Annotated in this window: 225 protein-coding genes, 2 pseudogenes, 1 riboswitch and 1 other annotated feature (2 of these 229 cut by a window edge); of the genes and pseudogenes, 112 read left to right on the plus strand and 115 right to left on the minus strand. The window is 61.6% G+C overall.

All coding sequences use genetic code 11. The features are described from left to right. The 12 genes from J2X43_RS11855 to J2X43_RS11910 all read left to right on the plus strand — a co-directional run. Positions 1-1,065, plus strand: the 3' portion of a protein-coding gene (locus J2X43_RS11855) for an FAD-binding oxidoreductase (RefSeq protein ID WP_310294171.1). Its footprint begins 111 nt before the window's first position; the window shows 1,065 of its 1,176 coding nt (coding positions 112-1,176); its start codon lies beyond the left edge, outside the window; the stop codon is at positions 1,063-1,065. A 115-nt stretch (positions 1,066-1,180) separates the two neighbouring features. After that, complete coding sequence (locus tag J2X43_RS11860) at positions 1,181-1,888, plus strand: DUF1045 domain-containing protein (protein WP_112390259.1); 708 nt, start codon at positions 1,181-1,183, stop codon at positions 1,886-1,888. A 47-nt stretch (positions 1,889-1,935) separates the two neighbouring features. Continuing rightward, positions 1,936-2,793, plus strand: a complete 858-nt coding sequence (locus J2X43_RS11865) for an AraC family transcriptional regulator (protein WP_310294895.1) — start codon at positions 1,936-1,938, stop codon at positions 2,791-2,793. Positions 2,794-2,829: 36 nt separating this feature from the next. After that, entirely contained in the window at positions 2,830-3,564 is a 735-nt protein-coding gene (locus tag J2X43_RS11870; RefSeq protein WP_310294173.1) for an AzlC family ABC transporter permease, read from the plus strand. Beyond that, positions 3,561-3,866, plus strand: a complete 306-nt coding sequence (locus J2X43_RS11875; RefSeq protein ID WP_112537966.1) for an AzlD domain-containing protein — start codon at positions 3,561-3,563, stop codon at positions 3,864-3,866. Before J2X43_RS11870 ends, J2X43_RS11875 begins: the two co-directional genes overlap by 4 nt. 111 nt (positions 3,867-3,977) lie before the next feature. Next, positions 3,978-4,901: an allantoinase PuuE gene (gene puuE / locus J2X43_RS11880; RefSeq protein ID WP_310294177.1), complete on the plus strand. Its 924-nt coding sequence runs from the start codon at positions 3,978-3,980 to the stop codon at positions 4,899-4,901. Then, entirely contained in the window at positions 4,901-5,398 is a 498-nt protein-coding gene (gene uraD / locus J2X43_RS11885; RefSeq protein ID WP_310294179.1) for a 2-oxo-4-hydroxy-4-carboxy-5-ureidoimidazoline decarboxylase, read from the plus strand. The genes puuE and uraD overlap by 1 nt, the downstream gene beginning before the upstream one ends. A 65-nt stretch (positions 5,399-5,463) precedes the next feature. Further along, complete coding sequence (locus J2X43_RS11890; RefSeq protein WP_310294180.1) at positions 5,464-5,757, plus strand: nucleotidyltransferase family protein; 294 nt, start codon at positions 5,464-5,466, stop codon at positions 5,755-5,757. Continuing rightward, positions 5,754-6,116 (plus strand): HepT-like ribonuclease domain-containing protein, encoded by a 363-nt coding sequence (locus tag J2X43_RS11895; protein ID WP_310294182.1) that lies wholly within the window; start codon positions 5,754-5,756, stop codon positions 6,114-6,116. The genes J2X43_RS11890 and J2X43_RS11895 overlap by 4 nt, the downstream gene beginning before the upstream one ends. A gap of 2 nt (positions 6,117-6,118) precedes the next feature. After that, positions 6,119-6,619: an ureidoglycolate lyase gene (locus J2X43_RS11900; RefSeq protein WP_310294185.1), complete on the plus strand. Its 501-nt coding sequence runs from the start codon at positions 6,119-6,121 to the stop codon at positions 6,617-6,619. Continuing rightward, positions 6,616-6,972, plus strand: a complete 357-nt coding sequence (gene uraH / locus J2X43_RS11905) for a hydroxyisourate hydrolase (protein ID WP_310294187.1) — start codon at positions 6,616-6,618, stop codon at positions 6,970-6,972. Before J2X43_RS11900 ends, uraH begins: the two co-directional genes overlap by 4 nt. A 3-nt stretch (positions 6,973-6,975) precedes the next feature. Next, the gene (locus J2X43_RS11910) at positions 6,976-7,713 is read left to right on the plus strand and encodes a metallophosphoesterase family protein (RefSeq protein ID WP_310294189.1); all 738 of its coding nucleotides are present in this window, start codon (positions 6,976-6,978) and stop codon (positions 7,711-7,713) included. Position 7,714: 1 nt separating this feature from the next. Here J2X43_RS11910 and J2X43_RS11915 read toward each other — a convergent pair whose 3' ends face one another. Together J2X43_RS11915 and J2X43_RS11920 are read right to left on the minus strand one after the other, a co-directional pair. Further along, a complete protein-coding gene (locus tag J2X43_RS11915; protein WP_310294897.1) occupies positions 7,715-8,851 on the minus strand; it encodes an alpha-hydroxy acid oxidase in 1,137 nt (378 codons plus the stop codon). Positions 8,852-8,941: 90 nt separating this feature from the next. Then, entirely contained in the window at positions 8,942-9,316 is a 375-nt protein-coding gene (locus J2X43_RS11920) for a helix-turn-helix domain-containing protein (RefSeq protein WP_310294190.1), read from the minus strand. 86 nt (positions 9,317-9,402) lie between these two features. Here J2X43_RS11920 and J2X43_RS11925 point away from each other — a divergent pair, with 86 nt between their 5' ends. Further along, a complete protein-coding gene (locus J2X43_RS11925) occupies positions 9,403-10,206 on the plus strand; it encodes an SDR family oxidoreductase (protein WP_310294191.1) in 804 nt (267 codons plus the stop codon). Between the two features lie 32 nt (positions 10,207-10,238). Here the strand turns inward: J2X43_RS11925 and J2X43_RS11930 are convergent, their stop codons facing one another. From J2X43_RS11930 to puuD, 3 genes are read right to left on the minus strand one after another with little or no spacing between them, the layout of a single operon-like run. After that, positions 10,239-11,153, minus strand: a complete 915-nt coding sequence (locus tag J2X43_RS11930; RefSeq protein ID WP_310294192.1) for an adenylate/guanylate cyclase domain-containing protein — start codon at positions 11,151-11,153, stop codon at positions 10,239-10,241. Between the two features lie 26 nt (positions 11,154-11,179). Continuing rightward, on the minus strand, positions 11,180-12,487 hold the full coding sequence (gene guaD / locus J2X43_RS11935) for a guanine deaminase (RefSeq protein ID WP_310294194.1): 1,308 nt from the start codon (positions 12,485-12,487) through the stop codon (positions 11,180-11,182). Then, positions 12,484-13,728: a urate hydroxylase PuuD gene (gene puuD, locus J2X43_RS11940; protein WP_310294195.1), complete on the minus strand. Its 1,245-nt coding sequence runs from the start codon at positions 13,726-13,728 to the stop codon at positions 12,484-12,486. The genes guaD and puuD overlap by 4 nt, the downstream gene beginning before the upstream one ends. A 128-nt stretch (positions 13,729-13,856) precedes the next feature. Between puuD and J2X43_RS11945 the strand changes: the two genes are divergently transcribed. Beyond that, the gene (locus J2X43_RS11945) at positions 13,857-14,567 is read left to right on the plus strand and encodes a Type 1 glutamine amidotransferase-like domain-containing protein (RefSeq protein ID WP_310294197.1); all 711 of its coding nucleotides are present in this window, start codon (positions 13,857-13,859) and stop codon (positions 14,565-14,567) included. Here J2X43_RS11945 and J2X43_RS11950 read toward each other — a convergent pair. Beyond that, positions 14,537-15,016 (minus strand): hypothetical protein, encoded by a 480-nt coding sequence (locus tag J2X43_RS11950; RefSeq protein WP_310294199.1) that lies wholly within the window; start codon positions 15,014-15,016, stop codon positions 14,537-14,539. The genes J2X43_RS11945 and J2X43_RS11950 overlap by 31 nt on opposite strands. Before the next feature lie 174 nt (positions 15,017-15,190). Between J2X43_RS11950 and J2X43_RS11955 the strand changes: the two genes are divergently transcribed. Beyond that, positions 15,191-15,523: a hypothetical protein gene (locus tag J2X43_RS11955; protein WP_112537949.1), complete on the plus strand. Its 333-nt coding sequence runs from the start codon at positions 15,191-15,193 to the stop codon at positions 15,521-15,523. On the opposite strand, the gene J2X43_RS11960 is transcribed toward J2X43_RS11955, so the two are convergent. Next, a complete protein-coding gene (locus J2X43_RS11960; protein ID WP_310294201.1) occupies positions 15,517-16,422 on the minus strand; it encodes a LysR substrate-binding domain-containing protein in 906 nt (301 codons plus the stop codon). The genes J2X43_RS11955 and J2X43_RS11960 overlap by 7 nt on opposite strands. A 103-nt stretch (positions 16,423-16,525) precedes the next feature. Here J2X43_RS11960 and J2X43_RS11965 point away from each other — a divergent pair, with 103 nt between their 5' ends. Continuing rightward, a complete protein-coding gene (locus J2X43_RS11965; RefSeq protein WP_162702688.1) occupies positions 16,526-16,729 on the plus strand; it encodes a hypothetical protein in 204 nt (67 codons plus the stop codon). On the opposite strand, the gene xdhC is transcribed toward J2X43_RS11965, so the two are convergent. The 8 genes from xdhC to J2X43_RS12005 all read right to left on the minus strand — a co-directional run bounded on the left by xdhC (position 16,708) and on the right by J2X43_RS12005 (position 25,755). Then, positions 16,708-17,514, minus strand: a complete 807-nt coding sequence (gene xdhC / locus J2X43_RS11970; RefSeq protein WP_310294203.1) for a xanthine dehydrogenase accessory protein XdhC — start codon at positions 17,512-17,514, stop codon at positions 16,708-16,710. The two genes, J2X43_RS11965 and xdhC, sit on opposite strands and share 22 nt — an antisense overlap. Positions 17,515-17,737: 223 nt before the next feature. After that, positions 17,738-20,077, minus strand: coding sequence for a xanthine dehydrogenase molybdopterin binding subunit (gene xdhB, locus J2X43_RS11975; RefSeq protein WP_310294205.1), 2,340 nt, complete (start codon positions 20,075-20,077; stop codon positions 17,738-17,740). A gap of 129 nt (positions 20,078-20,206) precedes the next feature. Continuing rightward, positions 20,207-21,673 (minus strand): xanthine dehydrogenase small subunit, encoded by a 1,467-nt coding sequence (gene xdhA / locus J2X43_RS11980; protein ID WP_310294207.1) that lies wholly within the window; start codon positions 21,671-21,673, stop codon positions 20,207-20,209. Between the two features lie 29 nt (positions 21,674-21,702). Further along, positions 21,703-22,479 carry a 3-hydroxybutyrate dehydrogenase gene (locus J2X43_RS11985; RefSeq protein ID WP_310294208.1) on the minus strand — a complete coding sequence of 259 codons (777 nt, stop codon included), beginning with the start codon at positions 22,477-22,479 and terminating at the stop codon, positions 21,703-21,705. Between the two features lie 77 nt (positions 22,480-22,556). Then, on the minus strand, positions 22,557-23,573 hold the full coding sequence (locus J2X43_RS11990) for an ABC transporter substrate-binding protein (RefSeq protein WP_310294210.1): 1,017 nt from the start codon (positions 23,571-23,573) through the stop codon (positions 22,557-22,559). Then, on the minus strand, positions 23,570-24,334 hold the full coding sequence (locus J2X43_RS11995) for an ABC transporter ATP-binding protein (RefSeq protein WP_310294212.1): 765 nt from the start codon (positions 24,332-24,334) through the stop codon (positions 23,570-23,572). Before J2X43_RS11995 ends, J2X43_RS11990 begins: the two co-directional genes overlap by 4 nt. Continuing rightward, on the minus strand, positions 24,331-25,119 hold the full coding sequence (locus J2X43_RS12000) for an ABC transporter permease (RefSeq protein WP_310294213.1): 789 nt from the start codon (positions 25,117-25,119) through the stop codon (positions 24,331-24,333). The genes J2X43_RS11995 and J2X43_RS12000 overlap by 4 nt, the downstream gene beginning before the upstream one ends. 27 nt (positions 25,120-25,146) lie before the next feature. Further along, complete coding sequence (locus J2X43_RS12005; RefSeq protein WP_310294215.1) at positions 25,147-25,755, minus strand: YkoF family thiamine/hydroxymethylpyrimidine-binding protein; 609 nt, start codon at positions 25,753-25,755, stop codon at positions 25,147-25,149. Then, a riboswitch (TPP riboswitch) is annotated at positions 25,747-25,857 on the minus strand. (Overlaps the previous gene by 9 nt.) A 140-nt stretch (positions 25,858-25,997) precedes the next feature. On the opposite strand from J2X43_RS12005, the gene glpK reads away from it, so the two are divergent. From glpK to J2X43_RS12020, 3 genes are all read left to right on the plus strand, one after another. Then, positions 25,998-27,491 carry a glycerol kinase GlpK gene (gene glpK / locus J2X43_RS12010; RefSeq protein WP_310294217.1) on the plus strand — a complete coding sequence of 498 codons (1,494 nt, stop codon included), beginning with the start codon at positions 25,998-26,000 and terminating at the stop codon, positions 27,489-27,491. Between the two features lie 314 nt (positions 27,492-27,805). Further along, positions 27,806-28,267: a nuclear transport factor 2 family protein gene (locus J2X43_RS12015; RefSeq protein WP_310294220.1), complete on the plus strand. Its 462-nt coding sequence runs from the start codon at positions 27,806-27,808 to the stop codon at positions 28,265-28,267. Between the two features lie 12 nt (positions 28,268-28,279). Then, positions 28,280-28,837: a TetR/AcrR family transcriptional regulator gene (locus J2X43_RS12020; protein ID WP_310294899.1), complete on the plus strand. Its 558-nt coding sequence runs from the start codon at positions 28,280-28,282 to the stop codon at positions 28,835-28,837. Here the strand turns inward: J2X43_RS12020 and J2X43_RS12025 are convergent. Then, entirely contained in the window at positions 28,827-29,780 is a 954-nt protein-coding gene (locus J2X43_RS12025) for a hypothetical protein (RefSeq protein ID WP_310294222.1), read from the minus strand. The two genes, J2X43_RS12020 and J2X43_RS12025, sit on opposite strands and share 11 nt — an antisense overlap. Before the next feature lie 187 nt (positions 29,781-29,967). On the opposite strand from J2X43_RS12025, the gene J2X43_RS12030 reads away from it, so the two are divergent. The 7 genes from J2X43_RS12030 to J2X43_RS12060 all read left to right on the plus strand — a co-directional run bounded on the left by J2X43_RS12030 (position 29,968) and on the right by J2X43_RS12060 (position 35,965). Further along, positions 29,968-30,342 (plus strand): YciI family protein, encoded by a 375-nt coding sequence (locus tag J2X43_RS12030; protein ID WP_310294224.1) that lies wholly within the window; start codon positions 29,968-29,970, stop codon positions 30,340-30,342. Beyond that, entirely contained in the window at positions 30,339-31,598 is a 1,260-nt protein-coding gene (locus tag J2X43_RS12035) for an RNA polymerase sigma factor (RefSeq protein ID WP_310294226.1), read from the plus strand. The genes J2X43_RS12030 and J2X43_RS12035 overlap by 4 nt, the downstream gene beginning before the upstream one ends. A gap of 101 nt (positions 31,599-31,699) precedes the next feature. Beyond that, a complete protein-coding gene (locus tag J2X43_RS12040) occupies positions 31,700-32,167 on the plus strand; it encodes an SRPBCC family protein (protein WP_310294228.1) in 468 nt (155 codons plus the stop codon). A 121-nt stretch (positions 32,168-32,288) separates the two neighbouring features. After that, positions 32,289-32,537: a type II toxin-antitoxin system Phd/YefM family antitoxin gene (locus J2X43_RS12045; protein ID WP_310294229.1), complete on the plus strand. Its 249-nt coding sequence runs from the start codon at positions 32,289-32,291 to the stop codon at positions 32,535-32,537. Positions 32,538-32,690: 153 nt separating this feature from the next. Beyond that, the gene (locus J2X43_RS12050) at positions 32,691-33,752 is read left to right on the plus strand and encodes an LLM class flavin-dependent oxidoreductase (protein ID WP_310294231.1); all 1,062 of its coding nucleotides are present in this window, start codon (positions 32,691-32,693) and stop codon (positions 33,750-33,752) included. Between the two features lie 43 nt (positions 33,753-33,795). Continuing rightward, complete coding sequence (gene map / locus J2X43_RS12055; RefSeq protein ID WP_112390296.1) at positions 33,796-34,554, plus strand: type I methionyl aminopeptidase; 759 nt, start codon at positions 33,796-33,798, stop codon at positions 34,552-34,554. 178 nt (positions 34,555-34,732) lie between these two features. Continuing rightward, a complete protein-coding gene (locus J2X43_RS12060) occupies positions 34,733-35,965 on the plus strand; it encodes an acyltransferase (RefSeq protein ID WP_112390297.1) in 1,233 nt (410 codons plus the stop codon). 17 nt (positions 35,966-35,982) lie between these two features. On the opposite strand, the gene J2X43_RS12065 is transcribed toward J2X43_RS12060, so the two are convergent. Then, positions 35,983-36,573: a PadR family transcriptional regulator gene (locus tag J2X43_RS12065; protein ID WP_112515656.1), complete on the minus strand. Its 591-nt coding sequence runs from the start codon at positions 36,571-36,573 to the stop codon at positions 35,983-35,985. 158 nt (positions 36,574-36,731) lie between these two features. Here J2X43_RS12065 and J2X43_RS12070 point away from each other — a divergent pair, with 158 nt between their 5' ends. Beyond that, complete coding sequence (locus J2X43_RS12070) at positions 36,732-37,913, plus strand: YbfB/YjiJ family MFS transporter (RefSeq protein ID WP_310294237.1); 1,182 nt, start codon at positions 36,732-36,734, stop codon at positions 37,911-37,913. Positions 37,914-38,035: 122 nt separating this feature from the next. Further along, positions 38,036-39,304, plus strand: a complete 1,269-nt coding sequence (gene sbmA / locus J2X43_RS12075) for a peptide antibiotic transporter SbmA (RefSeq protein WP_310294239.1) — start codon at positions 38,036-38,038, stop codon at positions 39,302-39,304. A 209-nt stretch (positions 39,305-39,513) separates the two neighbouring features. Here sbmA and J2X43_RS12080 read toward each other — a convergent pair whose 3' ends face one another. Beyond that, positions 39,514-40,509, minus strand: coding sequence for a polysaccharide deacetylase (locus J2X43_RS12080; RefSeq protein WP_310294241.1), 996 nt, complete (start codon positions 40,507-40,509; stop codon positions 39,514-39,516). 125 nt (positions 40,510-40,634) lie between these two features. Between J2X43_RS12080 and J2X43_RS12085 the strand changes: the two genes are divergently transcribed. The 3 genes from J2X43_RS12085 (at position 40,635) to der (ending at position 43,446) form a co-directional block, all read left to right on the plus strand. Beyond that, positions 40,635-41,231, plus strand: coding sequence for an NnrU family protein (locus J2X43_RS12085; protein ID WP_310294243.1), 597 nt, complete (start codon positions 40,635-40,637; stop codon positions 41,229-41,231). 100 nt (positions 41,232-41,331) lie between these two features. Beyond that, entirely contained in the window at positions 41,332-42,015 is a 684-nt protein-coding gene (locus tag J2X43_RS12090) for a tetratricopeptide repeat protein (RefSeq protein WP_310294245.1), read from the plus strand. A gap of 15 nt (positions 42,016-42,030) precedes the next feature. Then, complete coding sequence (gene der / locus J2X43_RS12095) at positions 42,031-43,446, plus strand: ribosome biogenesis GTPase Der (RefSeq protein ID WP_310294247.1); 1,416 nt, start codon at positions 42,031-42,033, stop codon at positions 43,444-43,446. A gap of 227 nt (positions 43,447-43,673) precedes the next feature. On the opposite strand, the gene J2X43_RS12100 is transcribed toward der, so the two are convergent. From J2X43_RS12100 to J2X43_RS12135, 8 genes are all read right to left on the minus strand, one after another. Further along, positions 43,674-44,831, minus strand: coding sequence for a glycosyltransferase family 1 protein (locus J2X43_RS12100; RefSeq protein WP_310294249.1), 1,158 nt, complete (start codon positions 44,829-44,831; stop codon positions 43,674-43,676). A gap of 139 nt (positions 44,832-44,970) precedes the next feature. Further along, positions 44,971-45,882: a sugar kinase gene (locus tag J2X43_RS12105; RefSeq protein WP_310294251.1), complete on the minus strand. Its 912-nt coding sequence runs from the start codon at positions 45,880-45,882 to the stop codon at positions 44,971-44,973. A 126-nt stretch (positions 45,883-46,008) separates the two neighbouring features. Continuing rightward, a complete protein-coding gene (locus tag J2X43_RS12110; RefSeq protein ID WP_112386173.1) occupies positions 46,009-46,356 on the minus strand; it encodes a hypothetical protein in 348 nt (115 codons plus the stop codon). Positions 46,357-46,506: 150 nt separating this feature from the next. After that, entirely contained in the window at positions 46,507-47,490 is a 984-nt protein-coding gene (locus J2X43_RS12115; RefSeq protein ID WP_112515664.1) for an ABC transporter ATP-binding protein, read from the minus strand. Next, positions 47,483-48,475 carry an ABC transporter ATP-binding protein gene (locus J2X43_RS12120; protein ID WP_310294255.1) on the minus strand — a complete coding sequence of 331 codons (993 nt, stop codon included), beginning with the start codon at positions 48,473-48,475 and terminating at the stop codon, positions 47,483-47,485. The genes J2X43_RS12115 and J2X43_RS12120 overlap by 8 nt, the downstream gene beginning before the upstream one ends. 1 nt (position 48,476) lies before the next feature. Beyond that, on the minus strand, positions 48,477-49,394 hold the full coding sequence (locus J2X43_RS12125; protein ID WP_112537918.1) for an ABC transporter permease subunit: 918 nt from the start codon (positions 49,392-49,394) through the stop codon (positions 48,477-48,479). Further along, on the minus strand, positions 49,391-50,314 hold the full coding sequence (locus tag J2X43_RS12130) for an ABC transporter permease subunit (protein WP_112515669.1): 924 nt from the start codon (positions 50,312-50,314) through the stop codon (positions 49,391-49,393). Before J2X43_RS12130 ends, J2X43_RS12125 begins: the two co-directional genes overlap by 4 nt. A 48-nt stretch (positions 50,315-50,362) precedes the next feature. Next, positions 50,363-51,943 carry a peptide ABC transporter substrate-binding protein gene (locus J2X43_RS12135; protein WP_112515670.1) on the minus strand — a complete coding sequence of 527 codons (1,581 nt, stop codon included), beginning with the start codon at positions 51,941-51,943 and terminating at the stop codon, positions 50,363-50,365. Between the two features lie 267 nt (positions 51,944-52,210). Here J2X43_RS12135 and J2X43_RS12140 point away from each other — a divergent pair, with 267 nt between their 5' ends. Next, positions 52,211-53,851: an alpha-glucosidase family protein gene (locus J2X43_RS12140; protein WP_310294260.1), complete on the plus strand. Its 1,641-nt coding sequence runs from the start codon at positions 52,211-52,213 to the stop codon at positions 53,849-53,851. Here the strand turns inward: J2X43_RS12140 and J2X43_RS12145 are convergent, their stop codons facing one another. The 4 genes from J2X43_RS12145 to J2X43_RS12160 all read right to left on the minus strand — a co-directional run bounded on the left by J2X43_RS12145 (position 53,852) and on the right by J2X43_RS12160 (position 57,264). Continuing rightward, on the minus strand, positions 53,852-54,100 hold the full coding sequence (locus tag J2X43_RS12145) for a DUF2442 domain-containing protein (RefSeq protein WP_310294262.1): 249 nt from the start codon (positions 54,098-54,100) through the stop codon (positions 53,852-53,854). It lies immediately after the preceding gene. Next, positions 54,081-54,326 carry a DUF4160 domain-containing protein gene (locus J2X43_RS12150; protein ID WP_310294264.1) on the minus strand — a complete coding sequence of 82 codons (246 nt, stop codon included), beginning with the start codon at positions 54,324-54,326 and terminating at the stop codon, positions 54,081-54,083. Before J2X43_RS12150 ends, J2X43_RS12145 begins: the two co-directional genes overlap by 20 nt. Before the next feature lie 3 nt (positions 54,327-54,329). After that, positions 54,330-56,027 (minus strand): adenine deaminase, encoded by a 1,698-nt coding sequence (gene ade / locus J2X43_RS12155; protein ID WP_310294265.1) that lies wholly within the window; start codon positions 56,025-56,027, stop codon positions 54,330-54,332. A 130-nt stretch (positions 56,028-56,157) separates the two neighbouring features. Next, entirely contained in the window at positions 56,158-57,264 is a 1,107-nt protein-coding gene (locus J2X43_RS12160; RefSeq protein WP_310294267.1) for a branched-chain amino acid ABC transporter substrate-binding protein, read from the minus strand. A 519-nt stretch (positions 57,265-57,783) separates the two neighbouring features. On the opposite strand from J2X43_RS12160, the gene J2X43_RS12165 reads away from it, so the two are divergent. Further along, a complete protein-coding gene (locus J2X43_RS12165; RefSeq protein ID WP_310294268.1) occupies positions 57,784-58,734 on the plus strand; it encodes an HD-GYP domain-containing protein in 951 nt (316 codons plus the stop codon). A gap of 65 nt (positions 58,735-58,799) precedes the next feature. Here the strand turns inward: J2X43_RS12165 and J2X43_RS12170 are convergent, their stop codons facing one another. From J2X43_RS12170 to J2X43_RS12195, 6 genes are all read right to left on the minus strand, one after another. Next, entirely contained in the window at positions 58,800-60,125 is a 1,326-nt protein-coding gene (locus tag J2X43_RS12170) for an aspartate aminotransferase family protein (protein WP_112386187.1), read from the minus strand. Positions 60,126-60,442: 317 nt separating this feature from the next. Next, the gene (locus J2X43_RS12175) at positions 60,443-60,760 is read right to left on the minus strand and encodes a helix-turn-helix transcriptional regulator (protein ID WP_112386188.1); all 318 of its coding nucleotides are present in this window, start codon (positions 60,758-60,760) and stop codon (positions 60,443-60,445) included. Between the two features lie 106 nt (positions 60,761-60,866). Then, positions 60,867-61,622, minus strand: coding sequence for a pyridoxamine 5'-phosphate oxidase family protein (locus tag J2X43_RS12180; RefSeq protein ID WP_310294901.1), 756 nt, complete (start codon positions 61,620-61,622; stop codon positions 60,867-60,869). A gap of 32 nt (positions 61,623-61,654) precedes the next feature. Further along, complete coding sequence (choV, locus tag J2X43_RS12185; protein ID WP_112386190.1) at positions 61,655-62,707, minus strand: choline ABC transporter ATP-binding protein; 1,053 nt, start codon at positions 62,705-62,707, stop codon at positions 61,655-61,657. Then, the gene (choW, locus tag J2X43_RS12190; protein ID WP_112386191.1) at positions 62,704-63,549 is read right to left on the minus strand and encodes a choline ABC transporter permease subunit; all 846 of its coding nucleotides are present in this window, start codon (positions 63,547-63,549) and stop codon (positions 62,704-62,706) included. The genes choV and choW overlap by 4 nt, the downstream gene beginning before the upstream one ends. A gap of 81 nt (positions 63,550-63,630) precedes the next feature. Further along, the gene (locus J2X43_RS12195) at positions 63,631-64,587 is read right to left on the minus strand and encodes a choline ABC transporter substrate-binding protein (RefSeq protein WP_112515686.1); all 957 of its coding nucleotides are present in this window, start codon (positions 64,585-64,587) and stop codon (positions 63,631-63,633) included. A 236-nt stretch (positions 64,588-64,823) separates the two neighbouring features. On the opposite strand from J2X43_RS12195, the gene J2X43_RS12200 reads away from it, so the two are divergent. The 3 genes from J2X43_RS12200 to J2X43_RS12210 all read left to right on the plus strand — a co-directional run bounded on the left by J2X43_RS12200 (position 64,824) and on the right by J2X43_RS12210 (position 67,291). After that, positions 64,824-65,426: a thymidine kinase gene (locus J2X43_RS12200; protein ID WP_112515688.1), complete on the plus strand. Its 603-nt coding sequence runs from the start codon at positions 64,824-64,826 to the stop codon at positions 65,424-65,426. Between the two features lie 65 nt (positions 65,427-65,491). After that, on the plus strand, positions 65,492-66,565 hold the full coding sequence (locus J2X43_RS12205) for a hypothetical protein (RefSeq protein WP_112515690.1): 1,074 nt from the start codon (positions 65,492-65,494) through the stop codon (positions 66,563-66,565). 96 nt (positions 66,566-66,661) lie between these two features. Then, positions 66,662-67,291 carry a GNAT family N-acetyltransferase gene (locus J2X43_RS12210; protein WP_310294273.1) on the plus strand — a complete coding sequence of 210 codons (630 nt, stop codon included), beginning with the start codon at positions 66,662-66,664 and terminating at the stop codon, positions 67,289-67,291. Positions 67,292-67,294: 3 nt separating this feature from the next. Here J2X43_RS12210 and J2X43_RS12215 read toward each other — a convergent pair whose 3' ends face one another. Beyond that, complete coding sequence (locus J2X43_RS12215; protein WP_112515694.1) at positions 67,295-68,701, minus strand: adenylate/guanylate cyclase domain-containing protein; 1,407 nt, start codon at positions 68,699-68,701, stop codon at positions 67,295-67,297. Between the two features lie 209 nt (positions 68,702-68,910). Between J2X43_RS12215 and J2X43_RS12220 the strand changes: the two genes are divergently transcribed. Beyond that, entirely contained in the window at positions 68,911-70,056 is a 1,146-nt protein-coding gene (locus J2X43_RS12220; RefSeq protein WP_112515696.1) for a DUF2333 family protein, read from the plus strand. Positions 70,057-70,066: 10 nt separating this feature from the next. Here J2X43_RS12220 and J2X43_RS12225 read toward each other — a convergent pair whose 3' ends face one another. Beyond that, complete coding sequence (locus tag J2X43_RS12225; protein WP_112516092.1) at positions 70,067-70,510, minus strand: PAS domain-containing protein; 444 nt, start codon at positions 70,508-70,510, stop codon at positions 70,067-70,069. 43 nt (positions 70,511-70,553) lie between these two features. Then, positions 70,554-71,279: a LuxR C-terminal-related transcriptional regulator gene (locus J2X43_RS12230; RefSeq protein ID WP_112386198.1), complete on the minus strand. Its 726-nt coding sequence runs from the start codon at positions 71,277-71,279 to the stop codon at positions 70,554-70,556. 382 nt (positions 71,280-71,661) lie between these two features. Between J2X43_RS12230 and J2X43_RS12235 the strand changes: the two are divergent. Then, positions 71,662-72,618 (plus strand): annotated as a pseudogene (locus J2X43_RS12235) (hypothetical protein); the annotation flags it as partial. Between the two features lie 11 nt (positions 72,619-72,629). Here the strand turns inward: J2X43_RS12235 and J2X43_RS12240 are convergent. Continuing rightward, a complete protein-coding gene (locus J2X43_RS12240) occupies positions 72,630-73,163 on the minus strand; it encodes a TIGR00645 family protein (RefSeq protein ID WP_112444202.1) in 534 nt (177 codons plus the stop codon). Positions 73,164-73,363: 200 nt separating this feature from the next. Between J2X43_RS12240 and J2X43_RS12245 the strand changes: the two genes are divergently transcribed. After that, positions 73,364-75,040, plus strand: a complete 1,677-nt coding sequence (locus tag J2X43_RS12245; RefSeq protein WP_310294278.1) for a formate--tetrahydrofolate ligase — start codon at positions 73,364-73,366, stop codon at positions 75,038-75,040. 79 nt (positions 75,041-75,119) lie between these two features. Here J2X43_RS12245 and J2X43_RS12250 read toward each other — a convergent pair whose 3' ends face one another. Continuing rightward, complete coding sequence (locus tag J2X43_RS12250; RefSeq protein WP_405049587.1) at positions 75,120-76,052, minus strand: extensin family protein; 933 nt, start codon at positions 76,050-76,052, stop codon at positions 75,120-75,122. A gap of 277 nt (positions 76,053-76,329) precedes the next feature. Between J2X43_RS12250 and J2X43_RS12255 the strand changes: the two genes are divergently transcribed. The 8 genes from J2X43_RS12255 (at position 76,330) to J2X43_RS12290 (ending at position 86,092) form a co-directional block, all read left to right on the plus strand. Next, positions 76,330-78,444 carry a TonB-dependent receptor domain-containing protein gene (locus tag J2X43_RS12255; RefSeq protein WP_310294279.1) on the plus strand — a complete coding sequence of 705 codons (2,115 nt, stop codon included), beginning with the start codon at positions 76,330-76,332 and terminating at the stop codon, positions 78,442-78,444. Between the two features lie 256 nt (positions 78,445-78,700). Further along, a complete protein-coding gene (locus J2X43_RS12260; RefSeq protein WP_310294281.1) occupies positions 78,701-80,890 on the plus strand; it encodes an anthranilate synthase in 2,190 nt (729 codons plus the stop codon). Between the two features lie 69 nt (positions 80,891-80,959). Further along, a complete protein-coding gene (locus tag J2X43_RS12265; RefSeq protein ID WP_310294283.1) occupies positions 80,960-81,667 on the plus strand; it encodes a TIGR02117 family protein in 708 nt (235 codons plus the stop codon). A gap of 51 nt (positions 81,668-81,718) precedes the next feature. Beyond that, positions 81,719-81,958, plus strand: a complete 240-nt coding sequence (locus tag J2X43_RS12270) for a hypothetical protein (protein WP_310294285.1) — start codon at positions 81,719-81,721, stop codon at positions 81,956-81,958. Positions 81,959-81,967: 9 nt separating this feature from the next. Beyond that, a complete protein-coding gene (locus tag J2X43_RS12275) occupies positions 81,968-82,663 on the plus strand; it encodes a DUF2161 family putative PD-(D/E)XK-type phosphodiesterase (RefSeq protein WP_310294287.1) in 696 nt (231 codons plus the stop codon). Between the two features lie 142 nt (positions 82,664-82,805). Then, positions 82,806-83,264: a (2Fe-2S)-binding protein gene (locus J2X43_RS12280; protein ID WP_112515704.1), complete on the plus strand. Its 459-nt coding sequence runs from the start codon at positions 82,806-82,808 to the stop codon at positions 83,262-83,264. Between the two features lie 3 nt (positions 83,265-83,267). Next, a complete protein-coding gene (locus J2X43_RS12285; protein ID WP_310294290.1) occupies positions 83,268-85,427 on the plus strand; it encodes a xanthine dehydrogenase family protein molybdopterin-binding subunit in 2,160 nt (719 codons plus the stop codon). An 11-nt stretch (positions 85,428-85,438) separates the two neighbouring features. Further along, positions 85,439-86,092 carry an Isoquinoline 1-oxidoreductase subunit gene (locus J2X43_RS12290; protein ID WP_310294292.1) on the plus strand — a complete coding sequence of 218 codons (654 nt, stop codon included), beginning with the start codon at positions 85,439-85,441 and terminating at the stop codon, positions 86,090-86,092. 20 nt (positions 86,093-86,112) lie between these two features. Here J2X43_RS12290 and J2X43_RS12295 read toward each other — a convergent pair whose 3' ends face one another. Together J2X43_RS12295 and J2X43_RS12300 are read right to left on the minus strand one after the other, a co-directional pair. Next, entirely contained in the window at positions 86,113-86,793 is a 681-nt protein-coding gene (locus tag J2X43_RS12295) for a GNAT family N-acetyltransferase (protein WP_310294294.1), read from the minus strand. Further along, a complete protein-coding gene (locus J2X43_RS12300; protein WP_310294296.1) occupies positions 86,790-87,281 on the minus strand; it encodes a MarR family transcriptional regulator in 492 nt (163 codons plus the stop codon). Before J2X43_RS12300 ends, J2X43_RS12295 begins: the two co-directional genes overlap by 4 nt. Before the next feature lie 202 nt (positions 87,282-87,483). On the opposite strand from J2X43_RS12300, the gene emfA reads away from it, so the two are divergent. Further along, entirely contained in the window at positions 87,484-88,398 is a 915-nt protein-coding gene (emfA, locus tag J2X43_RS12305; protein ID WP_112516093.1) for a CDF family cation efflux transporter EmfA, read from the plus strand. Positions 88,399-88,765: 367 nt separating this feature from the next. On the opposite strand, the gene J2X43_RS12310 is transcribed toward emfA, so the two are convergent. After that, a complete protein-coding gene (locus J2X43_RS12310; RefSeq protein WP_310294298.1) occupies positions 88,766-88,894 on the minus strand; it encodes a hypothetical protein in 129 nt (42 codons plus the stop codon). Between the two features lie 49 nt (positions 88,895-88,943). On the opposite strand from J2X43_RS12310, the gene J2X43_RS12315 reads away from it, so the two are divergent. The 3 genes from J2X43_RS12315 (at position 88,944) to J2X43_RS12325 (ending at position 92,994) form a co-directional block, all read left to right on the plus strand. Next, positions 88,944-91,604, plus strand: coding sequence for an autotransporter outer membrane beta-barrel domain-containing protein (locus tag J2X43_RS12315; protein WP_310294300.1), 2,661 nt, complete (start codon positions 88,944-88,946; stop codon positions 91,602-91,604). A gap of 146 nt (positions 91,605-91,750) precedes the next feature. Beyond that, positions 91,751-92,215 (plus strand): preQ(1) synthase, encoded by a 465-nt coding sequence (gene queF / locus J2X43_RS12320; RefSeq protein WP_310294301.1) that lies wholly within the window; start codon positions 91,751-91,753, stop codon positions 92,213-92,215. Positions 92,216-92,421: 206 nt separating this feature from the next. Then, complete coding sequence (locus tag J2X43_RS12325; RefSeq protein WP_310294303.1) at positions 92,422-92,994, plus strand: cytochrome b; 573 nt, start codon at positions 92,422-92,424, stop codon at positions 92,992-92,994. 44 nt (positions 92,995-93,038) lie between these two features. Here the strand turns inward: J2X43_RS12325 and J2X43_RS12330 are convergent, their stop codons facing one another. After that, the gene (locus J2X43_RS12330) at positions 93,039-93,821 is read right to left on the minus strand and encodes a DUF2076 domain-containing protein (protein ID WP_310294304.1); all 783 of its coding nucleotides are present in this window, start codon (positions 93,819-93,821) and stop codon (positions 93,039-93,041) included. Positions 93,822-93,920: 99 nt separating this feature from the next. Beyond that, positions 93,921-94,640: a hypothetical protein gene (locus J2X43_RS12335; RefSeq protein WP_310294306.1), complete on the minus strand. Its 720-nt coding sequence runs from the start codon at positions 94,638-94,640 to the stop codon at positions 93,921-93,923. Positions 94,641-94,800: 160 nt separating this feature from the next. On the opposite strand from J2X43_RS12335, the gene J2X43_RS12340 reads away from it, so the two are divergent. After that, positions 94,801-95,385 carry an ATP-dependent Clp protease proteolytic subunit gene (locus J2X43_RS12340; RefSeq protein ID WP_112386219.1) on the plus strand — a complete coding sequence of 195 codons (585 nt, stop codon included), beginning with the start codon at positions 94,801-94,803 and terminating at the stop codon, positions 95,383-95,385. Positions 95,386-95,430: 45 nt separating this feature from the next. Here J2X43_RS12340 and J2X43_RS12345 read toward each other — a convergent pair whose 3' ends face one another. Beyond that, a complete protein-coding gene (locus J2X43_RS12345) occupies positions 95,431-95,667 on the minus strand; it encodes a hypothetical protein (protein WP_310294309.1) in 237 nt (78 codons plus the stop codon). Between the two features lie 290 nt (positions 95,668-95,957). Here J2X43_RS12345 and J2X43_RS12350 point away from each other — a divergent pair, with 290 nt between their 5' ends. The 3 genes from J2X43_RS12350 (at position 95,958) to leuA (ending at position 100,162) form a co-directional block, all read left to right on the plus strand. Beyond that, a complete protein-coding gene (locus J2X43_RS12350; protein WP_310294311.1) occupies positions 95,958-96,827 on the plus strand; it encodes a calcium-binding protein in 870 nt (289 codons plus the stop codon). Positions 96,828-96,919: 92 nt separating this feature from the next. Next, entirely contained in the window at positions 96,920-98,104 is a 1,185-nt protein-coding gene (locus tag J2X43_RS12355; RefSeq protein WP_310294312.1) for a benzoate/H(+) symporter BenE family transporter, read from the plus strand. Positions 98,105-98,428: 324 nt separating this feature from the next. Next, on the plus strand, positions 98,429-100,162 hold the full coding sequence (leuA, locus tag J2X43_RS12360; RefSeq protein WP_310294314.1) for a 2-isopropylmalate synthase: 1,734 nt from the start codon (positions 98,429-98,431) through the stop codon (positions 100,160-100,162). Between the two features lie 69 nt (positions 100,163-100,231). Here the strand turns inward: leuA and J2X43_RS12365 are convergent, their stop codons facing one another. The 4 genes from J2X43_RS12365 to J2X43_RS12380 all read right to left on the minus strand — a co-directional run bounded on the left by J2X43_RS12365 (position 100,232) and on the right by J2X43_RS12380 (position 103,358). Further along, entirely contained in the window at positions 100,232-101,077 is an 846-nt protein-coding gene (locus J2X43_RS12365) for an anti-sigma factor (RefSeq protein WP_112386224.1), read from the minus strand. 3 nt (positions 101,078-101,080) lie between these two features. Next, on the minus strand, positions 101,081-101,590 hold the full coding sequence (locus tag J2X43_RS12370; protein ID WP_310294316.1) for an RNA polymerase sigma factor: 510 nt from the start codon (positions 101,588-101,590) through the stop codon (positions 101,081-101,083). A gap of 165 nt (positions 101,591-101,755) precedes the next feature. Further along, positions 101,756-102,316 (minus strand): tetratricopeptide repeat protein, encoded by a 561-nt coding sequence (locus J2X43_RS12375; protein WP_310294318.1) that lies wholly within the window; start codon positions 102,314-102,316, stop codon positions 101,756-101,758. 133 nt (positions 102,317-102,449) lie between these two features. Beyond that, positions 102,450-103,358, minus strand: coding sequence for a metallophosphoesterase (locus J2X43_RS12380; RefSeq protein ID WP_112515717.1), 909 nt, complete (start codon positions 103,356-103,358; stop codon positions 102,450-102,452). Between the two features lie 71 nt (positions 103,359-103,429). Between J2X43_RS12380 and J2X43_RS12385 the strand changes: the two genes are divergently transcribed. Further along, positions 103,430-103,909, plus strand: a complete 480-nt coding sequence (locus J2X43_RS12385) for an NUDIX domain-containing protein (RefSeq protein WP_310294322.1) — start codon at positions 103,430-103,432, stop codon at positions 103,907-103,909. A gap of 3 nt (positions 103,910-103,912) precedes the next feature. On the opposite strand, the gene J2X43_RS12390 is transcribed toward J2X43_RS12385, so the two are convergent. After that, positions 103,913-104,899 (minus strand): glutathione S-transferase family protein, encoded by a 987-nt coding sequence (locus J2X43_RS12390; protein ID WP_310294324.1) that lies wholly within the window; start codon positions 104,897-104,899, stop codon positions 103,913-103,915. 281 nt (positions 104,900-105,180) lie between these two features. Between J2X43_RS12390 and J2X43_RS12395 the strand changes: the two genes are divergently transcribed. Together J2X43_RS12395 and J2X43_RS12400 are read left to right on the plus strand one after the other, a co-directional pair. Beyond that, the gene (locus tag J2X43_RS12395; protein WP_310294326.1) at positions 105,181-105,681 is read left to right on the plus strand and encodes an N-acetyltransferase; all 501 of its coding nucleotides are present in this window, start codon (positions 105,181-105,183) and stop codon (positions 105,679-105,681) included. Between the two features lie 68 nt (positions 105,682-105,749). Beyond that, positions 105,750-107,063: an MFS transporter gene (locus tag J2X43_RS12400; protein ID WP_310294328.1), complete on the plus strand. Its 1,314-nt coding sequence runs from the start codon at positions 105,750-105,752 to the stop codon at positions 107,061-107,063. Here the strand turns inward: J2X43_RS12400 and J2X43_RS12405 are convergent. From J2X43_RS12405 to J2X43_RS12425, 5 genes are all read right to left on the minus strand, one after another. Further along, entirely contained in the window at positions 107,060-107,488 is a 429-nt protein-coding gene (locus J2X43_RS12405) for a GNAT family N-acetyltransferase (RefSeq protein ID WP_310294330.1), read from the minus strand. The two genes, J2X43_RS12400 and J2X43_RS12405, sit on opposite strands and share 4 nt — an antisense overlap. Positions 107,489-107,556: 68 nt before the next feature. Next, the gene (locus tag J2X43_RS12410) at positions 107,557-109,626 is read right to left on the minus strand and encodes a hypothetical protein (RefSeq protein ID WP_310294332.1); all 2,070 of its coding nucleotides are present in this window, start codon (positions 109,624-109,626) and stop codon (positions 107,557-107,559) included. Between the two features lies 1 nt (position 109,627). Further along, on the minus strand, positions 109,628-112,441 hold the full coding sequence (locus J2X43_RS12415) for a DUF4159 domain-containing protein (protein WP_310294334.1): 2,814 nt from the start codon (positions 112,439-112,441) through the stop codon (positions 109,628-109,630). Further along, positions 112,438-113,358 carry a DUF58 domain-containing protein gene (locus J2X43_RS12420; RefSeq protein WP_310294335.1) on the minus strand — a complete coding sequence of 307 codons (921 nt, stop codon included), beginning with the start codon at positions 113,356-113,358 and terminating at the stop codon, positions 112,438-112,440. Before J2X43_RS12420 ends, J2X43_RS12415 begins: the two co-directional genes overlap by 4 nt. A gap of 19 nt (positions 113,359-113,377) precedes the next feature. Then, positions 113,378-114,388 carry a MoxR family ATPase gene (locus J2X43_RS12425; RefSeq protein WP_310294338.1) on the minus strand — a complete coding sequence of 337 codons (1,011 nt, stop codon included), beginning with the start codon at positions 114,386-114,388 and terminating at the stop codon, positions 113,378-113,380. Positions 114,389-114,545: 157 nt separating this feature from the next. Here J2X43_RS12425 and J2X43_RS12430 point away from each other — a divergent pair, with 157 nt between their 5' ends. From J2X43_RS12430 to J2X43_RS12440, 3 genes are read left to right on the plus strand one after another with little or no spacing between them, the layout of a single operon-like run. Then, complete coding sequence (locus J2X43_RS12430; protein WP_310294339.1) at positions 114,546-115,169, plus strand: DUF1285 domain-containing protein; 624 nt, start codon at positions 114,546-114,548, stop codon at positions 115,167-115,169. Then, entirely contained in the window at positions 115,166-115,816 is a 651-nt protein-coding gene (locus tag J2X43_RS12435; protein ID WP_310294341.1) for a CoA pyrophosphatase, read from the plus strand. Before J2X43_RS12430 ends, J2X43_RS12435 begins: the two co-directional genes overlap by 4 nt. Further along, entirely contained in the window at positions 115,813-117,066 is a 1,254-nt protein-coding gene (locus tag J2X43_RS12440) for a CCA tRNA nucleotidyltransferase (protein ID WP_310294343.1), read from the plus strand. Before J2X43_RS12435 ends, J2X43_RS12440 begins: the two co-directional genes overlap by 4 nt. Here the strand turns inward: J2X43_RS12440 and J2X43_RS12445 are convergent, their stop codons facing one another. The 3 genes from J2X43_RS12445 to hemF all read right to left on the minus strand — a co-directional run bounded on the left by J2X43_RS12445 (position 117,067) and on the right by hemF (position 118,664). Beyond that, complete coding sequence (locus J2X43_RS12445) at positions 117,067-117,252, minus strand: DUF1059 domain-containing protein (RefSeq protein WP_112386239.1); 186 nt, start codon at positions 117,250-117,252, stop codon at positions 117,067-117,069. It abuts the gene before it with no gap. Positions 117,253-117,366: 114 nt separating this feature from the next. Further along, on the minus strand, positions 117,367-117,633 hold the full coding sequence (locus J2X43_RS12450; protein ID WP_112386240.1) for a hypothetical protein: 267 nt from the start codon (positions 117,631-117,633) through the stop codon (positions 117,367-117,369). A gap of 119 nt (positions 117,634-117,752) precedes the next feature. Beyond that, entirely contained in the window at positions 117,753-118,664 is a 912-nt protein-coding gene (gene hemF, locus J2X43_RS12455) for an oxygen-dependent coproporphyrinogen oxidase (protein WP_310294348.1), read from the minus strand. A 165-nt stretch (positions 118,665-118,829) separates the two neighbouring features. Between hemF and J2X43_RS12460 the strand changes: the two genes are divergently transcribed. Further along, positions 118,830-119,093, plus strand: coding sequence for a hypothetical protein (locus J2X43_RS12460; protein WP_112386242.1), 264 nt, complete (start codon positions 118,830-118,832; stop codon positions 119,091-119,093). A gap of 6 nt (positions 119,094-119,099) precedes the next feature. Here the strand turns inward: J2X43_RS12460 and J2X43_RS12465 are convergent, their stop codons facing one another. Both J2X43_RS12465 and J2X43_RS12470 read right to left on the minus strand, forming a co-directional pair. After that, a complete protein-coding gene (locus J2X43_RS12465; RefSeq protein ID WP_112386243.1) occupies positions 119,100-120,746 on the minus strand; it encodes a Na/Pi cotransporter family protein in 1,647 nt (548 codons plus the stop codon). A gap of 265 nt (positions 120,747-121,011) precedes the next feature. Then, positions 121,012-121,662, minus strand: coding sequence for a glutathione S-transferase family protein (locus J2X43_RS12470; protein WP_310294351.1), 651 nt, complete (start codon positions 121,660-121,662; stop codon positions 121,012-121,014). A 183-nt stretch (positions 121,663-121,845) separates the two neighbouring features. On the opposite strand from J2X43_RS12470, the gene J2X43_RS12475 reads away from it, so the two are divergent. Next, positions 121,846-122,826: an SDR family oxidoreductase gene (locus tag J2X43_RS12475; protein ID WP_310294352.1), complete on the plus strand. Its 981-nt coding sequence runs from the start codon at positions 121,846-121,848 to the stop codon at positions 122,824-122,826. A gap of 66 nt (positions 122,827-122,892) precedes the next feature. Here the strand turns inward: J2X43_RS12475 and J2X43_RS12480 are convergent, their stop codons facing one another. From J2X43_RS12480 to J2X43_RS12500, 5 genes are all read right to left on the minus strand, one after another. Further along, positions 122,893-124,359 (minus strand): SulP family inorganic anion transporter, encoded by a 1,467-nt coding sequence (locus J2X43_RS12480; protein WP_310294353.1) that lies wholly within the window; start codon positions 124,357-124,359, stop codon positions 122,893-122,895. A 70-nt stretch (positions 124,360-124,429) separates the two neighbouring features. Next, positions 124,430-124,485: a sequence feature (sul1 is cis-regulatory element that is thought to sense ions involved in sulfur or methionine metabolism; They are found in Alphaproteobacteria), on the minus strand. A 74-nt stretch (positions 124,486-124,559) separates the two neighbouring features. Beyond that, positions 124,560-126,503, minus strand: coding sequence for an adenylate/guanylate cyclase domain-containing protein (locus J2X43_RS12485; RefSeq protein ID WP_310294354.1), 1,944 nt, complete (start codon positions 126,501-126,503; stop codon positions 124,560-124,562). A 61-nt stretch (positions 126,504-126,564) separates the two neighbouring features. Beyond that, the gene (locus J2X43_RS12490; protein WP_310294355.1) at positions 126,565-127,101 is read right to left on the minus strand and encodes an OmpA family protein; all 537 of its coding nucleotides are present in this window, start codon (positions 127,099-127,101) and stop codon (positions 126,565-126,567) included. A gap of 12 nt (positions 127,102-127,113) precedes the next feature. Then, positions 127,114-127,788 carry a L,D-transpeptidase gene (locus tag J2X43_RS12495; protein ID WP_310294356.1) on the minus strand — a complete coding sequence of 225 codons (675 nt, stop codon included), beginning with the start codon at positions 127,786-127,788 and terminating at the stop codon, positions 127,114-127,116. 180 nt (positions 127,789-127,968) lie between these two features. Then, the gene (locus J2X43_RS12500; RefSeq protein WP_310294358.1) at positions 127,969-128,430 is read right to left on the minus strand and encodes a tRNA (cytidine(34)-2'-O)-methyltransferase; all 462 of its coding nucleotides are present in this window, start codon (positions 128,428-128,430) and stop codon (positions 127,969-127,971) included. A 19-nt stretch (positions 128,431-128,449) separates the two neighbouring features. Here J2X43_RS12500 and J2X43_RS12505 point away from each other — a divergent pair, with 19 nt between their 5' ends. The 4 genes from J2X43_RS12505 (at position 128,450) to J2X43_RS12520 (ending at position 131,337) form a co-directional block, all read left to right on the plus strand. After that, positions 128,450-128,692, plus strand: coding sequence for a hypothetical protein (locus J2X43_RS12505; RefSeq protein WP_310294359.1), 243 nt, complete (start codon positions 128,450-128,452; stop codon positions 128,690-128,692). Positions 128,693-128,804: 112 nt separating this feature from the next. Continuing rightward, positions 128,805-130,661, plus strand: coding sequence for an ABC transporter ATP-binding protein (locus J2X43_RS12510; RefSeq protein ID WP_112386250.1), 1,857 nt, complete (start codon positions 128,805-128,807; stop codon positions 130,659-130,661). Between the two features lie 95 nt (positions 130,662-130,756). Next, complete coding sequence (locus J2X43_RS12515) at positions 130,757-131,026, plus strand: type II toxin-antitoxin system ParD family antitoxin (protein WP_310294361.1); 270 nt, start codon at positions 130,757-130,759, stop codon at positions 131,024-131,026. Further along, a complete protein-coding gene (locus tag J2X43_RS12520) occupies positions 131,023-131,337 on the plus strand; it encodes a type II toxin-antitoxin system RelE/ParE family toxin (protein WP_310294363.1) in 315 nt (104 codons plus the stop codon). The genes J2X43_RS12515 and J2X43_RS12520 overlap by 4 nt, the downstream gene beginning before the upstream one ends. Here the strand turns inward: J2X43_RS12520 and J2X43_RS12525 are convergent. After that, the gene (locus J2X43_RS12525) at positions 131,334-131,564 is read right to left on the minus strand and encodes a CopG family transcriptional regulator (RefSeq protein ID WP_310294365.1); all 231 of its coding nucleotides are present in this window, start codon (positions 131,562-131,564) and stop codon (positions 131,334-131,336) included. The two genes, J2X43_RS12520 and J2X43_RS12525, sit on opposite strands and share 4 nt — an antisense overlap. Before the next feature lie 164 nt (positions 131,565-131,728). Here J2X43_RS12525 and J2X43_RS12530 point away from each other — a divergent pair, with 164 nt between their 5' ends. From J2X43_RS12530 to J2X43_RS12550, 5 genes are all read left to right on the plus strand, one after another. Further along, entirely contained in the window at positions 131,729-133,630 is a 1,902-nt protein-coding gene (locus J2X43_RS12530; protein WP_310294366.1) for an ABC transporter ATP-binding protein, read from the plus strand. Between the two features lie 240 nt (positions 133,631-133,870). After that, complete coding sequence (gene petA, locus J2X43_RS12535; protein ID WP_112515740.1) at positions 133,871-134,449, plus strand: ubiquinol-cytochrome c reductase iron-sulfur subunit; 579 nt, start codon at positions 133,871-133,873, stop codon at positions 134,447-134,449. A gap of 14 nt (positions 134,450-134,463) precedes the next feature. After that, entirely contained in the window at positions 134,464-135,729 is a 1,266-nt protein-coding gene (locus J2X43_RS12540) for a cytochrome b N-terminal domain-containing protein (protein ID WP_112386256.1), read from the plus strand. Positions 135,730-135,754: 25 nt separating this feature from the next. Further along, on the plus strand, positions 135,755-136,636 hold the full coding sequence (locus tag J2X43_RS12545) for a cytochrome c1 (RefSeq protein WP_112386257.1): 882 nt from the start codon (positions 135,755-135,757) through the stop codon (positions 136,634-136,636). A 117-nt stretch (positions 136,637-136,753) separates the two neighbouring features. Further along, positions 136,754-137,296, plus strand: coding sequence for an adenine phosphoribosyltransferase (locus tag J2X43_RS12550; RefSeq protein ID WP_310294370.1), 543 nt, complete (start codon positions 136,754-136,756; stop codon positions 137,294-137,296). Between the two features lie 13 nt (positions 137,297-137,309). Here the strand turns inward: J2X43_RS12550 and J2X43_RS12555 are convergent, their stop codons facing one another. Further along, complete coding sequence (locus tag J2X43_RS12555; RefSeq protein WP_310294372.1) at positions 137,310-137,777, minus strand: MaoC family dehydratase; 468 nt, start codon at positions 137,775-137,777, stop codon at positions 137,310-137,312. Further along, positions 137,774-138,244, minus strand: coding sequence for a MaoC family dehydratase (locus J2X43_RS12560; protein WP_310294374.1), 471 nt, complete (start codon positions 138,242-138,244; stop codon positions 137,774-137,776). The genes J2X43_RS12555 and J2X43_RS12560 overlap by 4 nt, the downstream gene beginning before the upstream one ends. A 143-nt stretch (positions 138,245-138,387) precedes the next feature. On the opposite strand from J2X43_RS12560, the gene J2X43_RS12565 reads away from it, so the two are divergent. Next, positions 138,388-139,539 (plus strand): hypothetical protein, encoded by a 1,152-nt coding sequence (locus J2X43_RS12565; protein ID WP_310294905.1) that lies wholly within the window; start codon positions 138,388-138,390, stop codon positions 139,537-139,539. 43 nt (positions 139,540-139,582) lie between these two features. Here the strand turns inward: J2X43_RS12565 and ychF are convergent, their stop codons facing one another. Next, a complete protein-coding gene (gene ychF / locus J2X43_RS12570) occupies positions 139,583-140,686 on the minus strand; it encodes a redox-regulated ATPase YchF (RefSeq protein ID WP_310294376.1) in 1,104 nt (367 codons plus the stop codon). A gap of 73 nt (positions 140,687-140,759) precedes the next feature. Between ychF and J2X43_RS12575 the strand changes: the two genes are divergently transcribed. The 4 genes from J2X43_RS12575 (at position 140,760) to J2X43_RS12590 (ending at position 142,319) form a co-directional block, all read left to right on the plus strand. Continuing rightward, positions 140,760-141,080, plus strand: a complete 321-nt coding sequence (locus J2X43_RS12575) for an AbrB/MazE/SpoVT family DNA-binding domain-containing protein (RefSeq protein WP_310294378.1) — start codon at positions 140,760-140,762, stop codon at positions 141,078-141,080. Beyond that, positions 141,077-141,484: a type II toxin-antitoxin system VapC family toxin gene (locus J2X43_RS12580; protein WP_310294380.1), complete on the plus strand. Its 408-nt coding sequence runs from the start codon at positions 141,077-141,079 to the stop codon at positions 141,482-141,484. The genes J2X43_RS12575 and J2X43_RS12580 overlap by 4 nt, the downstream gene beginning before the upstream one ends. A gap of 59 nt (positions 141,485-141,543) precedes the next feature. Further along, the gene (gene clpS / locus J2X43_RS12585) at positions 141,544-141,855 is read left to right on the plus strand and encodes an ATP-dependent Clp protease adapter ClpS (protein WP_112386265.1); all 312 of its coding nucleotides are present in this window, start codon (positions 141,544-141,546) and stop codon (positions 141,853-141,855) included. 80 nt (positions 141,856-141,935) lie between these two features. Beyond that, on the plus strand, positions 141,936-142,319 hold the full coding sequence (locus J2X43_RS12590) for a hypothetical protein (protein WP_310294383.1): 384 nt from the start codon (positions 141,936-141,938) through the stop codon (positions 142,317-142,319). A gap of 2 nt (positions 142,320-142,321) precedes the next feature. On the opposite strand, the gene J2X43_RS12595 is transcribed toward J2X43_RS12590, so the two are convergent. From J2X43_RS12595 to J2X43_RS12615, 5 genes are all read right to left on the minus strand, one after another. Beyond that, positions 142,322-142,780, minus strand: a complete 459-nt coding sequence (locus J2X43_RS12595) for a GNAT family N-acetyltransferase (protein ID WP_310294385.1) — start codon at positions 142,778-142,780, stop codon at positions 142,322-142,324. A 4-nt stretch (positions 142,781-142,784) separates the two neighbouring features. Next, the gene (gene pth, locus J2X43_RS12600) at positions 142,785-143,504 is read right to left on the minus strand and encodes an aminoacyl-tRNA hydrolase (RefSeq protein ID WP_310294387.1); all 720 of its coding nucleotides are present in this window, start codon (positions 143,502-143,504) and stop codon (positions 142,785-142,787) included. Positions 143,505-143,590: 86 nt separating this feature from the next. Then, positions 143,591-144,304, minus strand: a complete 714-nt coding sequence (locus tag J2X43_RS12605) for an ABC transporter substrate-binding protein (RefSeq protein ID WP_112386268.1) — start codon at positions 144,302-144,304, stop codon at positions 143,591-143,593. 25 nt (positions 144,305-144,329) lie between these two features. After that, positions 144,330-146,687, minus strand: a complete 2,358-nt coding sequence (locus J2X43_RS12610; protein WP_310294389.1) for an EAL domain-containing protein — start codon at positions 146,685-146,687, stop codon at positions 144,330-144,332. 190 nt (positions 146,688-146,877) lie between these two features. Next, positions 146,878-147,492 carry a 50S ribosomal protein L25/general stress protein Ctc gene (locus tag J2X43_RS12615; protein WP_112386270.1) on the minus strand — a complete coding sequence of 205 codons (615 nt, stop codon included), beginning with the start codon at positions 147,490-147,492 and terminating at the stop codon, positions 146,878-146,880. Positions 147,493-147,812: 320 nt separating this feature from the next. On the opposite strand from J2X43_RS12615, the gene J2X43_RS12620 reads away from it, so the two are divergent. Both J2X43_RS12620 and J2X43_RS12625 read left to right on the plus strand, forming a co-directional pair. Beyond that, positions 147,813-149,900, plus strand: a complete 2,088-nt coding sequence (locus tag J2X43_RS12620) for a bifunctional diguanylate cyclase/phosphodiesterase (RefSeq protein ID WP_310294392.1) — start codon at positions 147,813-147,815, stop codon at positions 149,898-149,900. A gap of 95 nt (positions 149,901-149,995) precedes the next feature. After that, a complete protein-coding gene (locus J2X43_RS12625; RefSeq protein ID WP_310294394.1) occupies positions 149,996-151,603 on the plus strand; it encodes a hypothetical protein in 1,608 nt (535 codons plus the stop codon). A 62-nt stretch (positions 151,604-151,665) separates the two neighbouring features. Here the strand turns inward: J2X43_RS12625 and J2X43_RS12630 are convergent, their stop codons facing one another. From J2X43_RS12630 to lgt, 7 genes are all read right to left on the minus strand, one after another. Beyond that, the gene (locus J2X43_RS12630) at positions 151,666-152,172 is read right to left on the minus strand and encodes a Kazal-type serine protease inhibitor domain-containing protein (RefSeq protein WP_310294907.1); all 507 of its coding nucleotides are present in this window, start codon (positions 152,170-152,172) and stop codon (positions 151,666-151,668) included. A 118-nt stretch (positions 152,173-152,290) separates the two neighbouring features. Beyond that, positions 152,291-153,223 carry a ribose-phosphate pyrophosphokinase gene (locus tag J2X43_RS12635; protein WP_112386272.1) on the minus strand — a complete coding sequence of 311 codons (933 nt, stop codon included), beginning with the start codon at positions 153,221-153,223 and terminating at the stop codon, positions 152,291-152,293. A gap of 105 nt (positions 153,224-153,328) precedes the next feature. After that, on the minus strand, positions 153,329-154,156 hold the full coding sequence (locus tag J2X43_RS12640) for a hypothetical protein (RefSeq protein ID WP_310294396.1): 828 nt from the start codon (positions 154,154-154,156) through the stop codon (positions 153,329-153,331). Positions 154,157-154,254: 98 nt separating this feature from the next. After that, entirely contained in the window at positions 154,255-155,406 is a 1,152-nt protein-coding gene (locus tag J2X43_RS12645) for a Xaa-Pro peptidase family protein (RefSeq protein ID WP_310294398.1), read from the minus strand. Between the two features lie 4 nt (positions 155,407-155,410). Then, positions 155,411-156,205, minus strand: coding sequence for a peptidoglycan editing factor PgeF (pgeF, locus tag J2X43_RS12650; protein WP_112386275.1), 795 nt, complete (start codon positions 156,203-156,205; stop codon positions 155,411-155,413). A 100-nt stretch (positions 156,206-156,305) separates the two neighbouring features. Continuing rightward, entirely contained in the window at positions 156,306-157,406 is a 1,101-nt protein-coding gene (locus J2X43_RS12655; protein WP_310294910.1) for a class I SAM-dependent methyltransferase, read from the minus strand. A 22-nt stretch (positions 157,407-157,428) separates the two neighbouring features. After that, a complete protein-coding gene (gene lgt, locus J2X43_RS12660; protein ID WP_310294399.1) occupies positions 157,429-158,277 on the minus strand; it encodes a prolipoprotein diacylglyceryl transferase in 849 nt (282 codons plus the stop codon). 193 nt (positions 158,278-158,470) lie between these two features. Here lgt and J2X43_RS12665 point away from each other — a divergent pair, with 193 nt between their 5' ends. The 4 genes from J2X43_RS12665 (at position 158,471) to J2X43_RS12680 (ending at position 160,799) form a co-directional block, all read left to right on the plus strand. Further along, complete coding sequence (locus J2X43_RS12665) at positions 158,471-158,731, plus strand: accessory factor UbiK family protein (protein ID WP_310294401.1); 261 nt, start codon at positions 158,471-158,473, stop codon at positions 158,729-158,731. A gap of 394 nt (positions 158,732-159,125) precedes the next feature. Then, positions 159,126-159,626 (plus strand): YbjN domain-containing protein, encoded by a 501-nt coding sequence (locus J2X43_RS12670; protein WP_310294402.1) that lies wholly within the window; start codon positions 159,126-159,128, stop codon positions 159,624-159,626. A 6-nt stretch (positions 159,627-159,632) separates the two neighbouring features. Continuing rightward, the gene (gene proC / locus J2X43_RS12675; protein ID WP_310294403.1) at positions 159,633-160,451 is read left to right on the plus strand and encodes a pyrroline-5-carboxylate reductase; all 819 of its coding nucleotides are present in this window, start codon (positions 159,633-159,635) and stop codon (positions 160,449-160,451) included. Positions 160,452-160,457: 6 nt separating this feature from the next. After that, positions 160,458-160,799 (plus strand): tRNA-binding protein, encoded by a 342-nt coding sequence (locus J2X43_RS12680; protein WP_112537855.1) that lies wholly within the window; start codon positions 160,458-160,460, stop codon positions 160,797-160,799. Here J2X43_RS12680 and J2X43_RS12685 read toward each other — a convergent pair whose 3' ends face one another. The 5 genes from J2X43_RS12685 to J2X43_RS12705 form a co-directional block, all read right to left on the minus strand. Beyond that, positions 160,800-161,378 carry a DUF1349 domain-containing protein gene (locus J2X43_RS12685; protein WP_310294406.1) on the minus strand — a complete coding sequence of 193 codons (579 nt, stop codon included), beginning with the start codon at positions 161,376-161,378 and terminating at the stop codon, positions 160,800-160,802. Between the two features lie 10 nt (positions 161,379-161,388). Next, complete coding sequence (locus tag J2X43_RS12690; protein WP_310294408.1) at positions 161,389-162,765, minus strand: ATP-binding protein; 1,377 nt, start codon at positions 162,763-162,765, stop codon at positions 161,389-161,391. Positions 162,766-162,793: 28 nt separating this feature from the next. Next, on the minus strand, positions 162,794-163,492 hold the full coding sequence (locus tag J2X43_RS12695; protein ID WP_112386284.1) for a response regulator: 699 nt from the start codon (positions 163,490-163,492) through the stop codon (positions 162,794-162,796). Then, the gene (locus tag J2X43_RS12700; RefSeq protein ID WP_112386341.1) at positions 163,493-163,936 is read right to left on the minus strand and encodes a MarR family winged helix-turn-helix transcriptional regulator; all 444 of its coding nucleotides are present in this window, start codon (positions 163,934-163,936) and stop codon (positions 163,493-163,495) included. Positions 163,937-164,364: 428 nt separating this feature from the next. Then, entirely contained in the window at positions 164,365-164,991 is a 627-nt protein-coding gene (locus J2X43_RS12705) for a DUF1236 domain-containing protein (RefSeq protein WP_112516100.1), read from the minus strand. Positions 164,992-165,248: 257 nt separating this feature from the next. Here J2X43_RS12705 and J2X43_RS12710 point away from each other — a divergent pair, with 257 nt between their 5' ends. Then, positions 165,249-165,893, plus strand: a complete 645-nt coding sequence (locus tag J2X43_RS12710) for an MBL fold metallo-hydrolase (RefSeq protein WP_310294410.1) — start codon at positions 165,249-165,251, stop codon at positions 165,891-165,893. 57 nt (positions 165,894-165,950) lie between these two features. On the opposite strand, the gene J2X43_RS12715 is transcribed toward J2X43_RS12710, so the two are convergent. The 3 genes from J2X43_RS12715 to J2X43_RS12725 all read right to left on the minus strand — a co-directional run bounded on the left by J2X43_RS12715 (position 165,951) and on the right by J2X43_RS12725 (position 168,131). Further along, on the minus strand, positions 165,951-166,367 hold the full coding sequence (locus tag J2X43_RS12715) for a BA14K family protein (RefSeq protein WP_112386286.1): 417 nt from the start codon (positions 166,365-166,367) through the stop codon (positions 165,951-165,953). 178 nt (positions 166,368-166,545) lie between these two features. Further along, positions 166,546-166,761: a cold-shock protein gene (locus J2X43_RS12720; RefSeq protein WP_003581120.1), complete on the minus strand. Its 216-nt coding sequence runs from the start codon at positions 166,759-166,761 to the stop codon at positions 166,546-166,548. A gap of 482 nt (positions 166,762-167,243) precedes the next feature. Further along, a complete protein-coding gene (locus J2X43_RS12725; RefSeq protein ID WP_310294414.1) occupies positions 167,244-168,131 on the minus strand; it encodes a DMT family transporter in 888 nt (295 codons plus the stop codon). Positions 168,132-168,286: 155 nt separating this feature from the next. On the opposite strand from J2X43_RS12725, the gene J2X43_RS12730 reads away from it, so the two are divergent. After that, positions 168,287-168,706, plus strand: a complete 420-nt coding sequence (locus J2X43_RS12730; protein WP_112386287.1) for a DUF3052 domain-containing protein — start codon at positions 168,287-168,289, stop codon at positions 168,704-168,706. Here the strand turns inward: J2X43_RS12730 and J2X43_RS12735 are convergent. From J2X43_RS12735 to J2X43_RS12745, 3 genes are all read right to left on the minus strand, one after another. After that, complete coding sequence (locus J2X43_RS12735) at positions 168,703-169,845, minus strand: PQQ-dependent sugar dehydrogenase (RefSeq protein WP_310294416.1); 1,143 nt, start codon at positions 169,843-169,845, stop codon at positions 168,703-168,705. The genes J2X43_RS12730 and J2X43_RS12735 overlap by 4 nt on opposite strands. A 68-nt stretch (positions 169,846-169,913) precedes the next feature. Continuing rightward, positions 169,914-170,681, minus strand: a complete 768-nt coding sequence (locus J2X43_RS12740) for a class GN sortase (protein ID WP_310294418.1) — start codon at positions 170,679-170,681, stop codon at positions 169,914-169,916. Then, positions 170,681-173,020 carry a marine proteobacterial sortase target protein gene (locus J2X43_RS12745; RefSeq protein WP_310294420.1) on the minus strand — a complete coding sequence of 780 codons (2,340 nt, stop codon included), beginning with the start codon at positions 173,018-173,020 and terminating at the stop codon, positions 170,681-170,683. The genes J2X43_RS12740 and J2X43_RS12745 overlap by 1 nt, the downstream gene beginning before the upstream one ends. Before the next feature lie 364 nt (positions 173,021-173,384). On the opposite strand from J2X43_RS12745, the gene J2X43_RS12750 reads away from it, so the two are divergent. The 3 genes from J2X43_RS12750 (at position 173,385) to J2X43_RS12760 (ending at position 175,311) form a co-directional block, all read left to right on the plus strand. Further along, a complete protein-coding gene (locus J2X43_RS12750; RefSeq protein ID WP_310294422.1) occupies positions 173,385-174,587 on the plus strand; it encodes a pyridoxal phosphate-dependent aminotransferase in 1,203 nt (400 codons plus the stop codon). A 105-nt stretch (positions 174,588-174,692) separates the two neighbouring features. Continuing rightward, the gene (locus J2X43_RS12755; RefSeq protein WP_310294424.1) at positions 174,693-174,989 is read left to right on the plus strand and encodes a nucleotidyltransferase domain-containing protein; all 297 of its coding nucleotides are present in this window, start codon (positions 174,693-174,695) and stop codon (positions 174,987-174,989) included. Positions 174,990-175,098: 109 nt separating this feature from the next. Next, a complete protein-coding gene (locus J2X43_RS12760) occupies positions 175,099-175,311 on the plus strand; it encodes a DUF86 domain-containing protein (protein ID WP_405049593.1) in 213 nt (70 codons plus the stop codon). Between the two features lie 95 nt (positions 175,312-175,406). Here J2X43_RS12760 and J2X43_RS12765 read toward each other — a convergent pair whose 3' ends face one another. Beyond that, positions 175,407-176,504 carry a calcium:proton antiporter gene (locus J2X43_RS12765; protein WP_310294427.1) on the minus strand — a complete coding sequence of 366 codons (1,098 nt, stop codon included), beginning with the start codon at positions 176,502-176,504 and terminating at the stop codon, positions 175,407-175,409. A gap of 224 nt (positions 176,505-176,728) precedes the next feature. Here J2X43_RS12765 and J2X43_RS12770 point away from each other — a divergent pair, with 224 nt between their 5' ends. Further along, positions 176,729-177,013: a DUF2188 domain-containing protein gene (locus J2X43_RS12770; protein WP_112537843.1), complete on the plus strand. Its 285-nt coding sequence runs from the start codon at positions 176,729-176,731 to the stop codon at positions 177,011-177,013. Between the two features lie 33 nt (positions 177,014-177,046). On the opposite strand, the gene J2X43_RS12775 is transcribed toward J2X43_RS12770, so the two are convergent. Further along, on the minus strand, positions 177,047-177,955 hold the full coding sequence (locus J2X43_RS12775) for a LysR family transcriptional regulator (protein ID WP_112537842.1): 909 nt from the start codon (positions 177,953-177,955) through the stop codon (positions 177,047-177,049). A gap of 87 nt (positions 177,956-178,042) precedes the next feature. Here J2X43_RS12775 and J2X43_RS12780 point away from each other — a divergent pair, with 87 nt between their 5' ends. Continuing rightward, positions 178,043-179,047 (plus strand): NAD(P)H-binding protein, encoded by a 1,005-nt coding sequence (locus tag J2X43_RS12780; protein WP_310294430.1) that lies wholly within the window; start codon positions 178,043-178,045, stop codon positions 179,045-179,047. Here J2X43_RS12780 and J2X43_RS12785 read toward each other — a convergent pair. The 6 genes from J2X43_RS12785 to trxB all read right to left on the minus strand — a co-directional run bounded on the left by J2X43_RS12785 (position 179,044) and on the right by trxB (position 185,154). Then, positions 179,044-179,841: an aminoglycoside phosphotransferase family protein gene (locus tag J2X43_RS12785; RefSeq protein ID WP_310294912.1), complete on the minus strand. Its 798-nt coding sequence runs from the start codon at positions 179,839-179,841 to the stop codon at positions 179,044-179,046. The genes J2X43_RS12780 and J2X43_RS12785 overlap by 4 nt on opposite strands. A 253-nt stretch (positions 179,842-180,094) precedes the next feature. After that, positions 180,095-181,219, minus strand: a complete 1,125-nt coding sequence (locus tag J2X43_RS12790) for an alkene reductase (RefSeq protein WP_310294432.1) — start codon at positions 181,217-181,219, stop codon at positions 180,095-180,097. A gap of 27 nt (positions 181,220-181,246) precedes the next feature. Beyond that, positions 181,247-182,413: an MFS transporter gene (locus J2X43_RS12795; protein WP_310294434.1), complete on the minus strand. Its 1,167-nt coding sequence runs from the start codon at positions 182,411-182,413 to the stop codon at positions 181,247-181,249. 2 nt (positions 182,414-182,415) lie between these two features. Next, positions 182,416-182,709, minus strand: a complete 294-nt coding sequence (locus J2X43_RS12800) for a metalloregulator ArsR/SmtB family transcription factor (protein ID WP_310294436.1) — start codon at positions 182,707-182,709, stop codon at positions 182,416-182,418. 550 nt (positions 182,710-183,259) lie between these two features. Continuing rightward, a complete protein-coding gene (locus tag J2X43_RS12805) occupies positions 183,260-184,156 on the minus strand; it encodes a LysR family transcriptional regulator VtlR (RefSeq protein WP_112386304.1) in 897 nt (298 codons plus the stop codon). A 23-nt stretch (positions 184,157-184,179) separates the two neighbouring features. Then, positions 184,180-185,154, minus strand: coding sequence for a thioredoxin-disulfide reductase (trxB, locus tag J2X43_RS12810; RefSeq protein WP_310294438.1), 975 nt, complete (start codon positions 185,152-185,154; stop codon positions 184,180-184,182). Here trxB and J2X43_RS12815 point away from each other — a divergent pair. The 4 genes from J2X43_RS12815 to J2X43_RS12830 are packed head-to-tail and all read left to right on the plus strand — an operon-like array spanning position 185,153 to position 187,398. Further along, positions 185,153-185,383 (plus strand): hypothetical protein, encoded by a 231-nt coding sequence (locus tag J2X43_RS12815; protein ID WP_310294439.1) that lies wholly within the window; start codon positions 185,153-185,155, stop codon positions 185,381-185,383. The two genes, trxB and J2X43_RS12815, sit on opposite strands and share 2 nt — an antisense overlap. A gap of 6 nt (positions 185,384-185,389) precedes the next feature. Next, positions 185,390-185,854 (plus strand): Lrp/AsnC family transcriptional regulator, encoded by a 465-nt coding sequence (locus J2X43_RS12820; protein WP_112386306.1) that lies wholly within the window; start codon positions 185,390-185,392, stop codon positions 185,852-185,854. Between the two features lie 10 nt (positions 185,855-185,864). Then, on the plus strand, positions 185,865-186,710 hold the full coding sequence (locus J2X43_RS12825; protein ID WP_310294440.1) for a hypothetical protein: 846 nt from the start codon (positions 185,865-185,867) through the stop codon (positions 186,708-186,710). A gap of 28 nt (positions 186,711-186,738) precedes the next feature. After that, on the plus strand, positions 186,739-187,398 hold the full coding sequence (locus J2X43_RS12830; protein WP_310294441.1) for a glycosyltransferase family 29 protein: 660 nt from the start codon (positions 186,739-186,741) through the stop codon (positions 187,396-187,398). A gap of 34 nt (positions 187,399-187,432) precedes the next feature. Here J2X43_RS12830 and J2X43_RS12835 read toward each other — a convergent pair whose 3' ends face one another. Then, positions 187,433-188,476 (minus strand): polysaccharide pyruvyl transferase family protein, encoded by a 1,044-nt coding sequence (locus tag J2X43_RS12835; protein WP_310294442.1) that lies wholly within the window; start codon positions 188,474-188,476, stop codon positions 187,433-187,435. A gap of 115 nt (positions 188,477-188,591) precedes the next feature. On the opposite strand from J2X43_RS12835, the gene J2X43_RS12840 reads away from it, so the two are divergent. After that, positions 188,592-189,566 (plus strand): glycosyl transferase, encoded by a 975-nt coding sequence (locus J2X43_RS12840; RefSeq protein ID WP_310294443.1) that lies wholly within the window; start codon positions 188,592-188,594, stop codon positions 189,564-189,566. A 93-nt stretch (positions 189,567-189,659) separates the two neighbouring features. Here the strand turns inward: J2X43_RS12840 and J2X43_RS12845 are convergent, their stop codons facing one another. Both J2X43_RS12845 and greA read right to left on the minus strand, forming a co-directional pair. Beyond that, positions 189,660-190,709, minus strand: a complete 1,050-nt coding sequence (locus tag J2X43_RS12845; protein ID WP_310294914.1) for a glycosyltransferase family 4 protein — start codon at positions 190,707-190,709, stop codon at positions 189,660-189,662. A gap of 30 nt (positions 190,710-190,739) precedes the next feature. After that, positions 190,740-191,216 (minus strand): transcription elongation factor GreA, encoded by a 477-nt coding sequence (greA, locus tag J2X43_RS12850; RefSeq protein WP_112515781.1) that lies wholly within the window; start codon positions 191,214-191,216, stop codon positions 190,740-190,742. Positions 191,217-191,457: 241 nt separating this feature from the next. Here greA and J2X43_RS12855 point away from each other — a divergent pair, with 241 nt between their 5' ends. The 3 genes from J2X43_RS12855 to J2X43_RS12865 all read left to right on the plus strand — a co-directional run bounded on the left by J2X43_RS12855 (position 191,458) and on the right by J2X43_RS12865 (position 194,695). Next, positions 191,458-192,690 (plus strand): putative DNA modification/repair radical SAM protein, encoded by a 1,233-nt coding sequence (locus tag J2X43_RS12855; RefSeq protein ID WP_310294916.1) that lies wholly within the window; start codon positions 191,458-191,460, stop codon positions 192,688-192,690. Beyond that, the gene (locus tag J2X43_RS12860) at positions 192,690-194,165 is read left to right on the plus strand and encodes a UdgX family uracil-DNA binding protein (protein ID WP_310294445.1); all 1,476 of its coding nucleotides are present in this window, start codon (positions 192,690-192,692) and stop codon (positions 194,163-194,165) included. Before J2X43_RS12855 ends, J2X43_RS12860 begins: the two co-directional genes overlap by 1 nt. A gap of 92 nt (positions 194,166-194,257) precedes the next feature. Beyond that, complete coding sequence (locus tag J2X43_RS12865) at positions 194,258-194,695, plus strand: VOC family protein (protein WP_310294447.1); 438 nt, start codon at positions 194,258-194,260, stop codon at positions 194,693-194,695. Between the two features lie 33 nt (positions 194,696-194,728). Here the strand turns inward: J2X43_RS12865 and J2X43_RS31040 are convergent, their stop codons facing one another. The 4 genes and pseudogenes from J2X43_RS31040 to J2X43_RS12880 all read right to left on the minus strand — a co-directional run bounded on the left by J2X43_RS31040 (position 194,729) and on the right by J2X43_RS12880 (position 200,509). Continuing rightward, a complete protein-coding gene (locus J2X43_RS31040) occupies positions 194,729-195,079 on the minus strand; it encodes an alpha/beta fold hydrolase (RefSeq protein ID WP_405049594.1) in 351 nt (116 codons plus the stop codon). Continuing rightward, positions 195,067-195,756: pseudogene (locus J2X43_RS12870) on the minus strand (alpha/beta fold hydrolase); the annotation flags it as partial. The pseudogene J2X43_RS12870 and the gene J2X43_RS31040, both read right to left, overlap by 13 nt. 66 nt (positions 195,757-195,822) lie before the next feature. Next, entirely contained in the window at positions 195,823-199,311 is a 3,489-nt protein-coding gene (gene carB, locus J2X43_RS12875) for a carbamoyl-phosphate synthase large subunit (RefSeq protein WP_310294451.1), read from the minus strand. A gap of 172 nt (positions 199,312-199,483) precedes the next feature. After that, positions 199,484-200,509: a zinc-dependent alcohol dehydrogenase family protein gene (locus J2X43_RS12880; protein ID WP_310294453.1), complete on the minus strand. Its 1,026-nt coding sequence runs from the start codon at positions 200,507-200,509 to the stop codon at positions 199,484-199,486. A gap of 157 nt (positions 200,510-200,666) precedes the next feature. On the opposite strand from J2X43_RS12880, the gene J2X43_RS12885 reads away from it, so the two are divergent. Further along, a complete protein-coding gene (locus J2X43_RS12885; protein ID WP_310294455.1) occupies positions 200,667-201,152 on the plus strand; it encodes a DUF2306 domain-containing protein in 486 nt (161 codons plus the stop codon). An 80-nt stretch (positions 201,153-201,232) separates the two neighbouring features. Then, positions 201,233-202,147 carry a neutral zinc metallopeptidase gene (locus J2X43_RS12890; RefSeq protein WP_310294457.1) on the plus strand — a complete coding sequence of 305 codons (915 nt, stop codon included), beginning with the start codon at positions 201,233-201,235 and terminating at the stop codon, positions 202,145-202,147. Positions 202,148-202,183: 36 nt separating this feature from the next. On the opposite strand, the gene J2X43_RS12895 is transcribed toward J2X43_RS12890, so the two are convergent. Further along, positions 202,184-203,179, minus strand: coding sequence for an aldo/keto reductase (locus J2X43_RS12895; protein WP_310294459.1), 996 nt, complete (start codon positions 203,177-203,179; stop codon positions 202,184-202,186). Between the two features lie 98 nt (positions 203,180-203,277). Here J2X43_RS12895 and J2X43_RS12900 point away from each other — a divergent pair, with 98 nt between their 5' ends. The 3 genes from J2X43_RS12900 to J2X43_RS12910 all read left to right on the plus strand — a co-directional run bounded on the left by J2X43_RS12900 (position 203,278) and on the right by J2X43_RS12910 (position 207,132). Beyond that, on the plus strand, positions 203,278-204,183 hold the full coding sequence (locus J2X43_RS12900; RefSeq protein ID WP_310294460.1) for a LysR family transcriptional regulator: 906 nt from the start codon (positions 203,278-203,280) through the stop codon (positions 204,181-204,183). Positions 204,184-204,339: 156 nt separating this feature from the next. Continuing rightward, complete coding sequence (locus tag J2X43_RS12905; RefSeq protein WP_112515792.1) at positions 204,340-205,584, plus strand: TCR/Tet family MFS transporter; 1,245 nt, start codon at positions 204,340-204,342, stop codon at positions 205,582-205,584. 144 nt (positions 205,585-205,728) lie between these two features. Next, positions 205,729-207,132 (plus strand): MATE family efflux transporter, encoded by a 1,404-nt coding sequence (locus J2X43_RS12910; protein WP_310294464.1) that lies wholly within the window; start codon positions 205,729-205,731, stop codon positions 207,130-207,132. Between the two features lie 86 nt (positions 207,133-207,218). Here the strand turns inward: J2X43_RS12910 and J2X43_RS12915 are convergent, their stop codons facing one another. Both J2X43_RS12915 and carA read right to left on the minus strand, forming a co-directional pair. After that, positions 207,219-208,250, minus strand: a complete 1,032-nt coding sequence (locus J2X43_RS12915) for an acyltransferase (protein WP_310294466.1) — start codon at positions 208,248-208,250, stop codon at positions 207,219-207,221. An 80-nt stretch (positions 208,251-208,330) separates the two neighbouring features. Further along, the gene (gene carA / locus J2X43_RS12920; protein ID WP_310294467.1) at positions 208,331-209,536 is read right to left on the minus strand and encodes a glutamine-hydrolyzing carbamoyl-phosphate synthase small subunit; all 1,206 of its coding nucleotides are present in this window, start codon (positions 209,534-209,536) and stop codon (positions 208,331-208,333) included. Positions 209,537-209,809: 273 nt separating this feature from the next. Here carA and J2X43_RS12925 point away from each other — a divergent pair, with 273 nt between their 5' ends. Further along, the gene (locus J2X43_RS12925; RefSeq protein WP_112537821.1) at positions 209,810-210,262 is read left to right on the plus strand and encodes a GatB/YqeY domain-containing protein; all 453 of its coding nucleotides are present in this window, start codon (positions 209,810-209,812) and stop codon (positions 210,260-210,262) included. Position 210,263: 1 nt separating this feature from the next. On the opposite strand, the gene J2X43_RS12930 is transcribed toward J2X43_RS12925, so the two are convergent. The 3 genes from J2X43_RS12930 to J2X43_RS12940 form a co-directional block, all read right to left on the minus strand. After that, a complete protein-coding gene (locus J2X43_RS12930; protein WP_310294469.1) occupies positions 210,264-211,121 on the minus strand; it encodes a hypothetical protein in 858 nt (285 codons plus the stop codon). Positions 211,122-211,694: 573 nt separating this feature from the next. Beyond that, entirely contained in the window at positions 211,695-211,988 is a 294-nt protein-coding gene (locus tag J2X43_RS12935) for a BrnA antitoxin family protein (RefSeq protein WP_310294470.1), read from the minus strand. A 13-nt stretch (positions 211,989-212,001) separates the two neighbouring features. Continuing rightward, positions 212,002-212,328: a BrnT family toxin gene (locus J2X43_RS12940; protein WP_112386328.1), complete on the minus strand. Its 327-nt coding sequence runs from the start codon at positions 212,326-212,328 to the stop codon at positions 212,002-212,004. 130 nt (positions 212,329-212,458) lie between these two features. On the opposite strand from J2X43_RS12940, the gene dnaG reads away from it, so the two are divergent. From dnaG to J2X43_RS12980, 8 genes are all read left to right on the plus strand, one after another. After that, positions 212,459-214,456, plus strand: coding sequence for a DNA primase (gene dnaG, locus J2X43_RS12945; protein ID WP_112386329.1), 1,998 nt, complete (start codon positions 212,459-212,461; stop codon positions 214,454-214,456). Next, complete coding sequence (gene recQ / locus J2X43_RS12950) at positions 214,456-216,312, plus strand: DNA helicase RecQ (RefSeq protein ID WP_310294473.1); 1,857 nt, start codon at positions 214,456-214,458, stop codon at positions 216,310-216,312. The genes dnaG and recQ overlap by 1 nt, the downstream gene beginning before the upstream one ends. A gap of 136 nt (positions 216,313-216,448) precedes the next feature. After that, positions 216,449-217,636 carry a glycine C-acetyltransferase gene (locus J2X43_RS12955; RefSeq protein ID WP_310294475.1) on the plus strand — a complete coding sequence of 396 codons (1,188 nt, stop codon included), beginning with the start codon at positions 216,449-216,451 and terminating at the stop codon, positions 217,634-217,636. A gap of 201 nt (positions 217,637-217,837) precedes the next feature. Continuing rightward, complete coding sequence (gene tdh, locus J2X43_RS12960) at positions 217,838-218,875, plus strand: L-threonine 3-dehydrogenase (RefSeq protein WP_310294477.1); 1,038 nt, start codon at positions 217,838-217,840, stop codon at positions 218,873-218,875. A 17-nt stretch (positions 218,876-218,892) separates the two neighbouring features. Further along, on the plus strand, positions 218,893-219,240 hold the full coding sequence (locus tag J2X43_RS12965) for a GFA family protein (RefSeq protein ID WP_310294479.1): 348 nt from the start codon (positions 218,893-218,895) through the stop codon (positions 219,238-219,240). Positions 219,241-219,699: 459 nt separating this feature from the next. Then, complete coding sequence (gene rpoD / locus J2X43_RS12970) at positions 219,700-221,757, plus strand: RNA polymerase sigma factor RpoD (protein WP_112386334.1); 2,058 nt, start codon at positions 219,700-219,702, stop codon at positions 221,755-221,757. Between the two features lie 188 nt (positions 221,758-221,945). Next, a complete protein-coding gene (locus tag J2X43_RS12975) occupies positions 221,946-222,656 on the plus strand; it encodes a DUF930 domain-containing protein (RefSeq protein WP_310294482.1) in 711 nt (236 codons plus the stop codon). Positions 222,657-222,777: 121 nt separating this feature from the next. After that, positions 222,778-223,241, plus strand: partial view of a DUF930 domain-containing protein gene (locus tag J2X43_RS12980; protein ID WP_310294484.1) — the 5' end (the start) only. 799 nt of this gene lie beyond the right edge of the window; 464 of the gene's 1,263 nt are visible here — the first part of the coding sequence; the start codon lies at positions 222,778-222,780; its stop codon lies off the right edge, out of view.

Below are 223,241 nucleotides of genomic sequence, written 5' to 3' on the forward strand. Positions count from 1 at the left end.
ATCGATACGTTGCTGATCGACGCAGGAACGATCGGGCAGGGTGCCAGCGGCGGTCTGCTCGGCGCGCTGATGCCGCATATGCCGGACAAGTGGAATGCCAAGAAGCAGTTCCAGTTCGATGCCCTGGTCAGCCTTGAGGGCGAGATCGCGGCGCTTGAGGCAGCAACCGGGCTTTCGGCCGGCTACCGGCGCTCCGGCCGTCTTATACCGCTGCCGAAGCCGCATCTGAAGACCATTGCGCTCCGTCACTCCGCCGATGCCGAGACCAACTGGCGTCAGAAGGGACGGGCGTTTCATTGGCATGTCAGCGATGCACCACCTGTTCAGGGCTGGATCGATCCGGCGGCAGGCGAGAGCGGCTTCGTTCACGATACGCTGGCCGGCCGGGTGGCGCCGCGCGCGCTGATCGCCGTCCTCCGGGCGTTCCTGATGCGGGCGAAGCATGTTCGGCTTCTGGAGGCGGCGGCGCTCGACAGCCTCGACACAGGAGTGCGGATTGCCGTTATCGGCGGCCGGAGCATCGGCTTCGGCGATTGCATCATTGCCGCCGGGCACGGATCGTTCCCAATCCTTCAGCGCTTCACGCCTGATCTTCCGCAGCCGCTCGGGCAACCGGTGAAGGGGCAGGCGGCGCTGCTGAAGGCCGATATCGACCCCGCAATGCCGACGATCTTTCGCGACGGGCTCTATATCGTCGCGCATGAGGGCGGGCATGTCGCGGTCGGCAGCACCAGCGAGAACAGCTTTGCGGAACCGTTGTCCACAGATGCGCTACTCGATCCGCTGATTACCGCTGCGCGCGAGATGGCGCCGGTCCTTCGTGATGCGCCCGTCATCGAGCGTTGGGCGGGGCTGCGGCCGAAAGCGATCGATCGCGATCCGATGGTGGGGCCGCACCGGCTTCATCCGCATCTGCATGCGCTGACGGGCGGTTTCAAGGTCAGCTTCGGCCTGGCACACCGGCTTGCCGAGGCTGTTGTTGGTCCAATTGCAGGCGAAAGGCGCGCCATCGACCTGCCGGAAAGTTTCTCGCTTTCGAGCCATATCACGGCCGCTTCACGCTAAACGTGAATTCGTCCAGAGTATATTTCGTTATTCTGTCATGCAAATCACCTATCTGCTTGCGCATCGACGGCGCCGGATTCGGCCGTGCGCCGCATTCTCAGATGGAGGAAATCGCATGCGCTATGCCATTTGCTTCACGCCTTCGCCGAGCGATCCGCTCAGCCATGTGGCGGCCAATTGGCTTGGCCGCAACGTTTTTTCGGGCGAGATGCTGGAGCCGCCGGCCGTTCGCGGTCTCGGCATTCACGAAATTGCCTTCCACACGGCCGTGCCGCGCCGCTATGGCTTTCATGGCGTGCTGAAGGCGCCGTTCCACCTCTCCGCGGAGGTATCTGAAGCGCAACTATTGCGGGAATTGATGCGCTTTTCTGGCACGTTCCAGCCGTTCAGCGTGCCGCGCATCGAAGTGGCGCGGCTCGGAAACTATTACAGCCTGGTTCCGACGTTGCCATGCGAGAATGTCCGCTATCTCGCATCGTCGATCGTTCAGCATTTCGATGGCTTCCGGGCGCCGCTTTCGGAAGCCGATATCGAGCGGAGTGATCCCGACGGCTTGTCGGCGGCGCAGTTCACGAATCTACACCGCTGGGGCAACCCCTATGTGATGGACGAATACCGGTTCCACATGCCGGTGACCGGCCCGGTCAATGTTGTCGACATGCCGCGCATCGAACAGGCGCTGCGCGGCATCTTCGAGCCGGTGCTGGCGGAGCCGATCGCCATCTCCAATATCGCGCTGATGATGGAAGAAGGCATGGGCGGGCCGTTCCGCGTTCATTCGCTGCATCCGATGGGCAAGGTCAGCGCCCGCAAGATCGCCTGATCACTTTTGTTCAAGAAGCGGCTGTGGAAAACTGCTATATCGGCGCGATGCAGAATATTTCCCAGGAACAGGCGACTGTTGCCATGCCGCTCGCCGGGGCGGAGACGACCCGCTTCTGGCGCGACCGGCGCTTCGACGGCATGGAATGCCTGAGCGCCACCTTCCTGACCCATGAGTTCGCGCCGCATGCGCATGACACGTTCAGCATCGGCGCCATCGAGAGCGGCAGCCAGATCGCCACGATCCGCGGTGCGCGCGAGGCCTCCGGTCCCGGCGATCTCTACCTGATCAATCCCGGCGAGACGCATGACGGTGCGCCGACGGATGGCGGTTACCGCTACCGGATGATCTATCCTGACATGGCACTGTTCCGGGAAATTCTTGAGGACGTGACCGGCCGGGCCTTCCACGGCACACCGGCCTTCGGCAAGCAGATCCTCCATGATCCAAAGCTCGCCAATGCCTTTCTGGAGGCGCATCGGACACTGGAGACGGGTGCCGGGGCGCTGGAGACCGGGCAGGGCATGTTCCTGGTGCTGGACGCGATGTTCCGCCAGCATGGCAGCTCGATCATCATTCCTGTCGATAGCGTCGAACGGTCGGCGGTGCGCCGGGCGCGCGACTATCTGGTAGAGCAATATGAAAGCGATATCGGTCTCGAAGAGCTCGCCGCTATCGCTGGTCTCAGCCGTGCGCATCTGATCCGCGCCTTCCGCAAAGAGTTCCACATCACGCCGCATGCCTTCCTCACAGATGTCCGCGTCAGGATTGCCCGGCGCAAGCTGCAGGCAGGCGAACAGCCGGCGGAGATCGCGCTCGAATGCGGCTTTGCGGACCAGGCGCATTTCACCCGGCATTTCAAGGCCCGCACCGGACTGACACCCGGCCAGTACCGCGCTCGGTAATCACTTTCGTTCAAGACGCTGTCCGCGCGCGGTCCTATGACCGTCGCAGCAAACGGAGTTTTGAATGTGAAAAAGAATGAATTCTGGGCGGAATTTTCCGGCGGTATGCGGGCGATCGCACCGCTGATCGCCGCCGTCATCCCGATCGGCCTGGTCTTCGGCGCAGTCGCTGCCACCAAGGGGCTGTCGCCGCTTGAGACCGGCCTGATGAGCGCGCTGGTTTTTGCCGGCGGGTCGCAATTCGTGGCGATGGATATCTGGACGCATCCGGCTTCCTGGGCGGGGCTGGGCTTCGCGGCGCTGCTCGTCAACATCCGCCACGTGCTGATGGGCGCTTCGATCGGCTCGAAGATGCAGGCCTTTCCGCCGCGTGCCCGTTATTTTTCGGTGCTGTTCCTCGCCGACGAGATCTGGGCGATGGCCGAATTCCGGGCCGGTATCGCGCGGCTGACGCCGGCCTGGTTTGCTGGGCTTGCCACGCCATTTTATCTGACCTGGCTGCTGTCCAGTCTCGCGGGGGCAACACTCGGCGCCTTCCTCGGTAATCCCGTCACTCTCGGCCTCGATTTCGCCTTTCCAGCAGTCTTCATCGTGCTGGTAATGGGTTTCTGGAAGGGACCGGAGACCGGCGCGGTCCTGCTCGCCAGCGGTGCGGCGGCCGTCATGACACAGCATTTCATCCCCGGTGTCTGGTACATCGCTGCCGGCGCATTGGCCGGGCTTGCCGCCGCGATGGTCAGCGGCAAGCGCCGCGTGGAGGTGACGCCATGACGCTTGATTTCTCAACGCTGCTTGCCATCCTGGCAATGGCGGCGGCAACCATACTGACGCGTGTCAGCGGTCTCTTCCTCATTCGCCATGTGTCGCTCGACGGCAGCAGGCGCAAGGCAATCGAATCCATTCCACCGGCGGTGCTGATGGCCGTCGTCGCGCCGACAGCCTTCGCGACCGGGATTGCCGAGACCATCGCCTGCGCCGTCACCGCGCTCGCAGCGCTTCGTTTGCCAATGCTGGCGGCCGTCGCATCGGGCGTCGTCTGCGTCGCGGTCCTCAGGGCGATCGGGCTTAGCTGAGTGATTTCGTGAGAGACTTCCGCGATTTCCGTGAAAGCCTCTTTCGCATTTCCGGCTCGACTTTCGCTCCCCGGGTGCTACCGTTTCGCCTGTCTTCCAGAAGGTGATTTCATGGCATCCGATACCTATCCGCGCAATCTGATCGGCTACGGCCGCAACACGCCTGATCCGAAATGGCCGGGCGGCGCGCATGTCGCCGTTCAATTCGTCATCAATTACGAGGAGGGCGGCGAGAGCTGTATTCTCGATGGCGATCCGGCCTCGGAGAACCTGTTATCGGAAATCGTCGGCGGTGCTGCCTGGCCGGCGCAGCGCAACCTCAACATGGAATCGATTTATGAGTATGGCTCGCGCGCCGGTTTCTGGCGGCTGTGGCGGCTGTTCACCGAACTCAAGGTGCAGGCAACCGTCTATGGCGTGACGCTGGCCATGGCCCGCAATCCGGAGGCCGTCGATGCGATGAAGGAAGCGGGATGGGAGATTGCCAGCCACGGCTACCGCTGGCTGGAATACAAGGATTTTCAGGAGGATCTGGAGCGCAAGCACATCCTGGAAGCCGTGCGCCTGCATACCGAACTGACCGGCGAGCGGCCCTACGGCATGTACCAGGGCAAGCCTTCGGACAACACGCTGCGGCTCGTCCAGGAAGAGGGCGGTTTCCTTTATTCGTCGGACTCTTATGCCGATGATCTGCCGTTCTGGGTGAATGGCGCGGATGGCAAGCCGTTTCTGATCATTCCCTACACACTCGAGACCAACGACATGCGCTTTGCCACCCCGCAGGGTTTCAATTCCGGCGATCAGTTCTTCACCTATCTGAAGGACGCCTTCGACACGCTCTATGCGGAAGGCAAGGAGGGCAGCCCGAAGATGATGTCGGTTGGCCTGCATTGCCGCCTCGTCGGCCGTCCAGGCCGCGCCGCGGCGCTGAAGCGCTTCATGGAATATGTGCTTGGTCACGAGAAGGTCTGGGTGCCGCAGCGCATCGAGATCGCCAGGCACTGGCACGAGCATCACAAGCCGGAGACAATCTGATGATCGCGCGAGAGGAATTCGTCAGCCGCTTCGGCGGCGTCTTCGAGCATTCGCCGTTCATCGCCGAGCGCGCCTATGACGACGGCTTCATCCACGGCGAGCTGACGGCCGATCGTGTTCATACGCCGATGGTGGCGATCTTCCGGGCGGCGAGCGAAGAGGAGCGTCTCGGCGTGCTGCGCGCCCATCCCGATCTCGCCGGACGTCTGGCAATCGCGGGTGAATTGACCGAGGACAGCAAGAAGGAACAGGCGGGCGCCGGGCTCGACCGTCTGAGCGCGGTGGAACACAAGCGTTTCACTGAGCTCAACACGCGTTACACTGAAAAATTCGGCTTCCCCTTCATCATTGCCGTCAAGGGCCTGAACAAGGACGATATCCTCTCAGCGTTCGGGAAGCGGATCGGTAACAGCCGCGAGGAGGAATTTGCGACGGCCGCCGGTCAGGTCGAGAAGATCGCGCTTCTGCGTCTGAACTCCATGCTTCCGGAGCGTTGAATGATGCGGAATTCTTTCCTCATTGTTCCGCCTCGCCTATAGTCTCAGTTGCAGGAGAGGGTGCGATGAAGCCATCGGAGGTGCTGGAGAAGAACAGGCAGGCGATCCGCGACGCAACGAAGCGTTTCAACGCGGCGAACCCGCGCGTCTTCGGCTCGGTGGCGCGCGGCGAGGACCGGCCTGATAGCGATCTCGATATTTTGGTCGATGCGCCGCCGGGGACGACGCTGTTGGATCTCGGCGGGCTTCAGGACGCCTTGGAGCAAATGATGGTTGGCACGCCGATCCACTTGCTGACACCTGGTGACTTTCCCGAGTCCATTCGGGTACGGGTCATCTCCGAGGCCAAGCCCATATGAGTGAGGGTCGCATCGTCTATCTTCTGAATCGGATGCGCTCGGCAGCAGCGGATGCAAATTCGATCATAGCAGAGGTCAGCAAGGAAGATTTCCTGGCGGATATCGTTCTTCAGCGCGCCGTCGGCATGAGCCTGCTGATGGCATCTGAAGTCGCCACGCAATTGCTGAAACTTGATCCCGAATTTGCTGTTGAACATCCAGAATTTCCGTGGGAAGCGATGCGTGGTATGCGCAACCGGATAGCGCACGGCTATTTCGACATCGACCTTGAGAAGGTCTGGGCCACTGCGAAAGACGATGTGCCCGATCTCGTCGAAAAGTTGGATCTCATCCGCCATTGGCGGGCACAAGGCGAATGACAATGCCAGACTACCTCGACATCCAGCCCCTCACCAAAGCCGCCTTCGCGCCCTTCGGCGATGTGATCGAGGCCGATCCTTCTACGATGCGCTACATCAATGGCGGCACGACCGAACGTTTTCATGCGCTTGCGTCTGTCGAAGCGGCGGGTGAGGGCGCACGCGTCATCATCAATCTCTTCCGCGGCCAGCCGCGTGCCTTTCCCTACGCGGTCGGGATGATGGAGCGCCATCCTTTCGGCAGCCAGAGTTTTTCGCCGGTTTCGAACTTGCCGTTTCTCGTCGTCGTCTCGGAGGGTGAGGATGGCCGGCCGGGGCGGCCGCAGGTGTTTCTGGCACGGGGTGATCAGGGCGTGAACTACCGCCGCAATGTCTGGCATCATCCGCTGATGTCGCTCGGCGAGCCGAGCAGCTTCATCGTCGTCGATCGCGACGGGACCGAAAACAATCTGGAAGAATTCTTCTTCGACACCCCCTTCATCATCAGAGAGCCAGCCCTATGACCGGACTGACCACCCACGTCCTCGATACCGCCCTCGGCAAGCCGGCCGAGGGCCTGCGCATCGATCTGTTTTCGGTCGAAGGCGATCTGCGCAAGCTTCTCAAGACGGTCGAGACCAACGCTGACGGACGCGTCGATGGCGGGCCTATCCTTGTTGGCGACAGCTTCACTGCAGGCACCTACGAGCTCCTTTTCCACGTCGGCGATTATCTTCGTGCCTCAGGCACGGCGCTGCCGCATCCGGCCTTTCTCGATCTCGTGCCGATCCGTTTCGGCATTGCCGATACGACAGCGCATTACCACGTGCCGCTGCTGATCTCGCCCTACGGCTATTCCACCTATCGCGGCAGCTGAGAGATGCGGTTTGCGGCGATCGCGGATATCCACGGAAATGCCCTGGCGCTGGAGGCGGTGCTCGCCGATATTGCGGCACTTGGCATCAGCGACATCGTCAATCTCGGCGACTGCTTCAGCGGCCCGCTCGAAGCGGGGAAGACCGGCGACCGGCTCTTGCCGCTCAACCTGCCGACCGTACGCGGCAATCACGACCGCTATCTCATCGAGTTCGCGCCGGAGCAGATGTTCACATCGGATGAGGCCGCCTATCACGATCTCAGCGCACGCCATCTCGATTGGCTGCGGACGCTGCCTTCGGAACTCGTCTATCGCGACGAGGTCTACCTCTGCCATGCAACCCCTGATGACGATAATCTCTACTGGACAGAAACGGTTTCTCCCGACGGACATGTTCTCCTGAAGGCGCAGGCGGAGATCGAGGCGCTTGCCGAGCGCATCGACCAACCGCTGATCCTCTGCGGCCACACCCATCTGCCGCGGATGATTGCTCTCTCCGGCGGTCGGCTGCTCGTCAATCCCGGCAGCGTCGGCGCCCCGGGCTATGACGATGACGCGCCCTATTTCCACAAGGTCGAGGCCGGCCATCCGCTGGCAAGCTACGCCATTCTGGAGAAGACCGCGCTTGGCTGGACCGCCAATTTCCGCGCCGTCCGCTATGATCATATGGTGATGTCGGAGCTCGCAAAAGCAAACGGCCGCCTCGAATGGGCGGCCGCACTGGCGACGGGGCGGTTGTAGATCAGGCGGCAATCACCGACGCATCCACATCCTTGATGTCTCGCTTGCCGCAGAGCGCCATAGTGAAATCCATTTCCTTGCGGAGGATCTCGAGCGCCAGCGTCACGCCGTCCTTGCCCATGGCGCCGAGGCCGTAGAGGAAGGGGCGGCCGATATAGGTGCCTTTGGCGCCGAGGGCGATGGCTTTCAGCACGTCCTGGCCGGAGCGGATGCCGCCGTCGAGGTGGATCTCTATCCTGTCGCCGACGGCATCGACGATCGAAGGCAGCATGCTGATCGAGGAGGGGGCGCCGTCGAGCTGGCGGCCGCCGTGGTTGGAGACGATGATGGCGTCGGCACCGGTTTCGGCGGCAAGCCTGGCGTCTTCCACGTCGTTGATGCCCTTGATGATCAGCGGGCCGCCCCATTTTTCCTTGATCCAGGCGACATCGGCCCAGGAGAGGCGCGGATCGAACTGCTCATGCGTCCAGATGGAGATCGAGGAGAGGTCGGTGACGTTTTTGGCGTGGCCGATGATGTTGCCGAAGGTGCGGCGCTTGGTCTGCAGCATGTCGAGGCACCAGAGCGGGCGCGTTGCCATCTGCCAGATGTGCTTTGGCGTGAATTTCGGCGGGGCGGAGAGGCCGTTGCGCAGATCCTTGTGGCGCTGGCCGAGGATCTGCAGGTCGGCGGTCAGCACCAGAGCCGAGCATTTCGCCGCCTTGGCGCGGTTGATCAGGTCGAGGACGAAATCCTTGTCCTTCATCACATAGAGCTGGAACCAGAAGGGCTTCGTGGTGACCGCGGCGACATCCTCGATCGAGCAGATGCTCATGGTGGAGAGCGTGAAGGGCACGCCGAATTCTTCCGCTGCGCGCGCTGCCAGCATCTCGCCGTCGGCATGCTGCATGCCGGTCATGCCCGTTGGCGCCAGCGCGACGGGCATCGAGACCTTCTGGCCGATCATCTCGGTTTCGAGCGACCTATTGGTCATGTCGACCAGCACGCGCTGGCGAAGCTTGATCCTGGCGAAGTCGCTCTCGTTGGCGCGGTAGGTGCTCTCCGTCCAGGCGCCGGAGTCGGCATAGTCGAAGAACATCTTCGGGACACGGCGGCGGGCCAGGGTCTTCAGATCGGCAATCGTCAGCGGCTTTGACATGATATCGGCATCCTCCGGAAAGCTTCCGAGAGGTAGCATATTCACGTCCCGCTGCCAGCAGAAACATATGCTTAGGGCAGGGTTTCCGGACTATCCGGCAGGCTTGGCGCCGGCCCATGTCAACAGCGCGTCGAGCGCGGGGCAGAGCGACTGGCCCCAATCGGTGAGGCAGTATTCCACCTTCGGCGGCACCTGATGGTGGACGGTGCGACTGACGATGCCGTCGGCTTCCATCTGACGCAGCTGCTGGATCAGCATCTTCTGCGAGATCGCCGGGATCGCACGTTCCAGATCGGAGAAGCGCAGCACATTGCCGCCGAAGAGATGGAAGAGGATGACGAGCTTCCAGCGCCCTTCGAGCATGCGCAGAACATTTTCGACGCCCTCGGCGGCGGTCGATGGCGTCAGGTCATCATCGGGCTTACTTTCAGGTAAGTACCCTACTTTTTCGTGCGTACTTGTCATGTCGAAAGCCTAACGCCATCTTGCCGGCCATGCAACGCGATTGTTTTGGACGGCGGCGCCCCGTCCTCCAACACAAGAGGACAGACATGACTATAGCTCAGACATTTCCGATCATTCCCGCGGAGTTCTCCGGCAAGCGTGTGCTTGTGACAGGCGGAACGAAAGGCGCGGGTGCGGCGATCCTTCGCCGGTTTGCCGCGGCTGGCGCCGAGACCATCACCAGTGCCCGTTCGGCGCCGGAGGCGAGTACGCCTGCGACGCTCTTCGTGCCCTCCGATCTCTCGACACCGGAAGGCGTGGAGGTGCTGGCGCGGGCTGCGCTCGAAAGATTCGGCGGGATCGACATTGTCGTTCATACGCTCGGCGGATCGGCAGCACCCGGCGGCGGTTTTGCGGCGCTGACCGAGGAGCATTGGCAAAGCGAACTGGCTCTCAACCTGATGCCCGCCGTCCGTCTCGACAGGCTGCTCGTGCCGCAGATGATCGAGCGGCGAACGGGTGTGGTGATCCACATATCGTCCATCCAGCGGCGACTTCCGCTGCACGAGGCGACGATTGCCTATGCGGCGGCAAAGGCGGCGCTCAGCAATTACAGCAAGGCGCTCTCCAAGGAGCTGGGTCCCAAGGGCGTGCGGGTGACGTCGGTGGCGCCGGGCTGGATCCTGACGGAAGCGTCAGATGCGCTGGTCTCGCGCATTTCGGAAGCGAATGGCATCGATACGGACGCGGCGAAACAGAGCATCATGGATGCGCTCGGCGGTATTCCGGCCGGCCGCCCGGCCTATCCCGAGGAAGTTGCGGAGCTCGTCGCTTTCCTGGCGTCCGATCGGGCGGCGTCGATTCACGGCGCCGAGTTCACCATCGATGGCGGAACGGTGCCGACCGTGTGAAGCTCTTGGCGGGGCGGCCTTGGCCGCCCCTTTCAGCCGCGCATCACCCAGCGGATCGCGCCGACGGCGGCGAAAGCCATCAGCGGCCAAATGGCCCAGAATGTGCCGCTCCAGGAGAGCAGGTTGATGGCGATCAGGCCGAGGCCGATGATGGCGAGACCGGCGAGCTGCTGGTCGACGCGGTTTTGCAGGCGGGCGATGGTCATGGCGGCGGCGAAAGCGAGCACGAGGATCGGCCAGACGGCCCAGAGGTTTCCCTCCCAGGTGAGCGCGTTGATGAGGGCGAAAAAAGCCGCGGCGATGGCGAAGATGCCGAGGAGCTTGCGGGCGCGTGATGGCGAAGCCGTTGGCCGCTGATCCGGGCGGGCGGCGGCGGCCGGTGCTCCAGAGGGTGCGGCTTGCGCGACAGCTTGCGCTTGATGACTCTCGCCGATGCGGATGGCGTAGCTCGGGATGGCTTCCGAGACATTCTTGACGCTGAGCGGGCCGAGGAAATCGAAACCAACAGGCACCTTGTTGCGAACCTGGTCATAGACGGTGTTGGAGATGACGATGCCGCCTGCCGGTGCCGAGGCCTGCAGGCGTGCGGCGATATTAACGCCGTCGCCGTAGATATCGGCGCCCTCGACGATGATGTCGCCGAGATTGATGCCGATGCGGAAGAGCATCTGTTCGCTCGCCGGTTTGGCGCTGTTGAAGCCTGCCAGCTCGGTCTGCACATCGACGGCAGCCCGGACGGCCTCGACGACGCTCGGGAACTCGGCGATCAGGCCGTCGCCCCAGGTGTTGACGACGCGGCCGCCATGGGTGGCGATCAGTCCGGACATCGCCTCGCGGTAGCGCTTCAGCGTCGCCAGCGTACCTTCTTCGTCAAGGCCCATCAGGCGCGTATAATCCTGCACATCGGCGGAGAAGATGGTCGTCAACCTGCGTTGCGTCTCGCTCATGCTTCCCCCCGATTGCAGGTTCTATCTCAAAGCGCTGCCTTCATTGCGTTGCCAGCGACATATGTCTCGACGATCGAGCGGTCGTCGCCCATCGTCTGCAGCAGGAAGAGTTCTTCCACCAGCGTTTTGACCACGTCCATCTTCAGCGCCATGGCCGGCGTTGCCGCGGCATTGAGGACGACGATGTCGGCATCGGTGCCCGTTTCCAGGGTGCCGATGCTATCGGAGAGCGACAGGGCTTCGGCATTGCCCAATGTCATATGGTAATAGCTGTCCAGCGGGTTCAAGCGCTCGCCGAGCAGCTGCTGGATCTTGTAGGCCTCGTCCATCGTCCTGAGCATCGAATAGCTGGAGCCGCCGCCGATATCGGTGGCGACACCGATGCGGACAGGCTTTTCGCGGCGCGACAGGGCCTTCAGCGGGAAGAGGCCGGATCCGAGGAACAGGTTGGATGTCGGGCAGTGGACGGCGATGGAGCCTGCTTCGCTCATCGCATCCGCTTCGCGATCCGAGAGGTGGATGCAATGGCCGAACAGCGTCTTTTTTCCGAGCAGGCCGTAACGGGCGTAGATATCCGTGTAGTCGATCGCTTCGGGATAGAGTTCGCAGGTGTATTTGATCTCGTCGTGGTTCTCGGAAAGATGCGTCTGGATATGCAGGTCCGGGAATTCGCGGGCGAGCGCGGCTGCGGCTTCCATTTGAGCGGGCGTCGAGGTGATGGCGAAGCGCGGGGTGATGGCGACATGATTGCGCCCCTTGCCATGCCATTCGGCGATGACGGCGCGGGTCTCGTCGTAGCCCATTTCGGGCGTATCGAGCAGGCCCTGCGGGGCGTTGCGGTCCATCATCACCTTGCCGCCGACCATGCACATGCCGCGCTTCATGGCTTCGGCGAAGAAGGCGTCGGCGGAGGTCTTGTGGACGGAACAATACGCAACGGCTGTCGTCGTGCCGTGGCGGATCAGTTCGTCATAGAAATGCGTGGCGATCTTTTGCGCATGGGCGGTTTCGACGAAGCGGCATTCCTCCGGGAAGGTATAGGTATTCAGCCATTCCAACAGGTTGGCGGCGTAGGAGGCGATCACCTGCATCTGCGGGAAATGCAGATGGGTGTCGATGAAGCCGGGCATGATGAGATGCGGGCTGTGATCGATTTCCTCGGCATCGTCAGGCGCCTTTGCCTTCACATCGGCATAGCTGCCCGCAGCGATGATCTTGCCGCCCTCGATCAGAAGGCCGCCATCGGTCTCATAGCTGTAGCTCTCCTGATCGCTCAGGCTTTGCGGGGCGCGCTTGAACGAGAGCAGGCGCCCGCGCAGAAGTTTCATTGTCATTCCTGTTTGCCTTCGACTGCGCTTTCGAACCAGGCGACGAGCAGCTTGCGCTCGTCGGCGGTGATCTCTGTGACATTGCCGGGCGGCATCGCATGGCTGCGGCCCGCCTGTATATAGATTTCCCGGGCGTGGGCGGCAATTTCCGCGTCGTTTTCCAGCATGACATTCTTCGGCGCCCGGACGATGCCGTCATAGACGGGCTCGGCCGCATGGCACATGGAACAACGCGTGCCGATCAGCTGCTTGACGGCGGGGAAATGCGGATCGCCGGCGAACTGCTGGAAGGCAGGGGCGACGGCCGCCGCATCGGCATCCTTCTCGCCGGTGAGCACCTTCGGCACCGTCGACAGCCACATGATCAGGATGAACAGGATCACGGTGGCGATCCACGTCCATGTCGGGCGGCCCTTGCGGGCATGGGTGGTGTTGAACCAGTGGCGGATGGTGACGCCCATCAGGAAGACGAGGGCGGCGATCACCCAGTTGAAGGCGGTGCCGAAGGCCAGAGGATAGTGGTTCGACAGCATGAAGAAGATGACGGGCAGCGTCAGGTAGTTGTTGTGCAGCGAGCGCTGTTTGGCGATCTGTCCGTATTTCGGATCGGGTGTGCGCCCGGCGATCAGGTCGGCGACGACAATCTTCTGGTTGGGGATGATGATCATGAAGACATTGGCCGACATGATCGTCGCGGTGAAGGCACCGAGATGCAGGAAGGCGGCGCGGCCGGTGAAGAGCTGGGTATAGCCCCAGGCCATGAAGACCAGCACGGTATAGAGCACGATCATCAGGCCCCAGGTATTGCGGCCGAGCGGCGATTTGCAGAGCAGATCATAGACCAGCCAGCCGCCGGCAAGTGAGGCCAGCGAAATCAGGATCGCCGTCATCGGACTGATATCCAGCACATGGCGGTCGATGAGGAAGAGATCGGCACCGCCGTAATAGACGATACAGAGCATCAGGAAGCCGGAGAGCCAGGTGAAATAGCTCTCGTATTTGAACCAGGTCAGATGCTCCGGCATCTGCGCCGGCGCCACCAGATATTTCTGGATGTGATAGAAGCCGCCGCCATGGACCTGCCATTCCTCGCCATAGGCGCCGACCGGTAGATGCGGCCGCTTCACGAGGCCGAGGTCGAGGGCGATGAAATAGAAGGACGAGCCGATCCAGGCAATCGCGGTGATGACGTGGAACCAGCGCGCCGCAAAGGCGAACCATTCCCACGCTATGGCGTATTCATACATGCTGTTCCCCTATCTTCCTCCGACTCGTCACATTGCAGAATGTTGATGCGCGAGGGAAGGGGGAAGTTGGCTTCCCATCGCGTGCCGGATCGCCGATAGTTGCGGGGCAGTTCTGAAGGAGAGGGCCGATGATCCTTGCGCTCTACAGCGACCAGGTGATTGCCGAGAATGCGCCGATGGACAGGCGGCTGGCGGAACTCGTGCGCCAGCGCGGCGAGCACATCGGTTATGTCTCCTCCGGCCCGGATCCCGACCGCCATTTCTTCAACGAAAAGGTGGCCTACTATGCGGAATATGGGCTGAAGCTTGATCCGTTCATCGATCTCGACGACATCGTGCCTGACGATCTCGAGCGGCTGTTTTCCTGCAATGCGATCCACCTCTCCGGCGGCCATACCGGGCATTTCCTGCACCGCTTGCGCAAAGCCAATGTGCTCGAGCGGCTGCGGACCTGGACGCACGACGATGGCATCCTGATCGGCACCAGCGCCGGAGCCATCCTGATGACGCCGACAATCGCCGTCGATGCCTTTTTCCTGGGCCAGCAGCCAAAGGACATCACCGATGGCGAGGCACTCGACCTCGTGCCCTTCGAGTATTTTCCGCATCTGAACGAGGACGAACGCTTCCTTCCGGCGCTGCTACGCTACAGCGAGACGATCACCAACCGCATCGTCGCCTGCCGGGATGGCGAAGGGCTGATCGTCCACAAGGACGGGGTGGAAATATTCGGCAAGCCGCTGATGATCTTTCGCGGCGCGGCTGATGTCATTAGCCTAGACAGGCTTGATGCACTGATGCTGCCACCTCAATCACGGGCCGCGCCAAAAACGATATAGCCGCGCCCGCCATGCTCGATCCTGGTGAAGGTGGCGGCTTCGCTGTCTGCACACTCTACGGGGATGAAGTGCTGCGGTAGGGCGCTGGCGAAGCGAGGCTCTGCGGCTTGGGCGCCGAGAATATCCTGCGCCGCCGACCGCTTGAATGTCAGCAGCTTGATTGAATCGCCGTGATCAAGGATCAGCGCCCAATCAACTTCATCGCTTCTATAGCCGCTCTGCCGAAGATGGTCGTTGAGCTTCTCAATGTCCGCCGATTTTCCGCCGAGTTGCGTTTGATACGGCGTTAGCAGGCACATCTGCTTGAATGGCAAGCCCGCAAGTTCCGCAGCCGGTTTTATCTGGTTAACGCGCATGTTTGCGAGCGATGCCGCAACTTGCACGGCGTCATCGGCGCTAGAATATGGCCAGACAACAAATGGCACGGCAAGAAGTGCGGTATATCGCATCGAGATCTCCTCCTGACGAGGACTATAGCTTACGCCATTGTGGCAATTTTTGGTTGTGTTTCGTTATGGCGGGCGCGTCTTGAAATGTGACGGCTTCGTTACACCTTCATTTGAGGGCCGCCGCATTGCTGCGAGAGCGCATATCCGGTGGGGCATTCATCTGGAGATGTGCCCATGCGAAGCTTACTGGCATGCGTATTGATTGCCTTTGCGCCAGGCGCTCTGGCGCATGATGCGGCGTCCGGATGGGCTTATGATCCCTTCTGCTGCAACGGCGACAGCGAGACCGGGGATTGCCAGATGATCCCGTCGAAAAGCGTGAAGGTGACACCCAACGGCTACCGGGTGACGCTGGTGCCGGGCGACCACCGGCTGGTGACGCGCTATCATGTTTTCCTGCTGCCCTTGACCAAGGCGATGCATTCCGGCGATGGCGATTATCACCTCTGCCTGTTTCCCAACGAGGATACGCCGCGCTGCTTCTACGCGCCCGAGATGGGCTATTGAGACGGCGCCCCGGTGCCGTGCATCTCCGTCAGTATCCAGTTGCGGAAGGCCTTGATTTTCGGGACGTTGCGGCGGTTTTCGGGATAGGCCAGCCAATAGCCGCGGCCATCGGTGCATTGCAGGTCGAAGGGGCGGATCAGTTTGCCGCTGGCGAGCTCGTCCGGGTAGAAATCGGGGGTTAGGATGGCGACGCCCTGGCCGGCCACGGCGGCTGACGCCTCGAAGGCCTGCGCGCCGTAATAGCTGTTCGCCCGCGGCTTGAGGTTCGATGCCGGGACGCCTGCCGCTTCCAGCCACTGGTGCCACCAGGGGTCGGTTGTATCGAAGATTCGTAGCTTCAGGAGATCGGCGGGTTCGTGGATGCCGCCGATGGTTTCGGCGAGCGCCGGGCTCAGCATCGGGGTGAAATAGACATCCATCAACTTTTCGGCGCGCAGGCCCGGCCACTCGCCGGTGCCGGAGCGGATGCCGATATCGAAAGCCTCGCGGCCGAGATCGACCAGCGTGTCCGACGTGTTCATGCGCACGGCTATATTGGGATGGGCGAGCTGGAAGAGGCCGAGCTTCCGGGCCAGCCATTGTGAGGCGAAGGTTGCCAGGCAGGTGATCTGTAGCGTCACTTCGGTCTCGCCGCGCGCCTCGGCCATGGCGAGCTGCAGCGTCTCGAAGGCTTCCGTCACCTGCGGCGCCAGCCTTTCCCCGGTTTCGGTCAGGCTGATCTGCCGCGGGCGGCGCAGGAACAGCGGCTCGCCGATATTCTCTTCCAGCAATTTCACCTGATAGCTCACCGCCGTCTGGGTCATGCCGAGCTCTTCGCCCGCCTTGGTGAAACTGCCATGCCGCGCCACGGCCTCGAAGACGCGCAGCGCATTCAGCGGGAATTGCTTGGAGAGCTTCATGGATAAGTTCTCTTTATGCGTTCGCATGTTTGTTCGATTGGAATTTCAGCATTTTCGGGCGCAGACTGCAAGTCATACCGTCAAGTGAATGAAGGTGACTGTCATGAAAGACTCAACGATCGAACGCAATGAACTGCACCACGAGCTGCCGGTAAAAGCGCTTGTCTCGCGTCTTCGGGCATGGGTCTATCGCACGTTCGTATACTCCTCGCGGCTCGACCCCGACACCATGCCCGACCGGGTCAGGCGCGATCTGGGGTTCCTGGATGGCCGGGAACCGCGCGATCATTTCGAGCGCTGGCCATAAACAGCCAACGCCGTCAGAATCTCGGCGGCGGTCATGGCGGCGATCACTTCCGGGCGCTTGTCGCGGACGGCAGAGCCGCCGATCGGCAATGTCAGACGCTCGAGCCAGCGCCTTTCGCCGCCCTCGCGCGACAGCCAGCTCGAAAACGTAGCGCGCTTGGTGACCGAGCCAATCATGCCTGTGTAGGCGAGGTCGGTTCGCGCCAGCGCCTCGCGGGCGATCAGGAAATCGAGGGCATGGTCATGCGTCAGGATGACGACCGCCGAGCCTGCCGGGACCTCGGCGATCAGCGCCTCGGGCATCGGCGTCAGCAGGGTTTTGGTTTCGGCGGGCAGGCTTGTCAGTTCTTCCTTGCGGGTTTCGATGACCGTCACTGCCAGCGGCAGCGGCGCGAGGGCTGCGGCCAGCGCCCGGCCGACATGGCCGGCGCCAAACAGATAGACGGCCGGCCGGTGTTCGGCTTCGTGGACGCGCTTGGTTTCCAGCTCCTCCAGGATATCGGTGGTCACCCTGCGGAAGCGCAGCTGCGTGCGCCCGCCACAGCATTGGCCGATCTCCGGGCCGAGCGGGATGTCCATGGTTTCCTTGCCGCTGTTTTGGAGCAGGCTGCGGGCGTTTTCGATCGCCAGATATTCGAACTGACCGCCGCCGATCGTGCCCCAGATGGCGGTGGGGGAGACGAGCATGAATGTGCCGGTTTCACGCGGGGTGGAGCCCTGGGTGCCGGTGATCTCGATCAGGATGGTGGCGGGGTGGGTGAGGAGGAAGTCCTTGAAGGTGGTCATTGTTTTGTGACCGGGAGGTTTGTGGGTGGGGTACCCCCCTCTGTCCTGCCGGACATCTCCCCCTCAAGGGGGGAGATTGGCTGGGGGCGCCCGCTCGCATCGTAATAATCGTTCGACGCTAGTTGTTTAGGGAAGCCATAGCGCCTAGCTGATCTCCCCCCTTGAGGGGGAGATGCCCGGCAGGGCAGAGGGGGGTAAGCCACGAACGCCACCCCGCCGCCCCTCACACCATCTTCATCCGCTCGACCGCCATTAGCACACGCTCAGGCGTGGCAGGCGCATCGAGCCGCGGGCAGACCCTGTAATCCGCGACGCTGGCCACCGCCATCGACAGTGCCTCCAGCACCGAGATCGCCAGCATGAACGGCGGCTCGCCGACGGCCTTGGACCGGCCGATTGTCGCTTCCTTGTTTTCCGACCATTCCGCCAGCTTGACGTTGAACACCTTCGGGCGGTCGGAGGCGAGCGGGATCTTGTAGGTGGAGGGGGCGTGAGTGCGCAGGCGGCCCTTGTCGTCCCACCAGAGCTCTTCGGTCGTCAGCCAGCCCATGCCCTGCACGAAGGCGCCCTCGACCTGGCCGATATCGATCGCCGGGTTCAGGGAGCGGCCGACATCGTGGAGAATATCGGTGCGGTCGATGAGGTATTCGCCGGTCAGCGTGTCGATCGTAACCTCGGTGCAGGCGGCGCCATAGGCGAAATAGTAGAAGGGCGTGCCGCGGCCGGCGGCGCGGTCCCAGTGGATTTTCGGGGTCTTGTAAAAGCCAGCCGCCGAAAGCTGGACGCGGGCGAAATAGGCCTGCTTGATGAAATCCGGGAAGGGGATTTCCGTTTCGCCGACGCGCACGCGGTTCGGCAGGAACAGGACGTCCGCCGGATCGACGCTCCATTTTTCGGCCGCGAAGGCGACGAGGCGTTCCTTCAGCTGGCGGGCGGCGTCATAGGCGGCCATGCCGTTGAGGTCCGAGCCTGAGGAGGCTGCCGTTGCCGAGGTGTTCGGCACCTTGCCCGTCGTCGTCGCGGTGATCTTCACGCGGTCGATATCGACCTGGAAGCTGTCGGCCAGAACCTGCGCTACCTTGGTATAGAGGCCCTGGCCCATCTCTGTGCCGCCATGGTTCAGGTGGATCGAGCCGTCCTGATAGATATGGACGAGGGCGCCGGCCTGGTTGAAGGCGGTCATGGTGAAGGATATGCCGAATTTCACCGGCGTCAGCGCAATGCCCTTGCGGATGTAGCGGCTGTCGCGGTTGAAGGCGATGATGGCGTTGCGGCGGGCCTGATAATCGGCGCTTTCCTCGAGTTCTTCGACGATGCGCAGGACGATGCTGTCCTCGACCTCCTGATGATAGGGTGTCGTCGTCCGGCCAGAGCCCGGCTGGCCATAGAAGTTCAGCTTGCGAACTTCCAGCGGATCCTTGCCGGTGGCATAGGCAATTTCTTCGATGAAGCGCTCGGCGCCGAGCATGCCCTGCGGGCCGCCGAAGCCGCGGAAGGCGGTGTTGGAGACGGTGTGGGTCTTCAGCGGTTTCGATTGCAGATGCACATGCGGATAGAAATAGCTGGAATCGGCGTGGAACAGCGCGCGGTCGGTGACCGGGCCGGAGAGATCGGACGAGAAGCCACAGCGCGCCGCATAGGTGGCGTCGACCGCATGGATGCGGCCTTCGTCGTCGAAGCCGAGCTCGTAATTGACGAGGAAATCGTGGCGCTTGCCTGTTGCGGTCATGTCCTCGTCGCGGTCCGGGCGGAATTTGACGGCGCGCTTCAGCTTCTTGGCGGCGATGGCGGCGAGGGCTGCAAACTGGTTGCCCTGGGTTTCCTTGCCGCCGAAGCCGCCACCCATGCGGCGCACGTTGACCGTCACGGCATTGGATGGAATGTCGAGCACATAGCCGACGATATGCTGGATCTCGCTCGGATGCTGCGTTGAGGACCAGACGGTGACCTCGTCATCCTCGCCGGGGATCGCCATGGCGATATGGCCCTCGAGATAGAAATGCTCCTGGCCGCCGATGCGCATCTGACCGCGCAGCCGGTGCTTGGCATTGTCCATCTCGCTCTTGGCTTCACCGCGCTTCAGCGTCATCGGGGTGATGACGAGAGGGCTGCCGTTTTCCAGCGCGCCGTCGATGTCGCTCCAATGCGGCAGGTCGCGATATTCGATCTTCGCCTTGCGGGCGGCATCGCGGGCGGCTTCCCGGGTTTCGGCGATGACGGCGAAGATCGGCTGGCCGTGGAATTCCACTCTGGTTTCAGCAAGCAGAGGCTCGTCATGGCTGCCGTTCGAGGAAACGTCGTTGATACCAGGCACGTCCTTGCCGGTGAAGACGAGGATGACGCCGGGGTGGCGGCGGACGTCCGAGAGATCCATGCTGAGGATATCGGCATGGGCACGGTCCGAGGTGCCGAGGGCGCCATGCAGCAGGCCCGCGGGTTCCGGAATATCGTCGATATAATCGGCACTTCCGGTGACGTGCTTATGCGCTGAATCATGGCGCAGCGAGCCGTGCATCGGGCCGGAGATCATCGCTTTGGGGTTTTCGAAGGTGGATTTATCCATGGGGATGCTCCGCCGTGAGGGAGGGCGCGTGTGGCCCCCTCATCCGGCTGCCGCCACCTTCTCCCCGAGGGGAGAAGGTGCCCGAAGGGCGGATGAGGGGGCTGCTCTCGCAAAGGTCAAAGGCTTCCATCACGCCACCCCCTCGAACCGCTTGAGTTCCACCGGCGTTCCCACCGTCTCCAGGTAAAACCGCATCAGCAAGTTCTTCGCCGCCAGCTGCCGGTATTCCGCCGTGGCGCGCCAATCGGTCAGCGGCTGGAAGTCGGCGTCGAAGGTGGGGCGGGCGGCGTCGATGGTGGCTTCGGTCCAGGGCTTGCCCATCAGGTCGGATTCGACGGTGCGGGCGCGTTTCGGGGTTGCCGCCATGCCGCCGAAGGCGATGCGGATGTCGTTGACGTCGCCGGCGTCGTCGAGTGTGAGGTAGAAGGCGCCGAGGGTGGCGGTGATGTCCTCGTCGCGGCGCTTGGTGACCTTGTAGACGGCGAAGTGGCTACCCTCGGCGGGGTAGGGCACAAAGACGCTTTCAACGAATTCGCCCGGTTTGCGGTCCTGCTTGCCATAGGCGATGAAATAATCCTCGAGCCGGAGCATGCGAGTGCCGGCGGCGGAGCGCAGTTTCAGCGTGGCGCCGAGCGCAATCAAAGGCGGCGGGCTGTCGCCGATCGGCGAGCCGTTGGCGATGTTGCCGCCGATGGTCCCCATGTTGCGAACCTGCTCGCCGCCGATGCGGTTGATCAGGGCGGCAAGCGCCGGCACCTTCTTCGCTAGCACTTCGAAGGCCTTGGTATAGGTGACGCCTGCCCCGAAGGTGACGCCGCCGTCGGTGACCTTGATCGTCTGCAATTCGCTCAGGTGATTGATGAAGACGACGGGATTCAGCGCTCGCATCTGCTTCGTCACCCAGAGCCCGACATCGGTCGAGCCGGAGACGATGGTGGCGGATTTTTCTTCCGCCAGAATACGGGAGAGCGCCTCGACGGAACCGGGAATCAACAGCCTGCCGTCATCGGAGGTGACGGTGATGGTCTCGCGCGGCTGCATCGCCCAGAGGCGGGCGACGATATCGGAACGGGTCTTTTCGAGCGGGTCGAACAGCGTGCTCGGGCGCGCCCTGGCGATGGCTTCGGCCGCCTTGACGATCGGTTCATAGCCCGTGCATCGACAGAGATTGCCCTGCAGCGCCTTTTCGATCTGCGGGCGGCCGGGCTTGTCGTTGGAGAGCCAGAGGCCATAGAGCGACATGATGAAGCCCGGCGTGCAGAAGCCGCATTGCGAGCCGTGGTAATCGACCATCGCCTGCTGCACCGGATGCAGTGTGCCATCCTTGGCCGCCAGATGCTCGACGGTGACGACATGGGTGCCGTTCAGCGAACCCATGAAGCGGATGCAGGCATTGACTGATTCATAGGCGAGTTTGCCATCGACGAGACGGCCAACCAGCACCGTGCAGGCGCCGCAATCGCCTTCCGCGCATCCTTCCTTCGTGCCGGTCAACCGGCGCTTCAACCGCAGAAAATCGAGCAGAGTCTCGGTCGGGCGGACATCTTTGAGTGCGATGTCCTCGCCATTGAGGATGAAGCGGATGCTGTCGCTCATGATGTTCCTTATTCTTGTTTTTCTAATGGTTATGCCGCAGTCCAGCCCCCGTCAATCGAGATGTGGGTGCCGGTGACCTGCCGGGCGTCGTCGCTGGCGAGGTAGAGCGCCAGCGCGCCGATTTCCTCTGCCTTGACGAATTCATGCGTCGGCTGGGCCTTGAGGATCACTTCGGTCTTCACCTGCTCCTCGGTCATGCCGCGGGCCTTTGCCGTATCCGGGATCTGCTTTTCGACCAGCGGCGTCAGCACGTAGCCGGGGCAGATGGCATTCACCGTGACGCCCGACTCAGCAAGCTCCAGGGCGGCCGTCTTCGTTAATCCTAATATACCATGTTTCGCCGCCACGTACGCGGATTTGAACGGCGAGGCGACGAGGCCGTGGGCCGAGGCGATGTTGATGATGCGGCCGTGCTTCTTCGCCTTCATGTGCGGAATGGCTGCGCGCATCGTGTGGAAGGAACTCGACAGGTTGATGGCGATGATCTGATCCCACTTGTCGATGGGGAAATCCTCGATCTTCTCGACATGCTGGATACCGGCATTGTTGACCAGCACATCGACGGTGCCGAAGGTCTTTGCCGCCGTTTCGATCAGGTCGGCGATCTCGGCGGGCTTGGTCATGTCGGCCGGATGGTAGAGGGTGCGTCCCTCCGAAAGTGATTCAAGCCGCTCGGTGATCGCCTTGATTTCTTCGGGTCTTCCGAAGCCGTTGATGACGACGTTGTCGCCCTTGCCGGCAAAGGCGGTGGCGATCGCCAGGCCGATGCCGCTGGTGGAGCCGGTGACGACGACGGTTCTCTTCATGAACGCTTCTCCTTGGTCCGCAATGGACCAAGGTTATGCGCAAAGAGCGGTGGCTGACAATCGCCGCGTTGCCGCTATCAGCTTCCGGCGAGCAGACCGTTGGTGAAAGCCGCCGAGAAATCCGGGCGCTTGGCAAGCGGTGCGCCATTGGCATCCTTCAGGATACCGGCATCGAAGAGATAGTTGCTGATCGCGTTCATTTTGGCCGGTTCCATATCCCCAGCCTTGCCGGGTGCCGTGCGCAGATAGGCGCCGTCAACGAGAGCCTTCAGCGAGGCGCGCACCAGTTCGCCGTTCATCAGCGCGCCGTCGGAACCGGCAATCAGGATGGCGGCGGCTTCGTCCGGATGATCGGCCGCGAATTCATATCCCTTCCGCGTTGCCTGCATGAAGGCGCGGGCAAGGTCCGGCTTTTCGGCAAGGTAGGCGTTGCTGCTGCCCAGAATGGCCGTGTGTTCGTCGGGCACGCCGTAATCGGCATAGACAAAGGCGCGCTGGGCCTTGTTCTCCAGCTCGGCCTGAACGCCCTCCCAGGTGTAGACTTCGAGGGTGAAATCGACGGCGCCGTTATCGAGCGCCTGGTAGGCCGAGGTTCCGAGTGTCACGGTCTCGAACTCGCCCTTACCGCCGGCGTTCTTGATCATCGAGCCGAGCAGGGCGTTTTCCCAGGCGCTGCCGAAGCCGCCATAGGTCTTCCCGTCCAGGTCCTTCGGCGTCTGGATGTCGCTGCGATCGGCCTTGAAGACGACGCGGCCGGTTTCCTTCTGAACGATCGCGAAGGTGCCGATGAGATCGGCGCCGGCGGCGCGCTGCGTCATCAAGCCGATCGAGCCGAGCACGCCGAAATCGGCGACACGGCTGGCAACGAGGGTCGCGGCCGAGGTGTCCGTGTAGGGGAGAATTTCGACATCGAGACCGGCGTCGCGGTAGAAATTCCTGTCACGGGCCACGTAGAGGCCGACGTGATTGGTGTTCGGCGTCCAGTCGAGGGCGACCGAAACCTTGGGATTGGCGGCGCGAACGGTGAGCGGTGCGGCGGCCAGCGACAGGATGCCGGCAAGGGCGGTGCGGCGGGTGATGGACGGAAGGGTCATGGCTGATCTTCTCCTTCGAAGAGCGTTGCGAGGATACGGTTTTCGATTGCGATGACGTCCGTCTGCTGGCTGCCGGGTTCGGTGCGCGGACGGGGCAGCCTGACCGCCGTTTCCAGGACGATGCGGGCGGGGCGGGGCGAGAAGAGGTAGATTCGGTCGGAGAGCAGCACGGCCTCGCGCACATCATGGGTGATCAGGATCACCGACAGCCCCCGGCGCAGGCAGAGCGCTTCGAGAAAGCGCTGCATCTTCAATCGGGTCAGTGCATCCAGCGCGCCGAAGGGTTCGTCGAGCAGCAGGATCGGCCGCTGCTGGACGACGGTGCGCAGCAGGGCGACACGCTGGCGCATGCCGCCGGAGAGTTCATGCGGCCAGCTGCGTTCGAAGCCCTCCAGGCCGAATTCGGCCAGCAGCGGCGTGATTTCGGCGCTCGCGTCTCGTCTCGACATCCCCGCCATCTCCAGGCCGAGCGCCGCGTTGGCGAGCAGCCGCCGCCACGGCATCAGCGCATCGCGCTGCGGCATGAAGGCGAAGGGGCGGGTTTCTGAGTCCAGCGCATTGCCGTTCATGCGGATACTGCCGCCTGTTTTGGCGACGCTTCCGGTCAGAATCCGGAAGAGCGTGGATTTTCCGGCGCCCGACGGGCCGAGGATCGAGACGAATTCGCCCGCGTGAAGCTGCAGTGAAATGCCATCGAGCACGGCGACGGTGCCGAGACGGCAGCTGAGATCCCGGATATCGAGAAGAGGCTGATCGCTCATCGACGGTCGTCCCGGCTGGTGCGGTGCCAGGGCATGGAGAGCCATTCGACCAGCACGGCCAGCGAAAACAGGATGAGTGTCAGCAGCGAACTGACGAGCACGGCGGCAAGCACCAGATCGGCGCGGAAATTGTTCTTGGCGTTGAGGATATAGACGCCGAGCCCGCGGGCGGCGCCTGCATATTCGGCAAAGATCGCGCCGACGACCGCGTAGGTGATCGAGATGCGCAGTCCGGCGAAGAAGTAGGGCAGGGACGCCGGCAGCCGCGCTACGATGAAGCGCTTCCAGCGTGAGGCGCCCATCGAGGCCAGCAGCTCCTCGATCTCCGGTTCGGCTGCCGCATAGCCGAGGGCAAGGGCCACCAGCATCGGAAAGAAGGTGACGAGGGCGACGAGCAGGATTTTCGGCAGCAGCCCGAAGCCGAACCAGAGCACGATCAGCGGCGCGATGGCGACCAGCGGCAATGTCTGGCTGATGACGAAGACCGGCATCAGGGCGGCGCACAGGCGCGGCGCAAAGTCGATGGCGACCGAGAACAGGAACGCGATCGCCAGCGAGAGGCCGAAACCGGAGATCGTCGCCTGCAGCGTCGGCCAGCTGTTGTTCAGCAGCGCTACGCGTTCGACGAATGCCTGGGTGATGACGCGCGATGGCGCAGGCAGCGTCGTCGGCGGCACACCGGCAAGGTCAACATAGGCTTCCCAGATGGCCAGCAGCGCGCTGACCGACAGCACGGCGGGCGCAGAACGCATGGCAAGTTCCGGCAATCGGATGAATCGCGGCATCGGCAGTCTCCTGACGTGAGGCAGCGATCAGACGGCGGATGGGCTGTTGGCGGAGACGGTAAGGTCGATGGTCACATGGCCATTCGGCGGACCGAAGCGGACGAAGGCTTCGTGAATGGTCGCAAAGACCGCACCGGCATCGCCTTTGACGCGGGTGCAGAAATTCTTCGAGCGGTCGAAAACGCCCGAATTCTTCAGGAAGTCGATGCAGCCGTAGATCTCTTCCATGTGATCGCCGGTGCCCATGACATAGAGCGAGAACTGCGCGGCGGCGGTACGGCCGGTGACCGGCGAGGAGGCTACTGCTTCCAGAGCTGACGCCTTGCGCTCGGCAAGCGGCAGGACCGGACCCGAAAGGGCCTCGGTATGGCACATCGGATCGTCAGGCTCGCCGGGGCAGCCGCGGGAGATAGTGGCGCGCAGCACCGCATGGATGCCATCCGCCGAGCCGCTGACATAGAGATCGCGCATCGCCGCGAAGACGACATCGGGCGTGCCGACGATCAGCGTCGAGATGTCGTCGGTCTCGATTCTGAGCTTGTCGCGATAAGGGGCGAGGGCCGGAAGGGCCGAGAGGATGACATCGACGAAACGGTCGGTCATCGGGTAAAGGGAAATTTGTGCGCCAGAAAACATCGCTCGCCTCGCTCCGCTGGTATTATCCAGATCAGCTCAAGAGTTTGAGGCCATGCGGCCGCATCTCAGCCCCGGCTATACGGAGCACCCCTGTCGTTGGTGCCCTTTAAGCATGCGTCGGCTGGCTTGTAAAGCGGCCGATTTACGACGAGGCAAAATTGCGATCGGCTTTCTTTTCTCTTTCGTTTCTACGTCTTAAATGATCTATCTGAAAGCCGCTGAGCTTAGAGGGAGGGGCAGGCATGAGCGGGTATGTTCTGGCGATCGATCAGGGCACGACATCGACGCGGGCGATCGTTTTCGATGGCGAGATGAAGATTGCAGGCGTCGGCCAGAAGGAGTTCACGCAGATCTATCCGCGCTCGGGATGGGTGGAACACGATCCGGAGGAGATCTGGGATTCGGTGGTTTCGACCATCCACATGGCGCTGCGCGAAGCCAGGGTGAAGGCCACTGACATTGCCGCACTCGGGATCACCAACCAGCGCGAAACCGTCGTCGTCTGGGAGCGTGCAACAGGCAAGCCGATCCAGAACGCCATCGTCTGGCAGGACCGCCGCACCGCCAGCTATTGCGAGAACCTGAAACGCCAGGATCTCGAAAAGCTCTTCACCAAGAAGACCGGGCTGATCCTCGATCCGTATTTCTCCGGCACCAAGCTGTCCTGGATGCTGGCCAATGTGAAGGGCGCGCGTGCCCGGGCCGCCAAGGGCGAACTCTGCTCCGGGACAATCGATACCTTCCTGATCTGGCGGCTGACCGGCGGCAAGAGCTTCGTCACCGATGCGACCAACGCCTCGCGGACGCTGATGTACAACATCGCCGACAATAGCTGGGACAAGGACCTGCTGGAGATCCTGCGGGTACCGGCCGCCATGCTGCCGGAGGTCAAGGACTGCTCCGCCGATTTCGGCATCACCGAGAAGTCGCTGTTCGGCGCCGAAATCCCGATCCTAGGCGTTGCCGGCGACCAGCAGGCGGCGACGATCGGCCAGGCCTGCTTCGAGCCCGGCATGATGAAATCCACCTATGGCACCGGCTGCTTCGCGCTGCTGAATACCGGCTCCGACATGGTGCGCTCGAAGAACCGGCTTCTGACCACCATCGCCTACCGGCTGGATGGCGAGACGACCTATGCGCTCGAGGGGTCGATCTTCATTGCCGGAGCTGCGGTGCAGTGGTTGCGCGACGGGCTGGGCATCATCGATTCTGCCGGGGAGACTGGCAAGCTGGCCGAGGGTGCCGATCCCTCGCAGGAGGTCTATCTGGTGCCTGCCTTCACCGGCCTCGGGGCGCCGCACTGGGATCCGAAGGCGCGTGGCGCGATCTTCGGCCTGACGCGCAACAGCGGCCCGTCGGAGCTTGCCCGCGCCGCACTCGAAGCCGTTTGCTACCAGACGCGGGATCTTCTCGATGCGATGCAGAAGGACTGGAAGAACGGCACCGACGATACCGTGCTGCGCGTCGATGGCGGCATGGTCGCCTCCGATTGGACGATGCAGCGGCTGTCCGATCTGCTCGATGCGCCCGTCGACCGGCCGGTGATCCTGGAGACCACCGCGCTGGGGGCTGCGTGGCTGGCCGGCAGCCGGGCGGGTGTCTGGCCGGATCGCAAGACCTTCTCCGCCAAGTGGAAACGCAACAAGCGCTTCGAGCCTGACATGGATGAGAAGACGCGAGCCGCCAAGCTCAAGGGCTGGCGGAATGCGGTGAAGCGGACGCTGAGCGACGCTTAGGGCGGTGCGCCGGGTGGGGTGGCGGTGGGACGAGCGCTTCATCCCATTCGCAGTCTTCACGTGCGAGCCTCAGTCCTACCCACCGCCGTCATGCTCGGGCTTGTCCCGAGCATCTGCAACGGCTGACGTAGGAGTTCGTTAGATCCTCGGCACAAGGCCGAGGATGACGGAGGGGGCGTGCCGCTCTCTGCGAACTTCAAACAGGACCCTCCAAATCATTACCATCCGCACTGTGCGCGAATGCCGCAATCTCGCTGCTTGCGTCTTTTGTACCGATCGGTACAATATATCCTCATCAGTACAGGAGAAAGACGATGACTGCGCTTATTCCTCCCTTCACGCTTGAAACCGCCACGCAGAAGGTTCGCCTTGCCGAAGACGGCTGGAACAGCCGGAACCCGGAGAAGGTTTCGCTCGCCTATACGCCTGATAGCGCCTGGCGCAATCGCGCCGAGTTCGTCAACGGACGCCCGGAGATCGTTGCCTTCCTGGCGCGCAAATGGGCCAAGGAGCTGGACTACCGGCTGATCAAGGAGCTGTGGGCGTTCCGCGAAAACCGCATTGCCGTGCGCTATGCCTATGAATGGCACGACGACAGCGGTAACTGGTTCCGCTCCTATGGCAACGAGAACTGGGAGTTCGATGCTAGCGGCTTGATGCAGCGGCGTTTCGCCTGCATCAACGACATGCCGATCAAGGAATCGGACCGCAAATACCATTGGCCGCTGGGCCGCCGTCCGGATGATCATCCGGGGCTGTCGGAGCTTGGCCTCTGAAGGATTGATGCCCTGAAGACCGTTTACGAACGCCGCGATGTCGTGCCCCTGCTTGCCGAGATCTTTCGGGAGCTCGGCTATGAGGGCACGACGCTGAGCCGGATCACCGAACGCACCGGGATCGGCAAGGGCAGCCTCTACCACTTCTTCCCCGGCGGGAAGGAGGAGATGGCGGCTGCCGTGCTTGCCGAGGTCGACCGCTGGTTCGAGGACTTCATCTATGAGCCGCTGCGCCGCGACGAGCCCGCCGTGGCGATCGCGGCGATGTGGCGTGGCGTTGACGATTACTTCCGCTCGGGCGGGCGCATCTGCCTCGTCGGCGCCTTTGCGCTGGATAGGACGCGGGAGCGCTTCAGCGAGGCGATCAACAGCTATTTCCGGCGCTGGGTCGAGGCGCTGGCCGGGGCGCTGACGCGGGCTGGCCGGAACTCCGGCGAGGCGCGGGCCGAGGCGGAGGCCGCGGTTCTCGGCATCCAGGGCGCGCTCGTTCTGTCGCGCGCCCTTAGTGATCACGATGTCTTCCGCCGGGCAATCACCGGCATGCAGAAGAGGCTGAAGGCTACTTCTTGAGCCAGGGGCTCTTCGTGCTCCAGAAGATGACGCTGGCGCCGAGATAGTCGTCGGCGAAGGCAGTGAATTCTTCCTTGGTGAAGGGCTTCTTGGTCTGCGGGTTCCTGTAGGTCAGCGTCGGCTCCTGAACCGCCATTCCGACATAGGCGAGCTTGCCCTTGTACTGGTTGAAGAACGGATAGGAGTTCTTCATCTGCGCCTTGCGGTTCGGCACGATGTCGGGGCCGCCGAGGCCAATATTGTTCTTCGCCGCGAAGTCGAAGAGGCGGCTCATATATTTATGGTCGTTTTCCCATTCGCAGGGCCAGAAGTTCACATACTGGACGACCATCGACTTGGCGAAGGCCTTGCGGGCAAAGCCGAGATTTTCCATCTCGCCGGCGAAGTAGGCATCGCAGCTGAAATCCTTCGGCTCGTTCTTCGGGTCGAGATCGATCGAAGTCTCAGGCAGGTTGATGCCGTAGACGCGGCCGTCGAATTTCTGCGCCAGAGCCGAAATGAGCGCCTGGTAGCGCTCGCGCACCGCCGGGTTCCATTGCTGCGCCACCCAGCCGGAGCCGATGCCCTTGTTCTCACCGGGATTGTCGAATTGAGGCGCCAGCCCGCCGCCATAGTCGGCGCCTTCAAGCATGTAATCCGGAATGTTACGGGCCTTCGGGTTGAAGAAGCGGTCCTGGACCTGGATGAACAGCTTCTTGTTCAGGCTCTCGGCGATCGCCAGATCCTTCTCGATAGCCGAGAAGTCGTATTCGCCCTTGGCCTTTTCCAGCATCTTCCAGTTATAGACCACCTGCGCGCCGCCGACATCCGGCCGCTCCAGCAGGGACTTTGCTGCCTCGAGGTCGCCGGAGCCGGTATAGATGAAATTCTGCGGCGCGGCATAGGCGGCGGAGGCCGCCACGGTGATCGCAGCAGATAGCGGCAGGCTTTTGAAAAGATGCATGTTTCGTCCTGAAATGTGATGTTGGAAATCCAGCCGCTGGAGACATCGAAGCCGAAGGTGGCAACTCGATGGCGAAACGCGGGACGGCCGATACAATCCCCAATGCTAATTTTGCCTGGCGTAATTTTTTGCTGCGCCGTGTCGGATGGCGGGTTACTCCTTCGTCATTGAGGAAGAGGAGTGACCGATGCTGTATGCGATCCTTTGCTATGCCAATGAAGAAACCGTCTTTTCCTGGTCGAAGGAAGAGGAGGATGCCGTCATGGCCAGGCTTTATGCGGTGCAGGAGCCCCTTGCCAAGTCCGGCAAGCTCGGCCCGACCGGCCGCCTGATGCCGACGACCTCGGCGACCACGCTGCGCAAGTGCAAGGACGAGCCGCTGGTGCTCGATGGACCCTTCGCCGAAACCAAGGAAGCGCTCCTCGGTTTCTACTGCGTCGATTTCGAGACGCTGGACGAAGCGATCGCCTTTGCCAAGGAGCTGTCGGCCGCCAATCCGGGCTCGACCTCCTACGAGATCCGCCCCTTCTACGTGTTCCATCCGGGAGATAAAGCCACATGACAGACATTGCCTGGATCGACGTGACGCTGGCTTCGGCCCGGCCGAAGGCGCTGGGCGCGCTGCTTCGCTATTTCCGCGATCTCGATATCGCGGAAGAGGCCTTTCAGGAGGCCTGCCTGCGCGCCATCCGCACCTGGCCGGACAAGGGTCCGCCACGCGATCCGACGGCATGGTTGATCTTCGTCGGCCGCAACAGCGGCATCGACGCGGTGCGCAAGCAGAAGAAGACGCAGGCGCTGCCGGACGAGGAACTGATTTCCGATACCGAGGATGCAGAAAGCGATATCGCCGACCGGCTGGACGAATCCAATTATCGCGACGACATCCTGCGGCTCTTGTTCATCTGCTGCCATCCGGATCTGCCGGCGACGCAGCAGATCGCGCTAGCGCTCCGCATCGTCTCCGGGCTGTCGGTGCAGCAGATCTCCAAGGCGTTCCTGGTTGGCGAAAGCGCCATGGAGCAGCGCATCACCCGCGCCAAGGCGCGTGTCGCCAAGGCCGGCGTACCCTTCGAGACGCCGGGACAGGAGGAGCGGGCAGAGCGGCTCACCATCGTCTCAACGATGATCTATCTGGTCTTCAACGAAGGCTATTCGCAGGGCGACCCGAAGCGCGAAGCGGCCGCCTTCGCCGACGAGGCGATCCGCCTCGGGCGGCTGATGCTGCGGATCTTTCCGGGTGAGCCCGAGATCATGGGGCTGCTGGCGCTGATGCTGCTGCAGATCTCGCGCCGCGATGCCCGCTTCGATGCCAGGGGCGAGCTGGTCCTGCTCGAGGATCAGGACAGGACGCGCTGGAACCAGGCGCTGATCAACGAGGCGCTCAACCTGCTCGACAAGGCGATCCGCCACCGCCGGCCCGGTCCCTATCAGATCCAGGCCGCGATCGCCGCGATCCATTCGCGCGCCAAGCGGGCGGAGGATACCGATTGGGAAGAGATCGAAATCCTCTACCGCGTGCTGGAGCGTCTGCAGCCTTCGCCGGTGATCACGCTGAACCGCGCGGTTGCCGTCTCCAAGCTCAAGGGGCCGGAAGAGGCGCTGGCGCTGGTCGATACGCTTGCCGAGAAGCTCGACGGCTATTTCTACTTCCATGGTCTGAGAGGCGGGTTGCTGAAGCAGATGGGGCGGACGCGGGAGGCGCGCGAGGCGTTCGACCGGGCGATCGCGCTCGCCAATTCCGCCGCCGAGGCCGCCCATATCCGCCTGCAGCTCGATGGCCTGCAGAAACCGCCGGTGCTGTCAGGCGTCAAATAACCTTTGAAAAAATCGACCACGATGTCGGAATGGCGGGAGCCGCCACGTCCTTGGAACAACCTGATCGTACACAGGTTTCGCTCAACAGGAGGAATGCCGAAATGACCGCCACGACACAGCATGAACTGGTTCTCGTTCGCGAAATGGATGTGCCGCGCGAGAAGATCTACAAGGCCTGGACCGACGAGAATTCGATCAAGGAATGGTTCGTTCCGAAGCCCTGGACGATCGCCGAAGCCAAGCTCGATGTGCGCCCGGGTGGCTCCAGCTACGTCGTCATGCAGGATCCTGACGGGAACAAGTATCCGAATTCCGGGGTCTATCTGGAGCTCGTCGAAAACGAGAAGATCGTCTTCACCGATGCCTATACGAGCGGCTGGGTGCCGTCCGAAAAGCCGTTCTTCACCGCCGTCATCCTGCTCGAAGATCTCGGCAACGGCCGGACGAAATATACCGCCAAGGCGCTGCACTGGCGTGCCGAAGACAAGGAGGCCCACGAGAAGATGGGTTTTCACGAGGGCTGGGGTACCGTCGCCGGCCAGCTTGAGGAATACCTGAAGCGCAGTTGATCGACTTAAAGCGGGCGCTGAGGCGGTTTCGATTTCGATTCCGCCAGCGCCCGCAAGCCGTTGAATTTGGATTCGGATTGGCGGTTGTGTATTGTGTCGGAGCAACATCGAGGTGACCGTCATGGCCGTGATGAGCAGCAAGGATTTCGAGCAAGACGGCAGCGCTGCAATGAAGGCGGCCGCGAGCGGCCCCGTGTTCATCGTCGATGGCGGAGTGAACTCGTATGTGCTGCTGACGGTTGAGGAATATGTCAGGCTTGGCGGCAAAGGGCCGAAGATTGCCGACCTCTTCTATACGCCAGGGGCCGCCGATATAGAATTCGATCCGCCGAAGATCGAAGATTTGCCCAAGCCAGTCGATTTTTCGTGATATTTCCCGGACGCCAGACATCAGACTGTCTGATGTCGGATCCCACCGCCTAATCCACCCATCAACTTTATCGAACGATCCGTTCCAGAATTTCCGTTTGCCCGGGGGCTTGCCGATCCTTATCTGAGGAGCAAGTTCAACAGGATGCCGACAATGGAACTGGGTCTCTACACTTTCGCCGACGTCAACCCCAATCCGAGTCGCAGCAAGGGTGCGGAGGGTGCCGAGCGGTTGAAGCATCTGATCGAGGAAATCGAGCTTGCCGACCAGGTGGGGCTCGATGTCTTCGGGCTTGGCGAGCATCACCGTCCTGACTATGCGGCCTCCGTTCCCGCCATGGCGCTGGCGGCGGCTGCGGTGAAGACTAAGAATATCCGGCTGACGAGCGCAGTGACCGTTCTGTCCTCCGAAGATCCTGTCCGCGTCTTCCAGCAGTTTGCAACGCTCGATCTGCTCTCCAATGGGCGCGCCGAGATCATGGCGGGGCGCGGTTCCTTCATCGAGTCCTTCCCGCTGTTCGGCTACAATCTCGAAGACTACGACCAGCTGTTCGAAGAGAAGCTCGATCTCTTGATGGCGCTGCGCGACGAGGAAGTCGTCAACTGGAAGGGCGAGCTGCGGGCGCCGATCAACGGGCGCGGCGTTTATCCGCGTCCGCTGCAGGATCCGCTGCCGCTGTGGATTGCCGTCGGCGGGACGCCGCAGTCGGTGGCGCGGGCAGGCGCGATGGGCCTGCCGGTGGCGCTGGCGATCATCGGGGGAGAGTATCCGCGTTTTGCGCCGCTCTTCGAGCTCTATCGCGAGGCGGCACGCCGGGCAGGGCAGGATGCCTCGAAGCTGAAGACCAGCATCAACGTTCACGGCTTCATCGCCGACACGACCGAAGCGGCAGCCGACCAGTTCTACGGGCCGCAGGCCGATGTGATGAACCGCATTGGCCGCGAGCGCGGCTGGGGGCCGACGAACCGGGCGCATTTCGATGCGGCGCGGGGACCGATCGGCAACCTCTTCCTCGGCAGTCCGGAACAGGTGGCCGAGAAGATCGTTGCTGCGCACAAGCTGTTCGGGAATGACCGCTTCCTGCTGCAGATGGCGATCGGCCTGATGCCGCATGACCAGATCATGCGCGGCATCGAGCTCTACGGCACGAAAGTCGCGCCGCTGGTCAGAAAGGCATTGACTGAAACGGGCGAAGGCGCGAAAGCGACCGCCTAGACCCGCAATTGGCCTGCCGCCGATGCGGCAGCCGGGAAGAACGATGGTAATCGAAAACGACGACGAACTGGAAAAGCTGAAGGATGTCGGGCGCATCTGCGCCAACGCCATCCAGATCATGGCGGCAGCGCTTGAGCCGGGGATCACCACCCTGGAGCTTGACCAGATCGGCCGCAAGGTTCTCGAAGATGCAGGCGCCCGTTCGGCGCCTGAATTCTGCTACCAGTTTCCCGGTGCGACCTGCATCAGCGTCAACGAGGAGATCGCCCACGGCATTCCCGGCCCACGGGTGATCCGCCCGGGCGATCTCGTCAATATCGACGTCTCGGCCGAGAAGAACGGCTTCTTCGCCGACACCGGCGCCTCCTTCACCGTGCCGCCGGTCAAGCCGAAGATCGAGCGGCTCTGCCGCGACGGCAAGCGGGCGCTGTTCGTCGGCCTCAACCAGATCAAGTCGGGCGAGCCGCTGGCAAAGATCGGCAACGCCGTCGGCGCCTTTGCGGCGAAGAACCGCTACACCCTGGTCGCCAACCTGGCGAGCCACGGCGTCGGCCGCTCGCTGCACGAGGAGCCGGGCGAACTCTCGACATGGCCGGATCCTTCCGAAAAGCGGATCATGACCGATGGTCTTGTCTTCACCGTCGAGCCGTTCCTGTCGCTCGGCGCCACATGGGCCGAAGGCGGTGACGATGCCTGGACGCTCTATGCCGATCCGCAGGCGCCCACTGTGCAATACGAGCACACCGTCGTTGCGACCCGCAACGGTCCGCTGATCCTGACGCTGCCGGATCTTGCTGCTTAACCGGGTAGGGCGTTCATCCTTTACGGCGCCCGGCGGCCAGGCTTAGGACCACACTCATCCGAATATTCAGGCGTCTACCGCCTATGGCCGATTAGCGGCTGCGGCATTTCCGCGGTACCGCTTGAGACATGCCGGCTGAACCGTTGCCTTGCCCGCCGGCTGTTGCGGAGGGTCGGGAATGCTGCAGAGACAACAGGGCAGTGGATCGGCCGTTCAGCACGGCTATCGCTCGGATATCGACGGGCTGCGCGCTGTCGCGGTTCTGTCCGTCGTCATCTTCCATGCCTTTCCCACCTGGCTGCCGGGCGGCCTTGTCGGCGTCGATATCTTCTTCGTGATTTCGGGCTATCTGATCAGCGGGCATATCCTGCAGCAGCTGCATGACGACCGCTTCTCGATCTTCGATTTCTATAGCCGCCGCATCCGCCGGATTTTTCCGGCGCTGATCGCCGTGCTGCTGTTCTGCCTGTGCGTTGGCTGGATCGCCTTGTCGGCGGCCGATAACCGGGAGCTTGGAGAGCATGTGGCGGGCGGCGCCGGTTTCGTTGCCAACCTGCTGTTCTGGTTCGAGATCGGCAGCCAGAAGGATGGCGGCATTTCCAATCCGCTGCTGCATCTCTGGTCGCTCGGGGTCGAGGAGCAATTCTACATCGTCTGGCCACTGGCGGCCTGGATTGCCTGGCGGCGCGGCATGAACGTGATCAAGACGATCGCCGTCGTGGCGCTTGTCTCGATGATCGCCAATCTGGTGATCGTCTACCTTGACCGGACAACGGCATTCTACCTGCCGATTACCCGCTTCTGGGAGCTGCTTGCCGGTGCTGCGTTGGCCGAGCTTGAGCGGTCCCGTGGCAATCTTTCGAAACCGGCGGCCAATGCCGCCGCCATCTCCGGCATCGTGTTGCTGGTTCTTAGTTTCGCGCTGATCCGCGAGAAGCAGGCCTTTCCGGGCATCATCGCCGCGGCACCGGTTCTCGGCGCCGTGCTGGTGATCGCTGCGGGAAAGACCGCATTCCTGAAACAGGCGATCTTCAGCAATCCGATTGCTATCGCCGTCGGCCTGATTAGCTATCCGCTTTATCTGTGGCACTGGCCGCTCTTGTCGTTCGGCTACATCGTCGAGAAGGACACGCCTGCACTTTCCGTTCGCATCGGCCTGCTTGCCGCCGGCTTTGCCCTCGCAGCCCTGACCTATCTGCTGATCGAAAAGCCGATCCGCTTCGGGCGGTTCAGGAAATCGGCCGTGGCCGTTCCACTGTTTGCGGTGATGATGGCGATTGGCGTAGCTGGATATTGGGTCGCGGAGCGCGACGGGCTGCCGGGCAGTTCGGTGCGGCGCGACATGGCGCAGATCGGCCCCGTCCTGCAAAAAGACGGCCGCCACGCAACGCGCGACGGCAGTCCGCTTTAAGGTCTGGTGTGGACCGCTCAGCCTTGCGGCTTGGCATCACCGCCCTGGAGAATTTCCATTGCGGCGCGCTCCAGGATGCCTGAAATGCGGGCCGCTTCAGCCGGTGACCAGGGATGACGCATGCGCAGCGCCGAGCGGAGCAGTTCGCGGGCGGCACGAACCTCACGGTCGTCGCGCATGAACTCCTCGTTCTCCTCGTGGCGGCGGCCATGCTGTTCCGGATCGAACATGCGGTTGACGAAGGCCATCTTCTCGCCGACGCGCTCGAGCTTGCTGAAAATTCCGTCGATCATTGCACGGTTCTCCTCGACCTTGCGCTTGCCGCTTTCGGTGATCTTGTAGAGCTTCTTGGTGCCCTCGGCCTCGACTTCAGTCAGGCCGGTTTCTTCCAGATAGGTCAGTGCCGGGTAGATGACCCCCGGGCTCGGCACATAGAAGCCGCCGGAGCGCTCTTCCAGTACCTTGATCAGTTCATAACCGTGGCGCGGCTGCTCGTTGAGCAGCGCCAGAAGCACGATCTGCAGATCGCCTGCCGAAAACTTCCGGCCCATGCCCATGCGGATCGCATCGCCAAACATGCCGCCGCCACCGCCTCTAAAGCCTCTCATAGCTCTTCCTTTCATCGTTAGTCATATCGAATGCTATGTCGTAAAACATATATCGTACGATATTGCGTTTCAAGATGCACATCTTGAATTTCTGAAATTGATCGATCGATCAGAATTACTTGTTTGCGGTGCAACAGGGACGGCGCGATAAGCGGAGCATGTTGGCACGCAATGACAATGAGCCCGTCAGTCTGTTCCGCACGGCGCTTGCCGGGATGATCGCCATGGCCGCGGCCATGGGCTTCGGGCGCTTCTCCTACACGCCGATCCTGCCGGGCATGATGAGCGGCATTCCGCTCTCGGCATCGGATGCCGGCTTCATCGCCTCGGCGAATTTCGTCGGCTATCTCGCGGGTGCCATTCTTGCCGCCTATGGCTGGGCGGCGGGGCGGGAGCGCTTCGTGGCGCTGTCGGCTTTGGCGCTCAGCACGCTGCTACTGGCTGCGATGGGCGTGACGACCTCGGTGCCCGTCTTCGCTGCAATCCGGTTCCTCGCCGGTCTCGCCAGCGCCTTTGCAATGATCTTCACCTCGTCGATCGTGCTCAGCCATGGGGCTGCTGCCGGTAACGACCATGTGCAGTCGGCGCATTTCGGCGGGCCGGGGGCAGGGATCGCGCTGTCGTCGGTCATGGTGCTGCTGATCGGTCTCCTCTATCCCGGTGCCGGTGCATGGCGGGCCGACTGGTTCGGCGGGGCGATCTTCTCTGCGGTCAGTCTTGCCGCCGTCTGGTATCTGCTGCCGGCCGGCCCGGCACGTTCGCAGCAGTCAGGGCCGGAGCCTGCCATCCGCTGGAACCGGCCGATGACGCTGGTGACGCTTTCCTACGGGATCTTCGGCTTCGGCTATGTGATCACCGCCACCTTCCTCGTTGCCATCGCGCGCATGGATGCAGCCGGGCAGATGGTGGAGTTTCTCTGCTGGTTCATCGCCGGGCTGACATCGGCGGTCGCGCTGTTTGCCTGGAAGCCCTTCGTCAAGCCGCTTGGCCTCGGTGGCGTCTATGTGGCCGCGCTGGTGGTCGAGGCGGCGGGCGTTCTGGCGACCGTGATGCTGCCGCATTCGCTGGCGCCGCTGATCGGCGGCGGGTTGTTCGGCGCGACATTTCTGGCCATCACCGCATTCGGCCTGCAGATCGGCCGCAAGCTGTCGCCCGAAAGCCCGCGGCGGATCTTCGCGATGATGACGGCGGCCTTCGGAGTCGGCCAGATCATCGGGCCGCTGGTCGCCGGCTGGGTGGCTGAGGGCACCGGCAGCTTCACGCTGCCGACCTATATGGCGGCGGCCGCACTCGTCGTCTGCGCGCTGCTGGTGCTGCCGGTCATCAAGAAACTGGGATAAGCCGTTACAAATACGTAAGAATGGCCCGCGGCCATTGCTGCCTTCTTCGAACTGCCTTAATTTCCCGCACAATCAGTGCTGTCAAAGCAAATGCCGACTCTGTTCAAGAAAGCCGCGCAAACGTGTTCGTCTCCTATTTCCCGAAGCCGAAACTGTTCTTCATATCCGCTATCGTCTGGGCGCTGATTGGCGTTCTTCTCTGGTATTTCGGAGGCTCCGGCCTCGGTGCCGCGATCGGCCTGCCGCCACTGCCGGCCGGGGAGGAGGCAGTGATCGGCGTTTCCGTTTTCTGGTCGAAACCGTTCCTGTGGTTCTACATCTATTACGCGGTCTTCGTCGCCCTGTTCGCGGGCTTCTGGTTTACCTACAGCCCGCACCGCTGGCAGAATTGGTCGGTGCTCGGTTCGGCGCTGATCATCTTCAACACCTATTTCTCGGTGCAGGTGAGCGTGGCGATCAATGCGTGGTACGGACCGTTCTACGACATGATCCAGCGGGCGCTGGCGCGTCAGGACCCGATACCGAGCGCTGCCGACCTCTACTGGGGCATGACCGGCTTTGCGGGCATCGCCTTCGTCGCCATCACCGTTGGCGTGCTGAACCTGTTCTTCGTCAGCCACTATATCTTCCGCTGGCGCACGGCGATGAACGAATTCTACATGTCCTACTGGCCGAAGCTGCGCCATATCGAAGGCGCTTCGCAGCGCGTTCAGGAAGATACGATGCGCTTCTCGACCACAGTCGAAAGCCTTGGGGTCAACCTCGTCAGCTCGATCATGACGCTGATCGCCTTCCTGCCGGTGCTGTTCAAGTTCTCCAGCACGGTCACGGAGCTGCCGATCGTCGGCACGGTGCCGCATGCGCTCGTCTGGGCGGCAATCTTCTGGTCGCTGTTCGGTACGGTCTTTCTGGCGGCGGTCGGTATCAAGCTGCCGGGCCTCGAATTCCGCAACCAGCGCGTTGAAGCGGCCTACCGCAAGGAACTGGTTTATGGCGAGGACCATGACGACCGCGCGGATCCGATCACAGTGGCGCAGCTGTTCGCCAACGTGCGGCGCAACTACTTCCGCCTCTATTTCCACTACATGTATTTCAACGTTGCCCGTATCTTTTATCTGCAGGCGGACAATCTGTTCGGCACCTTCGTCCTCGTGCCGTCGATCGTTGCCGGCAAGCTGACGCTTGGCGTCATGAGCCAGATCCAGAATGTGTTCGGACAGGTGCGTGAATCGTTCCAGTATCTCGTCAATTCCTGGACGACGATCGTCGAGCTGCTGTCCATCTACAAGCGTCTTCGGACGTTCGAATCGGCGATTGATGGGGAGCCGTTGCCGGCGATCGATCAGCGGTATCTGGACCGTGAAGGTGGGGTTGTCCATCAGGACGGTTGAGCCGGATTGCCGAAAGCTCTGAGCGAGCAGCCCCCTCATCCGGCTGCCGCCACCTTCTCCCCGATGGGGAGAAGGGAACGAGCCTTAAGCGCTCGCTTCCTCTTTACGCAAGTTTTGTGGATGCCGCCGCCAGACTTCCCTTCTCCCCAGCGGGGAGAAGGTGCCCGAAGGGCGGATGAGGGGGCCGCTTGCGCTGACGCCAGTAGACGTTACAGCCCCGAAGCGTCCTGCGCCTTCAACTTCCCGCGTGCCAGAATCATCGGAATCGCCTCGGAATAGCTGACGCAAGCGACATCGCTCCTATGGCAGACGTCGCTGACCAGCCGGTCGAGCGCCCGCCAATAGGCGCCGCCGTTCATCTCCACGAAATGGAAGCCGAGCTGCAGCGGGATGCGGTTGCCGGAATATTGCTTGTCGAAGGCTTCCTTGAAGGCGGCGTAGGAGCGGTCCTCGAAGGTCTTGCTGTCGGCGGCGTCTTCTTCGCCCTTTGAGTGGCGGACGAAGAGATTGTAGTCCATGCCGATGATCGGACGGTCCTTCGGACCCTCGGGGATCAGCGGCAGGCCGAAGCGGATGATGCCGTCTTCGACGACGGGCATGGCCGGTCCCTTGGTGACGAGACTGGCGTCATAGGTGAAGCCCGCCTTCTTTTCCGCCGTGATCATGTCGCTGCCCGCCGTTGCCGAGAGGTAGGGGGCTCGAAAACCCTTGATGCCGTGATCGGCGAGATCCTGCCAGCCATCCGGCTCCTCCAGGCCGACACTCTTCCAGGCATTCTTCAGCGTCGTCTTGAAGGTCGTGTATTCATCCGACCAGTCGGCAGCGCTCCACTGGCGGCCGTCGAAGTGGCCGCAGGCATGGCTGGAGATGTCGTGTCCCTCCAGATGGGCGTGCCAGATGTTGCCGAGACGCTCGCGGATTTCATCATCGCTCTGGGCGAAGCCGACATTCGACTTTCCGCGTTTCTGATGAGGGGCTTGGTAGGCCTTCTTCGCATCCTGATTCATCAGGAAGGTGCAGGAGAGGAAATAGGTGAAGTGGGCGCCGTTCTTGGCCGCTATCTCGCGGCTCTTCTGCCATAGCGCGTTGTCGTGGGCGCCGTCGAAGGAGATGATGACGAGCTGCTTCGGCTGATCGGCAGCGATGGCTGCGGAGGGCAGGGCAACGGAAAGGGCGAGACAGGCAGAGGAAATGGAACGAAACATGGGCACCGCGACAATTTGTTTGCGGCTTTCCTGTTACAGAATTGCGGCGAAGCTGCGGTCGCGCTGGCATTTTCGCCGGTCAACCGGTATCCAGCATCAGCATCTATCAATCAGGAATATCAGCCATGGCCTTGCTTGCCTTAAGCCTCGTTCTTTTCCTTGGTCTTCATCTGATCCGCGTTGTCGCACCCGGCTTCCGGCTGGCGATGATCGAGAAGCTCGGCAAGCCCGTGTGGATCGCCTTCCATTCGATCGCCAGCATCCTGACGCTGGTGTTCGTCGCCTATGCCTTCGTGACGGCGCGCAGCGAGCCGATCGGCATGCTCTACAATCCGCCGGCGGGCATGGCGCATCTGACCGTGACGCTGATGCTTGTCGCCGTTATCTGTTTTGTCGCCGGCTTTCTGCCGGCCGGCCATATCCGGGCCAAGACCAAGCATCCGGTGGTGCTGTCGGTGAAGATCTGGGCGCTCGCCCATCTGCTGTCGAATGGCGAGGCCTATTCCGTGCTGCTGTTTGCGGCGTTTCTCGCCTGGGGCGTCATCCTGCGCATCTCGCTGAAGCGCCGCTGGCGCCGCGGCGAGATCACGCTGCCGGTGTTCGTTTCGGGCAAATACGATCTCTATGCCGTCGTCCTCGGCGTCATCGTCTGGGCATTGATGATCTGGCGGGTGCATGAATGGCTGATCGGCGTGGCGCCGCTGCCGATGCTGGCTTCCTGAGGAATCTCAGATATCCCCCTTACATCGGCCGCAAAATGGGGTAGAAGGCCCAACAATATGCGCAAACGCATAAACTGGGCTTTTCCTGCCGGAGACGAGAATGGCATTCAACGACGATAGCTTCATTCGTGAAGTCAATGAGGAACTGCGTTCCGACCAGATGAAGGGCGCATGGCGCCGTTTCGGCCGCTACCTGATCGCGCTCGCCGTCCTGATCGTTCTCGGCACCGTCGGCTTCAAGGTTTACCAGTATTGGGACGACAATGCCTCGTCCAGCACCGGCGACCAATTCCTGGCGGCGATGAAGCTGGCCGACGAGAACAAGAACGACGAGGCGCTGGCCGCGCTCGACAAGCTGGAGAAGGAAGGCCATGGCGCCTATCCGGTTCTGGCCCGCATGCGCGCCGCGACCGTCCTGTCGGCCAAGGGCGACAATGCCGGTGCCGTTGCTGCCTTCCAGGTGATCGGCAAGGATCAGTCGGTTCCGGAAGCCGTGCGCAGTGCCGCCAAGCTTCGCGCCGGCTGGTTGCTGATCGATACCGGCACTTACGATCAGGTCGTTGCCGAGCTTGAGGATATGGCGATCCCGGCCAATGCCTTCCGCCACTCGGCCCGCGAAGCGCTCGGCATTGCCGCCTACAAGGCCGGCAACATGGCGCAGGCGCGTACCTGGTTCACGCAGATCACTGAAGATGCCGCGAGCCCGCGCAATATTGCCAACCGGGCGCAGATGATGCTTGATAACATTACCGCATCCGGCAAAGCGCCCGCCGCACAGGGCTGAGCTTAAGGAAACCTGATGAGTTTTACGGTCGCCATCGTCGGTCGCCCGAATGTCGGTAAATCGACGCTTTTCAACCGCCTGGTTGGGAAGAAGCTGGCGCTTGTCGATGACACGCCGGGCGTTACCCGCGACCGCCGTCCTGGCGACGCGCGGCTGATGGGCCTGACCTTCACCATCATCGACACCGCCGGTCTCGAAGAGGCCGACGAAGAGAGCCTGCAGGGCCGCATGCGTTTGCAGACGGAAGCGGCGATCGACGAGGCGGATCTTTCGCTCTTCGTCGTCGATGCCAAGTTCGGCCTGACGCCCGTCGACAAGGATCTCGCCGAGATGCTGCGCCGCCGCGGCAAGCCGGTGGTGCTGGTTGCCAACAAGTCGGAAGCCAAGGGCTCCGACGGCGGGTTCTACGATGCCTATACGCTCGGCCTCGGCGAACCGACGCCGATTTCTGCCGAACACGGCCAGGGGATGCTGGATCTGCGCGACGCCATCGTCGAGGCGATCGGCAAGGACCGCGCCTATGCCAAGCAGGAAGACGACGCCGTCACCGACGTCGATGTTCGAGACGAATTCGAAGACGACGACTACGAACCCGAATACGACGACACCAAGCCGTTGCGCGTGGCGATCATCGGCCGCCCGAATGCCGGCAAGTCGACGCTGATCAACCGCTTTCTCGGCGAAGACCGTCTGCTAACGGGTCCGGAAGCCGGCATTACCCGCGATAGCATTTCCGTCGAGTGGGACTGGCACGGCCGGACCATCAAGATGTTCGATACGGCCGGCATGCGCAAAAAGGCGCGTGTCACCGAGAAGCTTGAAAAGCTGTCGGTTGCGGATTCGCTGCGCTCGATCCGCTTTGCCGAAACGGTGGTGATCGTCTTCGATTCGACTATTCCGTTCGAAAAGCAGGACCTGCAGCTGGTGGATCTGGTGATCCGCGAAGGCCGCGCCGCGGTTCTCGCCTTCAACAAGTGGGATATGATCGAGGATCCGCAGGCGGTGCTTGCCGATCTGCGGGAAAAGACGGAGCGGCTGCTGCCGCAGGCGCGCGGTATTCGCGCCGTGCCGATCTCGGGTCAGACCGGCCGCGGGCTCGACAAGCTGATGCAGTCGATCATCGAGACCGACCGCGTCTGGAACAAACGCATCTCGACCTCGAAGCTCAATCGCTGGCTGGAGCAGCAGCAGGTGCAGCATCCGCCGCCCGCCGTCTCCGGCCGCCGCCTGAAGCTGAAATACATGACGCAGGTCAAGGCCCGCCCGCCGGCGTTCATGATCTCCTGCACGCGCGCCGATTCCCTGCCGGAATCCTACACGCGCTTCCTGATCAACAGCCTGCGCGTCGATTTCGACATGCCGAGCGTGCCGATCCGGATCCACTACCGCGAAAAGGAAAACCCCTACGAGGGGAAGAGGCGGCGGACTTAACGCCCGTCATTTAGGCTGGAGCGTGCAGCCCCCTCATCCGGCTGCCGCCACCTTCTCCCCGCTGGGGAGAAGGGATTCGCCGCACTCACTCGCGTGCTCGCGATGTTGGATTTCGGGGGCTGCAGTTGCCTCAAGTGCCTTCTCCCCAGCGGGGAGAAGGTGGCCCGAAGGGTCGGATGAGGGGGCTACGCCCGCAAATCTCAAACGAATTCAAACACTAGGCTTCATCACTCCGCAGCGATCGCCGCCTTCCGTCTTGGCAGGGTCTTGGCATATTGCCAGGCGCGCTTCCATTTCGGAGCGATGACGCCGTTGGCGGCGCGGATGTTGTTGATGAACTGCTGCGTCGCCGCTTCCCAGGAATAGTTCAGCGCCAGCTCGCGGGCTTTTTCGCGGGATGCCGAAAGTGCGGCCAGGCAGGCGGCACGCAGGTCGTCGTCCAGCGCGCCGACTTCGCCATCGTCGCCGATGATATCGAGCGGGCCAGTGACCGGATAGGCGGCGACCGGGACGCCGGAGGCGAGCGCCTCGAGGATGGTGTTGCCGAAGGTGTCGGTCAGCGACGGGAAGACGAAGACGTCGGCCTGGGCGTAGATCGCGGCCAATTCCTCGCCGAACTTGATGCCGGTGAAGAGGACGTCGGGGTAGCGCCTGGCAAGCTCGGCACGCGCCGGGCCATCGCCGACGACGACCTTCGAGCCGGGCAGGTCGAGATCGAGGAAAGCGGGCAGGTTCTTTTCGAGCGCGACGCGGCCAACGGTCATGAAGACGGGGCGCTGCAGGCCGAAAGGCTTTTCCTCGAGTTCCGTCGGGTGGAACTGCGAGGCGTCGATGCCGCGGGTCCAGGGCATCAGGTTGCGGATGCCTTTTTCCGCCAGTTCGCGGGCGAGGCTGGGGGTCGCCACCATGCAGCCGGCGCCGGAATTGTGGAACCAGCGCACGAAAGCGTAGAGCCAGCTCTTCGGCACCGGCAGGCGTGCCGAGACATATTCCGGAAAGCGGGTGTGATAGCTGGTGGAGAAGGGCATGCGGTTCTTCAGGCACCAGCGCCGCGCCGTCAGCCCGAGCGGGCCTTCGGTGGCGATGTGAACGTAGGACGGCCGGTGCTTTTCGATCTCGCGGGCAACGCGGCCATAGCGGGCGACCGACAGGCGGATCTCGGGATAGGTCGGGCAGGGGAAGCTCGCGAAGCGCTCGGGCGTGACCATCGACACCTCGACGCCCATCTTCGCCAGCTCGCGATTGGTATTCTCGATCGAGCGCACGACGCCATTGACCTGCGGGTGCCAGGCGTCGGTGACGATGACGAGGCGTTCGAGCACCGTCCCGGGCGCGGCATTGGCCCAGCTCTCACCACTCTGGCTCTTCGAAGGATGTTGAAGCATATCCCGTATCCATCCAGGCCGCCGGCTTCGGCGGACACGACCCCAGGCAGGCTTGCTCCACATATAGAGCGATTCCCGCATGCCTTATTTTGAAGGCTTTCCGTGATGGATTTATTACAGAGCGCTTGGAGAGCCGGGCTCAGAGCCCGAGCTTTTCCCTGGCAACCAGCGCGCCATGTTCGCTGACGACGCGGGCGGCGACCTTGGCGGCGAAGCGGGCGCTTGTCTCGGCGTCTTTGGTTTCCAGGTATTTCGCCAGGAAAGAGCCGTTGAAGCTGTCGCCGGCGCTGGTCGTGTCGATGACGGTCTCGACCTTTTCGGCGGGAACTGCGGCGCGCTTGCCTTCGAAATCCAGCGTGGCGCCATCGGCGCCGTTCTTGACGACGATGTTCTGGGCGCCGAGCGCGCGGTAGCGGTGGATGGTCGCCTCGATCGAATCGTCGCCGAAATGCGAGGCCTCGTCGTCGAAGCTCGGCATGACCAGCGTCGAGGCGCGGGCGCCCTCGCTGATGACCGTGTGCATCACGTCATAGCTCGACCAGAGTCGCGGGCGGATGTTCGGATCGAAGACCACCAGCTTGCCGGATGCCTTGGCGCGGCGGGTTTCGGCCAGCAGCGTATCGGTATCCTCGCGCGGCAGGATGGCGAGCGTGATGCCGGAGAAATAGATGACGTCGGAGGCTTCCACCGCCTCGCGCAGGCGGTCGGGGTCGGCGGCCAACTGCCTGGCGGCGGAGCTGTCGCGCCAATAGCTGAAGGAGCGCTCGCCGTTCCTGAGGTTGATCATGTAGAGACCGGGCGCCTTGCCCTTGATGCGGCGGATATGGCCGGTGCCGATGCCGTGGCTCTCGAAGAAGGCCGCCATCTCGTCGGACATGGCGTCGTCGCCGAGTGCGGTGAAGTAATCGACGGTCCAGGAGGAGGGCATGCAGGCGCGGGCATACCAGGCCGTGTTCAGCGTATCTCCGGCAAAACCTTTCCGCAGCAGACCTTCACCCGCCTGCGACAGCTCCACCATACATTCACCGATCGAAAGAAAGCGTCCGCTCAAATCAGCCTCCCGGAATTCCTAAGCGTCTGCTGCTTACGCGCAGAGGCTTCGGGTGGCAAGCGCACAGGACATGCAAACGGCCCGCTTTGGGCGGGCCGTCTGTTTTCGAAACGCGGTTTTTGAAGCTTAGCCGATTTCCGGGCAGCCACGGCGATTGGCGAAAATGATCCGGTCCGGACCACCGCGCGTCCAGCCGCGAACGGTGACGCTGCGGTCGGTAACGCGGACGACTTCGGCGCGGCGCAGGCCCGCATCGCGGGCGGCCATCACGGCTTCGCGCGGGCTGCAGCCGCGGCGGAAATCGCGATCGCGGTCACCGTAGCGATCCCTGTCGCGGTCACGATCGTAAATGCGCACGCCATCGGGACCAATGCGGAACTGCACGTCCTGCGCCTGCGCAAAGCTTACGGGCAGCGCGACGCTGCCCAAGGTGAGTGCCAGAGCAAGACCGGCATTCGAGATCAATTTCAGCATTATTCTTTCCTCCATTCGGAGCCCTACCAAGACCCGGAACATATGTTTCACGAGGAGGAAACTGCCCCGGAGCGTCATTTGTTCCGCTCCGGGGCAAGCGCTGGAGCTGTCCGCGTGTTGCGCGCGTCAGTCGCCAGGGCGGATCTGAGATCAGCGATCCATGTGATAGCAGGCCGCCGATTGCCCGGGGCGGACCTGCTCCGTCGGCGGCATTTCGGTGCGACAGATGTCGGTCGCCTTCCAGCAGCGGGGCGAGAAGACGCAGCCCTTCGGCGGGTTGAGCGGCGAGGGCGGATCGCCCTGCAGACGGATGCGGGTGCGCTGCCGGGCAAGCTTCGGATCCGGGATCGGGGCAGCCGAGAAGAGGGCCTGTGTATAGGGGTGAGCGGGGTTTTCGAACACCGTCGCGCAGTCGCCTGCTTCGACCACCTTGCCGAGATAGAGTACCAGCACGTCATCGGAAATCAGGCGCACGACCGAAAGGTCATGGCTGATGAAGATCAGCGTCAGGCCGAATTCCTTGCGCAGCTTTCTGAGCAGGGTGATCACCTGCCCTTGGATCGACACGTCGAGCGCCGAAACCGGCTCGTCGCAGATGATCAGCTTCGGCTTGGTCACGACGGCGCGGGCAATGCCGATACGCTGCGCCTGGCCGCCCGAGAATTCGTGCGGGTAGCGGTTGATCATTTCGGGTACGAGGCCGACGGCATTCATGATGTCGCGGACGCGCTCCAGCCGCTCTGCTCTCGACAGCTTCGGCTCGAAGACCGTCAACGGTTCGGCGATGATGTCGCCGACCGTCATGCGCGGATCGAGCGATGCGATCGGATCCTGGAAGATGATCTGCATGTCGCGGCGTGCGGCCCGCATCTCCTCGTCGGAGAGATCGAGCAGGTTGCGGCCCTGCCAGAGGATGCGGCCCTTCTGCGAAGTCAGCAGCCGCAGGATCGAGCGGCCGAGCGTGGACTTGCCGCAGCCGGACTCGCCAACGATGCCGAGCGTGCGGCCTTCCTTGAGATCGAAGCTCACATTGTTGACCGCTGTCAGCATGACCGGCGGCTTGAAGAAGCCCTTGGCGGGCAGTTCGAACTGGGTCGTCAGATTCTCGACCCGGAGCAGGGAACGGTCAGCCATGGATCAGAAGCTCCTTGCGGCGCGGGAAAGGGTGATAGCAGGCCGCACAGTGGCGCGGCGCCAGCGTTTCAAGCGTTGGCGGGCGATCGATGCAATCGTCCTGGACCTGCGAACAGCGGGGCGAGAAATTACAGCCCTTCGGCAGGTGCTGCAGGTTCGGCGGCCGTCCGGGGATGACGACGAGTTCATCGACATCCTGATCCGGGCGGGGAATCGAGGCGTGCAGCGCCGCCGTATAGGGATGCGCCGGGTTGTCGAAGAGTTCGTCGACCGGCGCTTCCTCGACGATGCGCCCGGCATACATGACGGCGACGCGGTCGGCGAGGCCGGCGACGACGCCGAGATCGTGAGTGATCATCACCAGCGCGGTGTTCATCTCCGAGGTCAGGTCGTTGAACAGATCGAGGATCTGCGCCTGGATGGTGACGTCGAGCGCCGTCGTCGGTTCGTCGGCGATCAGGAGCTTCGGCTTGGTCAGGAGCGCCATGGCGATGACGATGCGCTGGCGCATGCCGCCGGAGAGCTCGTGCGGATAGAGATTGAAGCGCCTCGTGGGATCAGGGATACCGACCCGCTTCAGCATGTCGAGGGCTTCGGCGGAGGCGGCGCGCGCCGTTAAGCCGCGGTGAACCTCAAGCTGTTCCGTCAGTTGCCGGGAAATCCTGAGAGACGGATTCAGGGCGGTCATCGGGTCCTGGAAGACCATGGCCATGTCCTTGCCGCGGACTTGGTCGAGCTCTTTCGGCTTCAGCGACAGCACGTCGCGTCCTTCGAGCAGCGCCTGGCCCGATGTCCGGCCGTTCTTGGCAAGCAGGCCCATGACGCCGAGGAAGGTCTGGCTCTTGCCGGAGCCGGATTCGCCGACGATGGCGACACGCTCGCCGCGCTTGATCGACAGGTTCATGTTGGAGACGGCCTTTACCTGGCCGTCCGGGGTCTCGAAGGTGATCGAGTAGTCTTTGAGTTCCAGAAGGTTTTCGGTCATGTCAGCGATCCTTCGGGTCGAACGCGTCGCGCAGGCCGTCGCCGATGAACAGCAGGCTGAGCAGCAGGGCGACAAGGAAACCGGCCGGGAAGATCAGCAGCCAGGGCATGCTTTCCATGGCATCCGTGCCTTCGGCGATCAGCGTGCCGAGCGAGGTCAGCGGTTCCTGCACGCCGAAGCCGAGATAGGAGAGGAAGCTCTCCGTGGCGATGATCTCGGGCACGGTCAGTGCCGCGAAGATCACGACAGGGCCGATCAGGTTCGGGATGATGTGCTTGATGATGATCTTGAGCGGCCGCTGGCCGGAGGCGCGTGCGGCCTCGATGAACTCGCGGTGCTTGATCGACAGCGTCTGGCCGCGAACGATACGGGCCATGGTCAGCCATTCGAGCGCGCCGATCGCTGCAAAGAGCAGGTAGACGTTGCGGCCGAAGATCACCATCAAGAGGATGACGAAGAGGATGTAGGGGAAGGCGTACATGATGTCGACGAAGCGCATCATGATCGAATCCAGCCGTCCGCCGATATAGCCGGAGATGGCGCCGTAGAGCACGCCGATGACGACCGAGACCAGCGTTGCGGTGAAGGCGACGGCGAGCGAGATGCGGGTGCCGTAGAGCACGCGGGCCAGCAGATCGCGGCCGTTCGGGTCGGTGCCGAAATAATGGCCGGTTTCGAAGGAGGGCGGGATGCGGAAGGCGGCCCAGTCCGGATCCTCGTAATTATAGGGGATGAACCACGGGCCGATGAAGGCAACGAGGATCAAGAGCACGAGGACGACGATCGAGACGACGGCGGCCTTGTTGCGCGACAGGCGCCGGAGCGCATCCTTGGTGAGCGAGCGGCCTTCCGGCGCCAGGCCCTCGGCCTCCAGCAGCTCGGCTGCCAGCAACTCGCGTTTGGCAGGATTGAGGATCATCGGTTTCTCACTTTCGGATCGAGCCACGCATAGGCGATATCGACGAGAAGGTTCAAAAAGACGATCAGCACCATGTAGAAGATGACCGTGCCGAGAACCATGCCGTAGTCGCGGTTCAGCGCTGCATTGATGAAATAGCGGCCGATGCCAGGCAGTCCGAAGACGCTTTCGACAACCAGCGAGCCGGTGAGAAGATAACTGGCCGCCGGGCCGAGGTAGGAGACGACGGGCATCATGGCGGGCTTCAGCGCATGGCGCATGACGGTCAGGCGCGGGCCGATACCCTTGGCCTTGGCGGTGCGGATATAGTTCTGACCCATCACCTCGATCATCGAGCCGCGGGTGATGCGCGAGATGCGGCCTGCATGCGGCAGCGCCAGCACGACGACGGGGAGCACCAGATATTTCAGCGAGCCGTCACCCCAGCCGCCGACCGGAAGCCAGGCGAGATGGATGCCGAAGACCAGCTGCAGGATCGGCGCGATCAGGAAGTTCGGCAGCACGACGCCCACCAGGATAAGCGCGCCCAGAATGTAATCCGGCGTCTTGTTCTGATAGAGCGCCCCAAGACAGCCGACGAAGACGCCGATGATGATGGCGAGCAGGAAAGCGGCCGTGCCGATCGTGAAGGTGTAGGGCAGGCCGATCATGATCTGCTGCGCGACGGTGAAGTCTTCGCTGGCAAATGACGGGCCGAGATCGCCTCTGAGCAGATCACCCACATAGATGAGGTACTGCTGGATGAGCGGCTTATCCAGATTGTAGTGGACAGCCAGGTTCTTCAGGATCACCGGCGGCAATGGCCTTTCGCCATCGAAGGGGCCGCCGGGGGCAAGGCGCAAAACGAAAAAGCAGGCTGTAACGGCGATCCACAGAACCGGGATCGTCGACAGCAATCGACGGAGTGCATATTTGATCATGATCGTGGACCGGCCCTTTCCGCGCGCGGCGGAAAGGGCCGTTTTCCTTTACTCTTTCATCGACAGCCAGCGGGTGCGGTGGATGTCCTGGACGTTGTCGACGAAGCCCTCGATCTTGGGCGAAACGACGTTCTTGGAGACGTAGTAATAGATCGGCAGCGCGGCGGAATCATCCAGCGCGATCTGCTCGGCCTTCTTGAACATTTCGGCACGCTTGGTCAGATCGGTCTGGGCGTTGCCGTCCTTGATCAGCTTGTCGTATTCCGGGTTCGACCAGCGGCCGTAGTTCATCTGGACGCCGGTGACGAGCAGGTTCAGGAAGTTGTCGGGGTCGTTGTAGTCGGCGAGCCAGCCGGCACGGCCGATCTGCACTTCGCCGCGCTGCAGCTGGTCGTAATGCACCTTGGTTTCGGCATTGACGAGCTCGACATTGACGCCCAGCGGCTTCCACATCGAGGCGATCGCAACGGCGATGCGCTTGTGGTTGTCGTTGGTGTTGTACTTGAGCTCGGCCGTCAGCGGGTGATCAGGACCGAAGCCTGCTTCCTTGAGCAGCTTCTTGGCTTCCTCGACCTTGTCCTTGTAGGGCAGGTCCTTCCAGGAGACGTAAGCCGGATCGCCGTAATTCGCCGTGCCCGGCGGGACCCAGGAATAGGCCGGCAGTTCCCCGGTGCCGAGGATCTGCGGGCCGATGACTTCGCGGTTGATCGCCATGGACAGGGCCTGGCGGACGCGCTTGTCGCTGAAGGGCGGCTTCTGCGAATTGATGACGTAATAGTAGAGACCGGAGAACGGCGCGACATGCGCCTGGCCCGGCAGGTTCTTCTTCATCCACTCGTACTGGTCGGTCGGGAAGTCGGTGAGGATGTCGAATTCGCCGGCGCGGTAGCGCTTCAGCGCGGCTTCCTGGTCTTCGAGGACGAAGAACTTGGCGCCGTCGATCTTTACGTCCTTGGCGCCGTAATACTGGTCGTTCTTGACGGTGGTGACATGCGAACCCGGAACCCATTCAGTCGGCTTATAGGGACCGTTGGTGACGATGTTGCCGATCTTTACCCAGTCGGCGCCCTTGGCTTCCACCACATGCTTCGGCAGCGGATAGGCGGTGTAGTGCATCAAGGCGTTGATGAAATAAGGGGTCGGATTTTCAAGCGTGATCTCGAGCGTCTTGTCATCGACAGCCTTGACGCCGAGCTGGTTGAGATCGGCGATCTCGCCCTTGTTGATCTTTTCCGCGTTCTTGATGGTGAACTGCAGGTAGGCATAATCGGCGGCGTTCTTCGGGTCGACGAGGCGCTGGAAGGCGAAGACGAAGTCTCCGGCCGTTACCGGCTGGCCATCGGACCACTTGATGCCGTCGCGAAGCTTGAAGGTATAGACCTTGCCGTCATCGGACACTTTCCAGCTCTCGGCCTGGCCGGGAATCGGATTGTCCTTGGCGTCTTCCGTGACGAGACCTTCGAAAATGTCGCCGGCGATACGGTTTTCCCAGTCGCCTGACAGTTTTTGCGGGTCGAGCGACGTCGGGTCGCCGCCATTGTGGATGTTGATCGTGGCCGCGTGGGCCGAGAAAGCCAGCAATGTGCCAAACATTGCGGAAGCTAGAATTTTTTTCGTTATATGGTTCATGGTTGGGCCACCTTTCCAGGCTTTGTCGCCTGTTTTTAGTCATTTGTTCCCGGTTTTGACCTGTTACGTGCAGGTCAACGCGCACCTTATCGCAAAGGTTTGGCGTTGCAACCCCCCTTGCGAAGGGGTCGTCATGGGTGTGGACAAGCCTATATGCGGCGCGAATTTGCCTTTCCGCGTCCACCCCAAAAGAGGCTGTTAACGCAGTTGTTTTTTGTTTTCCGGGCTTTAGTCTGTGCGCGAACGAACCATTCGGAGAGTGCATTCATGGCGGTGAAGTCGGCGGACTGGTGGCGGGGCGCGGTGATCTATCAGGTCTATCCACGCTCTTTTCAGGATACGAACAGCGACGGTCTGGGCGACCTGAAGGGAATCACGCGCCGGTTGCCGTATATTGCCAGCCTCGGCGTCGATGCGATCTGGCTGTCGCCCTTCTTCAAGTCGCCGATGGCCGATATGGGCTACGACGTTTCCGATTATTGCGACGTCGATCCGATCTTCGGGACGCTCGATGATTTCGACGAGATGATGAAGGCCGCGCATGCGCATGGCATCAAGGTGATCATCGACCAGGTGATTTCCCACACCTCGGACCAGCATCCCTGGTTCGTCGAGAGCCGCGCGAGCCGCGATAATCCGAAGGCCGAATGGTATGTCTGGGCCGATCCGAAGCGCGACGGCACGGCGCCGAACAACTGGCTGTCGATCTTCGGCGGGCCGGGCTGGGAATGGGATGGCGTGCGCCGCCAGTATTATCAGCACAACTTCCTGACCTCGCAGCCGGATCTGAATTTCCACAACAAGGAGGTTCAGGACGCGGTGCTGAAGACCGTGAAATTCTGGCTCGACCGCGGTGTCGATGGCTTCCGGCTCGATACGGTCAACTATTACTTCTGCGACAAGCTTCTGCGCGACAACCCTCCGCACGAGCCCGACGAGAGCGATGCAGGGCTCGATGCGCCCGACAGCAATCCCTACGGCATGCAGAACCATCTCTACGACAAGACGCAGCCGGAGAATGTCGATTTCCTCAAGCGCTTTCGGGCGCTGCTCGACCAGTATGAAGACCGGACGACGGTCGGCGAGGTCGGTGATGGCGCGCGCTCGCTAAAGACGGTGGCGGCCTATGTCGACGGCGGCGACAAGCTGCATATGTGCTACACGTTCGACCTGCTCGGCCCCGATTTCACCGCTGCCCATATCCGCAAATGCGTCGATACGTTCCAGCGCATGGTGGCGAACGGATGGGTTTGCTGGGCCTTTTCCAATCACGACGTCAACCGCCATGTCAGCCGCTTCGCGAAGACCGAGGCAGAGCGGCCGGTGATCGCCAAGCTGGCGATCTCGGTGCTGGCGGCACTGCGCGGCTCGATCTGCCTCTATCAGGGCGAGGAGCTCGGCCTTCCCGAAGCCGAGCTCGCCTTCGAGGATCTCCGCGATCCCTACGGCATCCGCTTCTGGCCGGCCTTCAAGGGCCGCGACGGATGCCGCACACCGATGCCCTGGGAGGCCGCCAAGGCGCATGCTGGTTTCACCGGCGCGGAAAAGAGCTGGCTGCCGGTGCCCTACGAGCAGGCAGCGCTATCGGTCGATACGCAGGAAACGGATGCGGCTTCAGTGCTCTCGCATTACCGGGAGACGCTGGCATTCCGTAAAGAGCATCCGGCACTCATCGACGGCGACATGGAATTTATCGGTACCAACCAGGACCTGCTGGCGTTCACACGGAAGAAGGGTGGAGAGAAGCTGCTGTTTGTTTTCAACCTGACGCGCGAGGCGGCGGAGTTTAAATTGCCTGCGGGGATGAAGGTCGGTGGGGGGCTTGCTGTGCCGGGGCTGAAGGGCGAAGTGTCAGGCTGGGCGATCAGGCTTGCGCCACTGAGCGGTTATTGTGGAGAGTTGGGCTGATCACGCCGCGGAGGGGCGCTTGATTGTCTGGTCACCACGCCCGGCAAGCAGTCCCTCGATCGATATGTCTTCGTCGAGTTCGTCCCAATGGAGACCCATCGGACTGATCTCGACGGCTGCGCGCTGTTCGGTTGTTGCGGAAAGCAGGCGCGGAAACCAAGCGAGCGGTACACCGAGTGTGCGGCCATCATCGAGCACGACCCACATGGTGTTTTCATCGAAGCTGACTTCAGTTGCTGAAATGCTCATGCCACGCTCTTTCGATCGCCGATCGGTTCTTTGCGACTTCCCGAATGATATCAGCAAGCTCGCTGCGATTGAAGCCTCTGCTCGCGGCGATGCCGATGGCCGGTTCCAGCCAGATCTTCGCTTCGCCGCTGGGGCCGCGGATGTGGATGTGGATGGGCTCGCGCGGATTGCCTTCGTTTGAATAGAAGAAGAACTTCAGGTTTCCGAATCTGAAAACGACAGGCATCGCTCACCCGAGCAGCATGAACCGGTCGACATCCACCATCCCCATATCCGAAATCTTCAGGTGCGGGATCACCGGGAGCGGCAGGAAGGCGACCTGGAGGAAGGGCTCTTCGAGAGTCGTTCCAAGGGCATAGGCCGCCTTTCTCAAGTGATGCAGCGTGTCGCGCACGCTCTCATAGGGTTCGAGGCTAATCAGGCCGGCGACGGGAAGCGGGATTTCGCCGGTGACCTTGCCGTCCTCGACGACGACGAAGCCGCCCTTGATTTCTCCGAGCCGGTTGGCGGCGAGCGCCATGTCGTCCTCGTTGACGCCGACGACGCAGATATTGTGGCTGTCATGGCCGACGGTGGAGGCGATCGCGCCTTTCTTCAGCCCAAAACCCTGGACGAAGCCGTTGGCATGGTTGCCGTTCTTGCCGTGGCGCTCGATGACGGCGACCTTGATGATGTCGTTTGCGAGATCGAGATCGGTCTGGTTGCCCTTGACTGGCAGGCGGTAGCGGCGATGTTCGGTGATGATCTTGCCGGGCATGACGCCGATGACAGGCGTTTCACCTTCGGCGACAGGCACGCCAAAATGCATCGCCTGTACCGGCCGCGCCTTGACACTGTCGAGGCCGACGGGGGCGACGGGTTTGCGGGTGGCGAAGAGTTCTGCGGTGACGCGGCGGCCGGCCGAGAAGACCATCTCGGCCTTGCAGCTTTCGAGGCTGTCGATGACCACGAGATCGGCGCGCCAGCCGGGGGCGACGAGGCCCCGGTCCCTCAGGCCGAATGCGCGGGCGGCCGAGATCGAGGCGGCGCGATAGATAGCCAGCGGCTCGACGCCTGACGCGATCGCCGTGCGGATCATGTAATCGAGATGGCCCTGCTCGGCGATATCGAGCGGATTGCGGTCATCGGTGCAGAGCGCCAGAAAGGGCGACAGGCGCTCGGTGATGATGGGCATCAGCGCGTGAAGGTCCTTCGACACCGATCCCTCGCGCACCAGAATGTGCATGCCTTTGCGGATCTTTTCCAGCGCTTCCTCTGCGGTGGTGCATTCGTGTTCGGTGCGGATGCCAGCCGAGAGGTAGCCGTTCAGATTGGTGCCGCGCAGCAGCGGCGCGTGGCCATCGATATGGCCGCCCTGGAAGGCTTCGAGCTTGGCGAGACAAACCGGATCCTTGTGGATCACGCCCGGGAAATTCATGAATTCGGCAAGGCCGATGACCTTCGGATGATCGCGGAAGGGCAAAAGTTTCTCGATCGGCAGGTCGGCGCCGGCCGTCTCCAGATGCGTTGCCGGGACGCAGGAGGAGAGCTGGACGCGGATGTCCATGATGGTTTCGTTCGCCGATTCCAGGAAGAAGCGGATGCCTTCCTCACCGATGACATTGGCGATCTCATGCGGGTCGCAGATGACCGTCGTCACGCCATAGGGCAGCACGCAGCGGTCGAATTCATGCGGGGTGACCAGCGAGGATTCGATATGCAGATGCGTGTCGATGAATCCAGGGACGACGATCTTGCCTGATATGTCGATCTCGGTAGCGCCTACGTAATCGGCGCAGGTGCCGACGATCCGGTCGCCTGATATCGCGATATCGGAGGCGACGAGTTCACCGGTCACCAGATCGAAGAAGCGTCCGCCCTTGAGGACGATGTCGGCGGGTACGCGGCCAGTGCTCTGGTCGATGTGGCTTTCGAGCTTGCTGGTCATGCGCGTCCCCAATTTCCTTGTGCCACCGTTATAGCCGAACTGTGTTGCACAAGGCGATATATGGCAGCCTGCTCCCCAAACGAAAACCGGGCGCACAAGGCGCCCGGGAAAGATGCGATGGCAGAGCGGCTTATTCGACCGGAACGGCCTTGCCGGCTTCCCACTTGTAGAGCTCGAAGCTCTTCGAGGAGAGGTCGCCGGTTTCGCCGTAGGTGAGCTTGCCGATGGCGGTCGGGATGGCCTCACCGCCCTTGAGGGCGGTTGCGACGGCTTCCGCGTCTTCGGCGCTCTTGGCCTTTTCGATGCCGGCCTTGATGACTTCGACGGCAGCATAGGCATTCAGCGTGAAGGCTTCGGCCGGGATCTTCTTGGCGGCGAGCGCTTCGGCTGCGGCCTTGGAATCCGGGCTCTTGGTGGCGTCGGAAGCGTTGGTGAAGATCGTGCCTGCAGCGGCTTCCGTACCAATGTTCCAGAATTCGTTGTTCGACAGGCCGTCACCGCCGATGATCGTCGCCTTGACCGAGAGGTCGGCGAGCTGGCGGGCGAGCAGGCCGCCTTCGGGGTGGTAGCCGCCGAAATAGACGACGTCGACCTTTTCAGCCTTCAGGCGGGTGGTGAGTGCCGAGAAGTCCTTGTCGCCAGGCGTGACGGCGTCGTCGATGACTTCCTTGACGCCACCGGCGTTCAGGGTTGCCTTGAAGTTGTCGGTGAGACCCTTACCGTAAGCGCCCTTGTCGTTGATGATGGCGATACGCTTGTCCTTGAAATGCTTCAGGGCATATTCGGCAGCAACGCCAGCCTGCTGGTCGTCACGGCCGCAGGTGCGCAGGACGTTGGTCAGGCCGCGGTTCGTCAGATCAGGAGAGGTTGCAGTCGGGGTGACCATCAGCACGCCGTTTTCAGCCAGCACGTCGGATGCCGGAATGGCAACGCCCGAGGTGACCGGGCCAACGACGAACTTGATGCCTTCGCCGACCAGCTGGTTGGCGGCGGAAACGCCCTGCTTCGGCTCGCCGGCGTCGTCAGCGGTCTTCAGGATGACCTTCTCGCCGAGAATGCCGCCGTTCTTGTTGATCTCGTCGACAGCGGTCTGCGCGCCGTTCTTCACCTGATCGCCGTAAGCGGCAACCGGGCCGGTGAGGGGCGCGATGAGGCCGATGGTGATATCGGCATGGGCAAGCGGTGCAAAAGCCAGCGATGCGAGCATCGTCGCGCCAGTCAAAGTCTTCAGACTCATTTTCGTTCTCCTTGGGTGGGGCTTTCGCCCGCGTGACTGCCGCGACATCGGAGCCGGCGCGTACAACAACTCTTCTGAGTTGCGCCAAGACGGCGGTTCCGGTGCGGTCAATGCCCCCCGGCCGGTCATCTTTGACTTCAGCGGGCGCATGGCGATTTTCTAGGAATTCTCATTTGATTTCGCAAGGAAATAACAAAATCACTGCCAAAATTGTTCTGGATTGCGCGAAACGACCAGGCTCCGGCGTCATTTTCGTAAAATTCCGGAGTTTTTCAGAGGTCATTAGCCCGCATCTACCTTGGGCTAAGTGCTCAAAACGATTTAATCCACGAGTTGCAAATAACGCCGGAAAGATACCAAGAATAGTCAGTGAATCTTTGTGCGTGAGAATATTCGTAAAATAGAACCGATTAACATTTGCATGCTATGAAGGTTGTAGAGGGGTGGCCGGTCTGGAGTGTGTCTCAAGAATAAACTCGGCCCGGCAAGTCTAATCGTGCGTTGGGACTAAGCGACTGAATGCTAAAGCGCATTGAAGCCAGCCAGATCAGGGCTGGGATGTTTATCGAGGCCGTCGAAGGGGCCTGGAACGACCCATTGCTCGGGCGTCACCGGTTTCTCGTAAGGCGGGAATCCGATGCCCAACGGTTGCGCGGCAGCGGTGTCGCCGGGGTGGTCATCAACACAGCCAAGGGCGTCGATACGAACGGCCTGCGCTCCAATGTGCCTGCCTATGCGTCCGAGGATCCCCGTGCCGTCGAGCTACAGACCAAGGCTGCGCGCGAAACCATCCAGAAATCCGCCGAGCAGCTCGAAGATGTCTTCAGCAAGATTCAGGGCGGGGCGGGTGTCGCGATCGATGATATCGCGCCCGTCATTTCGGGACTGTCCACGTCGCTCGATGAAAACCCGGCGATTTTCCTCAGCGTCACGCGATTGAAGTCGAAGGACGAGACGACCTTCGTGCATTCGCTGTCGGTCAGCGCGCTGATGATCCATTTTTCCCGCTATCTGGATTTCGACGAGGAGACAGTTCGCGTCCTTGGCATTGCCGGTCTGCTGCACGACGTCGGCAAGGTGGAAATCCCGCACGAGATTCTCGCCAAGGAAGGCAAGCTCGACGACGAGGAAATGCAGCTGATCCGCAGCCATCCGGAACTTGGCCATGCGATCCTGAAGCGGCAGGCGGGCATGCCTGACATCGTTCTCGACGTCTGCCTCAACCACCATGAGCGGATCGACGGGCGGGGATATCCGAATATGGTGCCGGGCTCGAAGCTCAGCATCTATGCGAAGCTCGCAGCGATCTGCGACGTCTATGACGCGATCACCTCGATCCGGCCCTACAAGCAGCCCTGGTCGCCTGCCGACGCCCTGAAATGGATGCTGAGCCGAGAAGGGCATTTCGACATCAAGCTGCTGAAGCGCTTCGCGCTCTGCCTGTCAGTCGCTTCGGCGCACAAGGCCTGAGATCAAGACATGAAAGGCCCGCCGGAGATCAGTTCCGGCGGGCATTTCGTTTGGTCTCGTGACGATCAGATGTTGTTCTGAAGGATCTCGCGCAGCTTGCCGAACAGCTCGTCGATATGGTGCTTCTCGATGATCAGCGGCGGCGACAGGGCGATGATATCGCCGGTCGTGCGGATCAGCAGGCCCTTCTCATAGGCCTTCAGGAAGGCGGTGAAGGCGCGCTTGGTCGGTTCGCCGGCGATCGGGTCGAGCTCGATGGCGCCGATCAGGCCGGTGTTCCTGATGTCGATGACATTCGGGCAATCCTTCAGCGAGTGCAGCGCGTCGGCCCAGTAGTCGGAAAGCTCCGCGGCGCGGGTCAGCAGGCCCTCTTCCTTATAGGTGTCGAGCGTGGCGAGTGCAGCGGCCGAAGCGATCGGGTTGCCCGAATAGGTGTAGCCGTGGAAAAACTCGATCATGTGCTCGGGGCCGCTCATGAAGGCGTCGTGGATCTCCGAGGTGACAAAGACCGCGCCCATCGGGATGACGCCATTGGTCAAGCCCTTGGCGGTGGTGATCATGTCGGGCATGACGTCGTAATACTGGGCGGCGAACGGAGCGCCGAGGCGGCCGAAACCAGTGATGACTTCGTCGAAGATCAGCAGGATGCCGTGCTTGGTGCAGATCTCGCGCAGCTTCTGCAGATAGCCCTTCGGCGGGATCAAAACGCCGGTGGAACCTGCGACCGGCTCGACGATGACGGCGGCGATGGTCGAGGCGTCGTGCAGGGTGACGATGCGCTCGAGTTCGGTTGCGATATCGCCGCCATGCTCAGGTTCGCCGCGTGTAAAGTTGTTCTTGCCGGGCTGGTGGGTGTGCGGCATGTGATCGACGCCGGTCAGAAGCGTGCCGAACATCTTGCGGTTGGAGACGATGCCGCCGACCGAGATGCCGCCGAAATTGACTCCGTGATAACCGCGCTCGCGGCCGATCAGGCGGAAGCGCGAGCCGTTGCCCTTTACCCGGTGATAGGCCAGCGCCACCTTGAGCGCGGTCTCGACCGATTCAGAGCCGGAGTTGGTGTAGAGAACGTGGTTCATGCCTTCAGGGGCGATATCGACCAGGCGGTTCGCCAGTTCGAAGGCCTTGGGGTGGCCGAGCTGGAAGGCTGGGGCGTAATCGAGTTCGCCCGCCTGTTCGCGGATCGCCTCGGTGATCTTCGGGCGGCAGTGGCCGGCATTGACGCACCAGAGACCGGCGGTGCCATCGAGCACCTGACGGCCATCATGGGTGGTGTAATACATGTCCTTGGCGCCGACGAACATGCGCGGCTCCTTCTTGAACTGCCGGTTCGCCGTAAACGGCATCCAGAAGGCGCGAAGGTCGTTGGGGGTGTTGAGGCGATTGGACATGCTGTTCTCCTGGCCGCGAGGCCCGTTCCCCGGGCTTAAGCCCGTATTTTTACCGTCCGGTCAAACTATCAGCGCGGAATCGGGCGTCAAGAGACCGAAAGCGCACGAAACCAGAGTTTACCGCTCATTGCTATGCGCTTTGCCGCCGTATTGAAATACCGCCAGAACGGTATCCGGCCGAAACGAAAAAGACCGGCAAATCGAGCGATCTGCCGGTCAAGAAGTAGGGTTGACGTGCTGAAATACTGCGTCCGGTCCATTCCGGAATTATTCCATTGGCGGACCGGTTCTTGGCTGACGTGATGTCAGCGTTGACTTTAGGCCGCGGAACGGCTCCGGTTCTGAACAGCGTAAATGTCTTCGAGCGTTGCCAGGATTTTCATCACAGGCTCGGAATTGCTCGAGTAATAAATGGTCTGCGCATCGCGGCGGGTCCGGACCAGCTTCTGGGCGCGAAGCTTGGAGAGATGCTGCGACAGGGCAGACTGGCTAAGGCCAACCTGCGTCGCGAGGACGCCGACGGGAACTTCACCCTTCACGAGGCTCACGAGGATGAGCAGGCGCTTGGGGTTTGCCATTGCTGACAGAAGCGCGGCCGCCACATTAGCGTGATCTGACAAGTCAGTATTTTCCATTATTCCAATCTTCCTAATGCGAATTTTTTCCGTATAGGCACAGGGCGTTAGACGGGGTTTGGCGGACGCCCGAAAAGTAGCAATTGGGCATGAAGATTGTATATACCTAAATTTCGGGTATCGAGTATGCTATTTTAGATATGTGTGGAATAATTTCCCCGGGTTTTGTGACAGGCTCTTCGAATTCACAACGTGACAAGTTATCGCCCGAAATCACGTCAAAACCAGCACAATCGAGGCCGCATACCCTCAAAGTCCCGTCAATTGTCCCCTTGAAACGGGTTTCAAGCGCCCTAAGCACCTCTGGATGGTTGTCTACTAAATCTCGCACTATGGCATCGGCTTCGGCCGCCACCGCATCATTGGCGGGAGAGAGAATCGCAAGGTCCGAACCCTCCAGGAGATAGGCCCGGCCGAAGCCTCCGTTGAGGCTGGCGGACTGCGGCAGCAAGCGGAAAAACCGGAAATCCGGGAAGTCGATATAGAGCTTGGCCTTGGTATGCCGGTTCAGGAAACGGCCGCGGATGCGTTCGTGAAGCGGGCTGCCGCGCTCCAACGGTTCGGCGATGCATTGCGTCGTCAGGCGCGGGTAGGCGAGCGGATCGCCCTTGCCGGGCTCGCCTGTTAGCAGCGAGGCGCGTGGATCGTTTTCCAGCGCCTTGGTATGGGTGGAGAGGGCCGAGACGAGGACGACCGGCGTGCCGTCGATATCGGTGCCGAGAAGCACGCGGCTGGCAAAGGGAAAGCCGGTCGCCGGATCGAGTACGGCGAGGCCGGCATAGCGGGCCGAACGGAGTAGGGTGCGGGCGAGCGTCCGGGCCTGCCCGTCCGTCTCCCGCAATACGGAAGCTTGATCTTTCATGTCCACTTTTCTGTCGGAAGTGGACGGAAGGATCAAGCCTGTTCTTTGCGCCGGTGGCGGGTGAGACCGCTGACGATGTCCTGCGCCGAAATCGTGCCGACGATCGTGCCGTTGTCGACGACGCCGATGCTGCCCGGCTGGCGGGACAGGGCATCGAGGATATCGACGAGCGGCGTTGCGGGCTTGGCTGTCGCGGTGACGGTGGCGCCCACGGCAGACTGGCCGAGACCCGGCTGCATGACGTCCTGCGCGGTCAGCATGTTGATCGGGTTCATGTTCTGCACGAAATCCGCAACATATTGGTCGGCCGGGTTCTTGACGATTTCCTGCGGGGTCCCGCACTGGATGATGCGCCCGCCTTCCATGATGGCAATACGATTGCCGATGCGGAAGGCTTCGTCGAGATCGTGGCTGACGAAGAGGATGGTCTTCTTCAGGCGGCGCTGGAACTCCAGCAGTTCGTCCTGCAGGCGGGTGCGGATCAGCGGATCGAGGGCGGAGAACGGCTCGTCCATCAGGAGGATCGGCGCGCCCGTTGCGAAGGCGCGAGCGAGGCCGACGCGCTGCTGCATGCCGCCCGAGAGTTCGTTGACCTTGCGGTTTGCCCACTTTGTCAGGTTGACAAGTTCGAGCTGCTCATCAACACGCTTCTTGCGCTCGGCGTCGGCCATGCCGGCGAGTTCCAGACCGAAGCCGACATTGTCGGCGACCGTCCGCCAGGGCAGCAGCGCGAACTGCTGGAACACCATCGAGACGGTGTGCATGCGCAGATCACGCAGCGCCTTGGCGCTGCATTTATAGGGATCGACGGGGCCGGTGGCTGTGGAAACCGTGACCGAGCCGCGCACGACGGGCGCCAGCCCATTGACGGCGCGCAGCAGCGTGGACTTGCCGGAGCCGGAGAGGCCCATTAGGACGAGGATTTCTCCTTCCTCGACGGTGATCGAGGCATCGGCGACGCCGAGCACGAGACCGGTCGATGCGCCAATCTCGTCGCGCGTCTTGCCCTGATCGACCATCGAGAGGGCCGCTTCCGGCTTGTCGCCGAAGATGATGCTGACATTGTCGAAACGAACGGAGGTCATACGCCGTCTCCTTCACCTGCAGTGCGGAACATGCGGTCGAGGATGATCGCCAGGATGACGATGCAGAGACCGGCTTCAAAGCCCTTGGCGACGTTGACTGTGTTCAGCGCGCGAACGACGGGGACGCCGAGACCGTCGGCGCCGACGAGGGCGGCGATGACCACCATCGACAGCGACAGCATGATAGTCTGGGTCAGACCGGCCATGATCTGCGGCGTGGCGAAGGGGAGTTCGACCTTTCGCAGCACCTGCATCGGTGTCGCGCCGAAGGACTCGGCGGCTTCGACGAGGGACGGCGGGGTCGAGATGATGCCGAGGCGCGTCAGGCGGATCGGGGCAGGAATGGCGAAGATCACCGTAGCGATCAGGCCAGGGACCATGCCGAGGCCGAAAAGGATGAGGGCAGGGATCAGATAGACGAAGGTCGGGATCGTCTGCATCAGATCGAGGATCGGGCGCAGCACCGAATAGACCCAGGCGCGCCGCGCTGCGGCGATGCCGAGCGGGATGCCGACCAGCATGGAGACGAAAGTGGAGGCGAGCACGAGCGCCAGCGTTTCCGTCGTCTCTTTCCAGTAACCCTGGTTGGTGATCAGCAGCAGCCCAAGACAGGTAAAGACCGCGACGACGACCGACCGGCGTATCCAGTAGGCAATGCCGGTGATGGCGGCGATGACGATCAATGGATGCGGCGCCTGCAGCACGAAAAGCATGCCGTCGATGACATGCGACAGGATGAAGGCCAGCTGGTTGAAGAACCAGTCGGCATTGGTCGTCAGCCAGTCAACGAACAACTTGGCCCAAGAGCCGATCGGAATTTTAGCGTCAGTGATCCAGTCCAAGGGGCGTGCCTATCCAAAAAAGATCAAGAATTCGGGATGAAATGGAGGCGGGACGGCAAAGCCGCCCCGCGCACGTCATCGTCAGAGGCCAAGGCTCTTCTTGACGGCGGGCAGGCCATCGGCACTGCCATCGCGCGTCTTGACGCCTGCGAGCCACGGATCGAGCGCCGACGGGTTGGCCTTCAGCCATTCCGCAGCAGCCTTTTCCGGCTCTTCGCCGTCATTCATGATCTTGCCCATGATCTGGTTTTCCATCTCGAGCGAGAAGGTCATGTTCTTGATCAGGGTACCGGTGTTCGGGCATTCACCGAAATAGCCGGCACGAACGTTGGTGAACACCTTGGCGCCGCCGAAATCAGGACCGAAGACGTCGTCGCCGCCGGTCAGGTAAGTCAGCTTGAAGTTGGTGTTCATCGGGTGCGGTTCCCAGCCGAGGAAGACGACCGGCTTGCCGGCCTTCTCGGCGCGAGCGACCTGCGCCAGCATGCCCTGTTCGGAGGATTCGACGACCTCAAGGCCCTTCATGCCGAAGGTGTTCTTGTCGATCATGTCGATGACCAGGCGATTGCCGTCGTTACCGGGCTCGATGCCATAGATCTTGCCGTCCAGGTCATCCTTGTGGGCAGCGATGTCCTTGAAGTCCTTGATGCCGAGTTCGGCGCCCTTGGCGTTGGTCGCGAGCGTGTATTTCGCGCCGACGAGGTTCGGACCGTAGGATTCAACCGACTTGTCGTCGAGGAACGGACGGACGTCCTTCTCCTGCGTCGGCATCCAGTTGCCGAGGAACACGTCGATGTCCTTGTTCTTCAGCGACTGATAGGTGACCGGCACCGACAGAACCGTGGTCTTCGGCTCATAGCCGAGGCCCTTCAGCACGACAGTTGCGGTTGCGGTGGTTGCGGTGATGTCAGTCCAGCCGACGTCGGAAAAACGCACGGCGGTGCAGCTTTCAGGATCTGCAGCGAATGCGGCCGTGGCAATGGAAAGAGCTGCAACGGCAGTTGCGGTAAGCAGTTTGGATGCGCTTGTCGTTCTCATTTATAGACTCCCAGTCTTATCGTCCCCAAGCCAACCATCAATAGCTGACATTTACAAGCGACCACAGTGCGTTTGCGGCGGTTTGGCATACTCGATTGCGACGTCGCGCAATTTTCCGTGATGGCCTGAAAAGCAAGGATTCCGGCGGGATTCGCGCGTGGATTTCCTGTGGTTATCAGCTCTGCGCTCTTCTCATCGGCGATTCGAGCCGTCAAAAGCGAGGAACGGAGAAAAACATGGCGAAACTCTACTTCAATTACTCGACGATGAACGCCGGCAAGACGACGATGCTGCTGCAGGCCTCCTACAATTACCAGGAGCGCGGCATGCGCACGGTGATGCTGATCGCCGCCTTCGACGAGCGCACCGGCAAGGGCATCATCGGCTCGCGGATCGGCCTGGAAGCCAAGGCCATCCCCTTCGAGGCGGAGACCGATCTTCTGGCGCTTGTGACGCGCCTTGCCGGCGAGGGAGAGCCGATCGCCTGCGTCTTCGTCGACGAGGCGCATTTCATGACGCGCGAGCATGTCTGGCAGCTCGCCCGCATCGTCGACCGGCTCGGTATCCCGATCATGGTCTATGGCTTGCGCACCGACTTCCAGGGCAAGCTGTTTCCGGCCTCCGAGGAGCTGCTCGCCATTTCTGACGAGATGCGCGAAGTGCGCACCATCTGCCACTGCGGCCGCAAGGCGACAATGGTGGTGCGGCTCGACGGCGAGGGGAAGGTGCTGCACGAGGGCGCGCAGATCGATGTCGGCGGCAACGAGAAATATGTTTCGCTCTGCCGCAGGCACTGGGACGACGAAATGAACGGCCCCTTCGTGGCCGAGGCCGTCTGAAAAGGCGGATTTTCATCCCGTCTCCGACCGGTTAGCTTGAGGCCAACGATTCCCAGGAGAAGCGGGTGCGCAAGGCTCCATCATTCGAAATTCTCATGGAAACGGCAAGCGCGCTGGCGGAAGAGCTGCGCGCCGAAGCTGGCGATTGCGCCGCCTTCATCGGCAGCTTCGCGCGCAACGAGGCGCAGTCCAGCGACGAGACGTTTCTGGACGAGAACCAGCGGTTCCAGGCCGCAGGCCAGAAGCGCGAGGCGCTGGATGCTGCGCTTGGCGAGCTCGCCGGTGAACTCGACCGGTTGTCTGAAGACGTCTCCGCCGATCTCGACAGCTTCCGCGGACTGACGCGCCGCGAGCGGATCACCGGGTGGTTCTCGCGCCAGCGGATGTGGAGATTGCACAGCCAGCGCGTCAGCGAGGCACCTGTTGTCGAGCGGCTGCTTGATCTTTTCGCCAAGAGTGATGCGCTTGCAGGCCTTGTAACCCAGCACCGTGGCTTTGCCGGCGAATGCCACAAGGCGGCCGAAGGCGGTGTCGTCGATATCATCGAGCACCGCCGTCGCCTCGTCGATGCGATCGATATCGCGCGGATGCGGATGAAGGAGCTGAACGCCAAGGCGCTGACAACGCAGGGGCGCATCGGCGTCTATGGCGGCAGAACGGAGTGGGAGCGGCTCGAGGAAGAGCGCCGCGCGCTGAAAGGCGAGGCTGACCGGATTTCCAGCGAGGAGCAGGTGATGCGCGACGAGAGCCAGCGGCGCGAGCGCTTCATCACCATGTTTCAGACGTTCGTCGATGCGCTGAACAGCCAGATCGCGCTCTGCAACGTGCTGACCCGGAAGCTGATGGTCGATACGGAAGAGCGGCTGGTGCTCTACCGTGCCCAGGTCGATACCGACCGGCCGGGTGCCAAGGCGAAGATCAGCCAGACGATCTTTCCGAACATCGCCGCACCGATCTCGCTTTTCGAGCGGGGCATGCTGGTGCCGCAGGATATCGAGCAGCGCAAGAGCGCCGCAAGTATCGCCTTCGAGAAGAAGTTTTCCGCGTTTGTGCCTGTTATCAGCATGGAGCACGACAGGCCGCTGATCGACCTGACCAAGCGGCTGCCGCGTCTGAGATTGCGGTTCGGGCGCTCCTAGCCGGCATCAGCGCCGGACCTCCGGTCTTTGCAAGAACCGGCCAAGCCGCTATGCCTCGACCGGGGAATTCCGCGACACGCATGGTAGGGCCAAACGATGGAAACGATTGAAACGATAGGCAACTCCAATCCGGTCCTGCCGGAAGGCTATTCTCTTGTCCCAAAGGGCAAGCTTGCCAACGCCGTCACCTGCCTGGAAATGCGGGAGAAGCCGGAAGCTATCGCCGCCGCCGAACGCTCAGACCTTTCTCTCGCGCGCATGACCGTCCCCGATCTCGATACCTACCGGCAGCTTTTCCGGGCGATCGGCGAGGAATGGATGTGGGTTTCACGGCTGGTGATCAGCGACGGCGAACTGGCCGATATCCTCCGCGATCCCAGGGTGGAGATCTACGTGCTGTCATCGGGCGGCACGCCTGCCGGGATGATCGAACTCGATTTCCGGGAGCCGGGCGCCTGCGAACTGGTGTTTTTCGGCGTCACCAAGGAGACGATCGGCACCGGCGCCGGGCGCTATCTGATGAACCATGCGCTTTCCATCGCCTGGGCGCATCCGATCGAAAGGCTGTGGCTCCATACCTGCCATTTCGACCATCCGAATGCGCTCTCGTTTTACCGGCGCTCGGGCTTTTCGCCCTATGCCCTATTGATCGAAGTCGCCGACGATCCGCGGGTGACCGGCATCTTGCCGCGGACCGCCGCGCCGCATGTTCCGATCCTGGAATAGCGGTTACGGCAGCGCGAAAATCTTCACCTCTCTGGAAATGCCGTGCAGCTCCTCCATGCGGGAGACCGAGGTGATGCCGCTGTCGCGCAGGATTTCACAGACCCGTTCGTTTCCGACAATTGCTTCAGTCGTTAGGATCACGTGAGGATCGGCAAGGTTCTGCACGCGAGAGGCGATGTTGACGGTCTGGCCGAAGTAATCCTGCCGGTCGTTGAGGCTGACGGCGAGGCAGGGGCCTTCGTGGATGCCGATCTTGAGCAGCAGATCTTCGCTACCGCGTTCGGTATTCAGGCGGAGCATCGCTTCGCGCATTCGCAGGGCTGCTGTGACGGCGCGGTCGGGGCTCGGGAAGGTCGCCATTACTGCGTCGCCGATGGTCTTGACGACCGCGCCCGCTTCGGTGGCAACGATTTCGTGCAGCACCCGGAAATGAGCGCGCACCAGATCGAAGGCGGCGAGATCGCCGACACGCTCGTAAAGCGCCGTAGAACCCCTGAGGTCGGTGAACAGGAATGTCAGGCTGGTGATCCTCAGGCGCTGGTCGACGTCGAGCGTATCGGTCCGGTAGATATCCCTGAAACTCTGGTTGGTCAGCAGACGCTTGGCGGTCAGGAATGGCCGCCTGCGGCCGAGGATATCGTGCAGGTCGTCGCCGGCGATGCAGACATTCGGCAGCACGCGGCGGTCGGTGTGGTTTTCGAGCGTCAGCCGCAGCAGACCGGGGCGCAGGGTCTCGGTCTCGTTCGGCGTATGGCTGCGGCTGATGACCATCGACAGGTTCTGGCGCTCGCCAGTTGGCTCGCCCTGGACGTCGATGAACTGCGCCGAATGCGTCACGGCATCGAAGATGATGATGAATTGCGGTGGCAGCTGCACCGAGACGAAGGCCTTTTCACCGGGATCCAGCTCAATCATCTCCAGGAGGATGCGACCGAACCGGTCTTCGAGATCATCGGGAAGGTCGACGCCGGTGCTGAAGAACACTTGGCGATAATATTCGAGCGCCGGCAGCCGGTCGGGCTCGTGGGCGGCGATTCTGCGCACGCGTGGACTGACGGTGAAGGTGACCTCGACCATCTCGTCGAGGGTCGGCTCGTAACCGGCGGCGCAGAGCGCGCAATGATAGCTGTCGCGATCGACGGCCTTTAGCGTGGTGCCGGTGTCGAGGACACCGCCGCAGCCGGGGCAGAGCACATTCCAGGTCATTTCGAAGGCGCCGATCCGGGCCGCATGCAGAAAGCCCGCGATCGTCTTCTCCTCGTCGAGATCATGCGCCTTGGCGAAGGCGAGCGCGTTGATGCGGTTGAGATCTCGATCCGAGCCGTTCCTGACCGCATTCTCGATGCAGTCGGCTGTCTGCTGGCCGGCCGCATGCCTCAGGGTGGCGAACAGCACGTCGACTTCGCTCATCACACAACCTCCCGGCAGGCGAGCCCACGGCGGACGGCGCCAAGCGCAGCATTGTACCATGAGGATTTGCTCATAGAAATCCGAGCCGCCGGAGCCGCCGCCCACAGGGTGGCGCTTCGGTGCGCGCGGCAAAAATCTCGTGCTCTTGTTGTGCTCGCTTCGGCAAGCACTTATGTGGATGAGGAAATTCTGCGCAAGGGGAGATAGCAATGCTCGACCGGATTACCGGTTTCTTCAGGTCTATCGGAAGCGCCATCGGCCGCTGGTTCGGCGTTCTGGCTGCCGGCATCCTCTGGCCGTTCATGGCCGCACATGGCTGGTATCAGCGGCGCAGCTGGATGATCCGTTTACCTGTCATCGCCGTCGTCGCGCTGTTTGCAGTGCTCTACGGCTATTTCTTCTGGCAAACGCAGGTCTGGTCGGGCTTCAATCCGAATTTCGTCGATCAGTACCGCTTCTCGGAGCGTAAGGTCGCCGCCGGCCAGGAAATTCCGGCTGCCGATACAGGTGCCGCTGCTGCGGCGTCGCCGGCGCCAGCCAAGACCTGCCAGCGTTCTGCGATCGTCGATGTCACCGCCGATCTGATCGATTCCAACGTCAACCAGAATGCCTGGATCTCCTCCATGCTGCTCTATCGCATGGGCTTCTTCGGCGTCGACTGGGATCACACGCCGTTCCTCGACAACAAAGCCTCCTTCCAGCGCGGCATCAATCAGGCGGTTCGCCGCACGTCGGCCGAACTCGTCGATACGCTGGGGCGCGTTCGCGGTACTTCAGGGATCAACGGCGACCTGCAGAGCGCCCGCGGCAATCTTCAATATGACGAGTACAGCTGGTATTTCGGCATGAACCCGTTTGGCCCGAAGACGCCGACGCCGAGCTACTACCGCTCGGCGATCGAGAGCCTGCGGAAGTTCAACACCGATCTTGCGAACTGCAATGCCGTGTTCGACGGCCGCGCCGACAACCTGCTGCAGTTCATCGATCGCATCGCCAACGATCTCGGCGGCACATCCGACATTCTGGCGGAGCGTTCGGAGAACCACAATTTCGGCTGGTTCGACACCCGGGCGGACGACCGCTTCTGGTTCGCCTATGGCCAGCTGTATGGCTATTACGCGATCCTGACGGCTGCCCGATCCGACTTTTCGCAGGTGGTAGCCGAGCGCAATCTCGGGGCGCTGTTCAGCGGCACCACCAAGCAGTTCCAGGCGGCGCTGCGCATCCAGCCGGCGATCATTTCCAATGGACGCGAAGACGGCTGGATCATGCCGAGCCACCTGGCGACGATGGGCTTCTATATGCTGAGGGTGCGCTCGAATATCGTCGAGATGCGCGCGGTGCTCGGCCGCTGATGCGGCCGGCTCAGGCGCCGTTATCCTCGAAGCCGACGACGCGGAGCTGCTCGACGAATTCGTAGGTAATGCCGACGATCTCGTTGTTGCGGAATTTTCCGACGGAGCGGACCGTCTTGTAGCCGCCAAGCCCGTTATCGACGCGATAGGAAAAGTGGAAACCCGTCTTGTGCAGGCTCGCCTGCTCGAAGGTTTCGGTGATCAGAACCCGGTCCTCGGGATGAATGCGCGAGAGGAGCTCGACCAGATTGGCGGGGCCAGAGGTGAAGGTCATGCAGAAAATCGCGAAGACATCTTCGCTGGCGAAGAAATGTCCCGATTCCACCTCGATGCGCCAGAATCCGAAATTTCGGTAGGCTGCAACCATCTGGACGATCTCAAGATCAGAGATGCCGATATGGTCGCGCGTCTGCTTTTCTTTGCCGTTGGCGGGCTGTTCAAATCGAAGAGGCACGTTCCCTCCCATGAGGTTTGCGCACTGATTCTCTTCTGATTTCTCAGCTGATCAGCTTCAAGCGTATGGCCTTAGCTACCAACTGCGTTCTGTTCACGCAATCGAGTTTTTTGATCGCATTGGTCATGTAGGCGTTCACGGTATGGTCGGAGAGCGCCAGGATCTGGCCGATCTCGACCGAGGTCTTGCCCTGCGCCGTCCAGCGCACGACCTCAAGCTCGCGGGCCGACAGGGCATTGTAGGCGCTGTCCTCGTTGCGGCGCACGGTATTATAGGCGTCGAGCGCATGCAGCATGATCATCGCCAGCTCGTTGACTTCGTTCTGGGCGAAGGGCGCACGCTCGCCGCCAAACCAGAAGACCAGCCGGTTTCCATCGAGTGCGTTGATCGGGAAGGTGATGCCCGTCGGCATGGCGTAATGCATCATCAGGTTACGCAGCTCTGCCGGGAAGTTGAGTCCTTGCAGCGTTTCCGCCAGATTCCAGTGCTGCGGAACGGCTGATTCACGAAGCTTTGCCGTGAAGGGACAGCTGCGCAGCATATGCGCCCGGTCGAATTCGCGGATATAGGAGGCGGGCAGCGAGCTTTCGATGATCAGCGACTTCAACAGCAGATCTTCGGCCGACGGTGTGTGCAGGAGCGTCGTCTGCGACAGGCCGAATGCGCCGGCCACCCTGTGCAGTGCGTGAACGAACAATACACGCGTGCGGGCAGCAGCCAGCTCTCCTGTCAGCAGCGATTGCCGTTCAGAGGTAGTCATGTATGACATTATGCGCCCCGATCACTCGAATGTTACCGCTAACACATACGTAAAACTCCACGGGATGCTAGCCACAATTCGCATCGGCCATGCTGATTAATTTATAGTGTTAAAAATTAATCACACATACGCACTCATTGGTTGCATAATGTATTATGCAGGTAGTGATCGCGGCTATTTTACTTCTTCCATTACTACGAAGCTGTGGATTTCTCCCGCGCCGGGAGGAGAAGAATCACCTCAGAAGTTGGTCGACGGTAGACTTAAATTCCTAAAAGGCTGCCTCTGAAGCGATGAATACGGTTTCACTTTAGCATAACGTGCGGCTGTGGCGCTTGCTGCTTCGGGTCGCTATTGCTAGCGTCAGGCGATCCAAACGGGACGACCGCTCGTGCGCTGTGCCACCATTCTCGCCGCCAAATATTTCGTCATTCTTTCGCTGATTTTCTGCTTCCAATTGCCTCCTGTCTCCGGTTCCGATGCGTGGGCTGCCAAACCCAAGCGGAACCAGCCTCCTTCCATGAGTTTCATCCTCGTCCGCAGCGCCGATTGCCTGGCGGATTGCGCCGAGTGGGTATCGGCAGAAGGCCGGATCACGCGCGACACACCGCTGCGGCTGAAGAAAATTCTGAAGCAGCTGAACGGGCGCAAGCTGCCAGTCGTCTTCCGGTCGGAAGGCGGGGAGGTGGATGCCGCCTATGCGATGGGCCGGATGATCCGCAAGAATGGTCTGGAAACGGCAGTCGGCGGCACCCGGCTCAAGGATTGTCCGATCGCCGACATGCGATGCAAGGCGGCGATCGCCAAGGACGGCACGGCTGCCGGCCTCACGTATTCAGGCGGCGCCTATTGTCTTTCGGCCTGTCCGATCGCACTTGCCGGCGGGATGTCGCGGGTTGCGTCGCAATGGGCCTATATCGGCGTCCATCAGATCACCACTATCTATGACAGGATCCGGGTGTCCTACCGCATCGAATACCGGATGGTGAACGGCCGGAAAGAGGAGATTTCGCGCACCGAGATCGGCCGCAGGAGCGAGGGCGAGACGAAATCGACCAAGCTCGGGAAGAAGGCCGAGGCTGCGCTCTCCGCCTATCTGAAGGAAATGGGCGTCAGCCAGGATATCATCGCACTGATGATGAGTGCGACGCCGCAGACGCTGCGGCTTCTGCCGACTTCGGAGGCTTTGAAGCTGGGGCTGATCACCGACATGCTTGCCTCGAACGAGAGCCCAGGCATCCGGCTCTGCCAGGCGGACGATCCGGCGGGCGCCCGCTGCCACCGGCACGGCGAGCCGCCGGCGACGACTGGAGCGCCCGCGGATGTCCAGCCGGCATCGGCGCCGGCTGCTTCCGGCGGTTAGTCCTTGTCCTTCAGATCGTTCTTCTTGGTCGAGCTCATCAGCTTTTCCAGGAAGCCGAGCATGAGCGCGGAGACGACGAAGGCGATGTGGATCAGCGTCAGCCACATAATCTTGCCGTCTTCATACTGATCGACATTGAGAAACACCTGCAACAGGTGGATCGACGAGATCGCCACGATCGACGAAGCGACCTTGATCTTCAGGCTGCCGGAATCGAGCTTGCCGAGGAAGGACACTTCGTGCTCCTTTTCGCCGTCCGCCTCGTCGAAGCGGCTGACGAAATTCTCGTAGCCCGAGATCATCACCATGACGATCAGGCTGGCGACCAGCGCGGCATCGATGAGACCAAGCATGGCGAGGATCATCTCGTCTTCGCCAAGTGTGAAGACGGCGCTTGCGACCTTCAGGAATTTGTAGCCGAAGGAGATCGCATAGACGGCAAGGGCCGCCACGAGACCGAGATAGAACACGACGAGCAGCCAGCGGCTCGACAGGATGATGCGCTCGACGAGCAGCTCAAGTGATTTCATCTTTAGGTGCCCCCGCACGCTGAAACGATAGAGGGGCATAGCCCATCCATGCAAGTTGCAGCAAGCCTTGGCGGCGGATTTCACCCCGGCCGATGGCGCGGTTTGTCGTGGAACGGCGTGAAAAGCGGCATGCGGGGTCTTGTTTCCGACGCGGCGATGGCGGCATGGTCGGACAATAACACAAACTCCGAGGACGACCCGTGGCTATCAAATCCGACATCGAAATCGCCCGCGCGGCCAAGAAGAAGCCGATCTTCGAGATCGGCGCCAAGCTTGGCATTCCGGAGCAGGATCTGGTGCCCTATGGCCACGACAAGGCGAAGATCAGCGCCAGTTTCATCGCTGCGCAGGCGGAGAAGAAGGACGGCAAGCTGATCCTGGTCACAGCGATCAACCCCACGCCAGCGGGCGAGGGGAAGACGACGACGACGGTCGGCCTCGGTGACGGGCTGAACCGCATCGGCAAGAAGGCAATCGTCTGCATCCGCGAGGCCTCGCTCGGTCCGTGCTTCGGCGTCAAGGGCGGAGCGGCCGGCGGCGGTTATGCGCAGGTGGTGCCGATGGAAGACATCAACCTGCATTTCACCGGCGATTTCCACGCGATCACCTCGGCGCATAATCTGCTGGCGGCGATGATCGACAACCATATCTACTGGGGCAACGAGCTCGATATCGACATTCGCCGCATCACCTGGCGCCGCGTGATGGACATGAACGACCGGGCGCTGCGGGGCATGGTGAGCTCACTCGGCGGCGTTGCCAACGGCTTTCCGCGCGAGGGCGGATTCGACATCACCGTCGCCTCGGAGGTGATGGCGATCCTCTGCCTGGCCTCCGACCTCAAGGACCTGGAAAAGCGCCTTGGCAACATTATTGTTGCCTACCGCCGCGACAAGACGCCCGTCTATGCCCGCGACCTGAAGGCGGATGGTGCGATGGCGGTGCTGCTCAAGGATGCAATGCAGCCAAACCTGGTGCAGACGCTGGAAAACAATCCGGCCTTCGTCCACGGCGGCCCCTTCGCCAATATCGCCCATGGCTGCAACTCGGTGACGGCGACGAAGACAGCGCTGAAGCTTGGCGACTACGTCGTCACGGAAGCAGGCTTCGGTGCCGATCTCGGCGCTGAGAAGTTCTTCGATATCAAATGCCGCAAGGCCGGGCTGAAGCCGGATGCTGCGGTTATCGTCGCTACCGTCCGGGCGCTAAAGATGAATGGCGGCGTGAAGAAGGAAGACCTCGGCGCAGAGAATGTCGCCGCCCTCGTCAAGGGCTGCGCCAATCTCGGACGGCATGTCTCGAACGTCCGCAAGTTCGGCGTGCCTGTCGTGGTTGCCATTAACCATTTCGTCTCGGATACTGATGCCGAAATCGCCGCTGTGAAGGAATATGTGGCGCGTCTCGGCGGCGAAGCCATCCTCTGCCGCCACTGGGCCGAGGGTTCCGCCGGGATCGAGGAGCTTGCCCACAAGGTCGTCGAACTTGCCGATTCCGGTCAGGCAAAGTTCCAGCCGCTTTATGGCGACGACCTGCCATTGCTGGAAAAGATTGAGATCGTCGCCTCGAAGATCTACCACGCCGGCGAAGTGACCGCCGACAAGGCGGTGCGTGATCAGCTCATCGCCTGGGAAGAGCAAGGCTACGGCAAGCTGCCGGTCTGCATGGCGAAGACGCAATACTCATTCTCGACCGATCCCAACCTGCGCGGCGCGCCGGAAGGCCATATCGTGCCGGTGCGCGAAGTGCGCCTCTCCGCCGGCGCCGGCTTCGTCGTTGTCATCACCGGCGAGATCATGACCATGCCGGGCCTGCCGAAGTCGCCGTCGGCGGAGCGTATCTTCCTGAATGATCAGGGGTATATTGAGGGGTTATTCTGAGGACTGGTTCGGAAACTGAATCAGGTGATTCAGTTTCCGATTCACTTGGTGAGGCTAATGCGTTGAGTGGGCTGAACATTCAGTGACAATACCGGTATCCGCCCTTGCGCTCGAGAACATCGAGATGGAAATGCGTCTCGTGCGCCGCGTCGCTTTCCGGATCGAGCACCGTCGAGAAATAGAGGCAGCCGGAGGCGCTGACCGTGCGCTGGAAGGCGCCGGTCAGCGTTGAATCCTCGCGGCGCGGCTTGACGGCGATGTCCTCGCCCTTCTCGAAGCTGAAGCTTGCGACATCGATGGCGTTGCCGCGGGCGTGTTCGGAGATCTTGCCGGTTTCGGCGCTGTTGCGCAGTCGGCAGATATAGGCGGAAGCCTGGTTGATGGTGGTGATCTTGCCCTGATCCTTGGCGGCAACGGCGGCGGCCGGGATGACGCTTTCCTTCATCCAGTGAGCGAGCGCCCGCGCCGTCGAGCAGCGCAGCGTCGCTTCGGGTTTCACCTTGATGCCGGGCAGCGCTTCCGACAGGACGATCGGCTTGTCGATGCCGCAGCCGTTGCCGTCATCGATCCGGGGGATCTCCTTGAAGACGACGCCGAGGCTCTGCAGCTCCTTGATGCAATCAGCATGGTCGGCTTCGCTCTCTGGCTCGATCGTCAGGTGCTGTTCTTCCAGCGTCTCGGCCTTCGGCGTTTCGGGCCTGGCATCCTCCGCTTTCTGATCGGCAGGTTGCGACGCATCGGGTTTGGCCGTTTCCGGGGTGGTATCTTCAGGTTTGCCTGGCGCGGCAGGCGCCTGCTTGCCGTCGTCGGATTTCGGCTGTTCTGGCTTTGCTTCTTCGGGTTTGGGCTGGGGAACGGGTGCTGTCTGCACCGGCGGAGCCTGGTCTTGCGGCGCTGCCGGTTCGGCTGTTTCAGGCTTCTGTTCAGGTACCGGCCCGTTACGGGGCAGGGTGGCGCCCGAGAGCATGAAGACGGTGAGGCTCATGGCGGCAATTGCGGAAGCGATTTTCACATGCCCATCCCACGTTGCTGTTAGCGGCAGGAGGGACAACGCAAACGGGCTGGTTTCGTTGCAATTTCGCAACGTTTGTGTGGATCGTTAAAACATGATGATTATTATCAAGATAACCGCCGATGATATATTGACATAAATAGTCATGTTTTTTATTGCGGCAAAAAGAAGGCGGTTTTTGAGGCCGCCTCAATCTGAAAACGCCTAGCCAGCCCCTCGATCGCGCCCGCGAACCGACCAGCCAGCCCGGTACTTCATCATATAGAGGGTTGGTTTTATGGTTGTCCGCAATTCGCGTTCGCTGCTGCTTGCTTGCACGGCGCTTGCTCTAATTTCTCATTCGTCGATCGGCCTTGCGCAGAGCGCGGCGGCCCCGGCAGGGCAGCAGTCGGACGATAAGCAGGCGAAGGACGGAGAAACGTTCCTTTCTCCCATCGTCGTCAAGGGGGATCGCAAGGCAGCGAATGACCCCTACGACAAGGCCGGTCCTTCCAGCACAGTGACAGCGGACCAGATCGACCTGCAATCGGGGCAGGAAACGGACGATCTGCTGCGTGGCGTTCCAGGCACGTCGACTGCCAACAATCCGCAGAATCCTGGCGTTGCCGTCAACATCCGCGGCTTTGAAGGTTCTGGCCGTGTCAACATGATGATCGACGGCGTTCGGCAGAACTTCCGCTTCACCGGTCATGAAGCGCAGGGCCTGACCTATGTCGACCCGGCATTCCTTGCAGGCATCGATATCACGCGCGGGGCAGTCAACGGTGTTGGCGGCGGTGCGCTTGCCGGTTCCGTCAATTTCCAGACCTACAATGTCGACGATCTTATCCAGGGCGACAAGAGCTATGGCGGCATCGTTTCGGCGACCACCGGCGATAACGGCATGGGCTGGTCTGAATCCGCAGTCGGTGCCTACCGGTTCAATGATGTGTTTGCCGTCGTCGGCGGCATCAGCAAGAGCGATCCCAAGAATTTCGACAACGGCGATGGCGTCGAGGTTCCGTTTACCGAAGAGGATCTAATCTCGGGCCTGCTCAAGGCGGAAATCACGCCGAACGCCGAAAACACCATCCGCATCGGCGGATTGACCTATGACAACGACTTCTTTGCCAACTCCTACTACCAGAATCTGAAGAACAAGACCTTCAGCGCGACCTACGAATACAAGCCCGGCGACAACGATCTCATCGATTTCAAGACCGGTTTCTATTACAACCGTTTGAAGATGACGTATGATACAAACGCGACTGGCGGAGGAACTGCGGCCGGACGCGAGATCACCGATACCGGTATCGGTTTCGACGTCTCGAACACCTCGAAATTCGATCTCGGCGATGTCTCGGTCTCATCGAACTATGGTGTCGAATATTTCCACGACACTTATGATGTCATGAACAGCACGGCGCAGCCGCAGGGTGGAGTGAACGGCGACGGCAAGAATGGCACGCTCGGTGTTTTCAACAGCACGACGTTTACGTACGGCATCACGGATTTGACGCTCGGTCTGCGTTACGACCATTTCGATCTCAGCGGCTCCGGGGCCGTTACCGCAGGTAATCCTGCTGGGCTGCCTGCAGGACCGTACTCGGTCGATCGCTCCGATGGCCGGCTTGATCCGAGTGTGACGCTGGCAGTCAACGCCACCGATTGGCTCCAGCCCTATGTGACCTATGCCGAAACGATGCGTTCGCCGACGATCAACGAGACATTTGTTGGCGGTACGCATCCTGGCGGCCGGATGTCCTTCTTCCCAAATCCGTTCCTAGAGCCGGAAGTCTCGAAAGGCTGGGAAATCGGGGCAAACGTCAAGGTCGATGGTCTGTTTGATTCCGGTGACAGCTTCCGGTTCAAAGCGAACTACTTCTATGATCGTGTCGATAATTACATAACGGCCGCGTTTACGCCGACGGGCGGTGTATTTTTCACCAACAATCCCGGTACTTCGACGGTTCAAGGTATCGAGATTCAGGCTGGCTACGATGCCGGTTTCGTCTTCGGCGATTTGTCCTATACCCACACAGACACCGACCTGCCGTCGCAGATCAACGGTTTTGGCGTCCAGTCCTACCTGCCTGACGACATCTTCACGGCGACGCTTGGAGCACGTTTCCTCGAAGATCAGCGCCTGACGGTCGGTACGCGCTTCTATGCCGCGAGCCGTGCGAACATCGGTGATGTCAACGTCGCAGCGGGCGCCAGCCCCTACAAGCCGGGTTACGGCCTTGTCGACCTGTTCGCCAACTACAAGTTCGACCAGGGCTTCGAAGTCACCGCCAGCGTCACCAATGTCTTCGACAAGGCTTATACGCCAGCGTCGAGCACAATCGCAGGCAGCACGATCGATACCGGCCGCGGCCGTACGTTCATGCTGACGGCAAAAGCCAAGTTCTGATCGACGGATTCAACGACAAGGGCGGCCTTCGGGCCGCCCTTTTTCATTCCATATTCGCCTCTTGCGCTCTCCCTCATCTCACGCTAACAATTTCGCCCATGAACACGTCTAAGAACATTGCAGTTTGGTGGTGGGCTCGCTGAGGCGGCCTCGACCAATCGTGTCTTCAGACGACGAGTGAGCCGCCCGAAACTTCGAGGCGGCTTTTTTGTTTTCTGGCCGCCTGTCGTCCGGGCACCGATAACGGAGTGGAACTATGGTTACGATCCTTCGGGACGATGGTGCGGAAATCTACGAGACCAAGGGCGGCATCACCGTCACCCGGCAGCGGCGGCCCATTCCCTATGCGGATGCCGTGGTCTCTTATGTCGACAAGCTCGATGAGCGGCGCGGCGCGGTGTTCTCGTCGAACTACGAATATCCAGGCCGTTACACGCGCTGGGATACGGCCGTCGTCGATCCGCCGCTCGGCATTTCCTCCTTCGGCCGCGATGTCTGGATCGAAGCCTATAACGAGCGCGGCGAAGTGCTGCTCGGTTTCGTCACCGAGCGCCTGAAGGCCGTGCGCGAGCTGGAGCTTGGCGCCGCCACCGCCCGCCGGCTCGATCTCAAGGTGAAGCTGCCCGACCGGGTGTTTACCGAAGAAGAGCGCTCGAAGATGCCGACGGTGTTTACGGTGCTGCGCGCCGTCACCGATCTCTTCTATTCGCAGGCCGATGCCAGCCTCGGGCTTTACGGCGCCTTCGGCTACGATCTGGCCTTCCAGTTCGATGCGATCGACCTGAAGCTGAAGCGTGCCGATGACCAGCGCGACATGGTGCTCTATCTGCCGGACGAGATCCTCGTCGTCGATAATTACTCGGCCAAGGCCTGGGTCGACCGCTACGACTTCGCCAAGGGCGGCCTGACTACCGAGGGCAAGGCCGGCGATATCGCGCCGGAGCCTTTCGTGCGCACCGATGCCATTCCGCCGAAGAGCGATCATCGCCATGGCGAATATGCCGAACTGGTGACCAAGGCGAAGGAAAGCTTCCGCCGCGGCGATCTGTTCGAAGTCGTTCCCGGCCAGAAGTTCATGGAGCGCTGCGAGAGCAAGCCATCAGACATTTCCAAGCGGCTGAAGGCGATCAATCCGTCGCCTTACTCCTTCTTCATCAATCTCGGAAATCAGGAATATCTGGTCGGTGCGTCGCCCGAGATGTTCGTGCGCGTTTCCGGCCGCCGGATTGAGACCTGCCCGATCTCGGGTACCATCAAGCGCGGTGACGATCCGATCGCCGACAGCGAGCAGATCCTGAAGCTCCTGAATTCCAAGAAGGACGAGTCCGAGCTGACGATGTGCTCGGATGTCGACCGCAACGACAAGAGCCGCGTCTGCGAGCCGGGCTCGGTCAAGGTCATTGGCCGCCGCCAGATCGAGATGTATTCGCGTCTGATCCACACGGTCGATCACATCGAGGGCCGCCTGCGGGATGACATGGATGCCTTCGACGGCTTCCTCAGCCACGCCTGGGCGGTCACGGTGACAGGTGCGCCAAAACTCTGGGCGATGCGCTTCATCGAAAGCCATGAAAAGAGCCCGCGCGCCTGGTATGGCGGTGCGATCGGCATGGTCGGCTTCAATGGCGACATGAACACGGGGCTGACGCTGCGCACCGTGCGCATCAAGGACGGGATCGCCGAAGTCAGGGCAGGGGCAACGCTGCTCAACGATTCCATCCCCGAGGAAGAAGAAGCCGAAACCGAACTGAAGGCCTCCGCCATGCTTTCCGCCATTCGCGATGCCAAGGCCGGCAATTCCGGCAAGGTCAGCCGCGACGTCGCTGCCGTCGGCAAGGGCGTCAATATCCTCTTGATCGACCACGAAGACAGCTTCGTCCACACGCTGGCGAACTATTTCCGCCAGACCGGCGCCACGGTCTCGACCGTGCGCACGCCGGTGCCCGATGAGATCTTCGACCGGCTCGACCCGGACCTCGTCGTGCTGTCGCCGGGACCGGGCAATCCGAAGGATTTCGATTGCAAGGCGACGATCAAGAAGGCGCGCGCCCGCAACCTGCCGATCTTCGGCGTCTGCCTCGGCCTGCAGGCGCTCGCCGAGGCCTATGGCGGCGAGCTTCGCCATCTGGCGCTGCCGATGCACGGCAAGCCGTCGCGCGTCCGCGTGCTGGAGCCCGGCCTGGTCTTCTCCGGCCTCGGCAAGGAAGTCACCGTCGGCCGCTACCACTCGATCTTCGCCGATCCCTCGACCCTGCCGCGTGAATTCATGATCACGGCGGAAAGCGAGGACGGCACGATCATGGGCATCGAGCACACCAAGGAGCCGATCGCGGCGGTGCAGTTCCACCCGGAATCGATCATGACGCTCGGCGGCGATGCCGGGATGCGGATGATCGAGAATGTCGTGGCGCATCTGGCGCGGAAGGCGAAGACCAAGGCTGCCTGAGCCAAGGATACCGATCGGCCACCGCCATCCGGTGGCCGATCATTTTCCATCTCTCGTGCGGAAGATCGCATGCTCGTGAAGCTGCTCAAGGGATTGGCGATCATTGTCGTGCTGGCCGCCATGGCCGTCGTTGCCGGAACGGTGATTCCAAGGCCCTGGCGTGCGCCGCCGCCAGAAACGACGAGTGCCACCGACCGCATTCTCGTTCTCAGCAATCCCATTCACACGGATTTCGCGATCCCTGCCACGCCCGATATTCTCAAGCGGTTCAGCTTTCTCGCCGATGCCGGTCTCGATCTCGGCAATCCTGATGTGCGCTACATCATCTTCGGCTGGGGAGGGCGCGCTTTCTATACCGAAACGCCGACCTGGGCCGATCTGAAGCCGATCCCGGTGTTCAAGAGCCTGACGCTGGATAGCGCCGTCATGCACGTGCAACTGGCGGGAGATATTCCGCTCGATCATCCCGATGTGACGCCGGTCGACGTGTCCGCCGCAGGTTTCGCGCGGCTGTCGGACTATATCGCGTCGAGTTTCACGGATGGCGATGAAAAGCCTGTGCCGCTGGGTTTTTCCTATGGTCAGGGCGACGCCTTCTTCGAGGGGCAGGGCCGTTTCAACGCGCTTGTCGGCTGCAATACGTGGACCGCTGCCGGCTTGCGCGAAGCCGGGATTGCGACCGGCCTGTGGACGCCGCTGCCGTGGCTGCTGCGTATTTCGCTCCGGCTTCACAACCCTCCCGGGGCCTTTCGCCCAGGAGAGGAAGTAACTGGTTGACTTCCCATTCCAAATCAGAACATTTCAGGAACGATGAATAAGGATATCGTCGTGGCCAATGCTGAGAAGTTTATCATCCTCCCGTACCGCAAGAACCGGGGCAACCTGGTGCCGGGCGAGATGCGGCAAGCATCGAATGCCATGAGTGCGGAAAAGATCGCGACCTCGATGGCGGCGCGGTTTATCGGCGTTGCCGCCTATGCGGTTATGGTCGATGACGAGACCGGCGATATGTCGTCGCCGCGGCTGCTCATTCGCCATGGCGAGATCGCCGATCTCAATCCGGCCTAACGCTTCCCGATGGAAACTTCGCTTTATCTGCCGGTCAAAGCCTTTCTGGAGGCGGCGGGTTATGCCGTCAAAGGCGAGATCGGCGGATGCGATCTCGTGGGCCTCAGCGAAGGCGATCCAAGCGTGGTCGTCGTTTGCGAGCTGAAGCTCAGCTTCAATCTCGAGCTCGTACTGCAGGCGGTCGATCGGGCGGCGATGAGCGACGAAGTCTGGATCGCCGCGCGGGTTTCGGCCAAGGGGCGCGGGCGCGAAGCGGACAAGCGCTATCGCGATCTCTGCCGCAGGCTGGGGATCGGCATGCTCGGCGTTTCCGATACCGGAGAGGTGAGCGTCATCGTCTCGTCCATCTCGCCGATGCCGCGGACCAATCCGAAACGGCGGTCGCGGCTGGTCAGGGAGCATCAGCGCCGCCGTGGCGATCCCGTTCTCGGCGGGAGCACGCGCGTGCCGCAGATGACTGCCTACCGACAGCAGGCGCTGATCTGCGCCGCCGCTCTGCAGCAGGGGCTGGTCAGGCCGCGGGATATGAAGGCGTATGCGCCGGATGCCGGAAAAATCCTGCTCGGCAATGTCTATGGCTGGTTTGAAAAGCAGGGGAAGGGCGTCTATGCCCTGACGCCCTCGGGTGCCGAGGCGCTGCTGCGCTGGCCGCAGACTGTCGCCTTTGGTACCGATGATGGTGAGGCGTCCGTAGAGGGCGCCTGATCTCAGGCGTTTGGAACGCCGCGCTTTTATCAGTTCTTGCCATGGCCGAGGTTGATCGTCGCCCTAGCTTATTCGTCGTGAACAAAGCTGCGATGCTCGCTGGGGCCGCAATGGGTCCAGCCAAATTCCCCGAGGCTCGACCATGGTTACTTTCACGCTCAATGGACAGACGAAGACGTTCGACGGCGATCCGGATACGCCGCTTCTGTGGGTCATCCGCGATTTCGAGAAGTTGACCGGCACCAAATATGGCTGCGGTGTCGCCCAGTGCGGCGCCTGCACCGTGCATATGGACGGCTTCACCCGCCGCTCCTGCATCACTCCGATCTCCACCGTCGATGGATCCGAGATTTTCACAATCGAAGGTGTGGAAGGCAAGGAAGCCGATGCGGTGAAGGCTGCCTGGGTCAAGATCGACGTGCCGCAATGCGGGTACTGTCAATCCGGCCAGATCATGTCGGCCGTGGTGCTGCTGCAGAACATCCCGCAGCCGACCGACGAGGATATCGACGGGGCGATGGCCGGGAATATCTGTCGATGCGCCACCTACCATCGGATCCGCGCGGCCATTCACAATGCCGCCGCGTCGATGGAGGGTTGAGCGATGACCATTCAGGAGATTGCAACGACACGCCGCGGCTTACTGGCCGCAACAGGCGGCTTGGTGATCGGCTTTGCGCTGCTGCCGAAGACCTCGGCCTTTGCCGCAGAAAAGGGTGTGCAGGCGGGCGGCGGCGACGCGCTGGTGACGCTGAACACATTCGTCAGGATCGGCACCGACGATACGGTGACGATCCTTTCCAAGCATATCGAATTCGGGCAGGGGCCGTTCACCGGTCTTGCGACGCTGGTCGCCGAAGAGCTCGATGCCGATTGGGGGCAGATGCGCGCGGTGCATTCGCCTGCCGATGACAAGGTCTATGCGAACCTTGCCTTCGGCCTGCAGGGCACCGGCGGCTCGTCGTCGATCGCCAATTCCTACGAACAGTTCCGCCAGGCGGGGGCAACGGCGCGCGCCATGCTGGTTGCTGCGGCGGCCGACGAGTGGAAGGTGCCGGCCGGTGAGATCACCGTCGAGAAAGGCAGGGTCAAGCATGCTGCCTCCGGCAAGGACAGCGGTTTCGGTGCGCTGGCCACCAAGGCCGCCGGTATCAAGCCGCCGGCCGACGTGAAGCTGAAGGATCCGTCCAAATTCACGCTGATCGGCCAGGAATTGCCGAAGCTGGATACTGTGTCGAAGACCAACGGCCGGGCGATCTATACGCTGGACATCATTCCTGACGATCTGCTGGTCGCCGTCGTCGCGCATCCGAACCATTTTGGCGCGGCGGTGAAATCCTTCGACGATAGCGAGACGCGCAAGGTCAAGGGCGTCGTCGATGTCAAGCAGCTACCGCAGGGCGTTGCCGTCTATGCAGACAACACGTTTGCGGCGTTGAAGGGCCGGTCTGTGCTGAAGGTCGATTGGGATCTGTCGCAGGCGGAGACACGTTCGAGTGGTCAGCTCTCGGCCGACTATGCGAAGGCGCTGACGGAGAAAGGCATTACCGCATCTGAAAAGGGCGATGTCGACAAGGCCTTCAGTGATACCTTGCTGAAGACGCTGGAGGCGCAGATCATCTTCCCGTTCCTGGCGCATGCGCCGATGGAGCCGCTCGATGCAGTCTTCATCAAGGCGGCGGACGGCAGCCTCGATGTGTATAACGGGGCGCAGTTCCCGGGCATGGACAAGGCGACGGCGGCCAAGATCACCGGCATCGATCCGGCGAAGGTGCGGCTGAACACGCAGATCACCGGCGGCAGTTTCGGGCGAAAGGCGCAGTTCGGTTCGCCCTATATGCAGGAGGCGGCGTCGGTCTTCGCCGCGACCGACCAGTCACGGCCGGTCAAGCATATGTGGACGCGCGAGGACGATATTCGCGGCGGCTATTACCGGCCGATGTATCTCCACAAGATGCGTGGCGCGATCAATGCCGATGGCCGGATCGTCGCCTGGGACCAGGCGATCGTCGGGCAGTCGATCATGGGCAAGGCCGATCTCGACAGCACCTCGGTCGAGGGCGCCTCCGACCTGCCTTACGATGTGCCGAACCTCAGGGTCATCTCACATAATGTGAAGCTGGCGATCCCGCCGCTCTGGTGGCGCTCGGTCGGCCACACGCATACCGGTTTCGCGGTCGAGACCTTTCTCGACGAGCTGTTCCAGATGGCGGGCAAGGATCCAGTGCAGGGAAGACTCGAGCAGCTGGCGGAGGACCCACGCTATGCCGGGGTTCTCAAGAAGGCGGCGGAGATGGCCGATTGGGGCGGCAAGATCCCCGAGGGACGGCAGCGTGGCGTTGCCGTGGTCAAGAGCTTCAACACCTATGTCGGCCAGGTGGTGGAGGTCTCTGCCGGTGCCGACGGCGCGCCCAGGGTCCACAAGGTCTGGTGCGCCGTCGATTGCGGTGTCGCGATCAATCCGAATGTCATCAAGGCCCAGATGGAGGGCGGCATCGGCTACGGGCTTGGTGCGGTGCTGTTCGATGCGGTGACGCTCGGCGAGGGCGGGGCGATCATGCAGTCGAACTTCCACGATTACCGCTCGATCCGCATCAACGAGATGCCGGATGTGGAGGTCGCCGTCATCAAATCCGGCGAGCCGCCCACCGGGGTGGGAGAGCCGGGCGTGCCGCCGGTCGGGCCGGCAACGGCAAATGCCTGGCGGCGGCTCACCGGTGCGCCGGTGCGCAGCCTGCCGATCGTTGCCGTGGCAACGAGCTGAGGGAGGCGGAGATGACAAGCAGATTGGTACTCGCCTGCATGGCAGGCGGCCTCTCCCTTCTTGCGGCCTTGCCCGTATCGTTCATGGCATTGGCCGAGACGGCGCCGGCCTCTGACAAGACGACCCTAAAGCCGGTTGCCTCCTTCGCTTCGATTGCCGATCAGAAGGCGCGGTCGGTGGCGCTGTTCGAAGAGGCGGGCAAGGTGATCGAGCATCCGCGATGTCTGAACTGCCATCCGGCGGGCGACAGGCCGCTGCAGACGATGGCGATGCATCCGCACCAGCCGCCGGTGACGCGCGGCGATGGCGGCATGGGCGTGCCGGGCATGATGTGCAACACCTGCCACGGGCCTGACAATGCGGCGATCGTCGGCCAGTCGCCGACGCTGAAGAGCATCCCCGGCAATCCCGCCTGGCATCTGGCGCCGATCGAAATGGCCTGGGTTGGAAAGTCGCTCGGCGAGATCTGCCAGCAACTGAAGGACCCGGAGCGCAATGGCGGGCGCGATCTGTCGAAGATCGTCGAGCACATGGCGCATGACAGTCTGGTCGGCTGGGGATGGAACCCGGGCGACGGGCGCGAGCCGGCGCCCGGCACGCAGGCCGAGTTCGGCGATCTCATCAAGGCCTGGGTCGATACCGGGGCTGCCTGTCCGGCAAGCTGAGACGAACATTCAGGCGCCGGTCAGTCCCGGCGCCTGACGATTTTCAGATTGAGTTCCCAGCGCTGTTCGAAGCCCAGCGTCTTGTAAAGCGCGATCGCCCCGGTGTTGAGCGCGTTGACATGCAGATACGCGGTTGCGCCGGATGCCGCGATGTGGCCTGCGACATAGCGGAAGAGCAGCTTGCCGAGACCCTTGCCCTGGAAGTCCGGGTGGGTGCAAAGGCCGCTCAGTTCCGTAAAGCCGGTCTGCTTCAGCCGCTGACCGCCCATGGCGATCAGCTTGCCGCTGTTCTTGATTCCCCAGAAAGTGCCGAGTTTCTGGGCGCCGAGGGTGAAGGGACCGGGTTTGGTCAGCTGCGCTAACGCCAGCATCTCTTCGGCGTCGGCCTCTGTCAGCGGAGTGATACGGGGATCGGAAAGCGGATCATGCGGCGTCCTGGCGATCATCTGGATCAGCGTTGCTTCGCCGACGATATTGAGCCCATCCGGAACCGTAGCCGATCTTGGCTCCACAAGCGCCATCGTCTCATCGGGCCGGGGGAGTGCAGCCAACGCTTCCAGGCTTTCCGGTGTGTCGTCGGCCGCTGCCGCGAAGGGCACGATGCCGGGCGGGTAGCGCCGTGCGAGCGGGCCGCCTTCGGCGATGCCTGCACGCGTTGTCTGCAGCGCATTCCAGATCGGGCGGTCGAGGATATGTGTCATGGTTTCTTCTCCTTCGGCGGCGCGCGGCGGATGAGCGATGCAGCGGCCAGGCCGTCTTCGATTGTTGCAAGCTGATCGAGAAGCGGGCCGTCGAGGCTACCGCAGAGATCGGCGACGGCGGCGGCGATGCGCGGCCAGACTTCGGCACGCGAGACATCGACGAGCTGCTTTCCCTTTTCCGTCAGCGACACGAGCCTGCGGCGCTGATCGTCTGGCGCCGGCTGCATATCGACCAGTCCGAGCTCCAATAGCTGGCCGACGGTGCGCGTGGCGCCGGGCTGGGTGATGCGGACCGACTGGGCAAGCTCGCCGATCGTCAGCGGTCCAGCGCCGTCGATCGCCGCCAGGAACGGATATTGTCCAGCCTGGATGCCGAGGCCCGCCTCGTCGATGAACTGTTGCGTGTCGGCCTGCAGGCGCTCGCCGATGCGGCGCATGCGGCTGCCGAGCGTCAACAGGCCCGATGTCCGCACGATGTCTTCGACCATGCTGTGCTCCATTATGTATGCTGAGTTATATAACGCGTTATGCAATATCCGTCAACGTGGATTTGTGAGCTTGCCCTTTGACAAATCGTCCGTCTTCGACCATATGAGCCGCATTAGCCGCCTGCGCGATTTTCGCGTGGGCGGTTTTGCGTTTGAATGGGCCAAATGCTGCAATTCATTCGCATCCGCAGAGGGATACGAGATGACGGAACAAGGCAATATGACAGTCCGGCGGCTGGCATTCTGGGGCATCCCGATGTCGCTCGGCGTGATGGGGCTGAAGCTCGCCGCCTGGTGGGTGACGGGGTCGGTGGCGCTGCTCTCCGACGGTCTCGAATCCTTCGTCAACGTGGTGGCCGCCTTCATCGCCTTCTTCGTGATCCGCTATGCGCAGAAGCCTGCCGACCACGACCATCCGTTCGGCCATCACAAGGCCGAATATCTTTCTGCGGTCACCGAGGGCGTGCTGATCGTCGTCGCGGCCATCCTGATCGTCAAGGAAGCCGTCGGGTTTCTCAGCGATCCCAAAATGCTGGAAGCGCCGGTGCTTGGCTTAGCCATCAACTTTGCGGCCGGTGTCATCAATTTCGTCTGGGCAAGGCTGCTGATCCGGGTTGGAACGCAGCATCGTTCGGCGGCGCTGACGGCGGATGGCCAGCATATCATGTCGGATGTGGTGACTTCGGTCGGCGTGCTCGTCGGCCTGCTTCTGGCGCTCGCCACCGGCTATCCGATCTTCGACCCGGTGCTCGCCATCCTGGTCGCCATCAACATTCTCTATCAGGGCTACAAGGTCATCTCCCACTCGATCGGCGGCCTGATGGACCATGCGGCGGAACCGGAAGAAGAAGAGGCGATCAAGCAGGCGATCGCCACGCATGCGGTGGGGTCTCTCGGCGTCCATGATCTGAAGACGCGCCGGGCAGGGGCGGTGACCTTCGTGGACTTTCATATGGTCGTTCCGGCTGCCATGTCGGTGCGCCAGGCGCATGATATCTGCGACCGCCTTGAAGATGCCATCCGCGCGGTGCATCCGGGCGCCAGCATTGCCATTCACGTCGAACCGGAGGGCGAAAAAGCCCATGGGTTGCGCGTCAAAGTCATAAAGGAAGCCTGACGGCGCGCCGATATGGCCGTCTGCCGGTTAAGGTCTCCGGGCGGAGACACTCTCAGAGCGCTCCTGTGCATGCGGGTAATGTGAAAATCTGCATATGCGCGGCAGCATTGGCGCGGTGCAACGTTGCTGACAGTGACGGCATCTTCGGGTTGCAATAGAGCCAGTGCCTGCTCTGTATTTCCGGGGATTGCATATAAATTCAATTTGCTATGCATCATAAAGTTGCTTCGCTGCGCCGCGCAGTACTACAATTTTGTCCAGTAATAATCTCTGTTGCGCTGCAATATCGGTTTAATAATTCCAGTCTAATCGATCCCTAGATCGCCGAAGTCAAAGTCTTGGCCCGGCATTTTGAATTGCAAACTTATTATTCTGTTTTAGCAATATCTAGGATTTCCATGACCGGACCGTACAAGCGTGCCATTTCATGCGGCGTTGACTCTGCGCGCCAACCGATATCCGCAATCTTGCTTTCAAGTGTCAGCTTTTCAGCCATCGTTCTGTCCTGCCTATCGCCCACTCCTGCGTGCGCGGCCGACTATGTGGTGACCAACGAGACGGAGCTTCGTAACGCGATCACGTCGGCAAATGCCAGCGGCGATCCCAGTTCGACGATCGTCATGGCCAACAGCTTCTCGATATCGGCCGGCATCCTGCCGGAGCCGACCAGTCCGATTTCGATCGATACACAGGGCTTCACGCTGACCGGGCTCTATGACGCCTCGACCGTCGGTACACGCGCCAATCTGACGATTCAGGAAAGCGGATCTGGTGGTATCGGCGTCACGTTCTCGGGAACGCTGACCGGTGGCAATGCCGGTGCGGCGGATACGACTGCGGGGCAGGTGGCGGTGTGGACGACACGTACCGCATTTACCAACAATGGGACGATCACCGGTGGCGCAGGCGGCGGCGCCGGTGGCTCGGGCGGTGTGGGAACTCGCATTTTTGCCAGTTCGAGCCTGGTCAATAACGGCACGATTGCCGGTGGTTCCAGCGCCTCCGGTGCGGGTGGAGCGGCCGTCGATTTCGGCGGCATCGGCGCCGCTGGCACGCTTGTCAACAATGGCACGATCCGGGGCGGCAACGGCGGCCTTACCGGTGGCCTGGGCGGTGTCGGTCTGATTGTCCGCGCTGGCAGCGGCGCGGTCACAAACAGCGGAACGATCGAAGGTGGCGCTGGGGGAGCGGCTATCCTGTCGAACACCGGGGCTAGCGATATCGACATCACCAATAGCGGTACCATCCGGGCCGGTGCAGGACAGAGCGACGCGATCACGCGCACCGTTGCGGCGACCACGGGTACCATGACGCTCGAATTACAGGCAGGGTCGGTGATCGAGGGCAATGTCGTGGCAGGGGCTGGGGTTGCCACCGATACGCTGCGCCTCGGCGGTACGGGCGGCGACAGTTTCGATGTTTCGGCGATTGGCCCGCAGTACCAGAATTTCGATATCTTCCAGAAGACCGGCACCGGCACCTGGTTCCTGACCGGCACCGGGAGCGCGGTGACCGACTGGGATATCCAGGCGGGCACATTGGCGATCGGCAATGGCGGCACAAGCGGCAGTGTCACCGGCGATATCACCAACAACGGCACGCTCGCCTTTGACCGTTCGGACAGTTTCACCTTCGCCAATCTCGTCACCGGCAGCGGTACGATCCGCCAGATCGGCAGCGGCACGACTTTCCTGACGGGCAACAACGCGGCCTTTGCCGGTACCACCTCGGTCGAGGCTGGAACGCTGTCGGTCAACGGCATTCTCGGCGGCCCGCTCGACATATTCTCCGGCGGGCGGCTGCAGGGCATCGGGCAGGTTGGCAATACGGTCAATGCCGGCACCATCGCCCCCGGCAATTCGATCGGCACGCTGACGATTTCAGGCGACTATGCCGGCAGCGGCGGCGTGCTCGAAATCGAGAGTGTACTCGGCGACGATACCTCATCCACCGACCGTCTCGTGGTAACCGGCAATACCTCGGGCAATACCAATGTCCGTGTCGTCAATCTCGGCGGCGCAGGCGGGCAGACGGTCGAGGGCATTAAGATCGTCGATGCCGGCGGCACCTCGGCGGGGACGTTCTCGCTCATCGGCGACTATGTGCTGGACGGACAGCAGGCCGTCGTTGGCGGCGCTTATGCCTATCGGCTCTATCAGAGCGGCATCACTACGCCGGGCGATGGCGACTGGTATCTGCGCTCGGCCGGTTTGCAACCCGGTATTCCGGTCTATCAGGCCTATCCACTGCTGATGCTGCTCGGGCTCAATCAGGCCGCCACGCTTCAGCAGCGGATCGGCGACCGGATGCTGTCGAGCGATTTCCAGACGGTTTCCGATGGATCTGCAGGCGGAGCCGCGGATGAGATCGAAGGCGTTTGGCTGCGCACCGAGGGTCTGCATGGCCGCCTCACGGCCAATGATGGCACCGTCGATACGAGCCATGATTACGACATCTGGCGAATGCAGGGCGGGTTGGACGGCGCGCTTTATGACGGCAGTAATGGCAGGCTGATCGGCGGTCTGACGGCGCAGTTCGGCACGATGTCGAGCGACCTGCGCTCCAGCATCAGCAATGGCCATATTGATACGTCGGGCTTCGGACTTGGCAGCACCCTGACGTGGTACGGCGATCAGGGCTTCTATGCCGATGCCCAGAGCCAGCTCAATTTCTACGACAGCAACTTGAGCTCCGATCTCGTCGCTTCGCCGCTGAAGAGCGGCAGTGGCGCCGTCGGCTACATTCTGAGCATCGAGACCGGCCAGCGTCTTGATATCGCCGGCTCCTGGTCGACTACACCGCAGGCGCAGCTGACCTATTCATCCGTTGATTTTGGCAGCTTCTACGACAAGTTCGGCGCTGAGGTGTCGCTTGACCGCGGCGCCAGCCTGAACGGCCGGTTGGGGATGGCGGTTGATCGGGAAGCGGGCTGGCAAGCCGACGACGGGACCGCGACACGGCTCAAGCTCTATGGCGCGGCCAATCTCTATTACGAGTTTCTAGATGGTGTCTCGGTGAACGTGGCCGGTAGCCATTTCGCCAGCCGTGGCGATGACCTTTCGGCGGGGCTTGGTCTTGGCGGTTCCTATAGCTGGAGCGACGAACGCTATTCGGTCTATGGCGAGATGGCCGCGAAATCCTCGCTGTCCGGCGCCGGCGACAATTTCTCCCTGGGCGGCTCGCTCGGCGTTCGCGTCGAGTGGTAGGCCAAGCCGGCTGACAGACGCCGCCGCGTTTTGTCCGCTTGGAAGATCGGCGCAAAAGGACTATTTGCGGTCCCACATGAGCAATCCATGTGGTGCGCGACGATCGGCGCCCGTGGACGGACGATCGATTTGGAAGGAATAGGGAAATGGCGATGACGGATGTCAGCGGGCTTTCGCAGCTCGGTTCGCAGGTTGAATCACCAACGGGCCCGGAAGCGGCCGTTCTCGAAAAGGTGCCGAATGGCAGCCAAGGCGCCGACTATGTCGTGCGCTTCACGGCGCCTGAGTTCACCTCACTTTGCCCGATGACCGGGCAGCCGGATTTCGCCCATATCGTCATCGATTACATCCCGAACGATTGGCTGGTTGAATCGAAGTCGCTGAAGCTTTTCCTGCATTCCTTCCGCAATCACGGTGCGTTTCACGAGGATTGCTCGGTCTACATCGCCAAGCGGATCGTTGAGCTGCTCGATCCGAAATGGCTGCGCATCGGCGCCTACTGGTATCCGCGCGGCGGCATCCCGATCGACGTCTTCTGGCAGACCGGCAAGCCGCCGGAGCATGTCTGGCTGCCCGATCAGGGCGTCGCCAGCTATCGCGGCCGGGGCTGACCTCCGCGCGCACGAAAATGTGATCACTCGGCAAATCCTGCCGCAGCGTTCCGCATCGGCGTTAAGTCGATATTTATAATCATCTTTTGGCGGCCGCGGATTTCGCGGCCGCCTTTTTGCGTTAAGTGGCTTGGATTGCAGCAGAGTTTCCTGCCCGCTATGTGCGGAGGGCATCCTGTCACACACTTCATTCAAGAGATAAAATCATGGCCATTGATCAAGCCGCCGCTGTCCCGCGCGCGGCCGCCGACACGTCCCGCTACGACAAAATGACGATTGCCCTGCACTGGCTGACCGCGATCCTCGTGATTGCGCTCTTTGCCGCCGCCTATGTCTGGAACTCGCTTCCCAAGGGTACGCCGCTTCGCAAGGAGCTGCAGGCCATTCATATTTCGCTCGGACTGCTGTTCACCGTCGTGTTCATCGTCCGCCTCGTCTGGCGCAGCTCCGGCGGCAAGCGGCTTGCGGCTGCCGAGGCCGGCATCAGCGCGCTGTTGTCCAGGGGCATGCACTGGCTTCTCTACTGTCTGCTGATTGCGCAGATGGTTCTCGGCTTCCTGCTGCGCTGGGCGCAGGGCGAGCCTTTCGAGTTTTTCGGGCTGTTCTCGGTGCCGAGCCTGTTTGCACAGGACAAGCCTCTCGCTCATACCTACGAGATGCTGCACAACGATGCGGCCTGGATCATCATCGTGCTGGCCGCCGGCCACGCGCTCGCAGCGCTCGGCCACCACTATCTGCTGCGCGACGGCATTCTCAAGCGGATGATGCCGCACGGCTAACCATCGAGGTGGCATACGGCGCCCTGCGCCGTATGCCACCCATATCAGACGTCCGATGTGTCGCCGCTATCCTGTGAATCGTCGAAGCTATCGTCATCGTCGGACGGATCGTAGTCTGCCTGCTGGATATTGCTGTTGTCGTCGTTGCCGGCCGAATTGTCGGCCGCCTGCTTGCTGTCGTCACCGCCGTAGTAATTGTTGATGACGGTCTCTTCCGTGGGTGCAGGCGTGTTGCCGAACGGGCTTGAGCCGAAGGGCGAACCCCAGCCGAGCGACGACATGTGATTGCCGAAGACACCGCTCAGCGAATTGGCGAGCAGCATGCCGCCGGCAACGCCGGCTGCCGTGCCGAGCGCCCCGCGCAGGAAGCTGCCACCGGCAGAAGGAGCGTCCGGCTGCGGGTTCCAGGGGCCGGATGGCTGCTGCTGCCGCGGCTGCATCGGGCGTACATTGTCGTCGTAGCCGCGGTCCTGATAGCTCTGGCGCGGGGCATTGCCCCAGGGGCCGGAGGGCTGGGCGGCCTGCTGCGTCTGGCCGCTGCCGAAGATCGAGCTCAGGAAGCCGCCGCTTTGCTCGGCCTGGCGGTGTTCGCTCTCGCCGGCTTCCAGCTGGCGGACGCGCTCTTCGAGCTCCTTGATGTGGTTGGCGGCTGCTTCCAGCCCCTTTTCCTGCACGATGACGGCCTGTGCCAGATAATACGTCGTGTAGGGCTGTTCGCGCACGCCCTGATCGATCAGCGCCTCGGCGTCGCGATCGCGCGGCGTTGCGGATGCGGTGCGTACCCTATCGAAAAGGCCGGTCAGCAATTGGCGTTCTTCCGGTGACATGGCTCTCTCCTGTGTTACGTGCGGGATAAGCCCGCCTACGAATGACGTAGGAACGGATTCCGGCTTTTCAAAGCCTTGGCAACTTACATTTCGGTAAGCTCAGTCGCGCGCCCAGATCCGCAGCCGGCCGAGTGCCGTAAAGCCGAGTGCCAGGGCATTTTCCAGATCGTCGCCGCTCTCATAGCCGACGATCGGTTCGCCGGGAAACAGCCGCCGGGCTTCTCTGACGAGCCCGGTGCGGATCGGCTGCTCATTGCCGCCGATGGCGAAGACATTCGAATGGCCGATCACCTCGGCCTGGTGATTGAGAATGGCGCCGCCCTGGAGCGCCTTGCCAGAATAGGCGGCGAGGAAAGCGATCTCGGGTCGTTGCAGCAGCGGCTCGGCGAAAATGGGCATAGCCTGCGCTTCTCCGCCCGCCCAGGCTTTCTCCCAGGCGGCGAGTTTTCCGGCGGTTTCGACGCGCTCCCATGTCAGGCCAGAGCCGTCGTCATCGAGATCATCATCAGCATCGAGACCGATCCATTCGGCCTCGAACAGCACGGTAAAACCCTGCGGCGCGAGATCGAGGGCGCAGTAGCTGTCCTTGATGCCCCAGCCGCCCGGACGCGAGCGGGTGAGGACGGCGATTGCTTCTTCCTGTTCGGCGGCACTTTCCGCGCCGGTCAGCGTGATGGCATCGGGATAGAAGGGAGGGGCGCCCTGACGGTGCAGCCAGAGTGTTCGGGCAAACTCGCCGCGCTGGCCGTGCGCCGCGCAGACGGCGTCGCACCAGAGCGCGTTGTTTCTGACGGCCCGATGAAGCAAAAACGATGTCATCTTTTCCTTCCGCCTGGGGATAGCAGCATAATGCTGGCAGTTCTCGGGTTTGTCATAAGAATATCTTCACCCGTTCCGTGGCTTGTCTTTTTCCCGCATTGTTTTACGCATTGAGTCACACTATGTCCGGGAAACCCGAATGAAGCCGAGAGAGGTTCGAATGAACGACGAAGAACAAGAGGACAAGACCAAGGAACTGTCTTTGGGGAAGGACGCAGAGGCTAACCTCTTCAAATCGCGTTCGATCTTCATCTACGGCCCGATCACCATGGAGCTTGGCCAGAAGGTCTGCTCGCAGCTCGTGGCGCTTGCCGCAGCCAGCGACGAAGACATCCGCATCTACGTGAGCTCGCCTGGCGGCCACGTCGAGTCGGGCGATTCGATCCATGACATGATCAAGTTCATCAAGCCGAAGGTCTGGATGATCGGTACCGGCTGGGTCGCTTCTGCCGGCGCGCTGATCTATGTCGCCGTTCCCAAGGAACAGCGTCTCTGCCTGCCGAACACCCGCTTCCTGCTGCATCAGCCCTCCGGCGGCACGCGCGGCATGGCGTCGGACATCGAGATCCAGGCACGTGAAATCATCAAGATGAACGAGCGCCTGAACAAGATCTTCTCGGTGGCCACCGGCCAGCCGGTCGACAAGATCGCCAGGGACACGGATCGCGACTACTGGCTTTCGGCCGAAGAGGCCAAGGATTACGGCCTGGTGTCGCGCGTCATCACTTCGCAGAGCGAGATCTGATACAATCCGGGGCGTTCGCGCCCCGTTTTTCTTTCCGCCTGCCGGTCAGCTCGGCGCCGGCTTCCAGCGCTCTTCGATGATCTCCTGCGCCAGTTCGAAGACGCCATCTTCATCTTCGCCCGCATTGTCGCCAAGCAGCGCGATCGCCGCGTCATAGACGGCGTTTTCCTCGTCGTCCGACAGAAGATTCTTTTCGTTCAATGTTTTGATGAGCGATGCGAGAATTGCCGCTGAAGAAAGGCCAACCGCTGCTCTGCTGAGGTCATCGGGATCGTCCGACATTCATTCACCTGGATTTTTGGTTCTCCACCGCAACTAAATTAGGCTTTTTTGCTCGCATAGCAAGCATTTGCCAGTTCGGGTTCGACCGGACGTGCCTGGCGGCAGGAATCTCCGGGCTGCCAGCAATGATCCGCCTCACTGCCGCAGCAGGTTCTATCTGTGATTGTTCAACCTAAGCGCAAGTTTTAGGCAGGCTTGGCGCGGCAGGATTGCTGTATTGCCCGGGTATGCATTTCAGCGTGAGGTTTTGGGGCCGGTTGCCGGCAGATGAATTTTCGGGGGAAGATTCCATGACAAATACGAATGGGGTGACGACAGGTTTCTCGCTTCTCTGGCGCGCGCCGGACAGGGTTCCGCAGCCGCCGGACTTCGACAAGATGCACTCCGCCGCGAAAGGCGCGCCGCGTGGCAAGGCTGCGGACGAAACGCAGATAACGTCGGCAGACCTTCGCAATGCGGCGGATCGCTGGCAGGCGACGGCAATCCGCATCCTGATCGGCGGGGCGACGGATGACTCGATTTCGGCGGCAGCCAACAGCGTTGTCGATGCCGGAGCAGGGGACGACACGGTCACCGTAGGAGAAAAGAGCTTTGTCGATGGCGGCGCGGGTGACGATACGATCGGCGCCTGGTCCGACAGCGTCATCTATGGCGGCGAGGGCAATGATGATATCAAGGCGTGGTCCGAAACGCATATCGAAGGCGGGGCGGGCAATGACGTGATCGATGCCTGGTCTGACAACTATGTCGATGGTGGAACAGGCGATGATACGATCGTCGTCCATTCCGGCAGCGTCGTCATCGGCGGGAAGGGAAATGACACGATCGGCATCGGGACCGACAGTACAGTCCGTTTTGCGGCTGGTGACGGGCAGGACAATATCTGGACGTTGCGTGACGGCCGCATCGAGTTTGGAGAGGGACTGAATGCCGACAAGATGCGTGTCGAGCACAAGGACGGAAAGACCATCATATCTTTCGACGGGCATCCTGACGACAGCGTGACCATCAACGGATTCTACAGAACATTTGCCGTCAGCTTCGCCGATGGCTCGTCGCAGCAGATCGAGCGGCCGGTCGATCACGAAGCCCAGGCCGCCCTTATCGCGCGGTTCAACGCGAACAAGGACAAGCCGATTCCACCATTCGCGACCAGATAGCGGCTGACGACCATTTGCGGGGCCGCTGCACTTGCATGCGGCCCAAGCTCCATGCTCCATGCGGTATTCGCCCCATCACGCCGAGTCCCGCAATGCTCAAAGACTTTTCCGTTCAAAGCCTGTTCATGGGCGTTCTCGCGGCTTTCGCGGGCTTTGCCAGTTCCTTTGCCGTCGTGCTGCACGGGCTGCAGGCGGTTGGCGCCACAGAGGCGCAGGCGGCGTCGGGCTTGATGGCATTGTCTCTGGGGCTCGGGATCTGCGCCATCGTGCTGAGTTTCACCACACGGCTGCCGGTCAGCATGGCGTGGTCGACGCCGGGTGCGGCGCTGCTGGCCAGCACCGGGATCGTCGAGGGTGGGTTCAATGCTGCGGTTGGGGCCTTTATCGTCTGCGCGCTTCTGATCATCGTCGCCGGATTGTTCAAGCCGCTGGGCCGGGCGGTGGCGGCCATCCCGGCGCCGCTTGCAAACGCCATGCTGGCGGGCGTGCTGATCGGGCTCTGCTTTGCGCCGGTGAAGGCTGTGGCGTTCAATCCGCTGCTCGGATTGCCGATCGTTCTCACCTGGATGGTTGTCGGCGCCTTCAAGCGGCTCTGGGCGGTTCCGGCAGCGCTTGCGGCCTTCGGATTGGTCGTGGTCTTCGGCGTCGATGTTCCCGACGGGGCAGGGGCGGCGGTCGGGCGGGCGCTGCTGCCGACTGTCGCGTTTGTCGCCCCGGTCTTCAATCTGCCGGCCTTCATCTCGATCGCCCTGCCGCTGTTCATCGTCACCATGGCCTCGCAGAATATTCCCGGCATCGCGGTCATGAAGGTCAACGGCTACGAGCCGAAGCCCGGGCCGCTGTTTGCGATCTCCGGCGTCTTTTCACTGCTGGCTGCGCCCTTCGGTGGCCATGCGGTCAATCTGGCTGCGATCACCGCCGCGATGTGTGCCGGTCCCGATGCGCATCCGGATCCGGCCCGCCGCTACTGGGCAGTGCTGGTCTGTGGCATCTGCTATCTGATCCTCGGGCCGCTTGCCGGTGCCGTGACGACTGCGGTGGCGCTGGCGCCACCGGTGCTGATCCAGGCGGTCGCCGGTCTTGCGCTGGTCGGTGCCTTCTCGAGCTCCGCCATGGCGGCGTTCCAGGCGCCCGAATCGCGCGAGGCGGCGGCGATCACGTTTCTGGTCACAGCGTCTGGCGTCTCCTTTGCGGGGATCTCCGGTGCTTTCTGGGGATTGCTGGCGGGCGGATTGATGCTGACGCTGCAGCATCTGATGAAAAAGGCAAAAGCATAGGTGGGGGGTTGCCAGTTTTTTAGCGCACGGCTATAAGCCCGAGCATGAAGACCACAGGCGCAAAGATTTCTGGCACGATTGCACGCGGGCGTATCGCCCTGCGCGACAACGCGCATGCCCTGACCTCGCTTCTTCTCCTCGGCCTTACGCGCGGTTGCCGGGTCCGTTGAGGAGCGCCCGGCGGCCGAAAAGCCTGCCGGCATAATAGCTCCTCTCACGAACGTTCAAGACCAGGCCACACAAGACCCCTACAGGTCCGCATCGAAGACGGCTCATCCCCGAACGGGCGCCGGCTTATGCGTGAAGCGAGAAGAGACGACGATAATGGACGCCAACAGCAATTCCTCCCAAACCAGCACCTCCCCGAAGGCCGGCATGCCCGAAGCAGGGCTGAAATACCGCGCCTATCCGACGATCAACATTCCTGACCGCACCTGGCCGTCGAAGACCATCACCAAGGCGCCGATCTGGTGTTCGGTGGATCTGCGCGACGGCAACCAGTCGCTGGTCAACCCGATGGGCCACGACCGCAAGGCCCGGATGTTCCAGCTGTTGCTCGACATGGGTTTCAAGGAAATCGAGATCGGTTTCCCCTCGGCTTCGCAGACCGATTTCGACTTCGCCCGCTGGTGCGTGGAAGAGGGTGGCGTGCCCGACGACGTTTCCCTGCAGGTCTTGGTGCAGTGCCGCCCGGAACTGATCACCCGCACCTTCGAATCGCTGCAGGGTGCCCACAAGCCGATCATCCATTTCTACAATTCGACCTCCGAGCTGCAGCGCCGCGTGGTGTTCGCCAAGGATGTCAACGGCATCAAGCAGATCGCCGTAGATGCGGCGAAGATGATCACCGACATGGCGGAAAAGGCCGGTGGCGGCTACCGCTTCCAGTATTCGCCGGAGAGCTTTACCGGCACCGAGCTGGAAGTGGCGCTGGAAATTTGCAACGCGGTTATCGCCGAAGTGAAGCCGACCGCTGACAACAAGCTGATCATCAACCTGCCATCGACCGTCGAGATGGCGACGCCGAACATCTATGCCGACCAGATCGAGTGGATGTGCCGGCAGATCGACAACCGCGAAAACATCATCATCTCCCTGCATCCGCATAACGACCGCGGCACCGGCATCGCCGCGACCGAACTCGGCCTGATGGCGGGTGCTGACCGCGTCGAAGGCACGCTGTTCGGCAATGGCGAGCGCACCGGCAACGTCGATGTCGTCACGCTGGCGCTGAACATGTACACGCAGGGCATCGATCCGGAACTGGATTGCTCCGATATCGAGCGGATCAAGGCCGTCTATGAATATTCCAACGAGATGGTCATTCCGGAGCGCCACCCCTATGTCGGCGAACTGGTCTATACCGCCTTCTCCGGCTCGCATCAGGATGCGATCAACAAGGGCATGAAGGCGATCAAGGTCGCCAACCATCCGGTCTGGGAAGTGCCGTATCTGCCGATCGACCCGCAGGACGTCGGGCGCTCCTACGAGGCGATCATCCGCATCAACTCGCAGTCGGGCAAGGGCGGCATCGCCTATATCCTGCAGCAGGATTACGGGCTCAACCTGCCGCGCAACCTGCAGGTCGAATACCGCGAGGAAATCCAGCGGATCACCGATGAAGAAGGCAAGGAAGTGCCATCGAAGCGGATCTACGAGCACTTCATCGACCGCTACGTGACGCAGCCGAAGGGCCGCATCAAGTTCGTCGATCACCACACCTTCGCCGATCCCGAGCGCAAGGGCGTGCGTGTGGTTGCCGCCGAGATCACCGACAACGGCGTGACCAAGAAGATCGAAGGCCGCGGCAACGGCCCGATCGACGGCTTCATCAATGCGCTCTCGGACTATCTCGGCGTCGAGATGTCGGTGCAGGATTATTCCGAGCACTCGCTGCAGCACGGCTCGAACGCCTCGGCGATCTCCTATGTCGAGACCGCCTATCCAGGTGGAAAGCTGTTCGGCGCCGGCATCAGCACGAATATCGTCGGCGCCTCGCTGGAGGCGATCGTCTCGGCCGCAAACCGCGTGCTCGACGTCAAGGCCGGCAAGAACTGAGATATCGACAATGAAAAGGTGCCGCGGAGCGATCCGCTGCACCTTTTTGATTCCGTTTTGCTGGGGAGCTTAGATCTCTGCCGCGACTTCCATGGCGATCTGGCTGAGCGAGGCCTCGGCGGACGGGCCGACGAGGGCGTAGGACGTACCGGCATTGTGCCAGGTCACCAGACCGACTTCGTCCTTGATGGTTTCCTTGAAGTCCTCGGTATCGGCAGGCTGGCTATCCTTGCGGAAATAGATCGAGATCAGGTCGCCGTCGGCGCTCGAATAGACCAGCTGTCCGGCCGGGCGGCCATCGCCAAGCACGACACGGGCACCCTGAAACGTCCAGCCTTCGCCGGTCAGGTCAGGTACACGGAAGGCGACGCCGACGGTCGAGGTCAGCCAGCTTGAGATCTCTTCTGCCTGCGAGGCAGGCACTTCCACCAGATGGCGGGGCTGGCGGATGATCATCCGCTGATAGCCGGCCACATCGTTCAGCCAATCCTTGGTGCGCGGGCTGTCGTCGGTGACGTGCTGGTCGTCGCCCGGCGTCGGATCGCCCGGGCCAATACCGACGAGATAGCCGATGCCGCAACCGGCAGCGAAGAGAATGAGTGCGGCGGCAAGCGCCTTCGGCCCGGAAGGCGACAGCTTCAGCGATGGGCGCGTGGCCCGCGGCGCGACAGGCGCCTTCGGCGGCTGCACGCTCTTGATCGAACGCACCAGCGCCAGAGGAACGGGCTCCTTGAGCACATCCTCAAGCCTGCGGCGGCCAAAATCGGCGCCATGCCTCAGTTTGTCATAGAGCCTACGCGCACCTTCGTCGCTGGCGATGCGCTCTTCCAGCTCATGCTTCTGCTCCGGCGTCGTTTCGCCGTCGAGAAGGGCGGTCAGCTGTGCATCGAGCGGCAGTTTCTTGAAATCCGGCAAAGTTCAGTACCTGTGGTGAAAGTCGTCGGCGAGGCTGGCGAAATGCAGTCTCGCGGCGGCAAGCTGCGCCGAAACGCCGATTGCCGGAATGCCCATGATCTCGGCCGTCTGCTCGTAACTGTGACCTTCGACCACGGTCAGCAGGAAGATGCTGGCGAGGTTCTCGGGCATTTCCGCAAGCATCCGGTGGACGAGATCGGTATCGGTAACGGTGGCGCGCTCGCGGGCGGCCTCGTGGATGTCGGTGACGTTGCCTTTCGGCGCGGCAGGGCGGGGGCGGCGCTTACGGCCTTCGTCATTCCAGAGATGCCGCGCCAGCGTATAGACCCAGCTTTCCAGCCGTCTTTCGCCGTTCCACTGCTGGCTCTTGGCGACGGCGCGCTGACAGACGCTCTGCACCAGTTCATCGGCTGCCGCGACATCACCCGTCAGCGTCATCGCAAAACGGCGCAACCGCGGCAGCAAGCCGACTAGGTCGCGTCGGATGTCGATGGTCGTTACGGGCTGACGCATAGTCTCATTTCATGAACATGTCCGGCGCGAAGCGCCGGTGCGGGTAAACGATTTTATATCGCGAATGTGACCTTTATGAAACAAGTTTGACGTGCTTCGCAACAAGAAGAGAGGCTAAGCGGCGATTTCCCAAAGGTTTTCCGCCGCTCATCACACGCTCGTGTTTCAATAGGTCCTGTAACCGTTCAAGCTTTGCAGCAGCGCGCGGTAGGCCCAGGTGTTTTCGCCGCCGCGATCGCGGATTTCGACGAGCTGAACCTTGGCGCCCTGAACGTCTCCTTGTTCCATCAAAGCCTGGCCCATGTATGACCGGGCGAGGATATAATTCTCATCGGCCTGCAGTGCCTTGCGGTAGTAGGACATGCCGAGTTCGAAGCGGCCGGCCTTGCGGTTGGCATAGCCGAGATAGTTGAGGATGCGCGGATCGCTCTGGTTCCTGGCGAGGTTCAGAATGTTGATGGCATTCTCATACTGGCCCGCATATGCGAATTCACGGGCGAACTTATAAAGGTCGTCGTCGTTGAAGCTCTGCTTCTTGGCATCGACGCATTCCTTCTTTTCCTTGTCCCAGACCTTGCCGTCGGCGCATTTGGTCGTCGTCTCGGTCTTCGGTGGCGGGCTGGTCTCGTCGTTCTCGTCGCCGACCGCGAAGGCCGGTGCGGCAAGCCCAACGGCAAGGCCGAGGGCGAGGGTGAGGCGGCAGATACGGTTGGCGGCGATGCGCATGGCGGGCTCCCTGATCGGCGTCGATGGTGCGATTGTACGCCTCGATCTGGAAATACCAAGGGCAGGATTACCGCGCGGGAAAAATCCTCGCAAAGCGATTCAAGCTGCGGCGAAACTGATTCCGCTTTTGCTGCTAAAGCTTGAAAATATCGACGCTTTCGGGCGAAACGCCATCGCCCTGATCGTTGAGGCTGAAGCGTTCGCCCTTCAGTTCCCAGGCGCCGGGCGAGCCATCGATCGAGAAGAGATTATAGGCGGCGCGCGGCTTCATGCCGCCGGGGCCCTGAGAGGCGGATGCGATGCCGACGACGGGGACCGGGCCTGTCTGTCCCTTCAGCCAGTAGAGCGTATTGAGATGGGTGTGGCCGTGCAGGACGAGCTCGGCGCCGCCTGATGTGACGACGGCGGCAAAGCGGCGGATGCCGATCATCCGCTTGTGAAACGAGGTGGCGCCACGGATCGGCGGATGGTGGATCATCACCACGCGGAAGAGCCCGGCTTCGCCTGCGGCGCGCAGCATGTTGACCGCCTCGCGGGCCTGGCGCTGGCCGAAGAAGCCGCTGGCGGCAAAGGGGGGCGTGGCGACAGCCGTCGAGCAGCCGATGATCGCGACTTTGCCGCGGACCCTGAGATAGGGAAAGATGTGCTTGTCTTCCTGCCATTCGGCAGGCGCCAGGTCGCCGCGCACATAATCGTACCAGGCACGCATCGACTTCTCGTAGGCGCCCGGCACATAGGCGTCGTGATTGCCGGGGACGATCGACGTCTCCTCGGGATCGCCAAGATCGCGCAGCCAGCCGGCGGCGGAGCGGATTTCCAGCCCGCTGGCCAGATTGACGAGATCGCCGGTGACCGCCAGATGATCGGCGTTATGAGCGCGGATATCCTCCAGAAGCAGATCCAGCGTTCCGCCGAAAAGATGCTTGCGCCGGTTACGGTGCCAGTTCACAAAGCCGGTGATGCGCTTCGAGAAGAGCTCGCGGAATGAAAGACGGGGAAGTGGGCCGAGGTGAATGTCTGAGATATGCGCGAGCTTGAACATGCTACGACACATAGACCAGGATATTTACAATTCAAACACATCTGCTTGAACGAAATAGTGAAAACGGAACGATGGCGAGCAACGAGATCAGGTCCTGGCAGTCGAAAATCCTGATGCGGATCGTCCACGTCTATTTCGCGGTAACGCGCGGGATGACGATGGGCGTGCGCGCGGCCTGTTTCGATCCGTCGGGCAGGGTGTTCCTCGTTCGCCACAGCTATGTGCCGGGCTGGCATATGCCGGGTGGCGGCATCGAGCGGCGGGAAACGTCGCATGAGGCGCTGGTCAAGGAATTGCGGGAAGAGGGGAACCTTCGGATCGTCGGCGAGCCGAAGCTCTTTCAGGTCTATCTGAACAGGTCGGCCAGCCGGCGCGACCATGTGGTCTTCTACCGTGCCGATGTCGAGCAGACGGCGCCACGCCAGCCCGATATGGAAATCGTAGAGAGCGGTTTCTTCGCGCTCGATGCGCTGCCGGAGGGGACCACCGATGCGACGAAGCGCCGCCTCAGGGAATTGAGCGGCGCAGAGCCGGCCGCTCAATATTGGTAGGGGTCAGGCGGCCGCAAGCTTGGTGCGGCCATGCGGCCGGTCGAGATCGAGCTCCGGGCCGACAGGGACGATGCCGGTCGGGTTGATCGTCTTGTGGCTGCGGTAATAATGTTCCTTGATGTGGCGCATGTTCACCGTCTCCTTGACGCCAGGCGTCTGGTAGAGGTCACGCAGGTAGCCCGACAGGTTCGGGTAGTCGTCGATGCGGCGGATATTGCATTTGAAATGGCCGACATAGACGGGGTCGAAGCGCACCAGCGTGGTGAACAGCCGCCAGTCTGCCTCCGTCAGGGTATCGCCGAACAGGTAGCGGCCCTTGCCGAGGCGGGCTTCCAGCACATCCAGCGTTTCGAACAGCTTGACGACGCTTTGGCCATAGGCTTCCTGCGTGGTCGCAAAACCGGCCTTGTAGACGCCGTTGTTGACGGTGTCGTAGACCAGCGCGTTCAACTCGTCGATTTCGGCGGCGAGAGTGGCCGGATAGAGGTCGAGCGTCGAGCCGGTGATGCCGTCGAAGGCGCTGTTGAACATGCGGATGATTTCGGACGACTCGTTGTTAACGATCGTGCCGGTCTTCTTGTCCCAGAGAACCGGAACGGTGACACGGCCCGAATATTTAGGATCGGCCTTCACGTAGATTTCCCAGAGCGCCTTTGTGCCGAACAGATGGTCGCCCGTGGCGCCTTCGCTGATCTGGAATTCCCAGCCGTTTTCCACCATCAGCGGATCGACGACGGAGACGGAGATGAGGTCTTCCAGCTTCTTCAGCTTGCGGAAAATCAGCGTGCGGTGTGCCCAGGGACAGGCGAGCGAGACGTAGAGATGGTAGCGGTCGCGCTCCGCCTTGAAACCGCCGGTGCCGGAGGGGCCGGCTGCGCCATCGGCGGTCACCCAGTTGCGGAACTGTGAGGCGGCCCGTTTGAAATGGCCCTTGGTTTCCTTCGTATCGTACCAGACGTCATGCCAGACGCCTTCCACCAGCATGCCCATTGTGTGTTTCCTTCGAATTGGTCTCGTTGAGGCAAAGATATCGCAGACGGCTGGTCTTTGCAGTGGGCAAAGAATGAACAGTGCGTCACAGGCCATTTTGCGCTGCCTTCATTTTGCGTTGGACGGCGGATTTTTTTCCTGCTATCGGCCTTTTCACGATTTTCCTGCGGAACCCGATTTGATGCACGCAATCAGAAGCCTGCGACGACGCTGAAGCTCCCGAACGCCTGAGGGCGTGCTCGAGAACCCCAGCTTTCTGTCTATCCGGTTTCTGTCTCATCATGCACAAGCACGATCTGGTCTACCTCACTGAGGATGCGTCTCACGACGCCGCAATCGAACTCATCAACGAAGAAGCATTTGGTCCCGGCCGGCACACCCGCGCGGCAGCGCGTATCCGCGAGCAGGGGCCGCATGATCTGTCGCTCTCTTTCATCTGCGCCGACGACGGCGAGACCATCGCTTCCGTGCGGATGACGCCGGTGACGGCCGGTGGCGTGAAGGGGCATCTGCTCGGGCCGCTCGCGGTGCGCCCGTCGCACAAGAGCCGGGGCATCGGGCGCGAACTGGTGCGGATCGCCGTCGAAGCCGCAAAACGCAAGGGTTCGGAAGCGATCATTCTCGTCGGCGATCCGCCATATTACTGCCAGCTCGGTTTTGAAAGGGTCGCCCTTAATGCGCTGAGCTTCCCGGGCCCGGTCGATCCGGCGCGCGTTCTCGTCGTGCCGGTCAGCGATGACGCGCATCAGCGGCTCAGGGGCTCAATTAGCTGGCGTAAATAGAGCTTATGCTTTATCAAGCCCCTGATTTTGCTTGGGACTCACCAGGCGAGTTTCAGCTGGGGGGCGGCATGAGCGGACTATCGATGGACGAAGCGCTGGAGCGTGCCGGAACCGGCGCTTTCCAGCGGCGGCTGATGGGGATCTTCGGGCTCGTCTGGACAGCGGATGCGATGCAGGTACTGGCTGTCGGCTTTACCGCCGCCTCGATCGCCGCGACCTTCGAGATCACCGTGGCGCAGGCGCTGCAGACCGGAACGGTATTCTTCCTGGGCATGCTGATCGGTGCCGTCGTCTTCGGGCGGCTGGCCGATCGTTTGGGGCGGCGCTACGTACTGATCCTCACCGTCGCCTGCGATGCGATCTTTGGCCTGCTGTCGATCTTCGCGCCCGATTTTACCAGCCTGCTGATCCTGCGCCTGCTGACCGGCATGGCCGTTGGCGGCACGCTGCCGGTCGACTACGCGATGATGGCCGAATTCCTGCCGTCGAAGAACCGTGGCCGCTGGCTGGTGATGCTGGAGGGCTTCTGGGCCATCGGGACGCTGATCGTGGCGCTCGCGGCCTGGGCGGCAAGTGCGGCGGGCGTCGCCGATGCCTGGCGCTATATCTTTGCCGTCACGGCGGTACCGGCGATCCTTGGCGTCGCGCTCCGCTTCTTCGTGCCGGAATCGCCGCATTACCTGCTGCGGTCGGGCCGGGCTGGCGATGCCAAGGCGATCGTCAACCGGATGCTCGAAGCCCATGGGAAGCCACCGCTTGCAGCCGGCGACGAGATCGTCGCCGCGCCGCATGCCGTCTCGGAAGGGCTGTTTTCGCCCGATCTTCGCCGCCGCAGCCTGATGATCCTGGCGATCTGGTTCCTGGTTTCCGTTTCCTATTACGGCGTCTTCACCTGGATGCCGGCAAAGCTGGCGGGCGAGGGCTTCGGCTTCGTGCGCGGCTATGGCTTCCTGGTCTTCGTCGCGCTGGCGCAGATCCCGGGCTATGCGCTTGCGGCCTACGGCGTGGAAGCGTGGGGGCGGCGGCCGACGCTGATCGGTTTCTGCCTGCTGTCAGCTGCCGGGTGCCTGCTGTTCGTCCTGTCGCCCGATGATCTCCTGATCGGCGCCTCGCTGCTGATCATGAGCTTTGCGCTGCTCGGCACCTGGGGCGCGCTTTACGCCTATACGCCTGAACTCTATCCGACCGCATCGCGCGCCACCGGCATGGGCGCTGCCGGCGCCATGGCCCGTCTCGGCGGTCTCGTCGCGCCCTCGGTGATGACCTTCGTGGTGACGCTCGGGCTTGGCGTGGCGATCGGGCTGTTTGCCGGATTGCTGGTGATTGCCGCTCTGGCGGCGCTGGCGATCGACGCGGAAACGCGCCAGGCCTCGCTTGCTTAAGCCTCGAAACGCTTCTTCAGCCAGGTGAAGGTGTGGCCGCCGGCGAATTCGCCGAGGGCGCCGATCGTCTCGTAGCCGTAGCGCCGGTAGACCTTGAGGGCATCCGGGCTCATCGTATCGATAAAGGCGCCGATGCAGCCGCGGCGCTTCGCTTCGTCTTCCGCCATCCCAAGCAGCGTGCCGGCCATTCCCTTGCCGCGCAGTTCCTCGGGAACGAAGAGCATTTCGATATAGAGCCAGTCGCGGGCCGTGTAGCCGACGAGACCGCCGGATATCTCGCCGTCATCGCCGCGCAGGCGGATCGCCAGCTTTTCGCGGCCGCTCTCGCCGAAGCGAGCGATATTGTAGGCGATCAGCGGATCGGCAATCTTCTTGCGGTCTTTCTTGGAAAGAACCTTGGTGACCTTCAGCGTCTGCGGGGCCATGGCTGCACTCTTCGGCGGCGATTGCTATCGCCTGCCGATATCAGAGTCTCGCCTTCGCACAAAGCCGCTCAGCGCCCCTCACGCCACCACATGGCGCCGAAGGCCAGCAGCAGGACGCCGACGCCGGCAAAGCCGGCAAACAGCGGCAGCGTGTTGATGCCCTTCAGCACGGTCTCGTTGGTGAGCTTGATCTGCATCCGCTCGCTGTCGGCGACACGGATCTGGCCGCGCACCGGCAGAACCGGCGGCACTTCGATGGCGCCAGTTGCGTCCGAGACACGGGCAACGAGGCCGCGGGTCTTGTCGGTGATCGGTTTCAGGGCTTCAGTCGTCGAAACCATCGCCTTGAACTCGGGCGCATCGACGGCGCCGACATGGACGAGGGTCGTCAGGTCGCCGTTGCGGATCTCGAAGAGGCCGATCTCGTCCATCTTCTTCTCGGCCTTGTAGAGGCCGGGTTCGGACTGGGCGAGCGGCAAGTTCTCGGTCTTGCCGGATGGGTAGCGGACGGTTGCCTCGCCGGGATCGCCGCCGATCGTCTGGCGGGTGAATTCAAGCGTACGGCCCTGTGCGCGGGCAGTCAGCGCCTCTTCCTCGAGCGCCGGCTCCTTCATCAGCCAGTGGGCGATGCGGCGATAAAGCGAGACGTGCGGACCGCCGCCCTCGAAGCCGCGGGCCCAGAGCCAGCCCTGATCGGAGAGCAGCATGGCGACGCGGCCCTGGCCGGCGCGGTTCAAGACCAGGAGCGGATTGTTGTCGGCGCCGACCATGACGGTCTGGCCCTGCGGCTGCTCGACGCCGACGGAACGGAACCAGCGGCCCCAATGCGGCGGCTCGTCGGCGGAACCGTCGAGGCCGCGGGTGACCGGGTGCTTGCGCCCCTCGTCCGAGAGGCGTGGATAGAAGGCCTTCTCGATCATCTGGCCCGTCGGTGCCGCAGGCAGAACCGATTGCAGCGGCGTCAGCGCGATCGAGTCCTGGCCGGCATGTTCGGGGCCGGCGGCGATCAGCAGCGCACCGCCATTTTCGACATATTGGGCGATGTAGTCGTAATAGAGGATCGGCAGCACGCCGCGATGCTGGTAGCGGTCGAAGATGATGAGATCGAAATCCTTGATCTTGTCGACGAACAGCTCGCGGGTCGGGAAGGCGATCAGCGACAGTTCGTTGATCGGCGTGCCGTCCTGCTTTTCCGGCGGACGCAGGATGGTGAAATGCACCAGATCCACCGAAGCATCCGACTTCAGCAGATTGCGCCATGCGCGTTCGCCGGCATGCGGCTCACCTGAGACCAGCAGCACCCGCAGGTTTTCGCGAATGCCGTCAATGACATGGACGGCGCGGTTGTTGGCTTCGGTCACTTCGCCGGGCAGGGCGGCGACGGCGAATTCCAGCACGTTGCTGCCGCCGCGCGGAACGCGGAATGAGAAGGGCGTATCCTGGCCGGGTGTGGCCTGCAGCGTGGCGATCTCGTCGCCATTCAGCTTGACGGTAACGGTTGCGGTGCCGCCCGGGCTTGGGCCGTCGTCGAAGACGCGCAGGACAAGCTGCTGCTCCTCGTTGACGATGCCGAAGCGCGGCGCTTTGATGACCTCGATGCGGCGGTCGAATTCGTCGGGCTTGCCGGTGATCAGCCCGTGGATCGGGGCGTCGAAACCGAGTGCCTGATTGACGCCGGGAACATCGTGAACCTCGCCGTCGGTCAGCATGATGGCGCCGCCGATACGGGCGGGCGGAACGTCGGCGACAGCGGCGGAGAGGGCGTTGAAGAGGCGGGTTGAGGGCGCGTCCGAATCTTCGGGCTCCGTGGCCTCGACATAGCGGGGCTCGATATCGGGGAAGCGCGACAGCCGGTCCTTCAGCTGCGCCAGCGCGTCGTCGGTCATCTTGATGCGCTCGGGCGTCTGCTGGCTCTGGCTGCGGTCGACGATCACAGGGACCACCGTCGAAAGCGGTTCGCGATCTTCCTGCATCAGCAGCGGGTTGGCGAGGGCGGCAAGCAGGGCGATGGCCGCGACCGTGCGGATCCAGGCGCCGCGGACGCCGCGCAGGATGGCAAGGGTGGCAACGGCTGCGACGATCACGGCGAGGACGGCAAGGATCGGCCAGGGAATGAAGGGGGCGAAATTGAGCGTCATGTCACTGCCCCAGACGTTCGAGGAGGGCGGGGACGTGAACCTGGTCGGTCTTGTAGTTGCCGGTCAGCATATACATCATGATGTTGACGCCGGCGCGATAGGCATATTCGCGCTGCGCCTCGTCCGGCGGCACGGTCGGCAGCAGCGGCGTTCCGTTTTCATCGACCGCCCAGGCACCGGCAAAGTCGTTGCCGGTGATCAGGATCGGCGAGACGCCGTCGGCGGAGGCGGCGGACTTGGGATCGCTGGCGCGATTGTCCTGACGGGCCTCGATCCAGAGCGGGCTGCCCGCATAGCGGCCGGGGAAGCTCGACAGGAGATAGAAGGACTTGGTCAGCACGTGGTCCGATGGCACCGGTTCGAGCGGCGGAATATCGAGATTGGCAAGGATCTGCTGCAGGCGTTCGCCATTGGCGCTCTGCGCGCCACCGGAATTGTCGAGGGCGCTGAACTGGTCGCGGGTATCGAAGAGCACCGTGCCGCCGGCGCGCATGTAGGCGTCGATGCGGTTGATCGCTGCCGTCGAGGGCATAGGGGCTGAGGCGGAAACCGGCCAGTAGATGATCGGGTAGAAGGAGAGCTCGTCCTTGGTCAGGTCGAGGCCGACAGGCGGTGCCGGCTCCAAGGTCGTGCGGTAGGTGAGGAATTCCGTCAACCCTTCGAGGCCGCGCTCGGAGATGTTGTCGACGTCCTGTTCGCCGGTCACGACGTAGGCGAGATGGGTGTTGTCGAGCCGTTGCAGGATCAGGTCGTCGCCGGGTTTGGAATCGTCGGCGCGCAGATCATGCGGCTGCAGGAAGAAGCCGGCGGCGATCGCCACGGCAATCAGCGCGGCGCTGCGGGCGGCCGGGCGAAGGCGCGAGAAGGCGCCGCTCATGAACATCACGATCAGGCTGTCGGCGAGCAGCAGCAGGAAGGCGATCAGGAAGAGCGCAGGCTTGGCGGACCACGTTTCGCCGCCGATCAATCCGGCGCGGATGACGGTGACGCCTGCGGTGTCCAGCGGCTTCAGTTCGGCATTATCAGGCAATACATTCAATGCGGTAAAGCCATCTTCTGAACCATAGAGTCCGGGCGGATTGTCGAAATTCGAGACCGGTGCGGCCTTGGCGTTCGGGATCAGCGGACGGGCGGTTCCGGTTTCGGTGGTCAGCACGCCCTTGGCGTCCAGCAGCCGGAAGGGCGGCAGCGCCTCGGCGGTGGATGCCGCGCCGGCCTCGGAGGTCACGCCGCCGGAGCGGGAAAGCTGAACGATGCGGCGGAGCATTTCCACGAAGTTGCCGGAGATCGGCAGGTTCGACCATGTGGCCTCGGCGCTGACATGGAAGAGCACGATGCGGCCGGCACTGATCGGCTTGGTGGTGACGAGCGGCGTGCCGTCGGCAAGGCTGGCCCAGGTGCGTTCGGCAAGGTCGGGTGTCGGCTCGGCGAGCACTTGCCGCTTGATCGTCACGTCGGTTGGCCTCGCCATGCCGGCGAAGGGGCCGAAATTCGGGAAGTCGGCGAGCGGCTGCGGTTCGGCCCAGGAGAGAGCGCCGCCGAGCGCACGTTCGCCCTGGCGCAGCGTCACCGGCACCAGCGGATCGTCGGCAGGGGCTGCGGCAAGGCGCGGACCGGCGAAGCGGATCAGCGTGCCGCCATTGGCAATCCAGCGCTGCAGCGGCTCGTAGGTTTCCTGCGGCAGACGGCCGATATCGGCCATGATGATCACCGACGGGTTCTGCGCAAGAAGATCCGGGATCGAGGTGGCGAGATCGGGCGAATTCGGTTCGATCAGATCCGCGTAGGGCTGCAGCGCGCGCTGGATGTAATAGAGCGGCGAGAGCAGCGGCTGGAATTCGTCGCCTGCTTCGCCCGAGAGCAGCACGACGCGGCGGCGCTTGAAGCCGTCGTCGAGCAGGTGGACGGAACCAGCCGTCGCATGGGCGTCGATGCTGACGCGGGCGAAATCGTTGCGCATCTCGAAGGGGGCGGCGATCGACCCTGTCGCCACCGACTGGCCGGGCTGGAAGGTGACGGAACCGGCGGCGATCGCACGGCCCTGGGCGTCCTGCGCCGTCAGCGGCAGTTGCGAGGCGGCTGCCGTGTCGAGGCGGGTGGCGGTGACGGTCATCGCATCGGCGGCATTGGCAGCACCGGTGATGGCGATGGTCTGCGCCCTGTCGCCTTCGACGAGCCGCAGCTCGGCCGGCTGCAGGTTGGCGAGGTCGCGGACGACGGTTTCGTTGTCCCTGGAGGCGGCGCCGTCGGACAGGAAGGCGAGCGTGCCGGGCTTTGTACCGTTCAAAGCGGCGCGCAATGCTTCGAAGGCGCGCTGGCGGTCGGGGAGGAGTGGCTTGGGTTCGGCGGCGCGCAGCTTGTCGCGGGCGACTGCCGCGGTGCCGGGAACGGCATCGTTGGTCGGGTCGGCGGTGAAGGCGATGGCGACGGGGCTGCCTGCGGATTCTGCGTCGTCGATCAGCGCTTCGGCCGTCTGCACGCGGCGCTCCCAATCGGGTGCGGTTGCCCAGCTATTGTCGACAAAGAGCACGAGCGGGCCGCCTGCGGCCAGCGAATTGGTGCGCGGATTGAAGACCGGATCGGCGATCGCCAGGATCACCGCGGCGGCGAGCAGCATGCGCAGCAGCGTCAGCCACCAGGGGCTCTGCGCCGGTGTTTCCTCGCGCTTTAGAACGGTCGCGAGGATTTTCAGCGGCGGAAAGACTTCGGTCTTCGGGCGCGGCGGCGTGAGACGCAGCAGCCACCAGATGACCGGGAGGGCGACGAGGGCGCCGAGGATGGCGGGATAGGCGAAAGCGAAGGGAAGGGCGTTCACAGCTGCCCTCCATGCGTTGCCTTGGCCGGCATGCCGGAGAGATACATATGGATCGCCACCAGCGCTTCGGATGCCAGATGGTCGGTCCGGTGGGTGACGAAGGTCCAGCCGAGATGGCGCAGCGACTGGCCGAGACTGTCACGCCGGGCGAGATAGGCGCGGGTGTAGGCGTCGCGGATATTTTCGGCGCGGCCGGAGACGAGCTTGGAGCCGGTTTCCGGATCGGTGAATTCGGTGCGGCCGCTATAGGGGAAGATTTCCTCGGCCGGATCGGCCACTTCGACGACATGGCCGCGAAGGCCGCGGCGGGCAAGCGGCGTCAGCCGCGCGATGACGGCATCGGCATCGTCAAGGAAATCGCCGATCAGCACCAGATCGCTCCAGCCGCGGATCATCGCCACTTCGGGCAGCCCGCCGGTGAGCTGCGAATGCATCAGCGCGGTCGCCAGACGCTCGGCAGCATTGCGTGCCGAAACCGGCTCCATGACGCCTGGGCAGCCGATGCGTTCGCCTGATCGCGCCAGGATTTCGGCGAGCGCCAGCATGATGACAAGCGCACGGCTTTCCTTGGACACGCTGCCGAGCGTCGATTTGTACATCATCGACGGTGACATGTCGGCAAAGAGCCAGATCGTGTGGGCGGCTTCCCATTCGCGTTCGCGGATATAGGTGTGGTCGTCGCGGGCCGAGCGGCGCCAGTCGATGCGCGACAGGCTTTCGCCTTCGGTATAGGGGCGGAACTGCCAGAAATTCTCGCCGATGCCGCGCTTGCGGCGGCCATGCCAGCCGGCGATCACCGTGTTGGCGATGCGCTTGGCTTCGACCAGACAATCGGGCACCAGCGAGGCGCGCTGCCTTGCTCGTGCAAGCGCATCGCTGCCCGGTGTGGGATTGACGATCTGTCCGATAGACGCCACGCGTTCTCTATCCTTGTTCTTATCCCCGGGCCTGCTTGACGAGGCCGGCAATCACATCGCGGACCGACATGCCTTCGGCGCGGGCGGCGAAGGTCAGCGCCATGCGATGTTCGAGCACGGGTTCGGCCAGAGCATAGACGTCATCGAGCGAAGGCGCGAGGCGGCCTTCGTAGAGTGCGCGTGCACGGGCGCAGAGCATCATCGCCTGGCCGGCGCGCGGGCCGGGGCCCCAGGCGACATGCTTGTCGGTCGCGGCATTGCCCTGGCCGGGACGGGCCGAGCGCACGAGGGCGAGGATGGCATCGACCACCTTGTCGCTGACGGGCATCTGGCGGATCAGGCTCTGGATCTGTGTCAGCCTGCCGGCATCGAGCACCGCCTGCGGCTTGGTTTCGCTGAGGCCGGTGGTTTCGAGCAGGATCTGCCGCTCGGCAGCAAGCTCCGGATAGTTGACGTCTACCTGCATCAGGAAGCGGTCGAGCTGTGCTTCGGGCAGCGGATAGGTGCCTTCCTGCTCCAGCGGGTTCTGAGTGGCAAGAACGTGGAACGGCGCCGGCAGGTCGTAGCGTTGGCCGGCGACGGTGATGTGATATTCCTGCATGGCCTGCAGCAGCGCCGACTGGGTGCGCGGCGAGGCGCGGTTGATTTCGTCGGCCATCAGCAACTGGGCAAAGACCGGTCCCTTGACGAAGCGGAAGGAGCGGCGCCCGCTCTCGTCCTGGTCCATGACTTCGGAGCCGAGAATATCCGAGGGCATCAGGTCGGGCGTGAACTGGATGCGGTTGGCGCCGAGGCCGAGCACTTCGCCCAGCGTAGTGACGAGCTTGGTCTTGGCAAGGCCGGGAACGCCGACCAGCAGCGCATGGCCGCCCGAAAGCACGGCGAGAAGCGTGTTCTCGACGACGCTTTCCTGACCGAAGATCACCTTCGAAACTTCTTCACGGACAAGGGCGATATCGGCAAGCGCCTTTTCGGCGGCGGCAATGATCGCCTTTTCATCGAGGCTGTCTTCGGTCTTCATCATACCCATCAGGCATCTCCAACGGCTAAATCATTCGTCGCGAATCGGCGGACTTACACCTCTGCCTCATACCCGATAGAGTTATGAAGATGTTGCGGGCTGACAAGTTCGTTTCGAATGACTATCTCGTGACTTCCCCTCGTTAAGTGCAAACCGGGACAGAAGAATGGCAGGCGAAGAGATCAGGGCGAGCGAAGATGCAGCGGGGCTGGCCGCGCTGATTTCGCGTGCCGCCGGCGAAACCGGTGGCAAAACGCGCGGTCTTCCGCCCGTGGACAAGTGGAATCCGCCCTTTTGCGGCGATATCGACATGGAAATCCGCGCCGACGGCACATGGTTCTACATGGGCACGCCGATCGGCCGGGCGCCGCTTGTCCGCCTTTTTTCGACGGTCCTGCGCAAGGATGAGGACGGCAAGACCTATCTTGTGACTCCTGTGGAAAAGGTCGGCATCCGCGTCGCCGATGCGCCGTTTCTCGCCGTCGAGATGAGTGTGACGGGACGTGGGGAGACCCAGGTGCTGACGTTTCGCACCAATACCGGCGATGTCGTCGAGGCCGGAGACGAGCATGCGCTGCGTTTCGTCATCCATGGCGACAACAGCGAGCTGAAGCCCTATCTGCATGTGCGCGGCAGGCTGGAGGCGCTGGTTGCGCGTCCTGTGATGTATGAACTGGTCGAGCTTGGCGAAGTGATCGAGGTGGAGGGGCGTCAGATGTTCTGCCTGCGATCCGGCGGGCGCATCTTTCCTGTCATGCCTGCGGATGAACTGGACGCGCTGTCCCGATGAGCGAACCGATTGCATCCCGCTATCCGTTGTATTCGGCCGATGAATTCCGCCGCCGGGCGCTCAATCAGAAGGGCGGGCCGATCGATCTCGCCTGGCGCGACCATGGCGATCACCTGATCAACCAGGATCTTCTGCCCTATGTCGAGACCATCAAGCTGCGCGATGCGGCGGTGCTGGTGCCTGTCATCGATGACGGCGACGACGCGCGGGTGATCCTGACCAAGCGCACCGAGACGCTGCGCAAGCATTCCGGCCAGATCGCCTTTCCGGGCGGTTCGATGGATCCGACCGATGAGTCGCTGGAGATGGCGGCGATCCGCGAGGCTGGCGAGGAGATCGGCCTCGCCGACATGTTCATCGAACCGGTCAGCCGCCTGCCGGATTATCTGGCGGCGACCGGCTTCCGCATCACCCCGGTTCTTGCCGTCATCAAGCCCGGCTTCACGCTGACGCCGAGCCCGGATGAGGTGGAAAGCGTGTTCGAGGTGCCGCTATCATTCCTGATGAACCCTGATAATCACGCGCTTGACAGCCGCCCCTGGAACGGAGTGCAGCGCCAGTTTTACCGCATGCCCTATGAGGAATGGATGATCTGGGGCATTACGGCCGGCATCATCCGCACGATTTACGAAAGAATGTATGCATGACCAGTGTGGCTCACGAAGCCTGGTTTCAGGATCCGCGCCTGACGCGCGTCTTTTCGCTGCTGAATGCCGATGGCGGCGAGGGCCGCGTCGTCGGCGGCGCCGTGCGCAACAGCCTGATGGGGCTCGATGTCAGCGACATCGATATGGCCACGACGCTGACGCCGGAGGCCGTGATCGCGCGGGCGAAGGCCGCGGGTATAAAGGCGGTGCCGACAGGGATCGCGCATGGCACGGTGACGCTGGTTCTCGACGGCAAGCCCTTCGAGGTGACGACGCTGCGCACCGACGTCGAGACCGATGGACGGCACGCCAAGGTCGCCTTCAGCACCGACTGGCAGGTTGACGCCGAGCGGCGCGATCTGACGATCAATGCGCTCTATGCCAATGCGGCGGGCGAGGTGATCGATCTCGTCGGCGGTCTGGCCGATATCGAAACGCGCAACATCCGCTTTATCGGCGATGCGGCGACGCGGATATCAGAGGATTACCTGCGGGTCCTGCGCTTCTTCCGTTTCTTCGCCTATTACGGCTCCGGCAGGCCGGATGCGGCCGGGCTGAAGGCTTCCGCCGCGGCGCGCTCGAAGCTCGCAACGCTTTCGGCCGAGCGTGTCTGGTCCGAGCTTCGCAAGCTGCTGTCGGCCAAGGATCCCGGCCGCGCGCTGCTCTGGATGCGGACCGTCGCGACGCTGAACGAAATCCTGCCGGAGACGGAAAAGTGGGGTATCGACGCCATTCCGGGGCTGGTGGCGACCGAGCAGGCGCTCGGCTGGGCGCCGGATTCGCTGCTCCGGCTGGCCTCAATCGTCCCGCCCGATGTTCCCCGCCTGGTGGCGATGTCGGCGCGGCTGAAGCTTGCCAATGCGGAAGCCGCCTGGCTGAAAACCTGGGCGCTTGCGGTCCCCGTGAACGACGAGATGTCGTCTGCCGCCTTTGACCGGCTGCTTTACCGCAATGCACCCGAAGGCATCATCGCACGGCTGAAGCTGGCGCTCGCGGTGGCGCGGAGCAAGGCGGAAGGCGACATGAAGGAGATGAGCCGGGCTGCGCGTCTCGGCAAGCTGCTCGATCAGGCGGAGCGGTGGCAGAAGCCGAAATTTCCGCTGAGCGGCGGCGACGTGATGGCGTCCGGCATACCGTCGGGTCCGCGCGTCGGCCAGCTGTTACAGACGCTCGAAGAGCAATGGGTCGATGAGAATTTCGTTGCCGACCGGGCGGCGCTGCTCGCCCGGCTCAACGATATCACGACATGATCAGGCCGCGTTCGCTTCGTTGCGGATGCGAGCCTTGATATTGTCGACCATGTTTTCGCGGATGGTGGTCTCGCCGTGGGCGGTCTTCATATGCTCAACCGCGCGGCGGACGACTTCGGCGTCGTCATTGGCACGGGTATGCCAGTCGCAGCCTGGAACGAGCGTACCGCATTCGAAAAGTCGCATTGTATCCTCCTTGATCCGGAACGTGACAGGATCGCGCAAATTCACGCGTAGCTTGAATGTGCAAAGAGGGGAGAAGGTTCCGGCCGATCGCGGCGATCGGCCGGATTGATAGGCTTATTCCGGCATCGCCCAGAAACGGTAGCAGTCCGAAGACTGGTAGGGCGTGTTGGAATTGGCGCTTTCGCGGCCCTGGCCCTGCAGCTCTTCCGGCGATTTTCCGCCGGCGAGCTGAAGCTTGACCTGCTCGATGAAGCAGGAAAGGGGCAAATCCGAGCCGCTTTTCGCCCGCATGTCTTCTGCGAGACGGCTCAGAAATTCCGGGGCATCGATTACGCGGGATGATTGCTGCGCATCCGCGGATGAACCGCTTTGTATCGTCATGGACAATCCTCCTCCGATTGTTATGCACATACAAATTGATTTAGAACGCGTTCACCCTTCTTGAAGGGCATTCAACATGTTTTTACCCGTACGTTATCGTACAGTCTGATCTGCAGCGCCTACGGCCATTTCACCGTTGGCGGCATGGACGAGAGAATCGACTCGATATTGCCACCCGTCTTCAACCCGAAGATGGTACCGCGATCGTAGAGGAGATTAAACTCCACATAGCGGCCGCGACGAATCAATTGTTCCTCACGATCCTGTTCCGTCCACTGTTTGTTGAAGTTGGCGCGAACAATCTGTGGATAAACTGCGGCAAAGGCCCGGCCGACGTCCTGCGTGAAGGCGAAATCGGCCTCCCAGCCGCCGGCCTCAGGGCTCGAATGCAGCCAGTCGTAGAAGATGCCGCCGGTGCCGCGCGGCTCATTGCGGTGCTTCAGCAAGAAATATTCGTCGCACCACTTCTTGTAGGCATCGTAATCGGCAACCGCGTGCTGGCGGCAGCTGAGTTCAAGCGCCTTGTGGAAGAGCTGCGTATCTTCGTCTTCCTGGCTACGGCGGCGGTCGAGAACCGGCGTCAGGTCGGCGCCGCCACCGAACCAGCGGGTCGAGGTCACGACCATGCGGGTGTTCATGTGGACGGCGGGCACGTTCGGATTGACGGGGTGGGCGATCAGCGAGATGCCGGAGGCCCAGAAGCGCGGGTCCTCATTGGCGCCGGGGATCTGGGCGCGGAAATCGGGGGCGAATTCGCCATAGACGGTCGAGGTGTGAACGCCGACCTTTTCGAAGACGCGGCCATGCATCATCGACATGCGTCCGCCGCCGCCCGCGCCATTGTCACGCGACCAGTCTTTGCCGATAAAGCGGCCCGGCTCGCGATCGGACATCGGTCCGGCGAGTTCGTCTTCCAGTGCCTCGAAGGTGGAACAGATCGTGTCGCGCAGCTGCCGGAACCACGTCTGGGCCGCAAGCTTCTTGTCTTCGATGTCGGCGGGAAGGCCTGCCGGCAATACTGGTCTTTCCATACTAACCCCCATAGGCCGCAGCCGGAGCCGCGACCCGTCATTCCTGATTGCGACGCCTCCTATCAGCTAGGAACGCCAGTCGCCAGCGGGCGGAAGGCCGCAGTCAAGATTCGACTCGCAAATTAGCGGCTTCGATACTACCTTTTTCCGGCAGAGGTAGGTTTCATGAATAAAATTCCGGGACCTCCGTCATTCGACGGCTTGAAACGAAGGATCGAGCGGCATCGCGCCGAGGGGACGCCCCGCACGGGCGCGGACCGCTTCGTGCGCGAAACATACCGGCTTGCGCTGCTCGATGCGCGGGCCAAGGCCCGAGAATGGTTTGCCGAATATCCGAAGGCGGCCTACTGGACCGAAGTCGAAAGCTGGCGGCAGCTCGATAATGATCAGATCGAGTTCACGATGCGCCGCCTGCCATCGGCCGACTGATCATCTCTATTCCGCAGCGTCCTTGAGGCGGCTTTCGATGAGGAGGCCGTGTTCGTCCATGATCGGATGGGCGACCGAGACGATATGGGCGTTGATGCGCTTCAGGTCGCGCAGCATGTCGAGATGCAGCGAGCTGGTCTGCAGGCTGTCGGCGCGGCCGTCGCGCAGGCGCTCCAGATGGCGCTCGGAGGACTGCTTCTCCATCCTGCGGACCTCGACCTTCACTTCCATCATCTGCTTGGCGAGTTTGAAATCGCGGGTGACGAAGATCGTCTGGGCGATGCGAAGATTGTCGATCGTCAGGTGGAAGAGCTTCTTCAGCTCCTCATAGCCGTCCTCAGAGAATTTCAGGCCGAGCGAAGCCTTCTTGGTGACCTGCGGCAGCAGACCCTTCTCGATGATATCGCCGATATGTTCGAGGTTGATCGCATAGTCGATGATGACGATCGAGCGGCGTCCGTTTTCCTCGCTGAGGCCTTCGCGGCCGAGCTTGGAGAGATAGATCTTCACTTCCTGCTGCAGGCTGTCGACGCGCTTTTCGAGCGAGGGAATTTCCTTGAGCTTGGCAAGATCGTCCTTCTCGAAGGCATCGGAGGCGCGCATCAGCATGCGCTCGATGAGATCGCCGACGCCCAGCGTTTCGCGCGTGGCACTGGCGAGAGCCACGACCGGGGTCGAGAGTTCGCCCTGATCCAGATATTTCGGGGCGTTGTCGGGCTGCGCTTCTTCCGGCACCAGGCGCAGCATCAGCTTCGACAGCAGGCGCGAGAAGGGCCAGGCGACGGCGGCAAGCATCAGGTTGAAGCCGAGATGGGCATCGACGGGCAGCTTTGCAGGCGCCAGCGGAAGAAGCTCCAGAAGTTCCGCCCCGTAACCGGCGAGCGGCAGGGCGATGAGACAGCCGATGGCGCGCACGATCAGATTGCCCAATGTCACCCGTTTGGCCGAAGCCGGGCCGGAGAGCGAGGCGACAACCGGCGGAATGGCGCCGCCGAGATTGGCGCCGAGCACCAGGATGATCACCAGATCCGCAGAGAGGATGCCTGTCGATGCCAGCGACAGGATCAGCACGACGGCGGCCAGACTGGACGAGGAGATGAAGGCAATGCCCGCCGAGAAGGCGAGCGCCACCGGCCAGGCATTGTCGAGCAGGCCGACGAAGGCCGCGAGTGCCGGCGACTGGCGCATCGGTTCGGTAGCGCTGCTCAGCAGATGCAGCGACAGGAGCATCAGGCCGATGCCGATCAGCGCCGTGCCGCCGCCCTGTCGGGAGGTGGAACCGCTGCGATAAAGCACGATGCCGGCAAGGATCACCAGCGGCGAGAGCCATTCGATGCCGGTGGCGACGATCCAGGCGGTGACGGCGGTGCCGACATTGGCGCCGAGCAGCACGATCTGCGCCATGCGCGGCTTGACCAGCTCACGCTCGACGAAGGAGGCGACCATCAACGCGGTGGCCGTCGAGCTCTGCAATGCGACGGTAGCGACGAAACCGGAGAAGAAGGAGCGCAGACCGCTGCGCGTGCCGGTCGCAAGCCCTGTCCGGAGCTTGGCGCCGAAGGCCCGCGACACGCCATCTTTGACCTGCGCCAGGCCGAATAGCAGCAAGGCTACGGCACCGAACAGGTTTATCATGACGATCGTGGATTCCATTATCAGCAGTCTTCTTCTTGGTTGGCGTTTGCAATGCTGTGCATATTAGAATCACGTCATTGCCAATTCGTTGAAATTGCTGCGCAGTGACGGATTTTTGTTTGCCCGGCTAACAATAATAGGCCGATTTGGCAGCAACACAACGCCGTTTGCGACATATTGCAGGGATGTGCCGTCATCTACGGCAGAGCCGCTGGAAATCAATGGCATCCGGCGGCGAATGCTACCGGATGCCGCAGATGATTTCGGGTTCGAAGGGCCTTGGTCAGCTCTGCGAGGAGGCCAGAAAAACCGCCAACTGTGCATCGAACGCGCGCTTGTAGGCTGGCCGTGCCTCGCCGCGTGCGACATAGGCCGCTAGGTTCGGGAATTCATCGAGCAGATTGGAGCTTTTGAGCCGCTGAAGCACCGAGATCATCTGCAGGTCACCGGCGCTGAAATCGCCGTCCAGCCAGTCGGCAGTGCCGAGGCGTCGTGACAGTTCGGCCAGCCGCTTGCGGATGCGGCCGGTGAGGAGGGGGAGGCGTTGTTCGTACCAGCTCTCGTTGCGCTCCAGAAAGCCTGTCGCTTCCCGTTCGACAATCGGCGGCTCGATGGTGCTGACGGCGGCAAACAGCCAGGCGATGGCGCGAGCGCGGCCGTTCTGATCCGCGGGCAGCAGGCCGGGGAATTGTTCGGAGATATGGAGGATGATGGCGCCGGACTCGAAGATCGCCAGGTCGCCGTCTTCGTAGGTCGGGATTTGCCCGAAAGGCTGGAGCGCCAGATGGGCGGGTTGCTTCATCGCCTCGAAGGACACGAGACGGACCTCATAGGGTTGCTGGACTTCTTCGAGTGCCCAGCGAACGCGCATGTCGCGGGCCATTCCGCGGCCGCGATCGGGCGAGCATTCAAAGGCGGTGATGGTGATCGTCATCGTTTCCTCCAGAACATGTCTGTCTTGAAGACGTCCGGACAGCCAGGGTTCCGACATCGGCTTGTATCTTGGCACCGCTTTCCGGCCGCGGCGCGCCCCTAGGATTTGCGGGAGACGATCAGGCCCATTCGCGCTATGAAAAGCAACCACAGATCCTGCCCATCACATACCGAGGTCTCTTCCATGGCTTTGAACGTGCTTTTCATCGGCGGTACCGGCCAGATCTCTTATCCCTGCGTCGAGCGCGCGGTTGCTCAGGGACACCATGTCAGCGTCTTCAACCGCGGGCTGAGAGGCGATCCGCTGCCTGCCGGCGTGACCTCGATCACCGGCGAACTCGGATCGGCAGCCTATGCCGATCTCGCCAAGGCCAACTACGACGTCGTCTGCCAGTTCATCGCCTTCACGCCGGATCAGATCGCCCGTGACATCGAGATATTTTCGGGCCATTGCGGCCAATACATCTTCATCTCGTCGGCCTCTGTCTATGAAAAGCCGGCGCGCCATTATGTGATCACCGAAAACACGCCTGCCATCAATCCCTACTGGCCCTACAGCCAGGCGAAGATCGCCTGCGAGGAACTGCTGAAGAAATCCAGCAATCTCGCTTGGACGATCGTCCGGCCCAGCCATACCGTCCGTACCGGCCTGCCGATCATGATGGGCGAGAGCGATATCATGGCGAGGCGCATGCTGGATGGCGAGCCGACGATCGTCGCCGGCGATGGCCACACGCCCTGGACCCTGACGCGTTCCGTCGATTTCGCCGTTCCCTTTGCCGGACTGTTCGGCAAGCAGGCGGCGCTCGGTGAGATCTTCCACATCACTTCCGACCGCGCGCATATCTGGAACGACATTCAGAAAGCGATCGCGCGGCTGCTCGGCGTCGAGGCCAAGATCGTCCATGTCCCGACCGACACGCTGATCAAGTACAATCCGGACTGGGTCGGTCCGCTGGTCGGCGACAAGGCCTGGACCGCCATCTTCGACAATTCGAAGGTCAAGCGCGTGGCGGGCGATTTCACCTGTGCCGAGAACCTCGACGACATCCTGGCGGAACCGATCCTACATCTGAAGCAGCGTCTGGCGAAGAACCGCCCGCCGAAGGGCGAGTTCGATGCGCTGATCGACCGGATCTGCGCGGCGCAGAGCGCGTTGGGGTAGGGCTTCCCTTAAGCAAACGATCGATGACGACGGCCTGCCGTCATCGATCCCGTTGCCGAGGTGCGGTCAGATTTCTTCAAGCTTCGTTGAGCCATCGAGGCTTCGGATCAGAGTCGCACTGGCATCATTCAATCCCAAGACACGGGATGCGATGCCATGGGTATTGAAACGGTCTACGACCCGATCGAGTGCGGCGACTGCCGTGATGTCCCAGAAATGCGCCTGTGAAACGTCGATCGTCACGTCCATGCCCTTGGACTGTTCGATGTCGAATGCGTCGATGAAGACGTCGGCCGATGCAAAGAATACCTGACCCGACACCAGATATCTGACCTGACCCGCATCGGCGTCGATCTCCGTTTTCACTTGCAGGAGACGGGCCACCTTGAACATGAAGAACACGCCGCTCAGCAGGACGCCGACGGTGACGCCCAGAGCCAGGTTGGCGCTGAACACCGTGACGAGAACAGTTACGAGCATGACGGCGCTCGACATTTTCGGGTGAACGACCATCGTCTTCAACGACGACCAGTCGAAGGTATCGATAGACACCATGACCATGATGGCAACGAGTGCGGCGACCGGAACCTGAGAGACCCAAGGCTTCAGCAGCACCATCAGCACGAGCAGCAACGCGCCGGCGAAGAGAGTGGAAAGCCGGCCGCGGCCGCCGTATTTCACGTTGCTCACCGCCTGGCCGATCATGCCGCATCCGGCGATTCCACCGAACAGGCTGGACGCCATGTTGGCGATGCCGAGGCCGGTGCATTCCCTGTTCTTCGAGCTCGGCGTTCCGGTCAGATCGTCAACGACGCTCGCCGTCATCATCGATTCCAGCAGTCCGACCATGGCAATGGCCAGCGCCGGTCCGGCGATGATCGTCAGCGTTTCGAGCGTGATCGGGACGGCGGGCCAGCCGAAGACCGGGAGGGAATCAGGAAGTTTGCCGAGATCGGCAATCCTCATCACCGGAAGGTTGAACGAGATCGCAGCGACCGTCAGGATGAGAATGCAAATCAGCGGAGAGGGGATGGCTGTGGTCACCCTTGGCGCGATGTAGATGACCGCCAGACCCGCTGCCAACATGCAGTAAGCCAGCCAGTCTCCATCGACGATATGCGGCAGCTGAGCAGCGAAGATCAGGATCGCCAGCGCATTGACGAAGCCCGTTCGTACGGATTTCGAGACATAGCGCATCAGGACGCCGAGGCGCAGAATGCCGAAGGCGATCTGAAACAGCCCCGCGAGCAATCCGGCGGCGAAGAGATATTGAAGTCCGTGCGCATGAACCAGCGGTGCCGCGACGAGGGCGACCGACCCTGCCGCAGCCGATATCATCGCCGGACGGCCGCCCGTGAAGGCAATGACGATGCCGATGACAAAGGACGCGAACAGGCCGACCTGAGGATCGACACCGGCGACGAAGGAGAAAGCGATGACCTCAGGGATCAAAGCGAATGTCGCGACTGCTCCAGCGAGCATTTCGCGCCTGGGATTGGCGGACCAATCCCTGCGGACGGAAGAAAATTGCATGTGATAAGTTCTCGCAAAGCATGACGAGCGCGCTCTTACGAGCGGCCGGTTGATTGGCATGCAGGTTTTGCGTGGTCTGGCGGATCGGCGGCCAGAAGAGCCACCCGGAGTTTCACCGGGTCCGTGGTGAGTGAATTCGTATTATCGCAATTCGTCCGCAAAGCAATACGCCGCCGCTCTGGCGCGAAGCGGCTACTACATCATCCGGCGACTTTCCGTTCGTCGATGTTTTCCTCGCTACCTACCCCAGCAAGCTCCCATATATCCACCTTCTCGGCGCGCCCCTTGACCTGCACCAGACCGAGCGGGCGCATTTCGAACTGCCCGGCAACGGCATCGCGTGTTGCCGCGCTCAGCAGGATCGAGGTGTTGAACTGCTTGTTGAGCCCTTCCAGCCGCGAGGCGACGTTGATCGTATCGCCCATGGCCGTGTATTGCTGCCGCGAGATGGCGCCGAAGCTGCCGACGACGGCGGGGCCGGTGTGCAGGCCGAAACGGGTAAAGAGTTCCGGCAGGCCGTTTCCGGCATTGGTTTCGTTCATCGCATCGATCGCCGCCTTCATGGCGAGCGCGCAACGGCAGCCGTTTTCGGCATGTCTCAAATCTTCGACAGGGGCATTCCACATGACGAAGATGGAGTCGCCGAGATACTGGACGACGGTGCCGCCATGGCGCTCGGCGATGGTGTTCAAGAGCTCGAAATAGGCCGAGAGTATATCGACGACGTCCTCGGGCGAGTGCTGCTCGGATATGGTGGTGAAGTCACGGATATCGGTGAAGAGGACGGTGACCTCCTGCCGTCTCGCCTTGACCATCGTGCGGTCTTCGGAACCGACGATCCGCCGGACCACTTCGCGCGGCACATAGAGCGCAAACTGGCGGATGGCGTGGCGGCTTGCGGCCAGCGCCGTCGCCAGCGTGTTGATCTCCGAGATCCAGGAATGCGAGGCCGCCTTCTCGCCGACATCGAGATCGCCGATCCGCCGCGCCTCGTCGGCAAGCTTGTTCAGCGAGCGGCTGACGATGCGCGACAGGATCACCGATGCCGCGACACCGGCGATCAGGAACCCCGCGGCGATCAGGAGATTGTGGATCAGCAGCCGGTTGGCCTGTGCCACCAGATCCTCCAGCGGCACGACGATGGCGACGACATCGCCCTTGAACAGGCCGGAGACGCTGACCGGGGCGATCTGCAGCAGGTGTCTTTCGCCGTCGAGCTCGATGCGCGCCAGGCCGCCATTGGCAAAGGCCGGGTCGTGGCGCAGCCGTGCCACGGTTTCGAGGCTGCTGTCGAAGCTGTTGGCGGTCGTATCGGCCGGGCCCGTGCTTTTCGACCAGATGTCGAGCAGCCTCTGCATGATGGCAGGGTCGGAATGGGCAACCAGATCGTCCGCATCGTCGATGATATAGGCGCGTGCGCGCGGCGCGATACCCTGCGCATCGAGCAGGCGGCCGACGGTTTGCAGGTGGATATTGATGCCGACGACGACCTTGGCGTTGTCGCGCATCGGTGCGGCGACGGTCAGCGTCGGGACCTGAAGCGTTCCGGCGACATAGGGGCCGATCGAGATCGCCTGGCCATCGCGAACGGCGGATTGATACCATGGGCGCTGGCGCGGATCGAAGGAGGCGTAGTCGATGTTCTTCTCGCCGAGCGGTCTTGCCTGACTGTCGAGAAAACGGAGCGTCGAAATGACGTCGGCGCTTTGCCGCTCGGCGATGGTTCTGATCGCGAAGGCGGTGCCATCGGGCGCCGCAAGGGTTTGGCGCACATCGCGCCTGCTGGTGTTGATGACCTGCACATAGGAGCCGTCGGGGTAGCCGGTGTAGATGCTGGTGGCATTCGGAATGTTGCGCAGGGCCTCGATCAGAAATTCCTGCTTTGCCTGCAGATCCTGCGGCGGCGGGGAGGCGAGCTGCGGCAAGGTCGAGGCGAGGGCGACCGCCTCGGTGCCGCCCTGCAGCGTGTTGCGGTAGCCCTCGATCAGCCGCAGGCTCATTTCGCGCATCTGCTGCACGCCGGCGCTGACAGCCGCCTCGCGGCCATGGCTGAAGGCCAGCCAGATGATTGGCGTCGAGGTACAGAGCAGCGATGCGACGACGAGGACGCCGAGATGCAGCCTTAGGGGTTTGGACCAGTGCACGCGATTTTCCTCGACATCAGGAGAGGCGGCGGCGCCTGGAGAAAGCGCGCCGCCAATCCGGTCAGACGGCGTCCGGTTCCTTGCGCAAATTGGTCACGACGCGGCGGTTCTGCACCTTGCAGGAGCGATCCGTGCAGTCGCGAACCTCGCGGTCCTTGCCGTAGCCCTTGGCCCACATCCGCTTGGCATCGACGCCCTTCGAGACGAGGTAGGCCATCGCGGCATCGGCGCGCTTCTGCGACAGCGTCTGCATCTTGGATTCGGAGCCGGAATCATCGGCAAAACCCTGCAGCTTGATCAGCCATGCTGGGTTGCGGCTCAGCCAGGCGGCCTGGCTGTCCAGCGTTGCCATCGCAACGGAATCGAGCGTGGCGGAATCCTGGGTGAAATAGATGCGGCGGCCGACATTGAGGATGAAGTCCTCCTCGCTGCCCGCCGCGACCGTCTCGAAGCCGGGGGCGGGGTCATTGGTCTTGCCTGTCATCGGCGTTGGCGCGGGTTCCTCCACCGACGCAATATTGCTCGTGGTGCAGGAGGCAAGGGCCATCAGCATGGCTGTGGCGGCGAGACGGCCGGCAAATCCGGTCTTGAAAGGCATCTGGTGATTTCCTCATTCGACCGGGGTTGTCTGGCTGACCTGGGCTGCAGGCTCTGCCTGATCGGCAATATGCGGCAGGACCTGCACCGCGGTGCCGATCGGGCAGCGCTGATAGAGGTCGATCGCATCCTCGTTGAACATGCGGATGCAGCCGCTCGAGGCGTCCTTGCCGATGCTCCAGGGCTCAAGCGTGCCATGGAAACGGTAACCGGTATCGACGCCATCACGCAGCAGATACATGGCACGTGGCCCGAGCGGGTTCTTCGGCGAGCCGCCGGCCACGAATTCCGGCAGTTCCGGATGGCGCTTGCGCATCTCCGGCGGCGGCGTCCAGCGTGGCCAGAGCGCCTTGCGGTCGATCGTGGCGCGTCCGAACCACTTGAAACCCTCGCGGCCGACGCCGACGCCGTAGCGGATCGCCGTCTTGTTTTCCATGATCAGGTAGAGGAAATGGTGCCGGGTATCGACAACAACGGTGCCGATCGGCTCGGTGCTAAAATACTTGACGACCTGGCGCTGCCAGCGCCTGTCGATCTTGGCGAAGTTGGTGCTTTGATAGGTTATGCCGTTATCCACGGCGGTTCCGGCAAAATACGAGGCGGCGGCGGCAAATGCCGGGCGCTGAACCGCGCCCGCTGCAAGTAATGCCATGCCCCCATGCAAAACAGTTCTGCGGGTCCACTCCATCGGCAAGATCCCCCTCAAAGCCAAGCAGCGAAACCGCAGTAAATCAGGTTTTCTATTTGCTACAACAGAAAATTCTCCAGCAGGGGTGGCTCACGTTACGGCTTTCGGGAAACTGGTTCCTTGGCCATTACTCGGCGATGGCAATATCGCCCCAAGATTTCGCCGAAGCGGCCCGGAGCTTCAGCTCCAAACCGTCTGCCGCATCGCTTCTCCTGTTATCATCGCGGCGGAGACGGCGACGTTGATCGAGCGCTGTCCCTCGACCATCGGGATGAGGAGCCGCCCATCGGCCTTGTCATGGACGTGATCGGGTACGCCGGCGCTTTCGCGGCCGAAGAGCAGGATGTCATCGGGCCGGAAGGTGAAGCTGGTGTAGGGGCTGGAAGCCTTGGTCGATGCCAGGATCAGGCGGCGCCCTGTGGTTGCGCGCCATTCCTCGAAGCGGTCGAAATTGACATGGCGGGTGAGGGCGGCCGATGAGATGTAGTCCATGCCGGAGCGCTTCAGATTGCGGTCCGATATGTCGAAGCCGGCTGGCTCTATGATATCGACGGCAAAGCCGAGACAGGCGGCCAGTCTCAGGATCGTGCCGGTGTTGCCGGGAATGTCCGGCTGGTAGAGCGCCAGTCTGAGGTCGGTCATCGCTATCTCCGGGAAGGGCGTGCCAGCCCTAGAACATGTGTGTTTTGAACGCAACAGGACGCATTTTGACCCTGAAATGTTCAATTTCCGCCGATTTTCAGCTGGAAATTTGGCGATTTTCGCGTTATCGGTGCACATCTTCAAACGCCAGCAGGGAGGCCGACATGAATATTTTGCTGCTCACGCGCCTTCCGGCCGTCATCCGACCGCTGGTGATGGCGCGTTCCTGACGCGCAAAAGCTTTCTCAAAATCCCCCATTGATCCATTGCGCGGCTGTTGTGGCCTCGCCCCTTGAACGTCCGGTTCCCATATGTGCTCAAGCGCGGATTTGCGCGGGCCGGGAGACGGAACGGTACGGTTCCGGAGCATTTTCATGTTTGGCTGGTTCGAACAGCGGTTGAATCCCTTCCCCAGCGAGGAGCCTGTGGCGCCTCCCACGGGGCTTTTCGCCTTTTGTTGGCACTATACGAAGCCGGCGGCACCCTGGCTTGCGATCATGGCGGTCCTCACCGCGCTGATCGCTGTCGGCGAAGTGGCGCTTTTCCAGTTCCTCGGCGATATCGTCGACTGGCTCGGCAACGCCGACAAGGCGACCTTCATGCAGAACGAGTGGCAAAGGCTCGCCTGGATGGGCGCGCTGATCCTGATCGGCCTGCCGCTGGCAGCGGGTATCGACTCGCTGATCATGCATCAGGTGCTGCTCGGCAACTATCCGATGATCGCCCGCTGGCAGATGCACCGCTTCCTGCTGCGTCACAGCATGACCTTCTTCGCCAACGAGTTCGCCGGACGCGTTGCCACCAAGGTGATGCAGACGTCGCTGGCCGTGCGCGAAACGGTGATGAAGATCCTCGACGTCTTCGTCTATGTCGTCACCTATTTCATCTCGATGATCGTGGTGATCGCTGCGGCTGACTGGCGGCTGATGATCCCGATCCTCGTCTGGCTCGGCGTCTATGTCGGCATCGTCTCCTATTTCGTGCCAAGGCTGCGCCGGATCGCCAAGCAGCAGGCCGATGCGCGCTCGATGATGACGGGGCGTGTGGTTGACAGCTATACGAACATCGCGACCGTTAAGCTGTTTTCGCATGCCGGGCGGGAGGAGAGCTACGCCAAGGAAGGCATGGACGAATTCCTGCAGACGGTGCATGCGCAGATGCGCCGTGTGACGCTGTTCCACATGTCGGTCTACATGAACAACTGCATCGCGTTGTTCGTGATTTCGGGCCTGTCGATCTGGTTCTGGCTGAACGGCGAGATCTCGGTCGGCGCCATTGCCATCGCCATTGGCCTGGCGATGCGTGTCAACGGCATGTCGCAGTGGATCATGTGGGAAGTGTCGGCACTCTTCGAGAATATCGGTACCGTCTATGACGGCATGGATATGATGACGAAGAACCACGATATCACCGATCTGCCGGGTGCGCCGGTGCTGCAGGCCAAGCGCGGCGCGATCCACTACGAGCGGATCGGCTTCCACTACGGTAAGGGCAAGGGCGTCATCGAGAACCTGTCGCTCGACATCAAGGCCGGCGAGAAGGTCGGCCTGGTGGGCCGCTCGGGCGCCGGCAAGACGACGCTGATGAACCTGCTGCTGCGGTTCTATGACCTGGAAGCAGGGCGTATCACCATCGACGGTCAGGATATCACTGCCGTGTCGCAGGAAAGCCTGCGGGCGCTAATCGGTGTCGTGACGCAGGATACCTCGCTGCTGCACCGCTCGATCCGCGACAACATCGCCTACGGCCGTCCGGATGCGACGGACGCGGAGGTGATCGAGGCGGCGAAGCGGGCGAATGCCTGGGAGTTCATCGAAGGGCTTTCCGACATGCACGGCCGCAAGGGGCTGGATGCTCAGGTCGGCGAGCGCGGCGTGAAACTGTCGGGCGGCCAGCGCCAGCGCATCGCGATCGCCCGCGTCTTCCTGAAGGACGCGCCGATCCTGGTGCTCGACGAGGCAACCTCGGCGCTCGATTCCGAAGTGGAAGCGGCGATCCAGGAAAACCTCTTCGCGCTGATGCAGGGCAAGACGGTGATCGCCATCGCCCACCGCCTGTCGACGCTGACCGAGATGGACCGGCTGATCGTGCTCGACAAGGGCAAGATCATCGAGTCCGGCTCGCATAGCGAACTGGTCGGAGAGGGCGGCATTTATGCCGACCTCTGGACCCGCCAGTCCGGCGGTTTCCTCGCCGATCACGAGGAAGAAGCTGACGCCGCGGCGGAGTGAAAATGAGAGAGCCCTTTCGGCGGAAGCCGGGAGGGTTTCTTAACTGTTGAGAACAGTTAAGAAACCATGCTATCTTTTCTTCGAAGGAGAACGTGATGGCGACCGTGACGATTTCACTGCCTGACAGCCTGAAAACCTTTGTCGAAAGCCAGATGGCAAGCAAGGGTTACGGCAATGTCAGTGAATATTTCCGCAGCCTTATTCGAGACGCGCAGACGCGCGAAAACGACGCTCGCCTGGAAGCGCTTCTTCTGGAAGGTCTCGCATCAGGTGACGGGTCGGAAGTCACGCCCGAGTTCTGGGCCGATCTGAAAAAGGAGGCCGCGCAGTTGCTCTCAACGCGGCAGGAGAAGAAGCTGCGGTGAAGCTCGTCGTCAAGCCTGCCGCGCGCCGCGATATTCTTGCGCAAGCCGTGTATTTCGCGGAGCAGGGCGGCGAGGCGCTTGCCAATCGATTTTTGCACTCCGTCGAGAACTCGCTCACGCATTTGCTGGATCATCCTCAGGCCGGCGCTCCCAAGTTTTTCGACAACCCGGCGTTGGCAGGGTTGCGGTCCTGGCCGGTCGCGGATTTCGAAGATGTGAGAGCGTACTATCTGGCGACCAGCGCCGAGGTTTCGGTGTTGCGCGTCCTGCACGGGAAGCGCGACCTGCCGCACATTCTGGGCGACGGCTAAAGGCTATCCGCCCAGTCGCGGACGCGGTGGGTCTCGACGATGAACATGGTGTTGGCGCTGGCAAGCGTGCGCAGGTCGAGCAGGCGGCGTTCCTCTTCGCGCTCCAGCCATACGGCGACGGCCTCGCTGACGATCGCGTCGTGCTCGATCCCGAGATGTTCGGCGGCGGCCATCAGCCTTTCCGCAATTGGAAGCGGAATATGCACTCTCAGCATTTTCGTTTCCATGCCTGGATGTCTCCGTTGAGCGTCGATTGTACTCCGAGATTGTGGCGAGGTCAGCGGCATTCAACACGCCTCACGCCGATATTATCGAATATTACCAAAATATAAGGTTGTGTCAGCCGCCGTTACTCTTTGCCGGTCCGGGGTTTTTGCCTATATCGGCACTCATGTTGCTGCGCCCCATTCTCAACCTGTTCGAAACCTGGATCGACCCCTTCCGTCAGCGGGATAATATCCAGCCGCCGCGTTCGACGCTGGGTTTCATCTGGTTCTACATCGGCCAGGCACGATGGCCCTTCATTGCGATGCTCGTGCTCGGCGGAATGTCGGCGGCGATCGAGGCGGCGCTCTTCTGGTTCGTCGGCCGTCTAGTCGATATTCTGAGCACCATCAAGCCCGGAGACGGCTGGAGCAAATTGCTGGGCGATCACGGCACCGAGCTTTTCGGCATGCTGGCGCTGATCGGCATCGTGCGCTTCGTCGTCGCCTTCCTGATCGCGCTGGTCGATCAGCAGGTGATCACGCCGGGATTTTACAATCTTGCCCGCTGGCAGTCCTATCTGCATGTGTCGCGCCAGTCGCTGCAGTTCTTCGAAAGCGATTTTTCCGGCCGTATCGTTGCCAAGGTCTGGTCGGCGGGGCAGGCGGTCGGCGATCTGGTGACGTCGCTGATGGAAAGTGTCTGGTTCGTCGGCATCTATGCGGCTGCGACGCTGGTGCTGGTTGCGCGGCTCGATTTCTCGCTCGCGGCCGTGGTGTTTTTCTGGATCGTCGCCTTTGGCGTGCTGGCGCGCTATTTCGTTCCGCGCATCCGCTTCCACTCCCGCGAAACCGCCGAGGCGGCGTCGATGCTTAACGGCCGCATGGTGGATTCCTACAGCAACATCCAGACGCTGAAGCTGTTTGCCCGCGACGAGGAAAGCGACCGCTATATGCGGCAGGGCTTCGACATCTATCAGGAAACGGTGCTGCGCTTCACGCGCTTCATCACCGGCGTGCGCGCCTCGATGGCGCTGCTGTCGGGCCTGATGATCGTGACCATGGCGGGGCTCAGCGTCGATCTGTGGCTGCGCGGACTGATAAGCTCCGGCGCCGTCGCCTTTTCGCTGGCGCTGGTGCTGCGCCTGAACTTCCTGCTGGGCCGGTTAATGACGCAGTTCAACGGCATTATGCGCAACCTCGGCACGATCCAGAATTCCGCGGAGCTGATTTCTCAGCCCCTCGGGCTTGTCGACCGGCCCGACGCGCGCGAACTCGTCATCCGCGAACCGAGCATCCGCTTCGAGAACGTTTCGTTTCACTACGGCAAGAGCAAGGGTGTGATCGACAACTTCTCGCTGACAGTCGCACCCGGCGAAAAGGTCGGTATCGTCGGGCGTTCAGGTGCCGGAAAATCGACGCTCGTGAACCTGCTGCTTAGGATGTACGACGTCGAGGGCGGCCGCATTCTCGTCGATGGACAAGACATCGCCGCCGTGCGCCAGGAGACGCTGCGCATGCAGGTCGGTGTCGTCAGTCAGGATACGTCGCTGCTGCACCGCTCGGTGCGCGACAACATTCTGTTCGGCCGTCCTGATGCCGGCGAGGGCAAGCTGATCGAGGCGGCGAAGCGCGCCGAAGCCATGGGTTTCATCGAGAGGCTGCAGGACCAGAACGGCCGCAAGGGCTTCGACGCCCATGTCGGCGAGCGCGGCGTCAAGCTCTCCGGCGGCCAGCGTCAGCGTATCGCGATTGCCCGCGTGATGCTGAAGGACGCGCCGATCCTGGTGCTCGACGAAGCCACTTCGGCGCTCGATTCCGAAGTCGAGGAGGCGATCCAGTCGAACCTCAACCGCATCATGGACGGCAAAACGGTGCTGGCGATCGCTCACCGGCTCTCGACCATCGCCGCGCTCGACCGGCTGATCGTCGTCGATCAGGGGCGAATCATCGAGGAAGGCACGCATGAGGCGCTGATTGCCAAGGGCGGGCTTTACGCCGAACTCTGGGCCCGGCAGTCCGGCGGGTTCCTCGCCTCCGATGACGGCGCTGGCGAGGGTACGGGCGGACGCGAGGCCAAGGTGGTCTAGAGCAGAGGCTCCAGCGCCCTCCAATCCCGCGAAGCCTGCGGATTGACTTGAAAATTTCATCTGAAATTTCCCGCGACATTGTGCCGTCAGCCCCTTGTCAAGGGTAGACATAATTTGCGATCAAGCATAGAACGCGCCGGATTGGTGGGGAGTCTGTGGCCGAATTGTGTCTTCAACAGATTCGTCGCTGAGAGGGGCAGGGCGGAATTCCGCGAAAATTGCGCAGAGGATGGTTTAGCCGTGAGCGAACACGATACGACAAGCGGGGCTTCATCAGAGCCCACTCGCCGTGATTTCCTATATCTCACCACTGGTATGGCGGGTGCTGTCGGCGCCGTTGCGGTTGCATGGCCGTTCGTCGATCAGATGCGTCCGGACGCATCGACGCTGGCACTGGCTTCGATCGAAGTCGATGTCACGAGCCTGACGCCCGGCATGTCGCTGACCGTCAAGTGGCGCGGCAAGCCGATCTTCATCCGCAATCGTACGCCGGAAGAGATCAAGGCTGCTGCGGATACGCCGCTGGCCGACCTCAAGGACCCGGTTGCGCGCAATGCCAACCTTGCTCCCGATGCCCAGGCGACTGACCTCGATCGCTCCGCCGGCAAGGACAAGGAAAACTGGATCGTCATGGTTGGTACCTGTACCCACCTCGGTTGCGTGCCGCTCGGCCAGGCCGGCGAATACAACGGTTGGTTCTGTCCCTGCCATGGTTCTGTCTACGATACGGCCGGCCGTATCCGTAAAGGCCCTGCGCCGCAGAACCTGGCTATTCCGACCTTTTCGTTCGTGTCCGACACTAAGATCAAGATCGGTTGAGGGGAGACTGATACATGAGTGGCCATTCCAGCTACGAGCCATCAACCGGCTTGGAAAAATGGATCGATGCGCGCCTTCCGCTGCCGCGTATGATCTACGACAGCTTCGTTGCATACCCGGTTCCGCGTAACCTGAACTATGCCTATACCTTCGGTGCCATGCTTTCGGTCATGCTGATCGTTCAGATCCTGACCGGCATCGTGCTTGCCATGCACTACGCCGCCGACACGTCGATCGCCTTCAACTCGGTTGAAAAGATCATGCGTGACGTCAATCACGGCTGGCTGCTGCGCTACATGCACGCCAACGGCGCATCGTTCTTCTTCGTTGCGGTTTACCTGCACATCGCCCGCGGCCTCTATTACGGTTCGTACAAGGCGCCGCGCGAAATCCTCTGGATCCTCGGCGTCGTCATCTACCTCCTGATGATGGCAACCGGCTTCATGGGCTACGTTCTGCCCTGGGGTCAGATGTCCTTCTGGGGCGCGACCGTTATCACCGGCTTCTTCTCGGCCTTCCCGCTGGTCGGCGAGTGGATCCAGCAGTTCCTGCTTGGCGGCTTTGCCGTCGATCAGCCGACGCTGAACCGCTTCTTCTCGCTGCACTACCTGCTGCCCTTCATGATTGCAGGTGTTGTTATCCTGCACATCTGGGCGCTGCACGTGACCGGCCAGACGAACCCGACAGGCGTCGAAGTCAAGACGAAGACGGATACCGTCCGTTTCACACCTTACGCGACCCTCAAGGATGCGCTCGGCGTTTCGATCTTCCTGCTGGTTTACGCCTATTTCGTCTTCTATCTGCCGAACTTCCTCGGCCACGCCGACAACTACATCCCGGCTGACCCGTTGAAGACGCCTGCTCACATCGTTCCGGAATGGTACTTCCTGCCGTTCTACGCGATGCTGCGCTCGATCACCTTCAATGTCGGCCCGATCGACTCGAAGCTCGGCGGCGTTCTGGTGATGTTCGGCGCGATCATCGTGCTGTTCTTCCTGCCCTGGCTCGATACCTCGAAGGTCCGTTCGGCCGTCTACCGTCCCTGGTACAAGCTGTTCTACTGGCTGTTCGTGATCAACGCGATCATCCTCGGCTGGCTTGGTTCACAGCCGGCTGAAGGTCTCTTCACCACCATCTCGCAGATTTGCACCCTCCTCTACTTCGCCTTCTTCCTGGTGGCGATGCCGGTGCTGGGTCTTGTCGAGACACCGCTGCGCGTTCCGAACTCGATCACCGAAGCGGTGCTCGAGAAGAAGAACAAGTCTGCGGCCAAGGCATAACCGAGCGGCGGAAGGAATTAAAAACATGAAAAAGCTTGTTACAAGCATTCTGTCGCTCGCAATTGCAGCCACCTTCGCCGGTGCTGCTCTTGCCGAAGACGCGGCGCCTGCGGCTGGCGCAGCGCCTGCTCATCACGAGGAAGCGACGCCTCATTATCCCCTGAAGGAGCCGACCGAGGAAAAGTGGAGCTTCGCTGGTCCCTTCGGTCACTATGACAAGGGTCAGCTGCAGCGCGGTCTGAAGGTGTATACCGAAGTCTGTTCCGCCTGCCACTCGATGAACCTCGTCCCGTTCCGCATGCTGAGCAACCTCGGTTACTCGGATGCGCAGGTGAAGGCATTCGCGGCCAACTACGAAGTGCAGGATGGCCCTGACGCCAGCGGTGAGATGTTCACCCGCAAGGCTGTTCCGTCCGACCATTTCCCGTCGCCATATCCGAACCCGGAAGCGGCTGCGGCCTCCAACAATGGCGCAGCCCCGCCAGACATGTCGCTGCTCGCCAAGGCACGCGAAGTCGAGCGCGGTTTCCCGCAGTTCGTCTTCGACATCTTCACGCAGTACCAGGAAAGCGGCCCGGATTACATCCACTCGCTGCTGACGGGCTACCAGGATCCGCCGGCTGGCTTCCAGGTTCCGGCTGGTGCCCACTACAACCCGTACTTCCACGCCGCCGCCGCTTTCGCCATGCCGAAGCCGCTCTCCGACGACCAGGTCACCTATGACGATGGTTCGCCGCAGACCGTGGATCAGTATTCGCGCGACGTTTCGGCCTTCCTGATGTGGGCTGCCGAGCCGCATCTCGAAGAGCGCAAGCGCACCGGCTTCATGGTGATGATCTTCCTGCTGATCTTCTCGGGCCTCATCTACCTGACCAAGCGCTCGGTCTATGCCAGCAAGGACCACTGAGCGGTTCTCTTTCGAATAAGCAAAAGGCGGCCTCCGGGCCGCCTTTTTTGTTGGTTCCGGGAGTGGCAATTGATAGGGTGCAGCCTCTTTGTGCCCTCGCAGACAGACGGATTTTCCATGAACAACATTGCCTCGGAACTTGCTGCCAGCATCCGCTCCATCCCCGATTATCCGAAGCCCGGCATCATCTTTCGCGACATCACCACGCTGCTCGGCAATCCGCGCGCCTTCCGCCGCGCCGTCGACGAGCTGGTGCAGCCCTATGCCGGCCTGAAGGTCGACAAGATCGCCGGCATGGAAGCCCGCGGCTTCATTCTCGGCGGCGCCGTGGCTCACCAACTGTCCGCCGGCTTCGTACCGATCCGCAAGAAGGGCAAGCTGCCGCACGAGACGGTGCGGATCGCCTATAGCCTGGAATATGGCGTCGATGAAATGGAGATGCATCGCGATGCGGTGCAGCCGGGCGAGAAGGTTATCCTGGTCGATGACCTGATCGCGACCGGGGGCACGGCGGTCGGCGCGACGAAGCTGTTGCGTCAGATCGGCGCTGAAGTCGTCGGCGCCTGCTTCGTCATCGACCTGCCGGACCTCGGCGGCCGCAAGAAGCTCGAAGAGCTCGGCGTCGACGTTCACACGCTGGTGGAGTTTGCCGGGCACTGACGCCCGGCTTGTCCTATTCGAATTCGAGGACGCTGCTTTCGAAGCGGATCACCGGGATCCCGTCCTGATTGATGCCTTCGTTGAGGATCTTGTTCAGGTGCCAGCCCGGGCGCGATGCCAGCGGGCGGCTGGACAGGAAGGTCACCGAATAGGCGACTGTCTCGTCGACGAAGACGGGCTTCAGCCATTGCAGATTTTCGAAACCGGGCGAGGGGCCGAGTTTCGGGGCAGCGAGCCCCTCCTTGGCCAGGCGGACGCTTTGCGCCATCCAGTAATCCAGGAAGGTTCGCATCCAGGCGGCGCAATTGTGCCAGCCGGAGGCGCAGAGATCGCCGAACAGCGTGTCCTTGGCGGCCTCGCGGTCGACATGAAATCGCTGCGGATCGAAACGGGTGGCGAAGTGGACGATGCGCTCCTCGGTGAAGGTGTAGCTGCCGATCTCGACCTTCTGGCCAATGGCATAGAGCTCGGTCATCCTCATGTGCGTGCCTCCGCCGCTTCGCGGGTGCTGAACATGATCCAGTTCTCCGAATAGCAGACGAGCTCACCGCGCTGGTTTTCGATCTCGTGCTTGAAACGCGCAATACCGATGCCGGGCCGCGAGCGCATAAGGCGGGATTCGAGCACGATCGAGCGTCCTGAGAGCGTATCGCCAGATAGCACCGGCTTCTTCCATTCCATGATGTCGATGCCGGGCGCGCCCTGTGAATAGGAGTTCAAGAGATAGCCCTCGGCCATCATCCGCATGAACAAAGCCGACGTATGCCAGCCGGAGGCTGCAAGGCCGCCGAGGATGCTCGCCTTGCCGCCCGCTTCAGATGTGTGCATCGGCTGTGGATCGAATTCGGTGGCGAATTCGATGATCTCTTCTGATGTGACAGGGATCGGGCCAAGCGGAAAGCTGCGGCCCGGCGCGAAATCTTCATAGCTCAGTTTCTGGTTGTTCATTGCAGGCCTCGTCAGTCCCTGCCTTCGCAGATGGCATGTGAGGTGTCGGGAGTGCAAGTCTTTTCAGACATGGAGACGGGACCGTCAGGCACAGGATCACCGGGCTTTTCGCCTATTGATTGCGAAATGATCCTGTGATCTTCATGGGCTGTATTCAACGATGCGGGATGTTCATGAGCAATCTGGAGACGGCGCTGCAGGGCGCAGCCGAAGACGGCATCATCACCGAAACCCAGGCGCAGACGTTGTTTTCCTATCTCGGCCAAAGACTTGCAGCGGCCGAGCCGACCGCGGGGGGAGAGCAACTGCTGGCGAAACGCCAAGGAGATGCCGCCAACCCGCTGGAAGATAGCGAGGCGCCCAGGTTCGTTCGCGGGTTTCATGACATTCTGATCACGATCGGCATCATCGTTGCGCTTCTCGGCTTCGGCGGGGTGGGTTCCGTCTATGCAACCCTGCCTGCGATCATCATTTTTGCCGAAATATTTGTTCGCCGCCAGAGGCTAGCGCTTCCAGCCGTCGCGCTTACCGTCGCGACGGTGCTCTGGATAGGAGCTTCAGTCATGCTATTGACCACGGACCCCTCTCTCGGACTGGAGCAGAGATACATCCACCCGTACCCGTCTTTGGGCGCGTTCCTGTTGCTCGTGCCTTTTCCACCGCTACTGGCGCTGTTTCATTGGCGCTATCGTGTACCAATAGCCCTCGCGGCGCTTTTGATCTCGCTCTTCCTCGTGTTCCTCGCAGGCGTTTTGGCTTTCATGGCGCCTGCGGCCGGGTGGCACGATGCAACAGGCTCCATACGATATCAGACCGTCAGCATCTTCTTCGTCTGCGTGATTTTCATGTTCGCCGTTGCCATGTCGTTCGATCTCAGGGATCGCGAGCGGGTGACGCGCAGTTCTGACGTTGCTTTCTGGATGCATCTCGCGACTGCGCCGGCGCTTCTCTATGGAACGGTGTTGTTGTGCTTCCTGCTGCTCGGCGTGACCACGAATGATGTCGACAACTACACCGGACCGGCTGTCGTGGTTGCTATCGTCCTTGTCATGATGGCGATTGGGCTGATCATCGACCGCCGTGCGTTCGTCACGTCGGGCCTGCTTTCATTGGGTGTCGCGCTCAGCGCAATTCTGCAGTACAGCAATATGCGGATGGACGGCTTGCTGTCCGCAGAGCTCGTCACTATCGGAATTTTCGTGCTGCTGATCGGTATGAGCTGGCTGCCGTTGCGCCGTGCCATCGTCGGTAGGCTGCCGCTCGGCCTGCAGGCAAAATTGCCGGCGTTGCGATAACGCCGGCATGAGCTGCCCGCCAGGGCGGCAGTGCGCTTTTTGATCAGGTGTTGAAGCGGAAGTGGATCACGTCGCCATCGGCGACAACGTATTCCTTGCCTTCGTCGCGGCCCTTGCCGGCTTCCTTGGCGCCGACTTCACCCTTGAAGTTGATGTAGTCGTCGTAACCGATGGTGAACGCGCGGATGAAGCCGCGTTCGAAATCGGTGTGGATGACGCCGGCGGCGGCAGGCGCCTTGGTGCCGCGGACGATCGTCCAGGCGCGCGTTTCCTTCGGGCCGACGGTGAAATAAGTGATCAGGTCGAGCAGGTGGTAGCCGGCGCGGATGAGGCGGTCGAGACCGGCTTCTTCGAGGCCAAGCGCGGAGAGGAACTCCTTCGATTCCTCTTCCGGCAGCTGTGCGACTTCGGATTCGATCGCCGCAGAAATGACGACGCATTCGGCACCCTGCTGCTTTGCCATCTCGGCAACGGCCTTGGTGTGCTCGTTGCCGGTGGAGGCGTCCGCTTCGGCGACGTTGCAGACGTAAAGAACCGGATGCGAGGTCAGCAGATTGAGGCCCTTGAGGATCTCGATTTCCTCAGGTGCCAGCGCCTTCAGGAGAAGGCGGGCCGGCTTGCCCTCGTTCAGCAGCTTGATGACGGCTTCCATGACCGGCAGCTGAGCCAGCGAATCCTTGTCCTTGCTGGCGGCGCGCTTGCGGGTCTGTTCGACGCGGCGCTCCAGGCTCTCGAGGTCGGCGAGCATCAGCTCGGTCTCGATCGTGTCGGCATCGCCAACCGGATTGATGCGACCCTCGACATGGGTGATGTCGTCATCTTCGAAGCAACGCAGCACGTGGACCACGGCATCGACTTCGCGGATGTTGGCCAGGAACTTGTTGCCGAGGCCTTCACCCTTCGACGCGCCGCGCACCAGGCCGGCGATATCGACGAAGGAAATGCGCGTCGGAATGATTTCCTTTGAGCCGGCAATCGCTGCCAGCTTCTGCATGCGCGCGTCGGGAACGGCGACTTCGCCGGTGTTCGGCTCAATCGTGCAGAACGGATAGTTTGCCGCCTGCGCCGCTGCCGTCTTGGTGAGCGCGTTGAAAAGGGTCGACTTGCCGACATTCGGCAGACCGACGATACCGCATTTGAAGCCCATGGCTGAATGTCCGTATTCGCTAAAATCGTTGCCTTGCCTATGGGGGAATGGCGCCCCGCGGTCAAGACTTGCAATGATCCGCGAGGCATCAACCTTGCCGGTAAGGCAGATTTGCCTTACTTTAAAAGAGAAGGAGAAGTCGATGGTTCGCTTGAAAGTGACCGCCAAGGGACAGATCACGCTGAAGAAGGAGGTGCTCGATCACCTGGGCATCAGCCCGGGCGATGAGATCGACGTCAATCTTCAACCGCAGCGCCAGGCAACACTCCATGCGATTTCGGGCAAGCTGCCGATCGAATCCCTATTTGGGATGATCAAGAACGAGGCAGGCGTGCATCTTACCATTGACGAAATCAACGAAGCGATTTCGGACGGGTGGGCCAACAGGCGATGACGATTGTCATCGACACGAACGTGCTGTTGCGCTTGGTGATCGAAGATGACACCGGAGAGACGGAGCAAGCGCAGGATGCCTTGGCCAGCGCCAGCCGGGTTGTAGTGCCTGTTGTCGCAATCTGCGAAGCAATATGGGTTCTGCGAGGCCGCTATAAGGTCGGAAGAGAGCCGTTGCAGGCGTTTGTGAGGCGTCTTCTCGAAACGGATAAGCTTCTTATGGACCGGGTTGCCGTCGAGGCGGGAATAAACATGATGGAGCGGGGCGGCGATTTTGCCGATGGTCTCATCGCCCTCGACGGCAGGCGTCTCGGTGGCGAGACCTTTGTCAGCTTCGACAAGAAGGCTGTAGCACTTCTCACTGCTTCGGGCTTGAACTGCAGACTTCTACGGCCACATAAATGATTGCGCATAGCTGATCGCGATCAGGCGCATCTTTCCCATATGATAACGGCAGACTCCCGATGAGTGACAATGATGTTGTCCTGACACCGAAAACTAAGACGAAGCTGAAGCTCGACAAGCCGAAGCTTTACAAGGTCATTCTGTTCAACGACGATTATACGCCGCGCGAATTCGTGACCATGGTGCTGAAGGCCGTGTTCCGGATGAGTGAGGAGGCCGGCTATCGCGTCATGCTGACGGCGCACAAGCTCGGGTCGAGCGTCGTGGTCGTCTGCACCAAGGACATTGCCGAGACCAAGGTCAAGGAAGCGATGGACTATGCCAAGGAAGCGGGATTCCCGCTGATGCTGACGGCCGAGCCCGAGGAATAGCTTGGCGATCTCTTAACCAGCCTCCTTAATCGAATGTCCGAGGTTTTTCGGTAGCATAGCGGAAACGGCGGAGGCTCGAGATGCCTGCGGAAGCGGCGACCTGGCATTATTTCGTGGCGGCGGCGATCTTTGCGCTGCTCGGCGCGATCGGCCATGTCTGCAGGGCGGTGTTCAACCTATTGCCGGACCGTATCACCGACCGGCCATTGCTCGATCTGCCGCTCTCCAGCGGCTACAATCTTCCCGACCTGCTGTTCGGCACTGAATATGACGACAACGGCTATTACCGGCTGGACAGTCTCAAGAACTTCCGCATCTCGGTGATGCTCAGCACTGCCGGCGGATTGCTGGTCATGCTGTTTTCGCCGGGTGCCTCGGGCGCTGTCGCCTGGATGATCGACAGCGGGCTTTCAGCCTTGTGGAACCTCTTTCTCTACCGGCTGCACGAGACCGGGCTGTTCTGAGGTCAGCGCCCTGCCGGCCGCCGCACCTGGTAGCCGGTCTTGTTTTGCGCGAAGCCGCAGCGCTCATAGAAGCGCAATGTTGCCGGATCCTTGGAACCGGTCAAAAGCATCACCTTGTAGCATGCGGCGTCCCAGGCTGCGTCGATCGCGTGGGCGATCAGTGCCGAGCCAAAGCCATGCTTGCGATGGCTTGCACCGGTGACGACGTTCTCGATCAGCGCGTAGGATGCGCCGGCGCGGGTGAGATTGGGGACGACGACCAGCGTCACGGTGGCGGCGGCCACCTTTCCGGCAAAGCCGATGAAGATGCGCATGCCCGGCTGTGCCAGGATCGCGGTCATGCGCTCGGTAGCAACGGCTGTATCGATCGGCGGATCTGACGGGTTCAGCTCAGCATAAAGGCCAAGCAGGGCAGGGAGATCGCTGGCCTCGGCTGTGCGGATCGCGAGCGGCGTGCTCATCCGATCAGTCGCCCTTGTTGCCGAGCAGTTTCTTCAGCATCTCCGCCATCGGGCCGCTGGCCGGCAGGATCTTAGGCTGGTTGTGGTTGCGGGCCTGATGGATGTGGGATTTGGCCACCGGCTTCTTCTCCGCCTTCGGCTTTTCTTCGTCGGCCTTGCCGCCGGTGGCAAGCGCCAGCTTGTTCATCAGCTGCGAATCCTCGTTACGAACCAGCATGCCGGCATTGTCGGCCAGCGCGTCCAGCAGCGACTCCAGCCAGCTTTGGTCTACCTTGGCGAAATCGCCGAGGACGTGATGCTGAACCATTTCCTTGACGCCGGGATGACCGATGCCGAGGCGCAGGCGGCGGTACTCGCGGCCGCAATGGGCATCGAGCGACTTGATGCCGTTATGCCCGCCATGGCCGCCGCCGGTCTTCAGCCGCGCCTTGCCGGGCGCCAGATCCAGCTCGTCATAGATGGCGACGAGATCGGACGGCTGCAGCTTGTAGAAACGCATGGCTTCGCCGACGGATTCGCCCGACAGGTTCATGTAGGTCTGCGGCTTGATCAGCAGCACCTTCTCGCCGTCGAGTTCGCCTTCCGATATCTCGGCCTTGAACTTCTTCGACCAGGGCGAAAAGCTGTGGCGGCGGTGGATCGTATCAACCGCCATGAAACCGATATTGTGACGGTTGCCGGCATATTTGCTGCCAGGATTGCCGAGACCCGCGATGATCAGCATGGGCCAATCCATTCCTTCAAAATCCGATGCCCGTTTCACCACCGCGAAACGGGCGTGAAGTCAAGCGCTAAGGCTGGAGCAGCCTGTCATTGCAGCAGGTTGAGGCCGTATTTCAGAAAGATCTGCTTTTGCGTGCCATCGGCAATCAGCTTGTCGAGCGAGGCCTGCATCTTGCGCAGCAGATCGTCCGGAAAGTCCTTCTGGCAGGCAATGCCCATCGGCTGGCTGGAGAGCACCGTCACCATCTCCAGCGGTTGATCCTGCTTCAGCTTGTCGAAATAGAGCTCCGAGATCGGCATCATATCGATGCGGCCGCCCAGCAGCTTGCGCATCGTGGCGTTGAAATCGCTGGCGACATCGAGCTTGGGGAAGCCTTTTTCCTTCAGCGTCGTCTCGGTGTAGTCCTCGCGCCAGGTGCCGACCAGGTACTTCTTGGCTTCTTCCAGATTGTCGGCGGTGACAGCGGAGTCCTTGGCCTTGATCAGGATGTTGCGGTCGATGAGCAGCGGCTCCACCCATTTGAACAGGGGATCGCGAAGACCGTTATGGGCTGTGGCGAAGACGCAGGTCATCGGCGTGCTTTGCGCCAGCGTATAGGCGCGGGCCCAAGGCATCATCTCGATCGTATAATCGACGCCGATATCGGCCATCACCTTCTCGACCTGCTCGACGGTGGCGCCCTTGATGACCTTGCCGTCGCGGTAGTTGAAGGGTGCGTAGTCTTCAGTCGTGAAGGACACCGTTTGCGCGGAGGCTGCGGCAGGCAGGATGAGGAAGGCGAGAAGCAGCAGCTTTTTCATCGCATAACTCCTGATGTTCGTTGGTCTATGACGCACGCGCCACGAAGGGGATGACGCCGCTCAGCTTCTCGATCAGCTGCGCTGCGGTCTGCGGCCGGTGGAAGAGATAGCCCTGTCCATAATCCAGCCCCATCTGCTGCAGCGTCCGGCATTCCTCTTCGGTCTCGATGCCCTCGGCAATGACTGTGCAGTTCATCTTGTGCGACAGCGTGGTGATCGCCTCGATCAGCATCCGGCTCTTCATGCCGACATCGTCGTTGCCTTCGTTGATGGCGCGGGTAAAGGACTGATCGATCTTGATGATATCAACCGGGAAACGGTTGAGATAGCTCAGAGACGAGTAGCCGGTGCCGAAATCATCCAGCGCGATGCGGCAGCCGAAGCGGCGCAGCTCGGTGACGATCATGCGGATCTGCGGGTTGTCGTGCATCAGCACGGCCTCGGTGATCTCGACGACGATGCGTTCGGGACGGATGCCATGGCGGCCGAGGAGACCGGCCAGACGCGAGGGCAGGGCGGGCTCGAACTGCAGCGGCGAGAAATTGATCGCCAGATAGGTGTCCTGCATGCCGGTGATCCGGGAAATGCGGGAGAGATTGGAAATCGCCTTCTCCATGATGACGTTGCCGATGCGGACGATCTTGGCCGTCTCTTCGGCGACGTTGATGATCTCGGCCGGAGGCATCAGGCCCTTTTGCGGGTGGTTGAGGCGCATCAGCGCTTCGAAGCCTGCGATGTTGCCGTGGGTCAGGCCGACGATCGGCTGCAGGTAGGCTTCGAACCAGTCCTCGGCGAGGCCTGCCTCGATGCAGCTTTCGATCTCGGCGCGGCTGCGTGCGGTATCGAGCATCGCGTTGTCGAACAGGCGGGCGCCGTTCTTGCCGTCGCGCTTCTTGGCATACATCGCCATGTCGGATTTCTGCAGCAGTTCCGCCGCATTGGCCGCATGGCGCGGATAGATGGCGACGCCGACGGAGGCGCTCAGATGCAAGTCGGGGCCGAAAGGCGTGTCGAAGATCGTGGCGATCTGGTCGCACATCGCCCGCGCCCGCTTCTCGGCATCGGCGGCCGGCAGCAGGATGGCGAATTCGTCGCCGCCAAGGCGGGCGGCTTCGTCGGATGGGGCGAGATGGGTCTTGAAGCGGGCAACGAGCTCGCGCAGCGCCCGGTCGCCTTCGGCATGGCCCATATTGTCGTTGATCCACTTGAAGCGGTCGAGATCGACGAACAAGCAGGCAAGCTCTTGGCCCGCTGCGTCCGCTTCGGCGATCTTGCGGTCGAGCACGGCTTCGAAGCCTTGGCGGTTCAGCAGGCCGGTCAGGTGATCGGTGATTGCCTGGCGGTGGTTGCGGTCTTCGGAGGCCTTGAGCTCGGTCACGTCGGTCATGACCGACAGCGACAGCTTGTCGGTACCGCCGGTCGCGGCGTTGGATTCCAGGATCAGCACGTCGATGACGCGGCCGTCGGCGCATCTGAACTTGACCGTGACGTCGAGCGCGCCTTCCTCGGCAGTGTTCCTGCGCGACAGGAAGATGTCGCGGGTATCCGGCATGACGAGATCGGCGAACTTGCGGCCGACGGCGTCAGTGCGGCTGTAGCCGGTGGCGACCAGCCAGTAATCGCTGACGGCTGTGATGCGGTCGTCCTCGTCAAGCGAGAAGAGCATGGCGGGCGTCAGGTCGTAGATGTCGGTAGCGCGGCGATGGGCGAGCTTCAGCTCCTTTTCCTCGCGCTCCAGCTTGGTCTGCATGTCGTTGAAGCTGCTGGCAAGGCGGCCCATCTCGTCACCGGACTGCCAGTCGACGTGATGGCGCGAGCCAAGCTGGCTGGTGGCCTCTATCGCGGCAATGAGGCGCATCAGCGGGTGGATGACGAAGATGCGATTGCCGATCAGCGCGCTGCCGAAAACGGCGAGAACGGCGAAGATGAAGATCGAGATGAAGACCACTTCCTCATGCTTCAGGCCGGAGAAGAGCCCGAGCTTCGGATAGTAGACGGAGATGCTGCCGAGGTTCTTCGGACCGTCGACATTGTTGTAGATGATGGCACGCGAGACCTGCTCCAGCTCGCCGCTGAACGACTTTGGAATGGTGCTCTGGGTGATATCAAGCTGGCCGGACTGGTCGCGGACCTCAACCTTGACGATGGCACCCTGGGAAACGATCGTCGCGGAAATCTGCGTGACGCTGTCTTCGTCGAGATCCCAGAGCGGCTTGGCGAGCGCCTGGGAATTGGCAACCAGAAGCACGGAGATGTGGTCGCGGATTTCCTTGTCGGCGCGTTCTGAAGAGAGGAAGAGAAAAAGCACAAAAAGCGGCGCGACAAAAACAAGTAGCGCACCGCAGACAATCGCAAAAAATCTATTTTCAACGGAATTATTCATTGTTCCGTTTTCTCCCCGGCCGCTTCTTCTTCGGCCGCCTTCTAATATACGGCGATATGGCAATAACTTTGGGGAGAATGCTTCCATGAATGTGTTAAAGCTTGCTGAAACGGTTGTAGCCAGCAAATGAAAAGGCCCGCTTTCCGGGAAGGAAGCGGGCCTTATGCTTTACAAATTGATAGGAAGCTTATCAGGCTTCAGCGCCGCCTTCGGCTTCAGACGTGTCTTCTTCGACGCCAGCTGCCGGAGCAACGATGGTGGCGATCGTGAAGTCACGGTCGATAACCGTGGTGACACCCTTCGGAAGGGTAACTTCCGAGATGTGGATGCTGTCGCCGATCTTCTTGCCGCTCAGGTCGACATTGAAGAATTCCGGGATGGCATTGGCCGGGCAGTGAACTTCGACTTCGTGACGAACGATGTTGAGAACGCCACCGATCTTGAGACCCTGCGACTTCTCTTCATTGATGAAGTGAACCGGGATCTCAACGGTAACCTGCGTGTTGCCGGAAACGCGGAGGAAATCCACGTGCATCGTGAAGTCACGAACCGGGTCGAGCTGGTAGTCCTTCGGGAGAACCTGGTACTTCTTGCCGCCGAGGTCGATCGTGGCAACGGTGGTCATGAAACCGCCGGCATGGATACGCTTCGTCACCTCGTTGGTGTTGAGCGTAATGGAAATCGGGGCCTGCTTGTCACCATAGATGACAGCGGGAATCAAACCGTTGCGGCGAAGTTCACGGGCGGACCCCTTACCAACCCGTTCGCGCGCCTCGGCCTTGAGCTCGTAAGTTTCGTGGCTCATGGCTATTCCTTTCGAGGTTATATGGAGAGTCGAAGTCCGGCATATGCCGTCCTTTGACTGGAAGCACCTTTTTTCGGAAGCTTCATCCGCATTGCCTCCAAGGGTGTCTGTGCGGACGCGTGCGCTATAGTATAAGTCCGGCTGAAACGCAAGCTCGGCAGGGCCGGTCGCGTCCTTTGCTCCTGCGGTTGTGGTTTTCTTTTGCACGGTTGTAAAATCTGACGGTTATTTAACCAATGAATCGCAATTAAAACGCCAATTAATGAATCCTACTATGCGAATACATATAGGTGATCACGGTTTCAATCGCGGTCTCAATCATGTTGCGTATCATCTCCTGCATCACAGTCGAACACAGCCTGTCGCATCTCCTTTTCGCGACCGTGATCTGCGTTCTGGGCTCACTGCTGACGATGCGACTTTTCACACGGGTACGGCGCACAGAGGGCCTGCAGAAGTTCAACTGGCTGTTTCTCTCCGGCTTTGTCGGCGGATCGACGATCTGGACGACGCATTTCATCGCCATGCTCGGCTACCAGTCGCCGGCGATGAACGGCTATGAGCCCGAACTCACCCTGATCTCGCTGTTCATCGGCATCGCTGCCAGCATCATCGGTTTCACCGTTGCCGCCAGCACGCCGAAGACCATGCTGGTCGAAGCGGGCGGGGCGATCGTCGGCCTCGGTATTGCCTGCATGCATTATGTCGGGATCGCCGGATACAAGGTTGCAGGCCACATGGTCTGGAGCCAGCCCTATGTCTTGACCTCGCTGGTGCTGGCTGCTGCCTTCGGCGCCGTCGCCACCAATCGCGTTGCACGTCCGGTCACCCGGTTCTGCAAGCACGGCTCCGGCCTGGCGCTGATCCTGGCGATCGTGCTGACGCATTTTACCGGCATGGCTGGCCTGACGATCGTTCCCGACAGCGCCATTCCGGTTGCGGGAGAGCTGATCTCGGTCAACATCATGACCGGCCTTGTTGTCGCAGTCATGGTGGTTATCCTCGCGCTTGGTGCATCGACCTATGTCATCGACATTCAGTCCAGCCAGGCGGCCGTCGAGCGCTATCGCCATCTGTCGCTGCACGATCCGCTGACCAATCTGCCCAACCGCGCCGCCTTCAACGAGCATCTCGCGGCGCTGACGAAACGGCCGAAGGACATGACGGCGAATATCGCTGTGCTCTCCTTCGATCTCGACCGCTTCAAGGAAATCAACGACGTTCACGGCCATGCGGCCGGCGACGCCGTGCTGCGGACGGTTGCCGAGCGGCTGATGCTACTCAGCAACGACAGCCAGTTCATGGCCCGCGTCGGCGGTGACGAGTTCGTGGCCGTGATGCACAAATATTTCATCCGCGCCGATGCCACTGGCCTGGCGCAACGGATCATCGACGAGATCGCCAAGCCGGTTTCCTGGGAAGAGCAGACGCTCTGCGTCGGTACCAGCGTCGGCATCTCGACCTTCCCGGGACAGGCAACCACGATCGACGATCTGCTGTCGCAGGCCGACATCGCCATGTACCGGGCGAAATCGACCGCTAGCAACAGCATCTGCTTCTACGATGCCTCGATGGACCAGATCTCCCGCGAGCGGAACGCGCTCGCAATCGAGATGCGTGAAGGATTGCGGCGCCGGGAGTTCGAACTGTTCTACCAACAGCAGAACGATACGGTGACGCGCGAGGTCGTTGGCTTCGAGGTGTTGCTGCGCTGGAAGCATCCGGTGCGCGGCTATATCGCGCCGATGGAATTCATTCCGATCGCCGAGCGTAACGGCTTCATTCTGGAGCTCGGCGAATGGGTGATGCGAGCCGCCTGCGCGGAGGCTGCGACCTGGAAGAACCCGCTGCGCATCGCCGTCAACGTCGCGCCGCAGCAGCTGAGCGATCCCCGCCTGCCGCAGATCGTCCACGAAATCCTGCTGCAGACCGGCCTCCCGGCTTCGCGTCTCGAAATCGAGATCACCGAATCCGGCATCATCGCCGACCACCAGCACGCGCTGCATGCGATCCGCCGGCTGAAGGCGCTGGGGATCAAAGTGGCGATGGACGACTATGGGACCGGCTACTCGTCGCTTTCGACACTGCAGAGCTTCCCCTTCGACAAGATCAAGATCGATCGCGCTTTTGTCGATGGCGTCGTCACCAACAAGCAGTCGGCGGCAATCGTCCGCTCGACGCTGATCCTGGCCGCAAGTCTCGACATCCCGGTTCTGGCCGAAGGCGTCGAGAATGAAGATCACATTGACTTCCTGCGCCGGGAAGGGTGCCTGCAGGTGCAGGGCTTCCTTTTCGGCAAGCCGGTGCCGCGGTCGGGTATCGAGGCGATCGTCGGCACCGATGCGCCCGCCAAGCCTCAACCTGAAGTGATGGCTGTGGATGAGATCAAGGCCGCGGCAGCCGCCTGAGAAGAAAATATCAACCCGCGGATGAGGCTGGCTTGACATCCGGCTTCTGGCAATCTCACATGCGCGCCTTCATGCCCCAAGGGAGAATTATCGAGATGCGTCACAGGCTTATCACGGCGACGAGCGCCATTGTTCTGGCTTTGGCTACGGGAGCGTCCGCCGCTGACATCAGTCAGGACGGTGCGAACGCCATCCGTGACAATCTCAATCACCTGCTGCCGAAGGACATCGCCAAGAGCCAGCCGGTCACCGTCAAGCCGGCGGGCTCGCGCTACGAGATCACCTATGATTTCGCCAAGCTCCTGGAGAAGGTCAAGAAGCAGGATTTCGAGATCAAGGGTCTCGTGCCGTTCAAGATGTTCGCGACACCGCAGGATAGCGGCCTCTGGAACCTCGAAGGCAACAACAACCTGAGCGTGACCGGCCATTTCGGCGGACCGGACAAGGCGCGCACGGACTTCACCTACTCGATCGCTCAGATGGATTTCACCTCGGTCTTCGACCCGGCGATCAGCTATCTGCGCTCGGGTGATTTCAGCGCCAAGGATCTGAAGATCAGCTCGACGACCGACACGGAATCCGTCAATGCCAGCTTCGGGGACATGGTCTACAAGCTGAGCTCCGCAGACAGCGCCACGGCCGGGCGTCTGGATTTTGCCGCCAACGGCAAGTTCAGCGCCTTTGCCGAGCAGGTCAGCGGCAAGGAAATGCCGCCGATCCAGATCTCCGCCGACAGCCTGGATTTCGATGCCAAGGTCAACGGCATCGCCGCCAAGGACATCAAGGAGATGGTCCTTTTCGTGCTCGATCATGCCGATGAGAAGCAGCTGACCAAGGAGAGCGAGGCGAAGCTGAAGGGCATGCTCGGCAATGCCTTCCCGCTGCTGAGCTCGCTTGAGGAAACCATCAAGCTCAACAACCTCGCCGTCACCAGTGCGGTTGGCAGCGGCGGCGCCAAGTCCTTCGGCTATCACTTCACCGTCGATGGTCCGAGCAATGCAACGCGTATCGGCGTCGCGATGGATGCTGCCGACGTGACACTCGACAGCGCGCTCGTTCCTGCGGGTTACACCGCGTTCCTGCCGCAGGCGCTCGATATCCAGTTCGGCGTTCCCGGCATGGATTTCGCGGCCTTCGCGGACGAGTTCATGAAGATGGATTTCACCAAGTCCACCGACGACAGCGAGAAGGCCGGGCAGCAGGCTGCCGAGAAGCTTTTCCCAGGCGGTATTCTGAAGGTCGATTTTCCGAAGGTTAGCGCCAAGTCCAGCGTCTATGACGTCGAGGTCTCCGGCGAGCTGGAAGGCCGGGTCGATACGCAGAAAGATTACAAGCTGAATGCTTCGATCGTGGCGCGCGACTACGACAAGACGATCGCCGCCATCCAGGAACTTGCAAAGACCAACCCGGACCTGACCCAGGCATCCTTCGGCCTGATGATGATCAAGGGTTTTGCCAAGGCTGATCCTGATGGCGCGCAGCGCTGGGATGTGGCTGTAGCAAGCGACGGCTCGGTCAGCGTCAATGGCCAGCAGATCAAGGGTCCGGATGCACCGGCCACTGAAGAAGCTGCTCCCTCCGACGAGACGGATCCTTCGGATGAGGCCGCTCCTTCAGACGAGGCTACTCCGGATGAGACCGCTCCGTCTGACGACGCGGCGCCCTCGGATGATGCTACGCCCTCCGAAGAGACCAAGCCCTGATTTAGAAAGGCCCGCTTCGAAGCGGGCCTTTTTCGTTCGGCTGGATAGTGGAAAATGCGGGCCTACTGGCGGCACTCTCCACCGCTGATGATGCGGAAGCCCGCATTGCCGGCTTCGCAGGCATTTGGGAAGGTTTGCGTCTGACGGCCGCGTTCGCCGCAGACCGGGCGGTATTCGCGGGTGCAGATGCCATCGGGGCGGCCCAGGCGGTCGGGTCTATCCGGTCTTTCAGGCCGGTCGGGCCTGCCTGGACCATCCGGCCAGTCCGGGCGGCCGGGACGGTCTGGTTCCGGGCGCGGGAAGGTTGGTGGTCCGCCGCGGCATTCGCCGCGTCCAACGATCATGAAGCCGCTGCTGCGCGCCTGGCAGGAATTGCTGAATGTTTGCGTGCGCCCGCCGCGCTCGCCGCAGACCGGGGCATATTCCATCGTGCACATCTGCGGCTGCGGCGGCCGGGGACGCGGCGGTGGCCGCGAGTAGCCGGGATCGACATCGACGGTGCAGGCCGATAGCAGCGGAATAAGCGCTACCAGCGCCAGGCGCCTGCCGGTTTTCAGATGGTTTCGGATGTTCGTCACAATTGCTCCCCCGTGCAAACAAATCACAGAGGAAGCCTAGTTGAAACAGTCAACGTGATGAAGCGGCAAATGCAACTTCGCCGCTCCGAACGGGGAAAGGATGGAACCGTCAGTCGAAGAGACTGGAGACGGATTCTTCTTGGCTCGTGCGGTTGATGGCTTCGCCGATCAGGTTGGCGGTCGTGATGACGCGGATATTGTGGGCCGACTGCACAGCCGTGGTCGGCTGGATGGTGTCGGTGATCACAAGTTCGCGCAGCTTCGACGAGGTGATGCGGGTGACCGCGCCGCCGGAGAGAACGCCGTGGGTGATATAGGCCGTGACGCTGGCAGCACCCTGGGCGAGCAGCGCATCGGCAGCATTGCAGAGCGTGCCGCCGGAATCGACGATGTCGTCGATCAGGATGCAGTCCTTGCCTTCGACTTCGCCAATGATGTTCATGACTTCGGATTCACCCGGGCGGTCGCGGCGCTTGTCCACGATCGCCAGCAGACAGTCGAGGCGTTTGGCAAGCGCGCGGGCGCGCACCACGCCGCCGACGTCAGGCGAAACAACGGTGATGTTGCTGGTGTCGTAGTGAGCCTTGATATCGCGCGTCAGGACCGGCACGGCATAAAGGTTGTCGGTCGGGATATCGAAGAAGCCCTGGATCTGGCCGGCATGCAGGTCGAGCGTCAGAACGCGATCGGCACCGGCCTCGGTGATCAGGTTGGCGACCAGCTTGGCCGAGATCGGCGTGCGCCCCGAGGCGCGGCGATCCTGGCGGGCATAGCCGAAATAGGGAAGAACTGCCGTGATGCGGCGGGCCGACGAGCGGCGCATCGCATCGATCATGATCAGCAATTCCATCAGATGGTCGTTGGTCGGGAACGATGTCGACTGAACGAGGAACACGTCCTCGCCGCGCACATTTTCCTGAACTTCGACGAAGATTTCCTGGTCGGCAAATCTTCTGACGCTGGCCTTGCCCAAGGACACATTGAGATAGGTGCAGATCGCTTCGGCGAGATGCCGGTTCGAATTGCCTGCGAAAACCTTCATTTTGGCCCGCCTATTGTCTGCTGATAGCCGCGCTTTTTAGCCAGCTTGCTTCTGAATGCAAGCGCAAAGGCGACACAGGGCTTGATATTTATCAAAACCCTGTTGCTAACCGCCCTGAGATTGGCGCCAGACGTTGAATTCAGCGATGGTTTTGGTGCCGATCTGCTGCATGACCGAGGCGGGGACACCGGCCCAGGGGTCCTGAGCGGCGGAGGGGACCTTCTCTTCGCCTTGAATGCGGTGCAGGCGGCCGCCGCTGCTGTCGAGAACATCCCAGACATAGGTGACGGTGACATTGCCCGCATCGGTGAAGGCCGAGAGATAGCCCTTCAGGATGTAGTCGCTGCTGTTATCGGTGGAACTCTTGATCGCTAGGCCGTGCGAACGCGCTTCGGAGCCGAGCTGGCGCGAGAGGGGCGTGACGGCCTGAACGGGTGCGCCGATGATCGGCAGGAAGCGCACGGTATTGCCGCGGGTCGAGCCCGACTCCACCGGATCGATGGCGGCCACCTGTTGCGTCTCCTGACGCTGCCGGCGCGGCGGCGGCGCCTGGTCGCCCATATCCTGCTCTTCGGCTTCGGCGTTGGATAGTGGCTCGCTCTCGACGGCCTCGGGCGCGCGATAGCTTTGCGGCGCCTGCGCAGAAAGGGCGTCGGCCTGTGCCTGCATGGATGTCGGTGGTGCGCCGGGGCCGGGGCGGTAGGCTTGATTATAGGCGGGGTGATAGCCCTCCTGTGGCTCGGCGGCGAAGGCCTGGCGGGATTGCGAACCGGCCATGCGCTCGACTTCGCGCTGGGTCACCGGCGAGGAGCGCGGCGCCACGGAAGAATCGCCGATATCGACGAGCGGCGTCATCGCGTCGGTCGTGTTGCAGGCGGCAAGCAGGCTGGCGAGGCATGCAAGAAGTGCTGGCGCAGTCAGCGATCGCGTCATCCTTCCAGCTTTCCTTCCGTCATTCGCATCAGCCCCGCCCAGTTTATGCGGGCGGGGATGGTATTGTGTCAATTCCGGATTCTTGCCGGTGAAGTCTCTCAGGCGCCGAGGAAATCCAGTCCGTGGCGCGAAAGCGCCCGCGGTGCACCCGATGTCGTCAGGTAGGTCTGGCCAAGCGTCATGGCGGTTCCGCTGTCGGAATCGGCGATGATCATGTGGACGAAGAGCGACATGTTGGGCTCGATCGGCTGCGGATTGCCGACATGGAACATCTGGTGCTCCATCCAGGACGGCGAGAAGCGGGCGCCGAGCGAGTAACCGCAGGCGTTCAGCCGGTGACGGGCGAGGCCGCGCTCGTCCATGATCTTGGCATGCATGTCGAAGACGTCGCCGAAGGTATGGCCGGGCGTCAGCACCGTTTCGATCGCCTGCAGGTTTTCGAGGCAGGCGCTGAACAGTTCACGGTGACGGTGCGTCGGTTCGCCGACGACGATCGTGCGCATCATTGCTACGTGGTAATGCGCGTAAGTGCCGGCCCATTCGATCGTCAGCTGGTCATTGGCATCGAGCTTGCGGCGGCCGGCCTTGTAGCGGCAGAGCAGGGCGTCCGCGCCGGAGCCGATGATATATTCGTTGGCCGGATAGTCGCCGCCGCCGCTGAAGACGGCGCCCTGCATGGCCGCGAGAATGTCGGCTTCGTCGGCGCCGGCCTTGGTGAGCCGGATCGCCTGATCCAAGGCGTCGTCGGCAAGGGCTGCGGCGCGCTCGACATAGGCGACTTCTGCCGGGCTCTTGATCAGGCGCAGGCGGCTGACGAGGTAGGAGGCATCGGTAATCTGGCCGAAGCTCGAAAGCTGGGCATCGAGCAGGCGGGCGACGCGGCCGGTCATCCCATGAGTGTCGTATTCGATGCCGATGCGGGCGCCGAGCAGATCCATTTCGACCAACAGGTTCTTGAGATCGACGGTCGGATCGGCGTTGACGCGATCGACCCAGACATGGACGTCCTCAAGGATGGAGGTGTGCTTGGCCTGGCGAAGGTCTGCCGAGCGGGTGATCAGCGCCATCGTGCCATCCGCCTTGACCACCAATGTCTGGAAGAAGCAGTAGCCGAAGGTGTCGTAGCCGGTCAGCCAGTACATGCTTTCCTGGGCGAAGATCAGCAGAGCGTCGAGCTTTTCCTCGCGCATCTGCTCGGTGACGCGGGCAAGGCGGCTGGCGAATTCGCTCCGTTCGAAGTGCAGTGCCATTGTCTCAAATCTCCCTGATGCTGATCGCTGAAATCTGGCGGCCGTAATCCGGCTCGTTGTTATGGGTGGTGCGGCGGTACGAGAAGAAGCGCTCGCTGTCCGGATAGGTGCAGAGCCCGATGCTTTCGGCGCGCACACCGGCCTTCGTCAACCGGCCGACCGTCAAGGCCGGCAGGTCAAACATCGAATGACCGGGTTTTGCCGACGGAATGAAATATTGCGCGTAAGCAGGGTCCTGCGTGACAAAGCGATCGACGAATTCCGGACCGACTTCATAGCTTGCCTGACTGATCGATGGTCCGAGGCAGGCGACGATCGCCTCGCGCCGGGCGCCGAGTTTCTCCATGGCAATGATCGTGTTTTCGAGCACGCCGGTCAGCGCACCCTTCCAGCCGGCATGGGCTGCGCCGATAACGCGGTTTTCGGGATCGGCAAGCAGGATGGGGCCGCAATCGGCGGCCAGCACGCCGAGGACGATGCCGGGCGTGGCCGTCACCAGCGCGTCGGCCTGCGGGCGGTCGCCATCGTAATTTCCATCGACGGTCACGGCGTCGGGCGAATGGACCTGGTGGACTGTGGCCAGCTTCTCCAGCGGCTGGCCGAACCAGGCGGCGACGCGGCGGCGGTTCTCGTTGACATGGTCGCGGTCGTCGTTCGATCCGAGGCCGACATTGAGGCCGCGGTAAAGACCTTCGGAGACGCCGCCTTGGCGGGTGAAGTAGCCATGAATGATCGCGTCGTTCGCCGCCTGTTTCAGCAGCGCGCTTTCAATCGGTGCGGGTGAAGCCGCGTTTTGCATCAGCGATTCCGGGATGTTTAGAACGGGGTCATTGTTCACCGGATCGTCCGGTGAAGCATTGTCGATTGCGCCGGATGTTGGCGCAGGGCGGCGCGCTCTGTCAATCCACCGGGCGGAAAGGCATGAGATCGACGGCCGGATAGGAGACCGCCATCGCCTTGAAAAGCTCGCCCATGCGGCCTTCACCCGAACCTGCCAGTCGGTCGACGGCGCTCTGGATGATCTGCTGCGTCCGCGGCTCGCGGTCGCGCCCAAGAGCGCTGGCACGATCGAGAATGCCGAGGCCGACGAGGAGGTCGCCCTGATGCAGCGCACCGTTCAGATGCAGTCCCGCGGCAACGGCGGTTCTGGCCAGATGTTCGAAATCCACATGGCTGGTCAGATCGGCTTCGCCGGGATTGGCGAGCGGCGGATCGAATTCATGCATGCGCACCGCCTGCAGCGTATCGCCGAAGCCGCTCACGAGGTGGCCGTAATCGATGGCTAGCGCGGTGCCGCCGAAGGCCTTGAGGCGCTCGCAGATGGCGATCATCACGGACTGGCGGGCAGGCGAGAATTCGAACAGCGTGCCGGCGGGCATGGTCTGCGCGCCATCCGGCAGCAGCGCCGGATCGATGCCCGCAACACCGGCGGCAAATGTCAGCTCGCCCTCGGCGTCGAGGCCGACCATGCGTTCGCGGAAACCGGTCGGTGTCTTGACGAACTGGCGGATCGGGATGGCGTCGAAGAGTTCGTTGGCGGCAATCAGCGTGAATCCATCAGGCACTTCGTCGAAATCATTGTGCCAGGTGATCTTGCCGTCATGAGCCTCGAGCGTCTGGCTCTGGACGTCGCGCAGCCGCCCGCTGGTCTCGACCAGATGCACGCTCATGTTTTCGAAGAGCGGCGGGGCGAGGCGGGCGATGACGCGCAGCATGTCCGACATCATGGTGCCGCGGCCGGGGCCGATCTCGACGAGGCGGACACCTGCCGGCGTGCCGTGCTGCTGCCAGGCGTGAACGATGAACACGCCGATCATCTCGCCGAAGAGCTGGCTGACCTCCGGGGCGGTGACAAAATCGCCGGAACGGCCGAAGGGTTCGCGGACACGGTAGTAGCCGTGTTCGGGGTCAGCGAGGCACAGCGAGAAGTAATCGGTCACGCTGATCGGGCCGTTCGCCTGGATGATCGCCTTGATCTTTTCACCGAGTGCGGTGGTCATGGTGGTCACGTCCGGTCTGCGTTCAGTTCTGCAGCGCGACCTGGCGGCGGGCGCGCATGATCGCCCAGAGGCCAAGCAGGATCATCGGGAAGGACAGCACCATCCCCATGGTCAGCCAGCCGGTGCCGAGCAGGTAGCCAAGCTGCGCATCCGGCTCGCGGAAGAATTCCACCAAGATACGCGACAGCGCATAGCCGCAGACGAAGACGCCGGAAATGAGGCCCGGCGATTTCAGGGCGCGAAAGCCGTAGATCAGAAGCGCCAGAACGGAGAGAAGCACGATGCCCTCGAGGCCCGCTTCATAAAGCTGGCTCGGATGGCGGGCAAAGGGACCACCGCTTGGGAAGACGACGGCCCAGGGAACATCGGCGAGACGGCCCCAGAGCTCGCCGTTGATGAAATTGGCGATGCGGCCGAAGAACAGGCCGATCGGAACGACGCCGGCGACGATATCGAACAGGCTCCAGATCGGGATGCTGTTCTTGCGGGCAAACAGGATCATGGCGATCGTCGTGCCGGTGATGCCGCCATGGAAGGACATGCCGCCGTTCCAGATCTGGATGGCGCGGATCGGGCTCTCGATCACCGCAGGCATGTCATAGAACAGGATGTAGCCGATGCGGCCGCCGAGAACGATGCCGAGGGCGGCCCAGACGACGAAATCGTCGAGCTGCGTCTTGGTGACCGGCGAAGCATTGCCCGGCCACAGGCTGTCATTGCCGGCGATGCGCCGCGCGTAGGACCATCCCAGCATGATGCCGACGACATAGGCCAGGCCATACCAGTGGATGGCGAGCGGGCCGATCGAGAAGGCGATCGGATCGATATCCGGAAACGGCATGATTGCCATAAGATTGGCTGCAGTCGGCAAAGCTTTCCCACCCGTTGATGTGCGCGGAACATGGCGTTGCGATACGAGGCGGTCAAGTCGATTGTGAGGCAGGGCAGGGCGAGGCGGGCTCTTATCCAGAGCAAAGCGCTTGCATCCTTAACGGCGAAGCCCTACCTCCATTTTCAGAGCCTACGGGCCTGAAGAAATTTGTCGTGCGAAGGAGAAGACTGCCATGACGACTGGAACAAACCGCATCATGGACGAATTCGCAAAGTTGATGACCGACGCTGCCGGCGCCGCCCAGGGCGTGCGCAAGGAGGTCGAGACGGCCTTCAGCGCTCAGGCCGAGCGCTGGCTGAACAGCATGGACGTCGTCAAGCGCGAGGAATTCGAAGCCGTGCGCGACATGGCCATAAAGGCGCGCGACGAAAACGATGCGCTGCTGGCACGAGTCGCAGCGCTTGAGGCGCAACTCGCAGCAAAGAAGAAATAATTCCCGTTTTGCTACAAGATGTGGTGTGGCGCTTTTGCGACACGCCGCATCTCAGACAGAAAATCGGGTGGGTTTATCCACCTGTGGACACTGCCAAAAAAGCCAATGGGCAGAGTCGCTTATCTCCCCCTCCTGAATCTGATTTCGAGAAGCTGTCCACAGTACCTTTCGGGAAATAGCCCGGTCGGGGGCTGGCTTGTCGCCGGTCTGATTATACACTGATTTTAAATGATGATTCGAACCGGACGGCGGTAAGCTCCAGGCAGGTTTCCTGCGTTAAGTCTGGGTTGCGGTTCAAGGGTCATCGAAATGGTGTTCCGGTATTTGCGTGTGCTTTGCTTGTGTTTTGTAGACCCAAGTCAGTCGCATTCATTCCCGGTCAAGAAGGTGCTGCATGAGCCTGATGGAATTGGAATTCGAGCGTCAGTCGAACCCGGTCGATATGATCGAGTACGTCGCCGCCAATAATGACTGGGCATTTGAACGGTCAGGCGAGGACGAGATCGCGATGACGGTCGAGGGGAAGTGGGCCGATTACCACATCTCCTTTTCCTGGATGGAGGAGTTCGAAGCCCTGCATCTCGGCTGCGCCTTCGATATCAAGGTGCCGGAAAATCGGGTCAACGAGGTCACCAAGCTGCTCGCGGCGATCAACGGTCAGGTGCTGATGGGCCATTTCGACCTGTGGCGCCAGGAAGACGTCGTGATCTTCCGTCAGTCGCTGCTGCTGGCAGGTGGCGCCGAGCCCACCAACCGTCAGGTCGAAGTGCTGCTTTCCAGCGCGCTCGATACCTGCGAAGTCTATTATCAGGCATTCCAGTTCGTCATCTGGTCCGGCCTTGATGCCGCCAAAGCGATGGAAGCCGTTCTGTTCGAAACTGTCGGCGAAGCGTAATTCCTCATGTCCACCCTGTCTTCTGATCCCATCGTTCTCATTGGCGCCGGCAATATGGGGGGCGCGATGCTCTCCGGCTGGCTGAAGAACGGCGTACCCGGTTCCTCTGTGGTCGTCGTCGATCCCGGTCCGTCGCCGGCGATGATGAAGACGATCTCCGATGCCGGTGCCACGCATGTGACGGCGGCTCCGGATGGTCTGAAGGCCGGCGTCCTGTTCATCGCGGTCAAGCCGCAGGTGATGGAAGCGGTTCTGCCGCCAGTGAAGAAGACGGTCGGGCCGAACACGGTCGTGGTTTCGGTCGCGGCGGGAAAGACGCTCGGCTTCCTCGAAAAGCATCTTGGCGAAGCGGCCATGGTTCGCGCCATGCCGAATACGCCAGCCATGGTCGGGCGCGGCGTGACCGGCGCATTTGCCAATTCCAAGGTCAGCGCCGATCAGCGCGACCGCGTTCATTCTCTTCTTCGCGTATCCGGTCCAGTTGAGTGGGTTCCGGCCGAGTCCGACATCGATTCCGTTACGGCCTTGTCGGGCAGCGGCCCTGCTTACGTGTTTTATCTCGTCGAGTGCATGGCTGAGGCAGGCCGTAAACTTGGCCTGCAGGCGGACCTGGCCATGCGTCTTGCACGGGAAACGGTCGCGGGGGCTGGTGAACTTCTCCACCAGTCCCCCGACGACGCTTCCAAACTTCGCCAGAATGTTACGTCTCCCGGCGGCACCACTGCCGCGGCTCTTGCCGTGCTGATGGCGGAGGAGGGAATGCAGCCGCTGTTCGACGAAGCTCTCGAGGCGGCGCGCACGCGTGCGCAAGAACTGGCAGGCTGACCCAATATGGCTGACGAGATCACCTATGCCGATTTCGAGCGCGTCGACATCCGCGTCGGCACCGTCATCGAAGCCTCGCCATTTCCCGAGGCGCGCAAGCCGGCGATCAAGCTGCTGATCGATTTCGGCCCCGAGATCGGCGTCAAGAAATCCTCGGCACAGATCACCGTGCACTACGATCTCGACAACCTCGTCGGCCGCCAGGTGCTCGGCGTCGTCAACTTCCCGCCACGCCAGATTGGCCCGTTCCGCTCGGAAGTGCTGACGCTGGGTTTCGAAGACGAAGCAGGCGCGATCGTGCTCGCGGCAACGGACAAGCCGGTGCCAAACGGCAAGAAGCTGATGTAATCAGTGGATATCGCGCGAGACCGGGTCGGTCAGCGCGAAGGAATGGAACGTCGCCTCGAAGCCGGCGCGTTGCGGTGAGCAGAACGCGGGACCGACCTGCAAGTCCTCTATCGATGGGTCGAACCAGGCGAGGCGCGCCATGCGCCATTCGGTCATGACATCCGTGCGGTACTGAATGAACAGCGCGTCGCCGTTGCGGGTGACGCGGACGGACATGACGTCGAAGGCGTGGTCGATGCGGAAGGCGGACCAGTCGGAATGAGTGTTGGTGACGACGGTGCTGAAATGCATCGCGCCGTCGGTATATTCGATCCCGCATTTCATCCAGCGCTTCTCATCGGCGCGGATCATCAGGCCTGCCTGGTCATAGAGCGCCTCGTAGCGGCCGGAGAAACTCACCTCGGCGGTGAAATCGCCCTTGTGTAGCTGATGCAGGAAATGCCCGTCGTCGCGGTGGAAGCCGTAATAGGTGCCTTGCCAGAAATCTGTCTTCTCGCCGGAGCGCACCTGCAGCGCGCCGTCGCGGACATCCGCTGAAACAGGTGAGTTGAGCCAGGTCATCTGGTTGAAAGCGGTCATTGTGGGGCACTCACGCGGGAACGCGGATGATGGCGCGCAGGCCACCCAACGGGCTGTCACCGAGCGTCACGTTGCCGCCGTGACTGCGGGCGATGTCGCGGGCGATGGAGAGGCCGAGGCCGGTGCCTGAATCGTCGAGGTTGCGGGCTTCGTCGAGACGGAAGAACGGCTTGAAGACGTCTTCGCGGTTCTTCTCGGGTATGCCGGGGCCGTCGTCGTCGAAGGTCAGTGTCAGCCACTTGGCGCTGTGCTTGGCCTCGATATTCAAGGAGCTGGCGTAGCGGCGTGCATTCGAGGCGAGGTTCATGACCAGCCGGGTGAAGGCGTTGGGACGGACGGAAATCTCATCGTCGCCTTCGATGGAATAGGTGAGGGCCTTTTCGTGGAGCGAGAAGTCGGCCTCGATCCGTTCCATGATCTCGCTGAGCTTCAGCTCGCCGACATCTTCCTCCACCTCCGTGCGGGCGAAAGCCATATAGGCCTCGAGCATCGACTGCATGTCGTTGACGTCGTCGGCCATGCCCTGCAGGTCGGGATTGTTGCCAGCGAGCGCCAGCTGCAGCTTGAACCGGGTGAGGATGGTGCGCAGGTCGTGGCTGACGCCCGTCAGCATTGCGGTGCGCTGCTCCATCTGCCGCTCTATGCGCTCGCGCATCAGGATGAAGGCGAGGCCGGCGCGGCGGACCTCGTCGGCGCCGCGCGGATAGAAGTTCTCGGCCTTCTGGCCCTTGCCGAAGCTTTCCGCGGCGGCGGCCAACGCCTGGATCGGCCGAATCTGGCCGCGCAGGAAGAGGATGGAGACGCCGATCAGCACCAGGGAGGCGCCGACCATCCAGACGATGAAGATGTGAGTGTTCGAGGCGTAGGTCTGATTGCGCTTGGTCAGAACCCGCAGGATCTTGCCGTCCAGCTTGATGCGGATTTCGACGAGATTGGAATCGCCGAGCGTATCGAGCCAAAAGGGCCGTTTGATCTGGTCGGTGAGCTCATCGGACAGGATGCCGTCAAGGATCGAGAAGAACGGTTTTTCGCGCGGCGGGGGCAGGTCGCCATCAGGCTCGACCGAAATCTGCAGCTTCATCTGCTCGCGGGCGATCCGCGTGATTGCGGTATAGTCGGCGTCCTGCGGATAGGTATCGATGATCTGGATGATCGCGGCGATATCCTGGGTGACGGCCATCGACAGGCGCTGTGTCACCATCTGCCAGTGGCGTTCCATGAATACGGCGGCGACCACCGACTGCAAGAGCAGCATCGGCATGATGATGATCAGCAACGAGCGGACGTAGATGCCCGTGGGGAGGCGGCGGCGCAGAAAGCGCGCGAACCACTTCCAGCCGGTGGCGGGCAAGCGCTCTTCGCGCCGCAGGCTTTCGAAAGTCACCATCTCAATTGCGATCCTGACGTCCGGAGCTTCAATCGATACTCAGCCTGTATCCTATACCACGAACCGTCTGCAGCCAGACAGGGTTCGCCGGATCGTCCTCGATCTTGCGGCGCAGACGGTTGATCTGGACGTCGATGGTTCGTTCTCCAACCTCGACATCATCGCCGATCAGCTCGTGGCGCGGAATGGTGTCGCCGGCGCGCTTGGCGAAGAGCAGCATGATTTCCTGTTCGCGATCGGTCAGGCGGATGACTTCCGCCGCCTTCTTCAGCTCCTTGCGAGTCAGCGAGAAGGTGTAGGGGCCGAACATGATCTGCTCGATCTTCGGCGCATCCGATGCGTTGCGGCGAAGAATATTGTTGACGCGCAGCACCAGCTCGCGCGGATCGAAAGGTTTCGACAGATAATCGTCGGCGCCGGCCTCAAGCCCGGCGATGCGATTGTCCGACTCTGCCAGCGCTGTCAGCATGATGATCGGAACGTTCTTGATCGCCCGCAATCCGCGGGTGACGTCGATGCCCGACTCTCCCGGCATCATCACGTCCATGATGATCAGGTCGAAGTCGAGGCCGGCAAGCTTGCGCTGCGCCTCGGCGCCATCTGCCGCCACGGTTACCCTGAAGCCGTTCTCGGTCAGGTAACGGTTCAGCAGCGCCCGGATGCGTGTGTCGTCGTCGACGACAAGCAAATGCGCTGCATCATCTGAAATGATTGTCTTTCCCGTCATTCAGTCCGCTTTCGATGTTTGCCTGTCCCGCATGCCCCTCAGAAATGCCTTCACGCTCTCGCGCGTCTCAAGAGAAGCATTGTCGAATGCCCTCTCAATGCGGCGCGATTGCGGCTCCGCCAGAGCAAGCGCCAGTTCGCGCCCCGTCTTTGTCGGATAGAGTTTGCGCTGGCGCCGGTCTTCCGGGCCTGCGACTTGCCTGATGTATCCAGAATCGATCAGCTGTTTGAGCACTCGAGCGAGGCTCTGCTTGGTAATCTTCAATGTATCCAGAAGATCGGCAACGGTCATGCCGGGTTCACGGTTAACAAAGTGTACCACCCGGTGATGCGCCCGTCCGAAGCCGCTGGTTTCGAGGATCGCGTCCGGATCGGAGACGAAATCGCGGTAGGCGAAGAAGAACAGCTCGATGATCTCGAAGTCGATGATGCCGGTGTTTTCCATCGGCGTGGCCAACGGTTCAGGCTTGCCTGCTTTCGGGCCTGTCTGTCTTGCCGGCACGTCATTTCCTTTCTCATCCAATGCGTTCCGGGAAATACGCGCAGACAACGGCTCAGCATTATCCGATGCAAATCTACGCTGCCGACAGTTCCCCCGGACTTTGCAGAGTATCGGCCTCGACCCGCCTTTTTCAAAGCCGGCCGATCTCCGCTTCCCAATACAAGGCATATTTTCCCGGCGGCGTCAGTCGATAAAACGCAAATGGGACAACAATCAACAAGGGATGGCATGCGCGCGCCGGAGGATAAACTGCGGCTGCACTCTCCTGTTCACGCCTGCGGCAACCTTTACGGAGTAACTTGTCCACAGAAATGCAAAAAGGCGGCCAGGCGGCCGCCTTTTCTGTTTCATTGCGGAACGTCCGGCCGGTCTTACTGATAGACGTAGACGATGCGGCGCGTGCCGGGATCAACCAGGACGGGCCGGTCGTTGATCCGCGTATAGCGGTACTGATAGTCCGGAATTTCCTGGAAGGTCACGTCATCGGGCACTTCGGCACCGACGACCACCTGACCGCCAAGCTCGACAGTCTGACCGGGATTGGTGTCGATATAGGTGCGGACCATCTCCGGAGGCGTGACTTCCTCGACCGATCCGACCGGACCAATCAGTTCGTCACCGGGCTGCGGATCAACAGGCTGCGGATCTGTGGCAACCACGCTCGATGTGCTTTCATAGGTAACGACGGGCACGCCAAGCGTTGTCTGGTTCTGCTGTACGACGACAGGCGTGCCTTCGCGCTCGACCTGCAGATAATCGGCATAGACCCAGCCGCGAACACCGTTCACATCGACGCGGCACCAACGGCTACCCTCGATACAGCCATCGAGATAGGCGGAAGAGCCCCGGGTCGCGATGCCCACAGATGGATATTGAGGGCCGGGGCCGGCGCGGACGTTGAGATCGTTGATGGCCGTGGCGGCCATTTCCGCATTGGCAAAGCCAGCGCTTGCGGCAAGCACGGCGCCTGCCAGGAAAAGGTTTCTCGTCATGGTCATTTCCATTTCTCCTTTTTGCTGGGCTGGAAACGCACCGTTCACTTTCCGGTTCCAAAACCGGCCAGTCTATTAATTCCACCTTCGAGCGATATTTCCATAAATTATTGATGTTATGTAATTATCTCGGAATTTTTAACCTGCTTTTGCGCTGTAAACTGTTGTTACGACCTGTCGCGGCCGCGTGAGGCTTGGGCAAAAGCTGCTTTCAACCGACGGCTTTCCGGCTATAGCTAGGGCCTGAAACAATAGAGGCACACATGGGCATGCTCCAGGCCGGCATTATTCCGGTGACACCCTTCCAGCAGAACTGCACGGTTCTTTTCGACCCCGATACCAAGGAGGGCGTGATCGTCGATCCGGGCGGCGACGTTCCGGCGATCCTGGAGGTGATCAAGGAGAACGGCTTCAAGATCAAGGAAATCTGGCTGACGCACGGCCATCTCGACCATGCCGGCGGGGCAAAGGATCTGAAGGCGGCGCTCGGTATCGATATCGTCGGTCCCCACAAGGATGACCTGCCGCTGCTGCAGCGGATCGAAACGCAGCAGCAGAAATACGGCATAACGGGGCTGAAGAATGTCGAGCCTGATCGCTGGCTTGAAGATGGCGGCAAGGTGTCCTTCGGCAACCACGAATTCGAGGTTTATCACACGCCGGGCCATGCGCCCGGGCATGTCATCTATTTCAACCGTGCGCAAAACTTCGCCCATCTCGGTGACGTGCTGTTCAACGGCTCGATCGGACGCACCGATCTTCCGGGCGGCGATCACGAACAGCTGCTTCAGTCCATTCGCGAGAAGGTGCTGCCACTGGGTGATGACGTCGGCTTCATCTGCGGTCACGGGCCAGGGAGCCGGATCGGCGACGAGCGGCGCAGCAATCCATTTCTGCAGGGCATCTGACAAAACAAAAGCGCCGCTCGATTAGCGGCGCTTCGTTATTCGCTACAGCTTGCGAACTCAGCCGGCGGTGCAGAAATGCTCGCGGCCATCGTTGCCGATGAAGGTGCCGGTGCCCGGGTCGAAGCTGCGGTAACGGTACGAGCAATAACGCTGCCACTGCGGCGTCCAGGGCTCAAGGCCAGCGCGGACCGGCTGGTAGTAGCGCGGCGGCGGCGCACGATAGACCGGCGCGTCATATTCCGGCTCGTAGACCGGTTCGGCATAGCGCGGCTCGTCGTAATAATAGCGCGGCTGGTTGGAGTTGGCGATTGCCGAGCCAACGATCAGGCCGGTTGCGAGGCCCACAGCACCGCCGACGAGGGCGTCGTTGTTGTGGTGACGGCGCCAGCTGTCGGCGGAGGCTTCGCTGACAGCGGAAAGGCTGAGAGCGGCGGCCGCAGCCGTCAGAATAAGTGTCTTTGCGATCTTGTTCATGACCTTGTCCTACTTTCCAAGACAGCGAGAAGTGCTGTCTATAAACTCTTCAAAGCGGCAGCGGGTTCCTGCGCCGTTAGGATGAGACGATAGTGGCGGCTATCTGAACGGATGCTGAATAACAAAACCCGGCATCTCTGCCGGGCTTCCACTCGAATAGATCGCGTTGTTTCGGGATTTAGCCGGAAATCTGAAGATTGACGGCCTTCGGTCCCTTGCCGCGGCGGTCCGGCTCCGTGTCGAAGCTTACCTTCTGATTTTCCGTCAGACCGGCCAGGCCGGAAGCCTGAACGGCAGAGATGTGAACGAAGATGTCCGCGCCACCCCTGTCCGGCTTGATGAAGCCGAAGCCCTTGTCAGTATTGAAGAATTTCACAGTCCCAGTCTCGGCCATGCGTCAGGTCCTTTTCTCTCTGCCCGCCATCCACACGGGCAGCATCAATTAAGCCCCTTCCGGAGCGTTGGCAGGCAGTTCTTGAATTTCGAGAAAAAGGTCCCCTCTACCTCGGCCTGTCTCGTGGTGGGATTATTCCCCATCTTATTGAGACTGGCTGACCGGAATATTAGCGTTTCCGGCGCGCACTTTCTTAAGGACTTCCCATGCTCGCAAAATGCCCGAACGCCCCGAGATTGCTGCGATTATTGAGAATTGGCAAGCAAAAGTTTTTTAACGTGTTGTCCGGGGCGCAGTCCCGCCGGGTATCCTATTTGCGCCAAAACGCAAAAAATCGCTCCCCGCGCGCGCATGATTAACGTTTTGTATCGTCTGCAATATATTTTGTGAGGAGATTTTCCCAAAAACACAACGCTAGCGGGTTATCGGAGCATTCGAAAAAAAATTTCGAATCAGGCCGGGCGTGCGTGCTGGATGCGGTTTCAGGCAGGCTGGGTGCGGCGGGTCAATTCCGGGACGATTTCGACCACAAGCATAGCGGTAAACATCAGCGCACATCCGATATAGCCGACAGGCGGAATGGTTTCGCCGAGGATGAGGGCGGCCAGCGACGAGCCGAACAGCGCCTCCGAAGACAGGAAGATCGCCGCTTGAGACGGCGTCGTGTAGCGCTGACCGATGACCTGCAGCACGAAGGCGACGCCGGACGAGAAGATACCGACATAGAGGATCTCGGGTGCCGCGCCGCGGATGGCGTCCATGCTGATCGGCTCGACGATAGCGGCGACGACGAGGGCGCAGACCGCGGTGACGGCAAACTGCGATGCCGAGAGCGCCAGCGGCCGGCCGGTCTCCTTGACGGTGATGCCCGCAAGGGTGATCTGGATGGCCCAGAAGCCGGCGCAGATGACCGTCAATCCGTCTCCGACCGTGAGTGCCGAGAGATGGCCGCCCGATAGAAGAAAGATGCCGGCGATCGCCATGGCCGCTGCCGGCCAGATGATCCAGTGCGGCGGGCGGCGCAGGAAGAGAACCGCGATGACCGGGACGAAGACCACGTAGAGGCCGGTGATGAAGCTCGAGTTGGTGACCGATGTGGTCTGCAAGCCGATCTGCTGGGTCGAGGCGCCGCCGAAGAGGGCCAGTCCGATCGCGAGATAGATGCCGAGGTGCCGCTTGCTGGTTTTCACCTTCGCCTTGCGGCTTTCCAGAAAGACGAAGGGCAGGACGGCGGCGGTGGCGACTGCGAAACGCAGGCCAATGAACCAGAACGGGCCGATGGCTTCCATCGCCGTCGATTGCGCGACAAACCCGCCGCCCCAGATGGCGGCCGCAAGCAACAACAACAGGTTCGCTTGGACGCGAGTCATGGCATTCCTCGATGCGGGGAGAGTGATGAAACCGTGGTTAGCAGTTGCCTTTTGTTTCAGCAAGCCGGAATAAACGGAGAGGTTGGTCTCAAGGGTGATCGCATGACAGAGCATAACGGCAGGACGTTTTGCCATCAGCCGGCACGGCTAAGCCGATGAGCGCCGGCTATTCGGGAACGCCGCTCGAAAAGAAGCTGGGGCTGAAGGCAGGGCAGGCAGCGCTGCTGATCGGCGTGCCTCAAAGCGTCCCAGCGCTTGCCGATTTCGCGCATTTCAGCCGGGTCGAACTGGTAGCGCCTGAGAAGGAGGCGCGCTTCGACTACATCCATATCTTCGAGACCCGGCGTGCAGCGCTGGAAGCATTGGCGCCGCGATTGCGGCAGCTGGTGCAGCCTGACGGGGTGATCTGGATATCATGGCCGAAGAAGGCATCGAAGCTGCCGACCGATATCGCTGAAGACGTGCTGCGCGAGGTGCTGCTGCCGACCGGTCTCGTCGATGTGAAAGTCTGTGCCATCGACGAGATATGGTCGGGCTTGAAATTCGTCGTCCGCAGGGAGCTCAGGGGCGCTTAGCCGTCCTGGTTTGCAGCGCGCGAGACGCGCAGCAAGGCGCCGTCGCTCTCGTCCGTCACCATCAGCAATGCTCCATCCGGTGCGACGGTGATATCGCGGATGCGGCCGTATTTGCCTTCGAACATGCGCTCCTCGCCAACGAACTTGCCGCTGCCATCGCGCTGCATGCGCGACAGCAGCTGGAATTTCAGTGCGGCGACCAGCATGTCGCCATCCCATTCGGGAAACATCTTGCCGCGATAGACGGCGATGGCGCCGGGGGCAATGGATGGATCCCAATAGTGGAGGGGCTGTTCCAGTCCTTCCTTGTTCGTGCCTTCGCCGATCTTGGCGCCCGAATAATCGACGCCATAGGTGATGACGGGCCAGCCGTAATTCTTGGCCGGCGCGATGAGATTGATCTCGTCGCCGCCGCGGGCGCCGTGCTCGACGGTGTAGAGCTTGTCGTCGGCGGCATCGAAGGTGATGCCCTGCGGGTTACGATGGCCCTTCGACCAGATTTCGGGCCGTGCCTTGGCGCCGTCGCGGAAAGGATTATCCGCAGGAATGCTGCCATCGGCGTTCACATGGACGATCGAGCCGGCGTCATCCTTGAAGTCCTGCGAACGGTCGCGGCTGCCGCGGTCGCCGACGCTGATAAACAGGCTGCCGTCCCCGGCGATGGCGATGCGCGAGCCATACTGGATGTTGCCGCCGGTGAATTTCGCCATGGTGAAGATCGGCTTGACGTCTTGGATCCCGGTTTCGTCGGCTGAAAGCCTGGCGGAGAAAGCCTCGGTGCCTGATCCCCTGGCATTGGCGATGGCGGCGGTGAAATAGAGGATGCGGCTTTGGGCAAAGTCCGGTGCGAGGGCGACATCCATCAGGCCGCCCTGGCCGCGGGCGCTGACCTCGGGCACACCGGCAAGCGGTTCGGAGACCTTGCCGTCGCGGATGATCCTGATATTGCCGGGACGTTCGGTGACGAGATAGGCGCCATCCGGCATCACCTCGACAGCCCAGGGATGATCAAGCTCCGTTGTCAGCGTCTCGACGCTGACCGCGACGTCCTTGGTCTGCACCGTGTCGGCTGCATATGCAGCGCCTGCCACTGCAAATGCGGCACCTGCCGTCAAAGCGATGCGCAATCCCTTGAGCATGTTGATAATCTCCCCGTTTTATCATCCAGCCGGTTAGGTGGCGCGCGGGGGCGATCGCTTCAACCTCGCTAGGTGCCGGATAACGGCTTTGTGTTGCCGGGTTGAACGGTGCCGGTCTGGATCGTATCGACCAGGTCGGCCTCGACGATGTAGCGCATCGGTCCGCGCTCGGTGGCATCGAAGGGCCAGCAGGTGGTCAGCACCAGATGGCGGCCGTTTGCCGCCGCATCGATGCCGCTCTCATCCCAGCGGGCGACACGGGCGTCGGTGGTCTTGAAGGTCAGCACGGTGCCGTCGCGGCGCTTGATCTCGATGTCGTCGCCGGGTTTTACATCCTTCAGCCAGCGGAAGTGGGTGTCCCTGTGGGCGGCGATCACCGACGTGCCCTCGTCGCCCGGCCGCGGCGTGTTGCTGAGCCAGGCCGGGCCGAAGGCCAGCGCTTCGCCCGATGCGCCCGACAGCACGATCGCCGTCTTGCCGAGACGCGGAGCGCTGACTTCGGCTTCGGTGGTGAAATCGGCCCAGGGCCATGGCTTGGCATCTTCGCCACGCAGTTCGGCGGCGAAGGCACGCTTCAGGAGGACCTGCGAAAGCTCCGCCTTGCCCTTCAGATAGAAGCCGCTGCTCACCAGTGCGACACCATAAAGGCCAAGGCCGAGAATGCCGAAGGCGACGATCTTTTCCATCGGCGAGAGCCGGGAGAAAAAGCCCCTGCGCGGCTGCTCGACGTCAAATGCGGTGGCGGCGGCATTCGCCATCATCATTTCCAGATAGCTCGGAAGGGGCGCGAATTCGCCCGTTTCCTCGTTCCAGCTGCCTCTCCGCATATTCGCCATCAGCGGCCTCCCGGGATGACGAGGCCGCGCAGGCGGCGGCGCCAGATGGCAAAGCCACCGGCCGCGGCGAGTGCTGCCAACAGCATGGTCAGGCCCTGCATGATCTGCTGGTCGGCCAGCGTTGCCGTCTGCGGCAGTTTTACCGAGGCGGAACGCTGAGCGATCAGGTTGGCGGCTGCCGGGGTCGGAGCGGCGGCCATCTGGTTGGCGAGGGCGGCGAACTCCGTCTGCGGCTTGGCCATGGCGTGATCCGGTGCGCTGCCTGATGGGGCAGGGGCTGCGGGTTCGCCCATCACCTTATCGAAATCCCAGCCATCGGGCAGGTTCAGCGGCAGCTTGGTCGAGGTAACCGGCTGGCCGTCAGGGCGCGATGGCGTGACGTCGATGGCAACGAGGCTGGTGACGCGGGAGACGAGATGATGCGCCATGGCGATCGTCTCTACATCCTTATCGAGTGCGGCCGGATCCTGCCGCTCATAGGCGCGGGCTTCGAGATCATCGATCTTGCGGCGGGCCCAGAGCTTGGAGAGGCCCTTGCCATCGGCCGCATTGGCGATGTCCATCTCGACGCGCCAGGGCTGGGCGCCGGTCTTGCCGGTGATCTGCAGCTTACCTGCGGGCTTGTCATTCGGGAGTTCGGCGGTGAGGACAACCGGCTCACCGGCATAGAGGTCTGGCATCGGGTTCGGGGTGATGTCGCTTGCCTGCGTGCCTTCGAAGGTGGCGGCGATATCCGTCATCGCCGGGTTCTGCAGCTTGGCGAAGAGCTCGCCCATGCGGGTGGCGACCTGATCGGTGGAGCCGATATGGGTGAAGGTGCCGCGGCCAAGCTCGGCGGCCTTGGTCATGAAGTAGGAGTTCGGCGCTGAGCCGATGCCGACCGTGAAGACACGCGCATCGCTGCGGTTGTTGGTGATCTCCATGAACAGCTGCTGCTCGTTGCCGATCGCGCCATCCGTGAGGAAGACGACCTGGCGGAGCGCGCCATTGGCGACCGAACCCTGATTGCGCAACGCGTCTTCGAGCGCCGGCAGCATCTCGGTGCCGCCGTCGGCCGTGAGGCCGCGCACATAGGCGATCGCCTTCTCGCGATTGTCGGGCGTGGCGCCGACGAGGCCGCCGAAATAATCGGTCATCGTGTCATCGAAGCGGATGACGTTGAAACGGTCGTCGGCACCAAGCTTGGAGATCGCCAGCGCCAGGCTTTCCTTCGCCTGAGCGATCGACTCGCCGGACATCGAGCCGGAATTGTCGATGACGAAGATGACTTCGCGCTTCAAAGGTGCAGCCGATGCATCCGGCGTTGCGGGCGGGGTGACGAAGGCAAGCAGATAGGTCTTGCCATCCAGCACTTCGCGGAACAGGCCGGCGCTCGGCGTCTTGCCCGGTGCTGCCTTCCAGGTGAGCTCGAAATCCTTGTCGGCGGGAACGGACTCGCCCTTCAGGCTGATCACGCTGTTCTGGTCGCCGTCCTGTTTGATATCGACATCGTGGAAGGCGGACTTGACGTCGCCGAGCGGGAAGCCGGCTTTCAGGTTCACGGTCAGCGCGACAGGATTGATCTTGGCATTCTCGCGCGGATCGAGCACCGGTGCCTCGATCTTGTCGCGGTTCGGAACCGGGTCGGTCGGCACAGCGAAGCCAGCGCCATTGTTGAACTCGACGGTCTGGACGACGGGAGCCGGATTGTAGCGGGGGGCGACGACCATCGGGAAGCGGAGCGAGAATTCGCCGCCGGACTGGTGGACGGCCTGCTGATACTCGATCTGCACGACGATCGTTTCGCCGGGGCCGATATTGGCGACCTGGTTGGTGAAGATGTTAGGGCGCTGCTGCTCCAGCAGGGCGGCTTTCTTGCCCTCGGCTTTCGCCTGCTCGTAGATTTCGCGGGCTTCCTGGCGCGGCTTGATCTGGCCCTCGATGAAGTGATCGCCGATCTGCATCTTCAATTCGTCGACGGCAGAATTTTCCGGCAGCGGGAAGACATAGGTGCCTTCGACCCATCCCTTGCTGGGATTCTGGAAACGCTGGGTGACCTTGACGCGGGCGACCGGGCCAGAGACGTCCATCTCGACATCGGTCTTCAGCCGCGGCGCCTCGATGAAGAAGCCCGGGTCCTTCGACGGGAAGAGCAGCGAGCCGCTGTTGACATCGTTCGGGCGAACGAGACCGGCCAGCTGCGTGGCCTTCGGTGCAGCGGCCTCTTCGGCGCGGGCAACGGACACCAGCCCTGCCGTCATCATGATCGATGCAAAAAATGTGGTGAACGCAATCAGGAATGAAATGGCCACACGGCGGACGCGGAGCCGCTCCGTCGCAAACTCGTCTTCCAGAAACATTGGCATACCCTCAATAACCAACTTCGGATGTGCAAGATTGAGGCTCCGATCCCGGCGGGCTGACGACGGAATTGCGGCATGCCGCGGCATTTGTTGCGGCTTATTTGCGGCAAAGGCCCGAAACGGGGAAGTTTCTGATTTTAAGGGGTAAATCCCGATGGCCTCAGAGATTGATTCAAGATCCTCGCAAACTGATTCAACCGGGCGTCACAAACGATCTCTCAGGGTGCGGCAATCGATCAATAAGAATCATCGGCGTCATCGCGCCTTTGCGCTTGAAATGCCTGCGCACATTGGACATAGACCTTAGCGCAGAACTCCGGTCCCGGTCTTCTGCCCGTTTCAACCGTATAGGACCGATATCATGGCCTTTCTTGCCGATGCTCTTTCCCGTGTGAAGCCTTCAGCCACCATCGCCGTCGCTCAGAAAGCGCGCGAGCTGAAAGCCAAAGGACGCGACGTGATCGGGCTCGGCGCTGGTGAACCGGATTTCGATACGCCTGATAATATCAAGGACGCGGCGATCGACGCGATCAAGCGCGGCGAGACGAAGTACACGCCGATCTCCGGTATCCCGGAACTGCGCAAGGCGATTGCCGCGAAGTTCAAGCGCGAGAACAATCTCGACTACACCTGGGAGCAGACGATCGTCGGCACCGGCGGCAAGCACATTCTCTTCAACGCCTTCATGGCGACGCTGAATGCCGGCGACGAAGTCGTCATCCCGACGCCTTACTGGGTTTCCTATCCTGAGATCGTGGCACTCTGCGGCGGCACGCCTGTCTTCGTCGCGACGACCCAGGAGAACAACTTCAAGCTCCAGGCAGCTGACCTCGAAAAGGCGATCACGCCTAAGACCAAGTGGTTCATGTTCAACTCGCCGTCCAACCCGTCGGGCGCGGCCTATACGCATGACGAGCTGAAGGCGCTGACCGACGTTCTCGTCAAGCATCCGCATGTCTGGGTTCTGACCGACGACATGTACGAGCACCTGACTTACGGCGACTTCAAGTTCGCGACGCCTGTCGAAGTCGAGCCGAAGCTATACGACCGCACGCTGACCATGAACGGCGTCTCCAAGGCCTATGCCATGACCGGCTGGCGCATCGGCTACGCCGCCGGCCCGCTGCAGCTGATCAAGGCGATGGACATGATCCAGGGCCAGCAGACCTCGGGCACGACCTCGATCGCCCAGTGGGCAGCCGTTGAGGCGTTGAACGGCCCGCAGGACTTCATCCCGGCCAACAAGAAGATCTTCGAGGGACGCCGCGATCTGGTCGTCTCGATGCTGAACCAGGCCAAGGGCATTTCCTGCCCGGTTCCGGAAGGCGCCTTCTACGTCTACCCGTCCTGCAAGGGTCTGATCGGCAAGACTGCGCCCTCGGGCAAGGTCATCCAGAACGACGAAGACTTCGTCACCGAACTGCTGGAATCCGAAGGCGTCGCCGTCGTCCACGGCTCGGCCTTCGGCCTCGGCCCGAACTTCCGTATCTCCTACGCGACCTCGGAAGACCTGCTGGAAGAAGCTTGCCGCCGTATTCAGCGCTTCTGCGCTGCTTGCCGGTAAGTGACGTCAACAATCGGAATGACAGAAGCCCGCCGGAGACGGCGGGCTTTTTTGTTTGGGCGAGCGCCTGTGGAGATCGATCCGGTGATGTGATAGTTTTTGCTCATGGATCGAAAAGACGTGCTCGAAAGTCTGCAGGAATATTCCGATGCCGTACGCGGCATGGGCGCGGCGGGTCTTTATCTTTTCGGCTCCGCCGCACGCGATGAACTCGGCAGCAATAGCGACCTCGATATCTTCATCGACTACGATAGCGGTTCGCATTTTTCCCTGATTGATCTCGTCGCCATTAAGCAGTTTCTCGAAGACGAGCTGAATGTCGAAGTAGACTTGACGACACGCGACAGCCTGCATCCGATGCTTAAGGCGGACATCGAGCAAAGCGCTATACGGGTCTTTTGATGCCGAGAAAGCTCAAGCCAGTCATCACCGAGATTATCGAGACCATCGACGGTGTGCTGGCAGCGACGTCAGGCAAATCTCTCGACGATTGCTCGCGATCCAGCGGGCGTTGGAAATCATCTCGGAAGCGAGCCGCCATTTGCCCGACGAGCTCATCGCCTCGGAGCCCGATATCCCCTGGAAGCAGATCCGGGGTATCGGCAATGTTCTCAGGCATGAATATCATCGCATCGCCGATGACATCGTTTGGACCGTCGTTGCCAATAACCTCGGGCAGTTGCGAGAAGCAGCAATCAGATTGCTTGACCGCGCCGAAGACTGACAGGCGCTTTTGCGATATCGCTCGCGCGCTACACCGGCCGAACCAGAGCTGAATACCCGCGATCCTTTTAGTCGGCTGCCGCTCGCCTCTGACAATCACAGCCCCAGCGCCGTCAGCATCAGAAATGTTGCGAACAGGATGAAATGCGTCATGCCTTCGATGGCGTTGGTTTCGCCGTCGTTGAGGTTGATGGCGGCGGCGATCAGGGTGATGGCGACCATTACGGTCTGGACGGGCGTCATCGCCATGACGAAGGGTTGGCCGGTGTAGAGCGCGATGGCTTCCATCACGGGAACGGTCAGGATCACCGTCGAGAGCGAGGCGCCCATCGCGATGTTGACGGTTGCCTGCATGCGGTTTTTCAGCGCCGCCCGAAGGGCAGTGAGGATTTCAGGCGCGGCGGAGATGGCGGCGACGACGATGGCGGTCAGGGCGACCGGGGCGCCGGTGTCGCGCAGGCCCTCGGTCATGAAGGCGGACATGAATTCGGCAAGACCGCCGATGATGACGACGCCGACCAGGATGGTGATGATCGAGGCGGAGGCCGGTTCGTCGCTGTTATGCTCGTCGGTTGATCCGGCTTTCCGCTCGACGCGGGGATAGCTGTAGCTGAAGAAATAGCTGTGCTGGCCGACCTGCATGCGCAGGAAGAGGCCATAGAGGGCGATCATCGCGACGATGGTGAAGGCCGAGTAATAGTGCCATTTGGCTTCCGGCACGAATTCCGGGACGATCATCGAGATGCCGATGGCCGTCAGGATCATCACGCCATAGGTCTTGCCCGAGTTGTCGTTATAGGGCTGCTCGCCATGCTTCAAGCCGCCGAGCAGGGCGGCAAGGCCGAGAATGCCGTTGATATCCAGCATCAGCGCCGAATAGATCGTGTCGCGCACCAGCGTCGGCGAGCTTTCGCCGGACATCATGATGGCGAGGATGATGACTTCGACTAGCACCGCCGATAGCGTCAGGATCATCGTGCCATAGGGGTCGCCTACCTTGACGGCGAGGATTTCGGCATGGTGCGCCACCCTGATCGAGGCGAGCACGATGGTGCCGACAAGGGCTGCTGCGGCGATCAGCGCCGCACCGCGGCCCATCGCCATGACGCTATGTTCGAGCCCGTAGCCGGCGATGGCGGCAAGGAACGCGACAATGAGAAATTTCTCGTCCCGCAATCGTGAAATCAGTGTCACGCCTGGCTCCGGATTTGATTCATGCGATCAATCTAAGTCGATGATTTCTTTAATCAAGATGGTGCTTCGAGGGCGCAATTTGCGCTAATGCGGATTTAATGGAATACTGCCTCATCGGTTTGCCGGACACAATCGCGGCGTGCCCTCGTCTTCTTTTGCCGCCGCGACCGGCCGGATCACTCCCGGAAGTTCTTCGCCGCGCCCACGAGAAAAAGGAGAGGTGCATGGTCAAGGTGGTTTATGAGGTTGTCCCGCATGACGGAGGCTGGGCCTACAGGCTCGGTGGCGTCTATTCCGAGGCCTTTCCGTCGCATGCCGAGGCGCTCGAAGCGGCCCGTATCGTTGCTGCCGAACAGCAGGTCGGCGGCGATTCCGCCGAGATCAGCTGGCAGGACGACAAGGGCAAGTGGCACGAGGAATATGCCGAGGGCGGCGACCGTCCGGAAACCGAAGTGGTGGATGGCCTTCTTGCCGGCCGCCGCGGGGCGGAAGCCTCTCCCGGCGCCTGAGGCGCCGGAAATCCGTCTTTCGATCGTGCGCCGTCAGGCGCGCGTGCTCACGCAATTGTCCAGATAGATCTTCAACCCTTCGACCAGGGCATCGAAGGCGGCGCGGCAGCGCGGCGAGGTCTTCAGGTTCTCGTGCATCGCCACCCAGGTGCCGATATGCATGTCCATGATGCCAGGAAGGACGCGCACGAGGTTCGGGTCGGCGTCACCGAGACCGGTCTGGCACATGCCGATGCCGCAGCCGCTTCTGATGGCGGCGAGTTGCGCCAGGTAGCTATCGGTGCGGAACGCAAAGGCGATGCCGCCGGCGGCCGGAAAGCGCTGCACCATCGTCCGCACATAGGCCGTTTGCCGGTCGAAGCCGATCAGCCGGTGATTGCCGATATCCTCAAGCGTTTCCGGTGTTCCGTGGCGCGCCAGATAGGCGCGGTGAGCGTAGCAGGCAATCGGGATGTCGCCGATGCGCCGGACGACAAGGGCATCCTGCTGCGGCTCCATCATCCTCACAGCAATGTCGGCCTCGCGGTTCAGCAGGTCCTCGACGTCATCCGATGCGGACAGCTCGATCTCGAGCGCCGGGTGGCGGTCCTGCAGGGATGCAAGGATCGGCGGGAGCACTTCGACGGCAATCACCTCGCTGGCGCTGATGCGCACCGTTCCCTCGATCCGGTCGCGGTGACCTGATGCGGCCCGCAATAGCGCCGACGAACTTGACGCCATGGTTTCAGCGAAGGGCGCCAATGCGCGGGCGGCCTCGGTCGGCAGCAATCCGCTCTGCGAGCGGGTAAACAGCTGCGTGCCGACAGCCTGCTCCAGCGCGTCGATATGGCGGCCGACGGTCGGCTGTGTCAGGCCGAGTTCGCGGGCGGCGGCCGAGAGCGATCCGTGGCGGAGCACGGTCAGAAAGGTGCGGTAGAAATCCCAGCTCGGCTCTTCGATCATAAATTTATGTATAGATGATGCATTTATTTCGTCAATTTCGTTTATTTGTCATCTGCGGGACAATCATCTCCATCAAAGGAGATCGATATGACTGAAGATCGGAAGATTGCGCTCGTGCTTGGTGCGACAGGCGGCATCGGTGGCTCGGTGGCGCGGAACCTCGCTGGACGCGGATGGCATATTCGGGCGCTTAATCGCGACGCCGCGAAGGCTTCCAGAAGCCAGCCGGCATTCGAGTGGGTACAGGGCGATGCGATGAATGCTGCTGATGTTGCCGCCGCCGCCGATGGCGCCAGCGTCATCGTCCACGGCGTCAATCCGCCAGGCTATCGCGATTGGGAAAAGCTGGTGCTGCCGATGCTCGGCAATACGATCGCCGCGGCGCGGGCAGTTGGCGCGCGGATCGTGCTGCCGGGAACGGTCTATAATTTCGGCCCGGACGCCTTTCCCATCCTGCGGGAAGATAGCCCGCAAAACCCCGTCACCCGCAAGGGCGCGATCCGTGCCGAGATGGAGAGGCGGCTGAAGCGTGCGGCGGATGCGGGGACCGGCGTCATCATCGTCCGTGCCGGCGATTTCTTCGGGCCGGGTGCGACCGGCAACAGCTGGTTTTCGCAGATCGTCGCGCCCGGAAAGCCGGTAAAGACCCTGAAGAACCCGTCGCCCAAAGGCATCGGCCATCAATGGGCCTATCTTCCGGATGTCGCCGAAACGATGGCCGAGCTTATCGAACGGGCATCCTCGCTGCCTGATTTCGCCGTCTATCACATGGACGGTTTCTGGGACCGTGACGGCAGGCAGATGGCCGAGGCGATCCGCCGCGTCTCCGACGGGCGGGCGAAGATCGGCGCCTTTCCGTGGTGGATCGTGCCGCTTGCGGCGCCCTTCGTCACCGTGATGCGGGAGGTGAAGGAGATGCGCTATCTCTGGAAAGAGCCGATCCGGATGTCGAACGAGAAGCTTGTCGCAGAGCTTGGGCGTGAGCCGCAGACGCCTGTTGACGACGCTGTGCGGGCCTCATTGATGGCGCTCGGCTGCCTGCCGAAGCCGGCGGGATTGCTCAGCGATAGCCGTGCGGCGGTGCTGCGCTAGCCGAGTTCGGCGATAGCAATGCGGGCGATGGTGAGCTGCAGCTCGGCGCTCTCCGTCGAGCCGTCGCCCAGGAACCAGGCGGCGGAAAGACCGGAATAGGCGGCGATCCATTGCAGCAGGCGGCGTGGATCGATGCCTGTCTCTTCGGCGACGATGGGCAACTGGCGCTGCAGCCGGCCGGGTGTGGTAATGATCTCCAGATCCTCGTTGGCGAAGGTGTTTGCGAAATCGAAGCCGCGTTCGCCGTAAAGACCTTTCGGGTCGATGGCGAGCCAGCCGTCATCGCCGAAATCCAGAATGTTGCTGTGATGGATATCGCCGTGGAGGACTGCTTCGCCCTGCGGTGTTGCCAGCAATGCGCGGGCAGTCCGGTCGCAATCGGCGAACGTGCCGCCATGGCGGGCGGCGACGGGTGCAAGGTCGCGGAACCATCGCTCCAGCGGGATCAACGCGGGCAGGGGCTTTGACTGCGGCGCATGCAGCCTGTTGGCGGTGCGGCAGATGATCCGCGTTGCCTCGTCGTCCAATCCATCGTGAGCCATGGTTAGCAGCGAGTGGGTGCTGAGTGAGCGCTCCATAAGAACGGCATGCGCGTCATGCGCATAGACTTTGGCCGCGCCGTCGCCATCCCACCAGTCGAGCACCGCCCCGCCAGCGCGCTCGGCCTCGTCGTCGGACATCTTCAGCATCGCCGGTTTGCCGCGCCAGATGACGGGCAGGAGATTGCTGGAATGGGTGGTGATCGGCGAGCCGTCCGGGGTGAGCGCCCAGTGGGAAAGGTAAGGTTCGAACATGTGGGTGAAGGTAGTGGGCCGGGACGTGCGTTTGAAGAGTTTCGGCTCCCGCACGCCCTCATTTCTGTGCTCGTCACAGAAATCCAGCCACGGCGCGTCTGCGCCGTGAATGACCGCCTCAGGCAGTCTCCCGCCGTGCAGACGCGCGGCACTGGATTCCTGTGACGAGCACAGGAATGAGGGAAACGTGGAGGCGGGTCCAAAAAAGAAATCCCGCCACGAGGGCGGGATCTCCAACTGTCGTTTGGCAGGCTTACGCTACCTTATCGGCCAGCGGATAGTCGATGTAGCCCTTCTGGCCGCCGCCATAGAAGGTGGCCTGATCCGGGGCGTTCAGCGGCAGGTTCTTTTCCAGGCGCTTCACCAGATCGGGGTTGGCGATGAAAGGCTTGCCGAAGGCGACGAGGTCGGCGCGGCCGCTGTCGACGGCGTCGATGGCCGTTGCGCGGTCGTAGCCGTTGTTGACCATCCAGTCGGCCTTGCCGCCGGCCTTTTCATAGGCCTGGCACAGCGCCTTGTAGTCGAAGGACGGGTTGTCGCCCTGCTTGTAGTCGCGCTCGCCGCCGGTCTGGCCCTCGACGATGTGGATATAGGCAAGGTCATACTTCGCCAGGCCTTCGACCACATGGGTGAACAGCGCCTGCGGGTTGGAATCGTAGCTGTCGTTGGACGGCGTGACCGGCGACAGGCGGATCGCCGTGCGGCCGGCGCCGATTTCCCTGGTCACGGCATCGACCACTTCGAAGGTCAGCTTGGTCCGGTTCTCGATCGAGCCGCCATACTGGTCGGTGCGGTCGTTGATGCCGTCGCGCATGAACTGGTCGAGCAGGTAGCCATTGGCGCCATGGATTTCGACGCCGTCGAAGCCGGCATCGATGGCTGCGCGGGCGGCCTTGCGGTAATCCTCGATGATGCCGGGGATTTCAGAGGTTTCGAGCGCGCGGGGCTCGGAGGTCTCGGCGAAGGAACCGGTGCCGTCGGCATTGACGAGATAGGTCTTGCCCTTGGCGGCGCGGTTTGTGGAGGAAACCGGCTTCCCGCCATTTGGTTGCAGCGTGGTGTGCGAGATACGGCCGACATGCCACATCTGCACGGCGATCTTGCCGCCTTCAGCGTGAACGGCATCGGTGACGCGCTTCCAGCCTTCGAGCGCTTCCTTGGTGTAGAGGCCGGGCACGTCGGCATAGCCCTGGCCCTGATGGGTGATCGGGGTTGCTTCGGTGATGATCAGGCCGGCGGTGGCGCGCTGGCGGTAGTATTCGACATTCAGGTCGTTCGGAACGGCACCCGGCGAGCGGTTGCGCGTCAGCGGCGCCATGACGATGCGGTTCTTGACGGCGATATCGCCAACCTGTGTCGGTTCAAAAAGCTTGGTCATAAAGGTATTTCCTTTTCTGGCGGGAGATCACTCGGCCGGGGCGGGGGCTGTCTTGCCCTTGGCGGAGAGATAGGTGAGTGCCGTGGCGCCGAGGCCGATAAAGGCCATGAGCGCTGCGGCCAGGGGAACGCGGGTCAGCTCGAAGCCACTCTCGATCACCATGCCGCCGGCCCAGGCACCGAGCGCATTGCCGGTGTTGAAGGCGCCGATATTGATGGTCGAGACGAGGTTCGGGGCACCCTTGCCGAAGCTGACGACGCCGACCTGCAGGGCAGGGACGGCGGCAAAGGTGGCGATCGCCCAGACGAGCAAGGTGATTTCGGCCGGGATGAAGAAGCGGCTGGTATAGCTGAAGACGATCGAGGTGACGGCGATTGCGGCGAAGACGCCGGCAAGCGTTACGCCGAGCTTCCAGTCGGCGAGCTTGCCGCCCACCAGATTGCCGACGGTGAGACCGAGGCCGATCAGGAACAGCGTCCAGGTGACGCCCTTCGGCGACAGGCCGGTGACGTCGCGCAGCAGCGGCGCGATATAGGTGAAGAGCGCGAACATCGAGGCCGAGAAGAACACGGTGGTCGACAGCGCCAGCCAGAGGCGGCCGTTGCGCAGCGCCGAAATTTCGGCGAGCAGGCTGCCGTGCGTTTCGTTCTTGTCCTTCGGCAGGATGGCGATCAGGCCGAGGATGGTGACGATCCCGACGACGGTGACCACGGCAAAGGTGGAGCGCCAGCCATAGGCCTGGCCGATGGCGGTGCCGATCGGCACGCCAAGCACGTTTGCCAGCGTCAGGCCGGTGAACATCAGCGCCACGGCGCGCGCCTTGCGGTCTTCGCTGACGAGGCCGGCGGCGACGACAGAGCCGATACCGAAGAAGGCGCCGTGGCAGAGCGCGGTGACGACGCGTGCAAACATCAGCACCCAATAGTTCGGGGCGATGGCGCAGAGCAGATTGCCGGCAATGAAGATCGCCATCAGCGCGATCAGCGCCGTGCGCCGCTTCAGCTTGGCGGTCGAGACGGCCATCAGCGGCGCGCCGACGGCAACAGCCAGCGCATAGCCGGTGACGAGCCAGCCTGCCTGGGGAATGTTGACGGAGAGATCGGCTGCGACCTCCGGCAACAGGCCCATGATGACGAATTCCGTGGTGCCGATCGCAAAGGAGCTCAGGGCAAGGACGAGGAGGGCGAGGGGCATGATCAGATATCCCTGGAGAGCTGCTTAAGGAAGTCGGCGATCGTTTCTTCGTTTCGCTTGTAGAAGATCCACTGGCCGACCCTGCGGGTGGTCACCAGGCCGGCGCGGTGCAGGGTGCCGAGATGCGAGGAGACGGTGGATTGCGACAGACCGCAGCGTTCGAACTGGCTGGCGCAGACGCCCATTTCCAGCGGATGCTCCTGAGACTTGAAATGTGCCTCGGGATTCTTCAGCCAGTTGAGGATGTCCATCCGTGTCGGATGAGAAAGCGCCTTGAGGATTTCGTCCTTATCCATCGTTCCGTGCCGATCCATAAATCGAAATTTCTCGATATATTGATCGACAGTCTACGATATGCAAGTCACGACGGTGTGAGCTCTTGCGAGATATTTTTCTGATTAAATTTTAAGCAAAAAAAAGAGGGCCACCGGAAAGCCGGGGCCCTTTAAAGGTGTGAAGGTCAATAAACCTCCAGAGGGGAACAGCTAATGCGGTGGCACTGGGAGAGAACCACGAAATGCATCAGCTATGTGCGATATGGTGGTTTATTGGGCAGGTTGCAATGCACTTTTGTGCATGCCTGCTATGCGCTGCACAAATTATGCTGCGATGCAGCGAATTTTGGGCAAAAAAAGAGGGCCACCGAAAGCTCGGGGCCCTTTTAAGGTGTGAAGGTCAAAAACCTCCAGAGGGGAACAGCTAATGCGGCGGAACTGGGAGGAAAAGCCGCCATGTGCATCAGCTATGTGCGATATGGTGTTTAAATGGGCAAACGGCAACCCCCCTTTTGTGCATGTCAGTCATGCGTGAGTTGCATAGTCGGCAATTTATTCCAGGAAACGCCGCCTAGAAGTTCCAGTTTCTGGCCTTGGTGACGATGAAATCGCGGAAGGCCTTGAGCTTCGCGGCGTTCTTGATTTCATCGGGATAGCAGAAATAGGTGTCGAAGGACGGTACGTCCGCATTGATCGCCAGCTGGATCAGGCCGGGGTCGCGGCCGACAATATAATCCGGCATGCAGGCAACGCCCATGCCGAGCAGGCAGGCGCGCTTGATCGAAGTCTGGCTGTTGATCTGCAAATGCGGAATGCGCTTGTTGTCCGACGAGCGGCCGGCGATCTCCAGCCAGTTGACGTCGAGCAGGTAGTTCGGCGCCGGTTCGCCGAAGGTGATGATGCGGTGGTTGTCGAGATCCTCCACCGTCTGCGGCTCGCCGTAACGGTTGATGTAGGAGGGGGCCGCATAGACGTGCATATGCACGGTGAACAGCTTGCGCTGGATGAGGTCCGACTGCTGTGGCTGGCGCAGGCGAATGGCGCAATCGGCGTGACGCATGTTCACGTCGACTTCCTCATTGTCGAGGATCAGCTGGATCTGAACATCCGGATAGAGCTGCATGAACTCCTGGATCTTGTCCGTCAGCCAGCCCTGGCCCAGACCGACCGTCGTCGTGACGCGCAGCTTGCCGGACGGCGTTTCCGTCGTTTCGGTAAGCTGCATCTTCACGGTTTCGAGCTTCAGCAGCACGTCATGCGCGGTGCGATACAGAAGCTCGCCCTGTTCCGTCAGGATCAGGCCGCGCGCGTGGCGGTGAAACAGCTTGGTGCCGACATCCTGCTCCAGCGCGCTGACCTGGCGGCTGATGGCGGATTGAGACAGATGCAGTTTATCGGCCGCATGCGTGAATGAACCCGCTTCGGCAGCTGCGTGAAAAATCCGCAGCTTGTCCCAATCCAATGGCATTCCCCCACCCCTCATAGCCATGCTTACTCCGCGGCCACGGCAACGGGCATGTGTCCCGTCAGATATCGCTCGGCCTCGAGCGCGGCCATGCAGCCGAGACCGGCGGCGGTGATCGCCTGCCGGAAGGTATCATCCGTCACGTCGCCGGCAGCATAGACACCTTCTACGCTGGTTGCGGTGGAATCAGGAGCGGTCCAGAGATAGCCGTTGTCCTTGAGCTTCAGTTTGCCCTTGAAGAGTTCGGTGGCCGGCGCGTGGCCGATCGCCACGAAGACGCCGTCGATAACGGTATCGGAGATTGCGCCGGTGCGCGTATCGCGCAGCCTGACGCCCGAAACCGACGGCGGCATCGGCGGCTTGGCCGGGGTGCCGGTGATTTCGGCGATCTCGGTATTCCAGAGAATCTTGACGTTTTCCTTGGCGAACAGGCGCTCCTGCAGGATTTTTTCCGAGCGGAAGCTGTCGCGGCGGTGCACGACCGTGACCGACTTGGCGATGTTCGAGAGATAAAGCGCTTCCTCGACGGCGCTGTTGCCGCCGCCAACGACGATGACGTCCTTGTTGCGGTAGAAGAAACCATCGCAGGTGGCGCAGGCAGACACGCCAAAGCCCTGGAAATGCTGCTCGCTCTCGATGCCGAGCCATTTGGCCTTGGCACCGGTGGCGATGATCAGCGTATCCGCGGTCCAGACCTGGCCGCTGTCGGTGCGGGCGACGAAGGGGCGCTGGTTCATCTCGACTTCGGTCACGAGGTCATTGACGATTTCGGCGCCGACATGCTTCGCCTGCTGCAGCATCTGCTCCATCAGCCACGGGCCCTGGATCGGATCGGCAAAGCCTGGATAATTCTCAACGTCGGTCGTGATCATCAGCTGGCCGCCTTGCTCCATGCCTGCGATCAGCACCGGCTTCAGCATCGCACGCGCCGCATAGACGGCAGCCGTATAGCCGGCAGGGCCGGAGCCGATGATGAGCACCTTCGTGTGGCGGGCGGACATGTCTGAATTCCTTTCGACTGGCGGGGACGCTGCGGCTAGAGAGCGAATGATGCCGTTTCGCGTTCCTCGCTCATTTATGAACGTCCAGTGCTTTTATTCAAGGGCAGCCTTGCATTACCAACAAGGCATTGCGATCTGCTGTGCAAGAATCCACCGCGACGGCGAAACATTCTTGCCTATTACGGCACTTTATATAGAAGCTGGCGCGACCGAATTAAAGAAAGGCTGAGGCTCTGTGCGTGCCGAACTCGATGTCATCGACATAAAGATTCTGAGAGAGCTGCAGGCGGACGGCCGCATGACCAATGTCGAGCTCGCCGACCGCGTCGGCATCTCGGCGCCGCCCTGCCTTCGCCGCGTACGCAAGCTCGAGGAAGCCGGCATCATCGAGGGCTACCACGCGATGCTGAACAGCCCGAAGCTCGGCTTCGACCTCGTCGCCTTCTGCATGGTCGGCCTGAAGCACCAGTCCGAAGCCAACCTGAAAGCCTTCGCCGCCGCCACCTCCAACTGGCCTCTGGTCCGCCAGGCCTGGATGGTCTCCGGCGACAGCGACTTCCTGCTGCATTGCGTGGCGGAAAATTTGACGCGGTTTCAGGACTTCGTCATCGAGGTGCTGACGGCGAATGAACATGTCGATACGGTCAGGACGATGCTGACGATCCGGCAGGTGAAGCGGTTGGGACTGGTTGAGGTTTAAGGGGCAGGCTATGCTCACTGCCGAAAATACGCTGCTTTGCATCTTCTCCTATAATATGGGGCAGACCTTGGAGCGGTGTATCTTGTCCACGATCAAGATGTGCCCGGGCTTCGATCTGGCGATCATCGATGATCAGAGCGAGGACGAAGAGACGAAGGCGGTCATCGACAGGCATCGCGGTTCGTTCCGGTATTGCCTGACATCGGAAGGTGCCAAAGAAGGGCGCCGCCACGGCCACTTATACAACAACATTCAAAGAATGTGCGAGCTGGCAGGCGCTCAGGGCTACGAGTATATCTTCCTGATTCAGGACGACATGCAGTTCGTGCGGCCGATGGATGAGGCTATTTGCCAGCAATATTACGATCTGTTCAACAGCGATAAAATGGTTCTGCAGGTCGATCCCCGGTTCCTGCGGAACGGATACGAATATGAAATATTGGAGCCGCAGCGCGCTTACGCGTTTCCTGCAGGCGACCCGCGCCGTTCCTATGCTGACGTAGGCATCATCCGGCTATCTGTGCTGAATTCGCTCAAGTGGGAATTTCGCGACAGCGAAGCCGACAACAAGAAAATGTTGAGCCGTTTGGGATGCGTCCGGTTGTTTCCCTTCACCCCGATCATGATGCATGTACCGTTTCCGGTCTCATATCGCGGCGGCAAGAAGAAGCGTTCGCTTCTGCCGTTTTACCGGGGGACCTACGAGTTTCATGAGCTTTCGCAGCGTGAAAAGCGTGCGATGGATGAGCGGGATCTGCACGACATCCCCTATTTTAGAAAGTTTCTGCGGCCGAAGAACATGTATCTGGCCCGGCTCGTCTATGAGCTGGTGACCGATGCATCAGCGCTTAGATGATCGGGGCGCGTCTGTGAGCAGAGGAACCTTGCAGCGGTTGGTCAATCGCTTCAGCGCTAAGCTGGAGAAGAGGCGAGGCCGCGTGGTCGGAAAGTTTCGCCGGCTGTTTGGCCTGACCTATGTGTCGCCGTTGAGCGAGGCCGATATGTTCGAAGCCCTCCGGTTCAAGTCCGTCGCCTTGGTTGGTAATGCGCGTAGCCTGTCTGAGAGTGATTTCGGCGCGTCGATCGATAACCACGACCTCGTCATTCGCTGCAATCAGGCGCCTATGCCTGACAAGCGTTCTCACGGGGCAAGAACAGACTGGATTGCGACCAGCATAGAACTCGATCGCCAGATCATGGCGCAAAAGGGAGCCAGCCACCTGTTGTGGATGTCGCCGCCACGCAACGCGCTACCGGGCTGGATATTGAAGTGGCCGAATTTTTTCCTTTACCCGTCTGCGAGCCACAAGGCACTCTGCGCTAAAGTTGGCAATAGGCCGACGACAGGGCTGATGCTGATCGATCTGCTCGAACGTTCGCCCTGCTTGGCGGTGTCGCTCTATGGCTTTGACTTCTACCGGAGCCTGTCATTGTCCAACGAGCATAACAGCCGCGAGACACCGCACGACTACGGCACAGAGGAAAGCTATGTCCGGAAGCTCTTGGCTTCCGATCACCGATTCTCGCTGAATATCAATGCTTGAAGATTGAGGCGCAGGCGGCGTAATTTCGTTAGCGCTAGTTGTCAGCCAGAGCCCGAATACGATCGAAAAGTCTGGAAGCATCGATGCTAGCCCGGTGGAGCGCACTGGCGATCGTTTTTTCCTCTTCTGATGTGTAGGCAAACTCTTCCGGTTTTTTCAGACGTTCCTGAAGCTGGCCGATTTCGGTCAGGCGGCTGTCATTTAGGCCAAGGTCTTTGAGCAGGGCTTTTGTCTTCCAGGAGTTGGATTCCAGAGCCAGGAAGGGCGTGCCTGACAGAATGCAGAGGCAGATGGCATGAAAGCGACCTGTCACATGCAGGTAGCCATGCTGAAGCGCATTGATGAAACCGGCTTCATCCTTGTTGAACCAGACGTTGCGCCTCTGCAGTCTGAAAGCTTCCGCATGGAGGCGAATGTAGGCCTCGCGTAACATTTTCAGCGGTGCTGGGAAATGTGGTTTGCTGGCCTTGATGGTCTTGAGGATTGGCAGCAAACGCGCGTCAGGGCGGGATGCAGCCAGATCAAGCAGGGCTTTCGATACCTCTCGAGACACTGAGTCTCCAACAAGAAGCATATCGCGTGCAACTGTGGCATTGGTGCTGATGGGGCCGCTGCAAAGCGAGAGGTCCGGCAGGAAATCGATCTTTCGGCCAGCGGCAGCGGATGCGGCCTCGGCGCTCCAGGAATCGCGGGTCGATATCAAATCTATGCGCTCAAGATATCGAGCCCATTCCGGCGGGTTCTCCTGGTAGAGCGCATTGATCAGGGCGACCGGCTTTTTGCCGCGCGCCGGATGGGTGGCGATCCGCAATAAACGCTCGCCAGCGCGCGCTCCATGATGCAGTGTACCCTCGCCATTGATGATGATGAGGTCGCATTCAGCGATGGCACGCAAAAGCGGCTTGTCGTGTTCCCAGTTGTTGCGGACAATGCTCCGCGCGGCAATGTTGATTCTGCGACTGACGAGATTGTCTTCGATGGTTCGCATCACACGGAAACAGCCGAAATGATTGTCGCCGCGCGTATCGTTCAAAATGACTGCATTTATTGACAATTCGGTGCCTTCCCAGGTCGCCATCTATTGAACTATCGATGCCTTTAAAGCGTTTACGCTCTCGCAGAATACCTATCAACTTTTGCATGCTTGACGCCTGCCGGTGCGTTTGCGATTTCCTGTTTGAATGGCAAAGTAAATGGTGGGCAAGGAAGGCCTTATTGTGCTGGGATCCGAACGGCCGTGGCGCCGGTCCATCTTTAGAATTCTTATGTACGTTCTGTGGGGTAGAAGCGGAGCGCACACTCAGGACTGGCTACCCGGCCTCTCTTTGACCATTCCACAGCAGCCATTTGAGACAGGAACGATCGTCTATCGCGGGCATAGCATTTCGCCCTTGTTGCACCCCGCTGTCTTGAAGAACTCTGCAAGTCAGGAAATTTTCATCATCGGCTCGGGCCCTTCTCTGCGGTCGAACGATTTGTCCCTTATTGGTCCGCGCACGGCTATCTTGCTGAACGGGGCGATCAGCCTGTTGACGGAAGGGATCAATGCGCCCCTCGCCATCGCCATAGAGGATGAGCGCTTTGTCTGGCGGCATTTCCAGCTTATGGCTGAAAAGATCGGGGCGGGAAGTATCTGCCTGTTTTCGACGGCGGTTATCCGCGCCATATGCGAAATCAATGACGACTGGCTTGCTGACAAGACGGTGATCCTGATCGACAACATTCGCAAACCTTACGGCGGCAAGCGGCGGGAATATTCTCAGTTGGCTGACCTGGACTTCGTTCGGGTCCATGCCGACGAGGCCGGATTTTCATCCGATCCATCCAAAGGGGTCTTTCAAGGTGGTTCGGTGGCGGTTAGCGCATTTCAGTTTGCTGCCTACTGCAAACCGGCGACCATCGGTTTCTTTGGCGTAGATATTTCCAATGCAAACGGGCCGCGCTTCTACGAGAGAATTGGTAGCGTCGCCAAGTCAGGTATAGCGCATGCGAAACGGCGCATTCTCTCCCACATCTCGCTTGGCATAGGCGCCTGCATCGCTCAGGGGACTGAAGTGCTGAATTTCTCGCCGATTTCCGCACTGTCTGAATGCGGATTGCCGTATGATTCACGCTATGCTTGGACTTCCGCGCAGAAGGATGATTTGGCCGTCGAACATAGTGAATGATGCATATCGTTCGCAAATTCAGACGCTAAACTGTGCTCCGGGGCGATCTGCAGCGCCTATATCAAGCTTTTCAAGCGCAGGCCGTAATTTGCGTCAAACGGAGCGGTAGACGGCGGCGATGCGCTTGGCTTCCATGTCGATCTGGAAATCTTCAAGAACGTGGGCAAGCCCTTTTTGGGCCAGCGTTTCGCGCAGCGGCACATCGTCCATGTAGAGCGCTGCCGCGCTTGCCATCGCCTCGAGGCTGTCGCGTGCAATCATGGCCTCCGGGCCATCGCCGCTATTCACCAGCAGCTCCGGAAACGCCCCGACATCCGTGGCGATGACAGGCACGCCCGATGCCATTGCTTCCAGCGGCGTCAGACCAAAGCCTTCCCAGCGCTGGGGGGCGATGAAGAGGTCGAGGGCGCGGTACCACTCGTTGATATCGGTGTGCTCACCGACGAAAAGGATGCGGTCTGTAAGGCCTGCTGCGGTGACGCGGGTTTTCAGGCTGTTTTCGAAATCGATATGCTTGGCCGTGGCGCGGCCGGCGATGATGGCGATCCAGTCCGGGCGATCCGGGAGGAGGCGGATCATCGTGTCGATGAAGAGGTCGGTGCCCTTCTGATGGCGGACGCGGCCGAAGCAGCCGGCAATCTTCTTCGTGGGGTCGAGGCCGACGGCTGCCTTTGCCGCCGCCTTGTCAGCAGGCGGAGAGAAGCGGGCAGTGTCGATGCCGTGGAGGATGACGGTGTTCGCGACTTCGAGATAGGCCGAGGTCTTGCCGCTGGTGGCGATCGCCGCGTCCATTTTCGAGATCAGCCATTTGGTCCAGCCGGTATGCTTGCGCTGGGAGGCCGAGGTGAAAACGATCTTGAGCTTCATGCGCAGCAGATCGCGCATGATGATCGCGGGCAGCATCTCGACATTGCGCCGCGCGTGCCAGACGCGGTGTTTCCTGCCTGCTGGCGGCGTCCAGAGATGGACGAGGTCGCGGAAGCGGATATGCGGCAGGCTTGCGGGCAGGCCGGGGCCGAGCGCGGCGATCTTCTGGCCGAGCGCCCGCTGCACGGGAATCAACTGAATGATCGTCGACGTGACGCCGGACAGGCGCCGCTTGAAGTTCGGCGCGATGATCTCGACGTCACGGATATCGATGATGGCGGGGTCGCGATCTGCGGCCACGGAAGATCAGCCCCAGGAAACCTGGAGGATTTCATAGGCCTTCGAGCCGCCTGGCGCGTTGACCTCGATGGAATCGCCGACTTCCTTGCCGATCAGCGCGCGGGCGATGGGCGAGGAGATGGAGATGCGGCCGGCCTTCACGTCGGCTTCCTGGTCGCCGACGATCTGGTAGGTCTTTTCTTCCTCGGTGTCCTCGTCGACGAGCTTCACCTTGGCGCCGAACTTGATCTTGTCGCCGGACATCTTCGAGAGGTCGATGACTTCGGCGCGTGCCGTCAGATCCTCGAGCTCGCCGATACGGCCTTCGTTATGGCTCTGGGCTTCCTTGGCAGCGTGATATTCGGCATTTTCCGACAGGTCGCCATGAGCACGCGCTTCGGCGATCGCTTCGATGATGCGGGGACGCTCTTCCTGCTGGCGCCAGCGCAGTTCTTCCTGCAGCTTGACGAAACCACCCTGCGTCATCGGTACCTTATCTACCATTTTCCCGTCCTTTGATCTTCGTGTCTTCCGGTAGGCACAGACACAAAAGAAAACAGGTCCCGAAGAGAACTTCGGAACCGTGCAAACCATCCTAGTTGCTTTGCTTATAGCAGATCGCAAATGCCGATTGCCATAAAATTCGTATCGGGATCTCCAACCTAGCGCTGTATTCGCAGCCGTTTCCGGCAAAAGCCCGTGGTTCGCTTGACTTTTACCGATGGAACATATAATGAACAAAACAATGAAGAAGACGCTGAAAGAAAGACTGGCGATCCTTTCCGACGCCGCGAAATACGATGCCTCCTGCGCTTCCAGTGGCACCACGAAGCGCGATTCGGGGGCGAGCGGCGGCCTGGGTTCGACGGAAGGTTCCGGTATCTGCCACGCCTATGCGCCTGACGGGCGCTGCATCTCGCTCTTGAAGATCCTGCTCACCAATTTCTGCATCTATGACTGCGCCTTCTGCATCAACCGCTCGTCCAGCAATGTCGAGCGGGCGCGGTTCACGCCTGAGGAAGTGGTCTGGCTGACGCTGGAATTCTACCGGCGCAATTATATCGAGGGCCTGTTCCTGTCGTCGGGGATCATCCGCTCATCCGATCACACGATGGAGGAAATGGTGCGGGTAGTGCGGGAGCTGCGCGTCACCCATAATTTCCGAGGCTACATCCATCTGAAATCCATTCCGGAGGCGTCTGCGAAGCTGATCGAGGAGGCGGGGCTCTACGCCGACCGCCTGTCGCTCAATATCGAGCTGCCGACCGATAGCGGCATCACCCGTCTTGCTCCGGAAAAGAAGCCGTCGGGCATTCGGCGCTCGATGGGTGATCTCCGGCTGAAGATCGAGGAAGCCGGCGAGCCGACGCTGCAGACGAAGCGGCGCAAGCGCTTCGTGCCGGCCGGCCAGAGCACACAGATGATCGTCGGAGCCGATGGCGCCAGCGATGCCACCATTCTCGGCACCAGTGCCCGGCTCTACGGCAGCTACGGGCTTCGCCGCGTCTATTACTCGGCCTTCAGCCCGATCCCGGATTCGTCGAAGAACCTGCCGCTGATCAAGCCGCCGCTGATGCGCGAGCACCGGCTCTACCAGGCCGATTGGCTCTATCGCTTCTACGGTTTCGGGATCGACGAGATCACCGCGACGCAGGAGGGCGGGATGCTGGATCTCGATCTCGATCCGAAGCTTGCCTGGGCGCTTGGCCACCGCGAGCAGTTTCCTGTCGATATCAACCGGGCCGCCAAGGAAATGCTGCTGCGCGTGCCGGGGCTCGGCACCAAGGCGGTGAAGGGCATTCTCTCCGGCCGCCGTTTCCGCAGGCTTCGCATCGAGGATTTGTCGCGGCTCGGCGTGTCGATCAAGAAGGTACAGGCCTTCGTGACGGCCGAAGGGTGGACGCCGAAGCGGCTGATCGAGCGGCCGGATCTGCGCGCCATGTTCGAACCGAAACCCGAACAGCTGCAGTTGCTCTGATGCTGAAGGTGGCGCTGCAGGGCAAGGGTGACTTCTTCGAGTGGCGCGATGCCGCTCGGTCGCTGGCACTGGCAGGCATTCCGCCCGAGGATATCGAGTGGCGGGAGAGGGGCGGCGACAAGCAGCTGTTCTGGGAGGAAGACGTGCTGCCGCCGCAACCCGCGGGTGGGAAGCCGATGACGGTGCCGCAGGCCTTCATCGATCTGGCATCCGCGGTCATCTGCCATTGCGATCCGGTGCGCTTCTCGCTTCTGTACCGGCTGCTCTGGCGGCTGCAATCCGACAAAAAGCTGCTTGATATCGTTTCCGACGAGGATGTGGCGCGAGTCCGCCTTCTGGAAAAGAGCGTGCGCCGGGACGCGCACAAGATGACCGCCTTCGTGCGCTTCAAGGAGGTCGGCAGCGGTATCTCGATGAACGGGCGGCGGAAGTTTCTCGCCTGGTTCGAGCCGGATCATCATATCGTCGTGCGCAAGGCGTCGTTCTTCCAGCGGCGGTTCAACGATATGGACTGGATCATCCTGACGCCGAAGGGTTCGGCCGGGTGGGACGGCGTGAAGCTGACGACCAGCCACGAGCCCTGCGAGAAGCCTGATCTCACCGACGATGCCGACGAACTCTGGCGCACCTACTACGCCAATATCTTCAACCCGGCGAGGCTGAAGGTGAAGGCGATGCAGGCGGAAATGCCGAAGAAATACTGGAAGAACCTGCCGGAGGCCGATCTCATTCCCGGGCTGATTGCCAATGCGGAGAGCCGGGTGATCGAGATGGCGAAACGCCAGGCGAGCACGCCGCAGCCTTTTCACGATCGCCTGCAGGAAGCGGCTCGCAACCAGCCGCAGCCGGAACCGGCGCCTGCCGGGACGCTCGAGGCGCTGCGGGAACAGGCCGCCGTCTGCACACGCTGTCCGCTTCATGCCAAGGCGACTCAGACGGTGTTCGGCGAGGGCCCCGGGAATGCCGATGTGGTTTTCGTCGGCGAGCAGCCGGGCGATCAGGAGGATCTGGCGGGGCGCCCGTTCGTCGGGCCGGCCGGCAAGGTGTTCGATCAGGCGATCGAGGCGGCAGGGATCGACCGATCGGCGCTCTATGTCACCAATGCCGTCAAGCATTTCAAATACGAGCCGCGCGGCAAGCGGCGCATCCACCAGCGCCCCAATATGGGCGAGGTGCAGCATTGCCGCTGGTGGCTGAAGCTGGAGCTCGATCTGATCAAGCCGAAAATCGTCGTGGCAATGGGCGCGACGGCGCTCGCTTCGCTGACCGAAACGAAGCACAAGCTGACCGACATCAGGGGGCAGGCGATGCGGATGGCGAACGGGCGCCTGCTCTTCACCACCGTCCATCCATCCTATCTGCTGCGGCTCCCCGATGAGCGCGACAGGGTAGAGCAGACGGCGTTGTTCCAGCGGGATATGGTGGAAATACAGAGGCTTATGGCGGCGCTTTCGAAAACTGATTCCGCTGCCTGATAAACGGATTCAGAAAAAAGGCCCCAAGATCTGTCGGTTGCGGCAGCCTCAAACGTCCTTTGCCTGAGGTAACTATAAGGGAGACTGCAGTCATGGCACTGAAGCGGATGGACAACATCGGCATCGTCGTCGAGGATCTCACGGGAGCGATCGCGTTCTTTGGCGAACTTGGTCTGGAACTCGAAGGGCGCGCCACGATCGAAGGCGCGTGGGCGGGGCGCGTCACGGGGCTCGGCGATCAGCATGTTGAGATTGCCATGATGCGTACGCCGGATGGCCACAGCCGGTTGGAACTCTCACGCTTCATCCGGCCTGAGGTCATGGCGGATCATAGGAATGCGCCTGTCAACGCCTTCGGCTATCTCCGCGCGATGTTCACCGTCGATGATCTGAACGAAACGCTCGAGCGGCTTCGTGCATGTGGCGCGCAGCTGGTGGGAGACGTCGTCAGGTACGAGGATGCCTATCTGCTTTGCTACATCCGTGGGCCAGAGGGGTTGCTGATCGGGCTTGCCGAGGAACTCGGCTAAGGCGAGATCGGCGATGGCATCTGAGCGCCGCCGTTATGGGTTCGAAGCGGCGCCATTCGTATCCGTCACCGGCAGCGACGTCATGAACGCGGCGATCAGGCTGGCGGTCTTCTCCGGCGCCTCGATCTGCGGGATGTGATTGACGCCGTCGAGCACGGAAAGCTGCGCCTTCGGCAGCAGGCTGGCGATCTCTTCGCCCTGCGCCAGCGGCGTGACGCTGTCTTCCTTGCCCCAGATGAGGAGCGCCGGCTTTTCGAAGCCGCGGTAATTTTCCGCTTTGAAGGCGCGCGAGCTTTCCTCGTTGCCGAACAGGCCGGTGACGAACCAGTCGGCGATCGCGTGGCTGGTGCCCTTGACGTCAAGCGGGCGGCTATAGACCGCGATCCGCTCGGGTGTGCGACGGCGTCGTCATCGGCGACGAAATCGCGCAGGCCCTTGCCGATCATCAATGGGTTGGTGAAGGTGGCAGCCATGATCGCTTCGCGCAGGCCGGGTGCCGAGAAAAGCGGTGCCAGCGGCGGTTTGGCGGGCGGGCGTCCGAGGCCGAGTGCGACGTCGAGCAAGACGAGGCCGGAGATGCGGTCCGGCTGGGTCAGCGCGGCCTCCACGGTCGCGCCGCCGCCGAAGGAATGGCCGAGCAGCACGAATTGCTTGAGCCGCGCGGCGTCGGCAAAGGCCAGGATGCGGCGCGCCTGCGCCTGACGGGAGTAATCGCCGGAAGAGGGGCGTTCGGAATAGCCGAAGGGCGGCAGATCGGGGGCGATGACGCGGAAGCCGTCGTTTCCCAGCCGTTCGGCGATCGGCGCCCAAGTTTCCGACCAGGCCATGACGCCGGGGATCAGCAGGATCGCCTGGCCGGTCTTCGGTCCCCATTCGCGGTAGTGGAGGTCGAGGCCGGCGGCCTGGAGATATTGGCCGGGCTCGCCACTGCGGCCGGGCGGCAGGCTCTCACGCCAGATCGAGGCGGCGTAGAAACCAGCGAATACGAGAAGCGCGATGCCGATGACAGCTCCGGCAATGCCGGCGAGAATCTTGGCGATCCGGATGGCTATGCTTCTCATCTTGCTTCCCCGCCGCAGCGTTGCCTGCGGCGAGGAATAGCAGAAAGCCGGTTAAGAATTTCGCGATTAGGCGAAATAGCTCTGCAGCGGGCGGACTTCGAGATTGCCGGCGCGCAGCGCCTTGATCGCCTGCGCCGCAGCCTCGGCGCCCGCCATCGTCGTGTAGTAGGGCACCTTCTGCATCAGCGTGGCGCGGCGCAGCGACTTGGAGTCCGAGATCGCCTTGTTGCCATCGGTCGTGTTGATGACGAGCTGGACCTGACGGTTGCGGATGGCGTCCTCGATATGCGGGCGTCCTTCCAGAACCTTGTTGATCTTGGTGGCGGTGATGCCCTGTTCGGCGAGGTAGCGGGCAGTGCCGCCGGTTGCCAGAACCTTGAAGCCTTCGGCGACCAGCAGGCGGATCGCCGGCAGAACGCGCAGCTTGTCCTCGTCGCGCACCGAGACGAACACCGTTCCGTCACGCGGCAGCTCGACGCTGGCACCGAGCTGCGACTTGGCGAAGGCCAGCGCGAAATCGGTGTCGAGGCCGATGACTTCGCCGGTCGAGCGCATTTCCGGGCCAAGCAGCGTGTCGACGCCCGGGAAACGGGCGAAGGGGAAGACGGCTTCCTTGACGGCGATGTGCTTCAGGTTGCGCGGATCAGGCTTTTCGCCGTAGGCGGCAAAGGTCGCATCGAGCTTCTCGCCGGCCATGGCGCGCGCGGCGATCTTGGCAATCGGCGCGCCGATGGTCTTGGCGACGAAGGGAACCGTACGCGAGGCGCGCGGGTTGACTTCGAGCACGTAGACGGTGCCGTCCTTGATGGCGAACTGGACGTTCATCAGGCCGACGACGTTGAGCGCCTTGGCCATGGCTTTCGCCTGACGCTCCAGCTCGTCGAGCATTTCCGTCGACAGCGTGCGCGGCGGCAGCGAGCAGGCCGAGTCGCCGGAGTGGATGCCGGCTTCCTCGATATGCTCCATGATGCCGGCGACATAGGAGTCGGTACCGTCGGAGAGGCAGTCGACATCGACCTCGATGGCGTTCGACAGGTAGCTGTCGAAGAGCAGCGGGTTTTTGCCGAGCAGGGTGTTGATCTGGCCGGTCTTGTCGTTCGGATAGCGCTGCTTGATGTCTTCAGGCACCAGTTCCGGAACGGTATCCAGCAGGTAGGTTTGCAGCATCGATTCCGAATGGATGATCTGCATGGCGCGGCCGCCGAGAACGTAGGACGGGCGCACGACCAGCGGGAAGCCGATTTCGGTGGCGACGAGGCGGGCCTGCTCGACCGAGTAGGCGATGCCGTTGTTCGGCTGCGTCAGGTCGAGCTTGACCAGCAGCTTCTGGAAGCGGTCGCGGTCTTCGGCAAGGTCGATCATGTCAGGCGCGGTGCCCAAGATCGGGATGCCGTTCTTCTCGAGCGCCTCGGCAAGCTTCAGCGGCGTCTGGCCGCCGAACTGGACGATGACGCCAACGACTTCGCCCTTTTCCTGCTCGGCGCGCAGGATCTCGATCACGTCTTCGGCCGTCAACGGCTCGAAATAGAGGCGATCGGAAGTGTCATAGTCGGTCGAGACGGTTTCGGGGTTGCAGTTGATCATGATGGCTTCATAGCCGGCATCGCGGAGTGCGAAGGCGGCATGGCAGCAGCAATAGTCGAATTCGATGCCCTGGCCGATACGGTTCGGACCACCGCCGAGAATGACAACCTTCTTGCGGTCGGAGACTTCGGCTTCCGAGCGTGCGGCGCCGACGAAGGGCGTTTCGTAGCTTGAATACATGTAGGCGGTCGGCGAGGCGAATTCGGCCGCGCAGGTGTCGATGCGCTTGAAGACAGGGCGGACGTTCAGGCTGTTGCGCAGTTCCGCCACTTCCTTCGGACGCTTGCCGGACAACGTGGCGAGGCGGGCGTCTGAGAAACCCATGGCCTTGAGGCTGCGGAGATTGGCGGCGTCCTGCGGCAGGCCGTGCTCGCGGATGCGGGCTTCGGTATCGACGATCGCCTTGAACTGGGCGATAAACCACGGGTCGATCTTGCAGCCTTCGTGGACTTCTTCGGGGCTCATGCCCTGGCGCAGCGCCTGGGCGACCATGCGCAGGCGATCTGGCGTCGGCGTGCCGATGGCGGCGCGGATGGCGTTCTGGCTGGATTCGCCTTCTTCGACGCCCGGGATTTCGATCTCGTCGAGGCCGGTGAGGCCGGTTTCTAGGCCGCGCAGCGCCTTCTGCAGCGATTCAGCAAAGGTACGGCCGATCGCCATGACTTCGCCAACCGATTTCATGGCCGTGGTCAGAACCGGCGAGGCGCCCGGGAACTTCTCGAAGGCAAAGCGCGGGATCTTGGTGACGACATAGTCGATCGACGGCTCGAAGGAGGCCGGTGTCGCGCCGCCGGTGATGTCGTTGTCGAGCTCGTCGAGCGTGTAGCCGACGGCGAGCTTGGCTGCGACCTTGGCGATCGGGAAGCCGGTGGCCTTGGAAGCCAGCGCCGAGGAGCGCGAAACGCGCGGGTTCATTTCGATGACGACGAGGCGGCCGTCCTTCGGGTTGACGGCGAACTGGACGTTCGAGCCGCCGGTCTCGACGCCGATCTCGCGCAGAACCGCGATCGAGGCGTTGCGCATCATCTGGTATTCCTTGTCCGTCAGGGTCAAGGCAGGGGCAACGGTGATCGAATCGCCGGTATGGACGCCCATCGGGTCGATGTTCTCGATCGAGCAGATGATGATGCAGTTGTCCGCCTTGTCGCGGACCACTTCCATTTCATATTCCTTCCAGCCGAGAACCGATTCCTCGATCAGAACTTCGGTGGTCGGCGAGGCATCGAGGCCGCCGCCGATGATCTCGAAGAATTCCGAGCGGTTATAGGCAATGCCGCCGCCGGTGCCGCCCATTGTGAAGGACGGACGGATGATGGCGGGCAGACCGACGACGTCGATCGCCTGCGCGGCGATCGCCATGGCATGGCTGATGTAGCGCTGCTTGCGGTCGGTTTCGCCGAGGTTCCACTGGTTTTCGAGCGCGTCGAGCGCCTTGTCGAGATCGGCGCCGGAGAGGCTTTCCTTGAGCTTGTTGCGCTCGGCCTCATGCGTCTTGCGGTCGAGATCCTTGATGTCGGTGGCGTTGGCCAGCATCGAGCGCGGGGTTTCCAGGCCGATGCGGTCCATGGCTTCGCGGAAGAGGGCGCGGTCTTCGGCCATGTCGATGGCAGCGGGCTTCGCGCCGATCATCTCGACATTGTAGCGGTCGAGAACGCCCATGCGCTTGAGGGAAAGCGCGGTGTTGAGTGCCGTCTGGCCGCCCATGGTCGGCAGCAGCGCGTCGGGGCGTTCCTTGGCGATGATCTTGGCAACGACTTCGGGGGTGATCGGCTCGACGTAAGTGGCGTCGGCCAGGCCCGGATCGGTCATGATCGTTGCCGGGTTGGAGTTGACGAGGATGACGCGGTAGCCTTCCTCCTTCAGCGCCTTGCAGGCCTGGGTTCCCGAGTAGTCGAATTCGCAAGCCTGGCCGATGACGATCGGTCCTGCGCCGATGATGAGGATCGATTTGATGTCTTGGCGCTTCGGCATGGCAATATCCGTTTCTAGCTGCGCAGAAAACCGGCCAGGGTGGGAGGCACCGGGTCGGGTCGCGCATTGAGGGTCTTTTCAGGCTAGAAGCGGCTTATAGGCAAAGCGAAACCGAAACGGAACCCCATAATTCAAGGAATCGACAGGAATCCGCAGGTTGTCGGTAGGGGTATCAAAGGCCGGGTATGACAAGAGCCCGGATCTCGCCTGATGGAGCCGGATTGGCGATGGTCTTAAGGGCCTCCTCGAAGCCGATCCTGCGGGAAATCAGCGGCTCTACCTTGATGGCGCCGGTGGCGATCAGGTCAGCGGCGCGGGCATGGGTGAAAGGGTTGACGAAGGAGCCGAGCAGGCGGATTTCCCGGAAGAGCAGGTCGAAGGGTTCGATCGAGACCTTTGCGCCCTGCGGCATGACGCCGAGGATGACGGCGGTGCCGCCTTTTCGGGCGAGGCGGGGCGCCTGTTCGATGGTCTCGGGAACACCGGCGCATTCGATGACGACATCGGCGCCGTCAGGCAGCATGCCATTCCTGCCGCAGATCAGCTCGATGATATCGCCGGCTGACGGATCGACGGTCGCTGTTGCGCCGAGTTGTTCGGCGAGCCGGCGCTTTTCGGCGTTGCGGGTGGCGAGGACGACGCGCGTGGCGCCGGCAAGGCGGGCGAGCTGGACGACCAGCAGGCCGATGACGCCGCCGCCCAGCACGACGACCGATTGGCCGGTGGTGATGCCGGCCATGTCGACGCCGTGGATGCAGCAGGCCAGCGGTTCGCAGAAGGCACCGTGCAGCGGATCGAGACCGGCGGGCAGGGCGTAGGCCTGCGTTTCCGGCATGCAGACATAATCGGCGAAGCCGCCGTCGCGGTGGATGCCGATGGCGCGCAGGTTGCGGCAGAGGTTGACCCGGCCGCGCTGGCATTCCGGGCAAAGGCCGCAGGAAATGTTCGGATCGCCGGTGACGCGCATGCCTGCCCGGAAGTTCTTCACGCCGGAACCGATCGCCTCGACGATGCCGGTGAATTCGTGTCCGAGGATGACGGGCGGCGTCGAGGGAAATTCGCCGTGGAAAAGATGGCGGTCGGTGCCGCAGATGCCGCAGGCGTCCACCTTGACCAGGATATCGTTCGGGCCGGGAACCGGCTTTTCGGCTTCCACCACGGCAAGTCTGCCGGTTGCTTCCAGACGCAGCGCCTTCATGATTTTCTCCTCGCTCCGATGCCATCAGGCGCAAAATGAGCGGACGCGTCAAGGCTTGACGGCAAGGCTCCGGGGGAGAGCCGAAAGAGTTGACGCCCGCCTCTTGCGCGGCGCCGCATCCGGCGGAAAGATCACGGCGTTCCCGAGGAGATAGTAGATGACCCTAGAACCCTTGCTCGATGCGCAGCCTGCAATCCAGATTCATGTTGCGACGGTCGTGCCCGCTGCCTTGCTCGGCGCCTATCTGTTGTCGCGGCCGAAAGGCACGCCGCGGCACCGGTTGCTCGGCAAGATCTGGATGGGGCTGATGGTGATCACCGCGCTCTCCACCTTTTTTATTCACGAGCTTAATCTGTTTTACGGTTTCAGCCCCATTCACCTGCTGTCGATCGCCACGCTGTTCGGTGCCTGGCAGGCGATTGCCGCGGCCCGGCGCCACGATGTCGTCAGGCATCGCCATATCGTTCGCTCGATCTATTTCGGCGGCATCGTCATTGCCGGACTGTTCACCTTCCTGCCGGGGCGGATCATGAACTCAGTGGTGTTTTCCGGGCACGACATGGTCGCGCTTGCCGCCGGGCTTGTGGTGACCTCTGCCGCCGCAGCCATCGTGCTCTCTTCGCGGCTGCGGCCGGCGGCATGAAGCCGCTGGAATTCACAGTCGCGGCGGATATATAACTGTTGGCTGCAGAGGTGCATTTGGCACTGCCGGGGAGAGTTGAGATGGAATGGAAGGGCCGCCGTCAATCGGACAATATCGAGGATCGCCGCGGAGACCCTTCGAGCGGTGGTTTTGGCCGCGGAGGCGGGTTCAGCTTTCCCTCGGGCGGCATGCGCCGCGGCGGGGGCGGGCTGTCGATCGGCACGATCATCTTCCTCGTCGTCATCTATTTCATCTTCAAGGCGATGGGCATCGACCTGATGCAGGTGATGGACGGCACGATGAATGGCGGCTCCGGCTACGAACAGAGCCAGTCGCAGGGCAATGGAACGCCTGCCAATGACGACATGACGGCTTTCGTGCGCACCGTGCTTGCCGATACCGAAGATACCTGGACCGGCATCTTCCAGGCCTCCGGACAGACGTATGAGAAGCCGGCTCTGGTGCTGTTCTCGGGCTCGACGCGCTCCGGCTGCGGCGCTGCATCTGCGGCATCAGGCCCGTTCTATTGCCCGATCGACCGCAAGGTTTATCTCGACACCGATTTCTTCCGCCAGCTCAGCCAGCAGTTTGGCGCCAAGGGCGAATTTGCCGAGGCCTATGTCATCGCCCACGAAGTCGGCCATCATGTTCAGAACATTCTCGGTGTGCTGCCGAAGTTCAACGAGGCCCGCCAGCGGATGAGCGAGGTCGATGCCAACAAGATGTCGGTGCGCGTCGAGCTGCAGGCCGATTGCTTCGCCGGGGTCTTCGCCAAGTTCGAGCAGCGCAAGGGCTATATCAATCCAGATGATATCCAGGACGCGCTGAACGCCGCCCAGCAGATCGGCGACGATACGCTGCAGAAGCGCAGCCAGGGCTATGTGGTGCCCGACAGCTTCAACCACGGAACCTCGGCGCAGCGTGTCAAATGGTTCAAGCAGGGCTTCGACAGCGGCAAGGTTTCGGCTTGCGACACCTTTAGCGGTCCGGTCTGAGCCGGGAGGCTCCGCCTCTCCGGCGGAGCCATCCGATTAGCGTTCGCTATCCATATGCTTCAGCTGCACGTCCGGATAACGGGCGCCCGCAGCGGCGTCCTTTGGCACAGCGCGCTCGATTGCCGCGATGTCGTCAGCGCTGAGCTCAACAGCGCTTGAACCGAGCGCTTCGGTCAGCCGGTCGCGGCGGCGGGCGCCAATCAGCGGGACGATATCCTTACCTTGTGCCGCGACCCAGGCGATGGCGATCTGGGCGACGCTGACCTGCCTTTCCGCAGCGATCTTGCGCAGTTCTTCGACAAGGGCGAGGTTCTGGTCGATATTGGCGGTCTGGAAGCGCGGGCTGACGGCGCGGAAATCGCCTTTGCCGCCATCCTGGCCCTTCTGCCAATGGCCGCTGATCAGGCCGCGCGACAGCACGCCATAGGCGGTGATCGAGATGCCGAGTTCGCGGCAGGTGGGGAGGATCTGATCCTCGATGCCGCGGGAGATCAGCGAGTATTCGATCTGCAGGTCGGCGATCGGGTGAATGGCGGCGGCACGGCGGATGGTGTCGGCGCCAACTTCGGACAGGCCGATATGGCGGACGTAGCCGGCCTTGATCATGTCGGCGATGGCACCGACGGTTTCCTCGATCGGCACGTTCGGATCGAGACGGGCAGGGCGGTAGATGTCGATATAGTCGGTGCCGAGGCGCTGCAGCGAATAGGCGATGAAATTCTTCAGCGCTGCCGGGCGGGAATCATAGCCGTTCCAGGCGCCGAGCGGATCGCGCAGAGCGCCGGTCTTGACGCTGAGGATGAGGTCCTCGCGCTTTCGGTTCTTCAGCGCTTCGCCGATCAGCATTTCGTTGTGGCCCATGCCATAGAAATCGCCGGTATCGAGCAGGTTGATCCCGGCATCCAATGCGGCGTGGATCGTTGCAATGCTTTCGGCCCGGTCGGCGGGTCCATACATGCCTGACATGCCCATGCAGCCGAGGCCGATGGCGGAGACTTCGGGGCCGGTCTTTCCCAGGCGATAGGTTTGCATTGTCTTCTCCTTGTGATGCGTTCGGCACTCTTTCTATCGGCTGCGGATGTGTGCGATAATCCGGATAGTGGTGAATGAGCCGTACGGGAAAATGCACAATGGATGATCTGCCCCTCAGTGATCTGGATGCCTTCACGGCGATTGCAAGGGAGCGGAGCTTCCGTGCCGCGGCCCGCAAGCGCGGCGTTTCGCCGTCGTCGCTCAGCGATTCTCTGCGGCGGCTGGAAGAGCGGCTGGGCGTGCGGCTGCTCAACCGCACGACCCGCAGCGTCACGCCGACGGAGGCGGGCGAACGGCTATTGGAGCGGCTGGCGCCGGCACTGGGGGAGGTCGCCTCGGCGCTCGGACAGCTCGACAGTTTCAAGGACAGCCCGGCCGGAACGCTGCGGCTGAACGTGCCGACCATCGTGTCGCGGCTTTTCCTGCCCGAGATCGCCAGCCGGTTCCTGGCGCTCTATCCGGAAATCAAGCTCGAGATCCTTGCGGAGGACGACTTTGTCGATGTCGTCGAGGCGGGCTTCGATGCCGGTATCCGTTACGACGAACGGCTGGAGCGCGACATGATCGCCGTGCCGATCGGCCCGCGCCGCCAGCGTTACGTCACGGCTGCATCGCCTGCCTATCTGCAACGGCGCGGCACACCTGCTCATCCGCGCGACCTGCTGGAGCATGACTGCATCCGCCATCGCTTTCGCAGCCGCGCGCATTTCGCCTGGGAGTTCGATCGCGGCGAGGAGACGCTGACGCTCTCGGTGTCCGGACCGCTGGTTGCCAACTCGATCGAGATGGAGGTCGGCGCTGCGATTTCCGGCCTTGGTGTCATCAGGACTTTCGAGGAAGTGCTGCTTCCCGGATTTGAACGGGGCGAACTGGTGCCGATCCTCGAGGAATGGGTCACGGAATTCTCCGGGCCGTTCCTCTATTATGCCAGCCGCAAGCACATGCCGCCCGCACTTCGCGCATTCGTCGATTTCGTCAAGGCCGAGGGGCGGAGGGGCTCATAATCCCGTTTTGTTCGCGGGCGTGATCAATTTCGTTGTCTTCGCCATCAAAAACTTTGAAATGTTCACGTATTGTTTCAATTTTCTGCTTCGGCTATGTAACATTCCCGGCGATGAGATCGTCTTTCCAGAAAACAGCAGCTGTTGAGAGATGACTTCATGCTTGATCCCAAATTCGTAAGCCGCGGCCTGTTCCTGGTTTTCATGATCCTGTTTCTCGATGTGATCGGCATTGCGATCATCATGCCGGTTCTTCCCGCCTATCTGGAAGAGTTGACGGGTGGCAGCGTCAGCGACGCGGCGCTGGATGGCGGCTGGCTGCTCGTCGTCTATGCGATCATGCAGTTTCTGTTCGCGCCGCTGCTCGGCAATCTCAGTGACCGCTTCGGACGCAGGCCGATCCTGCTGATTTCGGTGCTCACCTTCGCCATCGACAATTTCATTTGCGCGGTCGCCACCAGCTTCTGGATGCTGTTTGTCGGCCGGGCGCTGGCGGGCTTCAGTGGCGGCAGTTTCGCCACCTGCTCGGCCTATATCGCCGATATCAGCACGGAGGAGAATCGGGCGAAGAATTTCGGCCTGATCGGCATCGCCTTCGGCGTCGGCTTTACCATCGGTCCTGTCATTGGCGGCTTTCTCGGCGAATTCGGGCCACGCGTGCCGTTTTTCGGGGCGGCGCTGGTGTCGTTCCTGAATTTCGCCGCCGCCTATTTCCTGCTGCCCGAGACCTTGGATGCCAAGCATCGCCGCCCCTTCGAATGGAAGCGTGCCAACCCGCTCGGCGCCTTGAAGCAGATGCGCCACTATCCCGGCATCGGCTGGGTTGCCGCCGTGATGTTCCTGTTCTGGCTGGCGCATTCGGTTTATCCAGCCGTCTGGTCCTTCGTCGGCACCTACCGCTATGGCTGGAGCGAGGGCCAGATCGGCCTGTCGCTCGGCATCTACGGCATCGGCGCGGCGATCGTCATGGGACTAGTGCTGCCGAAGGTCGTTCCTGTTCTCGGCGAGTGGAAGACGGCGGTCATCGGTCTCTGCTTTTCTGTCGTTGGCCTGACGGGCTATGCCTTCGCCTGGGAGGGGTGGATGGTCTATATGATCATCGTCATGACGGTCATGGAGAACGTCGCTGATCCGCCGCTGCGCAGCATTGCGGCCGGCAAGGTGCCGCCCTCGGCGCAGGGTGAGCTGCAGGGCGCGCTGACCAGCCTCAGCAGCATCACCACGATCATCGGCCCTGTGATCTTCACGCAGCTGTTCGGCTATTTCACCAAGCCGGATGCGCCGGTTACCTTTGCAGGTGCCCCTTATCTGATGGCGGCTTTCTTCATTCTCGTGGCGGCGGTGGTGTTCTTCATCAAGGTGCGACCGTCGCGGCCGAAGACGATCGAAGCTCTGGCAGAATAGCCATCAGATTCAGTGATGCTGTGATGAATATTTCAGCATTTGCCTGTTTTAGGGTAGCTCTTTGCCGGGCTTTGATCTAAGGCCCGGTAATAACTTGCCGCCATTCCGCGGCCGAAAACGATTCAAAACAATTGGACTTTTGCCATGGACACGCCTGTTGACGTGAACAAGCTCGCGCCGCACACCGACAACCATTGGGGATCGCATTTCCGTGCGACGCTGGCGCTCGGCATACCCTTCATCGGCGCGCAGCTCGCCCAGCTTGGCATCAACACCACCGACGTGATGATCGTCGGCCAGCTCGGCGCTGAAAACCTGGCGGCCATGGTGCTGTCGGCGCAGTTTCTCTTCACCATTCTGATCTTCGGCTCGGGCTTTGCGATCGCCGTCATTCCGATGGTGGCGCAGGCCTATGGGCGCGGCGATATCGTCACGGTGCGCCGCTCGATGCGCATGGGTCTCTGGGTCGTTACCGCCTATTGGCTGATCATGCAGCCAGCCTTCTTCTATGCCGAGGAAATCCTGCTGGCGGCCGGGCAGAAGCCTGAGGTCGCCAAGCTCGCACATGGCTATATCCTGATCGGCCATTTCGCAGTGCTTCCGGGCCTGCTCTACAATGTCATGCGGGCGCTGGTGAGCGCCATCGGCAAGGCGGCCGTGGTGCTCAACGTCACGATTGCCATGCTGGTCTTGAACGCGATCTTTGCCTACATCCTGGTGCTCGGCCATTTCGGCTTTCCGGCGATGGGTCTGGAAGGCGCTGCGATCGTTTCCGTTGCCGTGCAGACGGCGGGCTTCCTGTTCATCCTCGCCTATGTGCAGATGAAGGAAGAGACCCGGCGCTACGAAATCCTGGTGCGCTTCTGGCGGCCGGACTGGCATGCGCTCTGGGACGTTGTGCGTCTCGGTCTGCCGATCAGCATCACGATCCTGGCCGAAGTCAGCCTGTTTACCGCAGCGTCGCTGTTGATGGGCCGCATCGGCACGATCGAGCTGGCCGCCCACGGCATCGCACTGCAATGGGCGTCGATCGCCTTCATGATCCCACTCGGCCTCAGCCAGGCGGCAACGGTGCGCATCGGCATCGCCCACGGACAGGGCGATCATCTGGCCGTCGTGCGTGCCTCGATCACCGTGATGATCATCGCCTGCGTGGTTTCGGCGCTCGGCGGTATCCTGTTTGCCGTCATGCCGGAGTTTTTCGCGCGCTGGTTCCTCGATACCAGTCACCCGGAAGCGGCGGCGGTACTCGCCTATGCGGGTCCGCTGATCGTCGTTGCGGGGCTGTTCCAGCTGGTGGACGGGATCCAGGCGATCGCCAGCGGCCTGCTGCGCGGGCTGAAGGACGCGCGGGTGCCGATGATCCTGGCCCTGATCGCCTATTGGCCGATCGGCTTCTTCCTGGCATGGCTGCTGGCCTTCCCGCTCGGCTTCGGCGGCGTCGGCATCTGGTTCGGCTTCCTGGTCGGGCTTGCGGCAGCGGCGACGATGCTCTGCGCCCGCTTCTATATTCTCGTGCGCCGCGAGGGGAGAATGGCCGGCGCCTGAGCCCGGCCATTCGTCACCATCAGGTTGCTACCGGTCCGTGGCTGGCAATGCCGATGCGTGCGCCCACACGGCTGTCATTCGGCAAGTCAAGTTGAGGTCAAGAGCTCCGCCTTGTGCGGATTGCGGCGCTTCCAGCGATTGACGAGGAAGATGCGGCATGGCGCCTCGATGACGTGGTAGCTCGCGACTGCGACTGCGAGCGCGACGGCGCATCCGATGGGGATGACGAGCCAGAGCGGCATGCCTGCGAGCAGCTTGGCCGTCAGGAACAGGCACGGCACATGCAGGAGATAGAGCGAAAAGCTGATCGTTCCGAGAAAGCGGAAGGGGCGGGAGGCGAACAGCGCGGCGGAAATCGGATGCTCGCGGGCAACGAGCAGGACGGAAAGGGCCGCAGCAAGCGCCGTCGACATTCCCCAGAGAGTGTCGGAGACTTCGATCGAGAGGGCGCGATGGCTGAGCAGAAAGGCCGGCAAGAGGATCGCCATGACGCCGACTGTTCTGCCGCGGGCCGCACTTTGCAGGCGCGGGTGCAGGTAGCCGGCCAGCACGCCGAGCAGGAAATAGGGCAGCTTCGATATCAAGAGGATGCCGCTTCCCGGAAAGCCGAGAAGACCGTCGATCGCCAGCAGACAGCCGATCAGCACCGCGATCCACTGGTAGCGGACCGGATTGGCGAGGAACATCCAGATGAACGGGAAGACCAGATAGAACTGGATCTCAGGCGGGATCGTCCAGAGAACGCCGGTCGAGCCGAGCATGACGATATGACGGACGATCTGAAACGGCCCTGATATCGGATCGATGTAACCGAGGCCGGGAACAGCCGAGAGGACAACGACCAGCAGCACGGCGGCGAGATAGACCGGATAGATGCGGGCAAAGCGGCTGACGAGGAAATCGGCGGCGTTCTTTCTGGAGAATGGCCTGTCGCCATAGAGATAGGCCATCAGGAAGCCGCTGATGGCAAAGAAGATCGCCACGGCGCCGCTGCCGATATCAGGCAGAGGCAGCGGACCGAGCGCTGGAAAGACCAGATAGACATGCGCCATGACGACGGCGAGCGCGGTGATGCCGCGCAATCCGTCAAGGCTTGCAATGTGGCGGCGCTCTCTCATTCATTGTCCAGTCAACGCATAAACTGACTGATGAGTAGCACCGCCGCACTTAAGGTGCTGTTAATGAATGGCCGACGTTCTTAGCGTTCGGCGAGAGCTTCTTCGCCCTTCTTGGCGCGCACCATGTTGATGAAGCGGCGGAAGAGGTAGTGGCTGTCCTGCGGGCCGGGCGAGGCTTCCGGGTGGTGCTGCACCGAGAAGATCTGCTTGCCGGAGACACGCAGGCCGCAATTGGTGCCGTCGAAGAGCGAAACGTGAGTCTCCTCAACGCCTTCGGGCAGCGACTTCGTGTCAACCGCGAAGCCGTGGTTCATCGAAACGATCTCGACCTTGCCCGTCGTGTGGTCCTTGACCGGATGGTTGGCGCCGTGATGGCCCTGGTGCATCTTTTCGGTCTTGGCGCCGAGCGCGAGGCCCAGCATCTGGTGGCCGAGGCAGATGCCGAAAACCGGAATATCGGTCTTGATCAGCGTCTGGATGACAGGCACGGCATAGGCGCCCGTTGCAGCCGGGTCGCCCGGGCCGTTCGACAGGAAGATGCCATCGGGGTTGACCGCAAGCACGTCTTCGGCGCTCGCCGTCGCCGGCATGACGGTGACCTTGCAATCGAGGCCGGCGAAGAGGCGCAGAATGTTGCGCTTCACGCCGTAGTCGAGGCAGACGACGTGATACTTGGCATCGGCAGCGCCGAGTTCGCCATAGCCTTCGTTCCAGATCCAGGGCGTCTGCGTCCACTGCGAGGACTGGCCGGAAGAGGCGATCTTGGCGAGGTCGAGACCTTCGAGGCCGCTCCAGGCCTTGGCTTCGGCCTTCAGCGTGTCGACATCGAAGACGCCGTTCGGATCATGGGCGATGACGGCGTTCGCCGAGCCGTTCTCGCGGATCCAGGCGGTCAGTGCGCGGGTATCGATGCCGCAGAGGCCGATGATGCCGCGGGCCTTCAGCCAGGCGTCGAGATGCTTGGCGGCGCGGTAGTTGGACGGTTCGGTGATATCGGCCTTGAAGATGACGCCGACCGCGCCGTGGCGTGCTGCCGGCGTCAGGTCTTCGATGTCTTCTTCGTTGGTGCCGATATTGCCGATATGCGGGAAGGTGAAGGTGACGATCTGGCCGAGATAGGAGGGGTCGGTGAGGATTTCCTCGTAGCCGGTCAATGCGGTGTTGAAGACCACTTCGGCCTGGACCTTGCCGGTCGCGCCGATGCCCTTTCCTTCGATGACGGTGCCATCTGCGAGAACGAGCAGGGCGGTCGGCTTTTCAATGGTCCAGGGGGCTGTCGCGGTCATCATCATCCCGTTTCCGGCTGCTCTCGACGTCTTGGGCCGTCAGGCTGCCATTTGTGTTCGCAAGCGTATGGGCGCAGCTCGCCGCCGCGCGTCTCAGGCCTGATCACGAATTTTGGTGCAGGTGGCGGTAGATAGCCACGCTCTCGCCTGCCGTCAATCTTTTCTAACGTATCGGGACACGCTTTTCCTGCGGTTTCTGGCGCTGATATCGCAATTTATTTGATCCTCCCCATTTGCGTGGTTTATGTAGCGCCATTCAACAGGAGTGAAATAATGCTGCGCGATCAACTCGCCACCGCCCTCAAAGAGGCGATGAAAGCCAAGAATGCAGAGCGCCTTTCGACGATCCGTCTCATTCAGGCGGCCACCAAGGATCGCGATATCGCCAATCGCGGCGCCGGCAAGGAAGAAGCCAGCGACGACGAGATTCTGCAGATCCTCGCCAAGATGGTGAAGCAGCGCGACGAATCGGCGAAGATCTACGAAGAGAATTCGCGCCCGGAGCTGGCCGCGAAGGAACGCGCCGAAATCACCGTGATCCAGGATTTCCTGCCGAAACAGCTTTCGGATGCCGAAGTGCGCGCCAATATCTCGGCGATCATTGCGGAAACCGGCGCCGAGGGCCCGAAGGACATGGGCAAGGTGATGGCCGCTCTGAAGGAGCGCTATGCCGGGCAGATGGATTTCGCCAAGGCTTCAGGCGCCGTCAAGGAACTCTTGAAGTAAATCAGATGGCGCGGCCGAGCACAGTCTCGGCCGCCGCATCGACGACCGCGAACTTGGCTGCCTGGTAATCGCGGTATTCGAGAATGAAGCCGTGCGAAAGCCACAGGTCACCCTTGCGCGGCGGCTCGTCCCAGCCGACGCTTCCCATCTCCGCCGCCTGGCTGAGGAGGCGCTTCAGATGGGTGTTGGAAATCATGAACTGGGTGCGCAGGTCGCTAAGCGATACCGGGCCAATGGATATCCGTTCGGCCGCGCCATCGAATGCCGGCAGGCGGGACATCAGATAGTCCATGACAAGACCGCCGGAATTTGCCCAGTTGAAGAGATTGTAGGTGGCGCCGGGATCGCGCACCGCCTTTGTGGCGATGATAGCCTGAGCAATCAGGGGTTGAATTTTGGCAATGAGTGCCGGCTCGGTGCTGAGCTTTTCGGCGCGCGTGCCACCGTCCAGGTTGTCGAGAATGAAAAGATGTGTCTGCAGCCACTTGAAGAAGTGCTGCTCGGCAGTCTCCGTCGGCTCGACGAGGCGCGTGCGCCGGTCGGCCTGGCCGCTTGAGGGGCGCAGGAAACGATAGACGAGCATTTCCTGGAGGAAGGCGGCGGCCGTGTTGCGGCTGGCGATCTTGTTGCTGACGACGAAATCCACGAAACGCCCGGAATACAGGCCTTTTTTCTCCTCGCCCGGCAATCCGTAATGCAATGCAAAGCCTGAATGCGCCATCAGCCATCGTTGCTGCGCAGCAAAAATGGACGCGATTCTCGGGCTTTCCTTATAGATCGTCAGCATCTCGTTGGCGCAGATCAACACTGCTCCAAAAAAGCGATCGTCTATAGCAAGTGTTTCGGCGGTCAAGGACATCTGGGAACTCGGCAAGGCGACGGCTATTCCATTTGCCTTCTCAGCGTCCCGAGTCAATGTCCGTTTTGTACCGAGTGTCCCAAAAATGGTTAGGTCAGTTAACCAGCAAGGTTAAATTGCAAAAATCCGGGACAGCTGTGCCGGAAATTAAAGAAGGCAGGAGCTGGGGGCGCTCCTGCCTTCTTGCTCTTTGCTGCCGACAGCGACGCTGGGCTAGGCCCACACTGGCGGTGTATTTGCAAAGGCACCCTTGCGAGGCGGCGCCGGGGGTAGGGATGGTGCCTCGCTCGGGGATCGCTTTGATGAGAAGACGGTATTGCGCCGCAGCGGAGTATTCAAATTACAAAAATATAATAATTGGGTTGTGGATAGTCTGAATGCCCGCCAAGGCTTTTCATTAGCACGCTTCCCATCAGGCGTTTTCACCGCCGCAGATAGAAACAAGTCATTGAAATAACGAAAACATCAATATTTTCATATGTTTTTGGAAATGCTTGAAAACTGGCGTGACAGCGGCCCTGCGTGCACAATTGTCGCACCCTCCTGCCGCAGGGCGTCACGCTTTATTGATCGTCATTTCTGACGCTTTTCTTGCTTCATCTTCTGCTGATCGACGTAATGGCGCAGCACAGTGTTAATACGCGTCTGATATCCCTTGCCGCTCGATTGAAAGAAATCGACGACATCCTGATCCAGCCGGATCGAGAGAGGCTTTTTGGCCGGCGGCTGAACGATCTCTGCGGTCGACCAATCGATATCGAGAGTATTGGCCCAATCGGGGTCGTCGCGCATGGCGCGCTCAATTTCCGCATCGCTCATGGCCCCGACCCGGGCGTGATCAGTTCGATCCTTGCCCTCGGCGATCATTTTCTCGATGGCTTCAGCCGAATATCTGACGATACGCTCTTTGCTCATTGTTGCGTGCCGCACGGGCAGAAATGATCCGGCAGTATTCACCGCGCATCGTATAAACGATCGCGATCAGTCGCTGCGAATCGGGGCAAACTGCCAGTGTGCGAACTTCTCCATGCCGGTCGGACGTCTTTTCCAGATGCGGTTTGTTCAATGCGGCCGCCGCTGCCGGAAAATCGATTCCATGTTTCAGGATATTTACCTGCCGCTTATTCTCATCCCATTCGAACGACGAGAAGTGCTTGGCTATAGGTTCCACGCTGCACCCGAAGTTCCATTGCTTCCAGGCACGCATGCGCCCCTGTATATGCAATTGTATATACAATCATCTCGGCGTCAAGCCTGTGAATAGCGCGTAATTCCCTCGAAGTTCGTGGCGGCGGGGGTGAAACCTGCTTATATGATCGCTCAGCCACGAGGTCCTGATGCGCTTTTCCAATTCCTTTCTCGATGACATACGCGACCGCGTCCAGATTTCGGACGTGATCGGCCGCCGTGTCAGCTGGGACAAGCGCAAGACCAATGTGCCGCGCGGGGACTACTGGGCCTGCTGCCCGTTCCATGGCGAGAAATCTCCGAGCTTCCACTGCGAGGATCGCAAGGGCCGTTACCACTGCTTCGGCTGCGGGGTGACGGGCGATCATTTCCGGTTCCTGACCGAGCTGGAAGGCTTGAGCTTCCCCGAAGCGGTGCAGCAGATCGCCGATATGGCGGGCGTGCCGATGCCGGTTGCCGATCCGGCGATGGAGAAGCGCGAGAAGGAGCGGACGTCGCTGCTCGACGTCATGGAGCTGGCGACACAATTTTTCCAGGATCAGCTGCAGACCGCAAACGGGGCGAGGGCGCGCGCCTATCTGCGCGACCGCGGCCTGACGGGGCGGACGATCGATACTTTCCGGCTCGGCTTCGCGCCAGACAGCCGCAATGCGCTTAAGGAATTTCTGTCGGGCAAGGGCGTCGGCAAGGAGCAGATCGAGGCCTGCGGTCTCGTGGTGCACGGGTCCGACATTCCCGTCAGCTACGACCGGTTCCGCGATCGAATCATGTTTCCGATCCTCTCGTCGCGTGAAAAGGTGATTGCGTTCGGCGGCCGCGCCATGTCGCCGGATGCGCCGGCGAAATATCTGAATTCGAACGAGACCGAGCTCTTCCACAAGGGGCAGGTTCTCTACAATTTCGCCCGTGCCCGCCGTTCGCTGCAAGGAGCCGACGGCGAGCCGACGGTGATTGCCGTCGAAGGCTATATGGATGTCATCGCGCTGCATCAGGCGGGTATCGAGAATGCCGTGGCGCCGCTTGGCACTGCGCTCACCGAAAACCAGCTCGACCTTCTCTGGAAGATGACGTCGCAGCCGGTGCTCTGCTTTGATGGCGACGGAGCCGGTATCCGTGCGGCCAACCGCGCGGCCGATCTGGCCCTGCCGCATCTGAAGCCGGGTCGCACCGTGCGCTTCGCGCTGCTGCCGGATGGCAAGGATCCTGACGATCTCGTGCGCAACGAGGGCAGGGCGCCGTTCGACAAGGTGATGAGCCAGGCGAAACCTCTGGCGGAAATGCTGTGGGGCCGGGAAGCCGGTGGCGGCAATTTCGATACGCCCGAGGCGCGCGCCGAGCTTGAAGCGCGGCTGAAGCAGATGGTGGCTGTTATCGGCGACGAGAACGTGCGCCGCCACTACCAGCAGGATATCCGCGACCGCCTGAACAGGTTCTTCCAGCCGCAGTTCCAGAACAGAGGCGGCGACCGCCGCAATTTCGAACGCGGTGGCGGTGGTGGAAATTTCCGCGGCAAGGACGGCCAGGGCCGCCCGCCGGCGGGTGGTGCGCGGACTGTCAATCTGGTCTCCGAGCGGTTGACGCGATCAGGTCTGGTGCGCGGCCACCAGGAAATTCCGGCGCTGCGCGAAAGCGTGCTGGCGCTGACCGTCATCAATCATCCGGTGCTGATGCAGGATGACTACGACGAAATCGCCGCCATCGAATATGACAACCGCGATCTGCAGCGCCTGTGGTCGGCGATGCTGGGGGCGGCGGCTATGGTCGCCAGTCCGCATCTGACGCGCGAGTATCTGTTCGAAGAGCTGGAGCGGCAGGACTTTGGCGGTCTGCTCAAGGGGCTCGATCAGCAGGTGCGCAACGCGCGGCTCTGGACCGCCACCGAAGAGGCGGCGATGGAGGATGCGCGCGAGGGCTACCGTCAGGCGCTTGCCTTCCACAAGCGCGCCAAGGCGCTGCGCTGGCAGAAGATCGAGCTCGAGCGCGAAATCGCCGAGGCGACGGAAGAGGGCAATGCCGAGATCATCGATCAGCTGATGCGGGCCTTGCAGGAAGTGCATTTCGAAGGTTTGCGGCTTGAAAACCAGGAAGCGATCATCGACGGGTTCGGCGTCCTGTCCGGCCGGGTCAAGGGCGCGGCGAGCCATTGATGGACGGCGGTGACAAGGCATTTTCGGCGGGTAGTGCGCTGTTCGGCAATGGCAGGGCGCCGCTCGACATCTTGAAGCGCGTCTATGGCTTCCCGGCCTTTCGCGGCAAGCAGCAGGCGGTGGTCGAACATGTCGCCTCTGGCGGTGATGCCGTAGTGCTGTTTCCGACGGGTGCCGGCAAATCACTTTGTTTCCAGATTCCGGCGCTCTGCCGCGATGGCATCGGCATCGTCGTTTCGCCGCTGATTGCGCTGATGCGCGATCAGGTGGAGGCGATGAAGCAGCTCGGCATCCGTGCTGCAGCACTCAACTCCTCGATCAGCCGCGACGAATATGTCGAGATCCGCCGTGGCATCTCATCGGGCACGCTGGATCTGCTCTATGTGACGCCGGAGCGAATCCTGATGGACGGCTTTCGCGACATCATCGGCGATGCCAGGATCGCGCTGTTTGCAATCGATGAGGCGCATTGTGTCTCCCAGTGGGGACATGATTTCCGGCCGGAATATCGCGAGCTCGGCAGGCTTTCCGAGCACTATCCCGGCGTGCCGCGCATCGCGCTGACGGCGACGGCCGATCCGCATACGCGCGAGGATATCATCGAGCGCCTCAGGCTCGAAGGCGCCGAGGTCTTTACCACCAGTTTCGACCGGCCGAACATCGCCTATGAAATCGTTGAGCGCGACCAGCCGCGCCAGCAGCTGCTGCGGTTTCTCTCCGGGCACAAGGGCAATAGCGGCATCGTCTATTGCCTGTCGCGCGCCAAGGTCGAGGATACGGCGGAGTGGCTGAATACGCAGGGGATCCGGGCGCTTGCCTACCACGCCGGCATGGACCGGGGGATGCGCGACGCCAATCAGGATGCCTTCCTCAAGGAAGACGAGCTCTGCCTCGTCGCCACCGTCGCCTTCGGCATGGGGATCGACAAGCCGAATGTGCGCTATGTCGCGCATCTCGATCTGCCGGGTTCCGTCGAGGCCTATTATCAGGAGACAGGGCGCGCCGGGCGCGACGGGCTGCCCTCCGAAGTCTGGATGGCCTATGGCATGGCCGACGTCATCCAGCGGCGGCGGATGATCGACGAAGGCAATGCGGCCGATGAAATCAAGCGCATCGAGCGCGGCAAGCTGAATGCATTGCTCGCCATCTGCGAGACCGCCTCCTGCCGCCGCCAGGCCATCCTGGCGCATTTCGGCGAGGCGCATGCAGGCGGCTGTGGCAGCTGCGATACCTGCACCAAGCCAGTCGAGACCTGGGATGGAACGGAGGCGGCGATCAAAGCCCTGGCCGCCGTCTACCGGACCGGCGAACGCTTCGGCACCGGCCATGTCATCGACGTGCTGCTTGGCAATGCCAACGAGAAGACCGAACGCTTCGGCCATACGACGATGCCGGTCTTCGGTGCGGGCAAGGATATTGCCGCGAAAACCTGGCAATCGATCTTCCGCCAGCTGCTCGCCATGGGCCTGATCCGCATCGATCACGACGCCTATGGGGCGATGAAGCTGGAAGCGGAGGCACGTGCCGTCTTCAAGCATGAGCGGCAGGTGTTCTTCCGCAAGGATCGCGTGGTTGCGGGGCGCAGCAGCCGGAAAGCCGAGCGGACCAACCGCCATGCCGGATTGTCGGGTGCGGATGGGCTGCTGTTCGAGGCGCTCCGGGCTGAGCGCACCTCGATTGCCAAATCGCTCGGCGTCCCGCCCTATGTCGTCTTCCCCGACACGACGCTCATCGCCTTTGCCACAGAGCGGCCCCGTAGCCGCAAGGAACTGCTCGACATATCCGGCGTCGGCCAATCGAAGCTCGAGCGCTACGGCGACGCCTTCCTGGACGTGATCCTGAGCCACGACGACTGAACCACGACCCACCGGCATCGTGCGCGAAAAATGCCTGCCCTCGAAAATATTTCGTACCGGATCGGCGACATCTGCACTTGCTTTGTGCTAATTGCAGCGCCCATCGGAGGAATTTTTGGGGATTATGGCGTTTACAATGACAAAAGCATTTCTTTCACACCTCACCACCGAGCTCGCGTCCCTCAAGGAAGCAGGGCTTTACAAATCTGAGAGTGTCATCACCTCGAAGCAGGCGGGGGAGATCGCCGTGGCTTCCGGCGACCGCGTCCTGAACTTCTGTGCCAACAATTACCTTGGCCTTGCCGACAACGAGGAGCTTGCCGAAGCTGGCAAGCAGGCGCTCGACCGGTATGGCTACGGCATGGCCTCGGTGCGCTTCATCTGCGGGACGCAGGAAGAGCACAAGCAGCTCGAGGCGCGCATCTCCTCCTTCCTCGGCATGGAAGACACGATCCTCTATTCGTCCTGCTTCGATGCCAATGGCGGTCTCTTCGAGACGCTGCTCGGCGAAGAGGATGCGATCATTTCGGATGCGCTGAACCATGCCTCGATCATCGACGGCGTGCGCCTCTCCAAGGCCAAGCGCTTCCGCTATGCCAACAACGACATGGCTGCTCTCGAAGAAGAGCTGAAGAAGGCCGAGGGCAGCCGTTTCAAGATGATCGCCACCGACGGCGTCTTCTCGATGGACGGCATCATCGCCAATCTGCAGGGCGTGTGCGATCTCGCCGACAAGTACGGTGCGATGGTCATGGTCGATGACAGCCACGCCGTCGGTTTCGTCGGCAAGAACGGTCGTGGTTCTCCTGAATATTGCGGCGTCGAGGGCCGGGTCGATATCATTACCGGGACACTCGGCAAGGCGCTGGGTGGCGCTTCGGGCGGCTACACGTCCGGCAAGGCCGAGGTTATCGACTGGCTGCGCCAGCGCTCGCGCCCCTATCTGTTCTCGAACACGCTGGCGCCGGTCATCGCGGCAGCATCGCTGAAGGTCTTCGACCTGATCGAGAACGGCGATGGCCTGCGCGAAAAGCTCTCGGCCAACGCCACGCTGTTCCGCACCGAAATGACCAAGCTCGGCTTCACGTTGGCGGGCGAGGGGCATGCGATCATTCCTGTGATGCTCGGCGACGCGAAGCTGGCACAGGACATGGCGGCACTGATGCTGAAGAAGGGCGTCTATGTGGTCGGCTTCTCTTTCCCGGTCGTGCCAAAGGGCCAGGCCCGTATCCGCACGCAGATGTCGGCGGCGCATTCGACAGCTGATGTCGAGAGGGCGATTGCGGCATTCGCCGAAGCCGGGCGTGAGCTCGGGGTGATCTGATACGGTTTCCCCCTTCTCCCCAGCGGGGGGGAGAAGATGTCCGTCAGGACAGATGAGGGGGCGAGCGAAGCGAGGCTAGGAGCGCAAGCGAAGAGCAGTTGATGTTTACGGGGGCAGCCCCCTCATCCGCCCTTCGGGCACCTTCTCCCCCCGCTGGGGAGAAGGGACGGTGAGGCCGGGCGCCAATCGAAGGAGAAAATTATGTCGAACATGATGAAGGCGCTGGTGAAGTCGAAGGCGGAGGTCGGGCTCTGGATGGAGAACGTCCCGGTTCCCGAGGTCGGCCCGAACGACGTGCTGATCCGCGTGAAGAAGTCGGCGATCTGCGGCACTGACGTGCATATCTGGAACTGGGACCAGTGGGCGCAGAAGACCATTCCGGTGCCGATGGTCGTCGGTCACGAATTCTGCGGCGAGATTGCCGAGATCGGTTCCGCGGTCACCAAATACCATGTCGGCGAGCGTGTCTCCGGCGAGGGACATATCGTCTGCGGCAAGTGCCGCAACTGCCGTGCCGGCCGTGGGCATCTCTGCCGCAACACACTCGGCGTCGGCGTCAATCGCCCTGGCTCCTTCGGTGAGTTCGTCTGCATTCCGGAAGCCAATGTCGTGCCGATCCCGGATGATATTCCGGATGAGATCGCGGCGATCTTCGATCCGTTCGGCAATGCCGTTCATACCGCTCTGTCCTTCGATCTCGTCGGCGAAGACGTGTTGGTTACTGGTGCCGGACCGATCGGCATCATGGGCGCCCTGGTTGCCAAGCGCTCCGGCGCCCGCAAGGTCGTGATCACCGATATCAACCCGAACCGTCTGGATCTCGCCCGCAAGCTCGGCATCGACTACGTCGTCGACGCATCCAAGGAGAACCTCGCCGACGTGATGAAGTCGATCGGTATGACCGAGGGCTTCGATGTCGGGCTTGAAATGTCGGGTGCGGCACCCGCGTTCCGCGACATGATCGACAAGATGAACAATGGCGGCAAGATCGCCATCCTCGGCATTGCGCCCGCCGGCTTCGAGATCGATTGGAACAAGGTGATCTTCAAGATGCTGAATTTGAAGGGCATCTATGGCCGCGAGATGTTCGAGACCTGGTACAAGATGATCGCCTTCGTCCAGGGCGGCTTGGATCTTTCGCCTGTCATCACCCATCGCATCAAGATCGGTGAATTCCGCGATGGCTTCGAGGCGATGCGCTCGGGCAATTCCGGCAAGGTGGTCATGGACTGGCTGTAAACGAGGAGGAAACCGGCATGAAATACGAGGGAAGCTGTCACTGCGGCAACGTCGCCTTCGAGGTCGAGGGTGAGTTCACCGAGGCATTGGATTGCAATTGCAGCTTTTGCCGCAAGCGCGGCGGCTTGCTCGGTTTTGTGCCGATGACCCAGTTCGAGCTGAAGACGCCGCGCGAGAAGGTGTCGACATATACGTTCAAGAGCCACGCAATCCGGCACAATTTCTGCGCGGATTGCGGTATTGCGCCGTATAGCGAGGCGACGGCACCGGATGGAACGGCAATGGCGGCGATCAACCTGCGCTGCGTTCCCTCGGTCGATATCGGGGCGTTGAAGATCAATCCCTATGATGGCGCATCGCGGTAGCGGCCTATACTGCGGCGTCAAGACATGGGGCCGCAAATGCCACTATAAAACCGCCATTGACTCGGATAAGAGGGGACGAGAGCTTTACGCCCTTGTCTTTCACTGGTGACATCCTATCTAAGGCTGGCAATCGCTTAAGCGGTTCGTCAGCCTGTGGATAAGGCATTTTCCGTGTTTTCGGCAGCTTTTTTTGTGGAAAAGCTTGACGAGATGAAAAATTGTGGGAATCACCGTTCGACTTAAAGCGGTGAACTTGGGTCAAGGCGGATCGCACAAACCATGGCCGGAAATTTAGAAGCATTGAAGCTCTGTCATCCGGCGCCGGCAATCGTGGTTAATCAGGCTTTAAAGGTCATCCCGTTAGGTGGGTAATTGGTGATTCGAGACCGGCGGTTGCACGCAGTCTCGTAGCGGCCATCACCAGCGAGTTTGAATAGCGTCAGGAAGGCGACGACATAAATGGCAACGAAGGTCAAAGAGAACGAAGAAGCGGAAGTCGAACGCGACGGCGCAACCGACGGCCCTCTTCTCGATCTTTCCGATGACGCGGTCAAAAAGATGATCAAGGCCGCGAAAAAGCGCGGCTATGTGACGATGGACGAGCTCAACGCCGTTCTTCCGTCCGAAGAAGTGACGTCCGAACAGATCGAAGACACGATGTCGATGCTCTCCGACATGGGCATCAACGTGATCGAAGACGAGGAAGCTGAAGAAGCCCAGGGCGGCGGCAACAGCGACGACGACGACAGCGGCAGCGATGACGACAACGAAGGCGGCGAACTCGCGCCTTCGAGCGGCACCGCGCTTGCGACGGCGAAGAAGAAGGAACCGACCGATCGTACCGACGATCCGGTGCGCATGTATCTGCGCGAAATGGGTTCCGTCGAGCTTTTGTCGCGCGAAGGCGAAATCGCCATCGCCAAGCGCATCGAGGCCGGCCGGGAAACGATGATCGCCGGTCTCTGCGAGAGCCCGCTGACCTTCCAGGCCATCATCATCTGGCGCGACGAACTGAACGAAGGCACGACGCTGCTGCGCGAGATTATCGATCTCGAAACGACCTATTCGGGTCCGGAAGCCAAGGCCGCGCCGCAGTTCCAGAGCCCTGAAAAGATCGAGGCGGACCGCAAGGCTGCCGAAGAGAAGGAAAAGACTCGCCGCGCCCGCACCGGCGACGACGACATCACCGATGTCGGCGGCGAAGGCATGCCGATCGAGGAAGAGGAAGAGGACGAAGACGAGTCCAACCTTTCGCTGGCCGCGATGGAAGCCGAGCTGCGCCCGCAGGTCATGGAAACTCTCGATCTGATCGCCGAGACCTATAAGAAGCTGCGCAAGCTGCAGGACCAGCAGGTCGAACAGCGCCTTGCCGCGACAGGTACCCTGTCGTCGGCCCAGGAGCGCCGCTACAAGGAGCTCAAGGACGAGCTGATCAAGGCCGTCAAGTCGCTGTCCTTGAACCAGAACCGCATCGAGGCTCTGGTCGAGCAGCTTTACGATATCAACAAGCGCCTCGTTCAGAACGAAGGCCGTCTGCTGCGTCTGGCCGAATCCTACGGCGTCAAGCGCGACAGCTTCCTGGAACAGTACCAGGGTGCCGAGCTCGACCCGAACTGGATGAAGTCGATCGCAAATCTGGCTGCCCGCGGCTGGAAGGAATTCGCCAAGGGCGAAAACACGACGATCCGCGACATCCGCCAGGAAATCCAGAACCTGGCGACCGAAACCGGCATCTCGATCTCGGAATTCCGCCGTATCGTGCATATGGTGCAGAAGGGCGAGCGTGAAGCGCGTATCGCCAAGAAGGAAATGGTCGAAGCGAACCTTCGCCTCGTCATCTCCATCGCCAAGAAGTACACGAACCGCGGCCTGCAGTTCCTCGACCTCATTCAGGAAGGCAATATCGGCCTGATGAAGGCAGTCGACAAGTTCGAGTATCGCCGCGGTTACAAGTTCTCGACCTATGCGACGTGGTGGATCCGTCAGGCGATCACCCGCTCGATCGCCGACCAGGCCCGCACGATCCGTATTCCGGTGCACATGATCGAAACGATCAACAAGATCGTTCGTACCTCGCGCCAGATGCTGCACGAAATCGGCCGCGAGCCGACGCCGGAAGAGCTGGCCGAAAAACTCGCCATGCCGCTCGAAAAGGTCCGCAAGGTCCTGAAGATCGCTAAGGAACCGATCTCGCTCGAAACCCCTGTGGGTGACGAAGAAGATTCGCACCTCGGCGATTTCATCGAGGACAAGAACGCGCTTCTGCCGATCGACGCCGCCATTCAGGCGAACCTGCGCGAAACGACGACCCGCGTTCTGGCATCGCTGACGCCGCGCGAAGAACGTGTTCTTCGCATGCGCTTCGGCATCGGCATGAACACCGACCACACGCTCGAAGAAGTCGGCCAGCAGTTCTCGGTTACCCGCGAACGTATCCGCCAGATCGAAGCGAAGGCGCTGCGCAAGCTCAAGCACCCGAGCCGCTCGCGCAAGCTGCGCTCGTTCCTCGACAGCTGAGCGGACGACGTCACGACATACAAAGCCCGGCCATGTGCCGGGCTTTTCTTTTGGGGCAGGGTGCAACTAAAGCGTTTGCCTGCCGCCGTCATGCCACAATTCGGCAGAGGATGGCCGGCGTTCCAGCAAACAACGGGCCGCAGTGCATGACGATCTCGTCGCATCCAAACATAGTGGCAGGATGACCGGTGGCGTGGGCCGGGCGACAGCCAGAGGCGGGTTTCAACTGGGGCGCTCCGGCTTCCCTGCTGGTGCACGCGCTGTTCATCGCCTTGCTGCTCATCTATCTGCCGAAGCCTGCGATTTTCAATGCATCTGGCGAAGATAGCGTCAGTGTCGATATAGTCCCGGCGCCGCCCGCGAATGTGCTTTCCGAACGCCGCGCTGATCCTGCTGCGCAGCAAACCGAAGCGGGTACAGTTCCCGCAGAGCCTTCACCCGCCGTTCCGATCTTCAAGCCGCTACGGTCGCCGGTGATCAAGATCGATCCGCCTGCCGATGCGCTGGCGCAAGCGAGCCAGCTGTTCTCCGGCCAGACGCTCAGCGATCCCCGCAGCAGAAAGGCCAAGGCGGCGCTGCGCCAACTTTCCGGTGACGAACGCAATCTGCAGCTTTGCGGGCTCGAGGCGATGGAACAGCTGCGCCGGTCGCGGCCGGGTATCAGCCCCGATGCAATCGCGCCCTATGCCATGGCACCGGAAAAGATCAGGGGCGGCAGCATCGATGTCGAAGGTGGCGCCTTTCGCAGCGGGAGGATGTGGTACGCGATTCGCTTCCACTGCGAGGTCGATATTGCTTCCGGCGTGGTGCGCTCGTTTGCCTTTGCCGCCGGCGATCCCATTCCGCGCAACCTCTGGCAGGATCACAATCTCGTGGCCGACGACGGCCCGGCCGACTAACCCCGCCATATTCGCTGGAAATCATGCATCTTTCCGTTTTGCGGCTTGATGCTGCCTGCTTTTGACGCCACATCGGCATCAAGCGGTTTTAGGTGCAATGCAGAAGCTATCGAAGAAGCATTTGGCAGGGATCAGTTGGGGTGTGGCGGCATCGGTTGCGCTGCATGTGCTGGTCGCTGCCGTGCTTCTGGTGAAGCTTCCGACGCCACAGCCTGAGCCGCAGCAGGAAGAGGCCGTGCAGGTCGAAATGGTGCCGCCGCCGGAGGAAAAGAAGGAAGAACCGAAACCCGAGCCGCCGAAGCCCGAGGAGAAGAAGCCGGAAGAGCAGGCGAAGAAGGAAGAGCCGCCACCGCCACCTCCGCCGCCACCGGAAGAGAAGAAGCCGCAGGAGGAGGCGAAGCAGGAACCACCGCCGCCGCCCCCTCCGCCTGAGGAAAAGAAGGCCGAGGAGCAGGTCAAGAAGGAAGAGCCCCCACCGCCGCCTCCGGAAGAGAAGAAACCGGAAGAGCAGGCAAAGCAGGAGCCACCTCCGCCACCACCACCTCCTCCTCCGCCGCCTCCGCCGGAAGAGAAGAACGCTGAGGA

Origin of the sequence: Rhizobium sp. BE258 (assembly GCF_031457345.1) — a bacterium.
Lineage (GTDB): Bacteria > Pseudomonadota > Alphaproteobacteria > Rhizobiales > Rhizobiaceae > Rhizobium.

Bases quoted from the DNA above. Each gene is read 5' to 3' on its own strand.
- J2X43_RS11860 (WP_112390259.1), top strand. From the start codon at position 1,181: ATGCGCTATGCCATTTGCTTCACGCCTTCGCCGAGCGATCCGCTCAGC.
- J2X43_RS11865 (WP_310294895.1), top strand. From the start codon at position 1,936: ATGCAGAATATTTCCCAGGAACAGGCGACTGTTGCCATGCCGCTCGCC.
- J2X43_RS11870 (WP_310294173.1), top strand. From the start codon at position 2,830: ATGACCGTCGCAGCAAACGGAGTTTTGAATGTGAAAAAGAATGAATTC.
- J2X43_RS11875 (WP_112537966.1), top strand. From the start codon at position 3,561: ATGACGCTTGATTTCTCAACGCTGCTTGCCATCCTGGCAATGGCGGCG.
- puuE (WP_310294177.1), top strand. From the start codon at position 3,978: ATGGCATCCGATACCTATCCGCGCAATCTGATCGGCTACGGCCGCAAC.
- uraD (WP_310294179.1), top strand. From the start codon at position 4,901: ATGATCGCGCGAGAGGAATTCGTCAGCCGCTTCGGCGGCGTCTTCGAG.
- J2X43_RS11890 (WP_310294180.1), top strand. From the start codon at position 5,464: ATGAAGCCATCGGAGGTGCTGGAGAAGAACAGGCAGGCGATCCGCGAC.
- J2X43_RS11895 (WP_310294182.1), top strand. From the start codon at position 5,754: ATGAGTGAGGGTCGCATCGTCTATCTTCTGAATCGGATGCGCTCGGCA.
- J2X43_RS11900 (WP_310294185.1), top strand. From the start codon at position 6,119: ATGCCAGACTACCTCGACATCCAGCCCCTCACCAAAGCCGCCTTCGCG.
- uraH (WP_310294187.1), top strand. From the start codon at position 6,616: ATGACCGGACTGACCACCCACGTCCTCGATACCGCCCTCGGCAAGCCG.
- J2X43_RS11910 (WP_310294189.1), top strand. From the start codon at position 6,976: ATGCGGTTTGCGGCGATCGCGGATATCCACGGAAATGCCCTGGCGCTG.
- J2X43_RS11915 (WP_310294897.1), bottom strand. From the start codon at position 8,851: ATGTCAAAGCCGCTGACGATTGCCGATCTGAAGACCCTGGCCCGCCGC.
- J2X43_RS11920 (WP_310294190.1), bottom strand. From the start codon at position 9,316: ATGACAAGTACGCACGAAAAAGTAGGGTACTTACCTGAAAGTAAGCCC.
- J2X43_RS11925 (WP_310294191.1), top strand. From the start codon at position 9,403: ATGACTATAGCTCAGACATTTCCGATCATTCCCGCGGAGTTCTCCGGC.
- J2X43_RS11930 (WP_310294192.1), bottom strand. From the start codon at position 11,153: ATGAGCGAGACGCAACGCAGGTTGACGACCATCTTCTCCGCCGATGTG.
- guaD (WP_310294194.1), bottom strand. From the start codon at position 12,487: ATGACAATGAAACTTCTGCGCGGGCGCCTGCTCTCGTTCAAGCGCGCC.
- puuD (WP_310294195.1), bottom strand. From the start codon at position 13,728: ATGTATGAATACGCCATAGCGTGGGAATGGTTCGCCTTTGCGGCGCGC.
- J2X43_RS11945 (WP_310294197.1), top strand. From the start codon at position 13,857: ATGATCCTTGCGCTCTACAGCGACCAGGTGATTGCCGAGAATGCGCCG.
- J2X43_RS11950 (WP_310294199.1), bottom strand. From the start codon at position 15,016: ATGCGATATACCGCACTTCTTGCCGTGCCATTTGTTGTCTGGCCATAT.
- J2X43_RS11955 (WP_112537949.1), top strand. From the start codon at position 15,191: ATGCGAAGCTTACTGGCATGCGTATTGATTGCCTTTGCGCCAGGCGCT.
- J2X43_RS11960 (WP_310294201.1), bottom strand. From the start codon at position 16,422: ATGAAGCTCTCCAAGCAATTCCCGCTGAATGCGCTGCGCGTCTTCGAG.
- J2X43_RS11965 (WP_162702688.1), top strand. From the start codon at position 16,526: ATGAAAGACTCAACGATCGAACGCAATGAACTGCACCACGAGCTGCCG.
- xdhC (WP_310294203.1), bottom strand. From the start codon at position 17,514: ATGACCACCTTCAAGGACTTCCTCCTCACCCACCCCGCCACCATCCTG.
- xdhB (WP_310294205.1), bottom strand. From the start codon at position 20,077: ATGGATAAATCCACCTTCGAAAACCCCAAAGCGATGATCTCCGGCCCG.
- xdhA (WP_310294207.1), bottom strand. From the start codon at position 21,673: ATGAGCGACAGCATCCGCTTCATCCTCAATGGCGAGGACATCGCACTC.
- J2X43_RS11985 (WP_310294208.1), bottom strand. From the start codon at position 22,479: ATGAAGAGAACCGTCGTCGTCACCGGCTCCACCAGCGGCATCGGCCTG.
- J2X43_RS11990 (WP_310294210.1), bottom strand. From the start codon at position 23,573: ATGACCCTTCCGTCCATCACCCGCCGCACCGCCCTTGCCGGCATCCTG.
- J2X43_RS11995 (WP_310294212.1), bottom strand. From the start codon at position 24,334: ATGAGCGATCAGCCTCTTCTCGATATCCGGGATCTCAGCTGCCGTCTC.
- J2X43_RS12000 (WP_310294213.1), bottom strand. From the start codon at position 25,119: ATGCCGCGATTCATCCGATTGCCGGAACTTGCCATGCGTTCTGCGCCC.
- J2X43_RS12005 (WP_310294215.1), bottom strand. From the start codon at position 25,755: ATGTTTTCTGGCGCACAAATTTCCCTTTACCCGATGACCGACCGTTTC.
- glpK (WP_310294217.1), top strand. From the start codon at position 25,998: ATGAGCGGGTATGTTCTGGCGATCGATCAGGGCACGACATCGACGCGG.
- J2X43_RS12015 (WP_310294220.1), top strand. From the start codon at position 27,806: ATGACTGCGCTTATTCCTCCCTTCACGCTTGAAACCGCCACGCAGAAG.
- J2X43_RS12025 (WP_310294222.1), bottom strand. From the start codon at position 29,780: ATGCATCTTTTCAAAAGCCTGCCGCTATCTGCTGCGATCACCGTGGCG.
- J2X43_RS12030 (WP_310294224.1), top strand. From the start codon at position 29,968: ATGCTGTATGCGATCCTTTGCTATGCCAATGAAGAAACCGTCTTTTCC.
- J2X43_RS12035 (WP_310294226.1), top strand. From the start codon at position 30,339: ATGACAGACATTGCCTGGATCGACGTGACGCTGGCTTCGGCCCGGCCG.
- J2X43_RS12040 (WP_310294228.1), top strand. From the start codon at position 31,700: ATGACCGCCACGACACAGCATGAACTGGTTCTCGTTCGCGAAATGGAT.
- J2X43_RS12045 (WP_310294229.1), top strand. From the start codon at position 32,289: ATGGCCGTGATGAGCAGCAAGGATTTCGAGCAAGACGGCAGCGCTGCA.
- J2X43_RS12050 (WP_310294231.1), top strand. From the start codon at position 32,691: ATGGAACTGGGTCTCTACACTTTCGCCGACGTCAACCCCAATCCGAGT.
- map (WP_112390296.1), top strand. From the start codon at position 33,796: ATGGTAATCGAAAACGACGACGAACTGGAAAAGCTGAAGGATGTCGGG.
- J2X43_RS12060 (WP_112390297.1), top strand. From the start codon at position 34,733: ATGCTGCAGAGACAACAGGGCAGTGGATCGGCCGTTCAGCACGGCTAT.
- J2X43_RS12065 (WP_112515656.1), bottom strand. From the start codon at position 36,573: ATGAGAGGCTTTAGAGGCGGTGGCGGCGGCATGTTTGGCGATGCGATC.
- J2X43_RS12070 (WP_310294237.1), top strand. From the start codon at position 36,732: ATGTTGGCACGCAATGACAATGAGCCCGTCAGTCTGTTCCGCACGGCG.
- J2X43_RS12080 (WP_310294241.1), bottom strand. From the start codon at position 40,509: ATGTTTCGTTCCATTTCCTCTGCCTGTCTCGCCCTTTCCGTTGCCCTG.
- J2X43_RS12085 (WP_310294243.1), top strand. From the start codon at position 40,635: ATGGCCTTGCTTGCCTTAAGCCTCGTTCTTTTCCTTGGTCTTCATCTG.
- J2X43_RS12090 (WP_310294245.1), top strand. From the start codon at position 41,332: ATGGCATTCAACGACGATAGCTTCATTCGTGAAGTCAATGAGGAACTG.
- der (WP_310294247.1), top strand. From the start codon at position 42,031: ATGAGTTTTACGGTCGCCATCGTCGGTCGCCCGAATGTCGGTAAATCG.
- J2X43_RS12100 (WP_310294249.1), bottom strand. From the start codon at position 44,831: ATGCTTCAACATCCTTCGAAGAGCCAGAGTGGTGAGAGCTGGGCCAAT.
- J2X43_RS12110 (WP_112386173.1), bottom strand. From the start codon at position 46,356: ATGCTGAAATTGATCTCGAATGCCGGTCTTGCTCTGGCACTCACCTTG.
- J2X43_RS12115 (WP_112515664.1), bottom strand. From the start codon at position 47,490: ATGGCTGACCGTTCCCTGCTCCGGGTCGAGAATCTGACGACCCAGTTC.
- J2X43_RS12120 (WP_310294255.1), bottom strand. From the start codon at position 48,475: ATGACCGAAAACCTTCTGGAACTCAAAGACTACTCGATCACCTTCGAG.
- J2X43_RS12125 (WP_112537918.1), bottom strand. From the start codon at position 49,394: ATGATCCTCAATCCTGCCAAACGCGAGTTGCTGGCAGCCGAGCTGCTG.
- J2X43_RS12130 (WP_112515669.1), bottom strand. From the start codon at position 50,314: ATGATCAAATATGCACTCCGTCGATTGCTGTCGACGATCCCGGTTCTG.
- J2X43_RS12135 (WP_112515670.1), bottom strand. From the start codon at position 51,943: ATGAACCATATAACGAAAAAAATTCTAGCTTCCGCAATGTTTGGCACA.
- J2X43_RS12140 (WP_310294260.1), top strand. From the start codon at position 52,211: ATGGCGGTGAAGTCGGCGGACTGGTGGCGGGGCGCGGTGATCTATCAG.
- J2X43_RS12145 (WP_310294262.1), bottom strand. From the start codon at position 54,100: ATGAGCATTTCAGCAACTGAAGTCAGCTTCGATGAAAACACCATGTGG.
- J2X43_RS12150 (WP_310294264.1), bottom strand. From the start codon at position 54,326: ATGCCTGTCGTTTTCAGATTCGGAAACCTGAAGTTCTTCTTCTATTCA.
- ade (WP_310294265.1), bottom strand. From the start codon at position 56,027: ATGACCAGCAAGCTCGAAAGCCACATCGACCAGAGCACTGGCCGCGTA.
- J2X43_RS12160 (WP_310294267.1), bottom strand. From the start codon at position 57,264: ATGAGTCTGAAGACTTTGACTGGCGCGACGATGCTCGCATCGCTGGCT.
- J2X43_RS12165 (WP_310294268.1), top strand. From the start codon at position 57,784: ATGCTAAAGCGCATTGAAGCCAGCCAGATCAGGGCTGGGATGTTTATC.
- J2X43_RS12170 (WP_112386187.1), bottom strand. From the start codon at position 60,125: ATGTCCAATCGCCTCAACACCCCCAACGACCTTCGCGCCTTCTGGATG.
- J2X43_RS12175 (WP_112386188.1), bottom strand. From the start codon at position 60,760: ATGGAAAATACTGACTTGTCAGATCACGCTAATGTGGCGGCCGCGCTT.
- J2X43_RS12180 (WP_310294901.1), bottom strand. From the start codon at position 61,622: ATGAAAGATCAAGCTTCCGTATTGCGGGAGACGGACGGGCAGGCCCGG.
- choV (WP_112386190.1), bottom strand. From the start codon at position 62,707: ATGACCTCCGTTCGTTTCGACAATGTCAGCATCATCTTCGGCGACAAG.
- J2X43_RS12195 (WP_112515686.1), bottom strand. From the start codon at position 64,587: ATGAGAACGACAAGCGCATCCAAACTGCTTACCGCAACTGCCGTTGCA.
- J2X43_RS12200 (WP_112515688.1), top strand. From the start codon at position 64,824: ATGGCGAAACTCTACTTCAATTACTCGACGATGAACGCCGGCAAGACG.
- J2X43_RS12210 (WP_310294273.1), top strand. From the start codon at position 66,662: ATGGAAACGATTGAAACGATAGGCAACTCCAATCCGGTCCTGCCGGAA.
- J2X43_RS12215 (WP_112515694.1), bottom strand. From the start codon at position 68,701: ATGAGCGAAGTCGACGTGCTGTTCGCCACCCTGAGGCATGCGGCCGGC.
- J2X43_RS12220 (WP_112515696.1), top strand. From the start codon at position 68,911: ATGCTCGACCGGATTACCGGTTTCTTCAGGTCTATCGGAAGCGCCATC.
- J2X43_RS12230 (WP_112386198.1), bottom strand. From the start codon at position 71,279: ATGTCATACATGACTACCTCTGAACGGCAATCGCTGCTGACAGGAGAG.
- J2X43_RS12240 (WP_112444202.1), bottom strand. From the start codon at position 73,163: ATGAAATCACTTGAGCTGCTCGTCGAGCGCATCATCCTGTCGAGCCGC.
- J2X43_RS12255 (WP_310294279.1), top strand. From the start codon at position 76,330: ATGGTTGTCCGCAATTCGCGTTCGCTGCTGCTTGCTTGCACGGCGCTT.
- J2X43_RS12260 (WP_310294281.1), top strand. From the start codon at position 78,701: ATGGTTACGATCCTTCGGGACGATGGTGCGGAAATCTACGAGACCAAG.
- J2X43_RS12265 (WP_310294283.1), top strand. From the start codon at position 80,960: ATGCTCGTGAAGCTGCTCAAGGGATTGGCGATCATTGTCGTGCTGGCC.
- J2X43_RS12275 (WP_310294287.1), top strand. From the start codon at position 81,968: ATGGAAACTTCGCTTTATCTGCCGGTCAAAGCCTTTCTGGAGGCGGCG.
- J2X43_RS12280 (WP_112515704.1), top strand. From the start codon at position 82,806: ATGGTTACTTTCACGCTCAATGGACAGACGAAGACGTTCGACGGCGAT.
- J2X43_RS12285 (WP_310294290.1), top strand. From the start codon at position 83,268: ATGACCATTCAGGAGATTGCAACGACACGCCGCGGCTTACTGGCCGCA.
- J2X43_RS12290 (WP_310294292.1), top strand. From the start codon at position 85,439: ATGACAAGCAGATTGGTACTCGCCTGCATGGCAGGCGGCCTCTCCCTT.
- J2X43_RS12295 (WP_310294294.1), bottom strand. From the start codon at position 86,793: ATGACACATATCCTCGACCGCCCGATCTGGAATGCGCTGCAGACAACG.
- J2X43_RS12300 (WP_310294296.1), bottom strand. From the start codon at position 87,281: ATGGTCGAAGACATCGTGCGGACATCGGGCCTGTTGACGCTCGGCAGC.
- emfA (WP_112516093.1), top strand. From the start codon at position 87,484: ATGACGGAACAAGGCAATATGACAGTCCGGCGGCTGGCATTCTGGGGC.
- J2X43_RS12310 (WP_310294298.1), bottom strand. From the start codon at position 88,894: ATGGCTGAAAAGCTGACACTTGAAAGCAAGATTGCGGATATCGGTTGG.
- queF (WP_310294301.1), top strand. From the start codon at position 91,751: ATGGCGATGACGGATGTCAGCGGGCTTTCGCAGCTCGGTTCGCAGGTT.
- J2X43_RS12325 (WP_310294303.1), top strand. From the start codon at position 92,422: ATGGCCATTGATCAAGCCGCCGCTGTCCCGCGCGCGGCCGCCGACACG.
- J2X43_RS12330 (WP_310294304.1), bottom strand. From the start codon at position 93,821: ATGTCACCGGAAGAACGCCAATTGCTGACCGGCCTTTTCGATAGGGTA.
- J2X43_RS12335 (WP_310294306.1), bottom strand. From the start codon at position 94,640: ATGACATCGTTTTTGCTTCATCGGGCCGTCAGAAACAACGCGCTCTGG.
- J2X43_RS12340 (WP_112386219.1), top strand. From the start codon at position 94,801: ATGAACGACGAAGAACAAGAGGACAAGACCAAGGAACTGTCTTTGGGG.
- J2X43_RS12345 (WP_310294309.1), bottom strand. From the start codon at position 95,667: ATGTCGGACGATCCCGATGACCTCAGCAGAGCAGCGGTTGGCCTTTCT.
- J2X43_RS12350 (WP_310294311.1), top strand. From the start codon at position 95,958: ATGACAAATACGAATGGGGTGACGACAGGTTTCTCGCTTCTCTGGCGC.
- J2X43_RS12355 (WP_310294312.1), top strand. From the start codon at position 96,920: ATGCTCAAAGACTTTTCCGTTCAAAGCCTGTTCATGGGCGTTCTCGCG.
- leuA (WP_310294314.1), top strand. From the start codon at position 98,429: ATGGACGCCAACAGCAATTCCTCCCAAACCAGCACCTCCCCGAAGGCC.
- J2X43_RS12370 (WP_310294316.1), bottom strand. From the start codon at position 101,590: ATGCGTCAGCCCGTAACGACCATCGACATCCGACGCGACCTAGTCGGC.
- J2X43_RS12375 (WP_310294318.1), bottom strand. From the start codon at position 102,316: ATGCGCATCGCCGCCAACCGTATCTGCCGCCTCACCCTCGCCCTCGGC.
- J2X43_RS12380 (WP_112515717.1), bottom strand. From the start codon at position 103,358: ATGTTCAAGCTCGCGCATATCTCAGACATTCACCTCGGCCCACTTCCC.
- J2X43_RS12385 (WP_310294322.1), top strand. From the start codon at position 103,430: ATGGCGAGCAACGAGATCAGGTCCTGGCAGTCGAAAATCCTGATGCGG.
- J2X43_RS12390 (WP_310294324.1), bottom strand. From the start codon at position 104,899: ATGGGCATGCTGGTGGAAGGCGTCTGGCATGACGTCTGGTACGATACG.
- J2X43_RS12395 (WP_310294326.1), top strand. From the start codon at position 105,181: ATGCACAAGCACGATCTGGTCTACCTCACTGAGGATGCGTCTCACGAC.
- J2X43_RS12400 (WP_310294328.1), top strand. From the start codon at position 105,750: ATGAGCGGACTATCGATGGACGAAGCGCTGGAGCGTGCCGGAACCGGC.
- J2X43_RS12405 (WP_310294330.1), bottom strand. From the start codon at position 107,488: ATGGCCCCGCAGACGCTGAAGGTCACCAAGGTTCTTTCCAAGAAAGAC.
- J2X43_RS12410 (WP_310294332.1), bottom strand. From the start codon at position 109,626: ATGACGCTCAATTTCGCCCCCTTCATTCCCTGGCCGATCCTTGCCGTC.
- J2X43_RS12425 (WP_310294338.1), bottom strand. From the start codon at position 114,388: ATGGGTATGATGAAGACCGAAGACAGCCTCGATGAAAAGGCGATCATT.
- J2X43_RS12430 (WP_310294339.1), top strand. From the start codon at position 114,546: ATGGCAGGCGAAGAGATCAGGGCGAGCGAAGATGCAGCGGGGCTGGCC.
- J2X43_RS12435 (WP_310294341.1), top strand. From the start codon at position 115,166: ATGAGCGAACCGATTGCATCCCGCTATCCGTTGTATTCGGCCGATGAA.
- J2X43_RS12440 (WP_310294343.1), top strand. From the start codon at position 115,813: ATGACCAGTGTGGCTCACGAAGCCTGGTTTCAGGATCCGCGCCTGACG.
- J2X43_RS12445 (WP_112386239.1), bottom strand. From the start codon at position 117,252: ATGCGACTTTTCGAATGCGGTACGCTCGTTCCAGGCTGCGACTGGCAT.
- J2X43_RS12450 (WP_112386240.1), bottom strand. From the start codon at position 117,633: ATGACGATACAAAGCGGTTCATCCGCGGATGCGCAGCAATCATCCCGC.
- hemF (WP_310294348.1), bottom strand. From the start codon at position 118,664: ATGGAAAGACCAGTATTGCCGGCAGGCCTTCCCGCCGACATCGAAGAC.
- J2X43_RS12460 (WP_112386242.1), top strand. From the start codon at position 118,830: ATGAATAAAATTCCGGGACCTCCGTCATTCGACGGCTTGAAACGAAGG.
- J2X43_RS12465 (WP_112386243.1), bottom strand. From the start codon at position 120,746: ATGGAATCCACGATCGTCATGATAAACCTGTTCGGTGCCGTAGCCTTG.
- J2X43_RS12470 (WP_310294351.1), bottom strand. From the start codon at position 121,662: ATGACGATCACCATCACCGCCTTTGAATGCTCGCCCGATCGCGGCCGC.
- J2X43_RS12475 (WP_310294352.1), top strand. From the start codon at position 121,846: ATGGCTTTGAACGTGCTTTTCATCGGCGGTACCGGCCAGATCTCTTAT.
- J2X43_RS12480 (WP_310294353.1), bottom strand. From the start codon at position 124,359: ATGCAATTTTCTTCCGTCCGCAGGGATTGGTCCGCCAATCCCAGGCGC.
- J2X43_RS12490 (WP_310294355.1), bottom strand. From the start codon at position 127,101: ATGCCTTTCAAGACCGGATTTGCCGGCCGTCTCGCCGCCACAGCCATG.
- J2X43_RS12495 (WP_310294356.1), bottom strand. From the start codon at position 127,788: ATGGAGTGGACCCGCAGAACTGTTTTGCATGGGGGCATGGCATTACTT.
- J2X43_RS12500 (WP_310294358.1), bottom strand. From the start codon at position 128,430: ATGACCGACCTCAGACTGGCGCTCTACCAGCCGGACATTCCCGGCAAC.
- J2X43_RS12510 (WP_112386250.1), top strand. From the start codon at position 128,805: ATGTTTGGCTGGTTCGAACAGCGGTTGAATCCCTTCCCCAGCGAGGAG.
- J2X43_RS12515 (WP_310294361.1), top strand. From the start codon at position 130,757: ATGGCGACCGTGACGATTTCACTGCCTGACAGCCTGAAAACCTTTGTC.
- J2X43_RS12525 (WP_310294365.1), bottom strand. From the start codon at position 131,564: ATGGAAACGAAAATGCTGAGAGTGCATATTCCGCTTCCAATTGCGGAA.
- J2X43_RS12530 (WP_310294366.1), top strand. From the start codon at position 131,729: ATGTTGCTGCGCCCCATTCTCAACCTGTTCGAAACCTGGATCGACCCC.
- J2X43_RS12540 (WP_112386256.1), top strand. From the start codon at position 134,464: ATGAGTGGCCATTCCAGCTACGAGCCATCAACCGGCTTGGAAAAATGG.
- J2X43_RS12545 (WP_112386257.1), top strand. From the start codon at position 135,755: ATGAAAAAGCTTGTTACAAGCATTCTGTCGCTCGCAATTGCAGCCACC.
- J2X43_RS12550 (WP_310294370.1), top strand. From the start codon at position 136,754: ATGAACAACATTGCCTCGGAACTTGCTGCCAGCATCCGCTCCATCCCC.
- J2X43_RS12555 (WP_310294372.1), bottom strand. From the start codon at position 137,777: ATGAGGATGACCGAGCTCTATGCCATTGGCCAGAAGGTCGAGATCGGC.
- J2X43_RS12560 (WP_310294374.1), bottom strand. From the start codon at position 138,244: ATGAACAACCAGAAACTGAGCTATGAAGATTTCGCGCCGGGCCGCAGC.
- J2X43_RS12565 (WP_310294905.1), top strand. From the start codon at position 138,388: ATGGGCTGTATTCAACGATGCGGGATGTTCATGAGCAATCTGGAGACG.
- ychF (WP_310294376.1), bottom strand. From the start codon at position 140,686: ATGGGCTTCAAATGCGGTATCGTCGGTCTGCCGAATGTCGGCAAGTCG.
- J2X43_RS12575 (WP_310294378.1), top strand. From the start codon at position 140,760: ATGATCCGCGAGGCATCAACCTTGCCGGTAAGGCAGATTTGCCTTACT.
- J2X43_RS12580 (WP_310294380.1), top strand. From the start codon at position 141,077: ATGACGATTGTCATCGACACGAACGTGCTGTTGCGCTTGGTGATCGAA.
- clpS (WP_112386265.1), top strand. From the start codon at position 141,544: ATGAGTGACAATGATGTTGTCCTGACACCGAAAACTAAGACGAAGCTG.
- J2X43_RS12590 (WP_310294383.1), top strand. From the start codon at position 141,936: ATGCCTGCGGAAGCGGCGACCTGGCATTATTTCGTGGCGGCGGCGATC.
- J2X43_RS12595 (WP_310294385.1), bottom strand. From the start codon at position 142,780: ATGAGCACGCCGCTCGCGATCCGCACAGCCGAGGCCAGCGATCTCCCT.
- pth (WP_310294387.1), bottom strand. From the start codon at position 143,504: ATGCTGATCATCGCGGGTCTCGGCAATCCTGGCAGCAAATATGCCGGC.
- J2X43_RS12605 (WP_112386268.1), bottom strand. From the start codon at position 144,304: ATGAAAAAGCTGCTGCTTCTCGCCTTCCTCATCCTGCCTGCCGCAGCC.
- J2X43_RS12610 (WP_310294389.1), bottom strand. From the start codon at position 146,687: ATGAATAATTCCGTTGAAAATAGATTTTTTGCGATTGTCTGCGGTGCG.
- J2X43_RS12615 (WP_112386270.1), bottom strand. From the start codon at position 147,492: ATGAGCCACGAAACTTACGAGCTCAAGGCCGAGGCGCGCGAACGGGTT.
- J2X43_RS12620 (WP_310294392.1), top strand. From the start codon at position 147,813: ATGTTGCGTATCATCTCCTGCATCACAGTCGAACACAGCCTGTCGCAT.
- J2X43_RS12625 (WP_310294394.1), top strand. From the start codon at position 149,996: ATGCGTCACAGGCTTATCACGGCGACGAGCGCCATTGTTCTGGCTTTG.
- J2X43_RS12635 (WP_112386272.1), bottom strand. From the start codon at position 153,223: ATGAAGGTTTTCGCAGGCAATTCGAACCGGCATCTCGCCGAAGCGATC.
- J2X43_RS12640 (WP_310294396.1), bottom strand. From the start codon at position 154,156: ATGACGCGATCGCTGACTGCGCCAGCACTTCTTGCATGCCTCGCCAGC.
- J2X43_RS12645 (WP_310294398.1), bottom strand. From the start codon at position 155,406: ATGGCACTGCACTTCGAACGGAGCGAATTCGCCAGCCGCCTTGCCCGC.
- pgeF (WP_112386275.1), bottom strand. From the start codon at position 156,205: ATGCAAAACGCGGCTTCACCCGCACCGATTGAAAGCGCGCTGCTGAAA.
- J2X43_RS12655 (WP_310294910.1), bottom strand. From the start codon at position 157,406: ATGACCACCGCACTCGGTGAAAAGATCAAGGCGATCATCCAGGCGAAC.
- J2X43_RS12665 (WP_310294401.1), top strand. From the start codon at position 158,471: ATGACGACTGGAACAAACCGCATCATGGACGAATTCGCAAAGTTGATG.
- J2X43_RS12670 (WP_310294402.1), top strand. From the start codon at position 159,126: ATGAGCCTGATGGAATTGGAATTCGAGCGTCAGTCGAACCCGGTCGAT.
- proC (WP_310294403.1), top strand. From the start codon at position 159,633: ATGTCCACCCTGTCTTCTGATCCCATCGTTCTCATTGGCGCCGGCAAT.
- J2X43_RS12680 (WP_112537855.1), top strand. From the start codon at position 160,458: ATGGCTGACGAGATCACCTATGCCGATTTCGAGCGCGTCGACATCCGC.
- J2X43_RS12685 (WP_310294406.1), bottom strand. From the start codon at position 161,378: ATGACCGCTTTCAACCAGATGACCTGGCTCAACTCACCTGTTTCAGCG.
- J2X43_RS12690 (WP_310294408.1), bottom strand. From the start codon at position 162,765: ATGGTGACTTTCGAAAGCCTGCGGCGCGAAGAGCGCTTGCCCGCCACC.
- J2X43_RS12695 (WP_112386284.1), bottom strand. From the start codon at position 163,492: ATGACGGGAAAGACAATCATTTCAGATGATGCAGCGCATTTGCTTGTC.
- J2X43_RS12700 (WP_112386341.1), bottom strand. From the start codon at position 163,936: ATGGAAAACACCGGCATCATCGACTTCGAGATCATCGAGCTGTTCTTC.
- J2X43_RS12705 (WP_112516100.1), bottom strand. From the start codon at position 164,991: ATGACCATGACGAGAAACCTTTTCCTGGCAGGCGCCGTGCTTGCCGCA.
- J2X43_RS12710 (WP_310294410.1), top strand. From the start codon at position 165,249: ATGGGCATGCTCCAGGCCGGCATTATTCCGGTGACACCCTTCCAGCAG.
- J2X43_RS12715 (WP_112386286.1), bottom strand. From the start codon at position 166,367: ATGAACAAGATCGCAAAGACACTTATTCTGACGGCTGCGGCCGCCGCT.
- J2X43_RS12720 (WP_003581120.1), bottom strand. From the start codon at position 166,761: ATGGCCGAGACTGGGACTGTGAAATTCTTCAATACTGACAAGGGCTTC.
- J2X43_RS12725 (WP_310294414.1), bottom strand. From the start codon at position 168,131: ATGACTCGCGTCCAAGCGAACCTGTTGTTGTTGCTTGCGGCCGCCATC.
- J2X43_RS12730 (WP_112386287.1), top strand. From the start codon at position 168,287: ATGAGCGCCGGCTATTCGGGAACGCCGCTCGAAAAGAAGCTGGGGCTG.
- J2X43_RS12735 (WP_310294416.1), bottom strand. From the start codon at position 169,845: ATGCTCAAGGGATTGCGCATCGCTTTGACGGCAGGTGCCGCATTTGCA.
- J2X43_RS12740 (WP_310294418.1), bottom strand. From the start codon at position 170,681: ATGGCGAATATGCGGAGAGGCAGCTGGAACGAGGAAACGGGCGAATTC.
- J2X43_RS12745 (WP_310294420.1), bottom strand. From the start codon at position 173,020: ATGTTTCTGGAAGACGAGTTTGCGACGGAGCGGCTCCGCGTCCGCCGT.
- J2X43_RS12750 (WP_310294422.1), top strand. From the start codon at position 173,385: ATGGCCTTTCTTGCCGATGCTCTTTCCCGTGTGAAGCCTTCAGCCACC.
- J2X43_RS12755 (WP_310294424.1), top strand. From the start codon at position 174,693: ATGGATCGAAAAGACGTGCTCGAAAGTCTGCAGGAATATTCCGATGCC.
- J2X43_RS12770 (WP_112537843.1), top strand. From the start codon at position 176,729: ATGGTCAAGGTGGTTTATGAGGTTGTCCCGCATGACGGAGGCTGGGCC.
- J2X43_RS12775 (WP_112537842.1), bottom strand. From the start codon at position 177,955: ATGATCGAAGAGCCGAGCTGGGATTTCTACCGCACCTTTCTGACCGTG.
- J2X43_RS12780 (WP_310294430.1), top strand. From the start codon at position 178,043: ATGACTGAAGATCGGAAGATTGCGCTCGTGCTTGGTGCGACAGGCGGC.
- J2X43_RS12785 (WP_310294912.1), bottom strand. From the start codon at position 179,841: ATGTTCGAACCTTACCTTTCCCACTGGGCGCTCACCCCGGACGGCTCG.
- J2X43_RS12790 (WP_310294432.1), bottom strand. From the start codon at position 181,219: ATGACCAAGCTTTTTGAACCGACACAGGTTGGCGATATCGCCGTCAAG.
- J2X43_RS12795 (WP_310294434.1), bottom strand. From the start codon at position 182,413: ATGCCCCTCGCCCTCCTCGTCCTTGCCCTGAGCTCCTTTGCGATCGGC.
- J2X43_RS12800 (WP_310294436.1), bottom strand. From the start codon at position 182,709: ATGGATAAGGACGAAATCCTCAAGGCGCTTTCTCATCCGACACGGATG.
- J2X43_RS12805 (WP_112386304.1), bottom strand. From the start codon at position 184,156: ATGCCATTGGATTGGGACAAGCTGCGGATTTTTCACGCAGCTGCCGAA.
- J2X43_RS12815 (WP_310294439.1), top strand. From the start codon at position 185,153: ATGTCTGAATTCCTTTCGACTGGCGGGGACGCTGCGGCTAGAGAGCGA.
- trxB (WP_310294438.1), bottom strand. From the start codon at position 185,154: ATGTCCGCCCGCCACACGAAGGTGCTCATCATCGGCTCCGGCCCTGCC.
- J2X43_RS12825 (WP_310294440.1), top strand. From the start codon at position 185,865: ATGCTCACTGCCGAAAATACGCTGCTTTGCATCTTCTCCTATAATATG.
- J2X43_RS12835 (WP_310294442.1), bottom strand. From the start codon at position 188,476: ATGGCGACCTGGGAAGGCACCGAATTGTCAATAAATGCAGTCATTTTG.
- J2X43_RS12840 (WP_310294443.1), top strand. From the start codon at position 188,592: ATGGTGGGCAAGGAAGGCCTTATTGTGCTGGGATCCGAACGGCCGTGG.
- greA (WP_112515781.1), bottom strand. From the start codon at position 191,216: ATGGTAGATAAGGTACCGATGACGCAGGGTGGTTTCGTCAAGCTGCAG.
- J2X43_RS12855 (WP_310294916.1), top strand. From the start codon at position 191,458: ATGAAGAAGACGCTGAAAGAAAGACTGGCGATCCTTTCCGACGCCGCG.
- J2X43_RS12860 (WP_310294445.1), top strand. From the start codon at position 192,690: ATGCTGAAGGTGGCGCTGCAGGGCAAGGGTGACTTCTTCGAGTGGCGC.
- J2X43_RS12865 (WP_310294447.1), top strand. From the start codon at position 194,258: ATGGCACTGAAGCGGATGGACAACATCGGCATCGTCGTCGAGGATCTC.
- carB (WP_310294451.1), bottom strand. From the start codon at position 199,311: ATGCCGAAGCGCCAAGACATCAAATCGATCCTCATCATCGGCGCAGGA.
- J2X43_RS12880 (WP_310294453.1), bottom strand. From the start codon at position 200,509: ATGAAGGCGCTGCGTCTGGAAGCAACCGGCAGACTTGCCGTGGTGGAA.
- J2X43_RS12885 (WP_310294455.1), top strand. From the start codon at position 200,667: ATGACCCTAGAACCCTTGCTCGATGCGCAGCCTGCAATCCAGATTCAT.
- J2X43_RS12890 (WP_310294457.1), top strand. From the start codon at position 201,233: ATGGAATGGAAGGGCCGCCGTCAATCGGACAATATCGAGGATCGCCGC.
- J2X43_RS12895 (WP_310294459.1), bottom strand. From the start codon at position 203,179: ATGCAAACCTATCGCCTGGGAAAGACCGGCCCCGAAGTCTCCGCCATC.
- J2X43_RS12900 (WP_310294460.1), top strand. From the start codon at position 203,278: ATGGATGATCTGCCCCTCAGTGATCTGGATGCCTTCACGGCGATTGCA.
- J2X43_RS12905 (WP_112515792.1), top strand. From the start codon at position 204,340: ATGCTTGATCCCAAATTCGTAAGCCGCGGCCTGTTCCTGGTTTTCATG.
- J2X43_RS12910 (WP_310294464.1), top strand. From the start codon at position 205,729: ATGGACACGCCTGTTGACGTGAACAAGCTCGCGCCGCACACCGACAAC.
- J2X43_RS12915 (WP_310294466.1), bottom strand. From the start codon at position 208,250: ATGAGAGAGCGCCGCCACATTGCAAGCCTTGACGGATTGCGCGGCATC.
- carA (WP_310294467.1), bottom strand. From the start codon at position 209,536: ATGACCGCGACAGCCCCCTGGACCATTGAAAAGCCGACCGCCCTGCTC.
- J2X43_RS12925 (WP_112537821.1), top strand. From the start codon at position 209,810: ATGCTGCGCGATCAACTCGCCACCGCCCTCAAAGAGGCGATGAAAGCC.
- J2X43_RS12930 (WP_310294469.1), bottom strand. From the start codon at position 211,121: ATGTCCTTGACCGCCGAAACACTTGCTATAGACGATCGCTTTTTTGGA.
- J2X43_RS12935 (WP_310294470.1), bottom strand. From the start codon at position 211,988: ATGATCGCCGAGGGCAAGGATCGAACTGATCACGCCCGGGTCGGGGCC.
- J2X43_RS12940 (WP_112386328.1), bottom strand. From the start codon at position 212,328: ATGCGTGCCTGGAAGCAATGGAACTTCGGGTGCAGCGTGGAACCTATA.
- dnaG (WP_112386329.1), top strand. From the start codon at position 212,459: ATGCGCTTTTCCAATTCCTTTCTCGATGACATACGCGACCGCGTCCAG.
- recQ (WP_310294473.1), top strand. From the start codon at position 214,456: ATGGACGGCGGTGACAAGGCATTTTCGGCGGGTAGTGCGCTGTTCGGC.
- J2X43_RS12955 (WP_310294475.1), top strand. From the start codon at position 216,449: ATGACAAAAGCATTTCTTTCACACCTCACCACCGAGCTCGCGTCCCTC.
- tdh (WP_310294477.1), top strand. From the start codon at position 217,838: ATGTCGAACATGATGAAGGCGCTGGTGAAGTCGAAGGCGGAGGTCGGG.
- J2X43_RS12965 (WP_310294479.1), top strand. From the start codon at position 218,893: ATGAAATACGAGGGAAGCTGTCACTGCGGCAACGTCGCCTTCGAGGTC.
- rpoD (WP_112386334.1), top strand. From the start codon at position 219,700: ATGGCAACGAAGGTCAAAGAGAACGAAGAAGCGGAAGTCGAACGCGAC.